This is a genomic window from Sphingomonas sp. BK036 (genome assembly GCF_004216825.1).
GTDB lineage: Bacteria > Pseudomonadota > Alphaproteobacteria > Sphingomonadales > Sphingomonadaceae > Sphingomonas.
The window spans coordinates 799905-1029223 of the sequence record NZ_SGXR01000003.1 but is presented as its reverse complement, the minus strand read 5'-3'; the positions used below and the strand labels follow the sequence as shown (position 1 = coordinate 1029223).

Sequence of the window (229319 nt, the reverse complement as noted above, 5' to 3'; positions counted from 1 at the left end):
CCACCGCGACTCTCCACGACGGCGTCCCGCGCACGCGCGTTGTGCAGCCCCACCGCGACGACGACATGCGGATCCAACCCGAGATCTGATCCCGCCAGACATCGCCGGCGCCGCGGTCACACCGCGCGCGCCAGCGCCTTTTTTAGCTTCGCGTGCGCCGACGCCTTGATCTGACAGACTCGGGCCGAGCCGACGCCGAAGACTTCGCCGATCTCCTCGAGGTTGAGTTCCTCGACGTAATAAAGCTGGATCACCTGCGCCTCGCGTTCGGGCAGCGCGGTGATCGCGGCGATCAGCGCGTCGCGCATGTCGCTGTCGGCGAGTTGCTCGAACGCGTCCGGGGTGTCGTCGGCGAACCAGGGCAGGTCGTCGGCGTACATCTCGTCGATCGAGTCGAAGCGGATCGAGTCGGCGGTGACATAATCGGTCCGCAGTTTCTCGATCGTGACGCCGATATGCTGCGCGATCATGTCTTCTCCCGGGGTTTCCCCCGTGCGGGCGGTGAGCGTCGAGATCGCCTCGGCATATTGGCGGCGGCGACGCATCGCGCCGCGCGTCGATGTCGCCTGGCGGCGGAGTTCGTCGATCATGCTGCCGCGCAGGCGCGTGATCAGGTAGGTCTTGAACGGCATTCCGCGCTCGTCGAAGTTCGCCGCGGCCTCGACTAAGGCGACCAGCCCGACCTGGATCAGGTCCTCGACCTCGACGCTGCTGCTCATGCTGCCATGCACATGCCAGGCGATCCGGCGGACGAGCGGAAGGTGCTGCTTCACCAGCTGGTTCGCATCGCCGCCGGGGCGTTGATGCGGGCGATAGGTCAGGGGCTGGGCGTCCGCGAAGGCGCCACGCATCGGAAGCGCGCTCATGCCGCCAGCGCCTGTTGGGACGCGCCGATGACTGCGACGACCTCGACCGCCTTTTCTTCGGGCACTTCGAAGAACGACAGCACCGGCGTGTCGGGCAGGCAGGTCTTGACCAGCTTGCGGATCGCGATCCGGATCGACGGCTGGACGACCAGCGCGAACGGCTTCGCCTCGGCGATCAGCGGGCCTGCGGCGCGTTGCAGCGCCTCGACGATGCGGCGGCCGAGATCGGGTTCGATGACGTGGCGGCGCGACTGATCGGCGCGCATCGCCTGGCCGAGCAGACCTTCCAATTGACCCTCCAACGTCATGACGCGCAGCGGTTCGCGCACGCCGCACAGTTTCTGGATGATGAGCGCGCCGAGCTCGGGACGGATCGTCTCGATGAGCTCCTCGGCGTCCTGCGTGCGCTGCGCCGCCACCGCGATGGCGCCGGCGATGCGGCGGAATTCCTTGAGCGGCACGTTCTCCGCGAGCAGGCCCTTGAGCACCTGCGTCAGCGTCGTGATCGGCAGCGGCGCGAGTGCTGCCACCAGCTGTGCGGCGCGTTCCTTCAGGCCGTCGAGCAGCGCCTGCACTTCGTCCTGGCCGAGCAGGTCGGCGGCGTTCTGGCCGAGCAGGTGGTTCAGGTGAGTCGCCATCACCGTGCCGGGATCGACCACGAGATAGCCGGCCCCCGTCGCGGCATCCGCGTCGCTCGCATCGACCCAGGTCGCGTCGAGCCCGAAGGTCGGGTCCTTCACCTTCTTGCCGAACAGGTCGCCATACGCCTGGCCGGTGTCGAGCGCGAGCATCTCGTCGGGCGAGACCGTGTCCTCGCCGACGACTACGCCGTTGACGAGGATGCGGTAGACGTACGGCGCCAGATTGATGTCGTCGCGGACGCGGACCTGCGGCACGACGAAGCCCAGTTCCTTCGACAATTGCCGACGAACCCCGGTGATCCGGCCCATCAGCGGCGACCCGCGACGCTCGTCGGCGAGCGGCACCAGGCCGTAGCCGATGTCGAGATTGACCTGCATCCCGTCGGTGACTTCCTCCCAGCCGATCCGCGACTGGTCGATCGTCTCGACCGGCGCGATCACGACCGGAACCGGGCGGCGCTCGATCTGGCGCAGCTTCCACGCGGCGAACCCGGCGATCCCGGCGGCGGGCAGGATCACCATGTGCGGCATGCCGGGCAGGATGCCGAGCAGCGCGAGGATGACCGCAACCGGCGTCCAGGTACGGGGGCTACCGAACTGGCCGCCGATCTGGCCGGCGAGATCCTTGTCCGAGGTGACGCGCGTGACGATCGAGGCGGCGGCGATCGACAGCATCAGCGACGGCAGCTGCGCGACGAGCGCGTCGCCGATCGCGAGCAGGATGTAATTGTGCGCGGCGTCGGCGATCGACATGCCGTGGCTGACCGGGCCGAGGATCAGCCCTCCGATGATGTTGGCGGCGAGGATCAGCATCGCGGCGACCGCATCGCCCTTCACGAACTTCGACGAGCCGTCCATCGAGCCGTAGAAATCGGCCTCGGTCGAGACTTCGACGCGGCGCGCCTTGGCTTCGTCGGGGGTGATGAGCCCCGCGTTGAGGTCAGCGTCGATCGCCATCTGCTTGCCGGGGAGCGCGTCGAGCGTGAAGCGCGCGCTGACCTCGGAGACGCGGCCGGCGCCCTTGGTGACGACGATCATGTTGATGATCATCAGGATCGCGAAGACGAAGATGCCGACGACGTAATCGCCGCCGATCAGGAACGTGCCGAACGCCTCGATGACGTGGCCCGCCGCGCTCTCGCCCTCATGGCCGTGGACCAGCACGATCCGCGTCGAGGCGACGTTGAGGCCGAGGCGGAACAGCGTCGCGAACAGCAGCACAGTCGGGAAGGCGGAGAAGTCGAGCGGCTTCTGCGCGTTAAGCGCGACCATCAGCACGGCCAGGCTGATCGCGATGTTCGCCACGAAGAAGATGTCGAGCATGAACGCCGGGATCGGCACGACCATGACGAGCACGAGCATCAGGATCGCGAGCGGTAGCACGGACGCGCGAGCGTTGGAGAGCAGGCGGTTCATCGCTTAGCCGCCCAACCGTGCGAGCATCATATAGGCGAGCCGCGCGGTGTCTGGCGTCGGCCGCAGGATGTTGGCGGCGGCCTGCGTCGTCTTGCCGGTGAACTTGTTCATCGCGGTGGTGGCCCAGGCGAGCGCGTTGTCGGCGCTTTCGTTGCTGCCGGTGACGACCGTGCTGCCGTCCATGTCGAGGGCCTGCGATGCGTAGTTGGTGGGCGTTGCACTCGCACTCACACTCGCACCCGCTGCCGCGCCGCCGAGCTTGTCGGCGAAACGGTCGTAGATCGCCGACAGCGTGCGCGGCTGGTTGTTCGAGTCGTAGAAGACGTTGTGGTTCGCGCGCGCGGCGGCGGGAAACAGCGCGGCGCCGCTCGCCTGCGGATTGGCCTGCATCGTCTTGAGGAACTTGGTCGCGCCGCCAAGACCCATGAAATGCGCCATGTAGAGGTCGGTGCCCGACGCCGGACGGTTCAGCGAGCCTTCGAGCGACGCCTTGTTGTCCGACGCATATTCGGCCGCCATTAGCGAGGCGGCGCCCGGATCGTTGCGCAGCGCGAGGATCGCCGCCTTGGTGCCGGCGTCACCGACCGACAGCCGGCCGCTGGACGAGGTGCCGATGCTGTTCGCGGCCCAGCCCAGCCCGTGCTCGGCGCCATGCTTCTTGACGACCGACAGCCAGCTTTGCTCGATGAACTGATAGAGACCCGAGGCACTCGACGTGCCAGCCTTGGCGTTGGCGTTGAGCCCGCTTTCGAGCTTCGCCTGGCCCAGCAAATAATCAAAATCCACGCCCGTCTTGCTGCTCGCAAGCGCGATCGCGGACTGGATCCGGCCGGTAGTGATAGAATTGACGGTCATGCCCGTGTGCGGTGCCCCTGATTCAGGGGGTTCTCAGCAAGGGGCGTGCCAATTGCACGGTTGACGACTGAGAATGTCGTCACTCTGATGAAAATCAGGACCGAAGGCCGTGAAGGACAGTGGCCTGTTACTCTGGGTCCTGACTTTCGTCAGGATGACAGAGGTTGAACGTGTGGCTTACGCGTACGCCGCCCTCAGCCCAGGGCGATAGCCGGCAACGGCACCGTCACCGGTCAGCGTTTGCAGGCGGCGGCGAACATTTGCCGCCATCAGGTTAGTATAGATCCGGCACGTCTCGTTGAGCCGGTTCGCCTCGTCCGCGAGCTCGCGGATGTCGGGGCCTGCGGGGCCGGTGCCCAGCAACGCGACCTGTTCGATCCCGGCGAGCTTGTCGGCGGTCGCGCGCTCGAGGCTGACGACGTCGTTTGATTTCAGCGCGGCGATCTCGGCATGCAGCGCGTCGATCACGCGGATCAGGGCATCACGCCGTTTCATTGGATTTCCACGAGAGCTTGAGCGCCATCAGCCGGTCGGCGATGGTCGCGGGGAGGATCGGAAAGGTGTTGCTGGCGATCGCCTTCTTGATCTCAGCGACGCGCGATTCGTTCACCGGGGGCGCCGATGCCATCGTCTTTGCCAGCGCCAGCGAGTCCGACAGGACCGAAGGCTGGCTCGACGCGGGCGCCGCTTGCGGCTGTACGGGCGTCTGCACGGCCGTCGTCGGCGTCGCGGCGGCGATACGCGCGACGGAGCGATCTCCTGCTACTGACGGCTTCGCACCGATTGAGTCCACCATGTCCGCATCCTCTGGTTTGCGCTGACATCAGGAGAAACGGCCGCATCGCGAAAAGCTTTAGCAAAATTAATCTGTTTGGCAGATTTTAGTTGGACCAGCCGGGCAGGGTCGCGCGACCCGCCTCGACGGCGATCGCCTGGACCGGCGTGCGCGTGGCATCGACCTTGACCATGAACCGGCCGCCGGGCGCGGCATCGCCCATCGCGACACCCTCGCGGCTGATCGAAAAGCCCTCGGTACCCGCCTCGATCACGATCGGATCGCCACGCTTGATGACCGGCGCCATCTTGGCGACGGGGGCGAACGGGGTCGCGATCGCGATCGCCGCAGGGGCGTTGGCCGGCCGGATCACGGGCACGAAGATCCGCCAGGCAGGCCCCGCGCACGACACGACGACCGCGTCATGCTGTTCGGTGCGCCACGACAGCGACACGGTCGAACACGTTGCGAGCCGCAGCCGCGCGTCGACCGGCGTCCGCGCACCGCCCTCGGCACCCATCGGCCGACCGGTAAAGGCGGCCACCGAACGGTCGAGCGCGGCGGTATCCTGGAAGCTGGCGGCGATGAGCAGGAACGGAATGATCATTGCGGAATCCTCTGAATCTGGCCGCTTTGGGGTTCGCCGACAAAGGCGATGGAGACGATCGCGGCACGGCGGCCGGGTTTGGTAGCGGTGACAATCGCGACGCGCGCCGGCGCCACCGCGGCGAGCGCAGCAGCGACGGTGCGCGCGCGGTCCGCGGCCAGGATCGCGGGGCTGCCGGTGGCGCGGTCGATATCGATGGGGGTTCCGTCGGTCGATCCGGTGACGGTCAGCATCACGCGCGGATCGCGGGCGGCCTCGCGCGCCCAGGCCACCAGCGCACCCGGCGTGGTCGGCAGGATCGCCGAGCCGGGCGCGAAATCGAGGATCCCGGCGGCGGCGACGGGCATCGGTGCAGGCTCGGCATCGTTCGCGCCAAAGCCCTGGCGGATACCCTTGGCGAGATCCTTGCCGCCGATATGCTGGCTCGCCTGGAGCAGCACGAGGAAGCCGACCAGCAGCAAGGCGAGATCGGCGAGCGTGATCAGCCAGAGCGGCTTGCCGGTCGGCGTGTCGGGATAATCGCTCGCGGTCATGCCACCGTTGCCAGCGTGGGGGCCAAGGTCGGTGCGCCATAACCGCGCGGCGTCTCGCGTTCGGCGAGCGCCACGAGCGGCGCTTCGATCCGCGCGCGTTCGAACGCCTCGTTGCGGCCTTGCGCGCGCAGGCGGTTGGCGATCGGCATGAAGAGCAGGTTTGCGAACAGCGCGCCGTACAGCGTGGCGAGCAACGCCACCGCCATCGCGCCGCCGATCGTGCCGGGATCGCTCATCGTCGCGAACATCTGCGCGAGACCCACGAGCGTGCCGACCATGCCCATCGCCGGCGCGACTTCGGCCGCCCCCGCCCACACATCGGCGGCGGCGACGTGGCGTTCGATCCGCGCGCGACGCCGGTGCTGGACGAGCGTTGCGACGTCGGTTGCCGAGGCGCCATCGACGATCGCGGCGATCCCCGCGGCGACGTCGGCATCGGCGATGACCGAGCGATCGAGCGCCATCACGCCGTGCCGCTTGGCGATGCGCGCCAGCGCGGTGATCTGCTGGAGCAGCGGGTCCGCGTCGAACCGGCCGCGGCCGAGCGTGGTCACCGCGGCAAGCGCGTGGCCGAGATCGCGAAACGGGGTGCGCAGGACGATGGCGAGCGCGGTACCGCCGCCGACTATGGCGAGCGCTGCGGGGTCGAGCAGTTGAGCGAGCGTGATCATGTGCGTGGGGTGATGCAAGGGATGGGCCAGATCGTGATGGAGCCCGTCGCTCTATGCACGAGCGCGTCCTATCCACATCACCCCGGCGGAGGCCGGGGCCCAATTGGGAAGGTCGCGGTAACGAAGCGCATCCCCCTTCAGCGACGGTCCCCAATTGGGCCCCGGCCTTCGCCGGGGTGGTGGACATGGTGCCGACACCCTCCGCTTCGGTGTTCCCCCGCGAAGGCGGGAGCCCAGTCTGGGCCCCCGCCTTCGCGGGGGAACATGATAGGGCGGGGGGTCGGAGTTCGGTTTGCCGACCTGAATACGCCGAGCGGCAACCCCTTTGCCGCCCACCCCTGCCGCACCGGCAATTCATTGCCGCCCGGCTTGCCGCCCACCTGCCGCCGCCCGGCAAATCGCACTCTTCCGCCCTAGCCGGGAAAACTGGCACGCCCATTGCTTATGTCCGGTTGCGCAATAGTGCGCCAGGAGACGGGCTTGTGTCAGGTGACACGCTTTTCGGAGTTCATGGGGCAGCACTCGAGGTGCGCTCGCAGCGCATGGGTGTGCTGGCGTCGAACATCGCCAACGCGTCGACGCCCGGCTTCAAGGCCCGCGACATCGATTTCCAGTCGGCGCTCGCATCGGTCGAGAATGACGGCGGCACCGGTGCCGCCACCAAATACCGCGTGCCGACTCAGACCTCGATGGATGGCAACACCGTCGAGCTGAGCCAGGAACAGACCGCGTTTGCCGAGAACGCCGTCCAGTATCAGACGACGCTGTCGTTCCTGAACGGGCGGATCGGCCAGATCACGCGGGCGCTGAAGGGGGAATAAAATGTCCAATCAGCCCATGACGATCTTCCAGGTGGCAGGGCGCGCGATGTCCGCGCAGCTCGTCCGGATGAACACGACCGCGTCGAACCTCGCCAATGCCGGCGGGACCACCGGCTCGGCGGAGACCGCGTACAAGACGATGAAGCCGGTGTTCCGCACCAGCTTCGACGCGGCCAGCGGCATGTCGACGGTCGATGTCGAGCGGGTCGTCACCGCGGGCGACGCGCCGACCAAGCGCTATGATCCCGACAATCCGATGGCCGACAAGGATGGCAACATCTTCGAGGCGGCGGTCGATGAAACGCGCGAGATGGTCGACATGATGGAGACCGCGCGCAGCTACCAGAACAACATCGAAGTGATGAACACCGCGAAGTCGCTCATCATCGATACCCTCAAGCTAGGCCGCTGATCATGGCAACCTCCTTCGATTCCACACTGAACAGTCTCGGCATCAAGCGCACCACGACGTCGGCGGCCACCACGACCACCACGTCGAATTCGTCGTCGCTGAACCAGAATGATTTCCTGAAGCTGATGACCGCGCAGATGCAGAACCAGGACCCGTTCAACCCGGTCGACAACACTCAGATGGTTGCGCAGATGGCGCAGTTCTCAAGCCTCGCCGGCATCTCTGAGATGAACACGACGATGAAGGCGATCTCCGACAAGCTGGGCGCGACCAGCGCGAGCGACGCGATGGCCTATGTCGGCAAGACCGTGCTGACCGAAGGATCGACCGCTTATGGGCGCAACACCGGCGGGATTGCGGGATCGGTCGAACTCCCCAGCGCGGTGACCAGCGTCAACGTCACGATCAGCGATGCGAACGGCGTGGCGATCAAGACGATGCAGCTCGGCGCGCACGCCAAGGGGACCGTCGGTTACGATTGGGACGGCAAGGACAGCACCGGGGCCGACGCCGGCACCGGTCCGTTCAAGGTCAGCATCGACGCGCAGAACGGCGGCGCTTCGGTCGCCGCCGCCAGCCTGGTCTGGGCGCCCGTCCAGTCGGTCTCGACCACCACCGGGTCCGCCGTCCTCACCCTTCCCGGGATCGGCGAAGTGCCGGTCAGCGCAGTCCGCCAGATCGGCTGATCGCCCCCTCGATTTCAAGGAGCTTAACCCATGTCCTTCTACACTTCGCTTTCCGGTCTCCAGGCATCGCAGTCCGAAATGGCGACGATCTCGCACAATCTGGCGAACGTCTCGACCAACGGCTTCAAGAAGAGCCGCACCGATTTCGCCGACGTGATCGCGTCGAGCGTCACGGTCGCCCCGTCGCAGCAGATCGGGTCGGGCGTCATGGTCAAGGGCAATCGCCAGCAGTTCGGGCAGGGCAACCTGCTCCAGTCGGCGAACGCGCTCGATCTGGCGGTCTCGGGTGACGGCTTCTTCGCGGTCAAGCCCGATCCCAGCTCGGCGACGGTCAACTACACGCGCAACGGCTCGTTCCTGGTCGACGCGAACAACAACGTGACCGACGCGAACGGCAACTTCCTCCAGGTCTATCCGGTCGACGGCTCGGGCAACCTCGTCCAGGCGAGCATGGGCTCGCTGAAGAACCTCACGCTCCCCGCGACCAGCGGCACCGTCAAGGCGACACAGGACGTCACGCTCGGCGTCAACCTGAACGCGCAGACTGCGGTGCCGGCCAAGACGCCGTTCGATCGCTTCGACGTGTCGTCCTACAACCAGGCGACGACCACGTCCGTCTTCGATGCCGAGGGCAACCCGATGACGATGACGAGCTATTATGTGCGCGACACCGCGTCGACCCCGACCACCGCCGGCGCCGCCGCCGACCTGACCGCGACCTGGTCGGTCTACAGCTATGTCGGCGAGCAGAAGATGACCGTGGGCGGCGGCACTGCGGGTGGCAGCGACAATGTGACGCTGCAGTTCGACAACAAGGGCAAGCTGACCGGCCCCGCGACCAAGACCACGTTCGACGCGTTCACCACGGCCGGCGGATCGGCGCAGTCGATCAGCCTCGACCTGACCGCAAGCACGCAGACCGCCGCGCCCTTCAAGGTCGCCAAGCAGACCCAGGACGGCCTCGCGGTCGGCCAGTTGCAGGGCGTGACCGTCGACGATGCGGGTGTCGTCAAGGCGAGCTTCTCGAACGGCGACGTCCGGGCGCTGGGCCAGGTGGCGCTGGTCAACTTCTCGAACCCGTCGGGTCTGCGCCAGATCGGCGACAGCGGCTGGGCGTCGACCGGCGTATCGGGCGTCCCGGTCGCGGGATCCGCGGGGCAGAAGGGCCTTGGCAACCTGACGTCGGGGATGATCGAGCGGTCCAACGTCGACATCACCGAGGAGCTGGTCAGCCTGATCGCGGCACAGCGCAACTTCCAGGCGAACTCGAAGGCGCTCGATACTGCGAGCCAGATTTCGCAGACCATCTTCAACATCCGCAGCTGATCGACAGCAAGGCGGGGGGAACCTGAATGGACAAGCTGGTCTACACCGCGGCGACGGGCCTGCGCGCGCACATGGCGGCGCAGGCGGCGATCGCCAACAACATGGCGAACGCGTCGACGACCGGGTTCCGCGCCGATCGCGTGGTGTTCGACCGGCTGAACCTGAAGGGCGACGGCACCACGATCGAGGCGCGCGCGCCGACCGGCGAAGAGGTGACGGATGCCGATCGCGCACCCGGCGCGATCCAGCTGACCGGGCGTCCGCTCGACGTCGCGATCACAGGGACGACCGCGTGGCTCGCGGTGCAGGCGTCGGACGGGTCGGAGGCCTATACCCGCCGCGGCGACCTGGAGGTCGCGCCGTCGGGCGTGCTCCAGACCGGCGACGGGCATCCGGTGATCGGCTCGGGGGGGCCGATCACCTTGCCGCCCTACCAGTCGCTGACGATCGCCGGCGACGGGACGATCTCGATCATCCCGCAGGGCGGCGACGCGCAGAACCCGCAGGTGATCGACAAGCTCAAGCTCGCCGACACCAAGGGCTCGGACACGGTCAAGGGGCTCGACAATCTGCTGCGCGTCCGCGGTGGCGGGACTCTGCCCGAGGATCTCGACGCGAAGGTCCAGGGCGGCGCGATCGAAGGATCGAACGTCAACATGACTCAGGCGCTGGTCGACATGATCGAGAACCAGCGCAGCTACGAAGTCCAGGCGAACATGATGAAATCCGCCAAGGACATGGATGAAAGCGGTGCATCGCTGATGCGCCTGCCGAGCTAGAAGGAACGGAACGATGTCATCCGCCGCCATGCATATCGCGCGCACCGGGCTCGATGCCCAGGACATGCGCATGCGAGTCATCTCGAACAACCTCGCCAACGTGAACACCACGGGCTTCAAGAAGGACCGTGCGGCGTTCGAGACGCTGGCCTACCAGACCGTCACGACGCCGGGCGCGCAGAGCACGTCCGAGACCAAATACGCGACCGGGCTCAACCTCGGCACCGGCGTGAAGATCCAGGGCACGGCGCGGATCGATACGCAGGGCGCGATGCAGACGACCGGCAACAGCCTCGATCTCGCGCTCGACGGCGACGGCTATTTCCAGGTGCAGATGCCCGGCGGCACGCTCGGCTATACGCGTGCGGGCAATTTCTCGCGCTCGGCCGAAGGCCTGCTCGTCACCAGCGAAGGCTATCAGCTGCAACCCGGGATCACCGTGCCCGAGGGCACGACCGCGATCACGATCGGCTCCGACGGTACCGTGTCCGCGACCATCCCCGGGCAGACCGAGGCGTCGCAGATCGGTCAGATCCAAGTCGCGAACTTCCCCAACGGCGCAGGGCTTCAGGCGACCGGCGACAATTACCTGGTCGAGACCGCGGCGAGCGGCGCGGCCAATGTCGGCGTTGCAGGGCAGGACGGCCGCGGCAACATCAAGCAGGGCATGCTCGAGGCGTCGAACGTCAACGTTGTCGAGGAACTCGTCGACATGATCGAGACGCAGCGCGCCTATGAGGTCAATTCGAAGATGATCTCGGCGACCGACGACATGCTCAAATACATCAACCAGAACGTCTGATCCGCACCATGGCATCTGAGGCATCCATTTCCTTGCGCGTCGGCCTGTCGCGGATCGGCGATCACTGGATCGAGATCGCGCTGGCCACCGTCGCCGGTGCGCTCGTCGCCGCCGGGCTCACCCCGTCGCCGGCCGACGCGAGCATCTTCGGCAAGAAGGCACCGGCCGAGGATTTCTCGGTCGCGCGGCCCTTGCCGATCCAGCCGGTGCCGGTCGTCGCGACGGGCTCGATCTTCCAGGCGCAGGACGGCTATGCAGCGCTCTATGAAGGCTGGCGCGCGCGCAAAGTCGGCGATCCGCTGACGATCGTTCTGGTCGAGCGGACCGCCGCGTCGAAATCGTCGGGCTCGAAGCTCGACAGTAACGGCTCGGGCAGCATCACGCCGCCGACCACCGGCGCGCTCAACCTGTTCAGCAAGACCGACGCGACGCTCAGCGGCGGCCGCACCTTCAACGGTACCGGCGCCGCCGACCAGGCGAACTCGCTGTCGGGCGAAGTCAGCGTGACGGTCGCCGCGGTCTATCCCAACGGCACGATGCTCGTGCAGGGGCAGAAGCGCGTGACGCTCAACCGCGGCGACGAGTTCCTGAAGATCAAGGGGCTGGTCCGCACCGCCGATGTCGACCGCGACAACCGCGTGCTGTCGACTCGCGTGGCCGATGCGCAGATCTCGTACACCGGCAAGGGCGACGTCGCCCGCGCCGGCCGCCAGGGGTGGCTCGGCCGCTTCTTCTCCGTCGTCAGCCCGTTCTAAGGCCGTGACCATGCGCTTCCTGCTCGCCCTTCTCGCATCGCTGCTGATCGCCGCGCCGGCGTCCGCCGACCGGATAAAGGATCTAGGCGGGTTCCAGGGTATCCGGTCGAACCAGCTGACCGGCTACGGCATCGTCGTCGGCCTGCCCGGCACCGGCGACGACAATCTCGAATATACCGTCCAGTCGCTGAAGGCCGTGGCGTCGCGCTTCGGCCTGCAGCTTCCCGCGGCCGCGAACCCCGGTATGAAGAACGCGGCGGTCGTGATGATCACCGCCGAACTGCCGCCCTTCGCCAAGCCCGGCCAGCGGCTCGACATCACCGTCGCATCGATGGGCAAGGCCAAGAGCTTGCGCGGCGGCAGCCTGATCATGACTCCGCTGCTGGGGGCCGACAACCAAATCTACGCGATGGCGCAGGGCAATCTGGCGGTCGGCGGGCTCGGTGCCGAAGGCGCGGACGGCTCCAAGATCGTCGTCAACGTCCCCTCGACCGGGCGCATCCCCGAGGGCGCCACCGTCGAGCGCGCGGTCGCTACCGGGTTCGACAGCGCGCCGACGCTCACCTTCAACCTCGCGCGCGCCGACTTCACGACCGCGCAGAACGTCGCGGGTGCGATCAATTCGAAATTGGGCTTCGGCAGCGCGCAGGCGATCGACGCAGTCTCGGTCGCGGTGCGCGCGCCGATCGGTGCCGACGTCCGCGCGACGCTGATGTCAACGATTGAGAATCTCGACGTCGTCTCCGCCGAGCCCTCCGCCAAGGTCATCGTCAACGCCCGCACCGGCACGGTCGTCATCAACTCGGCGGTCCGCGTGGGCCCCGCGGCGATCACGCACGGCAAGATGACGGTGCGGATCGACGAGAAGCCGCAGGTCAGCCAGCCCGCACCGTTCAGCGGCGGCCAGACCGTCGTCACGCCCAACAGCGCGGTCGCGGTCGAGGAGGAGCGTCGCCCGATGTTCCTGCTGGCGCCCGGCCCCAAGCTCGCCGACATCGTCAAGGCGGTCAACGCGATCGGCGCCTCGCCCGCCGACCTGGTCGCGATCCTCGAGGCGCTGAAGGAAGCCGGTGCGCTCAAGGCCGAGTTGATCGTCCTGTGAGCTCGATCTCGGCACCCGCAGCCACGACGGGCATCTCGACCGATACGAGCCGCCTCAAGTCGAAGGACAATCTCGACAAGGCGGGCAAGCAGTTCGAGGCGGTCTTCACCGGCATGATGCTGAAAAGCATGCGCCAAGCCAAACTGAGCGACCCGCTGTTCGATTCGAAGGCGATCGACACCTTCACCGACATGCAGGACGCGCAGATCTCCCAGTCGATGGCCGAGCACACGCCGCTCGGCATCGGCAAGGCGATGACCGATTTTCTCAGCAAATCTCAATCGGATATTAACCCGGCGGCGACAGACCCGTCGCCATGAGCGATCTCCTCTCGATCGGCGCGTCGGGCGTCCGCGCGTATCAGACCGCGTTGTCCACGGTGTCGGAGAACATCGCGAACACCGGTACCGCGGGCTATACCCGGCGGACGACCACGCTGGGCGAGGTCGGTTCGATCAGTGGCGGGGTCAGCGCGCGGAGCGTATCGACCGGCAGCGGCGTCGCGGTCAGTGGGATTGCACGGAACGCCGACGCCTATCGCGCGCAGGCGGTGCGCAGCGCCGGCACCGATCTGGCCAAGACCGAGACCAGCGTCACCTGGATGAGCCGGATCGAATCATCGCTCGGCGACAACAAGCTGGGCGACCGGCTGACCAGTTTCTTCGGCGCGGCGCAGGCGCTGTCTGCCGACCCGACCTCCGTCCCGGCGCGCGCCGCCATGCTCGAATCGGCAAGCACCGCCGCGGCGGCCTTTACCGCGACGGGCAAGGCGCTCGATGCCGCCGCGAACGAGCTCGATGCGTCGGCGGCGCAGGGCGCACAGTCGCTCAACGCGCTCGGCACCGCGCTTGCCAAGATCAACGACGGCCTCGCCCGCACGCAGCCCGGCTCGTCGAGCGCGGCGCAGCTGGCAGACCAGCGCGACCAGGTGCTCGAGCAGATGAGCACGCTCACCGACGTCAATACCGCGTTCGACGATCTCGGGCGCGCGACCGTGCGTCTCGGCGGCGCGTCGGGGGCGGTGTTCGTCGTCGGCACGGACAGCGGGCAGGTCTCGTTCGCGCGCAACGACGACGGCGCGGTGCAGTTTGCGGTGACGCGCGGCGGCGAGGCATCGGTGCTCTCGCCATCGGGTGGCACGCTCGCCGGGTTCGCCGACGGTGCGCAGCGCATCGCGTCGGCGCGCGCAGGGCTGAACACGATCGCCAGCGATTTCACCGCGCAGGTCAACGCGGTGCAGATGCAGGGGCGGGATCTCGACGGCAAGGCCGGGACCGCGCTGTTCGCGACCGGGGAAACGGCGACTGACATCTCGGTCGCGCTGACCGATCCGCGCGGTATCGCCGCGGCGGGGGCGACGGGCGGGGTCCGCGATTCGTCGAACCTGTCGGCGTTGCAGGCCGTCCGCGGCAGCGGCGCGTTCGAGACTCGCACGACCAATCTGATTGCCGGGAACGCCGCCGCATTGGAGCAGCGCAAGACCGTCGCCGATGCGCAGAGCGCGATCCGCGACGGTGCCGTCAGCGCGCTGGCGGCCGCGTCGGGTGTCGATCTCGATAGCGAAGCGGTCGATCTGCTGCGGTTCCAGCAGGCCTATCAGGCGTCGAGCCGGGTCATCCAGACCGCGCGCGATACGCTCCAGACCATCCTCGATCTACGGTAACGCCCATGCAGATCGCCACCAGCCTCTTCTATGATCGCAGCGCGAGCAAGCTGGCCTCGCTCGGCAGCAAGGCCGAACTGCTCCAGACGCAGATCTCGAGCACCAAGCGGTTTACCGCGCCGTCGGACGACAGCGTGGCCTATCAGCGGTTGCAGGGGCTCGCGCGCGATACCGCCAACGACAAGACGTACACCACCAATCTCGGCACCGCGGAATCTGTGTTGCAGCAGGGCGATACCAGCCTCACCGCGATGACCGATCAGCTGCAGACCGTGACGACGCTGGTGACGCAGGCCAAGAGCGGCACGCTCAACGCGGCCGACCGCAAGGCGATCGGCGAACAGATTGCGGGGATCGTCTCGTCGTTGACGGCGATCGCCAATGCCAAGGACGCGCGCGGCCAGGCATTGTTCGGTGGCGGCGACGGCGCGGCCGCGGTCGCCACCGACGGCAGCTTCGCGCTGGCCGCCAAGCCGGTCTCGGGAATCCCGATCGGCGATGGCCAGAGCGTGCAGGCGAACGAGACCGCGGCGCGGATCCTGACGGTCGGCGGCAAGACCAAGGCGGATGGCAGCATCGAGGGCGGCACCAACACGCTCGCGATGCTGTCGGCGATCGCGACTGCGTTGCAGTCGGACGATTTCAAGCCAGGGTCGCTCGATACGTCGCTCGCCGACGTGAAGGCGGCATCGGACCAAGTGACGAGCGTTCAGGCGTCGCTCGGTGCGCGCGCGGCGCGAGTCGATCTCGAGACGTCGCGGCTTAAGGATGTCGGCACGGACCGCGAGGCGACCCGGTCGGGGCTCGAGGATACCGATATCACGAACACGGTGATCGAGTTGCAGAAGGCGATGACGATCCTGTCCGCCACGCAGGCGAGCTTCACGAAGCTGTCTGCCCTGTCGCTGTTCGATTACCTGCGCTGAGGCCCTGATCCGCAGAATTTTTTTGCCGTGCGCCACGTCGCGGTAACGGGTTGGCTACGAAATCCGGTTAATTCTCTGGCTACACACCTACCGTCGTCGGCCCAGAGGGATTTTCCAGCACCATGTTTCCGGTCATCGGCATCGTCGTCCTTCTCGTCATGGTGTTCGGTGGGTTCGCGTTCACCGGCGGCGCGCTCGGTCCCGTCCTGGAGGCGATCCCGCACGAAATGCTGATCATCGGCGGCGCCGCCGCGGGCGCGCTGATCATCGGCAATTCTGGCAAGGAGCTCAAAGGGCTCGGCGCCGGTCTCGGCAAGGTCTTCAAGGGCCCGAAATACAAGAAGCAGGATTATCTCGACGTCATCTTCCTCGTCAGCAAGCTGATGAAGATGCTGCGGACGGACGGTCCGATCGCGCTCGAGCCGCATGTCGAGGACCCGCAATCCTCCGCGGTGTTCGCCGACTATCCGAAGCTGCTCAAGGACAAGGCGTTGGTCAACCTGATCGCCGACACGCTGCGCCTCGTCGTGGTGTCGTCGGGTACGCTCGACGTCCACGCGGTCGAGGAAGTCATGGATCACTCGATCAAGACGCATCATCACGAGGAGGAGGCTGCGCACGGCACGCTCGCCAGCCTCGCCGACGCGCTGCCCGCGCTCGGCATCGTCGCGGCGGTGCTCGGCGTCGTGAAGACGATGGGGTCCATCGACAAGCCGCCCTCGATCCTGGGCGCGATGATCGGCTCGGCGCTGGTCGGCACGTTCATGGGCGTGCTGCTCGCTTACGGCATCGTCGCGCCGCTCGCGAACCGGCTGAAGCAGGTGCTCGATGCCGACGCGTCGATCTACGATGTCGTCAAGCAGATCATCATCGCCTCGCTCCACGGCCACCCGCAACCGCTGGTGATCGAGGCTGCGCGGTCGGGCATCGCGCACAAGAACCAGCCGGGCTTCGCCGAAGTCTTTGACGGGCTGCGTGGCAAGTAGGGCGGGCGGCAGATAGCATGGCGCGCGCACCGCACGGCACCAACCAGCCGCCCAAGATCATCGTCAAGAAGATCTATATCGAGGGGCATGGCGGCCATCATGGCGGCGCCTGGAAGGTCGCCTATGCCGATTTTGTGACGGCAATGATGGCGTTCTTCCTGCTGCTCTGGATCGTCGGTGCGACGACCGAGAAGCAGCGCAAGGGCATCGCCGACTATTTCGCGCCGACGATCCTCAACACCCGGTCGCTGGGCATTGGCGGGGGCGGGCTGTTCGGCGGGGAATCGATCCTCGACAAGAGCAGGATCGGGCCGCGCTCGGGGCAGGCGAACCTGCCGCAGATCGCCATCCCCGATGCGGGGCAGGGCGGTCCGGCGACCGGGACCGGCGACAAGGGCTCGCTACGGAACCGCCAGGCGCTCGCCGAGGAGGATCGCAAGAATTTCGAGGCGATGCGCAAGCGCGTGCTGCGCCAGATCACCGCGTCGGCAAACCTGTCGCGGCTGGCCAGCCATGTCCGTTTCGTACCCACGCTCGAGGGGATGCGGATCGATCTGGTCGACGATGCAGATTATTCGATGTTCGCGCTCGGCACCACCGCGCTCGACACGCAGGCGGCGGACCTGATCGGCATGATCGCGACGACGATCAAGGGGATGCAGAACCCGATCATGATCCGCGGCCACACCGACAGCGTGCCTTACGGCGATCCGCGCGCGATGAACAACTGGATGCTGTCGTCGGGGCGCGCCGAGGCGACTCGCCGCCGGCTGCTGTCGGGCGGGACGCCCGAAGCGCGCTTCGAACGCATCGAAGGTGTCGCGGACCGCGAACCGCTGATCGTCAAGAATCCCGAAGATCCGCGAAACCGGCGCGTGGCGATCACCTTGCTCTACCGCCGCGGATTCTTCGGCAAATAAGCCGCACGCCTGTGACCAGAAAAAAGGGCCCGGCGCGTGGCAGCGGCGGGCCCTTTTTCGTGGTCGATACGCGCGCGCTTATTCGGCGGCGGCGGTATCCGTCTTGCGCTTGCGCGGGGTCGGCGCGGGTGCCGGCGCCACGTCGGTCGAGCGTGCGCCGGGCTTGCGACCGAGGCCGATCTTCTTGGCCATCGCGCGGCGGCTCTCGGAATAATTCTCGGCGACCATCGGGTAGTCGGGCTTCAGGCCATAGCGTTCGCGATACTCGGCGGGCGTCATGCCGTGCGTCGCCAGGTGACGCCGCAAGGTCTTGTACGACTTGCCGTCGATCATCGAGATGATGTGATCCTTCGACGCCAGCGACTTTCGCGCCGAAACGGCAGGCGTGTATTCGGTCGCTGCTTCGACCGGCGGTGCTTCCGTGGTAGCGCCCAACAGCGCGGCGACCGTGTCATGCATCTTGCCCAAAAAGGCAGGAACGTCTTCGGCCGAACTGCGCGTATTGGGATTTCCCAACCAAGCAATCGTCAGCTCGGTCGCAAGTTCGACGGCGCTCAGGTCTGTGGTATCTTCGGCCATGATCAACTCCATTTAATCCGGGCGCCGTAACGATTTGCAGGACTGGGTTCAACCACTGGTTTAGCAATTATGCTGTAAATTTTGTAAAATCGTACATGGATTGTCCGGCGCATTGTCAAAAACAGTCGCGCAATTGCTTTAGATCAAAGAAGATATCCCGGATCGATGACTTGGCAGGCCGTTGTGTCGGCCGCGACAAGACGACAACACTAGGCGACGGGCGCGGCAGACCGTATCCCGCGTACACGTCAGTCCAGAAGAGAGAGTTTCATGATCGCATCTCGCCCCAAGGCCATTCTCGCCCGTCTCCTTGTGGGATCGGTCGCGATGGGTGTCGTGGCAGTATCGCCCGCCGCCGCGCAGACGACCAACAACGCGCCCGGTGCAGCGGCCGCGCGGACCGAGGTGCCGAAGGCGCGGCCGTGGATGAATACTGCGATCGGCGCGGACGCCCGCGTCGAGTTGCTGTTGCAGGCGATGACGCTCGACGAGAAGCTGCAGCTGACCTTCGGTTACTTCGCGACCAACGCCGACTGGCTGAAGACGCCGATCAAGAACTGGGTCTATCCGAAGGACGGGCTGCCCGCCTCCGCCGGGATCGTGCCCGGCATTCCGCGGCTCGGCATTCCCAACCAGTGGCAGACCGATGCCGGCGTCGGCGTCGCCAGCCAGCGCGGACCGACGCCGCGCCTGCGTACCTCGCTGCCGTCGGGCATCGCGACCGCGGCGACCTGGAACCCCGAGCTCGCCCAGGCGGGCGGCGCGATGATCGGCCGGGAGGCGTTCCTGTCGGGCTTCAACGTGCAGCTTGCCGGCGGGATGAACCTGACGCGCGAACCGCGCAACGGGCGCAATTTCGAATATGGCGGCGAGGATCCGTTGCTGGCCGGAATCATCACCGGGCACGAGATCAAGGGGATCCAATCGCAGCACGTCGTGTCGACGATGAAGCATTACGCGTTCAACGGGCAGGAGACGAACCGCAACAACATCGATCACAAGATCGGCGAACAGGCCGCGCGCCAGTCCGATCTGCTCGCATTCGAGATCGCCAACGAAGTCGGCCAGCCCGGATCGGTGATGTGTTCGTACAACCGCGTGAACGGCCATTATGCGTGCGAGAATGACTGGCTACTCAACACAGTCTTGAAGCGCGACTGGGGCTTCAAAGGCTATGTCATGTCCGATTGGGGCGCGACGCATTCGACCAGCGAGGCGGCCAATGCCGGGCTCGACCAGCAATCGGGCTGGGCGTTCGATCGCTCGGCATACTTTGCGGATGCACTGCGCGAGGCGGTCAACAACGGCCATGTCAGCGAGGCGCGCGCGACCGACATGGCGCGGCGCGTGCTGTGGGGCATGGTCTCGGTCGGCGCGTTCGATACCGTTGTGACCGGCGACCAGGCGACCAAGATCGACTATGCGGCGCACGCCGCCGTCACACGCGCCGATGCCGAGGAGGGCATCGTCCTGCTCAAGACCACCGCCGGACTGTTGCCGATTGCCAAGACCGCCAAGTCGATCCTGCTGATCGGCGCGCATGCCGATGTCGGCGTGCTGTCGGGCGGCGGCTCGAGCCAGGTCTATTCGCACAACGCGCCGACCAATGGCCTGGTCGTGCCCGACGCCTTCCCGAGCGGTTTTCCGGGGCCCAAGACCTATCACGCCTCCTCGCCGATGAAGGCGTTGCAGGCGCGGACCGGCGCGAGCGTGACCTATCTCGACGGCAAGGACGTGAAGGCCGCAGCAGCAGCGGCGCGCAAGGCAGACGTCGTCGTCGTGTTCGGCGAGCAGTGGACCGGCGAGTCGATCGACGTGCCCGATCTCAACCTGCCCGATGGCCAGAACGCGCTGATCGATGCGGTCGCGCGCGCGAACAAGAAGACCGTCGTGGTCCTCGAAACCGGCGGCCCGGTGGTCATGCCGTGGCTCGGCAAGGTCGGCGCGGTGCTGGAGGCGTGGTATCCCGGCACGGCAGGCGGCGAGGCGATCGCGCGCGTGCTGACCGGCGAGGTCAATCCGTCGGGGCATCTGCCCGCCACCTTCCCCGCATCGCTCGCGCAGACGCCGCGGCCGGTGCTGGAGGGCGATCCCAAGCTCGACCGCGATTCGCACCCGATGGGAAATTACGACATCGAGGGTGCGGCGGTCGGCTATAAATGGTTCGACAAGACCGGCGCCAAGCCGCTGTTCCCGTTCGGCTACGGGCTCTCCTACACGAGCTTCGCGATGAGCGGGCTGACCGCCGCGGCGGACGGGAAGGGGATCAAGGCCGGGTTCGCGGTCAAGAACACCGGCGCCGTGCAGGGCAAGGCGGTCGCGCAGGTCTATGTGTCGGGCGCGGGCTGGGAAGCGCCGAAGCGACTGGGCGCGTTCCGCAAGGTCGATCTCGCACCGGGCACGGAGCAGACCGTATCGGTCACGATCGACCCGCGCCTGCTCGCGACGTTCGACGTGGCGAGCGGCGGGTGGCGTATCGCAGCCGGCGAATACAGCGTGATGCTGGCGACGTCGGCGGCGGATGTCGTGCAGACGGTCAAGGTGCAGATCGCCGCCCAGACGCTGGATCGCACCGGCAAGTGACCCACTCATCCTCCCCCGCCAGGGGGAGGTGGCTGGCTCTTGCCAGACGGAGGGGGAGGGAAGGGCAACCGACGTTGCGTGTCCTCCCCCTCCGTCAGCTTCGGTGCCACCTCCCCCTGGCGGGGAAGGATTGGCGAGATTAGCCCCGCGTCTTCAACGCCGCGATCCGCTCGTCCACGCGGCGTTCTAGGATCGTGAGCGGCATCGCGCCTTCCTTGAGGATGTCGTGGAACTGCTTGAGGTCGAACCGGTCGCCGAGCGCAGCCTTCGCCTTCACCCGCGCGCGCGTCCACGCCATATGGCCGACCTTGTAGCTGCAGGCCTGCCCGGCCTGCGTGCAATAGCGCTCCACCTCACGCTGCGTCCGCGGCCGTGCGAAGCCGGTCGTCGCGACCATATAGTCGGTCGCCTTCTCGCGGCTCCACCGCTTGGCATGGATGCCGGTATCGACCACCAGCCGAGTCGCGCGGAACAGGAAGGACTGGAGATAGCCTGCGCGTTCCAGCGGCGACGCATAGGCGCCCAGTTCGTCCGCCAGCTGCTCCGCATACAGCGCCCAGCCTTCCGAATAGGCCGAGAAGAAGCCGATCTTGCGCAGCGTCGGAATGTCCTTCGATTCCTGCGCCAGGCTGATCTGCAGGTGATGCCCGGGGACGCCCTCGTGATAGGTGAGCGACGGCAGCGTGTATTTCGGCCAGTCGCCGACGTCCTTCAGATTGACGAAGTAGATCGCCGGGCGGCTGCCATCGAGCGAGGCGCGGTTGTAATAGCCGTTGGCGGCGCCGTCCTCGATCTCGACGGGCACCGCACGAATCTCGAGCGGCTGCGTGGGTACTTGCGAAAACGCCTGGGGCAGCTTGGCGTACATCGACTTGATGCCGTCGTTCAGCCCGCCGATCAGCTCGGTCCGACCCGCCGCGGTGTTCGCATAGAGCTGATCGGGCATGACGTTCAGCTTGGCGAGCCGCTCGCCGACGGTGCCGGTCGTATAGCCTTGCGACTTGAGGATCGCATCGAGCTGCGCGGTGATCTCGGCGACCTGCGCAAGACCGATGCGGTGGACCTCGTCGGGGCTCATCGTCGTCGTCGTCGCCTGGTTCAGCGCCATCGCATAGATTGCGTCGCCGTTCGGCACGCGCCAGATGCCGTCGCCGGGCTTGGTCGTCGGCTTCAGCTTCTCCATCAGCGCGATCTGGCGATCGAGCGCGGGATAGACCTTCTGGTCGACGATCGCCGTCGCGCGCGCCTGCCAGTCGCCGGTGAGGCCCTTGGCGGCGGCACGCTTGACGAGCGACTGGACGATGCTCGACGTCGCCGCCGGCTGGCTGCGCAGCTTGCGCATCTGGCCGAGCGTCAGGTCGAGCGACCAGCCCGGTGCGAGCAGGCCACGCGCGGCGTCGGCCTGCTGCATCGCGCTTTCCTGGTCGAGCACGGTGCCGAACTGGTCGAGCCGCGCCAAATACGCCTCGGCATCGGGCGTCGCGGTGATCGTGTGCGCGGTGTTGAGAAAGTCGGGGGTCTGGAAATAGGCGCCGCCCTGCTGGAAGATCCGATAGGGGCGGATCGGGCTGTCCATGCCGAATTTTTCGGGCGCGGCGATCTGCGTGGTCAGCGAATAGCGCACCACTTCGAGGTTCAGCCTGGCCGCCGGCGAGAGGCCGGCGCCGTCGTAGCGCGCGAGCGTCGCCAGCGCCGTCTTGGTCTCCGCGACGTCACGCGCGCGCCGGTCGGGCGTGCGCGGCGACAACTGGCTCTTCAGGCGCGCGAGCGGTCCCTTGTCGAGCCCCAGCGAGGTCGCGAGCTCGGGCGACCGTGCCACGCTGGCCTGGAAGATCCGTTCGAAGTCGGCGTTGAGCGCGGTGTCGCCGCTGCCTTGCGCGAACGCGGAAGAGGGCAGGAAACTGGTGGCAAGCGCGGCAACGCCGCCCGATGCGAGGAACTGGCGACGATCCATAACGAACTCTCTCCCGTGAACTTGTCACGCATCTAAGCCGATCGATGCGCGCGCCGCCAGAGCCGGGGCAAAGGCAAATTTCGTGCGCCGCATCGTCGGAGCCGGCGTTCCGCCGGAACCAGAGCGGTTATCATCGGTTAGACTTGAGAGCCCGGCGGCGTCCCTACCCCCCGAGGGACCCGCCGGGTTTCGTATGCGTAGTCGAGGTCGAAGTGCAGAACGAAACAGCAAAACGTGACGTCGGCGCCCGCTTGCAGGATGTCGGCGAAACGTTGCGCTCATCCTGGCAGACGCCGACGGACACGATGATCACCGACGATATCCCGACGCTGCTGACGCATTTGTCGCGCGTGCCGAGGGTTCGCCGCAACGCCAAATAGGCGGTGCCCGGATCGCCTGTGCGTCCGGGCATGTCGCCGCCCTAGCGGGCCTGCGCGTCCTTCTTCGCCGCGTCGTTCTTCATCGCCTCGATCAGCTTCTTGACCTCCTGGCTGCGGCCGCGCGGCATGATCAGCACGTCGTTGCCGCTTGCCACGACGATCAGATCCTCGACCCCGACCAGCGAGACTCGGATCCCGTCGCTCCGGACGAAGCACTGTCGCGTATCGATCGCGAGCACATTGCCGTCGCCTTCGCTGCGATGCGCGTTGCCGGCCTCGTCGCGTGCGCTGATCGCGTGCAGCGCGTCCCAGCTGCCGACGTCGTTCCAGCCCATCGCGACGGGTACGACCGCGACTCGCTCGGCCTTTTCTATGACGGCATAATCGATCGACGCGTCGGGCGACGTGGCGAACGCCGCCGCATCGGGATAGATCCGCGTGCCCTCGGTGCGCGCCTTGTCCATCGCCTCGCGAGTCGCGATCAGGATGCCCGGATCGAACTGCGCGAGCGCTTCCAGATACGCATCCGCCTGGAACAGGAACATGCCGCCGTTCCAGACATGGTCGCCACTGGCGAGCATCGACTCCGCCTTGTCGAGCGGCGGCTTTTCGACGAACCGCGCGACGCGGTGGACGCCGGGCTGGAGCGCGTCGCCGATCTGGATCCAGCCATAGCCGATCTCGGGCGAATCGGGCGCGATCCCGAACGTGACCAGCCAGCCCTGCGACACCAGCGGCATCGCCGCCTCGATCGCGGCATGAAAGGCGGGGACGTCGTCGATCACATGGTCAGACGGCATCACCAGCAGCGCGTCGCCGCCGCCGCCCGCGGCAATCGCGGCCAGCGCGATCGCGGGCGCGGTGTTGCGGCCCGCGGGCTCGAGAATGAGCGCCTGGGGGATCGCGCCCGCATCGGCGAGCTGTTGCTCGACCAGATCCGCATGCCGCGCATTCGCCACGACGATCGGCGCGGCAAAGCGTTCGCCCTGCGTGCGGCCCGCGGTCAGTTGCAGCATCGTCTCGTTTGCCGTCAGTGCCAGCATCTGCTTGGGCATCTCTGGCCGCGACATCGGCCATAGCCGCGTGCCGGAACCACCTGAAAGTATAACGGGAACGATGGTACGTGCGGTCATGAAGCCTCCTGCCACGGTCGCGCTATAGTGCCCGAGCCAGGATCGCAATCGTCGAGGGCCCCAACCGGTTGCGCGCTCTTCAGGCTTTTTTGGGGAATTGCTGCCAGACGTTCGTTAGCGTCGGTAGATTTTACAGTATGGCGTCGGGAAAAGCGGACGATGATACGGCTCTTCAAGCACTATGTGCCTCATGTGGTCCTGATGCTCGGTCTTGTCGATCTGGTGCTGCTCGTCACGTCTGCAGAGATTGGCTGGGTCGTCCGCGCGCACCAGATCGGCATGACCGTCGAACCGATCCAGACGCGGATCGCGCAGCTGATCACGTTCGCGATCGCCCTGCAGGTGTCGCTGGTGGCAGTCGGGGCGTATGGCGTGGCCTCGTTCCTGTCGCTGCGCTTTGCCGCGGCGCGGCTCGCGGTCGCGCTGTCGATCGGCGTGATGGTGCTCTCGCTGATCTTCTTCCTGGTGCCGCCGCTCGCTTTGTGGCGCTCGAACCTTCTCTACTCGACCGTCATCGCGACCGTGTTGCTGGTGTCGGTGCGCGCGCTGCTCGGCAAGACGCTGGGCGGCGAGACGTTCAAGCGGCGGATCGTCGTGCTGGGCGCGGGCGTGCGCGCGTCGCGGATCCAGGCGCTGTCCGAACAGCCCGGCGTCAACTTCGTCGTCGCCGAATTCGTCCTGATGGGCGAGGCCGAGCCGGTCGTGCAGGGGGCGGTGCCGCGCGGCGCCATTCCCAACCTGGCGGCCTATATCGTCGACCAGAATGCGAGCGAGGTCGTGCTCGCGCTCGACGAACGCCGCAACGCGCTGCCGATGAAGGATCTGCTGCGAGTCCGTACCACCGGCGTGCAGGTGAGCGAGATATCGAGTTTCCTCGAGCGCGAGACGGGGCGGATCGACCTCAAGAGCGTCAATCCGTCCTGGCTGATCTTCTCCGACGGGTTCGCCTCGAGCCGGATGCTGTCGAGCGTGTTCAAGCGCGCGTTCGACATCATCGCCAGCGGGTTGCTGCTGGCGCTCACGCTGCCGATCATCCTGGTCACCGCGATTGCGATCAAGCTCGAGTCGAAGGGGCCGGCCTTCTACCGCCAGCGCCGGGTCGGGCTGTACAGCGAGGGGTTCGATATCCTCAAGCTGCGCTCGATGCGGCAGGACGCTGAGGTGTCGGGCAAGGCGGTGTGGGCCGCGGAGGACGATCCCCGGATCACGCGGATCGGTCGGTTCATCCGGAAAGTCCGGATCGACGAACTGCCGCAGACCTGGACCGTGCTGAAGGGCGAGATGAGCTTTGTCGGCCCGCGCCCCGAACGGCCGCAATTCGTCGAGCAGCTCGAGGAGCATCTGCCCTTCTATGCCGAGCGGCACACGGTGAAGCCCGGCATCACCGGCTGGGCGCAGATCAACTATCCCTACGGCGCGTCGATCGAGGATGCGCGGCACAAGCTGGAATACGACCTGTATTATGCGAAGAACTACTCGCCGTTCCTCGACCTGCTGATCCTGTTGCAGACGTTGCGCGTCGTGCTCTGGCCGACCGGCGCGCGATGAGCGGCGCATGATCACCACGCTGGTGCTCTGGAGCTATGCGCTGGCGGCGCTGCTGTTCGGCGCGCTCGCCTTGACCCAGATGCGGCGGCCAAGCGTGCCATGGCCGCACGCGCCGTTCGTCCTCGCGCTCGCCATCACCAGCCTTTGGGCGCTCGCGGTCGCGGGGATCGACTCGCGCGACGTGGCGACTCGGATCGTCGCCAGCGCGCGCGACATCGCGTGGCTCGGCTTCATGCTCGCGCTCGTCCGGCGCGATCGTGCGGGCAATTATGCGCTGGGCGCCGTGTATTTCGTCGTGATGGCGCTCGCCGGGACCGCCGCGCTGCTCGCGGTCGCAGGCCGGATGGGGCTCGACGCCGATGCACTGGCCGCGGTCGAATCGGCGCGCACCGTCTTCCTGATGATGAGCGCGGTCAGCGGCCTGGTGCTCGTCCATCACCTGTACCAGGCGGCGCCCCCGTCGCGCGGCGGCGTCCGGCTGGTCGTGGTCGCGCTCGCGGCGATGTGGAGCATTGACCTTATCATCGCTGCCGGCATCTATTTCGAGATGCGCTGGATTGGCGTGTCGATCGTCGTGCGCGGCGTGATCATGACCGGGGTCGCGGCGCTGCTGGTGGTCGCCGTGCACCGCAGCGGCGACTGGACGATCGCGCTGTCGCGGCCGATCGCGGTCCGCGCGCTGTCCGCGGTGGCGTTGATCCTGTACGCCGGGCTGACCGCGCTCGCGACGAGCATCGCCGCCACCTATGCCGGTCCCTATGTCCGCGTCGCGCAGACCGCGATCGTGTTCGGCGCGACCGCGGGCGTGCTGACGCTGCTGTCGACCCCGTGGCTGCGCGCCTGGGCCAAGGTGAAGGTCGCCAAGCATCTTTTCCGCCACCGCTATGATTATCGCGCGGAATGGCAGCGCTTCACCGACACGCTGGGGAAGCCTGGGGCCGGCGCCGATTCGCTCCAGGCGCGGGTCGTGAAATCGATCGCGGACCTCACCGATTCGCCGGGCGGCCTGTTGCTGGTGCCCGACGGTGCATCGCTCGGACCGGGGGCGACCTGGAACTGGGATTGCGCCGACGCGTCCGGTCCGCAGGACGAGCGGCTGGCCCGCTTTCTCGCCAGCGACGCGCGGATCGTCGAGCTCGACCGGGTCCGCGCCGGCACCGCGCCGGCCGAGGACATGGCGAGCGTTCCCGACTGGCTGCACGCCTGCGCGGACGCGTGGGCGATCGTCCCGCTGGTCCATGGCGGCGCGATGGGCGGCGCGCTGGTCGGCGCGATCGTGCTGTCGCGGCCGCCGGTCGACCGCGCGCTCGACTGGGAGGATTTCGATCTGCTCCGCGTCGCCGGGCGGCAGGCGGCGAGCTATCTCGCCGAGGATCGCGCACACGCGGCGCTCGCCGATGCCGCGCGCTTCGACGAGTTCAACCGGCGTTTCGCGTTCATCCTGCACGACATCAAGAACCTCGTCAGCCAGCTGACCCTGGTCGCGCGCAATGCCGAGCGCCACGCCGACAACCCCGATTTCCGCGTCGACATGGTCGCGACGCTCAAGGATTCGTCCGATCGCATGAATGCGCTGCTCGCCCGCCTCTCGCAACACGGCCCCGTCCGCGGCGAGCCGCTCCAGCCGGTCGACGTCGCCGCGGTCGTCGCGCGCGTCGCCACCGCCCGCCGGGCGCAGCATCCGATCGTCACGCAAGGGGCGGCGGCCTGCGCGCTCGGCCACGCCGCGCGACTCGAACAGGTGCTCGGCCTGCTCGTCCAGAACGCGGTCGAAGCGAGCCGCGCGGAGGATCCCATCCTGCTGTCGATCGAGACCGTGGGCGACCGCGTGGCGATCGACGTCATCGATCATGGCTGCGGGATGAGCCCCGGTTTCGTGCGCGACCAGCTGTTCCGCCCGTTCGTGTCGTCCAAGCCCGCGGGCTTCGGCATCGGCGCGTTCGAGGCGCGGCAGCTGGTCCATGCGATGGGCGGCGCGCTCGACGTCGTCAGCCGCGAAGGCGAGGGCACGCGCTTCCGCATCCTGCTGCCCGCCGTGTCATCGCTGGAGGTGGCCGCATGAGCGACAAGCTTCGCCCCGTCCTGTTGATCGTCGAAGATGATCTCGGGCTCCAGCGCCAGCTGCGCTGGGCGTATGAAGGCTATGAGATCGTCGTCGCGAGCGATCGGACGCAGGCGCTCGACGCGATCCGCGCGCACGAGCCCGCGGTCGTCACGCTCGATCTGGGCCTGCCGCCCGATCCCGATGGCGTCACCGAGGGTTTCGCCACGCTGCGCGACATCCTGGCGATGAAGCCCGATACGAAGGTGATCGTCGCCTCGGGGCACGGCGCGCGCGAAAGTGCGCTGCAGGCGATCGCCGACGGCGCCTGGGATTTCTATGCCAAGCCGATCGATATCGATGCGCTGGGGCTGATCGTCAGCCGCGCGTTTCACGTCCACGCGCTGGAGGCGGAGAATCGTCGTCTTGCCGCGCGGATCGACGCGGGCGGGTTCGGCGGTCTGATCAGCGCGTCGCCCGAGATGGCGGTAGTGACCCGCACGCTGGAACGCGTCGCGCCCGCCAATGTGTCGGTGATGCTGCTGGGCGCGAGCGGGACCGGCAAGGAACTGCTCGCACGCGGGCTGCACCAGGCCTCGCCACGTGCGCGCGGCAATTTCGTCGCGATCAACTGCGCGGCGATTCCCGAGACCCTGCTCGAGAGCGAATTGTTCGGGCACGAAAAGGGGGCGTTCACCGGCGCGGTGAAGACCACCGAGGGCAAGATCGAACAGGCCGCGGGCGGCACGCTGTTCCTCGACGAGATCGGCGACGTGCCGCTCGCGCTGCAGGTCAAGCTGTTGCGGTTCCTCCAGGAGCGCGTGATCGAGCGGGTCGGCGGGCGCAAGGCGATACCGGTCGACACGCGAATCGTCTGTGCGACCCACCAGAATGTCGACGCGATGGTCGCCGACGGGCGGTTCCGCGAGGACCTGTATTATCGCCTGGCCGAGATCGTCGTGCGGATCCCCGCGCTCGCCGACCGGACCGGCGATGCGGTATTGCTCGCACGCCATTTCGTCACCCGCTACGCTACGTCGATGAACCCCGCCGTGACCGGTCTTGCTCCCGACGCGCGCGCGGCGATCGACGGCTGGGGCTGGCCCGGCAACGTCCGCGAACTGGAAAACCGGATCAAGCGCGCGGTCATCATGGCCGATGGCAAGCTGGTCACCGCGATCGATCTCGATCTCGACGGCAAGGCCGAGGATGCGGCCGCGCTGAACCTGCGCGCGGCGCGCGAACTCGCCGATCGCAAGGCGATCCGCCAGGCACTCGTGCGCGCCGACGGCAACATCTCCGGCGCGTCGCGGTTGCTCGGGATCAGCCGGCCGACGCTGTACGATCTGCTGAAAAGCTACGACCTGCATGGCTGACGCGCGCTATCCGATGCTGCGCCGGCGCAAGCGGCGGCGGCGGGTGACGATGCCCACGACGCTTTCGGGCGCGCGCGTGCGCCTGCTGGCGATCGGGCTGCTGTGCCTGATCGTCGTCGGGGTCGGTGTCGCGCTCGCGCTGCGGCCGCCGAAGCCCGATGCGCGCCGCTTGCTTGCCGATAGCCTGGCGACGCTGGACGCGGGCAATTATAGCGCGGCGCGCACCAACGCGCAGGCGGCGGTCGCCGCGCGACCCGATTGGGGACTCGCGCATGCGGTGCTGGCGCGCGCCTATCTCGAACTCGGCGACGGGCTGGCCGCCGACGCCGAACTTTCGCGCGCGCAGGATGCGGGATTGCCCGCCGACCGGCTCCACCAACTCCAGGCGCATGCCGATCTGCTGCAGGGCGATCCCGACGGTGCGCTCGATGAAGCGGCGCAGGCCTCGCCGCGTTACGCGGGCTATGCCGCGCGAATTTCCGCACGCGCGCTGGCGGCGCAGGGCAACGTCGTCGATGCACGCGCGCGGCTCGAGGCGCTGGTCGGCGGCGCACCCGACGATGCGGCGGCGTGGACCGATCTCGGTCGGCTCCGCCTGACGACCGGCGATGTCGGTGGCGCCTCGGTTGCGGCGGCGCTCGCGGTGGCGCTCGCGCCGCGCGACCCTGCGATCCTGACGTTGCAGGGCGAAGTGATCCGCAGCCGCTATGGCCTGATCGCCGCGCTTCCCTGGTTCGAGGCGGCGTTGGCGCGCGATGCCTATTACCACCCCGCGCTGATCGAATATGCGGCCACGCTGGGCGATGCCGGGCGGAGTGCCGACATGCTGGCGGTCACGCGTCGCGCGCTGCTGGCGCGTCCCGGCAGTCCGCAGGCGCTGTACCTCCAGGCCGCGCTCGCCGCGCGTGCAGGCCGGGTCGATCTCGCGCGGTCGTTGCTGCGCGCCGCAGGGGGGACGATCAACGGGTTGCCCGGTACGCTGTTGCTGTCCGGCAGCCTCGATTTTGCGGAAGGGAAGTTCGAGCAGGCGGCGGCGTCGTGGCGGCAGCTCGTCGGGCTGCAGCCGCTCAACATCGTCGCGCGACAGCTGCTTGGCGCGGCGCTGCTCCGGTCTGGCGATCCGCGCGGTGCGTTCGATACGCTCCGGCCGATCGGTCTGCGTCCCGACGCGGACGTCTATTCGCTGACCCTGATCGCGCGTGCGTTCGACGCGGTTGGCGATGCGGGCTCGGCGGCGTCGTTCCGCGATCGCGCCGCAGCTGGCCCCGTGGCGCCGGCTTTGGTCTTTGCGACCGACACCGCGATCGGTGCGCTCATGGCGGACGCCGCGACCGCGCCGGGCGACCCGACCTATGTGCTAGGGGTGATCCGCGGGCAGATCGCCGCGGGCGATACGGCAGGCGCGATTGCACGCGCGCGGTCTCTTGCGGGCGTCGCCCCCGGTGCGCCGGCGGCGCAGCTTGCGCTGGGCGATGCGCTGGTCGCGGCGGGGCGCTATGCCGAGGCGGCGGACGTATTTGCACGCGCCGCGGACCTCTCGTTCGACGAGCCGACGATGCTCCGGCTGGTCGACGCGCGCAGCCGCGCCGGGCGCGCGGAGGAGGCCGCCGCCGCGCTGGCGCTCTATCTGTCGCAGAACCCGCAAAGCCTCGCAGGCCAGCGCGTGCTCGGCCATTGGCAGGTCGCATCGGGTCACTGGGACAGCGCGATCGAGACGCTCGAGGGAATCCGCCGCCGGGTCGGCAACCAGGACGGTGCCGTCCTCGCGGATCTCGCGCTCGCCTATGCGGGCAGCGACGATGGCGCGATCGCGGTCCGCTATGGCCGCGCGGCTTATGGCCTCTCGCCGATGCGCGCGGCCGCCGCCGATGCCTACGGCGTCGCGCTGGCCGCGAATGGCGACGAGGAGGGCGCCCGGCAGCTGCTCGTCAAGGCCACTCGTCTCGCACCCGGCGATGCGGCGATCGCGGGGCATCTTCGCCAACTGCGCTGACTCTTGTCACGACCGGGGCGCACGGCCAAGAGCATGCGATGACCGACCCGCTGGACCGTATCGCCGCCGCGCTCGAACGCCTGTCCCCACCACCGCCGCCCGCGGCCGATCTGCGCGCGCACCCGGCCTATGTCTGGCGTGCGGGCGGGCTGGTCGCGGCGCGAGGGTTTGCGCCGCTACCGCTGGCGATGCTGGTCGGGCTCGACCGGCAAAAGGCGTCGCTGCTGGCAAATCTCGATCGGCTGGCCAACGGCTACGCGGCGCAGGACGTGCTGCTGTGGGGCGCGCGCGGCACGGGCAAGTCCGCGCTGGTGAAAAGCGCGGTCGCCGCGATCCAGGCGGATGGCGGCGATCTCGCGCTGATCGAGGTTTCGGACCTCGACAGCCTGCCGACGCTGTTCGTGATGCTGGCAGGGCAGGACCGCGCTTTCGCGCTGTTCGTCGACGATCTGGGGTTCGAGGTGCCGGCGGAGGCGCGGGCGTTGCGCTCGGTGCTGGAAGGGGGCGCGGAACCACGGCCCGCCAATGTACGGCTGCTCGTCACCGCGAATCGCCGCCATCTCGCGCCGCGCGACATCGCCGAGCAGGAGAGCGCGATCAACCCGCGCGATTCGGCCGACGACCATCTGGCGCTGGCGGATCGATTCGGTCTGAGTCTGGGGTTTCACGCGCTCGATCAGGAGACGTATCTCGCGATCGTCACAGCCTATGCGGAGCGGTATGATCTGGTGTTCGAGCCGGGCGAGGCCATCGGCTGGGCAACGCGTCGTGGCAGCCGCTCGGGGCGCATCGCGTGGCAATATGTCGTCGATCTGGCGGGGCGCATGGGCAGGGCGCTTTAGGCCGGCTGCGGTTCCGGATCGGTAGTCTGAAACGAACGGGCCGGCGCCGAGGCGCCGGCCCACAACTTTTAGTTGCTGTCCGAGTTGTCGTCCTTGACGATCGCAACGATGCCGATTGCGGCAACGCCGGCTGCGATCAGGATTGCGAAGATGCCGCCGCCGCCTGCGAGCTGGCTCTTGCCGGTGGTTGCCGAACCGACGCGTGCGTTCGAAACCGACAGGCTGCTGGCAGCGTTTGCAACAGGAGCAGCCGACGCTGCAACCGAGGTGGTCATCATGGCGACAGCGAGTGCGCTGCCGGTAAGGGCCTTGAGCTTCATGGGATTCTCCAAAATTATCGTCGGCTCATTGGCGTGCGACGCAACATAAGTCAACGAATAGAACAGCTATATCGGTTTAGTTTTCGACATTTGCTACAGCTTAGCGTGCGCCCTCTACCAATTCTGCCAGTTCGAGCCAGCGCAACTCGGCGGCATCCTTCTCTGCCCTTGCCTGTTCGATCGCCTTGGTCAGCTTCGCGAACGTCGCATTGTCGCGCATGTAGAGGTCGGGCTTGGCGAGTTTGACCGCATCCGCCGCCATCTGCGCGTCGAGTTCCTCGATTCGCTTGGGCAGCAGTTCATAGTCGCGCTGATCCTTGTAGGTCAGCTTCGCGCGCGGCGCCGCGACCGGCGCGGTCGCGGCGACCTTCTTGGACGCACGCTTGCCGGTGGTCGTCGAGGCGCGGCGCTTTTCCCAATCCTCATAGCCGCCGGCAACGACATCGACCGTGCCCGAGCCGTCGAGCCCGAGCGTGATCGTCACGGTCCGGTCGAGAAAGTCGCGGTCATGGCTGACGATCAGGACGGTGCCGTCGTAGTCGCCGATCACCTCCTGCAACAAGTCGAGCGTCTCGAGATCGAGGTCGTTGGTCGGCTCGTCGAGCACGAGCAGGTTCGACGGCTTGGCGAATTCGCGCGCGAGCAACAGGCGCGACCGCTCGCCACCCGACAGCGACCCGATCTTCGCATCGACCATGTTCGGGTCGAACAGGAAGTCCTTCAGGTATCCGTGAATATGCTTGCGCACGCCGAGCACGTCGATCCACTCGCCGCCATCGACGACGACTTCGCGCACCGTCTTCTCGGGCGCCATCAGGCTGCGCTGCTGGTCGATCACGACCGCATCCAGGGTCTGGGCGAGCTTGATCGAGCCGCTGTCGGGCTGGATCTCGCCGGTCAGCAGTTTGAGCAGCGTCGACTTGCCCGCGCCGTTGCGGCCGACGATGCCGATCCGGTCGCCGCGCGTGACGCGCAGCGTCAGGTCGCCGATGATCGTGCGGTCGCCATACGCCTTGGTGACGTTCTTCGCGTCGATCACGACCTTCGACTTGCTGTCGTCGCTGGCGGTGGTCAGGTTCGCCGAGCCCTGCGGCCCGATCATCGACGCGCGTTCGGCGCGCATTTCGTGCAGCTTGGTCAGGCGGCCCTGGTTGCGCTTGCGCCGCCCGGTGACGCCGCGGAGCAGCCAATGCTCCTCGAGCTTGAGGCGTGCATCGAGCTTTTCGGCCTGGCGCTGTTCCTCGGCGTACACCTGTTCGGTCCATGCCTCGAACCCGCCGAAGCCGATCTCCGCACGGCGGATCGCGCCGCGATCGAGCCACAGCGTCTGCTTGGTCAGACGCGTCAGGAAGGTGCGGTCATGGCTGATGACGACGAACGCGCCGCGGAAGCGCTTGAGCCAGTCCTCGATCCATTCGATCGCGCCGATGTCGAGATGGTTGGTCGGCTCGTCGAGCAGCAGCACGTCGGGGTCCTGCGCCAGCGCGCGGACGATCGCCGCGCGGCGACGCTCGCCACCCGACGCGGAGCCCGCCTCGCGCGACAGGTCGATGCCGAGCTGGTCGGCGATCGAATCGGCCTCGTAGCTGACCGGCGCATCGTCGCCGCCCATCACGTAATCGCGCAACGTCGCGAAGCCGCGCAGATCGGGCTCCTGCTCGAGGATCACGACGCGCGTGCCGGGGACGATCACCCGGCGTCCCTCGTCGGCGACGACGCTGCCGCCGAGCAGCTTGAGCAAGGTCGTCTTGCCCGCGCCGTTGCGGCCGATCAGCGCGAGCCGATCGCGCGGGCCGATATGGATGTCGAGGTTGCGAAAGAGCCATCCCGAGCCCTGGACGAGTCCGAGGCCTTCGAATGCTAAGATTGGTGCTGCCATGTCCGCGCCACGTAGGGGGGCGAGGTGATGCAGGCAAGTTACACCTCGCGCGCTTCGTACAGTCGACGGCCTGTCGCGATCATTCACAGGCTGTTCAATGCCGGGGCCCTATGTCACGGCGATGAAGATGTTGCTTTTTCTTGCGACCTTGGCCGCAGCGCCATTCCTGATCGGCGCCGCGCCGTTGGTGGCGGGCGAGCCCCTCCAGCGTCGCAGCGACCAGATGTCGGCGTTGCAGGCGCGCAAGACGGGTGCCCCGTCGTTGCGCGAAATCGAGTCGCGCGTGATCCCGACGATGCGGGGGGCGCAGTATCTCGGCTCCGACTATGATTCGGGCAGCGCCATTTACACGCTCAAATTCCTGCGCGATGGAACCGTCATCTGGGTCGACGTCGATGGCCGCACCGGCCAGATCGTCGGCCGCACGGGTCGCTGAAAGCCCCAATCGAGAGGAGTATCATGCGCGTTCTGATCGTCGAGGACGAGCCGAATCTCGGCCAGCAATTGAAGAATACCCTCGAGGGGGCCGGCTATGCGATCGATCTCGCGGTCGATGGCGAGGAAGGCCATTTCCTCGGCTCGACCGAGAATTACGACGCGGTCGTGCTCGACCTCGGCCTGCCCGAGATTGACGGGCTGACCGTGCTCGATCGCTGGCGCAAAGAGGGCAAGGTGATGCCCGTGCTCGTGCTGACCGCGCGCGACAGCTGGTCGGACAAGGTTGCCGGGCTCGATGCGGGCGCGGACGATTACGTCGCCAAGCCGTTCCAGAGCGAGGAACTGATCGCGCGTCTTCGCGCGCTGATCCGTCGTGCGTCGGGCAATGCCTCGTCCGAGCTGACCGCGGGCGACATCCGCCTCGACACGCGCAGCGGCAAGGTCACGCGCGCCGGCGAGCCGGTGAAGCTGACCGCGCAGGAATATAAGCTGCTGAGCTATCTGCTCCATCACAAGGGCAAGGTCGTCAGCCGTACCGAGCTGATCGAGCATATCTACGATCAGGATTTCGATCGCGATTCGAATACGATCGAGGTGTTCGTCACGCGCATCCGCAAGAAGCTCGGCCAGGACGTGATCACGACGATCCGCGGCCTTGGCTACAGCCTCGAAGATCCGGACGCCTGATCGGTCCGGCCATGGACACCGCGCCGCTGACAGAGGGACCGATCCGCGTGCCGGCGGCCGTGAAGGGATCGTTGTCGCGACGGATGATCCTGATCGCGGCGGTCTGGATCGTCGTGCTGCTCAGCGGCGGCGGGTTCGCGCTCGATCGCGTGCTGACGCAGGCCGTGACCCGCAATTTCGACGACCAGCTCGAATATGTCCTGCGGTCGCTGCTCAATTCCTCCGAGATCGGGCCCGAGGGGGAGGTGATCTTCTCGCGCGACGCCGCCGCCGACCAGCGCTTCGTCGAGCCTTATTCCGGGCTCTACTGGCAGGTCTCGGGCAAGGGGCGCGAGGATTTCCCGTCGCGGTCGCTCTGGGATCGCAAGCTCGCGTTCGGCAGCCCGCACGACGATCGCAACGCGCATTTTTACGACAGCACGCAATTCCCCGACGAGAAGCTGCGGATCGTCGAGCGCGACGCGGTCATCCCCGGCTCCAAGGTCCACTGGCGGTTCCAGGTCGCGCAGAGCCGCGACGGGCTCGACGCGCAGATCACGACGCTGCGCCGCACGCTCGTCCGCAGCTTCGCGCTGCTCGCGCTCGGGTTGATCGTGATGGCGGCGCTCCAGACCTTTTACGGGCTCTGGCCGCTGCGCCGCGTGCGCGAGGAGATCGCGCGGATGCGCGCGGGCCAGTCGAACCGCGTGTCGAGCGCGATGCCGGTCGAGGTCGCGCCGATGGTCGAGGAACTCAACGCGCTGATCGAGCACAACGAACGCCAGGCGGAGGAGGCGCGACGCCACGCCGGCAACCTCGCGCATGCGCTCAAGACGCCGCTGACGGTCATCATGAACGCCGCCACCGCGCAGTCGGACGATCTCGCCGACACGGTGATCCGCGAGGCGCGGACGATGCGGCGGCAGGTCGATCATCATCTCGCGCGCGCGCGCGCGGTGGGTCGGCGCGGGTCTGCGCACAGCCGCGCCGATGTGTGGCCGAGTCTCGAATCCGTCGAGCGCGCGGTCGGGCGGCTGTATCGCCATGTCCGGATCGACGTGACCGGGCCGCGCGGGCTGCAGGTTCATGTCGAGCGGCAGGATCTCGACGAGATGCTCGGGAATCTGATCGAGAACGCGGCGAAATATGGCGGGGGCAGCGTGTTCGTCACGGTCGGCGCGCAATCGGGGTTCGTCGAGTTCCTCGTCGAGGACGACGGCGTCGGCATCCCCGAGGAAGAACGCGTCCGCATCTTCGATCGCGGCGTGCGGCTGGATACGGGCAAGCCCGGGACCGGCCTGGGCCTCGCGATCGTCCGCGACGTGGCCGAAATCTACGAGGGAACGGTCGCGCTCGAGGAGAGCGAGGATCTCGGCGGGTTGCTGGTCCGGCTGCGGTTGCCGGCCGCGAACTAGCGCATCGTCATCCTGACTTTCGTCAGGATGACGGACTGAGTTGATTATCCTCGCGACCGCGCCTGCCGATACGTCCCCAGCACGCGCAGCCATTTGGAATGGAACCCCAGTTCCTCCAGCGCATGATCGAGGTTCGCGTCACCCGGCTTGCCGACCACGTCCGCGTAGAATTCGGTCGCCGAGAAACTCCCGTTGCGCTGGTAGCTTTCGAGCTTGGTGATGTTGACGGCATTGGTCGCGAAGCCGCCCATCGCTTTGTAGAGCGCGGCGGGGACGTTCCTCACCTCGAAGATCAGCGTCGTCATCCATGCGCCCCCGACCGGCTCCTGCGCCGCGGGGGGCTTGCCGCCCCGCGCCAGCACCACGAACCGGGTCGTGTTGTGATCCGCATCGGCTATGTCGGTCGCTAGCAGTTCCAGTCCGTACAGCCCCGCGGCGGCCGGCGGCGCGAGCGCGGCGATCGCCGGATCGCCAAGCTCGGCGACGACCGCCGCAGCGCCCGCGGTGTCGGGATAGCTCACCGGCTCGATCCCGTGCGCCTTGAGCCAGTGGCGGCATTGGCCGAGCGCCTGCGGGTGGCTCATCGCCTGGCGGATCCGGTCGCGCGGGCCTGTCCCCATCAGCGCATGGCGGATCGGCAGGAAATGCTCGCCGGTGATGACCAGCCCCGATTCGGGCAGCAGGAAATGAATGTCGGCGACGCGGCCGTGCAGCGAATTCTCGATCGGGATGATCGCGCAGTCGGCGCGGCCGTCCTTCACCGCGTCGATCGCGTCGGAGAAATCGAAACAGGGCAGGGGGAGGCCATCCGGGAACGCCTCGACCGCCGCAACATGGCTGTTGGCGCCCGGCGCGCCCTGGAATGCGACGGCGCGCGCTGGATCGGCGGCGGCGGCTTCTGTCATCCGCGCGACGATGGGGCGGGCGGGTGCGGCGAAGTTTTCCATGCGCCGGGCGCGTACTAAGCCGGGCGGGCATGTTCAAGAGTGGGTGCAGCCGCGGGTTGCGGTGCGCGTCCGCCTTTTCTATGGCTATTCCAAACAGAACAGGGCGGATGCACAAGATGGACAATCGGACCAATACGATCGCCGGCTGGGTGCTCGCAGGCTGTGGTGCGGCACTCGGGCTGTCGATCGTCGGTGGGATGATGTTCCACGGCGAGCGCCCCGAGAAGATGGGCTATGCGATCGAGGGCGTGGTCGCCGAGGGCGGCGAGGGTGCTGCCGCCGAAGTTCCGATCGCCTCGCTGCTGCCGACCGCCGACGCCGCCAAGGGCGCCGAGGTGTTCAAGAAGTGCGCCGCCTGCCACACGATCAACCAGGGGGGCGCGAACGGCGTCGGCCCGAACCTGTACGGCACGGTCGGCGAGGAAATCGCCAAGGGCAAGGGCGGGTATGCCTTCTCGGCGGCGCTGGCCGGCGTCGGCGGCAAGTGGGATTTCGACAAGCTCAACGCCTGGCTGACCAGCCCGCGCAAGTTCGCCAACGGCACCAAGATGACGTTCGCCGGCCTCGGCAACGCACAGGATCGCGCGAACGTGATCCTGTATCTCAATCAGCAGGGCTCGAACCTGCCGCTCCCCGCGGCGCCTGCTGCGGGCGCCGCGCCGGCCGCCAAGGATCAGCCCGCGACCGCGAACGCGGCGGAAGCCGCGGCCACCGAGGGCGCACCCACTGCGGACATCGCCAACACCGGCACCCCCGCCTCCGGCGCGCCGTCGGTCGACCCCGAAGCCGCGCGCAAGGGCGCCCGCTCGGAGAAGTAGTGGTTTCCTGCTCCCTCTCCCCTCCGGGGAGAGGGCTGGGGTGAGGGGCAGCCCAGCAGCGCGTCACCTGGAACAGCCCCTCACTCCGACCCTCTCCCCGGAAGGGGGAGAGGGAGCAGAGCGTCAGGCGTCCGCCGCGTCCTCCGCAGCCCGCTCGCGGTAGAAGGACTGCACCGCGTCCCACGCCTCGTCCGCGGTCTCGACATAGCGGAAGATCCCGAGATCCTTCTCGCTTACGACGCCTTCCTCGACCAGCGCATCGAAATTCACGACCCGCTCCCAGAAGGCGCGGCCGAACAGCAGCACCGGGATCGGCTGGATCTTGCCCGTCTGGATCAGCGTCAGCAGCTCGAACAGCTCGTCGAACGTTCCGAACCCGCCCGGGAATGCCGCCAGCGCGCGCGCGTGGAGCAGGAAGTGCATCTTGCGCAGCGCGAAGTAATGGAACTGCACCGACAGCGACGGGGTCACATAGGGGTTGGGCGCCTGCTCGTGCGGCAGGACGATGTTGAGCCCGATCGATTCGGCGCCGACATCGGTCGCACCACGGTTTGCGGCCTCCATGATCGACGGACCGCCGCCCGAACACACCACGAACTGCCGCCAGCCGCGCTCGTCGCGCGGCAGCACGCTGACCTTCGCGGCGAGCTCGCGCGCGACGTCGTAATATTTCGACTTCTCGACGAGCCGTTCGGCGATCTTGCGCGATTTGTCGTCGGTGGCGAGTTCGAGCAGTGCCTTGGCCTTCGAAGGCTCGGGGATCCGCGCCGAGCCGTAAAACACGAAGGTCGAGGCGATCTTCGCCTCCTCGAGGACGAGTTCGGTCTTGAGCAGCTCGAGCTGGAACCGCACCGGGCGCAGGTCTTCGCGGAGCAGGAAGTCCATGTCCTGGAAGGCGAGGCGGTAATGCGCATGCTGGGTTTGCGGGGTGGAAACGATCTCGCGAGCGGACTCGGCGTCCTGGCTGGCATTCGCGAAAACGCGCGACGGTATGCGTGTATCTGTCATTCAGGCGGGATTAGAGGAAACGGGCGCACGCCGCTAGACCAGTGTACTAACGGCAGAAATTCGCGCGATCGTCCTCGAGATGCAGGTGGTTGCGGTGCGCGGCGTTGTAGTCGGGGCTCAGCACCGTCCCGAATCGCTTGCACGCCGACGCGCGGATGGTCTGAAGGAACTGCCGCACCTGCGGATCGGGCGAATTCCAGTCGTTCAACACGGTGATCCGCCGCCCGTCCTTCAGCACGAACCCGCCGACATCGACCGCGTTGGCGATCGCATGGCCTGAGCGGCGCGTAGCGTTCCGCGCCGAGCCGACGACGTTGCGGCACGCATAGCTGCCCATGCTGTCGATCCGCGCGAGCTCGCTGCCGAGCATCTGGTAGGCGGCGGGCGCGACCGCGTTGCTGGTCCAGCCGATGAACGCCCGCGCCGCGCCGCAGCGCACCGCGGTGAGATTGGCGACGGGGACGCCGATGTCGACGAGCTTCACGGTGCCCGACAGGCCACAGCCGGGCCCGGTCTCGCGGTCGGGCAGCACCTGGAACGAGACGTGAAGCTCGCGCAGGTCGGCAAGACACTGTGCGGTCTCGCGATTGCTTGGGACCGACAGGTTGGGGCGCGTCTGTTGCGGGGCCGCGGGGCGATCGGCACGACCGCAGCCGGCAACCGCCAACGCCAGCATCGCCATCGCCGTGACGCTGCGCGTATTTCCGTGTTCGCCCATCGTCTTACCCCGCATGATGGACGACGTGCTGCACCACCGGCCTCGGAACAAGCCCGGGGTGACGGGGCGAGGGCGCGGCGCGGTGGAGCGAGTCCGGCGCGGTTGACTCCCCGCGCCACGTGTTTAGGGCCGGCGACGGGCCACGCGGTCCCAACGCCGCGCGTGCTCTCTGTGAGGAGAGATACATGACTGATACGACCTACGCCCCCGCCACGGGTGCGCCTGCGCTGCCTGCCACCAAACCGGCACGCCCCTTTTTCTCCAGCGGTCCCTGCGCGAAGCCTCCGGGCTGGTCCGCGGACAAGCTCGCCACCGCTTCGCTCGGTCGCTCGCATCGCTCGAAGATCGGCAAGACCCGCCTCCAGTACAGCATCGACCTGATGCGCGAACTGCTGAAGCTTCCGACCACGCACCGCATCGGCATCGTCCCCGGCTCCGACACCGGCGCGTACGAGATGGCGATGTGGACGATGCTGGGCGCGCGAGGCGTCACCGCGCTCGCCTGGGAAAGCTTCGGCGAGGGCTGGGTGACCGATGCGGTCAAGCAGTTGAAGATCGACCCCAATGTGATCCGCGCCGATTACGGGCAGATCCCCGATCTGGACTCGGTCGACTGGTCGAACGACGTGTTGTTCACCTGGAACGGCACCACCAGCGGCGTGCGCGTGCCGAACGCGGACTGGATCCCCGACGACCGTGAGGGCCTGTCGTTCGCCGATGCGACGTCGGGCGTGTTTGCCTATGACATCGACTGGAGCAAGATCGATGTCGCGACCTTCTCGTGGCAGAAGGTGCTCGGCGGCGAGGGCGCGCACGGCGTGCTGATCCTCGGCCCGCGCGCGGTCGAGCGGCTCGAGACCTATACGCCCGCCTGGCCGTTGCCCAAGGTGTTCCGCCTCGTCTCGAAGGGCAAGCTCGCCGAGGGCGTGTTCAAGGGCGAGACGATCAACACCCCGTCGATGCTGGCGGTCGAGGACGCGATCTTCAGCCTCGAATGGGCGAAGTCGCTCGGCGAGGACGGGCTGATCGCACGCTCCGACGCCAATGCTGCGGCGCTCGACAAGATCGTGGCGGACCGCGACTGGCTCGGCCATCTCGCGGCCGATCCGGCGACGCGGTCTCGCACCAGCGTCTGCCTGACGGTCGAGGGTGCCGACGAGGCGATGATCAAGGCGATGGCCGCCGCGCTCGAGAAGGCTGGCGCTGCGTATGACGTCGCGGGCTATCGTGATGCGCCCCCGGGCCTGCGAATCTGGTGCGGCGCGACCGTTGACACCGCCGATATCGTGGCGCTCGGGCCGTGGCTCGATTGGGCCTACGCGACCGCCAAGTCCGCTTAACCGCTACCGCGCGTTCGTTCGTCCGCCGACACCCACCCCCTCTCCGTCATCCCGGCGAACGCCGGGACCCATGGACACGGAGCATCCGCTCATGACGCGGACCGCAACCATGGGCCCCGGCGTCCGCCGGGGTGACGGAATGGGGTGAGGATGGGGTCGTAAACCGAACGCGCACCCCCCGATTTCCCGAAATTCCCAGGAGCAATCCCATGCCAAAAGTCCTCATTTCCGACAAAATGGATCCCCGCGCCGCGCAGATCTTCCGCGAGCGCGGCGTCGAGGTCGACGAGATCACCGGCAAGACGCCCGCCGAACTGATGGCGATGATCGGCGCGTATGACGGTCTCGCGATCCGCAGCTCGACCAAGGTCACCAAGGAAATCCTCGAGCACGCGACCAACCTGAAGGTCGTCGGCCGCGCCGGCATCGGCGTCGATAACGTCGACATCCCCGCCGCCTCGGCCAAGGGCGTCGTCGTGATGAACACGCCGTTCGGCAACTCGATCACCACCGCCGAGCATGCGATCGCGCTGATGTTCGCGCTCGCCCGCCAGTTGCCCGAGGCCGACGCCTCGACCCAGGCCGGCAAGTGGGAGAAGAACCGCTTCATGGGCGTCGAGCTGACGTCGAAGACGCTCGGCCTGATCGGCGCGGGCAATATCGGTTCGATCGTCGCCGACCGTGCGCGCGGGCTCAAGATGAAGGTCGTCGCGTTCGATCCGTTCCTGACGCCCGAGCGCGCGATCGAGATGGGCGTCGAGAAGGTCACGCTCGACGATCTGCTCGCACGCGCCGACTTCATCACGCTGCACACGCCGCTGACCGACCAGACGCGCAACATCCTCTCGGCCGAGGCGCTCGCCAAGACCAAGAAGGGCGTGCGGATCATCAACTGCGCCCGCGGTGGCCTGATCGACGAGGTCGCGCTGAAGGCGGCGCTCGATTCGGGGCAGGTCGGCGGCGCCGCGCTCGACGTGTTCGTCGACGAGCCCGCCAAGGCCTCGCCGCTGTTCGGCACGCCCAACTTTGTCAGCACGCCGCATCTCGGCGCGTCGACCAGCGAGGCGCAGGTCAACGTCGCGATCCAGGTCGCCGAGCAGATGGCCGATTTCCTGATGTCGGGCGGCGTTACCAACGCGCTCAACATGCCGTCGCTGTCGGCCGAGGAAGCGCCGCGGCTCAAGCCCTATATGGCGCTCGCCGAAAAGCTCGGCTCGATGGTCGGCCAGCTCGCGCACGGCTCGATCGACCGGATCTCGGTGCATAGCGAGGGTGCCGCCGCCGAGCTCAACCCCAAGCCGATCACCAGCGCGGTGCTCGCCGGGTTCCTCAAGACGCAGACCGCGACCGTCAACATGGTCAACGCACCGCTGATCGCGCGCGACCGCGGCGTCGAGGTCCGCGAGGTCCGGACAGAGCGCGAGGGCGATTACCACACGCTGCTGCGCGTCGCGGTCCGCACCGAGGATGGCGAGCGGTCGGTCGCGGGCACGCTGTTCGGCGACCAGGCGCCGCGCCTGGTCGAGCTGTTCGGGGTGAAGATCGAGGCCGATCTGGCGGGGCCGATGCTCTACGTCGTCAATGTCGACGCGCCGGGCTTCATCGGCCGCCTCGGCACCGCGCTGGGCGAGGCGGGCGTCAACATCGGCACCTTCCACCTCGGCCGCCGCTCGGCGGGCGGCGAGGCGGTGCTGCTGCTGTCGGTCGACGAGGCGGTGACGCCGGACCTGCTGACCAAGGTCCGCGCGCTGCCGGGCGTGAAGACCGCAATGGGCCTGAACTTCTAACGGCCGGGCTGCCGAACGACTGGCAGCTGTAACTCAATCCTCCCCCGCAAGGGGGAGGTGGCGCCGGAGGCGTCGGAGGGGGAGGACACGGAGCAGACGTTTCCCTATCCGCCCCCTCCGTCAGGCTGCGCCTGCCACCTCCCCCTGGCGGGGGAGGATCGTGCGAGGGCCGGTTTCTATCACTGCTTGCTGAGCATGTACGTCATGCCGACGAACGCAGTTCAATCTGGCGGCAACCTGCTCTAGAGGCTCGCGCATGACTGCTTTGCTCCCCGAGGGATTTAGAGATCGCCTGCCGCCCTTCGCCGATTCGGCGGGGGCGCTGGAAGCCCGCGTGCTCGAGGCCGCGCGCCTCCACGGCTATGAGCGCGTCGATCCGCCGCTCGCCGAATTCGCCGATGGTCTTGAGATGCGGTTGAAGGCCGGCGGGCTGCACGACGCGGTCCGCTTCGTCGATCCGGTATCGCAGCGCACGCTCGCGATCCGCCCTGACATCACCGCGCAGGTCGCGCGGATCGCCGCGACGCGGATGGGGCATCACCCGCGGCCGGTGCGGCTGAGCTATGCGGGTTCCGTTCTCAAACTGCGCGCATCGCAGCTCGCGCCCGCGCGTGAGACGCGGCAGATCGGCTGCGAGCTGATCGGGCTCGATTCGGTTGCCGCCGCACAGGAACTCGTCGCGGTCGCGGTCGACATGATCACCGCCGCCGATGTCACCGGCGCCTCGATCGACTTCACGCTCCCTGATCTCGTGCCGACGCTCGCCGCCGGCCCGCTCCCCGTCGCCCCCGAACACGTCGCGACGTTGCGCGACCGCCTCGATGCCAAGGACGCCGGCGCGGTCGCCGCGCTCGCGCCCGCCTACCTTCCGCTGATCGAGGCCGCCGGGCCGTTCGCGCAGGCGATGGAGCGGTTGCGCGCGTTCGACACGAGCGGCGCGCTCGCCTCGCGTCTCGACGCGCTCGCGCGGATCGCCGATGCGATCGACGGTCGGGTCGCGCTGACGCTCGATCCGACCGAGCGGCACGGGTTCGAATATCAGAGCTGGCTCGGCTTCTCGCTGTTTGCCGATGGCAGCGCGCGGGAGGTCGGCCGCGGCGGTACCTACACGATCGTCCACGAGACGGGCGCGGAGGAAGCCGCGACCGGTTTCTCGCTGTTCGCCGATGCGCTGGTCGGGCGCACCGCGAGCGTCGATCGCCGCCGCCTGTTCCTGCCGTTCGGTACGCCGGCCAGCGAAGGCGCGGCGATGCGCGCGCAGGGCTGGGTCACCGTCGCCGCGCTCGAGGCGGGCGATACCCCCGAAGCACAGGTCTGCACGCATGTTTGGGTAGCGGGCGGCCCCCGCGCGCTGTAGGCGCTGCGGGTAATCCTCAGGAGATAAAGTTTGGCCAACGTAGCAGTCATCGGCGCGCAATGGGGCGACGAAGGCAAGGGCAAGATCGTCGACTGGCTCGCCGAGCGGGCCGACATGGTCGTGCGGTTCCAGGGCGGCCACAACGCCGGCCACACTTTGGTCGTCGGCGAGAATGTGTACAAGCTGTCGCTGCTGCCCTCTGGCATCGTGCGTGGTACGCCGTCGTTCATCGGTAACGGCGTGGTGCTCGATCCCTGGGCGCTCAAGGACGAGATCGCCCGGCTTGGCGCGCAGGGCGTCGTCGCGACCCCCGAGACGCTGCGCATCGCCGATACCTGCGCGCTGATCCTGCCGTTCCACCGCGACCTCGACGGTTTGCGCGAGGATGCAAGCGGCGCGGGCAAGATCGGCACGACGCGGCGCGGCATTGGCCCGGCCTACGAGGACAAGGTCGGCCGTCGTGCGATCCGCGTGTGCGATCTGGCACATCTCGACGATCTGGGCCCGCAGCTCGATCGCCTGACCGCGCATCACGACGCGCTGCGTGCTGGCTTCGGCGAGCCGCCGATCGACCGCGCGCGGCTGATCGCCGAGCTGCGCGAGATAGCCGGCTTCGTGCTGCCCTTCGCCAAGCCCGTGTGGCGCGATCTCAACGCCGCACGCGCGGCGGGCAAGCGGATCCTGTTCGAGGGCGCGCAGGGCGTGCTGCTCGACGTCGATCACGGCACCTATCCGTTCGTGACCTCGTCGAACACCATCTCGGGTGCCGCTGCCGGCGGGTCGGGTCTCGGGCCAGCGGCGGTCGGCTTCGTGCTCGGCATCGCCAAGGCGTACACGACGCGAGTGGGTTCGGGCCCGTTCCCGACCGAGCTCGAGAACGAGACCGGCGAGCGCCTCGGCGTACGCGGCCATGAGTTCGGCACCGTCACCGGGCGCAAGCGGCGTTGCGGCTGGTTCGATGCGGTGCTGGTACGCCAGGCAGCCGCGGTCGGTGGCATCACCGGCATCGCACTGACCAAGATCGACGTGCTCGACGGGTTCGAGACCGTGTCGATCTGCACCGGCTATAAGCTGCGCGGCGAGACGCTGGATTATTTCCCGGCGCATGCGGCAGACCAGGCGCTGGTCGAGCCGATCTACGAAACGATGGAAGGCTGGCAGGAGACGACGGCCGGTGCGCGCAGCTGGGCCGACCTGCCCGCGCAGGCGATCAAGTATATCCGCCGCATCGAAGAGCTGATCCGCTGCCCGGTGACGCTGGTGTCGACCAGCCCGCAGCGCGCCGACACGATCCTCGTCCGCGACCCGTTCTCGGACTGACACAAAAAAGGCCGGGCGATCGCTCGCCCGGCCTTTCATTCGTTAGCCGTGGCTGTGATCAGCGCGGCGTGCCGGTGGTCCCGGTGGTCGAACCCATAGTGCCGCCGGTCGTACCGCCCATCGTGCCCGTGGTGCCACCCATCGTGCCGGTAGTACCGCCCATGGTGCCGGTCGTGCCGCCCATCGTGTCGGCGCCCATCGTGCTGCCGGTCGTACCCGACATCGTGCTGCCGGTCGTGCCGGTGCCCATCGTGCCCGAGGCGGTGCCCGACGTCGTGCCCGATGCCGTACCACGCGTGCGGCTACGTGCCTTCGTGCCGCGCTGCGTGCGCGTCGTTGCGGTCGAACCAGCGGTCGTGGACTTGGTCTGGCCCATGGTGCTGCCCGACATGCCGCCGTTCATGCTGCCCGAGGCCGTACCGCCCGTGGTGCCGCCACCCATCGTGCCGCCCATCGCGCCGCCGGTGCTCGTCTGTGCCATGGCCACGCCCGGGATGATCAGGGCTGCTGCGGCGATCGAAGTCAAAATGCGCATTATCACTCTCCTAAGTTATTGAAGAGCAAGCGCTTCAGCGCCGTGTATGTTCCCTGGTCAGCCGCACTGCCCGCGATGGAGCAGCGCCTGGTCTGCCAGAACGAGCGCCACCATCGCCTCGACGACGGGGACTCCGCGGATTCCGACGCACGGATCATGACGCCCCTTGGTTGCGATCGTCGCGGCCTCGCCGGTCGGGCTGATCGTCTCGACGGGGGTGAGGATCGAGCTGGTTGGCTTAAACGCGACTCGCAGCCGGATCGGCTGGCCGGTGGCGATTCCGCCCGCGATCCCGCCGGCATGGTTGGCAAGGAATTCGGGGCCGTCGACGCCGGGGCGCATCGGATCCGCATTGGCCTCGCCCGACAGCGCGGCGGCGGCGAACCCGTCGCCGATCTCGATCCCCTTGACCGCGTTGATGCTCATGCACGCCGAGGCGAGTTCGGAATCGAGCTTGGCATAGAGCGGCGCGCCCCAGCCGGCCGACACGCCGGTCGCCTCGCACGCGATCACCGCGCCCAGCGACGACCCGGACTTGCGCGCGGCGTCGACCAAAGCCTCCCAGCGCAGCGCAGCCTCGGCATCGGGGCAGAAGAACGGGTTCTTGTCGATCTGCGCGTCGTCAAAGTTGGCGGGATCGATCGCGTCGCCACCGATCGCCTCGACCCAGGCGCGCACCCGCACCTGTGGCACGACCAGCCGCGCGACCGCACCGGCGGCGACACGCGCCGCGGTCTCGCGCGCGGACGAGCGGCCGCCGCCGCGATAATCGCGAAAGCCGTATTTGGCGTCATAGGCATAGTCGGCATGGCCGGGGCGATAGGCCTTGGCGACGTCCGAATAATCCTTCGAGCGCTGGTCGACATTCTCGATCATCAGGCTGATCGGCGTGCCCGTGGTGCGGCCGTCGAACACGCCCGAGAGGATGCGGACGGTATCCGGCTCGCGCCGCTGCGTCGTGAAGCGCGAGGTGCCGGGGCGGCGCTTGTCGAGCCAGGGCTGGATATCGGCTTCGGTGAGGGGGATACCGGGGGGGCAGCCGTCGACCACCGCGCCGAGCGCCGGGCCGTGCGACTCACCCCAGGTCGTGAAGCGGAACATCCGCCCGAAAGTATTGACGCTCACTTGGCCCTCTCCCCGACGGGTAGAGGGAGGGGCCCGTGCGAAGCATGGGAGGGTGAGGGCACGCTGCTAAGCGCCGACAGGATCGCGGCGAGCACCCCGTCCATCCGCTGCATCACGTCGTTGTTCCAGACACGGATCACACGATATCCCTTGTTCGCGAGGTAGGCGGTTCTGTCGGCATCATAGGCCTCGTCACCGATATGCTGGCTGCCGTCTACCTCGACGACGAGCATGGCGTCGATGCAGAGGAAATCGGCGATGAACGGGCCGATCCAGACCTGGCGGCGGAACTTGAAGTCGGCGAGGCGGCGGCTGCGGAGGTTCTGCCACAAGCGGGTCTCCGCCTCCGTTGGGTCGCGTCGCAACTGGCGAGTTCGGTTCAGCGCTTCGGTGCCGTCGTGTTGCCTCACCTTGCCCTCACCCTCCCATGCTTCGCATGGGCCCCTCCCTCTCCCCGGAGGGGAGAGGGGTTTAGGCCAGTGCGATGTCGGGGGCGTCTTCGGCTTTCATGCCGATCACGTTGTAGCCGGCGTCGACATGATGGGTCTCGCCCGTCACACCCGAAGCCAGGTCGCTCAGCAGATACAGCCCCGCGCCGCCGACATCGTCGATCGTGACGTTGCGCTTGAGCGGGGAGTTCAGCTCGTTCCACTTGAGGATCAGGCGGAAATCGCCAATCCCGCTGGCGGCCAGCGTCTTGATCGGGCCGGCCGAGATCGCATTCACGCGGATGTTGTCGCGACCCAGATCGACCGCAAGATACTGCACGCTCGTCTCGAGCGCGGCCTTCGCCACACCCATCACGTTGTAATGCGGAATGACCTTCTCGGCGCCGTAATAGCTGAGCGTCAGCATCGCGCCGCCTTCGGTCATCATCTTGGCGGCGCGCTGCGCGACCGCGACGAACGAATAGACGCTGATGTTCATCGTCATCAGGAAATTGTCGAGGCTGGTATCGACGAACCGCCCGCGCAGCTCGTTCTTGTCCGAAAAGCCGATCGCGTGGACCACGAAGTCGATCGTCGGCCATTCTTCCGCTAACTTGTCGAACGTCGCGTCGAGCGCGGCCATGTCGGACACGTCGCAATCGAACAGCCGTGCGACGCCCAATTGCTCGGCGAGCGGGCGGACGCGCTTCTCCATCGTCTCGCCCTGATAGCTGAACGCGAGTTCGGCGCCCGCCTCGGACAGCTTCTTGGCGATCCCCCAGGCCAGCGACTTGTCGTTCGCCAGACCCATGATCAACCCACGCTTGCCCGCCATCAAACCGTTCACGCCGTTCCCGCCTGTACCTGCATATCCGTAGCGGGTTGCTCTAGCGTGGTTTCGAGGGGTTCCGCCAGTGCTGCGTTCAGATGCGCGCCGAATACCAGCCCGAGCCCGATGACATAGAAAAATAACAGCATGATGACGACGCCAGCGAGACTACCATAGGTTAAGTCGTACCCGCCGAGCCGCGACAGGATCACCGGCAGCAATGCGGTCGCGCTGACCCACCAGGCGGTGGTGAACAGCGCGCCCGGCCATTTCCGGCACTTCGAATAGCGATAACGCGACGGCGTCACCGAATAGAAGAGCAAATAGAGCGCGCCGAACATCAGCAGGCCCGGGATCAGCCGCGACAGCCCGACCCAGCCCGCGGCGTCCTGCGCGAACGGGACCAGCCGGTAGATGAACTGCTCGGCCGCGGTCAGGATACCCTGGACGAGGAACGAGAGCAGCGCGATCACCACCGACAGGATAATCACTGCCGACGATCCAAGCCGCGATTTCCAGAACGGCGCAGTCGCCTTGATTCCGTAGGCGCGGTGGAAGATGTCGCGGATCGTCTCGACGAAGCTGCCGACCGTCCACAACCCGACGAGCGCGCCCAGCCACAACAGCGACCCGGTCCGTGCGGCAAGCACGTCGGCGATCGGCTTGCGCAACAGATCGCCGACATTGGGCGGCAACACGTTCAGGAACGATTCGACCGCGCGCACCGTCTCGACGCTCTGCCCGAACAGCGACAGGATCGCCGCCGCGACGATAAAGAACGGAAACACCGTCATCAGCGCGAGATAGGCGAGGTTCCCCGCATGGATGAACCCGTCGTTGAACACGCCGATCGCGGCGCGCTTGAACACCTCGAACGCGCGGCTGCCCGGCTTGACCTTCGCCATGCCGCGATTGAGACGGGTGCGTGCGCCACCATGCTGGTGCGCGCGCGCTTCGGGCGTAAGGGGACTGTCGTTCACAACGCGTTCAGACGCCCATGGACCCCCTCGGGTTCCCCGCCTCGCGCCCGGCCCAGCCCTCGACGAACGCGGTCAGCGCCGCATCGCTCGCCGGAATGTCGATCATCAGCGTCACCAGCTGGTCGCCGCGCGTGCCGCCCTTCTTGTGGAATCCCTTGCCCTTGAGGCGCAGCGTCCTGCCCGACGTCGTGCCCTTGGGGATCGTCAGCATCACCGGCTTGTCGACCGTCGGCGCCTTGACCGAGCCGCCCAGCACCGCCTCGGCCAGCGTGATCGGCAGGTCGATCCGCACGTCGTCGCCATCGCGCGTGAAGAATTTGTGCGGCTGGACCTCGATCGTCAGGATCGCATCGCCCGCGCCGCCAGGTCCCTGTTCGCCCTTGCCGGCAAGCTTCATCTGCGTGCCCGTCTCGACGCCGGCGGGAAGTTTCAGGTCGAGCGTCTTGCCGTCCGACAGCGTCACGCGCTGCGGCTCCAGCGCGGCAGCCTCAACGAACGGGACCTGCAGGCGATAGGCGACGTTCTCGCCCTTGGGTTGCGCGCGGCGGCCGAACCCGCTCGAAAAGCCGCCGGGGCCGCCCCGCTGCCCGCCCCCGAACAGCCCTTCGAAGATATCGCTCATGTCGGGGCCACCGGCACCACCCTCATAGCCTTCGCTGCGGAAGCCGCCGGGCTGCGGACGTCCGCCGCCGCCACCGCCAAACCCGAACGGCGAGGCCGGGTTGCCGTCGCCGTCGATCTCGCCGCGGTCGAACCGCGCGCGCTTGTCCTTGTCGTTCAGCAGGTCGTACGCGTTGGTGACCTGGCTGAACTTTTCCGACGCCTTCGGATTGTCCTTGTTGCGATCGGGATGAAGCTCCTTGGCGAGCTTGCGATACGCCTTCTTGATGTCGGCTTCGGTCGCGTCGCGCGCTACACCCAGAGTCTTGTACGGATCGGCCACTTACGTCCCCATTCTAACTTGCGCATCTATGTGGGGCGATGGCGTCCGCAACGCAATTGCGCGCGGGGTGTTTGATGCTTGGAGAGGAAACGATGATGACCGACAAGCAACCGATGCAGGGCGTGCCCAAGAACGACGATGGCGCCAAGGAGAAGGACGGCGTCAACGACGCGCCGGCCAAGGAGCAGGGCGGCGAGAGTGGCGGCGGCGCCTATCCGAACCCGCACGAGGATAAGAAGTAACGTCCTTACAGGACCCGGCCTTTATACCGTGTTCTCCCGCGAAGGCGGGAGCCCAGGGTAATCAGGGACGACGATCGTGGCTCCTGGGCTCCCGCCTTCGCGGGAGAACAGGGAAGCGAAATGGTCAGGTGAACGCCACCTCGTCCAACGGCGCGACATCGACGCTGACGTCCATGTTCTGCGCGCCTGATCCGAGCACCACCCCGTCGACCGGCGCGATCTCGGCATAGTCGCGGCCGATCGCCATCACGATATGGTCGCTCGCCATCCAGATCCCGTTGGTCGGATCGACCCCGACCCAGCCGCGCACCGGCCCGCACCATAGCAACACCCAGGCATGCGTCGCATCCGCCCCGACGAGGCGCGGCTGGCCTGCGGGTGGGATCGTCCGGATATAGCCCGACGCATAGGCCGCAGGCAGCCCCGCCGCGCGCAGGCCCGTGATCATGATCTGCGCGAAATCCTGGCACACGCCCTTGCGTTGCAGGAACGCCTCGTGCGGCGGGGTGTCGACCAGCGTCGCATCCGCATCGAACTCGAACTCCTGCTGGATGCGCCGGGCGAGCGCGATCCCCGCCTCCAGCGCGCCGCGCGAAGGGTCAAGATCGATCGCGCAATAGTCCGCGATCGCCTGGTCGAGCGGGATCAGCGGCGAGGGGTAGATATAATTCGCCGGGCTCGCCGCGGACAGATCGGTGCTCGCGCGCGCCATCGCCGCGATTTCGCCGAGCGTCGGGTCGCTCGCGTCGGGGATGGGCACGAGGCGGTCGACCGTCATCCGCGACCGGCTCTCGATCGTCAGGTGGCGGACCGGGCTGTCGACCACCAGCCGCGTGACGTTGGCGAGCCCCGCCTCCGCGCGCGCGGCGCTGGTCCGGCCGGCCGGGTGGACCGACAGCGCATAGGAATCGAGTTGCTGCCCCGGCCAGTCGATCGGCTTCAACCGCAGATTGCACCGCGCGAACTTGACGCTCGCGCCATAATCGAACGTCGTGACGTGGCGGATATCGTAGATCATCAGAATCCTCCCCGGCACGGGGAGGGGGACCGCCAGCCGTTTGCTGGTGGTGGAGGGGGCGCGCCGCGAGCAGTGCGCTGGTGGAGAGCCCCCTCCACCATGCGATGCATGGTCCCCCTCCCCGTGCCGGGGAGGATTTGCATTACGCCGCTCACGCCGCCCATCACGCCAACGTCAGCCCACTGGTCCGCAACGGCTCGGCACCTTGCAGGAAATAGCGCCGCGCCAGCGCGTCCGACACCGCGCCCAGCCGCCGCTCGATATCGCCCAGCGTCTCGGCATCCAGCGCCGCGGCCGTCGCGGTCATCACGATCGCCTGTAACCCGGTCGCCTGCGCCTGTTGCGGTTCCGCCATCTCGTCGTCGCTCAGCACCGGCAGTTCCGCCAGCCGCGCGGCGATCCGCTCCGCCGAGAAGGCGAGGCTGCGTGGATTGCCCGGATCGAGCGCGACCAGATCGATCACCGGCACGCGCGCGATCCCGGTCGGATAGCGCTGGCGATAGCTGATCTGGCTGTCGGCAAGGTCGAGCAGCACCGACAAGTCGTCGGGCGAGGCCCCCGGCATCCCGAACAACCGGATCGCGCGCGCCATCGCCATCGCCCGCTCGACGCGCCGGCCGAGATCGTGGAACCGCCACGCCGCGGTCCGCCCCATATGCTCCGCCGACAGCCCCGCGATCGCGGCATAGCGGCGTTGCAGCGATCCGGCGCGCTCGAGCATCCCGCGATGCGTGGGGAAGGGCGCCTCGAGCAACCGCACCATGTCCGCCGACAACCGGTCGCGCGAGCCTTCGCCGATCTCACGCGCGTGGCGGTTGAGCGTCAGGATCGACTGCCACGCCTCGTCCTCCATCGCGGTCCGCGCGAGGGCAGTCAGGTCGGCGCGACGCAGGCTCGGCGGATGCGGCGCGCTGCCGGCGCCGACGATCAGCCCGACGAGCTTGCCCACCGTCGTCGGCGACAGCCCCGCGCCGCCATCGACGTCGATCGAATTGCCCAGCATCACCCGGATCGCGCCGAGCAGCGCCTCACCGCGCTCCAGATAGCGGCCCAGCCAGTAGAAATTGTCCGCCACCCGGCTCGGCAACGTCCCCGGATTGCGCCGCACCTGCAGCGAATTCGCGGCGGTCAGCAGCGACACCGGCGCGACCGGCTCCGCGCCATAGACGCAGACGTCGGCGGACCAGATGCCCTCGCCCATCACCGCCGCCCGCGCGTCGGGATGCTCGCCGATCCGCGCGAACCCGCCGGGCAGCACCGTCCATTCGCCGTCGCCACCCCGTGCCGCGAACACGCGCAGCGTGAAGGGACGGGGCACGAGTTCATCGCCGACGACGACCGGCATCGTCGAGAGCCGGACCAGTTCCTGCCCGACATAATCCTGCGGCCTGTTCGCCATGTCGGCCAGGAGCGCCGTGCGCGCGTCGCCGGTAATGTCGGCGCCCGCGGTCGGGCCGCCGGTCATGCCGAGCGGGCGCGCATGGAAGGCCGGACCGATCAGCAGGCGGTCGAAATTCGCCTCCACGCTCTCCTTCGCCGCAATCTGCCCGCACCACCAGGTAGCGATGTTGGGCAGCAGAAGGTCTTCGCCGAGCAGCGACCGCGCGAGGTTGGGCAGGAAGGCGGAGAAGGCCGGCGCCTCCAGCACTGCCGAGCCGGGCGCGTTCGACAGCACGACGTTGCCCGCGGCATAGGCGTCGATCAGGCCGGGAACGCCGATCTGCGAATGCGTGTCGAACGCCAGCGGATCGAGCAGCCGCGGATCGAGCCGCCGCCACAGCGCGTCGATCCGCTTGAGCCCGCCGATCGTGCGGACATAGACCTTGTCCTCGAGCGCGGCGAGATCGGCGCCCTCGACCAGCAACAGCCCCAGATAGCGCGCGAGATGCGCCTGTTCGGGATAGCTCGGGTTGAACCGCCCGGGCGTCAGCAGCCCGATCCGCGGGTCGGTCCGCTTGCACATCGCCGCGATTCCCGCGCGGAACGCGGCGAAGAACGGCGCGTGCCGCTGGACGTTGAGCCGATCCTGCAACCCGCCGAGCGTGCGGCCGACCGCGATCCGGTTCTCGAGCGCATAGCCCGCGCCCGCGGGCGCGCGCAGGTGATCGGCGAGCACGCGCCATTCGCCCGTGGGGCCACGGCCCAGGTCGATCGCGATGAAATCGAGATGCCGGCCGCCGGGCGGATCGAGCCCGACCATCGGCCGCAGAAAGAACGGGCTGCCGGTGACGAGCGCGGCGGGGATATGCCCGTCCGCGACCAGCTTTCCCTCGCCGTAGAGATCGGCGATCACCGTCTCCATCAACGTCGCGCGCTGGATCACGCCGCGCGCGATCCCCGCCCATTCGCCGGCCTCGATCAGCAAGGGCACAGGCGAGACGGGCCAGGGGCGCTCATCGGGTTCGTCGGCGATGCGAAAACCCGTGCCGATGTCGACCGCGTGGCGCTGGACGCGTTCGCGGATGTGGCCGAGATCGTCCGAGGCGACCATCGCCAGCTCGGCGAACATCGCGGGCCATGCCGGATCGACGCTGCCATCGGCGGCCGGGCACAGCACGTCGGCGCTGGTGCTGCGCGCGCAATAGTCGGCGATCCAGCGGTCGGCGTGGACCGTCGCGTCGAACGCGGTCGCCGGCGCCGTAGCTAGCGGGGGCGCGGAGTGCGTCGCCATGTCCAATGCCTCAAGCCCCTGAATACAGCCGGCGGTGTTTCACCTTTCGACGCGGCGGCGCAACATAAAATGTCATGCGGGCGCCGCCTTCCTGTTCCCTTGCAACAGTAGATAATGGCGAACCACCGCTCCCAAACAAAGCCACCACCCCGGCGAAGGCCGGGGCCCAATTGGGTGACGATACTAATGAGGGACCGCGCTCCGTTACGACCACCTTGCCAATTGGACCCCGGCCTCCGCCGGGGTGGTGGATGGGGGAGGGGCCTCTCACAAATCCGGCAGAACCTGATCCGCCACGCCCCAACCGTCCAAACCTCGTGACCCCGCCCGGGCGATCAACTCCGCCCCATCCCGGACACCCCAGCGCGCCGCCGTCTCGATATCGCGCAACTCGCTCCACGATACCGGCGCCGCTACCGGCGCCCCCGCTCTGGCCCGCGCCGAATATGGCATCACTGCCGTCGCCCCGCGCTGGTTGCGCAGCCAGTCGATGAAGATCCGCCCCTTTCGCTTTGCCTTCGCCATCGTCGCGACGAAGCGTTCGGGCTCCGCCCCCGCCAGCGCGCGCGCGAACCGGTCGGCGAAGTCCTTCACCGCCGGCCATTCGGCCTCCGGGGTCAGCGGTACGACAACATGCACACCCTTGCCCCCCGACAGCATCGGAAAGCTGACCAGTCCCAGTTCCGCCAACTGGTTGTTCAGATGCTCCGCCGCCGTCTTCGTGTCGCCAAAGTCGAGCCCTTCGTCGGGATCGAGATCGAATACGAGCCGATCGGGTTTCTCGAGCGTCGCGTTCGACGAGCCCCAGCCATGGAACTCGATCGTCCCCATCTGCACGCACGCGACCAGCCCGTCGGCATCGTCGACATACAGATAGTCCTCGGTCGATCCGTCCTTCTCGCGGATCGGCACCTTGTGGACCGCGTCGCCGAAGCTGCCCGCATCGTGTTTCTGGAAGAAGCAGGCGCGCGAGCGGCCTTGCGGGCAGCGGACGAGGCTGATCGGTCGGTTGCCCGCGAACGGCAGCATGATCCCCGACACCGCGGCATAATAATCCGCGAGGTCGCCCTTGGTGACGTCCGAGTCGTCGAAGATCAGCCGGTCACGGCTGCTGACCGTGACGGTCGTCACCGGCGCCGCGCTGTCTTCCGCGGGCGGCAGCGGGGCAGGGGTTTCGGCGACGACGTCCTTCGCCGCCTTGTCCTCGCGCAGACCGATGAAGCTCGAATGGCGCAGCACGCCGTCGGGCGTCACCTCGGCGAACGCGATCTCGGCGACCAGTTTGGGCGTCACCCATTTCGCGCCGCGCACGGCGGCCTTGGGTGCCTCGACCGTCGGCGTCTTGCGATCGAGCGCGTCGAGTCTGTCGCGCAGATCGTCCATCAGCGCCTGGTCAAAGCCGGTGCCGACCTTGCCCGCATAGCGATAGCCCTTGCCCTCGCGGACGCCGAGCAGCAGCGACTTGAACCCGCGTTTCTTGTCCGAGGGCAGCCAGCCGACGATCACGAACTCTTGCCGATGCGTGCATTTGACCTTGAGCCACGCCTTGGTCCGCTTGCCGAGATAGGGCGCGTCGGCGCGTTTCGAGACGATTCCTTCGAGACCCTCGCGGCACATCGTCTCGAACAACTGTTCGCCCGCGCCGACGACGTGGTCGGAATAGCGCAGGCGGTCGTCATCGGTCGGGATCAGCGGTTCGAGCCGTGCCTTGCGGTCTAGGTTGGAGAGCGCGGTCAGGTCTTCGCCGTCGAGCGCGAGCAGGTCGAACGCGAACAGCGTCATGTCCCCGCCGCTGGAGATCGCGTCCTTCAATGTCGAGAAATCGGGGTGCCCATCCTTGAACGCGACGATCTCGCCGTCGATCAGCGCGGATGTGACGGGGAGCTTGGCGGCGGCCTCGGCGATGGCTGAGAATTTGTCGGTCCAGTCGAGGCCGCTGCGGGTGAAGACCTTGGCCTTGCCGTTCGCGACGGACACGAGTGCGCGGTAGCCGTCATACTTGACCTCGTGCAGCCATGCGGAACCGGTCGGGACGGCGTCGACGAGGGTGCAGAGTTGGAGATCGCGAAACTCGACCAGCTTGGTGGTCGCACCCCGACCACTCCTCGTCACCCCAGCGGAAGCTGGGGTCTTGTGCGACTCCTGCCGAGCGCTTGCGGCTTGAGATCCCAGCTTGCGCTGGGATGACGGGCGGGGGGACCGCGCCGGCTTCTTCCCCTCCGCGATCTCGACCATCGTCCGCCCGGTCGAAACGCTGGTCAGCGCCTCCTCGACCAGCACATCCGTCCCGCCCGCGGCCGCATCGTCGATCTTGCGCAGCAACCAGTTCTCGCGCTTTTCCTTTGCGCGCGGCTTCAGGCGGATCAGCAGCCACTCGCCCTTCATCCGCTCGCCTTCGAGCACGAAGTGGAGATGCCCCTTGTCGAGATCCTTCGCCGACTTGCCCTTGATCGGCGACCACGTTCCCCGGTCCCACAGCATCACCGTGCCACCGCCATATTCGCCCGCCGGGATCGTGCCCTCGAAACTGGCGTAGCTTAACGGGTGGTCCTCGGTGCGGACCGCAAGCCGCTTCTCCCCCGGGTCGAGGCTCGGCCCGCGCGTGACCGCCCAGCTCTTGAGCACGCCGTCGATCTCGAGGCGGAAGTCCCAGTGCAGGCGGGTGGCGTCGTGCTTCTGGACCATGAAGCTGTTGCCGTTGCCGGGGGCCAGCGTGCCCGCGGGTTCCGCGGTCTTCGCGAAGTTCCGCTTGGCATTGTAGAGCGCGAGGGGGTCGGGAGCGTCAGCCACGGCCTGCCCCCAGTGCCGTCATCCCAGCGAACGCTGGGATCTCGTGCGGCAGGGGGATGGCGGGTAACGGGGAGATCCCAGCGTTCGCTGGGATGACGGGGGGTGGGGCGAGGGGGCTATGCACGTTTCTTGGCCGGAGTCTTCGCCGGGGCCTTGGCCGCGGTCTTTGCCGGAGCCTTCTTGACGGGCGCCTTCGTCTCCGCCGCGGCAGTCCCGCCAGCCTTCTCCATCGACTTCTTCAACGCCGCCATCAGGTCGACCACGTTCGATCCCGTCTTCGCGCCGCTATCCTTGTCGTCGATGATCGTCTTGCCCTTTGCCTTTCGCTTGCGCTCGATCAGGTCCTTCAACGCGTCGACATAGCGATCGTGGAAGTCCTGCGGATGGAAGTCGCCGCTGCGCTTCGTGATCAGCGCCTCGGCGAGTTCGAGCAGCTCCTCGGACGGCTTGTCGTCGGGGATGTCGCGGAAATAGCCTTGCGCTTTGTGCACCTCGTCGGCGTAGCGCAGCGTCTCCAGCACCATGCCGCGCCCGCACGGCTTCAGGCTCACGACATATTCGCGCCCGCGCATCGCCAGCTGGCCGAGCCCGACCTTCTTCGTCCGCCGCAGCGCCTCGCGCAGCACGATGAACGCCTCCTCCGCCAGGTCGTCGGCGGGCACCACGAAATACGGCTTCTCGTAATAGAGCACGTCGATCTCGCTCGCATCGACGAACTGCGTCAGCTCGAGCGTCTTCTTCGATTCGAGCTTCACCGCGTCGATCTCGTCCTGCTCGAGCAGGACATATTCGCCCTTCGAGACCTCATAGCCCTTCATGATCTCGTCAGTGTCGACGGGCCCCATGCCAGTGACGACCTTGTCGTAATGGATCGGCTGGCCCGACGGCTCGTGGATCTGCTTGAACGACACCGCGGCGCCGGACTTGGTCGCCGAATAGATCTCGACCGGGATCGAAACCAGAGCGAGCCGGATCTGCCCCTGCCAATATGCGCGCGCTGCCACCTTGCGTGTTCCTTCGTTGCGGAAACGATTCGATTTGCGGTCAATCGTCGGCGGGTCGGAGTCGTTCCCTCGCGCGGTTTCGCTCGCGTCGAAGTTTCGCTATGGCGCAGCCATGTCCGAAGATCCGATCGCGCTGTTCGACGCCTGGTACGCCGAGGCGCGGGAAACAGAAATCAATGACTCCAACGCGGTGGCGCTCGCTACCGCGGATGCCGATGGACGCCCGTCGGTGCGGATGGTGCTGCTCAAGGGCCACGGTCCCGACGGTTTCGTGATCTACACCAACCGTGAGAGCCGCAAGGCGGGCGACCTCGCGGTCAACCGCCACGCCGCCTTGCTCTTCCACTGGAAGTCGCTGCGCCGGCAGGTCCGGATCGAGGGCAGCGTCAGCCTGGTGAGCGATGCCGAATCGGACGCCTATTTCGCGTCGCGCGGGCGCGATTCGCAGCTCGGTGCCTGGGCTTCCGACCAATCGCGTCCGCTCGACAGCCGCGAGACGTTTGAAACGCGCTTTGCCGAAATGCAGGCGCGGTTCGAGGGCGGCGACGTGCCGCGCCCGCCGCATTGGGGCGGGTACCGGATCGCGCCCGATCGCATCGAGCTCTGGCAGGATCGCGCGCACCGCCTACATGAGCGGCGCCTGTTCACCCGCGAAACCGGCACTTGGACCGAAGGACTGTTGTTCCCATGACTCAGGACGAACGGCGCCGGATCATTCCGCTCGCAACCCGCGCGGCGCTGGCCAGCGTCGCGATGGCGTGTTTCCTGCTGCTGCTGAAAAGCTTTGCGGCGTGGACGACCGGCTCGGTCGCGATGCTCGGCTCGCTCGCCGATACCGCGCTCGACCTCCTCGCATCGCTCGTCACGCTCTACGGCGTGCGGCTCGCCGCGACGCCTGCGGATCACGATCACCGCTTCGGCCATGGCAAGGCGGAGGCGCTCGCGGCGCTGTTCCAGGTCATGCTGATCACCGCCTCGGCCGCGGGCATCGCGTGGCGCGCGATCCTCGCGTTCAACGATCCGCAGCCGACCACCGGCGCCGATTTCGGCATCGGCGTGTCGGTCATCGCGATCGTCGCGACGGTGTTCCTGCTCGCCTATCAGCGCCGCATCATCCGCCAGACCGGATCGGTCGCGATCCTCGCGGACAACGTCCATTACCAGTCCGACGTGCTGCTCAACGGCTCGGTGATCGTCGCGCTGGTGCTCGACCAGTATCTCGGCTGGAGCGGCGCGGATCCGATCTTCGGTATCGTCATCGCGCTGTGGCTCGCCTGGGGCGCGTTCTCGGCGTCGTCGAACGCGATCGACCAGCTGATGGACAAGGAATGGCCAGAAGATCTGCGTGCGCAGTTCCTCGACGTCGCCGCGCGCCAGCCCGGCATCCGCGGCATTCACGATTTCCGCACGCGCCGCTCCGGCAGCCACGAGTTCGCGCAGTTCCACATGGAGGTCGCGCGCGACCTGACCGTCGGCGCGGCGCACGACATCGTCGAGGCGGTCGAGCGCAACCTGCGCACCGCCTTCCCCAAGGTCGAGGTGCTGATCCACCTCGATCCCGAGGGCCATGTCGACACCGACAATCCGCTGATCGAGGCGGACGTGACTCCGCACTGGTTTGGGAAACGTCTATGAGAATACCGTTCGCGCAGATCGATGCGTTCGCCGACACGCCGTTCGGCGGCAACCAGGCCGCGGTCATGCCGCTCGCGGCGTGGCTCGACGACGCGGTGCTGCTGAACATCGCGCAGGAGAACAACCTGAGCGAGACCGCCTTCATTGTCGCGTCGGACGAAGAGGGCGTCGATTTCGATCTACGCTGGTTCACGCCGGGCGCCGAGGTCGCGTTGTGCGGGCATGCGACGCTGGCGAGCGGCCATTTCGTGCTGTCGTCGGACACCGCGCTCAACCGGGTCCGGTTCCGGACGCGACAGGCGGGGATGCTCGAGGTCGCGCGTGCAGGGAGCGGCTACACGCTCGAGCTGCCGGCATGGGGGCCAAGCCCGAAGGCGATCCCCGAGATCGTCGCGGCGCTCACCATCGAGTCGCCCGTCGAGACGCTGTGGCACGACAAGGGCTATGCGCTCGTGATCGTCGAGAACGAGTCTGTGGTCCGCGACCTGAAGCCCGACTTCGCCGCGCTGGCAGCGTTCCCGATCGTCGCGATCGTCGCGGCGCGGGGGCAGGCGACCGACATCGTCAGCCGCGTCTTCACGCCCTATTACGCGATCAACGAGGATCCGGTGACCGGCTCGGCGCACGCGGTGATGGTGCCCTATTGGGCGAAGACGCTCGGCAACAGCTTCACCGCCTATCAGGCGAGTGCGCGCGGCGGGAAGCTGACGTGCCGCCTCGACGGCGACCGGGTGGTTCTCGGCGGATCGTGCGTGACGACGATCGAGGGTACGTTCCTGCTGCCGTGATTGCCCATCAAAATACCCCGTCATCCTGACGAAAGTCAGGATCCAGGGTAACGCGCGAAGCCGATCGTGGTTCTGGATCCTGACTTTCGTCAGGATGACGGAAGAAGCAGGGCGGGACCAAGACTACCGCTTCCGCCCCTTGGTCATCGGATCGGGCTTCTTCGGCTTCACCCAGCCCGGTGGCGGCGTCATGCGCTGTTGGCTCGTCCCCAGCCCCATCGCCCCCGGCTGCTGACGGGTCAGCCCGGCGGTGTCGGCCACCTCGCCGCCGCCGCGCAACACGCTGATCTGGTCGCGCAGCCGCCCGGCGGTTTCGAAGTCCATTGCAGCGGCGGCGGCTTCCATCTGGCGGCGAAGGTCTTCGATATCCATCCCGCCCTAACGCGTCAGGCGGCGGCGAGTGCCGCTTCGGTCTCCGCGATCCAGCCGCCCCCGAGCACGCGCTCGCCCGCATAGAGCACCGCGGCCTGACCCGGCGCGACTCCATATTCGGGCGCATCGAACACCACGCGGTCGCCGACCAGGCGCGCGGGCACGGGCTTGGCCATCGACCGCACCTTGGCGGTCAGCGGCCCGGTAAAGTCGCCGCCGAGCCAGTTGATATCGGTCATCCGCGCTGCCTCGACCGCCAGCGCGCGCCGAGGCCCCACGACGACCCGCTTCGTCTCGGGCTCGACGCGCACGACGTAGAGCGGCTCGGGGCTGCCGCCGATCTCCAGCCCGCGCCGCTGCCCGACGGTGAAGTGGATCAGCCCGCGATGTTCGCCGAGCTTTGCGCCTCCGAGATCGACGATATCGCCCGCAGTCTCCGCCGCCTCGGGTCGCAGCTTCTTCACCAGCCCGGCATAATCGCCATCGGGCACGAAGCAGATATCCTGGCTGTCGGGCTTCGCCGCGACTCCGAGCCCCAGCTCCGCTGCAATCTCGCGCACGCGCGCCTTGGGCAGGCCACCCAGCGGAAAGCGGAGATAGTCGAGTTGCGTCTGCGTCGTCGCGAACAGAAAATAGCTCTGGTCGCGCGCCGGATCCGCACCGCGGTGGAGTTCGGCGCCGTTCGCCCCCTCGACCCGCCGGACATAATGCCCCGTCGCCAGGCAATCTGCACCGAGATCGCGTGCCAGCTTCAGCAGGTCGGTGAATTTCGGCCCCATGTTGCACTGGACGCACGGGATCGGCGTACGCCCGGCGAGATATTCGTCGGCGAACTTGTCGACGACCTGCTCGCGGAAGCTCGTCTCGTGATCGAACACGTAATGCGCGATCCCGAGCCGGTCGCACACCGCGCGCGCATCGCGGATATCGCGCCCTGCACAGCACGAGCCCGCACGCCCGATCGCCTCGCCATGATCGTAGAGCTGCAACGTCACGCCGATCGTCTCGGCGCCCGTGGCATGCGCGAGTGCGGCGACGACCGAGCTGTCGACGCCACCGGACATCGCCACGACGATGCGCTTTGCGGCCATCTCGGGCCCGAGCTGAAAATCGGTCTGATCCATGCGCGCTACATAAGCGCGACGGCGAGCCGTTGCAAAAAGATGCGACCGTTAACGTCGATCAAGGTGAGTGGAGCGAAAAACGCGACCAGACATTGGAATAAAGCGACAAGTTCACGAACTCTTTCGCCGAGTTTTACGGTCCCTTCACCCCCTCGCGTTATACCGGGCTTCCCAAGACTAAGCGCGAGTATCCCGTTGGACCTGAGTTTTCCCCGTTTCGATCGCGACGCAGAGGTCACCGTCCTTCCGGGTGATCTCGCGGTCCTGATCGTCGGTATCGCCGCCCGCCAGGCAGCGAGCCCGACTGCGGTGGTGCAGGCCAGCTTCGCGCGGGCGACGATCGATCCGAAACTGTTCGCGCCGCTTCACGGTGCGTTCAACGGGCCGATGGCAACGGCATTAACCCGGTGGAAGGACGAGTGAAGATGCGGTTTACCGCGGCGTTTCAGCCGATCTTCAAATCCCGCGACTATGTGTCGCGTTCGCGTATCGAGAGGGGGCCCCCCGCCCCGATCAGAGGTTACAAATGATCGAGAACCAGAAAATCCGTCCCGGCAAAGTCATCGGTCCGCTCGGAGAACAGCTGACGCTGGATACGCTGCCCCCGCCCAGCACCACGCGCTGGGTGGTTCGTCGCAAGGCCGAGGTGGTCGCTGCGGTCAATGGAGGGTTGCTCAGCGTCGACGACGTCTGCGCGCGCTATGGCCTGACCGTCGAGGAATTTGCCAGCTGGCAGCGCGCGATCGACCGATCGGGCATGCCCGGACTCCGCGTCACGCGGATCCAGCACTATAAGTCGTTGTACGAGCGCCAGCAAAAGTACTGAGATCCAAAACTCAAAACGCGGGCGGAACAAAAATAACCGCTCGCACGTCTTTCCGCCATCGCCCGGATACGGGTTCAACGGAGGGAAAATATCATGGGTCTCATTCTTTGGCTGATCATCGGCGGCGTCATCGGCTGGATTGCCAGCATGATCATGCGCACTGATGCGCAGCAGGGTATCCTTCTGAACATCGTCGTCGGCATCGTCGGTGCATTTATCGGTGGTCTGATCCTGTCGGGTGGCTCGATCAACAACGCACCGCTGACGCTGACGTCGTTCCTGGTTTCGCTGCTGGGTGCAGTCATCCTGCTCGCGATCGTGAACCTCGTGCGTCGCGGTAGCGTCCGCTAAACTTCGCATCGTCACGCGAAACGGCAAAGGCCGCCCGGGCAACCGGGCGGCCTTTTTCGTGCGTGCAACGATCCTCCCCCTTGGCGGGGGAGGATCATGGAAGCGTCAGTTCAGCAGGAACCGCACCGACACGGTGACCGTCACGTCCTTCTCGCCCGGCGCGATCTGCGTGCTCTCCTTGGCCATCGACGCGCGCGCCAGGAACATCGGCTGCGGCGAGCCACCCGTATCCTGCCCCGATTCGGCGATCGACACGATCCGCGACACGCGAAGCCCCGCGGCCTTCGCGTAGAGATCCGCTCGACGCTTGGCCTGCGCAATCGCGTCGCTGCGCGCTTCGTCAAGCGCCGCCTCGGGCTTGTCGATCGACAGATTGGGTCCGTCGATCTGGTTCGCACCCTCTGCCACCAGTGCATCGAGGATCGCACCCGATTTCGCCACGTCGCGGAAGCGGATCGAGACGGTGTTGGTCGCCTGGTATCCGGTGATCACCGGCGGCTGGTTGTCGGCATAGCGATATTGCGGCGCGAGCTGGACCGACGACGTCGCAACGTCGCGTGGCGCTACGCCTGCACGCTTCAATGCCGCGAGGACCTTCGCCATCCGCTGCGCATTGTCGGTCAGCGCCGCCGCGGCGGTCGTCGACTGCGAGACGACGCCCGCGCGGATCGTCGCCAAGTCTGGCACGCGCGTCGTCCGCCCCTCCGCCGTCACGTCGAGCACGGTACCCGCCGCTGGGATCATCGGCTCGACCGTGGTCGGCGCGGTCTGCGCGGTGGCAGCCACCCCCGGCAGCGCGACCGCGACGCCCGCAAGCGCGGTAAGGAACGATGCGATCTTCATGACTATGTCTCCCGTGTAACAGTGTTTCGGCGTGTGGCGCCGCCCAGGTCAACACAAGCTGAACGTCCCGGACCTTGTCGAACTGCATTGCGGATAGATCGGATTCGAAGCATGTCTTCGTTCCGCGCTCGTCGAGGGGCTTGAGCACGGTGACTTATTCAGATAACACAGCGTGTGAACGGCGAAGCGGGTCGAGACAAGGCCGGTCGGAAGTGGGATTGTGGCGCGCATGAATTACGAGACGAAGATGGTCGGCAGCGATAGCGACGAGCAGCTGGCGTTGCCGGACTATAGTGCGCCGTCGCACCGCCGCCGCAACATCATCATCGCGGTGATCATCGTGCTCGCGATCGTCGCCGTGGTCTATGCGTTCAAGTCCGGCAAGAAGGACGCCGCGGCCGCATCGCCCAACGCACAGTTGCCGAGCGTCACGGTCGTGGTGCCGGGGCGTCAGATGGTCGATCGGACGATCTCCGCGACGGGGACGCTGGCCGCACGGCGCGAGATGCCGGTCGGCGTCGCAGGCGAGGGCGGGATGATCACGCGCGTGCTGGTCGAACCCGGCACCTGGGTTGCGGCGGGGCAGGTGCTCGCCACGGTCGATCGGTCGGTCCAGACCGAGACTGCGGCGTCGCTCGCCGCATCGGTCACCGTCGCGCGCTCCGACGAGACGATCGCGCAGGCCGAACTCGATCGCGCGAAGCAGCTGGTCGATCGCGGCTTCATCTCGAAGGCCGATCTGCAGCGCAAGGCCGCGACTCGCGATGCCGCCGCCGCGCGCGTGAAGGTCGCGCAGGCCACGCTCGGCGAGGCACGCGCCCGCAACGGTCGGCTCGATATCCGCGCGCCCGCCGCCGGGCTCGTGCTGACCCGCGGCGTCGAGCCGGGCCAGATCGTCGGGCCGTCGGCCGGCGTGCTGTTCCGGATGGCGATGGGCGGCCAGATGGAGATGCGCGCGCAGTTGAGCGAGGCCGATCTCGCCGGGCTGCGTGCCGGTGCGCGCGCGACGGTCGTGCCCGTCGGCACGACGCAGGGCTATCCGGGCGAAGTCTGGCAGGTCTCGCCCGTGATCGATCCGCAGACCCGTCAGGGAATCGCGCGGATCGCGGTGAAATATGACCCAGCGCTGCGTCCCGGCGGATTCGCCGCGGCGACGATCGTCGGGGGCGTGACTCAGGCGCCGCTGCTCCCCGATTCGGCGCTGCAGAGCGACGAGAAGGGCAATTACGTCTATATCGTCGGGCCGGGCGACAAGATCGCGCGGCGCAACGTCACGATCGGCCAGGTGTCCGATGCCGGCGTGACGATCGCGGGCGGGCTCGACGGGTCGGAGCGCGTGGTCCAGTCCGCAGGCGGCTTCCTGGCGCCCGGACAGACGGTCAAGCCGATCACCAAGAAGGCGAGCTGACAGCCATGAACTTCCGCAACATCTCGGCCTGGTCGATCCGCAACCCGGTTCCGCCGATCGTGCTGTTCCTGGCCCTGATGCTTGCGGGCATCGTCAGTTTCATGCGGATGGACGTCAACCGCGATCCCGACATCGACTTCCCGATCGCGATCGTCGTCGTCAGCCAGCCGGGCGCCGCGCCGACCGAGATGGAGACGCAGGTCACGCAGCGCGTCGAGGCGGCGGTCCGCTCGCTGCAGGGCATAGACGAGATCAACTCGACCGTCACCGAAGGCAATTCCGAAACGGTGATCCAGCTCACCATCGGCACGCCGATCGATCGCGCGGTCAACGACGTGCGCGACGCGATCGCGCAGATCCGCAGCGATCTTCCCGAGGGGATCCTCGAACCGCAGGTCTACCGTGCGAACACCAGCGGCAACGACGTCGCGAGCTTCGCGGCGATCACCACCGACATGACCGTCGAACAGCTGTCCTGGTACATCGACGACACCGTCACCAAGGAACTGCTGTCGATTCCCGGCATGGCGACGATCAGCCGCAACGGCGGCGTCAGCCGAGAGATCCGCGTGATCCTCGATCCGCTGAAACTCCAGAGCCAGGGGTTGACCGCAAGCCAGGTCAACGCGCAGCTGCGACAGGTCAATCTGAACGCCGCGGGCGGGCGTGCGGAAATTGCGGGCTCCGAACAGTCGATCCGCGTGCTTGGCAACGCGCGCGATGCGAGCGATCTTGGCCAGACGCAGATCAACGTCGGCAATGGCCGCACCGTCCGCCTCGCCGACATCGCGCAGGTCCGCGATCTCTATGCCGAGCAGCGCAGCCGTGCGACCGTCGACGGGCGCCAGGCGATCACGTTCGATTTCCAGCGTGCCAAGGGGGCGTCCGACGTCACCGTCTATCACGCCGCGGTCGACAAGCTGCGTGCGCTCGAAAAGCGCAATCCGTCGGTCAAGTTCGTCCAGCGCTACACCAGCACCGACTATACCGAATCGCAGTATGAGAGCGCGATCCATGCGATGATCGAGGGCGCGATCCTCGCGGTCATCGTCGTCTTCATCTTCCTGCGCGATTGGCGCGCGACCGCGATTTCCGCGCTCGCGATCCCGCTGTCGGCGATCCCCGCCTTCTGGTTCATGGACCTGCTCGGCTTCGACCTCAACGGCATGACGCTGCTCGCGCTCAGCCTCGTCGCGGGCGTGCTGGTCGATGACGCGATCGTCGAGATCGAGAATATCGTCCGGCACATGCGGATGGGCAAATCCGCCTATCAGGCCTCGATCGATGCCGCCGACGAGATCGGCCTCGCGGTGCTGGCGACGACGATGGCGATCGTCGCGGTGTTCCTGCCGGTCGCGCTGATGCCGGGAATCGCCGGGCAGTTCTTCAAGAATTTCGGCCTGACCGTGGTTGCCGCGGTGCTGATGAGCCTCGCGGTCGCGCGTCTCGTCACGCCGATGATCGCGGCCTATTTCCTCAAGTCGTTCGGCCATGCCAGCCACGGCGAGGGCAAGCTGATGGACTGGTATGTCCGCACGCTCCACTGGACGCTCGACAGTCGCAAGGCGGCGGCATGGCGCGCGCGCGGCGGCATCCGCAAGATGTTCAACCGCGTCATGGATCACCGGATGTGGGCGATCGGCGCGGGCGTCGTGGCCTTCGCGATCACGCTGTTCATGTTCACCGTGATCCCCTCGCAGTTCCAGCCGACCCGCGACGAGGATGATGCGACCGCGCAGATCGAGATGGTGCCCGGCACCACGCTCGCACAGACCGATGCGGTGGTCGCGCGCGTCAGCGCCTTGCTCGGCCAGCAACCCGCGGTCAGCACGGTGTACGCCCGCACCCGCGTCGGCAGCGGCACCGTGACCGCCAACCTGCGCGAGGATCGCAAGGAGAAGTCGGTCGATTTCGAACGCCGGCTCGCGCCGCAACTCACCGCGATCCCCGATGCACGCGTGTCGTTCCGGTCGCAGTCCGGCTGGGGCGGCAGCGGACGTGACGTGACGATCGTCCTCGGCGGCAGCGATCCCGCCAAGCTGCAACAGGCGGCGGACAAGATCGTCGCCGATATGGGCTCGCTCAAGTCGCTGACCGCACCGCGCGTGTCGGGCGGGATGCAGCGCCCCGAAATCGTCATCCGCCCCCGCTTCGATCTTGCCGCCAATCTCGGCGTCACGACGCAGGCGCTGTCGTCGGCTATCCGCATCGCGACGCTCGGCGATATCGACCAGAACTCGGCGCGGTTCTCGCTCTCGGATCGCCAGATCCCGATCCGAGTCGCGCTCGACCAGTCGGCGCGGACCAGCCTGTCGACGATCCAGAACCTGCCGGTCGCGACCGCGTCGGGGGGCTCGGTGCCGCTCAACCTCGTCGCGGATATCGGTCTTGGCTCGGGCCCGACGAAGATCGACCGGGTCAACCAGCAGCGCCAGATCACGCTGGGCGCCGATCTTGCGCCCGGCGTCGTGATCTCGGACGCGATGAAGCAGGTTCATGCGCTGCCGTCGATGAAGGCGCTGCCCGTCGGCGTCAGCGAACTCACGCTTGGCCAGAGCAAGTGGCAGGCCGAGATGATCACCAATTTCATCACCGCGGTGATCTCGGGCACGTTCCTCGTGTTCGCGGTGCTGGTGCTGCTCTACCGCCGCGTGCTGCCGCCGTTCGTCAACATGGGGTCGCTGCTGCTCGCGCCGCTTGGCGGGCTGCTCGCTTTGTGGGCGACCGGACAGCCGCTGTCGCTGCCGGTCTATATCGGGCTGCTGATGCTGCTCGGGATCGTCGCCAAGAACTCGATCCTGTTGATCGACTTCGCGCTCGACGAGATGAGCAAGGGCGTCGATGCGTTCACCGCGATCATCGATGCCGGGCACAAGCGTGCGCAGCCGATCGTGATGACGACGGTCGCGATGGTCGCGGGCATGGTGCCGACCGCGATGTCGATCAGCGGCGATTCGTCGTCGCGCGCGCCGATGGGCACGGTCGTGATCGGCGGCCTTGCGTTGTCGACGCTGCTGACGCTGCTGATCATTCCCGCCGCGTTCAGCCTTGCCGTCGGGATCGAGCGCAGCGTCGGGCCACGTCTCGGTCGCCGCCTGCTCACCTATCGTCCGGGTGACAATGGCGACGACGTGATCGGGCTCGCCGGCCCCAATCCGGGTCCGCTGCTGGGCCCGGCAACCGGCAAGCTGGGGCATGGCCGTGATCAGGGTGGCGGTACGCAACCCGCAGAATGAGATCCCAACGGCCCGCCTCGCTGTACCTGGATGGTCGAACCGCCGCGCCGGCATGAACCTTCGGCGCGCTGGGGGATTGTTTCGGGTATGACGCTTTTATCCCGCACGCGCCCGGTCGGCGAAGCAGCCCCGGCGGCGCTCGTCCGCATGCGGATCGTTGCCACCGGCCTGCTCGTGTTCATGGCGGCGACGTTTTTCGTCAGCCGTGCGCTCGTCCCCGTCCACCCGGCGTTCGCATTCGTGCGCGCCTTTGCGGAGGCGGCGATGGTCGGCGGGCTGGCCGACTGGTTCGCGGTTACCGCGCTGTTCCGCCATCCGCTGGGGCTGCCGATCCCGCATACCGCGATCGTGCCGCGGAACAAGGACCGGATCGGCGACACGCTCGCGCAGTTCCTCCGCGCGAACTTCCTGATCCCCGTCGTCATCGCGCGGCGCACCCGCCGGCTCGACGTTGCGGGCGCCATTTCGCGCTGGCTGACCGATCCGCCCGAAGGCGCAGGCGGACGTTTCCGGCAAGGCGCGTCCAAACTGGTTGCACAGATCCTAGAAGGGCTCGATCCCGCGCGGCTCGGCGGCATGGTCAAGGCGGGGATCGCCACACGGCTGCGCGCGACCGAAGTCTCGCCGATCCTCGGTCAGTTGCTTAAGGCGGCGATCGCCGAACGCCGCCACGCGCCCTTGCTCGAAAGCGCGATCCGCTGGTCCGCCAAGACACTCGCAGCGAACGATCACCTCGTCCGCGCGATGGTCCACGACAAGGCCGGCTCGATCCTGCGCTGGACCGGGCTCGACACGACCGTCGCGGACAAGCTCATCGGCGGCTTCGACCGCCTCCTTGCCGAAATGGCCGAGGACCCCGAGCATCCGCTCCGGCTGAAGGCGGAGGAGGGGCTCGACCGGCTCGCCTGGGACCTGCAATATGATCGCCGCATGCGCGAGCGGGTCGAGGCAATGAAGAACGACCTGCTTGACAACCCGGCGATGCAGCGCTGGCTCGACGGGCTATGGGAGCAGGCGCGCGGTGCGCTGCTCGCGATCGCGCGCGATCCCGAACGGGCGATGGCGGGCAAGCTCGGCGACGTCCTGCGCCAGTTCGGCGAGACGCTGCACCAGGACCCGCGGATGTCGCGCACGATCAACCGGTTCGTGCGGCGCGCCGCGGTCGGTGCGGCGGCGGATTATGGCGATGGCATCGTCAAGCTCGTGTCCGACACCGTGCGCAGCTGGGATGCGGACACGATCACCAGCCGTCTGGAGAATGCCGTCGGGCGCGACCTGCAATATATCCGCGTCAATGGGACGATCGTCGGCGGCCTGGTGGGGCTAGTGATTCACAGCGTCGACGTGCTGTTGTAACGGGTAGCTGCATTCGAGCGGCTTGAGGTCATCCACGGGACTGCGCCAGGCAAGACGACGCCAAGCCCTAGGAGCGCGTAGCCTCCGGCCGGTCCGTCTACCGGGGCACGCGCGTCGATCCGGCCAAACTGGCGCGAAACGACGATGCGGTCCGGGCCGCCGCATGGTAGACCCTGCCACGCACATCGGGCTGGGGGCATGCGAGATGGTCAGGCACATGATCTGCGGCATGGTGGCGCTATCGAGCGCGGCGATCGCCGCACCACGGTCCCCGGACATCTTGCCCGATCGCTTCGTCGCCGCCTGGAATAGCCATGATCCAAAGGCGTTCGAGTCGCTCTATACGGCGGACGCCGTCTGGGTCCCGGTCGCAGAGGAGCGGACCGAGGGACGTGCGGCGATCATCGCTGCATTTGCGGGCATCCATACGGGCCAAGGCTGGGCGAGGAACACGACCATCGCCAGACGCGATCGGCCAAAGGTTCATGTCCTTACCCCCGACGTGGCGACGATCTTCTTCCACATGGATTTCCTGAAGGACGGCAAACCCATCGCCGGGCTCGAGCGGGCGATGATTCTGGTCGCGGTACGCAGCCATGGCGAATGGAGGGTCGCCGCGGGACAATTGACGAAGGAGACGCTTGCCCCGGAGGGGTGAGCCGCGGACCGGGTGGCTGCATCGGACCGCGCCATGGCGCGCGAGATCCCCTGGGCATGGCTCATCCGGGATCAGCGCCAGCCGCGTGCCGGCGATGCCACGTCACTGCCGGGCCGGGACGGATCAGAACTTGAGCGGGGGGCCGAGGCGTTCCATGCCGAAGGACCGCATCAAGCCATCGTCCTTTTCCGTGAAATAGCTGCCCGGACCAAAGCCGTTCTGCTCCCACGCGTTGAAGAACGCTTCCATCTTGCCGGCAGGGGCAAAGCTCAGGAGCAGGCGGCCGGCCGTGGGCCCGACAAAGGCCCAGGTATGCGGAACGCCACGCGGACCAAGGATACAGTCCCCCGTTTTCAACGCATAGCGCGTCTCGCCCACCTGCACGGCATATTCGCCGGAGAGGACGTAGAAGAGTTCGTCCTCGCCGTGATGGAAATGCAGCGGCGGGCCGCCCCTGCGCCGATTGGCCTGCTCGATGACGAACAGGTCGCCCTTCGTGTCGTTCGTGATGACCTTGTAGGTGGTGGCGCTGACGCCGGTCTGGCGCTTCTGTCCGGCCCGATCGCTGCCGGCCCGCACCACCGCGACCGGCAACGCACCTATCAGAACCGGATCGGGTGTCGCACGAACAGGATCGGAGCGCGGCGGCAGACTCGTGTCGCCCGACGCGGCGTGCAATGCGGTGCCGCCAGCCAGCATCGCGAGCGGAAGAGCCAAGACCGATCGGCGTTCCATACGTCCTCCTAAAGGTGACGTGCAGCACGGCATTCGTGACGGACCGACCGTCGCTGCGAGCGGAGGGCACGATATCAAAATACCGGATGAAAGACCAGTTTGGCCCCGTTTCCGCGATGGCATTCAAGATCGGTTTCCGACCATGTTGCGCCGGTCCTGCGGTATGAGGACCCGGCTGTCAGCGCTCCCAGTCGGGCATCGGCCAACCCTTGGCCTTCGCCAGCAACCGCAGCGGGCCATGCGCATTCACCGCGAACGGCTCGTCCGCCCAGTCGAAGGTCGGCGCGTCGGACACATGGTCCGAATAGAACCGCACATGCGCATCGGTCCGCGCGATGCCTCCGCGCGCCATCCACGCCTCGATCATCCGCAATTTCGCCGGGCCGTAGCAGTTCTCGCCGTCGATTCCTGCCAGCAGATGGCCGTCGGCATCGCGCAGGCTCTCCGTCCCGATCACCGCGTCGAAGCCGAGCCGCTCGGCGATCGCCTCGACATAGAAGCGGTACGATGCGGTCGCCATGACCAGCCGGTAGCCCGCCGCGCGGTCCGCCTCGATCCGCGCGCGCGCGCCGGCGAACACGCCGTCGCGCACGACCCGGTCGGCAAACGCCTCTGCGCTGCGGCGTTCCTGCGCGGGCGACAGGCGCTTGCCGAGCATCATCCGCTGCATGACGTACTTCAACCGACCCCGGCTGATCAGCCGCCCGACATAGCCGAGCGCGGCCACGCCGGCGAACGGCACCAGCGCCAGCCGCCACGGCGCACCGCTGGTCCGCGCGGTGTGGAGCAGGAACGGCGTCCAGGTCGGCATATGCGTGATCGTCTTGTCCATATCGTAGATAGCGAGGCGGACGGACGGCGCGCCGGACGGGCGGGCAGGAGAGATTTCGGTCATCATCGCGACTTACGCCGCATTCACCTTGCCGATCTAGTCGGTTTGCCGCAAAGGTGCGGCCGATGAGCGCGATGGCCGATTTCCAACAGGACGGTGCCGATACCGGCACGCTTCGGTTTACCGGCGATCTGTCGCTGGCCAAGATCGGCAATCTGCCCGACCGGCTCGAGTCGGTCGATGCGTCGTCGGTCAAGCATGTCGATCTCAGCGGGGTCGACCGGATCGACACGATCGGCGCCTGGATCGTCCACCGCTTCGCCGCGCGCAACGATGCGACGATCGATGGTCTCGATGCCAATGATCAGGCGCTGTTCGACCAGGTCGTCGCGTCCGACCAGCCGATGGCCGCCAGGCCTGCCAAGGTCAGCGCCGCCAGCCGCGTGCTCGGCGAGATCGGCGATGCAGTCGTGCTGTCGGGCAAGACGATGCTCGGGTTGCTCGGTTTTCTCGGCGCCACCACGGTCGCGTTCGGCAGCGTCATTCGTCATCCGCAGCGGTTCCGGTTCAACGCCGTCGTCCAGCGCTTCGAGGTGGTCGGCGTCGCCGCACTCGGCATCGTCGGGCTGATGAGCTTCCTGATCGGCATGGTTATCGCCCAACAGGGCGCGGTCCAGCTTCGCCAGTTCGGCGCCGAAGTCTTCACGATCAACCTCGTCGGTCGTCTGACGATCCGCGAGCTTGGCCTGTTGATGACCGCGATCATGGTCGCAGGGCGCTCTGGGTCGGCGTTCGCAGCACAGCTCGGCACGATGAAGTTGACCGAGGAGATCGACGCGATGCGGACGATCGGCGTGTCGCCGATGGAGGCGCTGGTCCTGCCGCGGGTCCTCGCGGCGATCGTGATGATGCCGCTGCTCGGCTTCTACGCGTCGGTCATCGCGATCATCGGTGGTGGTCTGCTGTGCTGGGTGCAGCTGGGGATCCCGCCGGTCACCTTCATCGCGCGCATCCGCGAGGTCGTGCCGATCACCGATCTGTACATCTCGCTGATCAAGGCGCCGGTGTTCGGCGCGATCATCGCGATCGCGGGCTGCTTCCAGGGGATGCAGGTCGAATCTGACGCCGAGCAGGTCGGCCTGCGCACCACCTCCGCGGTCGTCCAGGGCATCTTCCTGGTGATCGTCCTCGACGCGTTCTTCGCGGTGTTCTTCACCTGGTTGGGTTGGGACTGATGCCCCGCAAGACAGACGATATCGTCATCTCCGTGAAGGGGCTGAAGAACGCGTTCGGCGAGTCGGTGGTGCATGAGGGGCTCGACCTCGACGTGCGGCGCGGCGAGATTCTCGGCGTGGTCGGCGGGTCGGGTACCGGCAAGTCGGTGCTGATGCGTTCGATCATCGGGCTGCAAACCCCCGAGTCGGGCGAGATCACCGTCTTCGGCGAGCCCAATATCGGCCGCGAAGAAACCGAGGCGACCGAGATCCGCAAGCGCTGGGGCGTGCTGTTCCAGGGCGGTGCGCTGTTCTCGACGTTGACGGTGGCCGAGAATGTCGAAGTGCCGTTGCGTGAATTCTATCCTGACCTGACGGGCGCGCTGCTTTCGGAGATCGCGTCGTACAAGGTCGTGATGACCGGCCTCCCTGCCGATGCGGCGAACAAGTTTCCGTCCGAACTGTCGGGCGGCATGAAGAAGCGCGCAGGGCTGGCGCGGGCGCTGGCGCTCGATCCGGAACTGCTGTTTCTCGACGAGCCGACCGCAGGGCTCGATCCGATCGGTGCCGCGGCGTTCGACGGGTTGATCCAGTCGTTGCAGAAGACGCTGGGCCTGACGGTGTTCCTGATCACGCACGACCTCGACACGCTGTATGCGATCTGCGACCGGGTTGCGGTGCTCGCCGACAAGAAGGTGATCGCGGTCGGTACGATCGATGAGCTGATTGCGCTCGATCACCCGTGGATCGAGGAATATTTCAAGGGGCCGCGCGGTCGCGCCGCGGTCGCGACGCAGGAGGCGCATGAGCGCGCCGACCAGGTCGCGGATGCCCACCCCACGGAAGTCCAGTCCAAGCAGTCCGCGCCGGACGACGCCGACGCGACATACGCCGAGAAAGAAGCAAGGACGCGCTGATGGAAACCCGTTCGAACCACGTCCTAGTCGGCGCCGTCGTGCTGATCCTGCTGGCCCTGCTGGCGCTGTTCACCGTGTGGATCGCGCGGCTGGGCGGCAAGGAAGAGAAGGAATATGACATCTTCTTCCGCCAGTCGGTCGACGGGCTCGCGCGCGGGTCCGCGGTGGTGTTCTCGGGCGTGCCGTCGGGCCAGGTGAAGACGATTTCGCTGTGGAAGAACGACCCGCAGTTCGTCCGGGTCCGGATCAGCGTCAACGACGAGACCCCGGTGCTGCAGGGCACGACCGCGTCGATCTCGGGCGTCGGCTTCACCGGCGTCAGCCAGGTGTCGCTCGATGGTGCGCGTAAGGGTGCGCCGGCGGTCGCGTGCCCCGACGTCAATGGCCAGCCTTGCCCGTACGGCGTACCGGTCATTCCGACCAAGCAGGGTGGCCTCGGCGCGATCCTGAACTCGGCACCGCAGTTGCTCGAGCGCCTGTCGACGCTGACCGAGCGCCTGACCGGGCTGTTGACCGATCGTAACCAGGCATCGATCGCGGGCATTCTCGAGAACACCAACCGCTTGACCGATGCGCTCGCCGATCGCGGGCCGGAGATCGCCGCGACGCTCGCGCAGACTCGCGTTGCGATCCAGCAGGCGGGTGATGCCGCGCAGCAGTTCGGCGTGCTCGCCAAGACCACCAACGGCGTCCTGTCCGAGGACGTGAAGCCGGCGATGGCCAATCTGAACAAGGCGATCGTTTCCGCGCAGCAGAGCGCCGATACGCTGAACTCGGCGATCGGCGATGCGCGGCCGGGGTTGCAGGCCTTCTCAAAGACGACGATCCCCGAGGCCAACCGTCTGGTCCGCGATCTGCGGACGACCGCGGCGGCTTTGTCGTCGGTCGCCGAAAAGGTCGACCAGCAGGGTGCGAGTTCGCTGATCGGGCAGCAGAAGCTCCCGGATTACAAGGGTAAGTGAGGCACGCCATGAAGACACCGCTCATCCTGATCGCGATGCTGCCGCTTGCCGGGTGCATCAGCTTCGGCGCCAAACCGCCCCCCACGTTGCTGACGCTGACGAGCGCGTCGACCGTGACGGTCGGGCAGAACCAGGATTCGGCGACGACCAAGTCGATCACGATCCAGGTGCCCGTCGTGCCGCAGTCGCTGGCCACTGCTCGGGTGCCGGTGCAGGCCACGCCGACCTCGATCGCCTATGTGACCGATGCGCAGTGGGCGGAGCCGCCGGCGCGTCTGTTCGCGCGGCTGGTGTCGGACACGGTCGCGTCGCGGACCGGACTCGTTGTGTTGTCGACCGCGCAGTCGATCGGCGATCCGGGCGGCTTGCTCGGCGGCGAACTCCGGACGTTTGGGCTTGATGCGACGACTCGCGAGGCGGTCGTGACGTTCGATGCCTCGTTGACCCGCGTCGGCAAGACGTCGGTCGAGAAGCATCGTTTCGAGGCACGCGTGCCCGTCTCGGCGATCGACGCCCCCTCGGCCGCGGCGGGGATCAACCAGGCGGCGAACCAGGTCGCGACCGAGGTGGCGGACTGGATCGGGCGGTGAACGCCGCGTCGGTTTGAACGTTGGGGCTCTCTGATGAGGAGAGCCGCAACGCCACAGGGCGCGCCGCCAAACGGTGAGGGCTAGCCGCCGTCAGAGCCGGAGCATGGCTTCCGCTTCGGCGAGATGCAGCCTCTCGACCATCTGGCCATCGAGGCGAATGGCGCCCTTGTCCGCATTGTCGGGCATCGCGAACGCAGCGACGATCGCGCGGGCCCATGCCAGCTTGTCCTCGCTTGGACCAAAGCCGCTATTCGCCGCCTCGATCTGCGATGGGTGGATCAGCGTCTTGCCGTCGAACCCCAGCATCGCACCTTGCGCGCACTCGGCCTCAAATCGCGCTGGATCGTCCAGAGCGTTGCAGACGCCATCGAGCGCGACGATCCCCGCGGCGCGGGCGGCCATCACGATCGACGCGAGCGCCGGGATCAACGGCGTCCGCTCGGCCCCGAGACGGCATCGCATCTCCTTGGCAAGATCGTTCGTGCCCGCCACCAGTGCGGTCAATCGCGCCGCCGTGGCGGCTTCGGACAGCGCCGGCAGCGACAGGATCGCGGCGCAGGTCTCGATCATCGCCCAGATCGGTGGGCCGTCGTCGCCAAGCGAGCCGCGGATCGCGTGCAGATCGGCTGGGTAGGACAGCTTGGGCACCAGCACCGCATCAACGCCGATCCCGCGGACCGCGGCGATGTCGTCCGCGTACCACGGCGTGTCGAGGCCGTTGACCCGGACGACCAGTTCGCGCGCGCCGAAACCCCCTTCGCGCACGGCCGCGACGACGCGGTCGCGCGCGGCGATCTTTTCCTCCGGTGCGACGGCATCCTCAAGGTCGAGGATGACGACGTCGCAGTCGAGCGTCCGTGCCTTGGCGATCGCACGCGGGTTGGACGCGGGCATGTAGAGCGCGCTCCGACGGCGCCGATGCGTCATGTTGCCAGCGTTCATCAGGTGACGACGTCGGGCTTCACGCGCCCGGTATGCCCGGCGATACCCGCGACCGACTCCGCGGCGGCGACGATGCTGGCGAGCATCTCGCCGGTGTCGCGGTCGAGGTCGCCGCCGACAGGCTCATAGCGTTCGAGATACACGCGCAACGTCGCGCCGGTGGTGCCCGTGCCCGACAGGCGGAACACGACTCGGCTGCCGCCTGCGAACAAGATGCGCACGCCCTGGTTGCGGCTGATCGAGCCGTCGGTCGGGTCGGTATAGGCGAATTCGTCCGCGGTCTCGACGGTGAGGTCGCCGAACTGCTGTCCGGGGAGCGTGGCGAGGCTGGCGCGAAGGGCGGCCATCAGCGCGTCCGCGCGTGGGGTTTCGACGCCCTCGTAATCGTGGCGCGCATAATAGTTGCGGCCGAACTTCGCCCAGTGATCCTGCGCGATCGCGTCGACGCTCTCACCGCGAACTGCGAGGATGTTGAGCCAGAGAAGGACCGCCCACAGCCCGTCCTTCTCGCGGACATGGTCGGAGCCGGTACCCGCGCTCTCCTCGCCGCAGATCGTCGCCATGCCGGCGTCGAGCAGGTTGCCGAAGAATTTCCAGCCGGTCGGCGTCTCGTAGGCGGGGATACCGAGCGCTGCCGCGACGCGGTCTGCCGCTGCGCTGGTCGGCATCGAGCGGGCAATGCCCTTGAGGCCACCGGCGTAACCGGGGGCGAGGTGCGCGTTCGCCGCCAGCATCGCGAGGCTGTCCGATGGCGTCACGAAGCGGTGCCGGCCGATGATCAGGTTGCGGTCGCCATCGCCGTCCGACGCTGCGCCGAAATCGGGCGCGTCTGGGGCCATCATCGTCTCGTACAGCGCGTGCGCGTGAACGAGATTGGGGTCGGGGTGATGCCCGCCGAAATCGGGCAGCGGCGTGCCGTTGCGCACCGTGCCGGCGGCGAAACCCAGCCGGCGTTCGAGGATCTCGGTCGCATAGGGGCCGGTGACCGCGCTCATCGCGTCGAACGCCATCGTCAGCTTGGCCGCCCGGATCGCGTCGAAATCGAACAGCGTCTCCATCAGCGCGGCATAGGCCTCGACCGGATCGACGACCTCGACGGGCATGTCACCGACCATGACCTCGCCGTCATGGTCGAGATCGATATCGGCCGCGTCGACGGTGAGCCAGCGGTCGATCTCGAGCGTCCGCGCGTTGATCGCGTCGGTGATCGATTCGGGCGCGGGGCCGCCATTGGCGATGTTGTACTTGATCCCGAAATCCTCGTCGGGACCGCCGGGATTGTGGCTGGCGGACAGGACCAGCCCGCCGATCGCGCCACGCTTGCGGATCATGTGGCTCGCGGCGGGCGTCGACAGGATGCCGCCGCGCCCGACGATCACGCGACCAAAGCCGTTCGCCGCCGCCATGCGGATCGCGACCTGGATCACCTCCCGGTTGAGGAAGCGGCCGTCGCCGCCAATCACCAGCGTCGCGCCGGCCTTGTCGGCCACCACGTCGAACACCGACTGGACGAAGTTCTCGGCATAGTTCGCCTGCTGGAAGACCTTCACCTTCTTGCGCAGGCCCGATGTGCCGGGCTTCTGGTCGGTGTAGGGCGTGGTCGAGACGGTGCGGGTCATGCGCGCTCCAGGAGGTTCGAATACAGGGTCGCATAGCGGCGGCCGCTCTCGTCCCACGAGAAGTCCGCGCGCATCGCGTTGCGCTGCAACATGGCCCAGCGATCGGGGCGTGCATAGAGCGCGAACGTTCGGCGCAACGCATGGCTGAGAGCTTCCGGCGTGATGCCGTCATGCTGGATGCCCGTCGCGACGCCCGCCGCGATCGCCGCCTCGTTCGCGTCGATCACCGTGTCGGCGAGGCCGCCGGTGCGCGCGACGACGGGGATGCAGCCATATGCCAGTCCGTAGAGCTGAGTCAGGCCGCAGGGTTCGAACCGCGACGGGATCAGGATCGCGTCGGCACCCGCCTGGAGCAGATGCGAGACGGGCTCGTCATAGCCGATGCGGACGCCGATTCGGCCGGGATGGCGATCGGCTGCGGCGAGGAAGGCGCGTTCGAGCGCGGCATCGCCCGAGCCGAGCAGCGCGAGCCGGCCGCCGAGCGCGACGAGTTCGTCGATCTCTGCGACGAGGACGTCCATGCCCTTTTGCCAGGTCAGCCGGCTGATGACGGTGAAGACCGGCCCGTCGTCGCGGTCGAGCCCGTAGAGCGTCTCGACCGCGCGCTTGTTCGCACGACGGCGGGTGAGCGTTCGGGCGGTGTAGGACGACGGGAGTGCCGCGTCGGTGGCGGGGTTCCAGACCGCGGGGTCGATGCCGTTGACGATCCCCGTGAGGCGATCGGCACGGACGTTGATCAGCCCTTCGAGGCCCATGCCAAATTCGCCGCGACGGATCTCGGCGGCATAGGTCGGGCTGACCGTGGTGATCGCATCGGCAGCCTCGAGCCCGGCCTTCAGGAAACCGACGCCGCCATAATATTCGACCCCGTCGAGCGCGAACGCCGCGTCGGGCAGTGCAAGGTCGGCGAAGATCTCCGCGCCATAGCGGCCCTGGAACGCGATATTGTGGATCGTGACGATCGTCTTTGCGGGGGTGCCGGGGCCGGGGGCATAGCGTAGATAAGCGGGCGCCATCGCCGCCTGCCAGTCATGCGCGTGGAGGATGTCGAAGTCCTGGCCCTCGACCACGCCCGAGGCGAGATCCGCCGCGGCTCGACTGAACGCGGCGAACCGCAGCCAGTTGTCGACCCAGTCGGCGCCGGTCGCGTCGCCGTACGGGCCGCCACCGCGCGTGAAGAGGCTGGGTGCGTCGAGCACGAGCAGCGGATGCTCGCCGATCCAGGCTTCGAGGATCCGGGCCTCGACGCCGAGCAGGTCATCATAGCGGTGGACGACCTTCGCGTTCCCGGTGACAGCCGCGAGCGCGGGGTAGCCGGGGAGGAAAGTCGTCATCGCGACGCCGTGATGCGCGAGTGCTGCCGGCAGCGCGCCGACCACGTCCGCCAGCCCGCCGGTCTTGATCAGCGGATACGCCTCCGACGCCACCGAAAGAACGCGCATCACTCGAACTCCCGTTGCAGCGATGCCGGCGCTGGTCGCATGCTCATTCGGTCAGCCGGTCGATCATCGATTTGGTCACGAGCACCACGCCGTTGTCGGTCCGGCGGAAGCGCTGCGCGTCGAGCGCGGGGTCCTCGCCGACGACGAGGCCGTCGGGGATCACCACGCCGCGATCGACGACGACCTTCGACAGGCGCGCGCCGCGGCCGATCACGCAGTGTGGCAGGATTACTGCCTGGTCGAGCACCGAATAGCTGTGCGCGCGCGTGCCCGTGAAGATCAGGCTGCGGTGGATCGACGAACCCGAGATGATGCAGTCGCCCGAGACGAGGCTCGATACGGCCTCGCCGCGGCGACCGTCCTCGGCGTGGACGAACTTGGCGGGCGGGGTCACCTCGGAATAGGTCCAGAGCGGCCAGCTGCGGTCATAGAGGTCGAGCTTTGGCACCACGTCGGTGAGATCGATATTGGCTTCCCAATAGGCATCGACCGTGCCGACGTCGCGCCAATAGGCCTCGACTTCGCCCTCGGACCGCACGCAGCTGTCCGAGAAGCGATGTGCGACCGCCTTGCCGTGCTTTACCAGGTACGGGATGATGTCCTTGCCGAAATCGCGCGACGATCCCGGCGTCTCCGCGTCGCGGCGCAGTTCGTCGAACAGCAATTTGGTGTGGAAGACGTAGATCCCCATCGATGCCAGCGCGATGTCCGGATTGCCCGGAATCGCGGGCGGGTCGGCAGGCTTTTCGACGAACGCGGTGACGTTGTCATGCTCGTCGACCGCCATCACGCCGAAGCCGACCGCCTCCATCCGCGGCACTTCGAGGCAAGCGATCGTGACGTCCGCGCCGGTCTCGCAATGCTGTTGCAGGATCAGCTCGTAATCCATCTTGTAGATGTGGTCGCCCGCCAGGATGACCATGTACTCGGGCGCGTGGCTCTCGATGATGTCGATATTCTGGTAGACCGCGTCGGCGGTGCCCTCATACCATTGGAACTCGCTGATCCGCTGCGACGCGGGCAGGATGTCGAAGCTCTCGTTGCGTTCGGAGCGCAGGAAGTTCCAGCCGCTTTGCAGGTGGCGGATCAGCGAATGCGCCTTGTACTGCGTGGCGACACCGATCCGGCGGATGCCCGAATTGATTGCGTTCGACAGCGCGAAATCGATGATCCGTGCCTTACCGCCGAAATACACCGCGGGTTTCGCGCGCGTGTCGGTCAGCTCCATCAGCCGACTGCCGCGACCACCGGCCAGCACATACGCCATCGCGTCGCGCGCCAGTGGCTGTCCCCGCCGTTCAACCATGTCCGTCTCTCCCTAATCGTCCGCGGTATAACGCGCCGTCACCCGCGGGTTGTTCCGTCGTTGCGCCGGATCGGTCTTTGAACTCGATCAGCCTTCATATTCGAGCATGATCGTGGCAAGCGGCGGCAGCGTCACCCACGCCGCGCCGTTCTCCGCGACCACGCCGCCGAGATTGCCGAGCCCGCTGCCCCAATAGTCATGCGCATCGCTGTTGATGATCTCGCACCAGCGCCCGTCGAGCGGGAGCGGGATGCGGTACGGCGCGCGCGCGATCGGCGTCATGTTGGCGATCACCGCAACGGGCTTTGCGCCGGGCGCCTTGCGCAGCCACGCGAAGACCGAATTGGCGGCGTCGTCGGCGATCAGCCATTCGAAGCCTTCCGCCTCGCAGTCGCGGGCGTGGAGCGCGGGCTTGTCGCGGTACACCGTGTTCAGATCGCGGACGAGGTTGCGGATGCCCTCATGGCTGCGGCTGTTGCGCAGGCACCAGTCGAGCGCGCGACCTTCGGACCATTCGCGGCGCTGCGCGAATTCCTGCCCCATGAAGAGCAGTTTCTTCCCCGGATAGCCCCACATGAACGCGTAATAGGCGCGCAGGTTGGCGAATTGCTGCCAGTCGTCGCCGGGCATCTTGGTCAGCAGCGAGCCCTTGCCGTGGACGACCTCGTCATGGCTCAGCGGCAGGACGAAATTCTCGCTGAACGCATAGACCAGCCCGAAATTGATCTCGCCGTGGTGATGCTTCCGGTGCAGCGGATCGCGCGCCATGTACTGGAGCGTGTCGTGCATGAAGCCCATGTTCCACTTGAACCCGAAGCCCAAGCCACCGCTCTTGCCGTCGTCGCCGACGGGGGCGGAGACGCCCGGCCAGGAGGTCGATTCCTCGGCGATCGTGAAGATGCCGGGATGCTGGCCGTACACCGCGCGGTTCATGTCGCGCAGGAAGGCGACCGCTTCCCAGTTCTCGCGTCCGCCGGTGTCGTTGGGGATCCATTCGCCCGCCTCGCGCGAATAATCGCGGTAGAGCATCGACGCGACTGCATCCACGCGAAGCCCGTCGATATGATAGCGCTCGGCCCAGAACAGCGCGTTGTTGACGAGGAACGACGACACCTCGCGCCGCCCGAAATTGTAGATCGCGGTGTTCCAGTCGGGGTGGAAACCGAGCCGCGGGTCCTTATGTTCGTAGAGCGCGGTGCCGTCGAAATGCGCGAGCCCGAACGCGTCGGTCGGGAAATGCGCCGGCACCCAATCGAGCAGCACGCCGATCCCCGCCAGATGCGCACCGTCGACGAACCGCGCAAATCCCTCGACATCGCCGAACCGTGCGGACGGCGCGTAGAGCCCGGTGGTCTGATAGCCCCAGCTCGGATCATAGGGGTGTTCGCTGATCGGCATGAACTCGATGTGCGTGAAGCCCATCTCGACCACATAGGGGATCAACCGGTCGGCGAGCGCATCCCAGGTCAGGAACCAGTCGTTCTCGTCACGGTCCCACGATCCGGCGTGCACCTCGTAGATGCTGATCGGTACGCGGCGCGGATCGACCGAGGCCCAGTGCGCGCGGTGGCTGGTATCCGCCCATTCGTGCGCGAGCGTGCGCGTGATCGACGCGGTCGCGGGGCGCAGCTCGCTGGCAAAGGCGAAGGGGTCGGCTTTCAGCGGCTGGAGCCGGCCATCGGGCCCGACGATCTCGTATTTATAGGCGCGATATTCGGCGATGTCGGGGATGAAGATCTCCCACACGCCGACGTCGCCGCGCTTGCGCATGGTATGGCGGCGACCGTCCCAGTCGTTGAAGTCGCCAACCACCGAGACGCGCTGCGCATTGGGTGCCCAGAGCGCGAAATGGACGCCGTGCGCGCCTTCATGCTCGATCAGGTGTGCGCCCATCTTGTCGTGGAGGCGGTGGTGATTGCCCTCCGCCATCAGCACGTCGTCGACGGGGCCGAGCACGGGGCCGAAGCTGTACGGATCGGTCACCCACCAGTCCGCGCCGCCGCCCTCGGCATGATATTTCACCGGCTGCGGATCGCCCTCGATCGGCCCCTCGAACAGCCCGCGATCGTCGATCCGGGGCAGCGTGCCGAGCGTCGTGCCGTCGAGCGCATGCGCCTCCGCGGTCGCCGCACCCGGCAGCCAAGCGCGCGCGAACGTACCCCCGGGGCCGGCATGCACGCCGAGCAACGAGAAGGGATCGTCGTGACGCCCCTCGATCAGGGCAACGATGGCGCCTTCGGGTGGCTTCACATCACCGTCCAGATATCGCGCGCATATTCGCGGATCGTGCGGTCGGACGAGAACCAGCCGACGCGCGCGACGTTGCGCACGGTCGAGGCGAGCCACGCGTCGCGATCGTTCCAGCGCGTGTCGACGCTGCGCTGCGCGGTGGCATAGCTGTCGAAATCGGCGGCGAGCATGAACCAGTCGCCCTCGTACAGCCCGCCCATCAGCCCGGCGTACCGCTGACGATCGTCGGGCGAGAACACGCCCGAGGCGATCGCCGAGACCGCCTGGCGCAGCTCGTTCGACGCGTCGATCACGCGGCGGGGATCATAGCCCGATGCACGCTTCGCCTCGACCTCGTCCGCGGTCATGCCGAAAATGAAGATATTGTCGTCGCCGACGCGGTCCTTGATCTCGATGTTCGCGCCGTCGAGCGTGCCGATCGTCAGCGCGCCGTTCATCGCGAACTTCATGTTGCCGGTGCCCGACGCCTCGAGCCCCGCGGTCGAGATTTGTTCGCTCAGATCGGCGGCGGGGATGATCTTCTCCGCGAGCGACACATTGTAGTTGGGCAGGAACGCGACCTTCAAAAGCCCGCCGACCGACGGGTCCGCATTGATCCGGCGCGCGACGTCGTTCGCCAGTTTGATGACGAGTTTCGCATTGTGATAGCTCGACGCCGCCTTGCCCGCGAACAGCTTCACGCGGGGCGTCCAGTCGCGCTCCGGATGGCTGCGGATCTGGTCGTACAGCGCGACCGTCTCGATGATGTTGAGCAGCTGGCGTTTGTACTCGTGGATGCGCTTGATCTGCACGTCGAACAGCGCGTCGGGATCGATGCGCAGCCCCATGCTGTCCTTGATATGATTTGCCAGTGCCACCTTGTTCGAACGCTTGACCGCCCAAAACCGCTCCCTGAACGCGGAGTCGTCGGCAAAAACATCGAGATCGATGAGCTTCTCCGCATCGTCGAGAAAGCCGTCGCCGATCGCGTCGCGGATCAGCGTGGTGAGGCCGGGATTGCACTGCTGGAGCCAGCGGCGCGGCGTGATCCCGTTGGTCTTGTTGTTGATCCGCGTCGGATACAGGCGGTGGAGATCGGCGAAGACCGTCTTCTTCATCAGCTGCGTATGCAGCGCGGCGACGCCATTCACGCTGTGCGATCCGGCAAAGGCGAGATTGGCCATCCGCACGCGCCGCTCGCCGCCCTCGTCGATCAGGCTGATCGCAGCGATCGCGCGGTCGTCGATGCCGTCCACGCCGCGCGCTTCACGCAGCAGCCTCGCATTGATCGCGTAGACGATCTGCATGTGCCGCGGCAGCAGGCGCTCGAACAGCGGCAGCGGCCAGCTCTCCAGCGCCTCGGGCAGCAATGTGTGGTTGGTATAGCCGAAGGTGGCGCGCGTGATCTTCCACGCCTCGTCGAACGCGAATTCGTGATGATCGATCAGCAACCGCATCAGCTCGGCGACCGACACCGCGGGGTGCGTGTCGTTGAGCTGGATCGCGGCCTTGTCGGGCAGCGTGCGGATGTCGCCGAAATACTGGATGTGGCGGCGGACGATGTCCTGGATCGAGGCGGACGAGAAGAAATATTCCTGCCGCAGCCGCAATTCCTGTCCCGCGGCGGTCGAATCATTGGGATAGAGCACGCGCGTGAGCGTCTCGGCGCGGAGCTGGTCGGCGAGCGCACCGGTGAAGTCGCCCGCGTTAAACCGGTCGAGCTTGATCGGATCGAACGCGCGCGCGGTCCACAACCGCAGCGTGTTGACGTGTTTGCCGCGCCAGCCGACGACGGGGGTGTCGACCGCCATCGCCTCGACCGCCTCGGCTGGGCTCCAGTGGATCTGCCCGCTGTCGGTCGCGGTCACCTCGCCGCCGAAGCCGATGAAATAGGCGCTCTCGCGGCGCTCGAATTCCCAGGGATTGCCATGCGCGAGCCAGCTTTCGGGCATCTCGACCTGCCAGCCATCGTCGATCCGCTGGCGGAACATCCCGTTCACATAGCGGATGCCGTAGCCGTAAGCCGGCAGCGCGAGGCTCGCCATGCTCTCCATGAAGCACGCCGCCAGCCGCCCGAGCCCGCCATTGCCGAGCGCCGCATCGGGTTCGATTTCCTCGAGCGCGGCAAGGTCGACGCCGTGCAGCGCGAGCGCGCGCGTCACTTCGCGGCTGCGCTGCAGGTTCGTCACCGCGTCGCGCAGCAGGCGGCCGATCAGGAATTCGAGGCTGAGGTAATAGACGCGCTTGGCGCCGGCCGCATGCGCCGCCTTGGTCGATGCCATCCAGCGTTCGACGATGTCGTTGCGCACCGTCAGGATCGTCGCCGCGAGCCAGTCGTGCGGGAGCGCCGCCTGCGCGTCCTTGCCGATCCGGTGCACGAGCGTGTCGAGGATCGAATCGGCAAGATCCTGGGCGGGCTGCTGTACGGCGATGTCTGAGGTCACGCGGCTTCCGGCTTGGTTACGGTCGCGCTGATCGTAGCTCGCCGCGCGGCGTTGTCACGCGCGCTCGACGCCGCTTGGAAGATAATCGGTATCGAGAGGGGGGAGACGTCGACCGCGTGCAAGGCCGGTCGACAGGGTCTGGGTAGACACTACCCGAAGGTAGTGGTGGACAGGGCTGGATTCGAACCAGCGTACGCTTGCACGGGCAGATTTACAGTCTGCTGCCTTTAACCACTCGGCCACCTGTCCAGATGGGCCGCTTATCAAAGCGAGGCGGCTCAATGGCGAAGCGCGCCCTGTGTGTCAACGCAGGTTTTGCGAAGTTTCGCGCTTCGCTGTTGCCGCGCGGGGAGAATGCCGACAAGGACGCCGCATACACAGACACGATCGAGAGCGAATATGGCACGCAAGGGACACAGGCCGAGCAAGGCGCCGGCAGGCCGCCCCCGCTTCTGGGGCAAGCACGCGGTTGGCGCCGCACTGAGCAATCCGGAGCGCACGGTGCGCAAGATCCTCGGCACGCGCGAGGCGCTGGCCGGGTTCGATCTGCCTGCCGACGTCCCCGTGACCTATGCCGAGGCAGCGGATCTGGCGCGGCTGGTGCCCGGCGATGCCCCGCATCAGGGCGTGGTGATCGAGGTCGAGCCGCTCGAGGACATGTGGCTCGCCGACCTGCTCGAGCATGGCAAGGACGATAATCGCCCGCTGGTGATCCTCGACGGCGTGACCGATCCGCACAATGTCGGCGCGATCCTGCGCTCGGCGGCGGCGTTCGATGCGCTGGGCATCGTGACCCCCGATCGCAACGCCCCACCCGAATCGGGCACGATCGCGCGCGCCGCATCGGGCGCGCTTGAGTCGGTGCCGTGGATCCGGGTCGTGAACCTGGCGCGTGCTCTCGAGGAGATCGCGGCCGCCGGTTTCTGGCGGATCGGGCTGACCGGCCATGCGACGCAGACGCTGGGCGAGGCGATGGGCACGCAGCGCATCGCGATCGTGCTCGGCGCCGAGGGCGAGGGCATGCGGCAGAATACCGAGCAGCATTGCGACGAGCTCGCCAAGTTGCCGATCTCGGAGAAGGTCGAGAGCCTCAACGTCTCGAATGCCGCCGCGATCGCGCTGTACGCCGTCACAACGCGGTAAAATCGCTCCCTCGCCCCTACGGGGAGAGGGAAGGGGCCCGCCGCACTTGCGGTGGGAAGGGAGAGGGGGGTGGGGCTCGGGACGTTGCATCCCAACGCCCCTCTCCCTTCCGGCGCAAGCGCGCCTCCCTCCCTCTCCCCGAAGGGGCGAGGGACGCGGATCAGTCCTCCGCGGCGATGCGGACCTTCAAGCCGTCCAGCGCATCGGTCAGCTCGATCTGGCACGACAGTCGCGATCCCGCATCGCGGTCGCTGGTCGAATCGAGCAGGTCGTCCTCGTCGGGACCCATGGGCTTCAGTTTGGCCGCAAACTCCGGGTCGACATGGACGTGGCAGGTGGCGCATGAGCAGCAGCCGCCGCACAGCGCCAGGATCTCGTCGATGCCGGCGTCGCGAATGATTTCCATCACCGAAAGCCCCGCTTCGCCCATGATCTCGCGTTCTTCCCCTTCGCGCGTCACGACGATAAGCTTGGGCATGTCATTCTCCGAAAAATCTTCCTCCGTTCATGCCGTTGCACGGCGCCGGGATCAAGCACCATGGGCCTGAACGCCGACCAGCTCAAAACCGCGATGGCGGCCCTGTGCGCGATCGAGCCCGCCTTTGCGGTGGCGGTCGGCAATGCCGGGCACCCCGCGCCGCGGATCAGCGAGCGCGGCTTTGCGACGTTGCTGCGCACCATCGTCGGCCAGCAGGTGAGCGTCGCCTCGGCGCAGGCGGTATGGACCAAGCTCGACACCGTGGTCGGCGGCGCGGGCGACCCCGAGAATATCGCCGCCGCCAGCGACGAGACGCTGCGCAGCGCCGGGCTGTCGCGGCAGAAGCTCGGCTATGCGCGCAGTCTCGCCGACGAGGTGACGAGCGGCCGGCTCGATCTGACCAACCTGCCCGAGGACGACGAGGAGGCGATCGCCGCGCTGGTCCGCGTCAAGGGGATCGGCCGCTGGTCGGCGGAGATCTACCTGCTGTTCGCGGAAGGTCGGACCGACATCTGGCCCGCGGGCGACCTGGCGATCCAGATCGAGGTCGGCCGGATCCTCGGCCACGAGACCCGCCCGAGCGAGAAGCTGACTCGCGAAGTGGCGGAGGCGTGGCGCCCGCACCGCGGCGCGGCAGCGATCTTCGCCTGGCATCATTACCAGGCGGACATGAAGGTGATCTGAGGAAAGGCTTTGCCACCCCCTCCACCCCACTTCCGTCATCCCAGCGAAAGCTGGGATCTCCCCGTTCGAGCTGCGACGCCCGCCAACCGGGATACCCCAGCGTTCGCTGGGGTGACGGGCAGCGGTGAATGCATGGGCAACGGCTTACCCGCGTCATCGCAGCGAAAGCTGGGATATCCCCGTTCGAGCCGCGGCGCCCGCCAACCGGGATACCCCAGCTTTCGCTGGGGTGACGGACGGGAGGGGGCGACTTTGACGGTCTGCCCGGACGCAAGCGCTTGTTCCCGCTCGCCCCGTCCGGCAAAGCAGCCCCCGATGTCAGCGCCCAATCTTCCCGCCTCGGACTTCGCCAACTCGCTCGCCGAGAGTCATCGGACCATCATCATTCCCGAAGGCGCGTCGTTCTGGCGGCGGCTGTTCGCGTTCGTCGGGCCGGGCTACATGGTCGCGGTCGGCTATATGGACCCCGGCAACTGGGCGACCGACATCGCCGGCGGGTCGGCGTTCGGCTATACCCTGCTGTCGGTCGTGCTGCTGTCGAACCTGATGGCGATGGTCCTGCAAGCGCTGTCTGCGCGGCTCGGGATCGTTGCCGGGCTCGATCTCGCCCAGGCCTGCCGCGCGCACTATTCGAAACCGGTTTCGGTCGCGCTCTGGTTCTTCTGCGAAGTCGCGATCATCGCCTGTGATCTAGCCGAAGTGCTCGGTACCGCGATCGCGCTGAAGCTGCTGTTCGGGTTCCCGCTGATCTACGGCGTCGCGATCACCGTGCTCGACGTGTTCCTGATCCTTGCGCTGCAGCGCTTCGGGTTCCGCAAGCTCGAGGCGTTCGTCGTCGCGCTGCTGGTCATCATCGCCGGCTGCTTCGTCTTCGAACTGTTCCTCGCGCGGCCCGACATGGCGGGCGTGCTCGGCGGGCTGGTGCCTACGACCCAGATCGTCACCAACCCGGCGATGCTCTACATCGCGATCGGCATCCTCGGTGCGACCGTGATGCCGCACAATCTCTACCTCCACTCGTCGATCGTCCAGACGCGCGCGTTCGCGCGGGACGAGGCGGGCAAGCGCGACGCGATCACGATGGCGACGATCGACGGCACGGTCGCGCTGGGCCTCGCCTTCTTCATCAACGCCGCGATCCTGATCCTGGCGGCGGCGACCTTCCATGTCGCGGGGCGCACCGACGTCGCGGAGATCGATCAGGCGTATGAACTGCTCGCGCCGATGCTCGGCATGGGCGCGGCGAGCGTCCTGTTCGCGGTGGCGCTGCTGGCGTCGGGACAGAACTCGACGGTGACGGGCACGCTCGCGGGGCAGATCGTGATGGAGGGCTTCCTCAACCTGCGCATGCCCGTCTGGGCGCGGCGACTGGTGACTCGGCTGCTCGCGATCGTCCCCGCGGTGTTCGTGATCGGTGCGACGGGTGATTCTGGCGCGACGAAGCTGCTGGTGCTGAGCCAGGTCGTGCTCAGCCTCCAGCTGCCGTTCGCGGTCGTGCCGCTCGTCAAGTTCACCGGCGACCGCAAGATCATGGGCGATCTGGTGAGCCCGGCCTGGTTGAAGATCCTCGCCTGGGGAATCGCCGCGGTGATCATCGGGCTGAACGCCACGTTGCTGATCGGGATGCTCTGAAACCTGCCCCGTCATCCTGACGAAAGTCAGGATCCAGGATTACGAGGGATGGCCGTCTTGGCTCTGGATCCTGACTTTCGTCAGGATGACGAAAGGAGGTCAGGCGACGGGCGCACCGGCATTCGGGAGGCTGGCGTCCTTGGCGGGCTTCTTGGCGAACAGGGCGCGATCTGCCGGCCCGAACGCGTATTTCCACAAGATATACAGATAAGTCGCGGCAATGGCGGGCTCGCCGACGGCCAGCTCGACCCATTCGTAGCGCTTGGGAAGCGCGGTGAACCCGGCCCCGACGACGATCGCGGCGAGCGCGGCCCAGACCAGCGGCCAGCGCCACGGCGACACGTTCGCGCCCAGCAGGTGCCCGAGCAGCTTCGACTTGATGATTGACGTAAGCGCGACCGACAGCATCAGCGCGATCGCCGGCCCCGCTGCCTGGTAGTTGACCGGATAGCCCAAGCGACGGATCGCGAAGATCAGCGCGAAGCTCAGGCCGATCTGGAAGGCGAGCATCGCCGCCGAGATCATCAGGTTGCGGTGGCGCGCGATATAGACGAGCGCCGATTCGCAGACCGCACCGGTCGAGGCGAGGAATTCGGCAGTCAGCAGGAACGCGAGCGCGGCGGTGCCCGCGACGAATTGCGGGCCGACCACGCCCATCACGGCCTCGCCGGGGATCGAGCCCATCAGCGCGAGGCCGCCTTGCGCGGCCATAATCCAGAACGCAACCTGGCGGACCTGGTTGGCGATCGCGGCGCGGTCGTTGATCGCGAGGCTGTGCGTGATGACGGGGCCGAGGATCGGATCGAAGCTGGTCTTGAGCTTCTGCGGGAGGCTCGCGACCTGCTGCGCCATATAATAGATGCCGACGACTTTCGGCTCGAACATCACGCCGAGGATGAAGCGATCGACGTTGCGGCTGCCCCATTCGAGGATGTCGGCACCGGCAAGCGGCACGTTGGCGCGCGCGAGCGCGTAGAGCGGGCGCAGGTGCGGCGACCAGCCGCGGGGGACGCCGTAGCTGCGCAGGAACGGCACGAGGCTGGCGATCAGCGCCGCGGTCATCGACGCGACATAGCTGAGCACCAGGCCGTCGCGGATCGTGAAGTAGGAGAACGCCCAGGCGGCGATCGAGATCGTCCATGGCTCGACCACCGCGCGCGCGGTGACCGCGGCCTTGACGTTCAGGCGATAGGCGAGCGCTGCGAGGCTGACGTCGGACCAGGCGATCGCGACGATGATCAGCGGCAGGAACCGGTCGAGCCCGGTGATCGCGCTGTTCGGGTACATGATCTGCGGGAAGGTGCAGAGGACCGCGCTGGCGATCAGCGAGGCGACAAAGGCGACCGCCATCGCATCCCACACGACGTTGGCGTGCGGGCGATCCGCGCTGCTGAGCGCCTGCGCGAGCCCGCGCTTGAGCCCGAGCGTGGCCAGCAACGCGGCGAGTTCGACCACCACGACCGCGATCGCGAAGCGGCCGACCAGGTCGGGACCGTAGATGCGGCCGGCGATGAACAGGAACGGGATCCGCGCGGCAAGGCGCAGGACGAAGCCGGCGATGTTGGTCCGACCACCCTTGGCGAGCGTGTCGATATCCTGCGTGGATTCGGTCACGCCCGCCAATCCCTAGGCCGTTCGTTTCGAGCGAAGTCGAGAAACGTGTGCGCCGGGCGGGCCGCCTTCTCGACTTCGCTCGAAGCGAACGGGAGGGGAGAGGTACGCGGCAAGCTCAATGCGCTTCGCCCCAGCTCAGGCCGGTGCCGATCTCGATCCCCAGCGGCACATCGAGTGTCACCGCCGGTTCCGCCGCGGTCGCCATGACGCGTTCGATCACGGGCTTGGCCGCCTCGACATCGCCCTCGGGCAGTTCGAACACGAGTTCGTCGTGGACCTGGAGCAGCATGCGCACGTTGGGCAGCCCGGCTTCGAGCAGCGCGGGGCCCATGCGGACCATCGCGCGCTTGATGATGTCCGCGCTCGTCCCCTGGATCGGTGCGTTGATCGCGGCGCGCTCGGCGCCCTGGCGTTCGTGCTGGATCTTCGAGCGAATGCGCGGGAAATGCGTTTTCCGTCCGAACAACGTCGTCGTGAAGCCGGTCGCGCGGACGCTTTCGGTGGTGTCGACGATGTAGCTGGAGATGCCGGGGAAGCGATCGAAATAGCGGTCGATCATCGCCTGCGCCTCGTCCGCGCTCACGTCGAGCCGACCGGCGAGCCCCCAGCGCGAGATGCCGTAGAGGATCGCGAAGTTGATCGTCTTGGCACGGCCGCGCGTGTCGCGGTTGACCTCGCCGAACAGCTCCTGCGCGGTGAGGCTGTGGATGTCGTCGCCGTTCGCGAACGCCTGCTTCAGCGCGGGGACGTTGGCCATGTGCGCGGCCAGCCGCAGCTCGATCTGCGAATAATCGGCGGCGAGGATGACGTTGCCGGGCTCGGCGACGAACGCGTCGCGGATCTGGCGGCCGATCTCGGTGCGGATCGGGATGTTCTGCAGGTTCGGATCGGTCGACGACAGCCGCCCGGTCTGCGCGCCGGTCAACGAGTAGGAGGTGTGGACGCGCCCCGTCGCCGGGTTGATCTGCGCCTGCAACGCATCGGTATAGGTCGATTTTAGCTTCGAGAGCTGACGCCAGTCGAGCACCTTGCGAGCGATCACCGCGCCGGGCGAATCCTTGTCGGCGGCGATCCGCTCGAGTTCGGTGACGTCGGTCGAATAGACGCCGGACTTGCCCTTGCGGCCGCCCTTGATCCCCATCTTCTCGAACAGCACGTCGCCGAGCTGCTTGGGGCTGCCGATCGTGAAGGGCGCGCCGGCGAGCGCGTGGATCTCGGTCTCGAGGCTCGCCATCTGGCCGGCGAACTCGGTCGAGAGCTTCGACAGTTTTGCGGCGTCGACCTTGATGCCGTGCATCTCCATCTGCGCGATGACGGGGACGAGCGGACGATCGACCATCTCGTAGACGCGGGTCGAGCCGTCGGCGGGCAGGCGGCGCTTGAACCGGCGCCACAGGCGCAGCGTCACGTCCGCGTCCTCCGCCGCGTAATGCGTCGCGGCCTTGAGGTCGATTTCGTTGAAGGTCCGCTGCGACTTGCCGGTACCGACCACGTCCTTGAACGCGATGCAGGTGTGCGAGAGGTGCGTGGCGGCGAGTTCGTCCATGCCGTGGCCGTGCAGCCCCGCGTCGAGATCGAAGCTCATCAGGATCGTGTCGTCGAACGGCACGATCGTCACGCCGCCGGTGGCCGCATAGGCGCGGGCGAGGACGATCATGTCGTATTTGAGATTATGGCCGATCTTCAGGATGCTCGGATCTTCCAGCAGCGGCTTCATCTTCGCGAGCACGATCGCGCGGTCGATCTGGACCGGGTTTTCCGCGAGCAGATCGGTGCCGCCATGCGCGATAGGGACGTAGCAGGCGAGGTTCGGATGCAGCGCCAGGCTGATACCGACAAGGTCGGCGCGCGTCGCGTCGATCCCGGTCGTCTCCGTGTCGATCGCGATCCAGCCCTGGTGGCGCGCGATCGTGATCCAGCGGTCGAGCGCCGCCTCGTCGACCACAGTTTCATAGTCGTCGTGCTTGCAGGGCTCGTCCGCGTCCATGTCCGCCACGACGGGCGACTCGGCGACCGGCGCCTCGGCCACCGCCGACAATTTGGCGATCAGCGACTTGAAGCCGTGATGCTCGAGAAACGCGCGAAGCGGCGCGTCGGGGATGCCCTTGAGCTCGAGATCCTCGAGCGGCTCGGGCAGCGCGACGTCGCATTTGAGCGAGACGAGCACCTTCGACAGCCGCGCCATCTCGGCATGCTCGATCAGATTGTCGCGCAGCTTGCTCTTCTTCATGCCGTCGGCGGCGGCGAGCACCGATTCGAGATCGCCATGTTCGAGGATCAGCTTGGCGGCGGTCTTGGGGCCGACGCCGGGGACGCCCGGCACGTTGTCGACGCTGTCGCCCATCAGCGCGAGGACGTCGCCGAGCTGTACGGGCGTGATGCCGAAGAACTTCTCCGCGACATGCTCGGGGCCGAGCCGGCGGTTGTTCATCGTGTCGTACATGTCGAGCCCGGGCTCGATCAGCTGCATTAGATCCTTGTCCGACGAGACGATCGTGACCGACCAGCCCTGCGCCAGCGCCGCCTTCGAATAACAGGCGATGATGTCGTCCGCCTCGAGCCCCTCGGTCTCGATGCACGGCAGCGAGAAGGCGCGCGTGGCGTCGCGGATCATCGGGAACTGGGGGACAAGGTCCTCGGGCGGGGGCGGGCGCTGCGCCTTGTACTTGTCGTAGAGATCGTTGCGGAAGGTCTTCGACGACTTGTCGAGGATGACCGCCATGTGCGTCGGGCCGTCGGCGGCGTGGACCTCGTCCGCGAGCTTCCACAGCATGGTGGTATAGCCATAGACCGCGCCGACCGGCTCGCCATGCTTGTTGGTGAGCGGCGGCAGCCGGTGATAGGCGCGGAAGATATAGCCGGAGCCGTCGACGAGATAGAGATGGGGCATCGCGCGCGGTCTAGCGGATGCGGGGGCGCGGACCAATGGGCGAAGCGTGGTTGTTGGGTATCAGTCGGTGGGAAAAGCGCTGGGGTGTTGGGGCGGCTACCATTCCCGGACGGAGCACCGGCTCTAGCCAAACACCGCCCCTAGCCAAGCATCACCCCGGCGAAGGCCGGGGTCCAGTTGGAAAGGTTGCAGTAACGATGCGTATCGCTTCGTTATCGCCGTCCCCCAACTGGACCCCGGCCTTCGCCGGGGTGGTGCCGTGCTTGGAAGGCGTCGCCTAGCCTACTTCTTGATCAGGCCGATCTCGACCAGTCTTTCGTAGAGATAATCATGCGCGGTGATCGGGTTCGGATAGCGGTTCGCGTTGTCCGGCGTGATCGTGCCCGGCAGCGTCTCGATCAGGAAATCGGGCGCGGGGTGCAGGAAGAACGGCATCGAGTAGCGCGAATGGCCGCGGCGCTCGGGCGGCGGGTTGACGACGCGGTGCGTGGTCGAGGGCAGTACGTTGTTCGTCAGCCGCTGGAGCATGTCGCCGACGTTGACGACCATCGCGCCCTCGGGCGGCTTGATCGACAGCCAGCGACCGTTCGCGCGGTCGAGCAGTTCGAGCCCGGCTTCCTCGGCGCCAAGCAGAAGCGTGATGAGGTTGATATCCTCATGCGCGCCGGCGCGGACGCCTTCGGCATCGGCGGGGATCGGCGGGTAGTGCAGCAGCCGCAGGATGCTGTTGCCGTCCTTGACCGCGGGATCGAACCAGTCGGGTTTCAGCTTCAGGTGGCGCGCGATCGCCGACAGCAGCTTGTCGCCCGCGCGGTCGAACGCAGCGAAGAGCTCGAGGAACACCGGCTTGAACCCCTCGGGCCGCGTCGGCCAGACGTTCGGCGCCATCGTGTCCGCATAGCGATGATCCTCGGGCAGCTCGCGGCCGACGTGCCAGAATTCCTTGAGGTCGACGACCTTGGCATCCTTGGCGATCTCGGTTTTGAACGGCGTATAGCCGCGCGCACCGCCGCCACCGGGGATGTGGTAGCCACGCTTTTCGTCCTCGGGCAGATCGAACAGGAGCTTCGTCTCGGCCCAGGCGCGCTCGATCAGGTCGGCGGGGATGCCGTGATCGGCGACGATCGCGAAGCCGAACCGTTCGAACGATTCGCCGAACGCGGCGGCAAAGCCATCGGGGTCGGTGTCCTGCGTGGCAAGGCTGAGCGTCGGGACCTGGGCGGCGGGCGTGTCGAGCATGGGGTGCGTGTCCGGATTGGTGGCCGTCCGATATAGGCACTCGGGGAAGCCGTGCCAAATGCTAGGGTTAGGGCGAACCGAGATTTCGACCGCCCCCTTGGTTTGAAGGGCAGGGATGGCAGGGCCGCGCTCTTTTGCGTCAGCCGCTGATGACGATCGTGCCCGTCGCCTTGTCCGCGCCGTCGGGGGCGAGTTCGAGGCGGAAGGGTTTGTTCTCGTCGGTCGTGCCGATCAGGTTCGGGCCGTCCGCATGGACCTGATAGCCGACCTTGCCGAGGCGTTGCGCGAACCAGTCGCGGACGATCGCTGGGGTGGCGGGAGCCGCAAACGCGACGCGGAGCCCGCCGGTCTTGTCGTCACCGACGATGTTCAGCGTCTTGATCGACGACCCCGGATACAGCCGCACGCCGTTCAGGTCGAAATCGCCGGCATTGATCTTGATCTTCGGCAGCTTCACCGAGCCCTGGAAGCCGGGGACGTTGATCTTCATCTCGCCCGTCTCGCCGTTGATCGCGCCAAGGACATTGCCGCCATCGGCGTTGATCGACACCGATGCGCCCTCGTCCGAACGGTCGCACGCGGACAGCGCGAGCAGGCCGGCGGTGGCAAGCAGAAGGGGGCGGAACATGGCGGTCTCCCAAGTGTGTTGCGATCGCAATACACATAGGGCGCACGGCGCGATCCCGCAATCCGGCATGCTCGGCACGGATTGCGCCGGTTGACGGGTTCCGCAAGACAGCCCGAGCGGGTAAGGCGCTGGCATCATGCAGACCCAGGACCCCCAATCCGACGCGCCGGCGATGCGTGGCGCGCCGATCGGCTTCGTCGAGTTCGTCGCGCTCGTCGCGTCGCTGATGTCGCTGACCGCACTCGGCATCGATTCGATGCTGCCCGCGCTCCCGGCGATCGGCGACTCGCTCGGCGTCGCGTCGGAGAATGGCCGACAGTTCGTCGTGACCGCGTTCATCATCGGCTTCGGCGTCGCGCAGCTCGTCCATGGTCCGCTCGCGGATAGGTTCGGGCGGCGGACGGTGCTGCTCTGGTCGCTGGCGCTCTACATCGTCGCGAACGTGGCGTGCGCCACCGCGGGAAGCTTCACGCTGTTGCTGGCGGCGCGGGTGTTCGGCGGTGCGGTGATCGCGGCCGCACGCGTGGCGACGATCGCGCTGGTGCGCGACTGCTATCATGGGCGGGCGATGGCGCGGGTCATGTCGATCGCGTTCATGGTGTTCATGATCGTGCCGATCCTGGCGCCGACGTTCGGCTGGACGGTGCTGCAGTTCGGCGACTGGCGCGCCATCTTCTGGACCGTCGCGGCGCTGACGCTGGGCGTGCTCGTCTGGTTCTATCTCCGCATGCCCGAGACGCTGGCGCCCGAGAACGTCCTGCCGATCACGCCGAGCCGGATCTTCAGCGACTGGCGGCAGACGCTCGGCGACCGCAATTCGCTTGGCTACACGCTCGCCTCGACCGCGCTGATGGGGGCGCTGTACGGCTATCTCAATTCGATCCAGCAGGTCATGGCGGACGTGTTTCACAAGCCCGGCCTGCTCGCGCTGATCTTCGCGACGACGTCGGTGACGATGGCGGCGTGCAACCTACTCAACTCGCGGATCGTGATGCGGCTGGGAACCCGGCTGATCAGCCATGGTGCGCTGTCGGTGCTGATCCTGGTGTCGCTGGTCCACCTGTTCGCGATCGAGATCGGGTTCGAGACTCTGGTGAGCTTTGCGGTGTTCCAGGCGCTGACGCTGGGCTGTTTCGGGCTGGCGACGTCGAACTTCTCGGCGATGGCGATGGAGAATATGGGGCGGATCGCGGGTACCGCATCGAGCGTGCAGGGGTTCCTGAGCGTGACCGTGGGCGCGGTCATCGGCGCGGTGATCGGGCAGGCGTTCGACGGGACCACCGTGCCGCTGGTCGCAGGCTTTCTGATCGCCGGGATCGCCGCGCTGGTTGCCATCCTCGTCACCGAGCGCGGGCGGTTGTTCCGGCCTGCATCCACGGCGCCGACGCGCGCTTGAAGGAACCACCGCGCACGTCCACCGTTCGCATCGGGTAGGCCCGCACCGTGCGGGCGTCCTGGAACGAGGGAGTGTGACCATGGGCGGACATCAGGTGCCGAGTGCCGGATCGGGCGACGACGGCTATGACGAAGAAGGCTATGACGAGAGCCAGCGCGCCGAGATCCTCGAGGCCACGCGCAACGGGCCGAGCGACGGCGTCATCCTGACCGACCTCGATCCCGACCTGGGCGAGGACGACACGGACGACGAGTCGATCGACGAGACCGCGATGGACTCCGAAGAGGTCGGCGAGACCGATTCCTCGGTCACGATGGACGAGGATGACATGGACGAGGACGACGTCCAGGATGAACTCGACGATGGCAGCATCGACGAGGACGAGGATCTCAAGGACGCCGACGACGTCGCGCTGAAGCCCTGAACCCCGAACGATCCGCGACGCGCTCAGGCTGAGTGCGTCGCTATTCCCCCGCGTTCGCGAGCACCGCGAGGTCGCGGGGATCAAACGCAGCGCCGGTCGCATCGGTGGGCTGCGCGGCCGTCCGGCCCGGCACCGTCTTGGGCTGCGATTCCGGCGCATCGCTGGCGACGTCATACGCGGTCCACAGGATCCCCGCGGACCACAACAACGCTGCCCAGCGGCTGCGGAAAAGCCTCGAAAATCCCATTCATGCTGCATTGCACACGGGATCTCACCGGCGTGTGAAGCGACAGCGTTAACGGCGGCACAGGCTGATTTTTGCCACTTTTCCGCTGTCTTTCGACCCGGTTCCGGGTGCCGCCGCCATAGTTCGTTCATCAAAGCGACAGGAACCGTTGCTGTAACGCAACACTCGGGAAGAGTTCCCCGATTGTGACGTTTTTTGTGCAACCTTGTGCCCGCCGGCCTGTTTCGACTTGCCTGGACCAACCGGCGCACCGTGCAGTCGGGGATCCACGCAACACTCGAGATAAGGTCACACGCATGCGTAAGCTTTCCCTGGCAATCGCCCTCGCCGCCGCAACGGTCGCAGTTCCCGCCTTCGCGCAGGACATGTCGGCACCGGCCCCCACCGACAACAGCGCGCAGCCCGGCGAAGCAGCAGCGCCCGACGGCTCGAAGGCTTTCGGCATCGAGCCGTATTTCGGCGTGATGGGCGGCTGGGAGCAGTTCGACAACGAGCGTGGCCACGGCATCCCGCAGGCGCTGAACGCTGACAACTCGCTCCGTCGCGGCTACAAGCCCTCGGGCTCGCTGGTCCAGGGCGTGCTCGGCGTGAACGTGCCGCTCGGCCCGGTCTTCGTCGGCGCAGAAGGCAACGTGATCAAGGGTATCGATGGCAACATCGATTGGGAATATGGCGCAGCAGGCCGTTTCGGCTTCCGCGCTGGCGACAGCGGCCTGTTCTACGGCAAGGTCGGCTACCAGTGGGTCAACTTCGACCACTTCTCGGCACGTTCGACCAACGGTGGCAACACCGGTCGTGACTACAGCGCGATCACCTACGGCATCGGCGCAGAAGTCGGTCCGCAGAGCATTGGCCTGAAGGGTATCACCGGCAACGCAGGCTTCCGCATCCGCGCCGAGGTCAACACCTTCGGCGACGCGCAGAGCTTCCGTCCGATGCTCGGCATCATCACGCACTTCTAAGCCCTTGCCTCGCAAGAGGGAATTGCTTGACGCGTGACAGGGGCGGGGAGTGGCTAGGGCCATTTCCCGCCCTTCGTGCGTCTGGCGTCCACGGTGTTGCGAGCGAGTGAAGTAGAGAAAGTAGAGACGCTGGCACGACGTTTGTCGGAGCGAGCGCGTGGCGCCGTTCCGGACCGGATGTGAGCGGGTTGTGCCGTGCCGTGCCATGCGTCGAGCAGAGCATGGCGACCTCGTGTAGGACACCGAAATCCCGCGCATTTCGGGGCAGTGCGTGGCTTGGCGCCGACCATTCTGCCTGCCGATGCGGTCTGCGCGATGTTCACGATGCGTTCGCCTCATTTCTGACTCCGCTGGGCGCAAGTCGAACGGTCGGACAGGTGACAATCGCGCGCGCGCGCGTACGCGCGGGGGACGATGGAGTATGTCTTTGATTTCATGCGGTTGCTGAGCGGCGATCGCGCGGGCGCCACGCGTCGCGGCGGGTCGGGCCGCACGGCCGCGCCCGGTGTCCTGCTACAGCTCCGCCTGGTGTTCTACGGCGTGCTGATCGGGCTGATGATGCCCGTCATCCGCCAGATCGACTGGTCGGCGCTGGTGCCGCCCGGCCTGAAGATCGAATGGCCGACCGGATTCGGGATCGCCTGGCCCGCCGGGCACCTGCGCGTCCCCGGCGGCTGGAGCAAGGCGGCGGACGCGGCAGCAGCGGGGGCGAAGGCGGACGCGTCGTCGGCCGCTGCTTCCGCTGCCGGGGCTGCCACCACCGCCACGGGCGCGCTCGCCACTGCGGCAGGCGTCGCGAGCGCGGCATCGACCGCGGCGGCACTCGCCTCGGCGCTGTCGGGCAGCAAGCCCGTATCGACGCGCTTCACGATCTGCGGCCATGCCAAGCGGATCGACTGCATGGTCGACGGCGACACGTTCTGGATGGCAGGCACCAAGATCCGCATCGCCGACATCGACACGCCGGAGACTCACCCGCCGCGATGCGCGCGCGAAGCACGGCTGGGGCAGGCCGCGACGGTGAAGATGCAGGCGTTGCTCAACGCTGGCCCGTTCACGCTGGTCCCGATCAAGCGCGACGTCGACCGCTACGGCCGCAAACTCCGCCTCGTCGAGCGCGATGGCAAGTCGCTGGGCGCGGAACTGGTCCGCCACGGCCTCGCGCGGCAGTATGGCGGGGGGAAGCGCTCGCCTTGGTGTGGGTGGGCGTGAGGTCGCTTTTCGGACGACGGGATTTGGCGTAACGTCGCAACAATGACGCGCGAAAAGGTCCTGTTCGAAACCAGCGACGCTGCCGCAGAAGCGGAGGCCGATGCGCGGGCCGACTCCGATGTGCGTCATGGACGAATGATCAGCAATGATGCGGTGAAGCGGTGGCTGTCGTTAATGGGTCCACCCGGACCTTTGCCCCGGCCTCGTATAGGCGATTAAGTTGCGCACCGTCTGGACGGAGGATTTCAGGGCTACAGACAATATTCAAGTTTTGTCATTAACTATCATGCGGCGTCGTGCATGCCTAGTCGTAGCCGATCGCTCAGCAATGGCAGAAGATCGTTATCCTCGTCTACTCGCAACATCCGAAGATCTTTAACGGAGCGGCCGAACCAAGCGTAACGTCGGTCCAAATCCTGCACGGCTAGAACACAGCGTACGGCATCGGAATTCTCGTCGCCGAAATATACGCTTCCCTGCTGTCGGTTAAAGCCGTACTCGGCCATCACAGACGCAATCTGAGCGTAACAGTTACGCCAGCCTGATCCGCAAGCTGCCTCGGCAGCTCCGGTATCCAAGTCAAATGCAATTGCGTACACTCTTTTTGCCCTTCTCTGAGCCGCAACTCGCGGCTGAGTCCGCTTTGTTTTCAGCGATACCACAGTCATGAATGGTCCTTTCAGGAAGCGCATAGTGCAGCATCCCTCTAGACGATTTGACCATGATTTGCTAGCAGAAGGCCATGGCCGCGGTTATGCCGCAGCCATGGCGATCGCTAGCTCAGTAATAAGAGCAACGGGTAGCTAAGGGGTTGCCGCCCCTGCCACCCTGCGGAATGATTGGTCATTCCTGTGGTCTCCATTCTAGCGCGTGAGGCGCGGTTTCTGCCCCGCCTAGCAGTTCATCGAACTCGCTAGACGGGGCATTTTCTTTGTAAGCATATTCGCTTACTATTGCGTGGGCTTTCACGTCATCAGCGACAGTCCAACCTGACTTGCCGTGGCTCGTGATATCTGCGCTCCTTGAAAGAAGAGCGCCGACAGCGTTAACTTTGTTTTCGCCGGTAATTTCGACATTCATCGCTTCTAGAAACTCGACGATGTCGCGGGTTTTAACCGGGCCGGAACTCATCAGCATTACCGACATTGCGGTAGATACTATCCGCTTACCGTATGATCCAAAGCCTTCAATCGATGCTTTTTCGCGACTACCAGTAGGCGAGGAAGTTGGGCGGACATTTGCGGCTGTGGATACGGCGGCAGCGAATGGCAGGCTAACGTTGTTAGCGGGATCACCTTGGCCGTAAGCCGCGAGCAGATCACGAACCGCCTTAAGTTTGCGCGAGAGGTCCGCTTCCTCGACTCGCATCCGGGTAATGATGTCACCGTCCATGATAGCACCCTTCAGGAACTTATGTAGCACGTAACGTGTGGCGTGCCAAGCGGTCACGTCACACGTTACGGCGATGCCATCTCATATTGGTACGGTTTAACTCTTATCGTAACTAACTTCACAAAACGACGTTTAATGGCGTTACGAGAGTTTTGCCCTCAGCTCAGCGTGACCTGTGAGGCGTCATTGTTTAAGCTACTGTAACATATGCTAAATTTAGCTTTTTGCGTCATTCTGCCGCAACTGAATCGCTGAACATATCGCGAACCTCGCTCATGTCCACATTCGCCGCAGGGCCCTTCTTCGCGGTCTGGCGCTTGTCGAACGAGTCCCAGACGTCGTTCCACTGGCCCTTGGTGGCGGCCTTCGAATATTCGGTGGCGCGCTGTTCGAAGAAGTTGGCGTGCTCTACGCCGTTCAGCATCGGGGCCAACCACGGCAGCGGGTGCTCGTCGATCATGTAGATCGGCTTGAGGCCGAGCTGCGTCATGCGCCAGTCGGCGATGAAGCGGATGTACTTCTTGATCTCCTTGGGGGTCATGCCGTTGACCGGGCCCATCTCGAAGGCGAGATCGATGAAATTGTCCTCGAGGCGGATCGTCGTCTGGCAGACGTCGGCGATGTCGTCCTTGACCGCCTTGGTCAGGCACTGGCGCTCCTGACAGAAGGTGTGGAACATCTTGATGATGCCCTCGCAGTGCAGCGACTCGTCGCGGATCGACCAGGTGACGATCTGGCCCATGCCCTTCATCTTGTTGAAGCGCGGGAAATTCATCAGCATCGCGAACGACGCGAACAGCTGGACGCCCTCGGTGAAGCCGCCGAACATGGCGAGCGTGCGCGCGATGTCCTGGTCGTTCTCGACGCCGAAATTCTGCATGTAATCATGCTTTTCCTTCATCTCGGCATATTCGAGGAAGGCGCCATATTCGCTCTCGGGCATGCCGATCGTGTCGAGCAGATGGCTGTAGGCGGCGATGTGGACCGTCTCCATGTTGCTGAACGAGGTCAGCATCATCTTGATCTCGGTCGGCTTGAACACACGGCCGTACTTCTCGTGGTAGCAATCCTGCACCTCGACATCGGCCTGCGTGAAGAAGCGGAAGATCTGCGTGAGCAGGTTGCGCTCGTGGTCGCTGAGCTTCTGCGCCCAGTCGCGGCAATCCTCGCCCAAGGGCACTTCCTCGGGGAGCCAGTGGAGCTGCTGCTGGCGCTTCCAGAATTCGAACGCCCAGGGGTATTCGAACGGCTTGTACTGCTTGGAGGCGTGAAGGAGGGACATGGGGTAAGCCTTTCGGGAAATCTGTCGTAAACTGGGGAAACTGGTGGGGTTAGCGGTGCGTCATATCTGCGTGCTCCATCGCCACATCGCGGCGGCGGACATGGCGAGCACGATCGCGCCCGAGGTGAGCATGATGCCGATCATCCTGAACGCATAAGTCTGCGGTTCGGTGATCGTCGGCGAGCGCAGCCGCAAAAGAAGCGCGGTGCCGACGATTCCGAGCACGGCCGCGACCGCGAACATGATAGCTGAACCATACGTCATGCGACCAACTCGCGCGGCGCGCGTTCAGCACCCATACTCAACACAGGAGAACGACCATGGTCGATGCAACCCAGATTCAGGAACATGCCGAAGTCATCGGTGCGGACGGCGTCCATGTCGGCACGGTCGACAAGGTCGAAGGCAACCGCATCAAGCTGACCAAGAAGGACTCGGGCGCGCAGGTCAACGAGGGCACGGGCAGCCATGAAGGGCATCATCACTTCATCTCGCTCGGGCTGGTTGCGGATATCGAGGACGGCAAGGTCCGCCTGTCGGCCAACGCCGACGTGGCGGTGACGTTCGAAGAAGAGGCCTGACCCGCTGGCGGTACGCGTAACGCGTACCGCCGAGCCTGCTTGAACCCCGGTCCGCGTCGTGCGGGCCGGGGTTTTTTGCGTCAGGCCGCAGCGAAGGGCCTTACTGACAGGCAAGGCACTCATCGTAATCCTTCGATTCCACGTCAATCTGACGCAGGTCGATGGTGTTGTCCGCCTCGACCCCGCCCGCGAACCCGGCGCGCTGCACCGACTTCGAGCGCAGATAATAGAGCGACTTGATGCCGAGCTCCCAGGCGCGGAAATGGAGCATCAGCAGGTCCCACTTCTCGACGTCCGCGGGGATGAACAGGTTCAGCGACTGCGCCTGGTCGATATAGGGCGTGCGATCCGCGGCGAGCTCGAGCAGCCAGCGCTGGTCGATCTCGAACGAGGTCTTGTAGCAGTCCTTTTCCTCGACCGAGAGGAAGTCGAGATGTTGGACCGACCCGCCCTGTTCAAGGATCGAGTTCCACACCGCGTCCGAGTTCTTCGACTTCTCGGCGAGCATCTTCTCGAGATACGGGTTCTTGATCGAGAAGCTGCCCGAGAGTGTCTTGTGCGTGTAGATGTTCGCCGGGATCGGCTCGATGCACGCGCTGGTGCCGCCGCAGATGATGCTGATCGACGCGGTCGGTGCGATCGCCATCTTGCAGCTGAACCGCTCCATCGCGCCGACATCGGCGGCGTCGGGGCAGGGTCCGCGCTCGATCGCGAGCTGCATCGAGGCTTCGTTCGCCTGGCTGCTGATGTGCTTGAACATCCGCAGGTTCCACGACTTCGCCATCGCGCCCTCGAACGGGATGCCGCGCGCCTGGAGGAAGCTGTGGAAGCCCATGACGCCGAGGCCGACTGAGCGCTCGCGGCCCGCCGAATAGGCGGCGCGCTCCATGCCGGGCTCGTGGCGGTCGATATAGTCCTGCAGCACGTTGTCGAGGAAGCGCATGACGTCCTCGATCAGGCCCTTCTCGTCCTTCCACTGATCCCAGGTTTCGAGGTTCAGCGACGACAGGCAGCAGACCGCGGTCCGCTCGTTGCCGAGGTGATCCTTGCCGGTCGGCAGCGTGATTTCCGAGCACAGGTTCGAGGTCGAGACCTTGAGGCCCAGCTCGCGGTGATGCTTTGGCATCGCCTTGTTCACGTGATCGGCGAAGACGATGTAGGGCTCGCCGGTCTGTAGACGCGTCTCGACGAGCTTCTGGAACAGCGAGCGCGCGTCGACGGTGGCGCGGATCGCCTGGTCCTTCGGCGAGCGGAGGTGCCATTCCTCGCCGTTGCGGACGGCTTCCATGAAGTCGTCGGTGATCAGCACGCCGTGGTGCAGGTTGAGCGCCTTGCGGTTGAAATCGCCCGAGGGTTTGCGGATCTCGAGGAACTCCTCGATCTCGGGGTGCGAGACGTCGAGGTACACCGCAGCCGAGCCGCGGCGCAGAGAGCCCTGCGAGATGGCGAGCGTCAGCGAATCCATGACGCGGACGAACGGGATGATGCCGCTGGTCTTGCCGTTGAGGCCGACCGGCTCACCGATGCCGCGGACGTTGCCCCAATAGGTGCCAATGCCGCCGCCGCGCGAGGCGAGCCAGACATTCTCGTTCCAGGTGTCGACGATGCCGCCGAGGCTGTCGGGGACCGAGTTGAGATAGCAGGAGATCGGCAGGCCGCGGCCGGTGCCGCCGTTCGACAGAACGGGGGTGGCGGGCATGAACCAGAGCTTCGAGATCGCGTCGTAGAGGCGCTGCGCGTGGCCGGCGTCATCGGCATAGGCCGAGGCGACGCGGACGAACAGGTCCTGATAGCTCTCGCCCGGGAGCAGATAGCGGTCCTTGAGCGTGTCCTTGCCGAACTCGGTCAGCAGCGCGTCGCGGCTGTGATCGACCTCGACCGGGTAGATCTGCGCGCGGACGGAATGGCTGTCCTGCGCCTGGCGCGGTGCCTTGGGGGCCTCGGCTGCCGGCGTTTCGGTGGTCTGGTCGATCGTATCTGTGGTCATGTCGCTATCCCGGCTGCTGTTTCTGAAATCCATCGAAACCGCTCCTAGTGTTCTGTATTCGTTCGAATCGGTCGCCTGTCGCCATGCTACCATCGGACGAGCCCAAACGGGAGAACAAAAAGTGACCATCGCGACGGTGGAAGGCGCGCTTACGGTCAAATCGCATAGGGCTATGCAAGGGTTGTTCTACCAGCGATTGGGTTCGCCCCCGAACGCAACCCCAAGAGATTGTGCCAAACCGCGAAGAGACGCAAGGGGGTGAGGGGGTGGTTCGGGGCTCGGTTCGTCGCGTTCGGCTGAGCACTGGCCGACCGGTATATTCGCGACGCGTGGAGTTCTGCGGGGTTCGCGATGTGCAAGGGGACGAAGCGGGAACGAAAAATTATTTCGGGCTGGGAAGTGGCAAATGTTTCTTCGCGAACGGCAACGTTGCGACGGCCACTAGATCTGGGGGCCGCGAGCGTGGTCCTGCGTGATTCCTGGACCCCCGCCTTCGCGGGGGAACGGGAATTGCCAGGAATCCCGACCATATCACCACCACACCACCCCGGCGGAGGCCGGGGCCCAATTGGGGGACGTCGCAAACCGAGCGGTGCGCGTCGTTACTGCGACCTTTCCATTTGGGCCCCGGCCTTCGCCGGGGTGGACGGGGAGGGTCTCCTACCCGCTACCCCTCGATGATCGTGCGGATCTGCGTGGCGAGCGCGTCCATCGCGAACGGCTTGGTGATCATCGACATGCCCGGTTCGAGAAAGCCCGACGCCAGCGCTGCGTTTTCCGCATAGCCGGTCATGAACAACACGCGCAGCCCGGGACGCATCATCCGGCCGGCATCGGCGACTTGGCGGCCGTTGAGCCCGGGTAACCCGATATCGGTGACGAGCAGGTCGATCCGCTCCATCGTCCGCAGGCGGTCGAGCCCGGCCGGGCCGTCATGCGCCTCCACCGCCTGATAGCCGAGTTCGCCGAGCACATCGACGATCAGCGCGCGGACGACCGCATCGTCCTCGACCACCAGCACGATCTCGCCCGCGTCGGTGACATGGTCCTGAGTCAGGCCGGGGAGCGGCTCGCCCCGTTCCGCCGCGCCATAATGGCGGGGGAGGTAGAGCTTGATCGTCGTGCCGTGGCCGACCTCGCTGTAGATCCTGGCATAGCCCTCCGACTGGCGGGCGAAGCCGTAGATCATCGACAGGCCTAGACCCGTGCCCTGGCCGATCGGCTTGGTGGTGAAGAACGGCTCGAACGCCTTGGCGATCGTGTCCGCGCACATGCCGGTGCCCGTGTCGGAGACGCAGATGCAGACATAATGCCCCGGCCGGACGTCGCGCTGGCTGGCGACGAAATGGTCGTCGAGCAGCGCGTTGCGGGTCTCGATCGTCAGCACGCCGCCATCGGGCATCGCGTCGCGCGCGTTGATGACCAGGTTGAGCAGCGAGTTTTCGAGCTGGTTGGGATCGCACAGCGTCGTCCACAGACCGTCCGCGAGCACCGTCTCGAACGCGATCTGCTCGCCGGTGGTGCGGCGGAGCAGGTCTTCGAGCGAGGCAATCAGCGCGTTGGCCTGGACCGGGCGCGGATCCAGCGGCTGGCGGCGCGAGAAGGCGAGCAGGCGGTGGGTCAGCGACGCGGCGCGGTTGGCGGCGGTGGTCGCGCCGGTGATGAAGCGATCGAGTTCGTCGATCCGCCCCTGCGCGACGCGGCGCTGGACGATCTCGAGGCTGCCGGTGATGCCTTGCAGCAGATTGTTGAAATCATGCGCGATGCCGCCGGTCAGCTGGCCGACCGCCTCCATCTTCTGCGCCTGGCGCAGCGCCTCCTGCGCCTCGATCAGCTCTTGCGTACGGTCGCGGACCCGCTGTTCGAGATCCGCGTTGAGCGATTGCAGGTCCTGTTCGAGCCGCTGGCGGTCGGTAACGTCCGCGCCCTCGACGAACACGCCGACGACCGCACCCGTCGCGTCGCGGATCGGCTGGTAGACGAAATCGACATAGCGATCGTTGATCGGCCCGCCGGGTTCGGCCTGGACGGCATAGAGCATGCCCGTTGCGGTAAACGCGACGCCGCTGGTGAACACCCCGTCGAGCAGGTCGAGAAAACCCTGTTCGACCGCGTCGGGCAGTGCCTCGGCGACGGTGCGGCCGAGCACGTCGCGGTGGCCGATCAGCTTGTCATAGCCGGGGTTGGTCAGTTCGAAGCGATGCTCGGCGCCGCGCAGCATCGCCATGAAGGTCGGCGCCTGCGCGAACATCTGGCCCATCCGCTCGCGTTCGTCGCGCAGCGCGCGTTCGGTCTGGACTCGCTCGGTGCTCTCATAGGTCGAGCAGAACATGCCCGCGATCGCGCCGGTCTCGTCGCGGAGGGGCGAATAGGAGAAGGTGAACCAAGCCTGCTCGTCATAGCCCTTGCGGTTGGTGAGGAGCGGCAGATTCTCGAAGAACGACGCTTCGCCGCCCAACGCCTTGTCGACCAGTGGACTGATATCGCTCCAGACATCCGCCCAGACATCCGCAAACGGCCGGCCGAGCGCGGCGGGATGCTTGTCGTGCATGATGCGTGCGTAATGGTCGTTGTAGAGGAAGCCGAGCTCGTCCCCCCAGCCGAGGCACATCGCAAATTCGGACGCGAGCATCAGCGAGACGATCGAGCGCAGCGACTGCGACCAACCCGCGATCGGGCCGAGCGGCGAGGACGACCAGTCATGCGCGCGGATCATCGCGGCCATCTCGCCGCCGCCGGTCAGGAAATCGGCCTGGGCCGTCTGTGAAGTCATCTCAAGATCCTGCCGGGTCGCGCACCGGGTCGGATTTTACCTCGACGGCCGTTCGATACGGGCCTGCGCCTTGCGATTCCATCGTTTTGGACGCGGCTCGACAGGTCAGCGGCACAGTTCGTCGGCAAGCTGGGTCAAGCTGCCAACGGAGACGTCCCAGTCCTGCACGGCGTCGGCATCCGGCGCGCGGCGGCCGCCATATTCGTGCGGGCGATCGACATAGGCGGTCTGCAAGCCCGCCGCGCGCGCTGCGGCGAGGTCGCTATGATGCGCGGCGACGAGGCACAGCTCGGACGGATCTATCGCCAATAGGCGCGCGGTGGCGAGGTAGGATTCGGGCAGCGGCTTGTAGACGCGGCTGACTTCGGCACCGAGGATCGCATCCCAGGGGAGACCCGCGCGGCGCGCCATGTCGAGCATCAGTGCGATGTTCCCGTTGCTCAGCGTCACGATCGGGAACCGGGTTTTCAGGCGGGTGAGGCCTTCGACCGAGTCGGGCCAGGGGTCGAGCCGGTGCCACGCATGCGTCAGGTCGACGAGCGTGGCGTCATCGATTGCCGCTGGATCGATGCGGTGATGGCGGAGCAGGTCTTCGAGCGCTTCGCGGTGGAGCGTGTCGAGAATGACGAACGGCCTGCGACCGCTACGCACCTCTTCGAGTGCGGGCTGATAGCGTTTGCGCCAGCCATCGGCGAAGACGTGCGGGTCGATATCGCTGCGGTCCAGCCGTGCGAGGACGGGCGCCGCGTCGCGCGCGATTCCCGATCGCCAATCGACGACGGTGCCGAATACGTCGAAGGCCAGGGCTTTGATCGGTGCACGATTTACCATGGAAGAGAGACGGCGACAGGGGGCGGTTGGTTCCCCCTTGGCCAGCCATTTCGCCCTTCTCCCGACGCCCGGACGAACGCCCGTCGCCGATCATCCCGCCCGGCGGATCCGCGATGTCTGGCCGTGGTTCAAGCGGTCGAGATTGAACGCCTCATGGAACTCGATCCCCGCCTTGCCGTCGCGCGCCCAGCGGACGCGGGCGGGGGTGAGCTGGTCTTCGAGCAGCTCGATCTGCATCTCGACGCCATAGGGATCGCCGTCGATCCGGAGCCCGTCGACCATCGCTCCCGAGGTCGAGATGTCGCGGATGCGGACATCGCCGCGCACGCCGCCGATCATGATTCGCGCGGACCGCAGCATCTTGGTGCGCGGCGCACGGCTGACCTTGAAGCCGCTCGCGGTCGCCGTCCCGTTCTCGACGCCCAGCTGGCGCATCGCCTCCTCCGCGCGCACCGGGCGGCCATAGACATAGCCCTGGATGTGGCTGCACCCCAGATCGCGCAACAGGTCGATCTCGTCCTGCACCTCGACGCCTTCCGCGGTCGTTTCCATGCCGAGCGTGTCGGCCAGCGTCACGATCGCCTTGATGATCGCGGCGTTGCGGTTGCCGGGTTCGGCCGCGCCCTTCACGAACGACTGGTCGATCTTGATCTTGTCGAACGGCGCGTTGCGCAAGTAGCCGAGCGACGAATAGCCGGTGCCGAAATCGTCGAGCGCCAGTCGCACGCCGACGCCCTTGAGCGCCTTGAACATCTGCTCGGACGAGCGCGTCTCGTCGAGGAACACGCCCTCGGTGATTTCGAGCTCGAGCCGGCGGGGGGCGATCCCCGACTGGGCGAGCGCGCTGGTGACGATCGCGGGCAGCACCGGGTTGGCGAACTGGATCGGCGAGACGTTGACCGCGACGCGGATGCCGTCGGGCCAGCGCGCCGCCTCGATGCACGCGGTGCGCAACACCCACTCCCCGATCGCCTCGATCAGCCCGCATTCCTCGGCGACCGGGATGAAGTCGGCGGGCGAGACCATGCCGCGAGTCGGGTGGTTCCAGCGGATCAGCGCCTCATAGCCGACGATCCGGACGGTCTTCGTGCTGACGACGGGCTGGTAGCAGAGGTGGAACGCGCCTTCCGCGACCGCGACGCGCAGATCGTCCTCGAGCAGTTTGCGCGTCCGCGCGCCCGCCAGCATCTCGTCCGAGAAGAACCGGTGGACGCCGCGCCCGTCGCCCTTGGCGGCATAGAGCGCGAGATCGGCGTTGCGGACCAGCGTCTCGGAGGTCTCGCCGTCGTCGGGGGAGATCGCGATGCCGATCGAGCAGCCGATCGTGACTGCGGTCCCGCTGATGAAATAGGGCTGCGACAGCGACGCGATCAGATCCTTAGCGAGCGTCGCCAGCGCATCGCGGTTGCCCATGCCCGGCAGCACGACCTTGAACTCGTCGCCGCCGAGCCGCCCGACCAGCCCGGCATCGCCGACCCCGCGCTGCAGGCGTTGCGCGACCTGTTGCAGCAACGCGTCGCCGGCCGGGTGGCCGAGCGTGTCGTTGACCGCCTTGAACCGATCGAGATCCATCAGGAACAGCGAGGTCGCGCGGTAGGGGCCGGTATTCTGCGCCAGCGTCTTTTCGAGCGAGATCCGCATCCGCTGGCGGTTGGCAAGCCCGGTCAGGCTGTCGAACAGCGCCAGGCGCGTGATCTCGGCCTCCGACTTGCGCTGTTCGGTCAGATCGCTGCCCGAGCCGATAAAGCCCTGGAACCGGCCGAGATCGTCGACCACCGGACGACCGGAGATCGACCACCAGCGCTCGCACTGCTGCGCGGCGGCGCACACCGAATAGTCGGCGAACGACGTGCGCGACGAGATGTGGAAGGCGAGCGTGCGTTCGGTGCCGGGCGCGTCGCTGTCCATCCGGAACAGGTCGGTCAGCAGCTGGCCGACCGCAGTGCCCGCCGGCATGATATCGCGCGCGACCTTGTCCGACAGATAGGTCACGCGGCCCTGGCGATCGGCTTCCCAGAACCAGCCGGCGCCGTGATCCTCGAACTCGGTGATCATCTTGACCGCGATGCGGCCTTCGTTCGACGCGGTCTCGCGGTCGAGTTCGCGCGCATGGTCGATCCGCGCGAGGCTGACGGTCGCGGCGATCAGGCAGCCGAGAAACGCCAGTGCGATCGCGACCGAGACGCTGGGGCCCGCCAGCACTGCGAGCGCCAGCACGAGGCCTGTCGCGAAGCCGAGCGTCGCCGCGCGGATCGGGTGGAGGCTCACCGCGGTCACGCCGATCAGGCCGCCGACCGCGATCGTGCTGTCGAGCTGGATCGCGCCGTCGGGCATCGTCGTGATCGCCCATAGCAGCGACGTCAGCGTCGCGGCCATCGCCGCCGCGCACAGCGTGACGATCCGGTTGCGCTTGTAGGACGCCAGCGCGCTGGCCGCGGGCAGGCGGACGGTCGCGAAGACCAGCAGCGAGCCGACCGCGAGGATGGCGGTATGGACCGCGATGCCGATGATCCGCTCCCCGGTCGACGTACCGTCGAACAGCACGAGCGCGACCAGCAGCGAGCAGGTCAGGAGCTGGATCGCGAGCGTGAACGGCCAGACGACCGAGACCTGCGCGAGTTTCATCACGAACAGCTCGGTGACGGACGCGCGATCATTCTCGGTCAGGCCGAACAGCCCCTGCAAGGGCAGGCTGTGCGGCTGTCCATCGGCGCCACCGGGGGGGCGGGTTTGCGCGCGGCGATCGGCGGCAGGAAGCGGAGCGTACATCGGCGGCATCCTACCGGATCGAGGCTTGGCAGGCGGGACGACGATTCGCCTGGCTACGTCCATGGCGCCGGGATGCGTGCGGTGTCCCTCGCATCCCGAACGTCAGAAATCGCAAGCCGGTCATCGTGTCGTCACCAGGGCGGGCTGGGGGGGGAGCACGCGCGATGCCCGGTCATTCGCGTACCAGGGTAATCGGCCCGAATTGGTTTCGTTCGGGTAAACGCGGCCATCCGTTCTCGCGCATAATCAATGGTTTCGAAGGGCGGGTCCGCGGGCAAACCCGGCCCTGCGCGGCGCGCGCCCGGAATTTTCGAGGGATAGCTATGCGCGTTGTCGCGTTGAGCGCGCGACCCCTATCATCGAGGCATTTCCTATGAGCGCAGTTTCCACGATCACGTCCGCCCTTGGGCTGGGCAAGAAGAAGATCCGGTACGCGATCGTCGGGCTTGGCGACATTTCGCAGGCGTCGATGATGCCGGGCGTCGCGCACACCGGCAATTCCGAGATCACCGCACTCGTCACCGACGATGCGGAAAAGGCCCGCAAGCTGGGTAAGATGTACGGGGTCGAGGCGACCTATCGCTACGACCAGTTCGACGAACTGCTCGCGTCCGGCCTGATCGACGCGATCTATCTGGGGACGCCGAACTGGCGCCATGCCGAGTTCGCGATCCCCGCGCTGAAGGCGGGCATCCACGTGCTGTCGGAGAAGCCGCTCGAAATCTCGACCGAGAAGGCCGAGGCGATCCGCGAGGCCGAGCGCGCATCGTCCGCCAAGCTGATGACCGCGTACCGGCTGCATTTCGAGCCGTCGACGCTCGACGCGATCCGCCGCATCCGGGCGGGCGAGCTGGGCGACCTCGTCGCGTTCACCTCGTGCTTCATGCAGAAGCTCGATCCGGCCAACCACCGCGCGAAGAACGGCGTCGTCGGCGGGCCGCTGTTCGACATGGCGCCGTATCCGATCAACGCGACGCGCTATCTGTTCGGCGCGGAGCCGATCGAGGTCGTCGCCGCCGCCGCATCGCGGCACGCGGATTCGGGTTTCCCCGATCTCGACGACACCTATGCGGTGACGTTGCGCTTTCCCGGCGACCGGCTCGCGCAGTTCACCGTCTCCTATTACGCGAACAACGTCGACAGCCTGACGATCTCGGGCACGAAGGGCAGCATCCACATGGATCCCGCCTACGGCTTTGGCGATGCGATGGAGCAGCGTGTCACGATCGGCGAGAAGAAGAGCCATGAGAGCTTCAAGCCGACCGACCAGTTTGGTGGCGAGATGCGCTATTTCTCCGACTGCATCCTCGAAGACCGCGATCCCGAGCCCGACGCCGAGGAAGGGCTCGCCGACCTGCGCGTGATCGAGGGCGTGCTCGAATCGCTCAAGACGGGCAAGGCGGTCACGCTGCCGCCGTTCCATCGCTCGCGCCGGATCTCGGCGGACCAGGAGCAGACGCTGTCGCCGATCAAGGTGCCCGAGCTCGTCAACGCCGCCAGCCCGACCGGCTGAGCCAACGCGCCCCTTCCCCGGCTGTTGCCCGGGGGAGGGGGGCAACCCTGCACCACCCCCGATCGTCATCCTGACGAAAGTCAGGATCCAGAGCCAAGATCGTTATGCCCGTGACCCTGGATCCTGACTTTCGTCAGGATGACGGAGTGGGGGAGTCTCATAAAAAGGTGGGCCGGAACGACGACGCCGCGCGTCAGTTCGTCTCCGACCGTGGCGCCCCGCTCGTCGTCACCGGTTGCGGCCCGGCTGCGGTCACCTCGAGCGTCGAATCGCCGCCCAGCACGCGGTACAGCGTCACGCGGTTGCTCGCGCCAACCAGTTGCGTCGCGACGAGGTTGCGCTGCGCTGTGTAGAGCGAGCGCTGCGCATCGAGCGAGTTGAGGAACGTGTCAATCCCGCCGCGATAGCGCGCATCGGACAGGCGATAGGTGTCGAGTGCCGCGGCGGAGAAGTTCTGGTTCGCCTTCAACTGGTCGGCGATCGTGCCCTGTCGTGCCAGCGCGTCGGCGGTTTCCTGGAACGCAGTCTGGATCGTCTTCTCGTAGGTCGCGAGCGCGGCGTCGCGTTGCGCCTTCGAATAGGCGACGCCGGCGATCCCGGCGCCCGCGCGGAAGATCGGGTAGCTGATCGAGGGCGCGACCGAATAGTTGAACGCGCCGCCGCTGAAGAGCGAGGTGAGCGCGGTGCTCGCGAACCCGAGGATGCCGGTCAGCGAAATCTTCGGGAACAGTTCCGCGCGCGCTGCGCCGATCTCGGCGTTGGTGGCGCGCAGTTCATATTCGGATTCGACCACGTCCGGGCGGCGCAGGAGGATGCTGCTGTCGAGCCCGGCGGGGAGGGTGGCGATGGTCGGCAGCGCCTGCTCGATCGAGGCGGGCAGCAGCGCCGTATCGACCGGCGCGCCGACGAGCAGTTGCAGTGCGTTGACGTCCTGCGCGAGCGCGGTGCGCTGTTGCGCGAGGTCGCTCTGCGCGGTGAACAGGATCTGCTGCGCCTGGCGCAGGTCGGTGCGCGGGGCGACGCCGCCGCGCAGCCGCGCCTCGGTCAGCGTGACGCTGCGCTGCGAGCTGGCGACGGTATCCTGGGCGATCTTGAGCAGGCTCTGGTCCGACGCATAGGTGAGCCACGCATCGGCGATGTCGCCGACGAGCGTCAGCCGCGTCGCGCGCGCGGCGGCTTCGGTCGCGAAATAGCGATCGAGCGCGGCGCTGGTGAGCGAGCGGATCCGGCCGAACAGGTCGAGTTCGAACGCAGTCGTGCCGAGATCGACCGAGAAGGAACTGTTCGAGCTCGACGAACTGACCACCGATCCGGTGCCGCCGGTGCCCGTACCGGTACCGCCCGTGCCCGTGCCCCCCGTACCCGTGCCGCCCGTCCCACCCGTTCCGGTGCCGCTATTGCCGCCCGTCCCGGTGCCGCCCGTCCCTGTGCCGCTCGTGACGGTGTTGCGCGTGCCGTTGCCACCACCCGAATAGGTGTAGCGGCCGCTCGCATCGACCTGCGGCAACAGGTCGCCGCGCTGGATCCGGTATTGCGCGCGCGTGGCGGCGATGTTGGCGGCGGCGACGCGGAGGTCGCGGTTGTTGGCCAGCGCCTGGACGATGATCTGCTGGAGCCGCGGGTCGCGGAACACGTCGCGATAGGTGATCGCGGGCAGCGCCGCCTCGGACTGGCGCAGATAGGCGTCGCCGACCGGGAGCGACGGCGGCACCGGGAGCTCGGTGCGCGCATATTTGGGCGCGAGCGAGCATCCGGCGAGCGCGGTCGAGGCGGCGAGGATAAGGACTAACGAACGCATCATGCGGGCTCCGGCCGGTGAGGGCCCTGTGGTTCGGGCGGACCCAGCGGTTCCCTGTGGTCGCCGTCGTTTCCGTCGTGATGCGTGCCGCCCTGATGACCGGTGGGGCGCCCACGCAGCTTGGCGATGCCGTCGCGCGCGCCGCGGCGGACGAGGACGAAGAACAGCGGGATGTAGAAGATCGCGAGGATCGTCGCGGTCAGCATGCCGCCGACCACCGCGGTGCCGATCGCGATGCGGCTGTTGGCACCCGCACCGGTCGAGAGGGCTAGCGGGAGCACGCCGAGGATGAACGCGAACGACGTCATCAGGATCGGGCGCAGACGGATCTTCGCCGCCGACAGCGCCGCCTCGATGACTCGCTTGCCCTTCTTCTCCTCCTGCTCGGCGAACTCGATCATCAGGATCGCGTTCTTCGCGGCGAGCCCCATCGTCGTGAGCAGCCCGATCTGGAGATACACGTCGTTGATCAGTCCACGCAGCGTCACCGCGAGGATCGCGCCGACGAGGCCGAGCGGGATGACGAGCAGCACCGCAATCGGGATCGACCAGCTTTCATACAAAGCGGCGAGGCACAGGAACACGACGAGCAACGACAGCCCGTAGAGGATCGGCGCCTGACCCGAGGACAGGCGTTCCTGATAGGACAGGCCGGACCACGCGACCGACGTGCCGGGGATCTGCCCCGCAAGCTCGGCGATCCGGTTCATCGCGTCGCCCGAGCTGACGCCGGGCGCGCCCGATCCCTGGATCTCGTACGAGGCGATGCCGTTGAATCGCGACAGCGTCGTCGGCGCCTGGCCCCAGCTGGTCTTGGCGAAGGACGAGAACGGCGCCATCTGGCCGTTCGAGCCGCGCACGAACCACTGGCTCAGGTCTGACGGCTGCGCGCGGAACTGCGCGTCGCCCTGGACATAGACCCGCTTCACGCGGCCGCGATCGATGAAGTCGTTGACGTACTGGCCACCCCAGGCGGTCGACAGCGTCGAGTTCACGTTCGCCTGGGTGAGCCCGAGCGTCGACAGCTTCTGCTGGTCGGCATCGACTCGCAGCGTCGCGACGTCGGGCAGTTCGGTCAGGCGGATCGCGGTCAGCGACGAATCGGCGCGGGCGAGCGCGAGCAGCTTGTCGCGCGCGGCGTTGAACTCGACCTGCGTGAGGCCGCCGGCGTTCTGCAGCTCCATCGTGAAGCCGTTCGACGAGCCGAGACCACGCACCGCGGGCGGCACGAGCGAATAGACCTGCGCGTCACGGAAACCCGCAAACGCCTTCGACGCACGCCCGGTGATCGCCTCGGCAGTGTTTTCCTTGCCCTCGCGCAGATCCCAGGGCGCGAACGAGACGAAGCCCTGGCCGGTATTCTGCCCGCTCGCGCCGCCGCCGCCGCCGCCGCTGACGGTGAACATCGTGCGGACATTGGCCTTCTCGTTGGTGAAGTAATATTGCTCGATCTGCTTCTGGAGTGCGAAGGTGCGGCCCTGCGTAGCGCCCGCGGGAAGCTGGAACTGGACGATGCCCGATCCCTGGTCCTCGGTCGGCAGGAAGCCCGTCGGCAGCCGCAGGAACAGCACCGCCAGCAGCGCGACGACGGCGGCGTAGATCAGCAGGAACAGCCACTTGCGGTCGATCACCGACTGCACCGTGTTGGTGTATTTCTGCGTGCCCTTTTCGAACCCGCTGTTGAACTTGTCGCCTGCGCGCGTGAAGAAATTCGCGACCTTCGGGAATTTGCGCTGGCCCCAGCTCTGCTCAGGGTTGCCCTCCGCATCGGTCTTCTTCTGCTTGAGCAACGTCGCGGTCAGCGCGGGGCTCAGGATCAGCGCGACGAGCACCGACAGCACCATCGCCGAGACCATCGTCAGCGAGAACTGGCGGTAGATCACGCCGGTCGACCCGCCAAAGAACGCCATCGGCAGGAACACCGCGGACAGCACGAGCGCGATCGCGACCAAGGCAACGGTGATCTCGTTCATCGATTCGATCGTCGCCTCCCGAGGCGTCATCTCGGGATTTTCCTCCATCAGGCGCTCGACATTCTCGACCACGACGATCGCATCGTCGACCAGCAGGCCGATCGCGAGCACGAGCCCGAACAGCGTCAACGTGTTGATCGAGAAGCCCGCGAGATAGAACACGCCGAATGTGCCGAGCAGCACGACGGGGACCGCGATCGTCGGAATCAGCGTCGCGCGCCAGCTTTGCAGGAACACGAACATGACGATGACAACGAGGATGACCGCCTCGATCAGCGTCTTGACGACCTCGTCGATTGACAGCTTGATGAAGTCGGTCGTGTCGTTGGCATAGGCGAACTTCAGGCCTGGCGGGAAGCTCTTGGCGGATTTCTCGACGAACGCCTTGACCAGCTCGGCGGTCTTGAGCGCGTCGGCGCCGGGGGCGAGCAGCACCGCGATACCCGCGCCGGGATGCGCGTTGACCCGGCTGCGCGCGTTGTAGTTCTCCGCGCCCAACTCGATCCGCGCGACGTCGCGCAGCTTCACCGTCGCACCGGTGTTGGTCGTCTTCAGGATGATGTTGGCGAACTGCTCGGGCGTCTGGAGGCGCGACTGTGCGGTGACGGTCGCGTTCAACATCTGCGTGTCGGGCTGCGGCTGGCCGCCGAGCTCGCCCGCGGCGACTTCGGTGTTCTGCGCCTGGATCGCGGTCGTCACGTCGCTCGGGATCAGCTGGAAGCTCGCGAGCTTGTTCGGGTTGAGCCAGATCCGCATCGCGTATTGCGCGCCGAACACGTTGCTGTCGCCGATGCCCGGAATACGGCCGAGCGGATCCTGCAGGTTCGAGACGAGATAGTCCGAGACGTCCTGGTTGGTCAGCTTGTCGGTCTCGTCATAGACGCCGACGATCAGCAGATTGTCCGGGTTCGATTTGCGCACGACCAGCCCTTGCTGCTGGACCTGCTGCGGGAGGCGCGACAGCGTCTGCTGGACCTGGTTCTGGACCTGGACCTGCGCGATGTCGGGATCGGTGCCCTTCTCGAACGTGACCGTGATCGTCACCGACCCGCGCGACGACGAGGACGAGCTGAAATAGATCAGCCCGTCGATGCCCGTCAGCGATTGTTCGACGACCTGCGTGACGCTGTTCTGGATCGTCTGCGCATTGGCGCCGGGGAAGGTCGCGCGGACGGTCACCTGCGGCGGCGCGACGTCGGGGTACTGCGCGATCGGCAGGCTCATGATCGCGCCGATGCCGCCTAGCATCACGATGATCGCGAGCACCCAGGCGAAGATCGGGCGATCGATGAAGACACGGGAGAGCATGAGCGGTTAGCCGGCCTTTTTCTGGCTGGCCTGATCGCCGCCTGAGGAGTCGCCCTTGGGCGCTTCGATCTTTTGCGCGGTGTTCTCGGGGACCGGCTTCACGCTCTGGTTCGGCGCGATCTTCGACAGGCCTTGCGTGACGATCCGGTCGCCGGGGTTGAGACCCTGCGTCACGACCCAGAACGCCCCCTGCGTGCGGTCCGCCTTGATCTTCTTCTGCACCGCCTTGTTGTTCGCATCGACGACATAGACCGTCGCATTGCCCTTGGCGTCGCGCGACACGCCCGCCTGCGGCACGAGGAACGCGCGCTGGTTGATCGACTGCGCGAACTTGGCCTGGACGAACATGCCGGGCAGCAGCAGCCCCTGCGGATTGGGGAAGCGCGCGCGCAGCGTCACGGTGCCGGTCTCGGTGTTGACCAAGGCCTCGGCGAACTCGACCGAGCCGGTCGCGCCATATTCGCTGCCGTCCTCGAGCGTCAGGCGGACTTCGGCGCGCGTCGCGACGATGCCGTTCTGGCCAAGCGAACGACGTAGCGCGAGCAGGTCGCCGGACGATTGCTGGATGTCGACGAACATCGGATCGAGCCGCTGGATCTGCGCGAGCGGGTCGGTCTGCGTGGCGGACACCAGTGCGCCGACGGTGAACAGCGAGCGGCCGATCCGCCCGGTGATCGGCGCGGGCACGGTCGTGAACTTCAGGTTGATCCGCGCGGTCTCGAGCGCGGCGCGGGTCTGCGCGACCGAGGCGGTGGCCTGCCGCGAGGTGGCGACCGCGTTGGTGTAATCCTGCTTGCTGATCGCCTCCATCTCGGCGAGCGGCTTGTAGCGATCCGCGAGCACCTTCTGCGCCTGCTGGTTCGCCTGTGCGCTCTGCAGATTGGCCTGCGCCTCGTTGGCGGCGGCGCGGTAGAGGCGCTGGTCGATCTCGTAGAGCGGCTGGCCCTTCTTCACGAGCGTGCCCTCGGTGAAATAGCGGCGGCGGATGATGCCGGTGACCTGCGGGCGGACGTCCGAGCTCTCGAACGCGGTCGTGCGGCCGCTGAGCTCGGTGGTCATCGCGACGCTGGTCGGCTGGACGACGACATAGCCGACGGTCGGCGTGCCCTGGCCCGGTTGCCCGGCCTTGCCCTTGCCTTGTGCCTTGTCACCGCCACCGCCGGAACAGGCTGCGAGCGCCAGCGCGGGGACGAGCAGAACGGCGGACCGTCGCGCAGAAAATCGTTTGGCTATCAAGTTGGGCATCCGCGATCAGGTGTTGGTCGGGCTAAACCACGAGGATGTACCAGAAGTATGTCAGTTGAACAGCGGGCGCGAGAAATAGGGAAGAAAGAGTAACCTGGTTTGTCGGGCGGGGGTGTTTTGGAGAGTGCTCGCTGAACGTAAGAGAGTGTTTTCCCGCGAAGGCGGGGACCCAGACTGGGCTCCCGCCTTCGCGGGAGAACAAGGAGGCGTGCGCACCAGTACAGCACCACCCCGGCGGAGGCCGGGGTCCAAATGGCAAGGTCGTAGTAACGGCGGACTGCGCTCCGTCAGCGACGTCCCCCAATTGGGCCCCGGCCTTCGCCGGGGTGGTGCTTCGCCCCCGGGTCCCGCAAACTAAATCCTCTGGGATGTGTTGAAGCGTGATGCCGGAACGTGCCCGGCATGACGGATTGGGGGGCGCTATGATCGATGACGACAAGAAAGCCGCGGCGGTGGCGGCGGTGGCGGAGGTTCGGGACGGGATGCTCGTCGGCCTTGGCACCGGGTCGACCGCGGCGTTCGCGATCCGGGCGTTGGGCGAGCGGGTCGCGGCCGGGCTGGCCATCCGCGCCGTCGTCACCTCGGACGCCAGCGGCAAGCTCGCGCGGCAGGTGGGTATCCCGGTCCTCGACTTCGCCGATATCGCGCGCGTCAACCTGACGATCGATGGCGCCGACGAGATTGACGCGCGGTGTTTCGCGATCAAGGGCGCGGGGGGTGCGATGCTGCGCGAGAAGATCGTCGCCGCAAGCTCGGCACGGATGATCGTGATCGCCGATGGCTCCAAGCAGGTCGACCGGATCGGTGCGGCCAAGCTGCCGGTCGAGGTGCTGCCGTTCGCGCGCGGCTATGTCGAGCGCGTGCTGGCCGATCTGGGGGGCGCGCCGGTGATGCGTGACAAGTACCGGACCGATCAGGGCAATCTGGTCATCGACTGCCATTTCGCCACGCTCGAAGACCCCCGCGCGACCGCCGCGCTACTCGCCGCGATCCCCGGCATTCTCGGGCACGGGCTGTTCCTCGACGAGGTCGACGCGGCATATATTGCAACGAATGGCGTCGTTACGCGACTGGAACGGGCGGGTGCATCTGCCTAAAGGCACCCTATGTTGGCAACCAGATCGGATGCGCGGCGTTCGGTCACCGTCTAGAGCGAGGCTTTCTTCCATGACCGATACCGCAACCGTCGCCCCCAAGGCGGACCCCATGCTGCACGAGGACGGTTCGCCCGAGCGCCTCGCGATCGATACGATCCGCACCTTGTCGATGGACGCGGTGCAGAAGGCCAATTCGGGGCATCCCGGCACGCCGATGGCGCTGGCGCCGGTCGGCTACACGCTCTGGTCGAAGTTCCTGCGCTACGATCCCAAGCACGCCGACTGGCCCAACCGCGACCGGTTCGTGCTGTCGGTCGGGCACGCGTCGATGCTGCTCTATTCACTGATCCACCTCGCCAAGATCGAAGAGATCGATGCCGAGGGCAACAAGACCGGCAAGGAGGCCGTGAGCCTCGCGGATATCGAGCAGTTCCGCCAGCTGTCGTCGAAGACCCCAGGCCACCCCGAATATCGCCACACGACGGGCGTCGAGACCACGACGGGTCCGCTGGGTCAGGGTTGCGGCAATTCGGTCGGCATGGCGATCGCCGAGCGCTGGCTGGCCGCGCGCTACAATAAGGACGGCTTCACGCTGTTCGACCATGACGTCTACACGATCTGTGGCGATGGCGACATGATGGAGGGCGTGTCCGCCGAGGCGGCGAGCATGGCCGGGCATCTCAAGCTCAGCAACCTGTGCTGGATCTACGACAGCAACCATATCTCGATCGAGGGCGCGACCGATCTCGCCTTCGACGAGGATGTCGGCCTGCGCTTCGACGCCTATGGCTGGAACGTCATCCATGTCGACGACGCCAACGACACCGCGGCCCTCAGCCGTGCGATCGAGACGTTCAAGGCGACCACCGACAAGCCGACCTTCATCGTCGTGCATTCGGTGATCGGCTATGGCAGCCCCAAGGCGGGCAGCGAGAAGGCGCATGGCGAACCGCTCGGCGACGAGAATATCCGCCTTACCAAGCAGGCTTATGGCTGGCCCGAGGACAAGTCGTTCTACGTGCCCGACGGCGTGATCGAGCATTTCAACGGTGCGATCGCCGAGCGTGGCGCGAAGCTGCGTGACGAGTGGGTCGCGCTGACCGACAAATATCGCGACGCGCATCCCGAGCTGTCCGCCGAGCTCGACCTGCTGCTCAAGGACGAGCTGCCCGAGGGCTGGGATGCCGATATCCCGACGTTCGAAGCGGACGCCAAGGGAGTCGCCAGCCGCGATTCGGGCGGCAAGGTGCTCAACGCGATCGCCGCGAAGGTGCCGTGGCTGATCGGTGGCTCGGCCGATCTGGCGCCGTCGACCAAGACCGACATCAAGGGGCAGCCCTCGTTCGAGGCGGAGAATTACGCCGGCCGCAACTTCCATTTCGGCATTCGCGAACATGGCATGGGCGCGATCGTCAACGGCATGGCGCTGTCGCATCTGCGCTCCTACGGCTCCACCTTCCTCGTCTTCGTCGATTACATGCGCGCACCGGTGCGCCTGTCGGCGATCATGGAGGTCGGCGCGGTCTGGGTGTTCACGCACGACTCGATCGGCGTCGGCGAGGACGGCCCGACGCACCAGCCGATCGAGCATCTCGCCACGCTGCGCGCGATCCCGGGTCTCGATACGATCCGTCCGAGCGACGCGAACGAAGTCGTCGCGGCATGGAAGGCGGTCCTGAAGGACGCCAGCACGCCCGCCGCGCTGATCCTCTCGCGCCAGGCGCTGCCGACGCTCGACCGGACCAAATATGCGAGCGCCGATGGCGTCGAGCAGGGCGGCTATGTGCTGGCCGATTGTGACGGCACGCCCGACGTGATCCTGATCGCGACCGGCAGCGAAGTCTCGCTCGCGGTCGACGCGCACGAAAAGCTGATCGCGGACGGCGTCAAGAGCCGGGTCGTGTCGATGCCGAGCTGGTATCGCTACGAGCTGCAGGACGCCGCGTACAAGGAAAGCGTGTTGCCGCGCGAAGTGCGTGCGCGCGTTGCGATCGAGATGGCCGGGTCGATCGGTTGGGACCGCTATGTCGGGCTCGACGGCGCGACCGTGACGATGTCGACCTTCGGTGCCTCGGCACCGCTCGCCAAACTGCAGGACAAGTTCGGGTTCACCGTCGACAATGTCGTCAAGGTTGCCCGCCAGGTGATGGAGACCAAGTGATGGGTGCGCTCAACGATCTCGAAGGCTTCGGCCAGGCGGTATGGCTCGATTTCGTCGACCGGAAGTTCCTGGAGGCCGGTGGTCTTCAGAAGCTGGTCGACGAGGATGGCCTGACCGGCGTCACCTCGAACCCGTCGATCTTCGAGAAGGCGATGGGTCACGGCGAGGCGTATGACTCGACACTCGCCAAGTTCGACAAGGAGAACCCCGGCGCGGCGACGATCGACCGGTACGAGCATCTTGCGATCCAGGACATCAAGGCGGCGGCGGAGACGCTGAAGCCGGTCTATGACAAGCTCGACGCGAAGGATGGCTATGTCAGCCTCGAGGTGTCGCCGTATATCTCGGACGATACCGACGCGACGATCGCCGAGGCGAAGAAGCTGTGGGGGATGGTCGACCGGCCGAACCTGATGATCAAGATCCCGGGGACGCTCGCGGGTGCGCCGGCGATCGCATCGACGATCGCAAGCGGGATCAACGTCAACGTCACGCTGCTGTTCGCGGTCGATGCCTATGTCCGCGTCGCCGAGGCCTATGCGATGGGCCTTGAGGAGCGTGTCCGTCAGGGGCAGCCGATCGACAAGATCGCCAGCGTTGCGAGCTTCTTCGTCAGCCGGATCGACAGCTCGATCGACAAGGAAATCGATGCGCGCGTCGAGAAGGGCGATGCCGAGGCGGATGCGCTCAAGGCCGTGCGCGGCAAGGTGGCGATCGCCAATGCGAAGATGGCGTATCAATGGTATCTCGATTTCCTCAAGTCGGATCGTTGGCAGGCGCTCGCCGCCAAGGGCGCGCAGCCGCAGCGCCTGCTCTGGGCGTCGACCGGCGTGAAGGATCCGAGCTATCCCGATACGCTGTATATCGACACGCTGATCGGCAAGGACACGGTCAACACGATGCCGCCCAAGACGATGGACGCGTTCCGCGACCACGGCACGGCGGCGGAGACGATTACGCAGGACGTCGACGCGGCCAGGCACGTGCTGGCGGAAGCGGAGCGATTGGGGCTCGATCTCAACGGCGTGACCGGCAAGCTGGTCGAGGAAGGCGTCGCGTCGTTCGTGAAGGCGTTCGACGACCTGCTCGGCGCGATCGCCAAGAAGCAGCCCGCCACGGCGTAACCCTTCTGCCCCCTCTCCCCTCCGGGGAGAGGGCCGGGGCGAGGGGCCGCCAAGCGCGCCTCCGCCCGGAACTACCCCTCACCCCGACCCTCTCCCCGGAGGGGAGAGGGAGAAGACAAGGATTTCACATGAAGATCGGACTGATCGGCCTCGGCCGGATGGGCGGCAATATCGCGCGCCGGTTGATGAAGAACGGCCACGCGGTCGTCGCCTATGATCGCGATGCGGAGGCGGTGAAGAAGCTTGCCGCCGACGGCGCGGAAGGCGCGGACTCGCTCAACGCCATGCACGCCAAGCTCGACAGCCCGGCGATCTGGTGGGTGATGGTGCCCGCGGGCGAGCCGACCGAGCAGACCGTCCAGGCGATCGCCGAGAAGGCGTCCGCCGGCGACATCATCATCGATGGCGGTAACAGCTTCTACAAGGACGACGTTCGTCGCGCGAAGGAGCTGGCTGAAAAGGGCATCCGCTATGTCGACGTGGGCACTTCGGGTGGCGTCTGGGGCCTGGAACGCGGCTATTGCATGATGATCGGCGGCGAAAAGGATACGGTCGACTATCTCGACCCGATCTTCGACACGCTGGCGCCGGGCATGGGCGAGATCGTCCGCACGCCGGGCCGCATCGAGGGGCAGGCCGATCCGCGCGCGGAAAAGGGCTATATCCATGCCGGCCCTCCGGGTGCCGGGCACTTCGTCAAGATGGTGCATAACGGCATCGAATATGGCCTGATGCAGGCCTATGCCGAGGGCTTCGACATCCTCAAGGGCAAGTCGGGTGAGCATGTCGTCGAGGATCAGCGCTTCGACATCAACCTGACCGATGTCGCCGAAGTGTGGCGTCGCGGCAGCGTGATCTCGTCGTGGCTGCTCGACCTGTCGGCGATCGCGCTGGCGAAGGACGGTACGCTCGAAGGGTTCAGCGGCAGCGTCGCGGACTCGGGCGAGGGCCAGTGGACGATCGACGCGGCGATGGAGGAGAAGGTGCCCGCCAACGTGCTGAGCGCCGCGCTTTACGCGCGCTATCGCAGCCGGGTGGACCACACGTTCGGCGACAAGCTGTTGTCGGCGATGCGCTTCGGCTTTGGCGGGCATGTCGAGATGCCGCAGTGAGCGGCGAAGTGAGTGGGGCGATCAAGCTTCTCGTCTCCGATGTCGACGGGACGCTCGTCGACAAGGAGAAGAAGGTGACGCCCGCGACCGTCGATGCGGTCAAGCGGCTGAAGGCGGCAGGACTCGGCTTCACGATCATCAGCGCGCGGCCGCGCTCGGGGATGATGCCGATCGCCGAGCTGCTCGGCATCGATGAGCCGATGGGCGCGTTCAACGGCGGGATCGTGTTCAAGCGCGACGGCACCGTGATCGAGCACCACATGATCGACGTCGACGTCGTGCGCGGCGCGATGGAGATCGTCGGTGATGCGCCGGTCGACACGTGGTTTTTCGCCGACGACGTCTGGTATGCGAGCACCGACCAGGGCGGGCATGTCGGCAGCGAGCGCAAGGCGTCGGCGCAGGACCCGGTGATCGTGTCGGACTTCACCGATCTGCTTGCCAAGGCGGACAAGGTGACGTTCGTCAGCGACGATGAGGAACTGCTTCGCGACCTGCATGCGAAGGTTGCAGCGAAATTCGATACGCAGGCGACGATCGTCCAGAGCCAGACCTATTATCTCGATATCACGCCCGTTGCGGGCAACAAGGGTAGCGGGATCGAGGAACTGGCGGACGCGTTCGGCATCAGCTTGACGCAGACCGCGGCGATCGGCGATCAGGCGAACGACATCGCGATGCTCAAGCGTGCCAAGCTGGCGATCGCGATGGGCAATGCGCCGCAAAACGTGCGCGACGTTGTGCACGAAATTACCACCGCGAACGACGCCGATGGTGTCGCCCACGCGATCGATACCTTTATCCTGAATGGAGTTTCCGCATGAAAGAACTGGTTGCCTTCGACCTCGATGGAACGCTGGCCGAAAGCAAGCAGCCCTTGCAGGAGCCGATGGGCGAGGCGCTCGCGAACCTGCTCGACGTCGCGCATGTCGCGGTGATCTCGGGTGGCGACTGGCCGCAGTTCGAAAAGCAGGTCGCGAGCCGTCTGCCCGAGCGTGCGGATCGCACCAAGCTGTGGCTGATGCCGACGACGGGGACCAAGCTGTACCGGTTCGACGACGCATGGCGTGCGGTCTATGCCGAGCTGTTCGAGGAAGACGAGAAGCAGAAGATCCTGACCGCGTTCGACGAGTCGCTCGAGGCGACCGGGTTCGTGCCCGAGCAGACCTGGGGTGAGCGGATCGAGGATCGCGGGAGCCAGATCACCTTCTCGGCGCTCGGTCAGGAAGCGCCGATCGACGCGAAGCACAGCTGGGATCCGGACTTCGCCAAGCGCAAGGTGATCCAGGCCGATCTGCGCCAGCGTCTGCCGGGTCTGTCGATCAACATGGGCGGCGCGACCTCGATCGACATCACGCGCGAAGGCGTCGACAAGGCGTATGGCCTGAAAAAGCTAAACGAAGCCAGCGGCATCGCGCTCGACAAGATGATGTTCATCGGCGACGCGATCTTCCCGGGCGGCAACGATTACCCGGCCGAGCAGCTCGGGCTCGACGTCGTCAAGGTGAAGAACGTCGACGGGACGCTGGCCGCTATCGCGGGAATCGTCGCATGCCTGAAGTGATGGCATGAGCGTCGCGTTTCGCCGGGAGAGCGACGAGGAACATCTCGAGCCGAAGTTCGAACAGCCTATCGCGCCGGGGCCCAATCTGGTCACGGCGCGCGGGTTGCGATTGATCGGCGAGCGCGTCGACGCGATTGAGGCGGCGGTTGCGGCGGAGACCGACGAGGAGGCTCGCAAGGTCCTGCTGCGCGATCTGCGCTATTGGCACACGCGCCAGACGACCGCGGAGATCGCGCCGTCGCCCGAGGAGGAGGAGGTCGGAATCGGTTCACGCGTTCGGGTTCGGATGAACGGCGCCGAGCGGGTGATTGCGATCGTCGGCGGCGACGAGGCCGAGCCTGGCGAAGATCGGCTGGCGTTTTCTGCGCCGTTGGCGCGAGCGCTGATGGGCGCGGCCGTGGGCGAGAAGGTCGCGTTTGCGGACAAGCCGGATGCGATCGAGGTGCTTGCGATCGACAAGGATGAGGGCTGATGGCTGAAGCGAAATTCGAGCGACATCGTCAGGCGTGGACGCAGGACGAGATCCAGAAGCTGCACACGCTCGCCAAGAAGGGCATGGCGCTGAAGGCGATCGCCAAGGCGCTGACCCGGAGTGAGGAATCGGTGAAGGTGCGGGCGAAGGAGGATTCGCTTAATATCGCGAAGTTGCGGTAGTTGCTTCGTCATCCTGGATCATGACTTTCGTCAGAATGACGAACAATTGACCCAATGCACCACGCCGGCGAAGGCCGGGGCCCAATTGGAGAGGTCGTAGTAACGGCGCGCAACCTGCGTCGTTGCCGTCCCCCGATTGGGCCCCGGCCTTCGCCGGGGTGGGATTGATCCTGGCGTGCCGCTAGGACGACCTGCCCTCACTTGTTCTCCCGCGAAGGCGGGAGCCCAGTCTGGGTCCCCGCCTTCGCGGGGAAACAGTCTTGATTGGCGGCTGCTGACCCACGCCGCGTGGAGCGATACTTGTCCGACTACGACGCGATCATCCTCGGCGCCGGCGCCGCCGGCCTCATGTGCGCCGCGGTCGCCGGCCAGCGTGGTCGAAAGATCCTGCTCGTCGATCATGCCGAGCAGGCGGGCAAGAAGATCCTGATCTCGGGCGGCGGGCGGTGCAATTTCACCAACGTCCACACCGCGGCCGACCGCTACCTCTCCGCCAATCCCCATTTCGCCAAGTCGGCGCTCGGCCGCTACACCGCGCAGGATTTCATCGCGCTCGTCGACTCCTACGGGATCGCGTGGCACGAAAAGACGCTCGGCCAACTCTTCTGCGACGGGTCCGCCAAGCAGATCGTCGAGATGCTGCTCGACGAGTGCGACAAGGGACGTGTGGATCTTTCGCTTGGCCGCGCGGTCACCGCGGTCGAGCATGCCGATGGCCAATATCGGGTGTCGCTCGACGGCCGCACCGTCACCGCGCCGGCGCTGGTCATCGCGACCGGCGGGCCCTCGATCCCGAAGATGGGCGCGACCGGCTTTGCCTATGACCTCGCGCGGCAATTCGGGTTGAAGGTGGTCGAGCCGCGCCCCGCGCTGGTGCCGCTGACGCTGGGCGGCGACGAAATCCTGTTTCGCGAGCTTTCGGGGGTTGCGGCGGACGTCGTCGCGACCGCCGGCAAGACCGCGTTCCGCGAGGCGGCGCTGTTCACGCACCGTGGCCTGTCGGGTCCGGCGATCCTGCAGGCGTCGTCCTATTGGCGCAACGGCCAGCCGATCGGGATCGACTTTCTGCCCGACCGCGACTCCGGCTGGCTGCCCGCCGCCAAGCGTACCACGCCGCGCGCGACTCTGCGCAAACTGCTCGCAAACACGCTCCCGGACCGACTCGCGGAGACTTTGAGCGACCGATTGGGCATGGCAAACGAGATTTCCACGCTCACCGATCGCAGGCTCCAGGACGCCGAACGCGCATTAAGCCATTGGCAATTCACGCCAAATGGCTCGGAGGGCTATGCCAAGGCCGAGGTCACCGCGGGCGGAATCAGCACCGCGGAACTCTCCTCGCAAACAATGCAAGCCAAACGCGTACCAATGCTGTATGCAGTCGGCGAAGCGGTCGATGTCACAGGGTGGCTCGGCGGCTACAACTTCCAATGGGCATGGTCGAGCGGGTGGGCCGCGGGTCAAGTCCTGTAGGGACCACCACGCCAGTGCCTTGCCGTTGCGTAAGCCGGCCACCAATTAGGACGTACATGCCTTTTACAAATATTCCGTCGCTTCTTTCCGAGGCGCTCGCCGCGCGTGGCTATACCGCGCTCACCCCTGTGCAGGCGCACGTGATCGAGGACAACGCGATTGGTCGCGATCTCGTCGTGTCGGCGCAGACCGGCTCGGGCAAGACCGTCGCGTTCGGCCTGGCGATGGCCGGCGAGCTGCTCGGTGAAGCGGGTGAGGACGGCGTCCAGCGCCTGCCAGCCCCGCACAAGCCGCTCGTGCTCTGCATCGCGCCGACCCGCGAGCTCGCGCTCCAGGTCAGCCGCGAGCTGATGTGGCTTTATGCCAAGGCTGGCGCGCGGATTTCGACCTGCGTCGGCGGCATGGACGCCTCGAAGGAGCGTCGCAGCCTCGCACACGGCGCGCATATCGTCGTCGGCACGCCGGGCCGTCTGCGCGATCATCTCGAGCGTGGCGCGCTCGACCTGTCGGCGTTGAAGGTCGCGGTGCTCGACGAGGCCGACGAGATGCTCGACATGGGCTTCCGCGAGGATCTCGAGCAGATCCTCGACGCGTCGCCCGAGCAGCGTCGTACGCTGCTGTTCTCGGCGACGATGCCGCGGCCGATCGTCGCGCTCGCCAAGCGCTACCAGAAGGATGCGCTGCGCATTTCGACCGTCGGCGAGGATCGCGGTCATGGCGACATCTCGTACCAGGCCGTCACGGTTTCGCCGTCCGAGATCGAGCATGCGGTGATCAACCTGCTGCGCTTCCACGAGGCGGAGACGGCGATGCTGTTCTGCGCGACTCGCGATAACGTGCGTCATCTGCATGCCAGCCTGGTCGAGCGTGGCTTTGCCGCGGTCGCACTGTCGGGCGAGCATTCGCAGAACGAGCGTAACGCGGCGTTGCAGGCGCTGCGTGACCGTCGTGCGCGCGTCTGCGTCGCGACCGACGTCGCCGCACGCGGCATCGATCTGCCGACGCTCAGCCTCGTCGTGCACGTCGAGCTGCCGCGCGATGCCGAGACGCTCCAGCATCGCTCGGGTCGTACCGGTCGTGCGGGCAAGAAGGGCACCGCCGTCCTGATCGTGCCGTTCCCGCGTCGCCGTCGCGTCGAGATGATGCTCCGCGGTGCCAAGATCAACGCGGAGTGGGTCAACGCCCCGACCGCGGAGGACATCCGCAAGAACGATCACGAGCGGCTGATCGGCATGCTATTGCAGCCGGTCGAGGTCGAGGAGGAGGATCGCGCGCTCGCCGTCCGCCTGATGGCCGAGAAGACCCCCGAGGATATTGCCGCGGCGCTGGTGCACATGCACCGTTCGACGATGCCGCAGGCCGAGGACCTGATTGATCAGAGCAAGCAGTCGGTCAGCGACGATCGGTCGCAGGGTCCGCGCGCGGGCTTCGAGGACACCGTCTGGTTCCGGATGGATATCGGCCGTCGGCAGAACGCCGATCCGCGCTGGATCCTGCCACTGATCTGCCGTCGCGGGCACATCACCAAGTCCGAGATCGGGGCGATCCGCATCGGCCCGAACGAGACCGCGTTCGAGATTCCGCGCGCGGTTGCGTCGCGCTTCTCGGCGGCGATCCAGCGCACCGCGCAGCAGGGCGAAGAGGAGAGCGGTGTCGCGATCGAAGCGATGCAGGGCGCGCCCGAGAGCGGTGCGCGACATGACGGCGGCGGCGGTGGTCGCAGCAATGCGGGCGGTCCGCGCTCGACGCTGCATCGCGCGGCACCGCGTGGCGGTCCGGCTCCGGCGCGCAAGCCGCCGTATCGTGGGAATCGCGAGCGTAGCTGAGCGACGCGTCGTGCGTGCTGAGCGAAGTCGAAGCACCCCGGTTTGGGGCATGCCCTTCGACTTCGCTCAGGGCGAACGGGGAGGGGGGCGGTGGCCGCCTCTACCTACGTCATCCTGACGAAAGTCAGGATCCAGAGCCATGAACGACACCGCCCGTGATCCTGGATCCTGACTTTCGTCAGGATGACGAGAGGCGTGAGATGACCATGACCGATACGCCATCCCCGCTGCGCATCCTCGTCGACGCCGACGCGTGTCCGGTGAAAGACGAGATCTACAAGGTCGCGTGGCGCCATGAGGTGCCCGTGGTCATCGTCGCCAACAGCCATTTCCGCATCCCCGTCCACCCGCTGATCAACCGCGTGGTCGTCAGCGACGGGTTCGACGCCGCCGACGACTGGATCGCCGAGCAGAGCGACGCGAAAGCGGTGGTGATCACCGCCGACATCCTGCTTGCCGATCGCTGCCTGAAGGCCGGCGCTACCGTGCTCGCCAATACCGGCAAGCCGTTCACGACGAGCTCGATCGGCGGCGCGATCGCGACGCGGGCGATCATGGCCGATCTGCGCGCGGGCGGCGACGTGATCGGCGGGCCGGCGCCGTTTTCGAAGACCGATCGGTCGAGTTTCCTCTCCGCGCTCGACGCCGCGCTCGTCCGGTTGAAGCGCCGCTAAGCCGCGCGCGATCGGGCGGAAACCGACTTTACCGGTTGCCATCCCCGCCTCCGCATCGGCATAGGCGCGCGTTCATCAAAGGACGACGCGATGCAGATGGACGCTGGCGGCCCCGCCTTGGGGCTGGATTTCGGCACGACCAACAGCGTCGTGGCGCTGGGGACGAAGGGTGGTACCCCCGAGCTGGTGACCTTCGCCGCGCCCGCCGAGACGAGCCCGGTGTTCCGCTCGGCGCTCTGCTTCTGGCAGGACGACAGCGGCAAGGGGCTCGCATCGGATGCGGGGCCGTGGGCGATCGCCGAATATATGGAATATCCGCTCGACAGCCGGTTCATCCAGTCGTTCAAGTCGGTCGCGGCGATGAAGACGTTCGAGCAGGCCTCGGTCTTCGACAAGCGCTATCGTTTCGAGGAGATGGGGCAGCTGTTCCTCGAAAAGCTGATTGCGCACGCTGGCGGCAAGCTCGACACGCGGCCGCACCGGATCGTCGTCGGGCGGCCGGTCGAATATGCCGGCGCGCGGCCCGACGAGGCGCTCGCACGGACGCGCTACGAAGCGATGTTCAAGGGCTTCGGCGCGGAGATCCATTATGTCTATGAGCCGCTCGGCGCCGCGTACAGCTATGCGACGCGGCTGACCGAGCCGGCGACGATCCTGGTGGCCGATTTCGGCGGCGGGACGAGCGACTTTTCGGTGGTGCGCGTGGCCGAGCCGGGCGCGGCGCGGCGGTGTACGCCGCTCGGGCATGCGGGTGTCGGGATTGCGGGCGATCGGTTCGATTACCGCATCCTCGACCGGCTGGTGCTGCCGATGCTGGGCAAGGGCGGCGCGTACAAGTCGTTCGGCAAGGAACTGGAGATCCCGCGCGCCTATTTCGCCGATTTCGCGGACTGGTCCAGGCTGGCGCTGATGCGCAACCGCAAGACGATGACCGAGCTCGAGCGGTTACAGAAAACCGCGGTCGATCCGGAGTCGATCGGGCGGATGATCGCGGTGATCGAGAACGAGCTGGGTTATCCACTGTATGATGCGGTGGGGTCGTTGAAGCGGGCCTTGTCGAGCGGCGAGGACGCGCATTTCCACTTTGCGGGGGCGGGCCTGGAGATCGAGGCGGATGTGACGCGCGCGCAGTTCGAGGGCTGGATAGCCGACGACGTCGTGCGGATCGAGGCCGCGGTCGACCGTGCGCTCGAGGTCGCGAATGTCGGCGGCGGCGATATCGACCGCGTGTTCCTGACCGGCGGGTCGTCGCTGATCCCGCGCATCCGGCGGATATTCGTCGAGCGGTTCGGCAAGGCGGCGATCATGAGCGGCGGCGAACTGACCTCGATCGCGCATGGGCTGGCCTTGATCGGCGAGCAGGACGATATCGCGGCGTGGTCCGCCTGATGGTGCCGCGGGTTCTTCTCGGGACGGCGCAGGTGCCGGGGGGCGGTGAATTGCGGCTGCTCCAGCGGGGGGCCGAGTTCTCGATCATGCTGGGCGCGAACGAGTTGATGAACAGTCGGCTGAGCGGCTCCGAGGAGGCACTGGCGGAGCAGGCGTGCGATCGGATCGGCGCGCGGCCCGGCGCGCGGATGCTGATCGGCGGGTTGGGCATGGGGTTCACGTTGCGAGCTGCGCTGGCCCGGCTTGGCGCCGACGCAGAGGTGGCGGTGGCGGAGATCGTCCCGGCGGTCGTCGAATGGGCGCGTGGGCCGATGGCGGCGCTGCATAAGGAGAGCCTGACCGATCCGCGGACTCGCATCTTCGAGGGCGACGTGGCGGCGGCGATCGCGGAAGGGGCGTGGGACGCGATCCTGCTCGATGTCGACAATGGTCCCGACGGGATTTCCCGGCCCGGTAACGATCGGCTGTACGGCGCGGCGGGGCTGGCGCGCGCGCGTGCGGCGTTGCGGCCGGGCGGGGTGCTGGCGGTGTGGTCGTCTGCGCCGAGCAAGCCGTTCGCCAAACGGCTCGACGAGGCCGGCTTTGCGGTCGACGAGGTTATCGCGCGGGCCACGCGCAAGGGCGGCGCACGGCATGTGATCTGGTTCGCGACCAAGTCTTGATCGGGCGCTGGGCCGTCTTGATCGCACTGTCGGCGGTGGTTGCGGGCGTGCTCGAACTGGTCGGGTTGCCCGCCGGACTGTTGCTCGGGCCGATGATCGCGGCGGTGGTGCTCGCGGTGCGCGGCTGGTCGCTGAGCGTGCCCACCTCGGCGTTTCGGGCTGCGCAGGCGGCGGTGGGGACGCTGATCGCGGGCTCGATCACGACGGGGATCGTCGCGACGGTGGGCGAGCATTGGCCGGTGTTCCTGATGGTCAACGGCGTCACACTCGCGGCGAGCAGCGTGCTCGGATACCTCTTGAGCAGGTGGCAGGTGTTGCCGGGCACCGTCGCGGTGTGGGGATCGACGCCGGGGGCGGCGAGCGCGATGGTGCTGATGGCGCAGGCCTATGGCGCGGATTCGCGGCTGGTCGCGGTGATGACCTACACGCGGGTCGTGAGCGTGGCGGTTGTCGCCTCGGTGCTGGCGGCGGTGATGGTCGGCGGCGGGAGCGGGCATCACGTCGCCGCGACGTGGTTCGCGGCGGTCGACCCGATCGCCGTGGTGCGGACGATCGCGATCGCTGGGGTCGGCGCAGGGGTGGGCGTCGCGCTGAAGCTGCCGGCGGGGGCGCTGCTTGGCTCGCTGGTCGCGGGGGCGGCGTTGAACGTCACCGGGATCGCGCAACCGGTGTTGCCGCAGTGGCTGCTCGCGATCAGCTATGCGGTGGTCGGGTGGCGGATCGGGCTGTCGTTCACGCGCGACACGCTGCGCGTCGCAGGCAAGGCGATGCCGCGGATCCTGCTGTCGGTCGCGTTGTTGATCGCGTTCTGCGGCGGGATCGCGGCGGCGTTGACTCGCTGGTGGGGGATCGATCCGGTCACCGCCTACCTTGCGACGAGCCCGGGCGGGATGGATTCGGTCGCGATCATCGCCGCGTCGAGTCCGGTCGACGTGCCGTTCGTGATGGCGTTGCAGGTACTGCGGTTCCTGGGGGTGTTGCTGATCGGGCCGCCGCTCGCACGGTTCGTGGCGACGCGGCAGGGCGGGGTGCCGCCGGTTATTCCGAGTTAGAACGGCCATACCGCCGTCATCCTGACGAAAGTCAGGACCCAGGGTTACCAAGGATAGCGGTCGTGGCTCTGGGTCCTGACTTTCGTCAGGATGACGGTGGGCCCTTGGTCGGGCGGTAGGCTTCGACGTCGATGTCGTGGCGCTTTAGCTTGTCGTAGAACGTCTTCCTCGGGATGCCGAGCGCTGCGAGGGCCGAGCGGACGTCGCCGCTGACCTGTTGCAGCGTGGCGCGGATCGTCGCTTCCTCGAACTTGTCGACGCGCGCGGGGAGGGGGATGTCGCTGTCCTCGTCGACCGCGTCCTCCGCCTCGACGCGGAGCACGAGGCGCTTGGCGAGGTTGTCGAGTTCGCGGACGTTGCCGGGCCAGTCGTGCTGGCCGAGATAGGCGAGCGTGGCGGTATCGATGGTCGGCACGTCGCGGCCGAACCGCTCGGCGGCCTGGTGGAGGAGATGCCCGAACAATAGCGGCACGTCGTCGCGACGCTCGCGCAGCGGCGGGATGCGGAGGCGGACCGCGTCGAGCCGGAAGAGGAGGTCGGCGCGGAAACGGCCGTCCTCGACCGCCTGGTCGAGTCCGGGCTTGGCCGCGGCGATCACGCGCAGGTCGAGCGCGCGGGGCAGGTCGCCGCCGACGGGCATGACCTCGCGCTCCTCCAGCACCCGCAGCAGTTTCGCCTGGAACGCCGGCAGCGTGCTCTCGATCTCGTCGAGGAACAGCGTGCCGCGGTTCGATGCCTCGATCCGGCCGGTGCGCGGCAGGCGCGAGTCGCCGTCATGGCCGAACAGCTCGATCTCCGCGACCGCCTCGGGCAGCGCGGCGCAGTTGACCGCGACGAACGGCCGCGACCGGCGGTTGCTCCAGCGGTGGAGCAGGACCGCGACGAGTTCCTTGCCGGTGCCCGTCTCGCCCTCGACCAGCACGTCGATATCGGCTTGCGCGATCTGGCGCATCGTCTCGCGGAGGCGGACCATCACCGGGGTCTCGCCGATCAGCGGTTCGGCGCCGATCGTCTCCTCGGCGGCCGCTCTGAGCCGGCGATTGTCGAGGACTAGGCGGCGCATCTCGAGCGCACGCCTGGCGCCAGCGATCAGGTGATCGGTCGCGAACGGCTTCGGAATGAAGTCGAACGCGCCGTTCTTGAGGGCTGCGACCGCCATCGCGACGTCGCCGTGGCCGGTCATCAGCAGCACCGGGATCTCGTGGTCGATCGCGGCGATCCGGCGGAACAGTTCCAGCCCGTCCATCTTGGGCATGCGGATGTCGGACACCACCGCGCCGTCGAACCCGGCATGGACCCGGGCCAGCGCGACGGTCGGATCGCGCTCGGCGATCACCGCGATCCCGGCGAGTTCGAACGATTGTTCGAGCGCACCGCGCAGCACGTCGTCGTCGTCGACCAGGAGAACGGCCTGCTCTGTCATGCTTTTACCAGGATCATGCGGAAGATCGCGCCTTCGGGGGCTGGGACGAGGTCGAGCGTGCCGCCGAACTCGGTCATGATGTCGCGCGCGATGCCGAGGCCGAGGCCGAGGCCGTCCTTCTTGCTCGTCTCGAACGGGGTGAAGAGATGGTCGGCCATCGCGGGCGCGATGCCGGGGCCGTTGTCGGCGACGGTCAGCACGACGTCGCGGCCTTTCCGGCCGACCGTGACGCTGACTCGGGCGTCGCGCCGGTCGGCGACCGCGTCGAGCGCGTTCTGGAGGAGATTGACGAGGACCTGTTCGAGCCGGACTCGGCCGGCGATCACGGTCAGCCGCGCCTCGGGACCGGTGGGGAGGTCGAGCGTCACGCCCTTCGCGCGGAAGCGGTCGCCGATCAGCAGGCGGACGCCGTCGACCGCCTCGTCGAGCGCGACCGGGCCGATCGACCCTGCGCCGCGTCGTGCGTAACGGCGCAGGCCGGCGGTGATCGTGCCGATCCGGCTGGTGAGATCGACGATCGACTGGAGGTTGGTCGCCGCGCGCGCGGGTTCGCCGCGCGCGAGGAAGGCGGCGGCGTTGTCGGCGAAGGTGCGGATCGCGGCGACCGGCTGGTTGATCTCGTGCGCGACGCTGGCGGTGATCGTGCCGATCGAGCCGACCCGGTTGGCGTGCGCCAATTCCTCGCGCGCCTGGCGAAAACGCTGGTCGGACGCCTCGCGTTGCTCGACCTCGATCTGCAGCCGGTCGGCGGTGGCGCGCAGTTCGGCGGTGCGCCGCGCGACCTCGGCCTCGAGTTCGGCGCGCGCGCCGGCGTTGCGCTTGCGGCGTGCCTGAAGCCACCATGCGGCAACGATCACCGCGATCGTCAGCAGCGCCGCGATCGCGGTCGCCCAGCGCGTGCGTGCCGCGGCGGTGCGCAACGCGGCGTCGAGCGGCTCCATATGCACCAGCCGCCAGCCTGCGATCGGCACCGGGAGCGAGACCGCGATCGCGGGCGATCCGTTGGGCAGCCGCGACACCCCCTCGTGCCATACGCCGCCACGCAGCGTCAGCGGTGCCGGGTCGAGCGGCGAGGTGCCGAACTGGCGCGTCGCGATCAATGCCGCGCGACGCGCAGCGGGCAGCGTGCGCGTCGTCCGGAATTCGAGCTTCGGATCGCTCGAGATCAGGATGATGCCGTCGGGATCGGTGACGAAGGTCGCCATCATGTCCTGGATCCACGCGCGCGCGATCTTGCCGAATTCGACCTTCACCACCACCACGCCGAGCGGCCGTCCGGCACGGTCGATACGTCGCGACAGATACAGGCCGGGCCGCCCGCTGACGCTGCCGAGGGCGAAGAACTCGGTCGCACCCGACGCCATCGCCTTGGTGAAATAGTCGCGATAGCGATAGTCGTGGCCGAGGAAGCTGTCCGCGCGTGCGGCGTTCGAGGCGGCGATCGTCATGCCCTGCGTATCGAGTGCGTAGATCACCGGCGCGCCGGTCCGCTCCGCTAGCAGCGCCAGCTTCGTATTGAGCGCCGGGTCGATCGTGCCCGAGGCGAGTGCCGCGCGGACGTCGGGATATTCGCCGAGCATGACCGGCAGCAGGCGATAGGTCTGCAGCTCCGCCTCGAGCAGGCGGAGGTTGCTGCGCGTCTGCTGGACCGCGCGCAGCCGCACCGTCGCGGTCGCGTCCGCCACCGCGCGCCGGCCATAGATCGAGGCGACTCCTGCGACGACCATGCCGAGCGCGGCGAACGCCAGCAGCACCGCCAGCGCGGTGATGAAAAGGGGGGATCTGAGCCGCGCCATTTGTGCGGATTATCACACACGATCGCGTCCCGCTACCGGTGAAAAGTGGCATTTTTCGCACATCTGAAAAGTGGGTATGTCGAAAACCCTCGGAAAACCAAAGTCTTATATGGAGTCAGACTCGGTCTTGTAGTCCCCGGTCCGGCCCGGCATTACCGTCGCCATAACGTCCCGTGGCAGTGGACGAAGGTTTTCAGGAGGCGATGTTGACCATACCAACCCAGACATATGGCGTCGCGCAAGCGCCGGCGCGCAAGCGCTGGACCGGCCAGCTCTATATCCAGGTGCTGATCGCGATCGCGCTGGGCGCAGCGCTCGGGCATTTCTATCCGACGTACGGCGCGGCGCTCAAGCCGCTGGGCGATGCGTTCATCAAGCTGGTGAAGATGATCATCGCCCCGGTGATCTTCCTGACGCTCGTCACGGGTATCGCGGGCATGAAGGAACTGGGCTCGGTCGGCCGCGTCGCCGGCAAGGCGTTCGCCTACTTCCTGTTCTTCTCGACGCTCGCGCTGATCGTCGGCCTGATCGTCGCCAACGTCGTCCAGCCGGGCGCGGGGATGAACATCGACGCCGCCTCGCTCGATACCAAGGGCATCGCCGACTACACCGTGAAGGCGCATGAGACGACGATCACCGGGTTCCTGATGAGCATCATCCCGGACACGATGGTCAGCGCGTTCACGGAAGGGAATATCCTCCAGATCCTGCTCGTCGCGATCCTGTTCGGCATTTCGCTGAGCCTGGTCGGTGAGCCTGCCAAGCCCGTGCTCAACTTCCTCGAGCGCCTCAGCCTGATCGTCTTCAAGCTGGTCGGTATCCTGATGCGCGCAGCCCCGCTCGGCGCATTCGGTGCGATCGCGTTCACGATCGGCAAATACGGGATCGGCAGCCTTGCCAATCTGGGTGCGCTGGTCGCGACCTTCTATCTCACCGCGATCCTGTTCGTGGTGGTCATCCTCGGGACCGTCGCGCGCCTCACGGGCTTCTCGATCTTCAAGCTGATCAAGTATCTGAAGGCCGAACTGCTGCTGGTGCTCGGCACCTCGTCGTCGGAAGCAGCGCTGCCGAACCTGATCCAGAAGATGGAGGCCGCGGGCTGCGAGAAGTCGGTCGTCGGGCTGGTCGTGCCGACCGGCTATTCGTTCAACCTCGACGGTACCAACATCTACATGACGCTGGCGGCGCTGTTCATCGCGCAGGCGACCAACACGCATCTGACGCTCGGGCAGGAATTGCTGCTGCTGGTCGTCGCGATGATCTCTTCGAAGGGTGCAGCGGGCGTGACCGGTGCGGGCTTCATTACGCTGGCCGCGACGTTGTCGATCGTGCCGACCGTGCCAATCGCGGGGATGGCGCTGATCCTCGGCGTCGATCGCTTCATGAGCGAGTGCCGCAGCCTCACCAACTTCATCGGCAACGCGGTCGCGACGATCGTCGTCGCCCGCTGGGAGGGTGCACTCGACCGCGACAAGCTCGACGCGGCGCTGTCGGGCAAGCTGCCCGAGTTCGTGCCTGCGACGATCCCGCCTGCCGCCACCGCCCATTGACGCATACGGGGCCGGTTCGTCCGGTCCCACGTCCTGTACCGGATATTCACTATGACCTCGATGATGATGCGCCGCACGGCGTATGCGGCCGGCCTGACCGCGGCCGCGCTTTCGATGCTTGCTGCCTCGACCACTGCGACCGCCCAGGCGGCGCCGGCGAACCCGACCGGGCTGCTGGCAAAGGAATCGGCCAACAGCGCCGCGGCGTCGCCGATTGCGGAGAGCTATCCCGATGCCGCGATCGGCGACGGCGTGACGGCGGGCGGCTACAACCAGTCGCGCTGGGCGGAAGACTGGTCGAAGCTGCGCGACCCGAAGAAGCGCAAGGACATTGTCGACCAGCTGAAGTTCATCTCGCTCGCGGGCGATGGCGACGTGTATCTGACGCTGTCGGGCGAGGCGCGGTTGCGCGTCAACCAGACGACCAACCCCAATCTGCGTGACGCCGAGGCGCAGCGGCAGGACATTCTTCGCCTCTTCGGCGGCGCCGACCTGCATGTCGGCAAGCATGTGCGGTTCTACGGCGAGCTGGCGCACGGCACGCTCGAGGGTGAGAATCTGGGGACCGCGCTGCCGAACCTGCGCAACAAGCTGGCGGTGCAGCAGGCGTTCGTCGATCTGACGGGCACGGTCGCCGATGTCGATGTCGGGGTCCGCTATGGTCGCCAGACCTTCGCCGATGGTCCGAACCTGATGGTCGTGCCGCGCGACAACAACACGCTCTATTTCGGGTTCAACGGCTTCCGCGCTTGGGCGCGCGCGGCAGGCGTCCGCGCCGACGTGTTCGATTTCAAGCCGACCGCCTATGGCAATGGCGGGACGCAGGACGACAATGCGGAGAGCGCGCGGCGCTTCTCGGGTATCTCGACGGGAATCGTCGTGCCCGAGACGCTGTTTGGCGGATCGAAGCTGTACGTCGATCCCTTCCTGTGGCGACTGCGCAACCGGACGGCGGTATGGGGCACCGACACCGCGCGCGAGGTGCGCAACTTCTACGGCCTGCACGTCTGGGGCGATGCGGGTCCGGTCAATCTCGACTGGACGATCAACTATCAGGGCGGGTCGTACGACAACCGCTCGATCAAGGCGTGGCTGGTGCTGCTCGCGCAGACGTACAAAATCGGCAACGGTAAATCCGCACCGCGTGTGGGCTTCCACGCGGATTATGCGAGCGGTGGTGGCGCCTATGGCAAGGGCACGCTGCGGACCTCGCTCGCGCCGTTCGGCAACAACATCTATTACAGCTATCAGCTGTTCGCGACGCCGACCAACCTGATCGCGCTCGCCCCGAACGTCACCTTCAGCGCGTTCAAGAAGCTGCGCGTGACGGCGGAATACCAATTGTCGTGGCGCGATACGACGACCGATGCGGTATACCGCGCCAACGGCACCGCCTTTGCCGGCACGCAGAATTTCGGCGGGCGCAAGATCGCCGATACGATCCGGTTCCAGGCGACCTATCCGATCACCTCGCGACTGTCGCTGCTCGGGCGCTACGAGCATCTGATCGCGGGCCCTGCGCTGACCAATGCGGGGTACAAGAACTCCGACTTCATGGCCGGCTGGATCAGCTACCGGTTCTGAGGGTCTCGACCGTCCCATTCCACGCCGTCATCCTGACGAAAGTCAGGATCCAGAGTAGCAGGGGTTAACGCTTTTGGCTCTGGATCCTGACTTTCGTCAGTATGACGCGGGGGGTGATACCGTCTGAATTAACCTGCGGCATATTCCCCCACGGATTGATAGAAATAGACCATACCGGTCCTTCAATTCCTCGATCGACTGTGGCACATGGACTCCAACATCAGGAGCACATGGCCATGGATCTCAGCTTCACGCCCGAGGAGGAATCGTTCCGCGACGAAGTCCGCAGCTTCTTCCGCGACAAACTCCCCGCCCGCCTCTCGACTTTGGTCCGCGAAGGCAAGCGCCTGCGCAAGGCGGACATGGAGGAATGGCACGCGATCCTCAACGAGCGCGGCTGGCTCGCGAACCATTGGCCCGAGCAATGGGGTGGTCCCGGCTGGAGCGTGATCCAGCGCTTCATCTTCGACAACGAATCGGCGCTCGCGCACGCGCCCCGCGTCGTTCCGTTCGGCGTGAACATGCTCGGTCCGGTGCTGATCAAATACGGCTCCGAGGAGCAGAAGAAGCAGTGGCTGCCGCGCATCCTCGACGGCTCCGACTGGTGGTGCCAGGGCTATTCCGAGCCGGGCGCCGGCTCCGATCTCGCGGGCCTCAAGACGACGGCGGTGCGGAACGGCGACGTCTATGTCGTCAACGGCCAGAAGACGTGGACGACGCTCGGCCAGCATGCCGACATGATCTTCTGCCTCGTCCGCACCGATGCGACCGCCAAGAAGCAGGAGGGAATCTCGTTCCTGCTGATCGACATGAAGTCACCCGGCATCGAGGTCCGCCCGATCACGCTGATCGACGGCGAGCAGGAGGTGAACGAGGTGTTCTTCACCGATGTCGAGGTGCCCGTCGCCAACCTCGTCGGTGAGGAAAACCAGGGCTGGACCTACGCCAAATATCTGCTGACCTATGAGCGCACGAACATCGCCGGCGTCGGCTTCTCGATCGCGTCGTTCGAGCGCCTGAAGGAAGTCGCGCAGTCGCAGAAGAAGGGCGGGCGTGCGCTCGCCGACGATCCGCTGTTCGCGGCACGGATGGCGCGAGTCGAGATCGACCTCGCCAACATGCAGACGACCAACCTGCGCGTGCTGGCCGCGGTCGCAGGCGGCGGCGCGCCGGGCGCGGAAAGCTCGATGCTCAAGATCAAGGGCACCGAGATCCGCCAGGAGATCACCGCGCTGACCAGGCGCGCCTATGGCTCCTATGCCGCGCCCTACATACCCGAAGCTCTGGAAGCCGGGTGGAACGGCGAGGATGTCGGCCCGGAGGACGCGGCGATGGCGGCGCCGAGCTATTTCAACAACCGCAAGCTGTCGATCTTCGGCGGATCGAACGAGATCCAGAAGAACATCATCTCCAAAGCCATTCTGGGTCTCTGAGCACATGAACTTCGACCACACCGACGACCGTCGCATGCTCGCCGATACGCTCGTCCGCGCGCTGCGCGACGGCTATCCGATCGATACGCGCAATGCGGGCGCGTATAGCGACGCCGGGTACGACCCCGCGGTCTGGCAGCAGCTGAACGAACTGGGCATCGTCTCGGCGCTGTTCGACGAGGCGGCGGGCGGCTTCGGCGGCAGTGGGTTCGACATCATGGTGGTGTTCGAGGCGCTCGGCCGCGCGCTCGTGGTCGAGCCGTTCCTGGGTGCGCTGATGGCCGGGCGCGCGCTGGCCGCGAGCGGCGGGCATGACGAGGCGCTCGCCGGAATCGTGTCCGGCGAGACGATCGCTGCGTTCGCGCAAGAGGATGGCGCGACGCCGGTGACCGCGACGAAGAGCGGCGACGGCTGGACGCTCAGCGGGACCAAGGCAGTCGTGGCGCAGGCCGGCGCCGCGTCGGTGTTCGTCGTGGTGGTCGAACAGGACGACCCGCTCGTATTCCTCGTGCCCGCGGATACGGCGGGGGTGTCGGTCCGCAGCTACAACGTCGTCGAGGGCGGCGGCGCTGGCGACGTGACGTTCGATGGTGTGACGCTCGGCGCGGACGCACGCATCGGGGGCGAAGGGCAGGGGCAGCGAATCGTCGACGCAGCGGTCGGCGCCGGGTTGCTGGCGTTGTCGGCCGAGGCGGTCGGCGCGATGGAGTTCGTCAAGGAGGCGACGCTCGGCTATCTGCGCGACCGCAAGCAGTTCGGCGTGCCGATCGGCAAGTTCCAGGCACTCCAGCACCGCATGGCGACGGTGCTGCTCGAGATCGAGCAGGCGCAGTCCGCGGTGATCAACGCCGCCTCGGCGTTCGACGGCGACGATGTGAAGGCGCGTGCGCGGGCGCTGGCGGCGGCGAAATACACGATCGGGCGGACCGGCGCGCTGGTCGCGGAGGAGTCGATCCAGCTGCACGGCGGGATCGGCATGACATGGGAATATGCGGTGTCGCACTACGCCAAGCGGCTGGTGATGATCGATCACCAGCTCGGCGACGAGGATTACCACCTTCAGCGGTATATCGCGCTGGGGTGAGGGCCGTCACTTCCGCTCCGTCATCCTGATACGCCCCGTCACCCTGACGAAAGTCAGGGCCCAGGGTTACGGGCGTCGTCCTTCGTGGCTCTGGGTCCTGACTTTCGTCAGGATGACGGTGAGGGGATGACGGGGCGGCTTACCGCCCGCGCTTCGCGATCATCGGTCGCAGCCGCACGCCAAGGCAGATCACGGTCGGCCAGAGCAACGTGTTGAGGATATCGAGCGACGTATCCTCCCACCGCCACGACCCGAAGCTCAGTCGGTCCATGATCTCGTTAAAGGCTTCCCCCGCGACGACGACCCACCACGGAATGAACGTTCCGAACGATCGCCGCGTGAACAGCCGCGCGAGCATCAACAATGCCATGCCCGCATGGATATGAAGGATGGCGTCGGGCAGTCCCGTGCCGTCACCGATCCAGATAATGGCATCATGGTATAATTTGGGGATCACGCGTCACTCCGAGCAAAAACGGCAGTGCCGCGCCAGTGCCCGCCTATACGAGCCTCAGCCGGCAGCGACAATCGTGCCCAGCATCAGCGGCTTCAGATCGCCGATGGTCGCGTCCAGCCACGCGATGAACCGGTCGATCCGCGCGATCCGGCGGACGTCGCGGTGGACGACCAGCCAGAACGAGCGCTGGATATCGACCGCCTCGGGCAGCACGCGCACCAGCCCCGGCACGCCGTCGCCGATGAAGCACGGGAGTATCCCGCACCCGGCCCCCGCGGCGATCAGCTCGGCCTGCGCGACGATGCTGGAACTGCGGATCGACGCATCGAGCCGCCCGTCGATCTCCGCCAGATAGCGGAGCTCGGGCGCGTAGATCATGTCGGGGACATAGCCGATCAGCCGGTGCCGCATCAGGTCCGCAGTGGTCGCGATCGGGCCGATCCGCGCGAGGTGATCGGGGTGCGCGTAGAGCCCAAGATGATAATCGGTGAGTTTGCGCGCGACCAGTGGCCCGCTCTTCGGGCGCGCGAGCATCACCGCGATATCCGCCTCGCGCCGCGACGGGTTGAGGAACCCGGTCGAGGCGATCAGGTCGATCGCGATCCGGGGATGCTGGTTGGTGAACCCGGCGAGCCGGGGCGCGAGGATGCGGCTGCCGAACCCTTCCGAGACGCTCAGCCGGATCGGCCCTGCGAGCACGCCCGCATCGGTGCCGACCACTTCCTGGATGCCGAGCGCAGACGCTTCCATCGTCTCGGCATGTTCGAGGAGCGCCGCGCCGCGTTCGGTCAGCGCGTACCCGGCGACGGTCTGTTCGAACAACGTCGTCTGGAGCCGGCGCTCGAGCCGTTGCAGGCGGCGCGAGACCGTCGTCGCGTCCTGCCCGAGCAGTTTTGCGGCGGGACCGAGCCGGTGCGCGCGCGCCAGGGCGAGGAAATACCGGACGTCGTCCCAATCCATGAACGCCTCACCTCAAGCTGCACATCTGCAGAGCGAATCTGCAAACAGCCCCACTTGGCTGCGAAACGCTTATGGCGGACGATGTGCGCAACAAGAAGAGGATGCCATGCGGACGATCGAGAATTTCACGAGCGGTGCAGCGAGCAAGGCCGAGCGCTTCGGCGACGTGTTCGACCCCAATTCGGGCGAAGTACAGGCGCGGGTGCGGCTGTCGGGTGCGGCCGATCTCGATGCGGCCGTCGCCGCCGCGCAGAAGGCGCAGCCGGGCTGGGCAGCAACCAACCCGCAGCGTCGTGCGCGCGTCATGTTCGAGTTCAAGCGGCTCGTCGAGGCGAACATGGACGAGTTGGCGCGGATGCTCTCGTCCGAGCACGGCAAGGTGATTGCGGATTCGCGAGGAGATATCCAGCGCGGGCTCGAGGTAATCGAGTTCTGCTGCGGCATCCCGCACATCCTCAAGGGTGAATACACGCAGGGCGCGGGCCCGGGAATCGACGTCTATTCGATGCGCCAGCCGCTCGGCATCGGCGCGGGGATCACGCCGTTCAACTTCCCGGCGATGATCCCGCTGTGGATGAGCGGCGTGGCGATCGCGACGGGCAACGCGTTCATCCTGAAGCCGTCCGAGCGCGATCCGTCGGTGCCGGTGCGGCTGGGCGAGCTGTTCGTCGAGGCAGGGCTGCCCGAGGGGATCTTCCAGGTCGTCCACGGCGACAAGGAGATGGTCGATGCGATCCTTGATCATCCGGCGATCAGTGCGGTAAGCTTCGTCGGCTCGTCCGACATCGCGCATTATGTGTACCGCCGCGGCGTCGAGGCGGGCAAGCGCGTCCAGGCGATGGGCGGCGCGAAGAACCACGGCATCGTGATGCCCGACGCGGATCTCGACCAGGTCGTCGCCGACCTGTCGGGCGCGGCGTTTGGCTCGGCGGGCGAGCGCTGCATGGCGCTGCCAGTGGTCGTGCCGGTCGGCGAGAAGACCGCGATTGCCTTGCGCGAGAAGCTGATCCCCGCGATCGCGGCTTTGCGCGTCGGCGTGTCGACCGACAATGATGCGCATTACGGCCCGGTGGTGAATGCGGCGCATCGCACCCGGATCGAGAACTGGATCCAGACCGGTGTCGACGAGGGCGCGGAACTGGTCGTCGACGGGCGCGGGTTCGCGCTCCAGGGGCATGAGAAAGGCTTCTTCATCGGCCCGTCGCTGTTCGATCACGTGACGACGGGCATGTCGGCGTACAAGGAGGAGATCTTCGGGCCGGTGCTGCAGATCGTCCGCGCGGCGGACTTCGAGGAGGCGGTGCGCCTGCCGAGCGAGCATCAATACGGCAACGGTGTCGCGATCTTCACGCGTAACGGCCACGCCGCGCGCGAGTTCGCCGCACGGGTGAATGTCGGGATGGTTGGGATCAACGTGCCGATCCCGGTGCCGGTGGCGTACCACAGCTTTGGCGGGTGGAAGCGCAGCGCGTTCGGCGACACCAACCAGCACGGGATGGAAGGCGTGAAGTTCTGGACCAAGGTCAAGACGATCACGCAGCGCTGGCCTGACGGCTCCGCGCTGCCGGCGATGGCGGAAGATGGCGGCCCGGCGCGGAACACCGACGCATTCGTCATTCCGACGATGGGGTGATTGGGTGCTACGCTCCCCTTCCGTCATCCTGGACTTGATCCAGGATCCAGAGTTACGGAGCGCGGCATTCGTGGCTCTGGATCCTGACTTTCGTCAGGATGACGGAGGGTTGGGCAGGGGGTCGAAGCCCCAGTCCTCGGCCAGATCGCGCCAGGTCGGGTTCTCGGCCTCGATCAGCGTGATCTTCCACGACCGTTTCCAGACCTTCAGCTGCTTCTCGCGCGTGATCGCCGCGTCCATCGCGTCCGCCATCGCAAACCAGACCAGCCGGTTCACACCGTATCGCTTTGAGAACCCGTCGAACATGCCCTCGCGGTGCTGAACGATCCGCGCCATCAGGTCGGACGTGACGCCGATGTAGAGCGTTCCGTTGCGCCCGCTCGCCATGATATAGACCGCGGGTTGCCTAGCCATATCATTCCCCCACTCCGTCATCCTGACGAAGGTCAGGATCCAGAGCCACAGGCGTCAGCATTCGCCGCTCTGGATACTGGGTCAAGCCCAGTATGACGACACAGGAAAGCCCGATGACCAACCAGTTCGACCTCACCGACGATCAGCGCGAGATCCAGGAGCTCGCGCGTCGCTTCACCGCCGATCGCATCACCCCGCATGCGGCCGAATGGGACGAGAAGCACATCTTCCCGCGCGACACGATCAAGGCGGCGGCCGAGCTCGGCTTCGCCGCGATCTATGTCAGCGAGGAAAGCGGCGGGATCGCGCTGGGACGCCTCGAAGCCGCGCTGATCATGGAGGCGATGTCGTATGGTTGCCCGTCGACCTCGGCGTTCATCAGCATCCACAACATGGCGGCGTGGATGATCGACCGGTTCGGGTCGGCCGCGGTGAAGGACAAGTATCTGCCCGATCTGGTGACGATGGACCGGCTGGCGAGCTATTGCCTGACCGAGCCGGGTTCGGGGTCGGACGCCGCCGCGCTCAAGACGCGCGCGGTGCGCGACGGCGACGACTGGATCGTGACGGGCTCGAAGCAGTTCATCTCGGGCGCGGGCGAGAACGAGGTGTACGTCACCATGGTCCGCACGGGGGAGGACGGGCCGAAGGGCATCTCGTGTCTCGTGATCGAGAAAGACATGCCCGGCGTGTCGTTCGGCGCGAACGAGAAGAAGCTCGGCTGGCATTCGCAGCCGACCCGGCAGGTGATCTTCGACGGCGTCCGCGTGCCGGGCGCGAACATGGTCGGCGGCGAGGGCGAGGGGTTCCGGATCGCGATGATGGGGCTCGACGGCGGGCGGCTCAACATCGGCGCATGCTCGCTCGGCGGCGCGCAGCGGTGTCTCGACGAGGCGATCGCCTATACGCGCGACCGCAAGCAGTTCGGCAAGCCGATCGCGGACTTCCAGAACACGCAGTTCATGCTGGCCGACATGGCGACCGAACTCGAGGCGGCGCGCGCGCTGCTGTACATCGCGGCGGCCAAGGTGACCGCGAACGCGCCCGACAAGACCAAGTTCGCGGCGATGGCGAAGCGGCTGGCGACCGACACGGGCTCGTCGGTGGTCGACCGCGCGTTGCAGCTGCACGGCGGCTACGGGTATCTGCAGGATTACCCGATCGAACGCTTCTGGCGCGACCTGCGCGTGCATTCGATCCTCGAGGGCACCAACCAGGTCATGCGGATGATCGTCGGCCGCGAACTGACCCGGCAATGAGCCCGCGCAGCGATACGCTTTCTCTTCGCGCCCTCGCGCCTTCGCGTGAACAAGAAGGGTTTGATCACGCGAAGGCGCAAAGGCGCGAAGAGGCTATGCAGTGGAGCAACCGTCGTGACCGATGATCTGATCGTTGCGAATGAAGGGCCTGTCGGCCGGATTCGGTTGAACCGGCCCAAGGCGCTGCACGCGCTCAATCTGGCGATGTGCGAAGGCGTGCTGGAGGCGCTTGAGGCGTGGCGCGGGGATGCGTCGGTCGAGGCGATCGTCGTGGACCATGCCGAGGGTCGTGGGTTTTGCGCGGGCGGGGATATCCGGATGCTCGCCGCGTCGGGAGCCGGCGACGGCGTCGCGGCGCGCGCGTTCTTTCATGCCGAGTACCGGATGAACCACCGGCTGTTCGTCTATGCCAAGCCGATCGTCGCGTTCATGGACGGGATCACGATGGGCGGCGGGGTCGGGCTGGCGTTGCCGTGCACGTACCGCGTGGCGACCGAGAACACGAAGTTCGCTATGCCCGAGACCGGGATCGGGCTGTTCCCCGATGTCGGCGGCGGCTGGTATCTGTCGCGGCTGCCCGGGCGGATCGGGCAGTATCTCGCGCTGACCGGGCATCGGATCAACAGCGCCGATTGCCTGGCGCTGGGGCTGGCGACGCATTATCTGACAAGCGCCAAGCTCGAGAGCGTGAAGGACTGGATCGTCGAGCGTCCGCGCGAGATCGACGTCATCCTCGAGGGTTCGTCCGACGTACCCGACGATGCCGAGATCATGACGCATCGTGACGATATCGACCGGCTGTTCGCATCCGACGTGCTCGAGGAGATCTACGCCGCGCTCGACGCCGATGGTGGCGAGTGGGCCGCCAAGACGCTCGCGACGCTCAGGACCAAGTCGCCGCAGACGATGAAGGTGTCGCTCCGGCTGCTTCACGAGGGCGCGGCGATGGCGAGTTTCGCGGACGAGATGAAACAGGAATATGCGGTCGGCGCGCATGTCGTGCAGCGGCATGACTTCATCGAGGGCGTACGCGCGGTGATCGTCGACAAGGACAATGCGCCGCGCTGGGATCCGGCGACGCCCGAGGGTGTGAGCGATCACGTGATCGACCAGATCTTCGCGCCGTTGCCCGAGGCCGAGGCGTGGACGCCGGGCTAATCGAGGCGAATGTTCTCCCGCGAAGGCGGGAGCCCAGTCTGGGTCCCCGCCTTCGCGGGGACACAAGGAGTAAGTGAATGACCTACGAAACGATCCTCGTCGAGCAGCGTGGGGGCGTGACGCTCGTCACGCTCAACCGGCCGCAGGCGCTCAACGCGCTCAATTCGCAGGTGCTCGCCGACCTGATCGCCGCGTTCGCCGCGTTCGATGCGGATCCGTCGCAGGGCTGCGCGGTGCTGACCGGCTCGGCCAAGGCGTTCGCGGCGGGCGCGGACATCAAGGAGATGCAGAGCCAGGGCTTTGCCGACATGTATGCGAGCAACTTCTTCGCCGGCTGGGAGCAGGTGACGCGGACGCGCAAGCCGATCATCGCCGCGGTCGCGGGCTATGCGCTGGGCGGCGGCTGCGAGGTCGCGATGATGTGCGACTTCATCCTCGCCGCCGACACCGCCAAGTTCGGCCAGCCCGAGATCAAGCTCGCGGTGTCCCCCGGCATGGGCGGATCGCAGCGCCTCACGCATGCGGTCGGCAAGGCCAAGGCGATGGAGATGGTGCTGACCGGGCGGATGATGGATGCGGTCGAGGCCGAGCGCGCAGGGCTGGTCTCGCGGATCATCCCCGCCGACGAGCTGGTCGAGGAGGCGGTGAAGACCGCATCGACGATCGCCGCGATGGCGCCGCTCGCGGTGCTGGCGAACAAGGAAATGGTCAACGCGGCGTTCGAGACGAGCCTGTCGCACGGCGTCCAGTTCGAGCGGCGGCTGTTCCACGGGCTGTTCGGCACCGCGGACCAGAGCGAAGGCATGGCCGCGTTCGTCGAGAAGCGCGCAGGGACCTGGACGGGCAAGTAGCAGGCGCGTCGCTGCCCGCCCGCCCGTAATCGTCGCTGCCCGTCATCCTGACGAAAGTCAGGATCCAGGGTTACGGGCGGTGTCGGTCTTGGCTCTGGATCCTGACTTTCGTCAGGATGACGGAGTTTGGGGGGCAGGACGTAGCCGCAGATGGCGGGGTTGGATCGCGAGCGACACAGTCGCCGCAGCAGATTTAGGAGAGAGAACATGGCACGCATCGGATTCATCGGGCTCGGCAACATGGGCGGCGGGATGGCTGCCAACCTCGCGAAGAAGGGTCATGACGTTCGCGCATTCGACCTGAGCGCCGATGCGCTGGCCAAGGCGAAGGCCGCGGGCTGCCTGCCCGTCGCCTCCGCCGCCGAAGCCGCGGACGGTGCCGAGGCGATCGTGACGATGCTCCCCGCCGGCAAGCATGTCGCCGAGGTGTACGACACGCTGTTCGGCGTCGCATCGCCCTCCGCGATCCTGATCGACTGCTCGACGATCGACGTCGCCACCGCCAAGCAGGTCGCCGAGGCGGCACAGGCCAAGGGGCTCGCCGCGGTCGATGCGCCTGTCTCGGGCGGGATCGGTGCGGCCAATGCGGGCACGCTCACCTTCATGGTCGGTGGTTCGCGCGAGGCGTTCGATCGCGCGCAGCCGATCCTCGCCGACATGGGCAAGGCGGTCATCCACGCCGGCGCGAACGGCGCGGGGCAGGCGGCGAAGATCTGCAATAACATGATCCTAGGCGCGACGATGATCGCGACCTGCGAGGCGTTCGTGCTCGCCGACAAGCTCGGGCTCGACGCGCAGGCCTTCTACGACATCGCCAGCGTATCCTCGGGCCAGAGCTGGTCGATGACGAGCTATGCGCCGCTACCCGAGATCGGCCCCGACACGCCCGCCGACCATGACTATCAGGGCGGGTTCGCCGCTGCGCTGATGCTCAAGGACCTGCGCCTCGCAATGGCCGCGGCGCAGGACGTCGGTGCTGACACGCCGATGGGCGCGAAAGCCGCCGAGCGCTACGAGGCGTTCGCGGCGGCCGGGCAGGGTGGGCTCGACTTTTCGGCGATCATCCACACCCTGCGCGACTGAGCCTCAGAGGAAGCGGATCAGCATCAGCAGCAGCCCGAGGATCGACGCCAGCCAAGCAAGGCTGCGGACGTAGCGGATGCCGAACAGATATAGCGGGATGTACGCGATCCGCGCGCCGAACCACAGCCATGCGCCGATCGCACCGAGCCCGCCGGTGCGATCGGTCACCGCCAGCCCGAGCGCGAGCGCGACGAACACCGGGTAGGTTTCCTGGAAGTTCTTCAGCGCGCGTTCGGCGCGGCCGGCCATCTCGCCCAGCGGCTTCTGGTCGCCGTCGCGTGGGCCGGCATTCCAGTCGAGCCCGCGATCGTGCGTCGCGGTCTGTCCCTGGATCATGACATAGGCGAACAGCAGGACCGTCGACCAGCCCAGCAGCAGCAATTCGGTAGGCAGCGTCATCGTCGATCTCCGCAAGGGTGCGGGTCTCGAACGCCGCTACCCGCGCGAGGTTGCGCCGTGTCGGGGTGCGCTGGCAAGCTGTCGCGCATCATGCGCGCGGTGGAACGCGCGGTCGGCATCGTCGATCGCGCCGAGCAACGCACCGAAGCACGGCGCCTCGTCGATCGGATAGACTCGCGACAGGTCGTGGCCGAGCGCGAAGACGTCGCGCTGCGTGAGCAACCCGATCGCAACGATGCGGTCTTGATCAGGCATAAGGCAGGCTCCAGTGGTGTAACGCATGTTAACACACTGAAACGATTGTGTATCGCAAATATCGGATAAAGAGCCGAGCCGAGCCTTAGCCGAGCCCAAGTCGCTCGCGCGCGTGCCAGCGGGCCATCATCAGCACCGATACCACCGCCAGCCCGGTCGCCAGCCCGGTCCAGATCCCGACTCCGCCCCAGCCGCGCGCGAAGGCGAGCCACGCGCCGACGCCGATGCCGATCCCCCAATAGCCGATCGCCGCGAACAGCATCGGCACGGTCGTATCACCCAGCCCGCGTAACATGCCCGCGCCGATCACCTGCGCGCCGTCGACGACCTGGAACACCGCGGCCACCGCGAGCAGCGAGATCGCCAGCGCCACCACCGGCGCGTTGGCGGGCGCGTCGACGTCGAGGATGATGCCGATCAGCAGTTGCGGCGCGAGCACGAGCAGCGCGGCGGTCAGCACCATGAACCCCTCGCCGATCGCGAACGCGGCCCAGCCCGCGCGGCCGATCCCGGCGCGGTCGCCGCGCCCGGAGGCGAGCCCGACGCGGACGGTGGCGGCCTGCGCGATGCCGAGCGGGACCATGAAGGTGACGCTGGCGATCTGGATCGCGATCGCGTGCGCGGCGAGCGGGACGGTGCCGAGCAACCCCATCAGGAACACCGCGGCGATGAACACGGTCGATTCGAACCCGAGCGTGATCGCGATCGGCAGCCCGAGCGTCCACACCGCGCGGTACCGCGGCCAGTCCGGGCGCCAGAACCGGCCGAGCAGCCGGTAGCGTCGGAACGGTTTTGCGCAGACGATGACGATCGCCATCGCGACGAAGCTCAGCCCGTTGGCGATGCTGCTCGCCATGCCCGACCCGAGCAGGCCGAGCGCGGGAAGGCCGGCATGGCCGAAGATCAGCATCCAGTTGAGCACGGCGTTCACGCTCAGCAGCCCGACCATCACCACCAGCGACCAGCCCGGCCGCTCGAGCGCGGCGACGAACGCGCGCAGCACGAGGAAGGCGAGGCTGGGCAACATCCCCCACATCACCGCGCGCACGAACCGCGCAGCCTCGTGCGCGAGCGCGGGGTCCTGATCGAGCAGGTGGACGAGGATCGGCTCGGCCTGCCAGAGCAGGATCCAGGACGGGATGCACAGCGTGGCGGCGACCCAGATCGTCTGGCGCACCGTCCGCCGGATATCGCGCACCGCATGCGGCCGCGCGCCCCGCTCGCGCGCGATCATCGGCACCGCGGCGGTGGTGAGCCCCATGCCGAACACGAGGAAGACGAGGTACAGGTTCAACCCCAGCGTCGCCGCCGCCAGCGTATCGGGGCCGAGCCGCCCGAGCATCGCAACGTCGGTCGCGCCGACCAGCGCCTGGGCAAGGTTGGTCGCGACGAGCGGCCAGGCGAGCGTCAGCGTGGCCGCGAATTCGGTGCGCCAGGGGCGGGGCGGGGTGGTCATGCGCCGGCTTTACCCGGGTTCGCGGCCAAGTCGATCACCGACCGATGCCCGCCAGAGATCGACGCGGACCGATACGACGCGTGCTTATGGCGACATGCTCACCACACCCCCCCGTCATCCTGGCGAAAGTCAGGACCCAGAGCCGCACAGGATCTCGCCCGCAACCCTGGGTCCTGACTTTCGTCAGGATGACGAAAGGGGCGCGCGCACCGAGACCGCGACGCCGCTAAGCCGCCCTACCGCATCAACCCGGCGGCGCGGAGCGCGTGCTCGATCGTCGCCTGGATCCCCGTCGGCGCCGCCGTGCGAGGCTTCGCCGCGGGCTTCGGAGCCACGGGAATCGCGATCTTCGCAACGCGGTCGACCGCCGCGGGCTTGGCCGCGACGGCGGCGTCGGTCTCGGCAATCAAACCCCAGGACCGGGCGATGATCGCCGTGCTCGAAATCCCGACGTCGAGCATATACGGCCCCGCGGCGCCCAGCCGTTCGCCCCGCGACGGATCGATCGGCGTACCATGGCCCATCCCCGGCACGGTCCAGTCCTCGACCACGTCGCGGCCCCGTGCGTCCGACCAGATCCGGTGCACCGCGGTTCCCTGGCGTTCCACGCGCACCGCTGTCGCGTCGACGCCGTGGATGCCGCGCCACTGCCTCGCGATCGTGTCCGCGTTCGAGACGCTCACCGTCGCATCCGCCCCGCCATGCCAGATCGCCAAGGTCGGCCAGCGTCCGTCATGCCCGCGCGCGCCGCTGCGGACGAGGTCGACCAGCGCGGCATCGCTGGTGTCGCCATGCCCGCGCATCCGGTCGAATGCCTGCGACACGCCGGTCGCGGTGCCATAAGCGAGCCCGCCGATCACCGCGCCGCCCGCGAACAGGTCGGGCCGGGTCGCGAGCATCGCCAGCGTCATCGCGCCGCCCGCGGACAGGCCGGTGACATAGACCCGGTTCCGGTCGAGGCCGTGGCGGGCGATCATCGTCTCGGTCATCTGCGCGATCGATTCGGCCTCGCCGCCCGCTTGCGCGGTGTCCTCGGAGGCGAACCAGTTGAAGCAGCGGTTGGGATTGTTCGCGTGCGTCTGCTCGGGAAACAGCACCGCAAACCCCGCGCGGTCGGCCAGCCGCGACCAGCCCGATCCATGGTCATAGCTCGCCGCGGTCTGCGTGCAGCCGTGCAGCACCACGACCAGCGGTGCGCCCGCCGGCAGGTTTTTGGGCACATGCACATGGCCGAGCAGTGCGCCCGGATTCGTCCCGAACGCGGTCAGCGCGACGAGGCGGCTCGGCCCATCATGCGCGCTTGCGGGCGCACCTGCGCGGGCCATGCGTGCGATGGTATCGGCGATGTTTCTCAAGACTAGGGGCCTTTCACCACAGGCCGTGGGGGCCGCGATAGCGTATCAACGCACGCCCTAGCCTATTTGTTGCTGCACTGCAGCATCTAGGTCAGGACTCGTGACCAAGCCGGTCGCAGGCCTCGCCGATCGCGGCATAGATCCGGTCGAGATCGGCATCGTCGATGCAATAAGGCGGCATGACGTAGACGGTGTTGCCAAGCGGCCGGAGCAGCAGGTCGCGCGCGCCGAAAAAGGCGAGCAGGCGCGGGCCGATCTGCGAGAGATACCCGTCTTCCCCGTGCAGTTCGACCGCGGTGATCGTGCCGATCTGGCGCGCATTGGCGATGCGTGGATGCCGGGCAAGCGATTCCAGCCGCGCGGCCTGGCGGGCGGCGAGATCGGCGATCCGGTCGCGTACCGGTTCGTCGCGCCAGATCGCGAGGTTCGCGTTGGCGGCGGCGCAGGCGATCGGGTTGGCGGTATAGCTCGACGAGTGGAAGAACATCCGCGCGCGGTCGGTGCCGTAATGCGCCCGGTAGATAGCCTCGGTCGCCATCGTCACCGCGAGCGGGATCGCGCCGCCGGTCAGCCCCTTCGACAGGCACAGGATATCGGGGACGATGCCCGCCTGTTCGCAGGCGAGCAACGTCCCCGTGCGGCCCCAGCCGGTCATCACCTCGTCGGCGATGAACAGGACGTCGTGCGCGGCACAGAGCCGCCGCATCTCGGCCAGCACGTGCGGCGGATAGATGTGCATCCCGCCCGCGCCGAGCAGCAGCGGCTCGACGATGAACGCAGCCGGATGCGCGGCACACGCCGTCTCCAGCGCGTCGAGAGTCGCCTGCTCGCGCCCGGCGGCGGGGTAGGGGATCGTCCCGACATCGAACAGCAGCGGCGCGTAGGCGCGATTGAAGACGCCGCGCGCACCGACCGACATCGCGCCGATCGTGTCGCCGTGATAGCTGTGCTCGAGCACGAGGATGCGGTGGCGATCCTCGCCGCGATCGAGCCAATAGCCGAGCGCCATCTTGAGCGCGCACTCGACGCTGGTCGACCCTGAGTCGGAAAAGAACACGCGCGTCAGCTCGGGCGGCATGATCGCGGTCAGCCCACGCGCAAGGTCCTCGGCGGGCTGGTGCGTCCAGCCGGCGAAGATGATCTGGTCGAGCTTGCCCGTCTGCTCGGCGATAGCGGCCATGATCGTCGGATTGGCATGGCCATGCGTGGTGACCCACCAGGACGAGATCGCATCGACGATCCGCCGGCCATCCGCCGTGTAGAGTGCGGCGCCCTCGGCATGCGTGACGAGCGGGATCGGCTCGCGCAGGCCGTGCTGCGTGAAGGGGTGCCAGACGGGGGAGTCGCTCACCGGAACGCCTCCAGGTCGAAATTCGCGGCGAACGCCTCGGCCAGCGTCGCGGCGTTCAGCGGATCGAGGCGGGGCAGGCGGCCGAGCCGGCGGACCTTACCGAGCGTGGCGATCGTCGCCTCGCTATCCTCGACCGCATCGCCGACGAACGCGATGCCGAGGATCGGCACGCCGCTGTTGCGCAGCGCCTCGATCGACAACAGGCTGTGGTTGATCGTGCCGAGCCCGGTCCGGGCGACGAGCACGACCGGCTTTGCCCACCGCGCGAACAGGTCGGCGAAGATGAGCTCGCGGGTGACGGGCACCATCACGCCGCCCGCCCCCTCGACCACCAGCGCGCCGTCGACGTCGGGTAGTGCGAGCCGGTCCGGATCGATCGTCACGCCATCGATCTCGGCGGCGAGATGCGGCGAGCACGGCGTCGTCAGCCGATAGGCTTCGGGCAGGACCCGGTCCGCAGGCACGCCGAGCGTGACGACCGACGCCGCATCGCTGCCGTCCGCCAGCCCCGCCTGCACCGGCTTCCAGTAGCGCGCGCCAAGTGCGGCGGTCAGGCCAGCGGCGAACACCGTCTTGCCGATGTCGGTGTCCGTCCCGGTGACGATGATCGTCATTGCAGCGCCTCTCCCATGATCGCTCCCAGTGCCTCGATATCCGCGACGGTCGCGTTGAGCGTCAGCGATATCCGCAGCCGCGATCCACCCTCGGGCACGGTCGGCGGCCGTATCCCGCGCATGTCGAACCCGGCGCGCTGGATCGCGTCGGCGACGCGCATCGTCCGCGCGGCGTCCCCGAGTATGAGCGGCAGGATCTGCGATCCCGTCACCGCGACACCGTGTGGCGCGAGCACGCGCGCCGCGGTCGCGACGAGGTCCCACAGCCGCTCGCGCCGCGCCGGCTCGTCCGCGACGATCCGTAACGCCTCGTCCACCGCCAGCGCCATCAGCGGCGACGGCGCGGTCGAGAAGATGAAGCCGCGCCCGCGATTGACGATGAAGTCGCGCATCACCGCCGGCCCGCACAACAGCGCGCCCTCGCAACCCAGCGCCTTGCCGCAGGTGCGCAGGGTGATCACGTTCTCGCGCCCGTCGAGTCCCTCGGCCAGACCCCGGCCGTCCGTGCCGAACACCCCGGTCGCATGCGCCTCGTCGATCAGCAAGATCGCGTCGTGGCGATCCGCCACCCGCGCGAGATCGCCGAGCGGCGCGCGGTCGCCGTCCATGCTGTAGAGACTCTCGACCGCGATCCAGACTCGCCCCGTGCCGCCCGCGCTGCGCCACGTGGCGATCGCATCCTCGACCGCGCCGGCATCGTTATGCGCCGCGCGCACGCAGGTGGCGCGGGTCAGTCGCATGCCCTCGTGCGCGCTCGCATGGATCAGCGAGTCGTGGACGATCAGGTCGGCACGCTGCGGCAGCGTCGCGAACAGGATCGTGTTGGCGACATACCCGCTGGCGAAGAATAGCGCCGCCTCGGTCCCGAAGAACCGCGCGGCCGCCGCCTCCAGCGCCTCATGCTCGGGCGCATTGCCGCGCAGCAATCGCGAGCCGCCCGAACCGACCGGCACGCCGCGCGCCAACCCCTCGACCATCGCACCGCGCAGCCGATCCGATCCGGCAAGTCCGAGATAGTCGTTCGACGCGAAATCGACGCCTGCGCGCGGGCGGAGCGATCGGTACCGGTCGGCGGCGGTCAGCGTGGCAAGGTCTCGGTGCTGGTCGGCGAACATCATCGCGCGGCCCTAACCGCTACGCGGCGCGAAGACGATAGTGCGGCGCGATCGCGCGGTCAGCCCGCCTGCAACGCCGCGATGAACCGCGCGGCGCGCGCGCCGACCTCTGCCGCAGTCATGCCCGGCGCATAGAGCGCGGAGCCGAGGCCGAAGCCTGCCGCGCCCGCCTTGCGCCACTCGGCCATGATCTCGGGCACGATTCCGCCGACCGGCAGCACGCGCGTGCCCTTGGGAAGCACGGCGCGCATCGCCTTCAGCACGGCGGGGCTGGCGGCTTCGGCGGGGAAGAGCTTCAACGCGGCCGCGCCCGCGTCGAGCGCTGCGAACGCCTCGGTCGGCGTGGCGATGCCGGGCAGCGCGACATAGCCGCGCTCGGCCGCCGCCGCGACCACCTGCACGTTCGCGTTGGGCGCGATGATGAGCGTGCCACCCGCCGCGCCGACCGCCGCGACGTCCTCGACTCGCAGCACCGTGCCCGCCCCGACGACGGCGCGGCCTTCGAGCCGGCGCGCGAGGCGGGCGATGCTGTCGAGCGGATCGGGCGAGTTCATCGGCACTTCGAGGATCGTGAACCCGGCCTCGACCAGCGCGTCGCCGATCGGCTCCACCGCGTCGGGCGTCACGCCGCGCAGGATCGCGATCAGCGGGCAGCGCGCGAACGCGTCGTCAAAGGCCTGGCGGTGGGGCGTGGCGGAAATCATGCTGCAAGATCCTTGATGCGCGTGATGCCGGCCACGAACGCGGCCTGGCTGTCGATAGCGTGCGACGTGCCGCCGAGCGCAACGATCGCCGCGGCATAGAGTGCGCCGAGCGCTGGGTCGGCGAGAATATGGACCGTCGTGCCGGCCTCGATCCGCGCGGCGGTATCCGCGCCGATCAGCAATCCACTCGCGAACGAGGCCGCGTCCGCGTCGTCGGCAAGCCCGAGCACGCCGCGCGCGCGGATCGCGAACAGGCTCGCAGCGAGGTCGCGTTTCGCCCCCTCCGCGACGCCGGCGAGGAACGCAGCCCCCGGCTCGACCGGATGGCCGAGCTGCCGGGCGAGGACGCCGTGCGTGCGGAGCAGCGCGAACAGCTCGCCAGTCATCGCGGTGGTGAAGCGCGTGATCGCGCCGCGCTCGACCGTCGCCCATTTGCAGTGCGTACCGGGCTGGCACAGCAGCGCCTCCGCAGGCACGAGCCCGGCCGCGACCGCGCCGAGCAGCTGGACCTCCTCGCCGCGCATGACGTCCGCGTGCAGCCCGTCGCGGTAGGACAGCCCGGGCACGATCGCGGTGCGCTCGTCGATCCGGTCGATCGCAGCGGCGATGTCGGCAAGACCCGCGGGCGCGGCCACATAGGGAACGCTGCGCCAGCCGATGTTCGATCCGACCATCCCGGCGAGCAGCATCGGCAAGTCGCCGAGCCGCTCGCGGATCCCCGCGACCTCGGCGGGATAGTCCGCCGCGGCGACGCTCGCCGCGCCGCGATCGTCGCGTTCGGACGCGACAACATGGCCGTCCTCGATCCGGAACGCGCGCCGGTTGGAGGTGCCCCAGTCGACTGCGATGAAAGACGTCATGGTCGCTACCTTGCTTCCGTCGCGACGCAACGGCGTAGGCCCTCCGAATTATACGATAAAACAACCATGTCCAGCCTCCACCGAGTCGTCCGCCCCCGCAAGACGCATTCGGCCGAAACGCACTGATCGAAGATAGCGCCACAGGAACAGACACCGAACCCCCTCGTTCAGCCCCGACTAGCGAGAGGAATGCGTGTGCTTCAGATTAGCGCTCAGGCCGAGACCGAAACCGGCACTATCGAGGCAGCGCCTCCCGAATCGGTCGCGGTGACGATCGCCGAACGGCTCGCGCAAGGAAGCCTGGTCTACGTCGCGCTGGACGACCGACGCGCGACCGACATCGCGGCGATCACCGCCGCGCTCGTGCCCGATGCGGTGGTGATCCAGCTGCCGTCGAGCGATGCGTTGCCGGGCGACGACGCGCCGGCCTCGCCCGCCAATGTCGGGCTGCGCGTCGCGGCGCTGCGTCGCGTGCGGCATGCGACCACGCATGAAACCGGACCTATCCTGCTGGTGACCACCGCCGAGGCGACCGCGGTGCGCTATCCCGAACCCGCTTCGTTCGATGCGGCGCCACCCCGGCTTGAGGTCGGCGATACGCTCGACGTCGAGGCGTTCGCGGCGACCGCGGCCGAGATCGGCTATATCGTCGACGACCGGATCGACGAGCCCGGCGAGATCGCGGTGCGCGGCAACGTGATCGACATCTTTCCCGCCGACCGCGAGACCCCGGTCCGCATCGAATTCGCGGACGGACGGATCACCGCACTGCGCGACTATGACCCCGTCTCGCAACTCGGCTCCGCCGACATCGCCTGTGTCGAGGTCGGGCGCGCGACCGAACCGCTGGTCGAGAAGGGCGTCGCGCTTCTCGCGCATCTCCCCGATGCGGCGATCGCGTTTGATCCCGGCGTCGATCGCCGTCGCGCACGATTCATGGCGATCGCCGCCGATGGCCTGCCGCGTCGCAAGGCGAGCGCCGATCTGGTCGCGACCCGGTCCTGGGACGCCGCGGTCGCCAAGCGCGACGTCGTCGCGATCGATCCGGATGCCACGCCGTCGCCCCGTTTCGTCGAACAGCGCGATCCCGCGCGAGGGTTTGCCAAGCTCGCCAAGGACGTGCTGGCCGATTCGCGTCTCGTGCTGGTCGGCTCCCCGCGCGACCTGCGCTTTCTACAGCCGCGGCTCGAGCGGCGGGCGAAGATCGATCTCGTGCCCGTCGAGCGCTGGTCGGAGGTCGTCGCGGCAAAGCCCGGCACCGCGATGATGCTGGTCGCACCGATCGATCGCGGCTTTGCGGCGCCCGGTGTCACCGTCGTCGCGGGTGCAGACCTGCTCGGCGGCCGCGCGCGTGGCGACGAGATCGCCGCGAGTGGCGCGGGAGCCCTCACCGGTCTGTCGAGCGAACTGCGCTGCGGCGACGTCGTCGTGCACGAGGAGTTCGGGATCGGCATCGTCCGCGGGCTGGAAACCCTTCCCGATACCGGCGGCGACGCGATCATCCTGTGCTACGCCAAGGAAGGCCGCCGGCTCGTCCCCGTCGCCGAGGCCGACCGCATCTGGCGCTATGGTGCGGACGCCGATGCGGTGACGCTCGACACGCTCGACGGTGCATCGTGGCAGAAGCGGCGCGGCGCGATCGATGCGGCGATCGCCGACAGCGCGCGCGATCTCGCGGCGATCGCGGCCGAGCGCGCGGCGCAGACGACCGACCCGATCATCCCCGACCGGGTGGCCTATGAGCGGTTCGCCGCCGGGTTCGCCTTCACCGAAACGCCCGACCAGGCGCGCGCGATCACGACCACGCTGGCCGATCTGGCGAGCGGCAAGCCGATGGACCGGCTCGTGATCGGCGACGTCGGCTACGGCAAGACCGAGATCGCGCTCCGCGCCGCAGCCGCCGTCGCGCTGGCGGGGCGTCAGGTCGCGATCACCGCGCCCACGACGGTCCTCGTCCGCCAGCATATCGAGACGTTCACGCGGCGGTTCGAGGGGACCGGCGTTGCCGTCGCCGGGCTGTCGCGCCTGTCGAGCACCGCCGAAAAGACGCGTGTAAAGGCCGGGCTTGCGGATGGGTCGATCGGCGTCGTCATCGGTACCGGCGCGATCGCGGGCAAGGGCGTGGCGTACAAGGATCTGGCGCTGGTCGTCATCGACGAGGAGCAGCGGTTCGGCACCGCGGACAAGGCCAAGCTGCACGCGCTGGGCGCGGGGCACGTCCTGACGCTTAGCGCCACGCCGATCCCGCGGACGCTGCAATCGGCGATGATCGGGCTGCAGGGCATGTCGGTGATCGCGACCCCGCCCGCGCGTCGCCAGCCGATCCGTACCGCGGTCGCGGCGTTCGACGATGCCACCGTCCGCGCGGCATTGCGGCGTGAGCGCGCGCGCGGCGGGCAGAGCTTCGTCGTGGTCCCGCGGATCGACGACATGGCGCCGCTGGCGGCCCGGCTTGCCAAGCTCGTCCCCGAACTCGGCATCGTCCAGGCGCACGGCAAGATGCTCGCCGCCGAGATCGACGAGGCGATGGTCGGGTTCGCCGCGGGCGATGGCGATGTGCTGCTCGCCACCAACATCATCGAGGCGGGGCTAGACGTCCCGCGCGCGAACACGATGATCGTCCACCATGCCGACCGGTTCGGCCTGTCGCAGCTGCACCAGTTGCGCGGCCGGGTCGGACGCGGCGGGCGGCGCGGGCAGGTGATGCTGCTCACCGATGGCGACGCGACGATCGCCGAGGCGACGCTCAAGCGCCTGCGGACGTTGCAGGCATTTGACCGGCTCGGCGCGGGCTTCGCGATCAGCGCGCGCGACCTCGACCTGCGCGGCGCGGGCGATCTGGTCGGCGAGGCGCAGGCCGGGCACATGAAGCTGATCGGGATCGACCTGTACCAGCATCTGTTCGGCCGCGCGCTGCGGCTGGCACGCGGCGAGGAGGTCGACGACTGGGTGCCCGACCTCCATCTCGAGCTCGGCGGCACGCTGCCCGAAGCCTGGATCCCGGAGGAGGAGGTTCGCCTGTCGCTCTACGGCCGGCTCGCCCGTCTCGAGGACGTCGTGGCGCTCGACCGGTTCGAGGCCGAGCTCGAGGATCGCTTCGGCACGATCCCCAATTCGGCGCGACAGCTGCTGTTGCTTGCACGGATCCGGTTGCGCGCCTGTGCAGCGGGAATCCGGCGGATCGACGCCGGCCCTGCGGCAATCGCGTTCACGCCGCACGATCGCCGGTCCGCGGCGCCGCTTGACGAGCTGGTCGAGAAGAATGGCCGCTGGATCTTGAAGCGCGCGGTCGCCGATCCGGTCGAGCGCGCCGCGCAGATCGAGGCGCTGCTCGACGCGCTGGCCGGGTGATCCGGCCCGTCTATTCCGCGGCAGCGGCCAGCGGTGTCGAGAGCGCCTCGTCCGCCAGCGCGGCGAGGATCGCCTGGACCAGGTCGACGACCCGCGCGAACCCCGCGCCGGGCGCGTGGAGCTTGCGATCGAGATAGACGGTGCGATCGAGTTCGAGCTGGATCGCGTGGATGCCGCTGTCGGGGCGGGCATGGCGTTCGAGGATATGCCCGCCCGCATAAGGTGTGTTGCGCGCCACCGAAAAGCCGTGCTCGGTGCAGGCACGCTCGGCGCGATCGACGAATCGCGGCGCTGCGGCATGGCCGAACCGGTCGCCTAGCACGATCCGCGTACCGCCCGGCCCGAGCGGCGGCATCGAATGCAGGTCGAGCAGCACGGCGACGCCGAATCGCGCCTGCGCGGCCTGCAACGTCGCCGCGACCGCCGCGTGATAGGGGCGGTGGTCGGCGACGATCCGCGCGGTGACTTCGGCATCGGTAAAGCGCCGCGCCCACAGGTCGCCCGCCCCCGAGACGCGGCGCGGCACCAACCCCAGGCCGCTGCGCAGCTTGGCGGATTGCTGGACCGGCGCGACCCCGCGCGCGCCCTCGTCGATCAGCGGATCGCGCTCGTCCTCCGCGCGGTTGAGATCGATCCAGGCGCGCGCGCGCCGCTGGATGATCGTCGCCTGGTCCGTCCGCGCGCTGCGGGCCACCGCATCGACCAGCCGGTCCTCGAGCGGCAGCAACGCCGCCAGCGGCACGCGCAACGCGGTCTTGAGCGAAAGCGGATAGTCGCGCCCGGCATGCGGCACTGAAATCACCACCGGGCTGGTCGGCGGCGCGGCGTCCCGTTGGTCGGCAGACGGCAGACGATCGAAGGGGGACAGCGGCATGGCGACCACGCTAAACCGACCGACCGGGACGGGCAATGGACCTGGAAATGTTAACCAATTTGCGGCTAGGACCGCGCGTCAAAGCACGCGTGCAAACAGGACTTTAGATCGATGTTGCGAATTCTGCTGGCCGAGGATGATCAGGTCATGCGCGAGTATCTGACGCGGGCGCTCGAACGCTCGGGCTATGCCGTCACCGCGGTCGATCGCGGGACGGCGGCGATTCCGCTGCTCGAGACGCAGACGTTCGACCTGTTGCTCACCGATATCGTGATGCCCGAGATGGACGGGATCGAGCTTGCGCAGAAGGCGGGCGAGATGTGCCGCGATCTGCGCGTCATGTTCATCACCGGCTTTGCGGCGGTCACGCTGAAGGCCGGGCGCGCGATGCCGCAGGCCCGCGTCCTGTCGAAACCCTTCCATCTCCGCGACCTCGTCGCCGAGGTGGATCGGCTGTTTGAGATGGATAATGCAACGGGCGTGCATTGAACGCTTGCACCCCGCGATAACCGCGGCTAGTGGAGCGCTCCGGCGGGCGTGTAGCTCAGTGGTAGAGCACTGTGTTGACATCGCAGGGGTCGCAAGTTCAATCCTTGCCACGCCCACCATAGAAAGCCCCGCTAGCCATTCGGTTAGCGGGGCTTTTTGCTGTCCGGGGCTTTGGGGCTTCCGGTATCGTGAAAAGCTGGCATGGCGCGGCGATGATCCGCTTCTCGCTCTCCGCTGCCGCCCTTCTGTCTTCCAGTGCTGCCGTCGCCCAGTCCGCCGAACAGCCCGCTGCCCCTGCCTCTGCCCCTGAAGACGCCGTCGCGCGCGAGATCGTCGTGACCGGACGGGGGCTGGCCGACGCGCCCGGCGATCGCGCCTATGCTGTCGTCACGATCGATCGCGCGCGTATCCAGGCCAATGCGAGCAACCGGCTGGAGAGCGTGCTCGCCGACGTTGCCGGCCTCCAGCAGTTCCGCCGATCCGATTCGCGCAGCGCCAACCCGACCAGCCAGGGCATTTCGCTGCGCGGGATCGGCGGCAATGCGTCTAGCCGCGCGCTGCTGATCTTTGACGGCGTCCCGCAGGCGGATCCGTTCGGCGGCTGGGTGGCGTTTCCGGCCTATGCGACGGGGCGGCTCGGGCGCATCCGGGTCACGCGGGGCGGTGGCAGCGGCTATCAGGGGCCGGGCGCGCTGGCCGGGACGGTCGAACTCGAAAGCGCGACGCCCGACCAGTTGGCGCCGCTCCAGGCGAGCGTCGCCTATGGCAGCCGCGATTCGGTCGACGCGCAGGGCTCGGCGGCGCTCGTCCGCGGATCGGGGTTCGCGACCGTGTCGGGGGCCTATGCGCGCGGCGACGGGTTCACGCCGACCGTCGCGCAGAGCCGCGGGATCGTCGATCGTCCGGCCCCATACGAGCAGGCGTCGGGCGCGCTCCGGACCGTTATCGGGATCGGCGCGACGACCGAGGTGCAGATGAATGCGAGCGCGTTCACCGATCGCCGTGATCGGGGGAGCGACTTCACTGCGAACACGAGCGAAGGGGCCGATGCGAGCGTCCGGCTGATCGGGCGCGGGCGCTGGGGCTATTCGGCGCTGGCGTATCTGCAGACGCGCGCCTTTGCGAGCAGCTTCAACAGCATCAATGCCGCGCGCACCACCGCGATCCAGTCGCTCGACCAGTATAATACGCCCGCCACCGGGCTCGGCGGGCGGATCGAGATCCTCCCGCCGCTGGGCGAGAGCATCACGCTCCGGCTGGGCGCGGATATCCGCGACGTCAGCGGCAAGACGCAGGAGCTGTATACCTTCGTCAACGCGGCACCGACGCGGCGGCGCGAGGCCGGCGGCGGCACGACGACGACGGGCGCGTTCGCGGATGCCAGCTTGGTGGCGGGTGACGTCACGGTCAGCCTCGGCGGGCGGATCGACTGGTGGTCGATCGATGGCGGCTATCTGTCCGAACGGCCGCTGGCGGGCGGCGCGGCGCTGACCAACCTGCGCTACGCGGACCGCGATGGCCATGAGACGACCGGCCGGGCGGGGGTGGCGTATCAGCCGGTCGAATCGATCACGCTGCGCGCGGCCGGCTATCGCGGCTGGCGATTGCCGACGCTCAACGAACTGTACCGCCCGTTCCGTGTCGGCAATGATGCGACCGCGGCGAACGCGCTGCTGTCGCCCGAGCGGCTGACGGGGATCGAGGCTGGCGTCACGCTGACGCCCGCGCCGGGCGTGACGATCGCCGCCACCTATTTCTACAACCGGCTGAAGGATGCGATCGCCAACGTCACCACGACCAGCCCGCCGCAGATCCTGCCGGGGGTGACGACCTACCGCGTCCGCCAGAATCTCGACGCGATCCGCGCGCACGGATTCGAACTCGACGCGGCGTATCGCCCCGATGCGGGGCCGTTCGGCGTGCAGGCATCATGGTCGCACACCAATTCGACGGTCGAGGGATCCGGGCTCACCGCTGCGCTCGATGGCCTTCGCCCGGCGCAGACGCCGCGCGACCAGGTGTCGGGGACGGTCGACTGGCGGCGCGATGCGGCCGCGCTGTCGCTGACCGTGCGGCGTATCGGTCGGCAATATGACGACGACCAGAACACGCGCGTGCTGGATCCGGCGACGACGCTCGATGGCTATGCCGCGCTGCCGATCACGCGCGCGCTGGTTGCCGAGCTGCGCGGCGAGAACCTGTTCGATGCGCGTGTCGAGGCGGGGATCAGCGGCGCGAACATCGTCGAGCGCGCCACGCCGCGGACGATCTGGGTCGGATTGCGCTACGGCCTGCGCTGAGGGGGCAGGGTCGCATCCGCGCTTGCGTTGACCCGTGCAGGGCCTGCGACTACTGCAAACCCTGTGAAGGGTTCCCGGCGACGGGATCAAAAGGGAAGCCGGTGCGCGGGCAGGGTCGTCACGATCCCCATCCGCAAGACCGGCGCTGTCCCCGCAACTGTGACCGGATAGCGGCCACCCCGATTGCGCCACTGGGTCTCGGCCTGGGAAGGCGGGGTGACAGCGACGACCCGGAAGCCAGGAGACCTGCCCGTCACGGTCGATCCACTGCGCGGGCGGGTGCTCCGGTGCGGACGAGTGCCCTATCGAAGGGGTGTCCTCGAGCGAGAGACGTCTGCCGGTCCGCGAATGGTCGTGGGCGGCTCTGCCAGGACGTGCCCCATGACGAAGTTCCTCCTCCTCCTGAGCGCCGCCGCGATCGCGGCATCCGCCGATGCCCAGACGCTCCCGGCTGCCGACGCAGCGGACGTCGTCGTTACCGCGACCCGCGTCGCGCAACCCGCCAGCGAGATCGGCCAGGCGGTGACCGTGATCGACCGCGCCGAGATCGAGCGGCGCCAGACCGTCGTCGTGTCCGATCTGCTTGCGACCACGCCAGGCGTCACCGTCACGCGCAACGGCACGCAGGGCGCGCTGACGGGCGTGCGGATCCGCGGGGCCGAATCCGACCAGACCCTGGTCGTGATCGACGGCGTGCGAGTCAACGATCCGGCCTCGACCGGCGGCGGCTTCGATTTCGGCAACCTGCTGGCGAGTTCGGTCGAGCGGATCGAGGTCCTGCGCGGCCCCAACTCGGTACCCTGGGGCAGCCAGGCGATCGGCGGCGTCGTCAACATCATCACCGCCGCCCCCGCCGAGGGGCTGCAGGCGCGCGCCAACGCCGAATATGGCTATGCTGACAGCGTGTTCGCGAGCGCAGGCATCTCCGGCGCGACGGGGCCGGTGTCGGGCTCGCTGACCGGCGGGTATCTGCGCACCGACGGCATCTCGTCGGCGGCCAGCGGTACCGAGCGCGACGGCTATCGCCAATACGGCGCGACCGGACGGCTGGGCGTCGAGTTCGCACCCGGGATCGGCCTCGACCTGCGCGGCTATTTCGCGGACAGCCGGGTCGAACTCGATGGCTTCCCAGCGCCGGACTATGTGCTTGCCGACACCGCGGACTATGGCAAGACGCAGGAGGTCTATGGCTATGCGGGGCTACACGCGAACGTCGCCGACGGGCGGTTCAACAACCGAGTCGCGTTCACGATCGCCGACATCAACCGCGACACGTACGAACCGGCCTTTGGTGCAGAGCCGTCGTTCCTCGGCCGCGGCCGTAGCGAGCGCTACGAATATCAGGGCGATTTCCGCCCGCTCGACCAGGTCCGCGTCGTCGCCGGCGTCGAGCGCGAGAATAGCCGCTTCAACGACGGCTTTACCTATGCCGACACCGGCATCACCAGCGTCTACGGCCAGCTGATCGTCAAGCCGCTCGACATCCTCACGCTCACCGGCGGCGTCCGCAACGACGATCATGAGGATTTCGGCAACCACACCACCTTCGGCGCGAACGCGGCGCTGGCGCTGCGGACCGGCACGACCGTCCGCGCGAGCTATGGCGAAGGGTTCAAGGCGCCGACGCTGTACCAGCTCTTCTCCGACTATGGGAACCGCGGCCTCGATCCGGAGACCGCCCGCAACTTCGACATCGGCGTCGAGCAGGCGTTCCTCGCCGATCGCGCGCGCGTCGGCGTGACCTATTTCAACCGCCGCTCGCGCAACCAGATCGACTTCCGCGATTGCAGCCCTGTGGAGCAGGCAACCGCCGGTTCGATCTGCGTCGACCGCCCGTTCGGCGTCTATGACAATGTCGCGCGCGCCGAGGCGGACGGGGTCGAGGTTTCGCTCGCACTGCGTCCGGTCGATGCGCTGACGCTGACCGCGAACTACAGCTATATCCACACCGAGAACCGCTCGATCGGTGCCAATTTCGGCAATGTCCTCGCACGGCGTCCCGAACAGACCGCCAGCGTCAACGCCGATTACCGGTTCGCGGTCGGGCTCTCGATCGGCGGCACCGTGTCGCTGGTCGGCGACAGCTTCGACGATGCCGCCAACACGACTCGCCTCGACGGCTATGCGCTCGCCAGCATCCGTGCGGAGATGCCGATCACCGACCAGGTCGCGCTTTACGGTCGCGTCGATAACCTCACCGACGCGCGCTACGAGACGGTGGCGGGCTATGGGAATTATGGCCGTGCAGCCTTTGGCGGCGTCCGGTTGCGCCTGAAGTGAGACCGGTGGCGATCCTTCCCGCGCTGCTACTTGGAGCATGTGCGCAACCGCCGACCGGGGGCGGGGGGATCGTCTCGACCAACCCTTGCGTGGATTCGGTGCTGATCCGGATCCTGCCGCCCGCGCGGATCGCCGCGATCAGCCATTATTCGCAGGCGCCGACGGCGACCTCGATCCCGCTCGACGTCGCGCGCCGCTTCCACGCAACCGCGGGGACCGCCGAGGAGGTGATCGCGCTGCATCCCGATCTGGTCATCGCCAGCACCTATACGCCGCCCGCGACGCAGGCGGCCTATGCGCGCGCCGGGCTGAAGACTCTGCTGCTCGGCATCCCCGATTCGATCGCGGAGAGCCAGGCGCAGGTCACGCAGATCGCCGACGCCGTCGGTGCGCCCGCAGGCGGCGCGCGGATCAACGCCGAGATCGATCGCGCGGTCGTCCGTTGGAGCCGCAAGGAGGGACCCACGCCAGCCGCGTTGCTCTATATCAGCGGCGATCTGGCGACGGGGGGCAGCACGCTGTTGAACGAGATGATGACGCGCGTCGGCTTCCGCAACGCCGCCGCCACCTATGGCCTGACGCATACCGGCACGCTGTCCGCCGAGACGATCGTCACGCAGCCGCCTGCGGTCGTGATCGCCCCCGAACGCGTCAGCCGGGGCACGCTGCTGCGGCACCGGCTGCTGCCGACCACGCCGCAAGCCGTCTTCCCGCGCGTGCTGATCAATTGCGGCGGCCCGACGCTGCCGCCCGCACTCGAACGGCTCGCCGCGATCCGGGCGAGCGTGTCGTGACCCGGCCGCTCAAGCTTGCGGCGCTGCTGTTGTTGGTGATCGTCCTGTTCGGCCTGTCGCTCGGCTGCGGCAAGGTCTGGGTGCCGCCCGGCGCGTGGTTCTCAAGTGATCCGCGCTGGTGGATCATCCTCCAACTCCGCCTGCCGCGCGCGGTGCTCGGGCTTGCGCTCGGCGCGACGCTGGGGCTGTCGGGCGCGGTCCTGCAGGGCTATCTGCGCAACCCGCTCGCCGATCCCGCGGTGGTCGGCGTGTCGTCGGTCGCAGCGCTCGGCGCGGTCGCCGCGATCATTTTCGGGATCGGCTCGGGCTTCGCGATCTTCGTTGCCGCGATGCTCGGCGCAGGGGGCGCGGTCGCCATGCTCGCCGCGCTGACCTGGCGGTCGCCGAGCGCGATCACCTTCATCCTCGCAGGTACCGTGCTCGCCAGCCTGGCCGGCGCGCTGACCGCGTTCCTGATCTCGATCGCGCCGAACCCCTATGCGGTCGCCGAGGTGATCGACTGGATCATGGGCGCGCTGACCGATCGCGGCTGGGACGACCTGACGTTCGCTTTGCCGCCGATGCTGGTCGGTGCGGTGCTCCTCCTGCTCACCGGTCGCGCGCTCGATGCGTTGTCGCTCGGCGAGGCGGCGGCGCAGTCGCTCGGGATACGGATGGGCCGCGTCCGCTGGCAGGTGGTGCTCGGGACCGGGCTGGTGGTCGGCGCGGGCGTCGCGGTCACCGGCGTGATTGGGTTCGTCGGGCTGGTCGTCCCGCATCTGCTCCGGCCGATCTTCGGCCACCGCCCGAGCGACGTGCTGCTGCCCTCCGCGTTCGGCGGCGCGGCGCTTGTTCTCGCCGCCGACAGTCTCGTCCGCCTCGCCCCCGGCGCGGGCGAAGTCCGGCTCGGCGTCGCGATGGCGCTGATCGGCGCGCCGTTCTTCCTCGGGGTGCTGATCAGGGAACGAGGCCGCGTATGGATCTGATCGTCGACTCGCTCAGCGTGAAGCTGGGCAAGCGCATCGTCCTGCACGACGCGTCCGCGCACCTGCGCCCTGGCCGCGTCACCGCGATCCTCGGCCCCAACGGCGCGGGCAAGAGCACGCTCGTCAAGGCCGCCGCCGCGCTGGTCGGGCGGGCCGGGGGATGCGTCCGGCTCGACACGCAGGACGTGGCGACGATGGACCCCCGCGTTCGCGCGCGCGCGATCGGGTATCTGCCGCAGGACGCGACGGTGCACTGGAACATCGTCGCCCGCGACGTCGTGGCGCTCGGCCGCCTGCCGCATCTCGGCCCCCATGCCGCGCCGTCGCCCGCCGATCGCGCCGCGGTCGACCGCGCGATGCACGACACCGAGACGACCCACCTCGCCGATCGTCCGGTCGGCGAACTGTCCGGCGGCGAGCGCGCCCGCGTCCTGCTCGCGCGCGTGCTTGCCGGCGAACCGCGCTGGCTGCTCGCCGACGAGCCGCTCGCCAGCCTCGACCCCGCGCACCAGATCGACCTGCTCGCGCGCCTGCGCACCTATGCGGCGGGCGGGGCAGGGGTCGCGATCGTCCTCCACGACCTTGTCCAGGCGCAGCGCGCGGCGGACGATGCACTGCTGATCGCCGAGGGGCGCGTCGTCGCGTTCGGGCCGGTCGCCGAGGTGATGACCGCGGGCACCCTCGCGCGCGTGTTCGGTGTCCGCGTCGCCCCGCTCGACGACGTCTCGGGCTTGGGGGAGGGTGGGGGCACGCGGCGCCTGCTGGTGCCGGTCGGCCGCATCGACTCGGCATAGACGGTCGACGCGCCTCGCCCGGCGCACTATCCCGCGCCGGGTGATCGATATTCCCGCCCCGCTCCGCCTGCGCCTCGACGGCGACGCCCTCGTCCAGAACTGGCGGACGCTCGACCGCATGAGCGGCACTGCGGCGTGCGGCGCGGCGGTCAAGGCCAATGGCTATGGCCTCGGCGCGGCCGAGGTCGCCCGCCGCCTCGCCGACGCCGGTTGCCGCGATTTCTTCGTCTCGAACTGGCAGGAAGCCGCCGACCTCGCGCCGCTGGGCCTGACCGTCTCCGTCCTGCACGGCGTCCGCGAAGACGACATGCCCGCCGCGACCGCAGGGTTCGCCCGCCCGGTGCTCAACACCGCCACGCAGGTCGCACGCTGGAAGGCCGCGGGCGGCGGCGCGTGCGACGTGATGGTCGACACCGGCATGAACCGCCTCGGCGTGTCCGCGGACGACATTGCGGACGGGCTGCTGGGCGATCTCCGGATCGAGACGCTGATGAGCCATCTCGCCTGCGCCGACGAGGAGTCGCCGATGAACGCCACCCAGCGCGACCGCTTCGCCGCGCTCGCCGGCCAGACATCGGCGCGCCGCATGAGCCTCGCCAACTCCGCCGGCATCGCGCTGTCGGGCTACGCCTTCGACCTGACCCGCCCCGGCCTTGCGCTCTACGGCGGCGTCCCGCGCGGCGAACTCGGCGCGATCCAGCAGGTCGTCCGGCCCGAGGCGGAGATCCTGCAACGCCGCCGGGTTCGTGCAGGCGATACGGTCGGCTACAATGCGCAATGGACGGCCGCGGAGGACACCGAGGTCGCGATCCTCAATCTCGGCTATGCGGATGGCTATCGCCGGCATTTCACCAATATCGGTGCGGCGCTGGCATCGGGCCGGGTCTTGCCCGTGCTCGGGAGGGTCTCGATGGACCTGGTCGCGATCGACATCGACGCAGCCAAGGGGTTGGCCGAAGGGGACTGGGTCGAACTGGATTATGCCCTGCCGGCCAGCGCGGCGGCGTCGGGCCTGTCGCAATATGAGCTGCTCACCGGTCTGGGCCAGCGGTTCGATCGGGTGTGGGCGACTAGCTGATCGTCCACGGATCGATCGGGTCCGCCCGGATCCAGCGCGTCGCCAGCCATTTGGCGCCGTGCGTGACCGGCAAGCCCGCATGTCGGCTCGACTGGTCGATCGCGCCATCCCTGGTCAGCGTCCTGAACACGATCGCGTCGCCACCGCGCGGCGTGATCGTTAGGTCTCCGGCGGGGAAATGCGTTTCACCGCCGCCATAGCCTTCGTTTAGATAGACCAGGACGGTCGCGACGCGCTGGTTCGCGGCGTCCTGGATCGTGTCCAGGTGCAACCGGTATTGCTGGCCCGGCCGGTATCGCAGCACCGTCAGCGGTTCGCCTTGCTCGATGTCCGTACCGCTCGCGGCGGCGATGCGCCGGTTGATCGCGCGAACGACCAGATCCTCGCGCGCCGGCCCGATCGCGGTTCCGTCCGACGTCCGGATCGGATGCGTGATCCAGCGGCCGGTCCGCGGATCGATCACGCGCGCCGGCTCGAGCATCGCTGCGGCGACACCGGCGAGATGCGCGCACTCCGCCGCGGTCAATAATCGGGGAAAGCGGATCACGTCGGGCGCCGCGCTCAGCGTCTCGGGCATCGGCAAAGCGGTCGGCGCGCCAGCGGCGTCGATCGCCATCGCGTCGAGCAGCGTCAATTGCCCGAGCGCAACCGGATCGGCGCGCGCGGCCGTTCGCAACAGGGAAACCGCGCCGGGCCAATCGGGCGTACCGCCGCTGCCATTGGCGGTCAGCGCGATCTCCATCAGCGCGGCATCGACATGGCCGATCGACACCGCACGCGCCAGCAGCGTGCGTGCCTGGACGAGATCGCGCGGAACGACATCGCCCGAGAGATGCCACACCGCCAGTTGCATGATCGCATCGACATCACCGCGATCGGCAGCGCTGCGCAGGATCGCAAGCGCCTCCGAAGCACGGCCGATCGAAACCAGATGCAGCGCGTTCGCCGCCGGGCTGTGAGTCATCCTGCTCTCCTATCAGACCGGCCCTATCAGACCGGCTTCGCAAAGCGCCATCCGGCAACAAAAAAAGGGGCCAGGTTTCCCCGGCCCCTCATCACGTCTGCGTGTTCCGATCGCTTAGAACTTGGCGGTGACGCCAATGTAACCGAACCGGCCACGGTTGTCATAGATGGCGGTGCCTGCGCCGACACCCGTGATACCGTAAGGCGGCTGCTTGTTGCTGACGTTGTTCACACCGAAATACGCGTTGAAGCGCTCGGTCACGTCCACCCCTGCACGAATGTCGTGATAGGTGACGGCCGGGTACTGTTCGATCGTCGCGTAATCGGCATTCTGCGGCGGCTGGCCGTTCAGCGCGTTATAGTCCTCGAACGTGTTCAGGTACATCTTGTCGATCCAGCGTACCGAATAGCCCAAGGTGACCTTGCCGACCTTCACGTCTGCACTGATGTTGAACTGGTCGGACGGATCGCCCAGCTCACCCGTGATCGTGTTCTTGAAGCTTGGGTCGGCCGGGTTGGTGTAGTTGTCGCGCTGGATCACGTGCGTCCAGATGCCCTTGGCGGACACTTCACCCCAGGCGAACCGATGGTTGTACGCGATGTTGGTGTCGATGCCGGTCGCCTTCAGCTTCGCGAAGTTGGCCGTCGTCTGCAACAGCGACCCTTCGAGAACGCGGAACGGGATCTCGCCGCGCGGACCGCCACTGGCGCCGGCGCGCTGGAACAGGCCGCAGAACGGATTGTTCAGCGTCGGCGAATCGTAGCACAGGTTCAGGATGTTCTGCGCCGTCACTGCCGAGATCACCTTGTCGACGGTGATGTTGTAGTAATCGGTCGTGATCGACAGCCCTGGCAGGAAGCGCGGCTGGAACACGCCGCCGACCGTGTAGGACTTGGACGTCTCCGCCTCGAGCTGCGGGTTGCCGCCGCTGATGATCTCGAGCGACGAGCTGTAGACATAGTCGTAGCCTGCCGGTGCACCCGCCGCGGTGCAGTTCGCAGCGCGGGTCGCGGAGCCCGTGGCAAGGTTGCGCGCCGAGCAGGGATCGTTCGGAGCCGGCGTGAAGTTCTGGCTCTGCGCCGAATACAGATCACCGAGATACGGCGAGCGCACCGACTTGGAATACGAACCACGAACCATCAGGTCCCGGATCGGGCGCCAGTTCACGCCGCCGCCATAGGCGTAGACGGTGCCGACCGAGCCCTTGTAATCCGCGACGCGGCCCGAACCGTTGATCGTCAGTTCCTGCAGAAGCGGAACGTCCTTGACCAGCGGGATCGAGATTTCGCCGAAGGCTTCCTTCACCTCGAACGCGGGCGAACGGAAGGTCGGGAGAGCGTTGTAGAACGCATACCCGGCCTGCGTCACCGGATCGAGATCATAGGACAGCGTTTCGCGGCGATATTCGCCACCCAGCGAGAAGCCGATTGGACCGCCCGGCAGGCTGAACAACTGGCTGAGATCGCCGGACACGAAGCCCATGCCCTGGAACTGCGTCGCCTTGCCCATCGCTTCGGTCGACACGGTCAGGTACTGGCGCGCGGCCTGGCTGACCGAGCCATCGCCGAACGGATTGAGCGGAACGCACGCCGCGACGTCCGCTGCCAGGACCGCGGGATTGCCTGCCCGGTCGGTGCCGGCATAGGCCGGATTGACCTGCGAGCGGCAGACGATCTGGCCCGCTGCGTTGCGCACCGTATCGTTGGCGAGCAGGAAGCGCTGGCGGTTGATGTTGCCCTGGATGACGTTGCGTTCGCGATGCTCGCCATAGTTGGCGGACAGTTCGTAATGCCAATCGTCGTTGAAATCGCCGCGGACGCCGCCGACGATGCGGTAGGTCTCGCGCCGGATGTTCTCATCGCGGATGCCGAGATCGACATAGTTGCGACGGTTCGAGAAGCGGAACGTCCCGGCCGCGATCTGCGCCAGCGTGGCATTGCGCAGGGCAACGCCGGTTGCGTTCGTGCCGAACGCGGCGCCGGTGTTCGGATTGACGCCCGAGTTCACCGCTGCCGTCAACTGGGCGGTGATCGTCGCGCGTGCGCCCGCATCGAGATAGGGGTTGTCGAGACGGATGCCCTCGCGGTTGACCGGGCCGTTACCGGTCGGGTTCGTCAGGACGTAGGACCGGTCGTTAAAGCCTGCGATCGACGTGGCGTCGGCCAGCGTCTGCCCCTGCGAGAAGAACGGGCCGCTCTGCGAACCGCGTGCTTCGGACCGGACATACTTGGCTTCGATGAACGGGACGAGCGCCGGGCTGACTTCGAAATGGCCGATCAGGTTGACGGCATAGCGGTTGAGTTCCGGCGACAGGACGAGCAGCCGGCCTTCGCGGCCGGTATAGCCGTTTCCGCCGATATAGCTGCCGTTCGGCCCGAGGCCGATGCGCGTGCCCGTCTGCGGAGTCAGCGCGCCATTCGGCTGGAACAGATAGGCGCAGGTGAACGAGCTGCCGGCCGAATCCACGCCGCACGGTGCATTGGCCGTGTTGGCATAGCGGATGCCGACCTGGCCGCCGGTCGAAATCGTCGTCGAGCGGATATCGCGCGCGAAGATGCGATCGGGAATGCTGTCCGATCCGTTGACCGAGCCCGCCGGATCGGTGTCGACTTGGACGAAGCCGTCATTCTGGCGAAGATTGGGTCGGCCCGACGCATAGTAATCCTGCTGGTGCGCATATTCGAGATTGAGCGCGATATTGCCGCGACCATCGGCAAAGTTCTTGCCAGCGACGGCCGACAGATACTGGTTGCCTGCGTCGCCATATTTGCTGATGCCGGTCTGGCCGTGCAGGTCGAGGCCGTCGTAATTGTCCTTCAGGACGAAGTTGACGACACCCGCGATCGCGTCCGAACCATAGATCGCCGAATTGCCGCCCGACACGATCTCGACCTTCTCGATCAGGTCGGTCGGGAAGGTGTTGATGTCGGGGCTGTTGCCGTTGTTGATGATCTCCGACGACACATGGCGTCGGCCGTTCACCAGCACGAGCGTGCGCGAGGTGCCGAGACCGCGAAGATCGAGCAGGTTGAGACCGCGAACGCCGAGGCCGCTCGTCGAGTTCTGCGAGCTGACCGTGCTGCGCAGCTGCGGCAGGTCGTTGAGGACGTCGCCGATCGACACGCGACCCGACGCGAAGATGTCCGCGGCGGTCACCGTCGTGATCGGGTTGGGCGATTCGTCGTTGGCACGACGGATGCGCGATCCGGTGACGAGGATTTCCTGGGACCCGGTCTCGTCGCCCTGCGTGGTCTGGGTCGGCGTCGTGCCGTCCGCATTGACCGGCGGCGAGTTCGCATCTGGCACCGCTTGTGCGAGTGCGAGCGTCGGCAGGAGCGAGAAGGCGCCTACAAGCGCCGTTGCACCCAAAAGGCGTGATAAGTTCATGAAAAGCCCCCGTTTTGGCATGTATGCCTTATGGCTACACGGTGACGAGGCGGGGGCTCCCACGCAATCGTTTATTACAGGGAGATGAACGGAGCGTTATTTTTGTACGTGTCGTGTTACACGGATGCAACAATTGGTAATAAGTTCTACCGTTCTATGCACATCGCGATTCCCATGCCGCCGCCGATGCACAAGGTCGCCAGCCCCTTCTTCGCGTCGCGCTTCTGCATCTCGTAGATCAGCGTCGTCAGGACGCGCGCGCCGCTCGCGCCGATCGGGTGGCCGATCGCGATCGCGCCGCCGTTGACGTTGACCTTGCTCGCGTCCCAGCCGAGCTCCTTGCCGACCGACAGCGCCTGCGCCGCAAACGCTTCATTGGCTTCGATCAGGTCGAGGTCGCCTAGCGTCCAGCCGGCCTTCTCGAGCGCGCGCCGCGTCGCGGGGACGGGGCCGATTCCCATCACCGACGGGTCGACGCCCGCCGACGCCCAGCTCTTGATCGTCGCGAGGATCGTCGAGCCGCGGCGCTCGGCTTCGTCGCGGCGCATCATGACGAGTGCGGCGGCGCCGTCGTTAAGCCCGCTGGCGTTCGCTGCGGTGACGGTGCCGTCCTTCTTGAACGCGGGTTTCACGCCCGAGACGCTCTCGATCGTCGCGCCGGCGCGGATATATTCGTCATCGGCGACCACGGTGTCGCCCTTGCGGCCCTTGATCATGACCGGCGCGATCTCGTCCTTGAACCGCCCTGCGCCGCGTGCGGCCTCGGCCTTGTTCTGCGAGGCGACCGAGAATGCGTCCTGCTCGCCGCGCGTGACCTGGTATTGCTCGGCGAGATTCTCGGCGGTGATGCCCATGTGATAGCCGTTGAAGACGTCGGTCAGCCCGTCGCTGACCATCGTGTCGACGAGGCTGAGATTGCCCATCTTCTGGCCGCCACGGATCGACTGCGCGTGCGCCGAGAGCGACATCGATTCCTGACCGCCCGCGACGACGATCGTCGCGTCGCCGGTCTGGATCGCCTGCGCCGCGAGCGCGACCGCGCGAAGGCCCGAGCCGCAGACCTGGTTGACGCCCCAGGCGGGGATTTCCTTCGGCACGCCCGCCGCCATCGACGCCTGGCGCGCGGGATTCTGGCCCTGTGCCGCGGTGAGCACCTGGCCGAGGATCACTTCGGAGACGTCCTCGCCCGCCACGCCGGCCTGTTCGAGCGCGGCCTCGATCGCGATCCGGCCGAGTTCGTGCGCGGGCGTTGCTGCGAACGCGCCGAGGAAGCTGCCGACCGGGGTGCGCTTGGCAGCGGTGATGACGACGTCAGTGGGAAGCAGGTCGGTCATGTCGGGATCCTCTATGTTTGGACCCCATGTACGTCAGTCGAGCGCGGCGATCCAGTTGGCGAGCGGTTCCCAGAGGCGCGCGCGCGCAGATCGGCCGATGACCATGCCGACATGACCCGCACCGAGATCGCGGCGGTCGGCAAGCCCGATCGCCGTGGCGGCGGGCACGATGCGGTCGCTGAGCGACACGAACTCGACGGTCGGGCAGGCGAACGCGTGGGGATCGACCGCGGTACCGGCGATAGTCCAGCGGCGCTTGCCGGGGAGGTCGTCGGTGATGCAGTCCTCGAACAGGCCGGCGGCGGCGGCGTAGGGGAGGGGGGCGCCGGCGTTCGCCCAGTCCTCCAGCCGGACGAACGCGCGCGCCGCGTCGCTGTCGGGGGCGAGATCGGCAAAGGCTTCGTATTTGGCGATCGTGCGGGTCGGGTCGAGTTGCCAGAAACCGGCTTGCAGCACTTCCATCGGCAGCAGGCCGAGCAGCGCGGCGGCGGGCTTCACCGCGGCCCAGGTCGCGGCGAGCGTGGGACGGCTGTCGGCGTACCCCGCAAAATGCCACGGCGCGGCGATCGTCGCGACTCCCGCAACGGGCGTGACAGCGGCGGCACCCAGCGCGAGCGTGCCGCCGAGGCAATAGCCGACGACGACCGGCGGTTCGGGCAGCGCCTGCAGCAACGGCACCAGCAGTCGCTCGACATGCGCGGCCAGATCGAGGTCGCGGTCCTCGTCGCCGGGCGATCCCCAGTCGACCAGCCACGCGTGGAACCCTTGCGCGGCGATCCACCGCAGCAGCGAAGACCCGGCCGTGTGATCGAGGATGTCGGGTGGATTGATCAGCGACGGGACGAACACGACGGGGCGTCCGCTACCGCCATAATCGCGCAGACTTACACGGCCCGAACGGTGGATCGCGGGCACCGGATCGGCCCGCCGCTCTCGTGGCGCAACCTGATACGCGCGCAATCCGGCCAGCGCGCGCGCCATCCGGTCGGGCGATGCTGCGGTCTCGCTGCGCAGCATCGACAGGAACAAGGGCAGGGGCCTCGGTCCGTGTTGCGGTGCGTCATCAAAGACTGTAGCCTCCGTTTCAAACATAAGACGGGGGATCCATGAAGAAGCAACCGGCTGCCGACGGAATCGTCATCATCAAAAAATACGCCAACCGTCGACTCTATAATACCGAGTCCTCATCCTACATCACGCTCGATCATCTCGCGACGATGACCCGCGAGGGCCGCGACTTCAAGGTGGTCGATGCGAAGACCGACGAGGACATCACGCACAACGTCCTCACGCAGATCATCATGGAGGAGGAGAGCCGCGGCGAGACGATGATGCCGGTGAATTTCCTGCGCCAGCTGATCTCGATGTACGGCGATTCGATGCAGACGATGGTGCCGGGCTATCTCGAGGCGTCGATGGACAGCTTCCGCCGCAACCATGATCAGTTCAAGTCCGCGGTCGAGGGGGCGTTCGCCAATTCCCCGTTCGCCGATCTGGCCAAGCGCAACCTGGCGATGTTCGACGTCGCCGCGCAGGCGATGAAACCCGCGGCCCCGGCAGCCGCTCCAGCCGGCGCGCCCGCCTCGGCCGCCAGCCAGGACGATGAGATCGCCGCGTTGCGCAGCGAACTCGCCAAGTTGCAGGAAAAGGTCGAGAAGCTCGGCTGACGGGCTGCGTCGCGCGATGGGGCCGGTCTTATGGAGCGCGAGCGGCGGGCTCGCCGCGCTGGCCGTCGTCGCCGGGTTTGGTGAACGACGCCGGCGGCGGCGGCGCGATCCGGATTCGGTCGGCTGGGTCGACTGGCCGACGGTACAGATGCTCGCGCTGATCGCGCTCGCCGTCATGATCGGGCTCGCGGTCAAAAGCTGACGGCTCAGCGGTTCAGGCGATAGACGCGGTGCGGCAAGGTGCCGATCGCGACGATTCCGACCAGGCGGTAATGCCGTGCGATCGCCGCGGCGACGAGCGTCCGGGTCGCCGGGTTGGTGTCGGCTTTCGGCGCGCGGACGACGATGATCCCGGGCCTGGCGGCGAGCAGCCGCGCGGTCTCGGCGGCGGCATCGATGCCGAGCCCGTGCGCCTCGGTCATCCGGCTGAGATGGCTGCGGAAGATATACGGCGTCGGCAGGCAGGACCGGGTCAGATAATAGAGGATCGGCTCGCTGCCGAACGCGAACAGGCAGCCGTGCGGGCGCTGTCCGATCATCCGGACGAGTGCTGCGACCTGGCGCGCATCGCCGCGCCGGGCCACGCGGATGCCGCCCAGGATCGCTGCGGCGACCGTGCCGAACAGCAGCACCGCGATCAGCCATCGACGGCCCGCGACGATCGAACACCGCGCGAGCCCGGTGCCGGCCGCGACCGCGAGCGGCAGCGCGACGGGGAGCAGGTACATCAGCTCGAAATTGCGCATGATGACGACGGCGATGCCCGCGGCGGCGAGCCAGCCGAGCGCGAACGGCGTCGTCCCCGACCGGTGACCCCGCCATGCCAGCACGACCAGCGGCGCGCTCACGGCAAGCGCGCCGACGAGTTTGAGCAGGCTCGAGCCGATGCCATCGTCGTTCTGCTGGCCGAAGATCGACAGGAAGTTCGCGAACACGAACGCGTCGTTGTGGCCGGCCAGCGCATAGACCGCCCATGCGATCGCGGTCGGCAACAGTGCCGCAGCCACCCAGAGCACCGCGCGGCCGAGCAGCCGCACTATCGCGCGATCCGCGTCGCGCGCCTGGCGCAGCAGCACCAGCCCGAAGAAGATGCCCTCGAACAGCGCGGTATATTTGACCTGCATCGCCAGCCCGACCAGCAGCATCGCGGCGACCCCGCGCGCGGTGATATGGCGCTCGCCCAAGTCTCCGCCGAGCACGAACAGCGCCGCGCCCGCCATCAGCGCATTGCCCCACACCGCGGACTGGCCGCCCGCGCCATCGAAGATCATCAGCCAGACGAGATAGATCAGCCCCGCACCCAGGCTCGCGCGGGTAGCGTCACGCTCGGCTATCCCGGCCCCGACGAGCCGCTGCGTGATCCGGCCGACCAGGAACGCGGTCCCAGCCGCGACGAGCGTGGCGGCCACCTGGTACATCAGGATGCCGTTGCCGCCGACGCTGCGGATGGCAGCGAAGATCAGGAACAGCCCGACCGGTTTGCGATCGAAGATATCGACGAACGGCCATGCGCCGTGCAGCAGGCGATCGCCGACCAGCAGATAGAATTGCTCGTCGCTATGGATCACCGGGTTGCCGAAGAGCGGGCTGCGGATCGCGAAGGCCACGAGCAGCAGCACGAACGCCTGCCCAGTCCGGTGACGCAGGCTGGTCATGATCGTCCTAGTAGAAATGCTTCAAGGCGAGTTTTCGCGTGGTGCCGTCGCACAGACCGAGCGTCACGACCCGACCGGGCGTACCCGCCGACCAGGACGCGATCGGGCTGGACGCATAGTCGCCGGTGACCGCGATCCCGTCGATCGTGCAGATCAGGTCGCCGTCCTTCCAGCCTGCCGTCGCCGCGGGGCCGCCGCGCATGACGTGGAGCACCTTCAGCCGATCCTTCTCAATGCCGATCAGCAACCCGCTGGTCGAGCGGAGCGGCGGCGTGTCGGCCGTCGGCCCGCGGCTCAGCACCATCCGGCGCGCACCGGGATCCAGCAGCACGCGATACTTCTGTAGGAAGCCCGAGCCGATCCGCCCGGCGGCGCCGATCGACTGCGAAAAACCGCCGGCGGGTTCGATCCGGATCTCGGTCTCGCGCGCGGTCATCGCGCCGACGCGGAACTCGGGGACGATCGCAAGGCCGCTCACCACCGGGCCGGCGAGCCCGAACGAGACCGCGGTCGTCGCCGGCACGCGCAGTGCCGCGGCGTCCCAGCCCGCCGCCGTCACCGTCACCGCGGAGCCGTCGCCGGTATCGACGATCATCGGCGCCAGTCGCCGCGTGCCGAGCGTCGCCGCGCTCTCGTACACGCTGCGCTCGGTCGAGACGGTGAGTGGCGCCGTCTCGCCCTTGAACGGAAGCCGGCCGGAGCGGATCAGGCGGAAGCGGTGCGCGGCATAATCGATGTCGAGCGCATGCCCGGCGAGCAGGTCCGCGCCGACCAGCAGGTCGACCGCCGCGGTGCTGCCGGTCGCGATCGCGGGCAGATCGGTGACGGTGACGCCGCCGCCGGTCCGCGCAAGCCCGCCGATGGCGAGCGTCCGCGTCGGCATCCAGCCGAGCTGGACCGATCCGCCGATCGCCTGCGCGCTGCCGCCCGCGACCAGCTTGGTGGTGTCGACCGCGGGGGAGGCCTTGGCGAGCAGCGTGTAGCTGACGCCGGTATCGAGGATCGCGGTGCGGTCGCGCCCGTCGAGCTGCATCGTGAACCGGATCTGGTTGCCCGGGGTGAGCTCGAACGGCACCCAGCGCGCCTCGGCATCGTCGAACAGGCGATAGATGCCGCGATCACGCGCCGCGGGAGAGACGCTCGCCGCCGCCACGGGCTTGGCCGGCTCGCGCGCCGAGACGAAGACGACCGCGATCAGCGGGACGAGGGCAAGCAGGGTACGGCGCATAGACCGTCGTCCCTAGCGGGTCGGGGGATGCGTACAACCCGCGGCATCCCAGCCACGGCGTACAACGCGGTCGTCGGAGCGCGCGGCAGGGCGAGCGCGCGGCCCGCGCCTTCACGTCCTACAGGCACGCCTCAAGATACGCCTGGTCAAACCCGAACTGCTTGGCCTTCTCCAGCGTGTAGGGCCGAAGCCCCATCGACCGGTATTCGCCCAGGATCTTTCCGTCAGCCGACTCGTCCATATATTCGAACTTGAACAGCTCCTGCGTGACGATCACCGGGCCTTCCATGCCGATCACCTCGGTGATGTTCGTCACGCGGCGCGAGCCGTCGCGCAGGCGCTTCACCTGGATGATCAGCTCGACCGAGTCGGCGATCTGGCGCGAAATCGCTTCCTTCGGCACCTTGATGTCGGACATCATCACCATGTTCTCCATACGCGCGAGCGCCTCGCGCGGGGAGTTGGCGTGGAGCGTACACATCGATCCATCGTGACCGGTGTTCATGGCCGCGAGCATGTCGAAACACTCGGAGCCACGAATTTCGCCCAGGATGATCCGGTCCGGCCGCATACGCAGCGCGTTCTTGACGAGATCGCGGATCGAGATTTCGCCCTGGCCCTCCAGATTGGCCGGCCGCGTCTCGAGCGGCAGCCAGTGCGGCTGTTGCAGGCGAAGCTCGGCCGCGTCCTCGATCGTCAGCACGCGCTCGCCGGGGTCGATCATCTTCGACAGCGCGTTGAGCATCGTCGTCTTGCCCGAGCCGGTACCGCCCGAGATGACCACGTTAAAGCGCGACGCGCCCGCGATCTTCAGCGCGGTCGCCATCTTGGGGCTCATGCTGCCGAACCCGGCCATCATGTCGAGCGTGATCGGCTTGGCCGAAAACTTACGGATCGAGATCGCGGTCCCGCGCAAGCTCAGCGGCGGCACGATCACGTTGACGCGGCTGCCGTCCTTGAGGCGCGCGTCGGCGAGCGGCGTGGTCTGGTCGACCCGGCGGCCGACCGAGTTCACGATCCGCTGCGCGATCTGGAACAGATGCTCCTCGTCGCGGAACTGGATCGGCGCGAGCTCAAGCTTGCCCTTGCGCTCGACATAGGTCTGTTCGGGGCCGTTCACCATGATGTCGGTGATGTTCGGATCCGCCAGCAGCTCTTCCAGCGGCCCGAGCCCGAGCAGCTCGTCGACCAGCACCTTTTCAAGCGCGAACTGTTCGCGGCGGTTGAGCGTCAGCTTCAGCTCAGCGAGCACTTCGCCGATGATCGGGCGGAATTCCTCCGCCAGCTCGTCCTTGCCGAGCGTCGCGGCGGCCTCGGGATCGACGCGTTCGAGCAGGCGCGGGAGGACCTGTTCCTTGATCTTGTGGATCGACTGTTCGAAGCCCTCGACTCGGCTGTTGCCCGCCTCGCCGCTGGCGTTCTGGCGATCGGACAGGCGCTGCATCGCGTCCATCTGCGTGCCGGGCATCGTGCCGGGCCCGAAGCCGTCGGTTTCGCCCGGCATCGGCAGCGACTCGATCGGCGGAAACTGCGAACCGCCTTCAGGCTCGGGCCGCGGCGCGGGGCCGCCACCTTGCATCGGGCGCGCGACGCCGAATGCTGGCCGGGCCGCTTGCCCCCCGCTGATGCCATTACGACGCCCGAATGCGCTCATGCCCAAATCCCTGGATGATTGCCCAACGGGTTAGGGGGCAAGGCTTGATAATTCGCTAACCAAACCGGATCGGCGCGTGTCGTCCCGGCGGTGCCGAGGGTTGATCGCCGCCGCGAACTCCCCGAAGGCGGGGACATGATCCGCCTGCTGCTCCTTCTCGCGCTGACTTTCGGGTTGGCCAGTTCCGCGTCGGCCGACGACATCGCCGCCACCGGGCGCGGCGTGGTGCGCGTCGTCACGATCGCGGTGGTCGACGACCAGGTCGTCGGCTTCGGCCATGGCAGCGGTTTTGCGGTCGCGCCCAACCGGATCGTCACCAACGCGCACGTCGTTGATCTCGCCGAGCGCTACCCCGACAACGTCGTCGTCGGGATCGTGCCCACCGAGGGCACCAAATCCTACCAGGGCAAGGTGATCGCCTATGATTCGCAGCGTGATCTGGCGCTGATCGAGTTCACCGGCGCGCGCCTGCCGCCGAGCGCGCTCTATACCGGGCCGATGAACGAGGGCGACGCCGTGGTGTCGCTCGGCTTCCCCGGCAATGTCGATCTGGCGACCGCGCGGTCGGCGGCAGACTATATCCGGCCGATGACGCCGGTGCGATCTGAGGGCGTGTTGTCCGGCCGCCGCGTGCTGAGCGATATCGAGGTGCTGCTGCACACCGCCAGCATCGCGCGCGGCAATTCGGGCGGTCCGCTGCTCGACCGGTGCGGCCGGGTGATCGGCGTGAACTCGGCGATCACGCGCGGCGAGGAGGGCGATTCGACGTTCGGATTCGCGATCGCGGACACCGAACTCGCGGGCTTCCTGCGCGATTCGAAACAGCCTTATGCGTCGATCGGCACGGGCTGCACCTCGATCGAGGATCGCCTGCGGCAGGACAGCGACGCCGATGCGCGCGCGACCGCCGATGCGGCGTCGGCGAGGCGCGACGCGGCGGCACAGGATGCGTTGGCGCGCGAGGGCGCGGTCGAAAAGGCCCGGACCGAGGCGGCGCACACGCGCGAGAACGTGATGGCGATCGCCGGGCTGTTGCTCGTCGCGGGCGCGCTGGTGATCGGCAGCGCGGGGCTGCTCGAATCGCGCGGACAGCGGCGGCAGGCGATCTGGGCGGTGTCGATCGGCGGCGTCGCGGTTCTCGTCGCGATCATCGTGTTCGTGCTGCGGCCGTCGGGCGAAGTCGACGTGCCGCTGTCGGCGCTGCCGAAATCGCGGCTGGCGACGTCCGATGCGGCGCTCGGCAAGCTGATGTGCACGCTGATTCCCGAACGCAGCCGGATCACGATCTCGTCGAGCGAGGACGTACCGATCGAATGGGGCGCCAAGGGCTGCATGAACGGCAAGACGCAATATGTCGGCGCGCGGAACCTTGGCGGGGGCGGCCGCTTCGACCGCGTGCTGGTGCCCGATGCCGAGCAGACCGTGTCGGTGCTGTCGTTCGATCCGGCGACGCGGATCTATTCGAACACGCGCTATCTGATGTCGGCGGCGGGGATGGCGGCGGCGCGGACCGCGCGCGGGGTCGTACCGAACGTGTGCGGGATGGACGACACCGCGCTCGCCAAGCTGACCAGCCAGCAGGCGGCGATCCGCGCGGTGCTGCCGCCGCTGCCCAACGAGAAGCTCGTCTATTCCTGCAAATCGGCGCGCTGAGCTTCGGTCGCGAGCAGCGCGCGTTTGCGGTCGAGCCCGTACGCATAGCCGCCGAGCGCGCCGCCGATCCGTTGCGCGCGGTGGCAGGGGATGACGATCGACACCGGGTTCTGGCCGCAAGCGGTGCCGGCGGCGCGCACCGCGGCGGGCCGGCCGGCGAGCGCGGCGAGTTCGCTATAGGTGCGCGTCTCGCCGATCGGGATGGTGCGCAGCGCCTGCCAGATCGCCTCCTGGAACGCGGTGCCGCGGACGTCGAGCGGCAGGTCCTGGTCGCGGTCGGGCGATTCGACGGCGGCGACGACGTGCGCGGCCAGCTCGGCCAGCGCGGCATCGCCCGGCTCGACCGTCGCGTTCGGGAATCGGCGACGGAGCTCGTCGGCATCCTCGTCGAACGACACGCGGCACAGCCCCTTGTCGGTGGCCGCGACGAACAGCGCGCCGAGACTCGTATTGGCGACCGTCCAGCGGATCGTAACGCCCTCGCCGCCGTGCGCCCACGCGCTGGGCGCCATGCCGAGCCGTTTGGCATCTGTCTCGTAGAAGCGGCTCGGGGCGGAATAGCCGGCGTCGTAGATCGCTTCGGTCACGGTCGAATCCTCCGATAGGGCGTCGGCCGCGCGGCCGGTGCGCAGCGCGCGCGCATAGGCGGCAGGGGTGACGCCGGTGGCACGCTTGAACAGGCGGTGGAAATGGTGCGGCGCGTAGCCGACTTTGGCCGCGACCGCGTCGAGCGAGAGCCGGTCCTCGGCGGCTTCGAGCAGCGCGATGGCGGCGGCGACGGCGATCCGGTCGCGGCCGACCGTGTCCGGGGTGCAGCGCAGGCACGCGCGGAAACCGGCGGCGCGCGCGCTGGCCGGGTCGGGGTGGAAGGTGACGTTCTCGCGCTTGGGGTGACGCGCGGGGCAGCTCGGCTTGCAGTAGATGCCGGTGGTCTTCACGCCGACGAGGAACCGGCCATCCCACGCGCGATCACGCGCCGCGAACGCGCGCCACGCGGTGTCGTCATCGAGGGCAGGGGCGGTGGTCATGCGACGGTTATAGCGCGCCGCGCGCGCCGTGCATCCCGTGGCTTGCGGTCAAAGCCGGAGCCAAATGCCGGGCCGGTCGTTCTGAGCAAGTCCCCCAATATGAAAGACTTGCACCATGGCCTCCGACACGCCCGTCTGGTTCATCTCCGGCTGCTCGACCGGGTTCGGTCGCGAACTCGCCAAGCTCGTGCTCGCGCGCGGCTGGCGCGCGGTCGTCACCGCGCGTGACGCCGACCGCGTCGCCGATCTGGCGGACGGTGCGGCGGATCGCGCGCTCGCGGTGTCGCTCGACGTGACCGATCAGGCGCAGATCGACGCGGCGGTCGCGCAGGCCAAGGCCAAGTTCGGGCGGATCGACGTGCTCGTGAACAATGCGGGCTATGGCTATCAGGCGTCGGTCGAGGAGGGCGAGGAGTCCGAGATCCGCGCGCAGTTCGATGCCAACGTGTTCGGCCTGTTCGCGCTTACGCGGGCCGTGCTGCCGATCATGCGCGCGCAGAAGAGCGGGCATGTGATCAACATCACGTCGGTCGCGGGGCAGATCGGGTTCCCGGGCTCGGGCTATTATGCCGCGTCGAAGCATGCGGTCGAGGGCTGGTCGGATGCGTTGCTCGCCGAGGTGAAGCCGCTCGGGATCGAGGTCACGTGCGTCGAGCCGGGGCCGTTCCGCACCGATTGGGCCGGGCGTTCGCTCAAGCAGACGCCGGTCGCGATCGCCGACTATGCCGACACCGCGGGCAAGCGGCTCGACGGCACGCGCGAGGGCAGCGGCACGCAGGCGGGCGACCCCGTGCGCGCGGGCGAGGCGATGATCGCGCTGACCAAGGACGCGAACCCGCCGCGGCATCTGGTGCTGGGCGCGTGGGGGTATGATCACGTGACGGCGAAGCTGGCGGAACGGCTGAAGGAGATCGAGGCGCACAAGGCGGCCAGCCTAGGCGCGGATTTTCCTGCGGCGTGACGTGAAACTCCTGTTTCCCCGCGAAGGCGGGGATCCAGGAATCACGGGCGGGGCGCTGCTGGATTCCTGGACCCCCGCTTTCGCGGGGGAACGGGGAAGGGGCGACCCTCCTATCCGACAAAACCGCCGACACCATTTGCCCCACCCCGGCCTTCGCCGGGGTGGTAGGAGGGGGATCAGCCCCCGTTTGCGCGGAACAGGTCTAGCGTGCGCTGCTTGGCGAGGTCTGCGCTCGGCTCGTGATAATCCTTGCGCCGGTCCGAATTGAACCCGTGGCCGGCCTCGTAGACATACACCGTCGCGTTGGGCCAGTCCTTGGCGATGACCTGCTCGACGCCCTCCATCGGGATACCGTGATCGTGGCGACCGAAGTGGAGGATCACCGGCACCTTCGGCTCCTCGTCCGCCGCGGCGGGGATCATGCTGCCGTAATAGCCGCTCGCCGCCGCCACGCCGGTGAGCTTGGTCGACGCGAACCACGCGACCGACCCGCCATAGCAATAGCCGACCACGAACACCGGGCCCGCCGGGGCGAGCGTGTCGATGCAGGTCTGTACGTCCTTCAGCGACAGATCGAACGGGTGAAGCTGCCGCGCGAGTTCGATCCCGCGCGCGAGGCCGTCGCCCGAATAGTCCGCCTCGAACCCGGGATGCTCGCGGTCGAACAGCGCGGGGGCGAGCACTTCATAGCCGTCGGCGGCGTAGTCGTCGCACAGGTCGCGGATGTGGTCGGTGACGCCGAAGATCTCCTGGACCAGCACGAGCCCGCCGCGGCGTTCCCCTGCCGGGTGCGCGTGATAGACCGCAACGGTCGCGCCGTCGGACATGGTCATCGTTTCCATCGTGCCGGTCATTCTGATTCCTCGTCGTGTGATCCTGTTCCGACCACTATCGTCATTCCCGCGGAGGCGGGAACCCATAGTGGCAGGCCGTGCGATGAAAGCGCCGGGTCCGAGGCTCTGGATCCCCGCCTGCGCGGGGATGACGAATGGGGTGAGGTGGCGCCTTCCAACCCTCTGCCAATGACAAAACAGTCACAAACCGACCGCCCCGACCCTCCCGCCGGGTTGCCAATCCCGGAACCCGATGCTACCCGCGCCGCGTCCCATGAGAGGTGCTTTCGCGCCCTCTTCCCCCATGGGACAGCAACATTTTCGGTTTCAGGCGAGGATTGACAGGTCCGTGGAGACATCCGGCGGTATTCAGGCGAGCTTAGGCGGGCGTTATGCGCTGGCCCTGTTCGAACTCGCACGTGACGCGAAGACGATCGACGCAGTCGAGTCGAGCCTGTCGCGCGTGCGTGACGCACTGGCGCAGTCGGAGGACTTCCGTGCTCTGACGATCAGCCCGATGGTGTCGCGCGGCGCGGCGGTGAAGGCGGTCTCCGCGGTCGCCGACGAACTCGGCGTCGATGCGACCACCAAGAGCTTCCTCGGCGTGCTCGCCGAGAACCACCGGCTGGGTGCGCTGCCAAAGATCATCAAGGCGTTCCGCGCGCTTGCTGCGCAGCATCGCGGCGAGATCGCCGCCGAGGTGACCTCCGCGCACCCGCTGACCGACGAACAGGTGATCGAGCTGAAGCATCAGCTCCGCCAGCGCGTCGGCCGTGAAGTTTCCGTCGACCTCAGCGTCGACCCATCGTTGCTGGGTGGACTCGTCGTCCGCGTCGGCAGCCAGATGATCGATTCGTCGATCAAGACGCGTCTCAACACTCTCGCGCACGCGATGAAGGGCTAAGCTAATGGATATCCGCGCCGCAGAAATCTCGAAGATCATCAAGGATCAGATCGCCAATTTCGGCACCGAGGCCCAGGTCAGCGAGACCGGCCAGGTGCTGAGCGTCGGCGACGGCATCGCGCGCATCTTCGGCCTCGACAACGTCCAGGCCGGCGAGATGGTCGAATTCTCGAACGGCGTGCAGGGCATGGCGCTCAACCTCGAGGCCGATAACGTCGGCGTCGTGATCTTCGGGTCGGACTCGGAGATCAAGGAAGGCGACATCGTCAAGCGCACCGGCACGATCGTCGACGTGCCGATCGGCAAGGAGCTGCTCGGCCGCGTGGTCGACGGCCTCGGCAACCCGATCGACGGCAAGGGCCCGATCCACACGACCGAGCGCAGCCGCGTCGAAGTGAAGGCGCCGGGCATCATCCCGCGCCAGTCGGTCAGCGAGCCGGTCCAGACCGGCCTCAAGGCGATCGACGCGCTCGTCCCCGTCGGCCGTGGCCAGCGCGAGCTGATCATCGGCGATCGCCAGACCGGCAAGTCGGCCGTCGCGATCGACGCGTTCATCAACCAGAAGACCGCGAACGCGGGCGACGACGAGTCGAAGAAGCTGTACTGCGTCTATGTCGCGATCGGCCAGAAGCGCTCGACCGTGGCGCAGCTCGTCAAGACGCTCGAAGAGAATGGCGCGATGGAATATTCCATCGTCGTTGCCGCCACCGCGTCGGACCCCGCACCGCTCCAGTATCTCGCGCCCTACACCGGCGTCGCGATGGGCGAGTATTTCCGCGATCGCGGCATGCACGCGCTGATCTGCTACGACGATCTGTCGAAGCAGGCCGTCGCCTACCGCCAGATGTCGCTGCTGCTGCGTCGTCCTCCGGGCCGTGAAGCGTATCCCGGCGACGTGTTCTATCTCCACAGCCGTCTGCTCGAGCGTGCGGCCAAGATGTCGGACGCGAATGGCGGCGGCTCGCTGACCGCGCTGCCGATCATCGAGACGCAGGCGGGCGACGTTTCGGCGTACATCCCGACCAACGTGATCTCGATCACCGACGGCCAGATCTTCCTCGAAACCGACCTGTTCTTCTCGGGCGTGCGCCCGGCGATCAACGTCGGTCTCTCGGTCAGCCGCGTCGGCTCGGCCGCGCAGACCAAGGCGATGAAGAAGGTGTCGGGCTCGATCAAGCTCGAGCTCGCGCAGTATCGCGAGATGGCGGCGTTCGCGCAGTTCGGGTCGGATCTCGATGCGTCGACGCAGAAGCTGCTCAACCGCGGTGCGCGTCTGACCGAGCTGCTCAAGCAGGCGCAGTTCTCGCCGCTGCCGTTCGAAGAGCAGACCGTGTCGATCTTCGCTGGCACCAGCGGCTATCTCGACAAGGTGCCCGTCGCCGACGTGACCCGCTACGAGCAGGCGCTGCTGGCCGACATGCGCGCGAACCACGCCGATGTGCTGAAGCTGATCCGCGATACCCGCGATCTGGGTAACGAGGCGAAGGACAAGCTGAAGGCAGCGCTCGAAGCGTTCGCCAAGACGTTTGCATAAAACGCCGTCACCCCAGCGAAAGCTGGGGTCTCAGGCCGCGAGCGAGCGGCTTGTGGCACGAGATCCCAGCGTTCGCTGGGATGACGAGGTAGGAAACTAAATGGCGTCGTTGAAAGCCCTCAAGATCCGCATCGGCTCGGTGAAGTCGACGCAGAAGATCACCAAGGCGATGAAGATGGTCGCCGCCGCGAAACTGCGCCGGGCGCAGGACGCGGCGGTCGCCGGCCGGCCCTATGCAGAGCGGCTCGAAGCGGTGATGGCGAGCCTCGCGGGGCGAGTCGGCATCGCGCCGGGCGCATCGCCGCTGCTGGCCGGGACCGGCAAGGACCAGGTCCACCTGATCGTCATCGCGACGTCGGAGCGTGGCTTGGCGGGTGCGTTCAATACCAACATCGTCCGTGCGGCACGTCGCAAGGCCGAGGAGCTGATCGCGGCCGGCAAGACCGTGAAATTCTATGTCGCCGGCAAGAAGGGGCGCGTGATCAAGCGCTTCTTCCCGAACGACATCCTCGCCGATCACGAGATGAGCCAGATCAAGAAACTTGCGTTCAGCGACGCGCAGGAGATCTCCGAAGACCTGATCAAGCGCTTCGGCGAGGGTCAGTTCGATGTGGCGCATCTGTTCTACGCGAAGTTCGTGTCGGCGCTGGTCCAGGTGCCGACCGGCATCCAGATCGTCCCCGTGCCGATTTCGACGATCCCCGGTGCCGAGGCCAAGCCCAACGCACCAGCCGAGGCTGTCACCGAATACGAGCCCGACGAGGAAGCGATCCTCGCCGACCTGCTGCCGCGTAACGTCGCGATCCAGATCTTCCGCGCGCTGCTCGAAAACGCAGCGTCGGAGCAGGGCAGCCGCATGAACGCGATGGACAACGCCACGCGCAATGCCGGCGACATGATCACGCGTCTGTCGATCCAGTATAACCGCACGCGTCAGGCCGCGATCACGACCGAGCTGGTCGAGATCATCTCGGGTGCCGAAGCACTTAAATGAAGTTCGTCGTCGCCCTGACGTCCCTGTTCGTGGGCACTGCGTTGTTGGTGAGCTGCGGCAAGCCGGCACCGACGGTGCGCGAGCAGGAGGCGGCGCAGGCCGCGTCGGTCGCAAGCCTGTCGGGCTGGGATCGGCTGTTCGCCGCCCCGCAGGAGACGATCGGCGCGATCAACCAGGCCGGCTTCGCGCTGGGCGGCTATGCGGCAAAGGGCGAGGGCTTCACCGCCACCGGCCAGCCGCGGATGTTCTCGAACTCGAACGCCAAGGCGCCGAACACGACCTCCGTCGTCGTCGCCGGCAGGAGCGCCGAGTCGATCGACACCGTGACCTATGCGTTGTCGCTGACCGACCCGGTCGACGCGACCACCGCACGGATGCGGCTCGCGCAGACCGTCGGCGAGTGTCTGGGCCGCTTCAAGATCAAGGCGTCGCCTGACCTGTTGCGCGCGATCCGCCTCGGGCAACCGCTCGATGCGGCGCCCGCCACGGTCGCGATCGTCCCTGCTACCAACACCACGCCGGCGCGCGTGGACGTGACTTTTACCCGTTCTCCGGCTACCAGCCCGGCCAACAACAAGACCCAAGGATAGTGTGATGGCAACCGCCGCTGAAGACATCCGCCCGACCGAGGGCAGCTCGAAGGCTACGAACAACACCGGCCGCATCTCGCAGGTCATCGGTGCCGTCGTCGACGTGCATTTCCCCGACAACCTGCCCGCCATTCTGTCGGCGCTCGAAACCGACAATAACGGCAACCGGCTCGTGCTCGAGGTCGCCCAGCATCTCGGCGAGAACACCGTGCGCACGATCGCGATGGACGCCACCGAGGGTCTGACCCGCGGCCAGACCGTCACTGACACCGGCTCGCAGATCCGCGTGCCCGTCGGCCCGAAGACGCTCGGCCGCATCCTCAACGTCATCGGCGAGCCGATCGACGAGCGTGGCCCCGTCGGCGCAGAGACGACCGCACCGATCCATGCCTCGGCACCGCTGTTCGTCGACCAGTCGACCGAGAGCGCGATCCTGGTCACGGGCATCAAGGTCATCGATCTGCTCGCACCCTATGCAAAGGGCGGCAAGATCGGCCTGTTCGGCGGCGCCGGCGTCGGCAAGACCGTGCTGATCCAGGAGCTGATCAACAACATCGCCAAGGGCCACGGCGGCACCTCGGTGTTCGCGGGCGTCGGCGAGCGTACCCGCGAGGGTAACGATCTGTACCACGAGTTCCTCGACGCAGGCGTCATCGCCAAGGATGCCGACGGCAATCCGCAGTCGGAAGGCTCGAAGGTCGCGCTCGTATTCGGCCAGATGAACGAGCCGCCAGGCGCACGCGCCCGCGTCGCTCTGTCGGGTCTGACGATCGCCGAATATTTCCGCGACGTCGAAGGCCAGGACGTGCTGTTCTTCGTCGACAACATCTTCCGCTTCACGCAGGCGGGCGCAGAGGTGTCGGCACTGCTCGGCCGCATTCCGTCGGCCGTGGGCTACCAGCCGACGCTGTCGACCGACATGGGCGCGCTGCAGGAGCGCATCACCTCGACCAACAAGGGGTCGATCACCTCGGTGCAGGCCGTGTACGTGCCGGCCGACGATCTTACCGATCCGGCGCCTGCGACGTCGTTCGCGCATCTCGATGCGACGACCAACCTCAACCGTGCGATCTCGGAGCTGGGCATCTACCCGGCAGTCGATCCGCTCGACTCGACCTCGCGTCTGCTCGAGCCTCGCGTCGTCGGCCAGGAGCATTACGACACCGCGCGTGCGGTCCAGTCGACCTTGCAGAAGTACAAGTCGCTGCAGGACATCATCGCGATTCTCGGCATGGACGAGCTTTCGGAAGAAGATAAGCTCACCGTGCAGCGCGCGCGGAAGATCCAGAAGTTCCTGAGCCAGCCGTTCCACGTCGCCGAGGTCTTCACCGGCATCAGCGGCAAGTTCGTCCAGCTCGAGGACACGGTTCGCTCGTTCAAGGCGGTCGTCGAGGGCGAGTATGATCACCTGCCCGAGAGCGCGTTCTACATGGTCGGCGGCATCGACGAAGCCGTCGCCAAGGCCGAAAAGATGGCCGCGGAAGCCTAAGCGCTTCTAGCTCCCTCTCCCCTCCGGGGAGGGGGCTGGGGTGAGGGGCCGCCACGAGCGCTCCCGCCCGGTACTGCCCCTCACCCCGACCCTCTCCCCGACGGGGAGAGGGAGAAGGCGAACAAGATGCTGCATTTCGAACTCGTCACGCCAGAAAAGCTCGTCCGCTCGGAGGAGGTCTACATGGTCGTCGTCCCCGGCACCGAAGGCGATTTCGGCGTATTGGAGGGCCACGCGCCGTTCATGTCGACGGTCCGCGACGGCGGCGTGCAGGTGTACCGCACGCAGAACGGCACCCCCGAGACGATCGCGATCCGCGGTGGTTTCGCCGAGGTCAGCGCCAAGGGCCTGACCGTGCTCGCCGAGCACGCGGGCGAGTAAGCTTACCTAAAAAGAGTGTTTCCCCGCGAAAGCGGGGACCCAGTCTGGGCACCCGCCTTCGCGGGTGAACAAATCTTCTGTCTCCACCACCCCGGCGAAGGCCGGGGTCCAAGTGGGGGAGGCCGATGATGCGCACCCCGCTCCATTACCTCTACCTAGCCAATTGGGCCCCGGCCTTCGCCGGGGTGGGGGCGCTCCCGGGGCGGTAGCGCGCTACAGAAAATTATACGGGTCGACGTCGACCGTAACCCGCGCCTTGGACGGCCAGTCCAGCTTCCCCAGCCACTCCCTGATCACATCCTGCACGTCGAGCGCGCGCTTGGCGTGGACCAGCAGCCGATACCGGTGCCGCCCGCGCAGCATCGCCAGCGGCGCCGGCGCAGGCCCATAGACATGCATCCCCTCGACCTCGGGCGCGCTCCGCCCGACCAGCTTGGCGGTCTCGTGCGCGCATTTCTGGTCCTCCGACGACACCACGATCGCCGCATAGCGCCCGAACGGCGGCGCGCCCGCGTCCTTGCGTGCATCCGTCTCCGCCGCATAGAACGCGTCCGCATCGCCGGTGATCAGCGCCTGCATCACCTGCGCCCCCGGACTATGCGTCTGGATGAACACATGCCCCGGTTTCTCGCCACGCCCGGCACGCCCCGACACCTGCCGGATCTGCTGGAACGTCCGCTCCGCCGCGCGCAGATCGCCGCCGTCGAGCCCCAGGTCCGCATCGACCACCCCGACCAATGTCAGGTTCGGAAAGTGATACCCCTTGGTCACCAGCTGCGTGCCGACGACGATGTCGATATCGCCCGCCTCCATCCGCCCGACAAACTCTGACGCCTTGGCAGGCGACCAGATCGTGTCCGACGTCACGACCGCGGTCTTCGCCTCGGGAAACAGCGCCGCCACCTCGTCCGCGATCCGCTCGACCCCCGGCCCGCAGGCAACGAGCGTATCCTCGCCCTTGCACTCGGGGCACACGCGCGGCGTCGGCTCGGCATGGCCGCAATGATGGCAGGCGAGGCGGTTGGTCAGCCGGTGCTCGACCATCCAGGCGGTGCAGTTCGGGCACTGGAACCGGTGCCCGCACGTCCGGCACAAAGTCAGCGGCGCATAGCCGCGCCGGTTGAGGAACAGCAGCGACTGCTCGCCACGCGCCAACGTCGCCTGCATCGCCTGAACGAGCTTGGGCGCCAGCCACCGGCCGCGCTCGGGCGGATCCTTGATCAGGTCGATCGGCTCGATCGTCGGCATCTCCGCGACGCCGAACCGCCCCGGCAGCTTGAGCTCGGCATAGCGCCCGGTCGCGACCTGTTGCCGAGTCTCGATCGCAGGCGTGGCGGACGCGAGGATGACCGGGCACCCCTCGAACTTGCCGCGCATCACCGCGACGTCGCGCGCATGATAATGCACGCCCTCTTCCTGCTTGAAGCTGGTCTCGTGCGCCTCGTCGACGACGATCAGCCCGAGATCACGATACGGCAGGAACAGCGCCGAGCGCGCCCCCACCGTCACCAGCGCCTCGCCGCTCGCGATCGCGCGCCACGCTCTACGCCGCTGCGTCGAGCGCAGCCCCGAATGCCACGCGACCGGCTCGCACCCGAACCGGTCGTGGAAGCGCTTGAGGAAGGGTTCGGTCAGCGCGATCTCGGGGAGCAGGACCAGCGTCTGGCGGCCGTCGCGGATCGCCTGCGCGACCGCCTCGAAATACACCTCGGTCTTGCCCGAGCCGGTCACGCCGTCGAGCAAGGTCGGATGGAAGGCATGCTCCGCCACCCCGGCCACCAGCGCATCGGCCGCGGCGCGCTGGTCCTCGGACAAGGTCGGTTCGTGATGCACCGGATCGGGGACGGGGTAGGGGACGTCGATGCTCACCTCGACCGCCTCGATCGCGCCGACCTTGACCAGCCCGCGGATCACCGCGTCGCTGACCTCGGCGAGCGTCGCCAGTTCGCGGATCAGGCCCTGCCGGTCGCCGATCCGCTCCAGCGCCTGCTCGCGCTGCGGGGTGAGCCGCGGCGGCACGACACCGGTCGACCGATACTCGACCGCGGTCCGCGCACCCTCGAGCGCCGAGGTCGAGGCCAGCGTCATCCGCAACACCGAGGCTGCGGGCGCGAGATAATAATCCGCGGTCCACTCGACCAGCCGCCGCAGCGGTGCCCCCAGCGGCGGCACGTCGGCCACCGCGAGCAGGTTGCGCAGCCGGTTGTCGCCGACCTCCGCATCCGACAGCATCCGCTCCGCCTCCCACACCACGCCCAGCAACTGCCGCGGCCCCAGCGGCGCGACAACGATCGAGCCCGGTCCGACCTCCATGCCGGCAGGCACGCGGTAGTCGAGCGGCCCAAGGGCGGCGTTGAGGATCAGGACACGGGCACGGGACGACATCGGGTGCGTATATGGGGGCAGATCGCCGCCGCGTGAACCGCCTAGCGCACCACGGCGTGTCCGGCAGCCCCCGGCCTTAGCCTAGGCGGCGGACCGCCGACGCTCGCCGACGCGTTCGCGCTTGGCCTGGTAGAGGATCGTGTCGGCCCGGTGGACGAAATCGCGCGTCGTATGGCAATCCTGGTCGAGCATCGCGACGCCGACCGTCCCCGCGCTGACCATCGCCAGCCCGCCCATCGCGATCGGAAACCGCAGTGTCTCTTCCAGCCGCCGGCAGACATGGCCCATCGACGCGGCAAGCCCCGGATCCTCGACGATTACCGCGAACTCGTCCCCGCCCAGCCGCGCGGCAAAGCTGCCTTTCAGCCACGGCGCCTCCAGCACGCGGCCGACCCCGCGCAGCACGTCGTCGCCCGCGGTATGGCCGAGCGTGTCGTTGATCGCCTTGAACCCGTCGAGATCGATCAGCGCCAGCAACAGCGGCGTGCCCTGCCGGTGTGCGCGCAGCATCGCCGCATCCAGTGCGCGATCGAACGCGGCGCGGTTGGCGATTCCCGTCAGCGAATCGGTGTCCGCGGTCCGGCGCAGCGTCAGTTCGAGCGCATGGCGTTCGGTCACGTCCTGGAACACGCCGACCAGCGCCGCCGGCTTGCCGCCTTCCCCCCGTCCCTCGCATTCGCCCATCACGCGGACCCGGCGCTGCTCGCCCTGCGCGGTGGTGAAATCGACCTCGATATCGAGTGGCTCGCCGGTCTCGATCGCGCGCGTCAGCCCGGCATCGATCTCCGCGCGCGCGTGTGGCGGATAGAAGTCCATCGCGGTCGTCATCGTCGGGCGGACCGACATTGGCAGGCCGTAGATATGATAGACGCCGTCCGACCATTCGAGCTGGTCGTCCACGAAGTCCACCCGCCACGATCCGAACGCCGCCATCCGCTCCGCCTGGCGGAAGATCCGGTCCTGCCGCGCCAGCGCCGCGGCCTGGCGATCCGCGGTGGTGGCGATTTCGAGCGCCTTGGACGCGGCGGCCCGTGCCGCAATCGTCGTCTCGGCCAGCGTGGCGAGATGCTGGAGCGCACGCCGTCCGGCGTCGCTCAGGCTGCGCGGCGTGGTATCGACGATGCACAGCGCGCCGATCGCATGCCGTTCGCCGGTGCCGTCGACCGCGTGGATCGGCGCGCCCGCATAGAATCGCAGGCCGTCCCGCGCGGCGACCATCGGGTTCGCGACGAACCGCGGATCGAGCGCAAGATCGTCGATGACCAACGGGTCGCGGCCCTTGATCGTGTGCGCGCACATGCCGACGTCGCGCGCGATCTCGCTCTGCGCGCCGGAGCTCGACGCCTTGATCCACAGCCGGTCGGTATCGACGAGCGTCAGCATCGCGGTCGGGCAACTGAGCATGTCCGCCGCCAGCGCGACCAGCGCGTCGAACTCGCGCTCGGGTTCGCTATCGAGCAACGCGAGCGCATGAAGTGCGGCCAACCGTCGTGTCTCGTCCGCGAACATATCGGCCGTGGGCAGTGCTGAAGACATGGGTTTTCTAATAATGTGAGGGCGTTAATTTTCTTTGCCGGTTCCAGCGGATACTGTCCATGCATGCGCCCCCCCAGCTCCCCCCCCACACCGCCGCCGCCCGCCGTGGCACCGCAGGATGCATCGGCATCCGATGATATTGATTCTTACAACAGGCCGCCCTCGGTGCTTTGGGGCGAGCATCTGGCGCGCGATCGGCGTCGCTCCGAGCACACGATTCGCGCCTATCGCGCGACCGCCGAGCGGCTGACCGCGTTCCTCCAGGCGCATTGGGGCGCGCGCATCGACCGCGCCGATCTGGCGCGCGTGACCGCATCCGACCTCCGCGCCTATCTCGCCGATCGCCGCGAGCATGGCCTGGGCAATGCGTCGGCGGCGCGCGAAGTGTCCGCGGTACGCGGCTTCCTCGCCTGGGCGAATGCGGAGGCCGAGCAACCGCGGATGCGGGGCCCGCGCGTCAAGACCGGCGTACCCCGGCCGATCTCGCCCGCCGACGCCATGGCGCTCGCCGAGGAGGTGGCCGACGACGCTGCCGAGCCGTGGATCGGCGCGCGCGACTGGGCGGTGCTGCTGTTGCTGTACGGGGCAGGGCTCCGCATCGGCGAGGCGCTGACGTTGCACGGCGACATCCTGCCGCTCGGCGAGACGCTCCGCGTGACGGGCAAGCGCGCCAAGACGCGTGTCGTCCCGCTGTTGCCGCAGGTCCGCGCCGCGATCGACGCCTATGTCGCGCAGGCGCCCTGGGCGATCGCGCGTGACGAACCGCTGTTTCGTGGCGCGAAGGGAGGCGCGCTCTCGCCGGTGATGATCCGTCGCGCGGTGCAGGCCGCGCGCGCGCGCCTTGGCCTTGGCGATCGGACGACGCCGCATGCGCTGCGCCACAGCTTTGCGACGCACCTGCTGGGGCGCGGCGCGGATCTGCGCGCGCTACAGGAGCTGCTGGGGCATGCCAGCCTCAGTTCGACGCAGGTGTATACGCAGGTCGATGCCGCGCATCTGATGGACGTGTACCGCAACGCGCATCCGCACGGCTGACGGGCGTGCCTAGCCCTTGGGTTTCCAGGTCATCACGCGCCAGCCATAGCCGATGAAGATCACGACGAACGTCGCCACCGCGACCGGCCCCACATAGCGGTCGAGCTGCGAGAAATGCGAGCCGAGCAGGATACCGGCATAGGTCAGCACGGTATTCCAGATCGCGCTACCGGCCGCGGTCCAGATCACGAACTGCCAGATCGGCATCCGAGTCATCCCCGCGGGCAGCGAGATGACGGTGCGGAAGGTCGGCATGAACCGGAACACGAAGATCACCCAACCGCCGCGCTTCATGAAGAAGCGGTGGATCGTCTCGACGTCGGACCATTCCATCGTCAGCCAGCGGCCATTGCGCTCGATGAACGGGCGAAAGCGCTCGTAGCCGATGTTGCGGCCGATATAATACCAGAAGTAGTTGCCGACGACCGAGCCCGCGGTGCCCCATGCGATCAGCGGCACGACGCTCATATTGCCGCGCGAGACCGCCATGCCGCCCAGCCCCATGATGACCTCGGACGGCACCGGCGGCACGATATTCTCGAGCGCCATCAGCAGGAAGATACCGAAATATCCGCCCCAGGCGATGAGATCGAGGATGAATTCGGTCATGGGAATGAGATACTGCCGGGACGCCGGAAGGGTTCCACGGCATAGTACCACCCCGGCGAAGGCCGGGGTCAAGTTGGGGGACGGCCATGGCGAACGGCAGCGCTCCGTTACCGCGACCTTTCCACCTGGGCCCCGGCCTCCGCCGGGGAGGTGTCCTCGCTAGGTTACCGCGCGGCCACCTTCGCCTCGATCGCATCCCAGATCATGCCCGAGACATCGGTCCCATCGAACTTTCCAATCGCGACGATCCCGGTCGGCGACGTCACGTTGATCTCGGTCAGCCACGTGCCCCCGATCACGTCGATCCCCACGAACAACAGCCCGCGCTTCTTGAGTTCCGGCCCGAGCACCGCACAGATCTCGCGCTCCTTGTCGGTCAGCTCGGTCTTCTCCGCCGATCCGCCGACCGCGAGGTTGGAGCGGATTTCGCCTTCGCCGGGCAGCCGGTTGATCGCGCCCGCAATCTCGCCGTCCACCAGCACGATCCGCTTGTCGCCCTTGGCCACGTCGGGAAGGAACGCCTGCACCATGTGCGGCTCGCGCCACGTCATGTTGAAGACCTCGATCAGCGCCGACAGGTTTGCGCCGTCCGATTCGACCTTGAAGATCGCCTTGCCGCCATTGCCGTGCAGCGGCTTGATGACGATCGCACCGTGCTCGGCAAGGAATTTCCGCGCCTCGTCGAGGCTCCGCGTGACGAGCGTCGGCGGCATGAACTGCGGATAATCGAGCACGAACACCTTTTCAGGCGCATTCCGCACCTGCGCGGGATCGTTCACGACCAACGTCTTGTGCGCGATCCGCTCGAGCAGGTGCGTCGCCGTGATGTAGCCGAGATCGAACGGCGGATCCTGCCGCATCAGCACGACGTCCGCCTCGTCGCCAAGGTCGAGGTCGACCGCCTCGCCGACCGAGAAATGATCGCCGACGACGCGCTGCACGGTCACCGGATGCGCCTTCGCCCAGACGCGGCCGTCCCGGTAGTTCAGGTCCTCGGCGGCATAATGGAAGAGGCGATGGCCACGCTCCTGCGCGGAGAGCATCAGCGCAAAGCTCGAATCGCCCGCGATGTTGATGCTGTCGAGCGGGTCCATCTGGACGGCGACGGTGAGGCTCATGCGTCTTCCTTCTGTTCGATCGAGCGCATGTAGGAGCGCAGGGAGGCGAAGTCACCCGGTCACCGACCCTTCGGCACGCCCCCTACCGTCATCCTGACGAAAGTCAGGACCCAGAGCCAAACAGGGATGCGCAGAGTAATCCTGGGTCCTGACTTTCGTCAGGATGACGGTAGGGGGCGTGCCGAGCCCCCCTATCCAATCCACGCATTCTCGATATGCCGCGGCCGCGTGCCCGGCGCGAGCAGGATCACGTCAACCCGGATATCGTCACCCGGCCCGGCATAACGCGGCATCAGATACTCCGCCGCCGCCGCCACCCGAGCAAGCCGCCGCTCGTCGATCGCAAAGTCGAGTTCGGCCGCGGTCGCGCGAGTCTTCACCTCGACGAACGCGACCAGCGTGCCCTTGCGCGCAACGATGTCGACCTCGCCCGCGGGCGTTCGCACGCGGCGGTCGAGGATGCTCCAGCCCTTCAGCCGCAGCCACCACCCGGCCAGCCGCTCCCCACGCCGCCCCGCAGCCTCCGCGACCTGTCGATCCTGCGTGTTCCGCTTCCGCTTGCGGGAGGGGTTAGGGGAGGGCGGGAGCGACACGTCCGTTGCATGCCCTCCCCCGACCCCTCCCGCAAGCGGAAGGGGCGATCAGGGTTTCGCCTTCAGCCCGAGCGCGCGCGCATACAGCGCCTTGCGATCGAGCCCGAGCGCCTTGGCCACCTCGCTCGCCGCCTGGCCCGTCGACAGCCGCGTCAGCGCCTCGGCCAGCGCGGCATCGCCGTCCTCCGCACTCGCAGGCGGAGCCTCGCCCGGCGGCGCGACCACGATCACGATCTCCCCGCGCGGCGGTGCATCGGCGTAGCGCGCGGCGAGCATCGAGAGCGTCCCCGTCACCGCCTCCTCGAACTTCTTGCTGATCTCGCGCGTCACCGCCGCCTCGCGGTCGCCGAGTCCCTCCAGCAGCGCCGCGAGGCACGCACCGAGCCGCGGCCCCGACTCGTACATCACCAAGGTCGCGCGGATCGTCGCCACCTCCGCGATCGCCTCGGCGCGCGCGTGCAGCTTCGACGGCAGGAAGCCGACGAACAGGAAGCGATCGGTCGGCAACCCCGCCAGCGTCAGCGCGGCGACCGCGGCGCAGGGCCCCGGGATCGTCACCACCAGATGCCCCGCCGCGCGCGCGTCGCGCACCAGCTTGAAACCGGGATCGGAGATCAGCGGCGTCCCCGCGTCCGACACCAGAGCCACCGCCTGTGTCGCCATCCGCGCGATCAGCGCCGGCCGCACGCCTTCCGCGCTGTGATCGTGATACGGCACCATCGGCGTCTTGGTGCCGATATGGCGGAGCAGCCCGGCGGTCACACGGCTGTCCTCGACCGCGATCACGTCGGCGCGGGCAAGGATGTCAGCGGCGCGCGGCGACAGATCGCCAAGATTGCCGATCGGGGTCGCGACGATGTAGAGGCCGGGATCGAGAAGAGTTTCAGGGTTCATGGGGACGGTCATGGCAGACGCGACGACGATAGGGCAATCGGCACGCCGATTCGGGCGATGGACGGTGCTTGCCGCGGCGGGGCTGCTGGGGGCGTGCCAGACGATCGTCCCGCGCGGTCCGGTCGAGCCGTCGCAGCAGCGTCCCACGACGCGGCCGGCAGATCGCCCCAGCATCGACGTCGAGACCGGCATCCCGCGCGATGCCGAGCGCAACCGCGTCGCGTTGCTCGTGCCGCTGTCGGGCAGCAACGCCGGCGTCGGCACCTCGATCGCCAACGCGACGATGCTGGCCTTGCTCGATACGCAGAACCAGCGAGTCCGGATCACCAACTACGACACCGCGACCGGTGCCGCCGCCGCCGCACAGCGCGCGATCGCCGAGGGCGCGCAGCTGATCCTCGGACCGCTGCTTGCCGACGACGTCCGCGCGGTCGCGCCGATCGCGCGCGCCGCGAACATCCCCGTGCTCAGCTTCTCCAACGATCTCGGCGTGGCGGGCAACGGTGCGTATCTGATGGGCTATGTCCCGACCCAGTCGGTCGCGCGCGTCGTCGATTTCGCGCGCGAACGCGGCGTCACCAATTTCGCCGGCCTCGTCCCCAACGGCCTGTACGGCGAGCGCGCCTCGACCGCGTTCCTGCGCGCCGTCGAAGGCGCCGGCGGCCAGGTTGTCTCGCTCCAGACCTACGCACGGGCCCCCGGCGCGGTCTCGGGCGCGGTCACGCGGCTCGCGGCGAAGGCCCCGTATGACGCGGTGCTGATCGCCGACAGCGGCGCGAACGCGGCGACCGCGGCAGCAATGGTGAAGCGCGGCAGCGGTGCCGCAACGCGCATCCTCGGCACCGAACTCTGGAATTCGGACACCGCGATCGCCGCCAAGCCCGCATTGTCGGGCGCCTGGTACGCCAGCGTCTCGGACACGCTCTACCGCCAATATGCCGCCAAATACCGCGCCCGCTTCGGCGCAGGGCCGTACCGCCTGTCGAGCCTCGGCTATGATTCGGTGCTGCTCACGGTCCGCATCGCGCGCGACTGGAAGCCCGGCACGCCGTTCCCGGTCAACCGCCTGCGCGACGGCGACGGCTTTGCCGGCATCGATGGCGCGTTCCGCTTCGGCCGCGACAATGTCGCCGAGCGCGCGCTGGAGGTGAAGGAAATCCGCGGCGGCACGACCAGCGTCGTTTCGCCCGCACCGACCGGGTTCGGGAAGTAGGATTGCCGGGCGTATCGATCCCGTCCGCGGGATCGATACGCCCGGCTTAGCTGTGATGCGCTCAGCTGCCCTTGCGGCCGATCTTCTCGACCCGCGCCACCACGTCGGCACAGACCGCCTCGGGCACGAACTTGGCGATGTTGCCGCCGTACAACGCGATTTCCTTGACCAGCCGGCTCGCGATCGGCTGCAGCGCGACGTCGGCCATCAGGAACACCGTCTCGACGCGCGGATTGATCTGCTGGTTCATCCCCGCCATCTGATATTCATACTCGAAGTCCGCCACCGCACGCAGGCCGCGGACGATCACCTTCGCCCCCTGGCGCTCGGCGAAATCCATCAGCAGCGAATCGAACGCGACGACCTGGATGTCGCCGCCGATCCCCGCGACCTCGCGGCGCACCGTCGCCATCCGCTCCTCGATCGTGAACATCGGCGACTTGGACGGGTTGGTCGTCACCCCGATCACCAGTCGGTCGACCAGCTTCGCGCCGCGCCGGATGATGTCCATATGGCCCAGCGTGACCGGATCGAACGTGCCCGGATAGACACCAATGCGTGCGGTCATGTTGAACTCCCGGTGATGCGCTTAGCGGTCGCGTTCGAGCACGAAGCGCGCAATGTCGCGTAGCAGGTCGGCTTCCTTGCCGTAGCTGTGCAGATGCGCGATCGCCTGGTCGACGAGCATCCGCGCCTGTTCGCGCGCGCGCTCGGGGCCCAGCAGCGACAGGAACGTCTCCTTGCCGGCGACCTCGTCCTTGCGCAGCTTCTTGCCCGCGACCGCCTCGTCGCCCTCGGCATCGAGCAGGTCGTCGGCGATCTGGAACGCGAGCCCCAGGTCGTGCGCATAGCCGCGCAAGCCCACCCGGCCCTCGGGCGGCAGCCGCCCCAGGATCGCACCCGCCTCGACCGAGGCGGAGATCAGCGCGCCCGTCTTCATCTGCTGCAACCGCGTGACGGTGTTCAGGTCGAAGCGCGTGTTCTCCGCCTCGATATCCATGATCTGGCCGCCCGCCATGCCGTTCGGGCCGGCCGCACGCGCGAGGTCGAGCACCAGTTCGATCCGCACGAACGGATCGGCGTGAGTCGCCGGATCGGAGAGCACCTCGAACGCCAGCGCGTGCAGGCAATCGCCCGCCAGGATCGCGGTCGCCTCGTCGAACATCTTGTGCACCGTCGGCTTGCCGCGGCGCATGTCGTCATTGTCCATCGACGGCAGATCGTCGTGGATCAGCGAATAGACGTGGATCGCCTCGAGCGCGGTCGCCGCCCGCGCGGAACATTCGCGCGCCACGTCGAACAGGTTGGCGGTCGCAAAGACCAGCAGCGGCCGCAGTCGCTTGCCCCCACCGATCGCGGCATGCCGCATCGCGCGGTACAGGTCGGCGCGCGGATCGTCGGGGATCGTCAGCAGCTGGTCGAACTGCCGGTCGATCTCGGCTCCGACGTCGGCGAGCGCGGCGTCGAGCGTGAGGGGCATGCCGCTCACCGCGTCAGCCCGCCGCGAACGGGCGGACGCCCGCGGGCTTGCCGTCGGCATCGAGCCGGATCGCCTCGATCCGTGCCTGCGCCGCATCGAGCCGGTCGGCGCAACGCTGGCGCAGCTTGTTGCCGCGCTCGTACAGCTCGATCGCCTGCTGCAGCGGCGTGTCGCCGCTCTCCAGCTTCCCGACGATGAGCTCGAGTTCCTTCAGTGCATCCTCGAACGCGAGGTCTTCGATCGGCGTGTCCATGTCCGTCGCTATGGCGCAGGCACGCGATGGGGGTCAAGGACGCGGGCCAAGGATCGCCCGGTGGCATCACGCGGCTAATCACCGCAGCCGGTTGACGGTCCATGTGTAGAGCACCGAGATACCGACCAGCCCGAGATCGACCGCCGCCTGCATCCGGTGCGGCGACGGGTCGCGCGAGTCGTGCGTGACCAGCTGGACGTCGATCGTCGGATGGCGCACCGCCAGCGCGGTCAGCGCGACCAGCCCCGCGATCAGCAGCGTCCCCTTGTGATTGCGCATCCCGTGTCCCCCCGGCCCATGCCCCCCCGGGCAGGCGCGCGACCATGTCGCAAATCGCCACCGCCGACAAGCCGGGTGCAAAGCCGACCGCGGCGCGTGCCGGTCAGGCGGCGATCCGCGCGGTCGGGGCCGCACGCGCGCAGTCGCGTCCCGCCGCCTTCGCCGCGAACAGCGCACGGTCGGCGCAGTGGTACAGATGCTTCCAGTCGGTCTCGTGCATCAGCGGCCCGGTGCAGGTGCCGATGCTCGCGGTCACGACGATATCGAACGGCATCCGCTGGCCGCGCACGCGCTCGAGCACCGCGGCAGGGTCGACCGCGTTGGTCGCATCGAACAGGATCGCGAACTCCTCGCCGCCGATCCGCGCGACGAGCGAATCGGGCGGCACCGAATTGTGCAGCGCGCGGGCGACGACGCGCAGCACCTCGTCGCCGCCGTCATGCCCGATCAGGTCGTTGACCCGCTTGAAGTGATCGACGTCGGCGATCATCAGCACCTGGTCGCCCGGCCGGCCGATCGCGCGGTTCAGGAACGCGCGGCGGTTGAGAAGCCCCGTCAACGGTTCGGTATCGGCCAGCAGCCGCGCGGCGATCTCCTGCGCGCGCGCGGTGTCGCGCTCGACGCTCAGCAACCGGATCCGGTACGCGATCGCCATGCTCGACAGCATCGATTCGAGCGCCATCGACAGGATCGTCGAATTGTCGAGCCACAGGCTCCAGCCGAACAGGTCGAATGCGTTGGCGACGCGCAGCGCGGCGACCGCGATCGGCACGCCCCAGGCCAGCGCGAACAGCCACAGGAAATTGCTCCGCACGCGCCAGGCCTGGATCAGGACGGCGGGGATCAGCACCAGCAGCGCGAGATACGCGCCAGCCAGCAACCGGTCGAGCAAATGGAACTGCCACGGCGCCAGCGCCGCCCAGGCGAGCCCCGTGGTCATCAAAGCGGTCATCACGACCGTGCTCGCGGGCCGCAGCCACCCGCTGAACACCGCGCGCTCGAAGAAGGTGCGCGCGAACAGCAACGCGGCGGCGGCGGACGCGGCGAGGAACAGCGCGTTGAACCGCTGGCGATCATTGTTGTCGAGCATCGGCAGCATCTGCCCGAGCGCGCCCGACGAGGTCAGCGCATAAGCGAGCAGGCACAGCACGAGCAGGCAATACGCAGGTTGGAACGCCTGCCGCAGCGCGCCCCACAGGGCGAAATTATAGACGATCAGCGCGATCGCCATGCCACCGAACGCGCCATACAGCGCCGCGAGCAGGATTTCGGTCGTGTCGCTCTGCGGATGCGCCGCAAGCGCGGGGCCCAGGATCAGCCCGCGCAGGTTCGCCGCGCCCTCCAGATGCCAGAGCAGCCGGACCGGTGCGACGTCGTGCCGCGGGACCGGCTGGACGATCACCGCGCCGAGCCCGAGCAACCGGCCCGCGGTGCGCGAGGTGAAGCCGCTGCGGCGGATCGATCCGTCCGCATACAGCACGTACAGCGTCACCCGGTTTACCCAGGTACTGCCGATCCGGACGGTAGGATCATGGTCGCCCGCGGCGATCGTGGGCAGCCGCTGCGACAGGATCCAGAAGTCGCCGCCGCCGAATTTGGTCTGCGCGGTGGTGCAGTCGAATCCGGCGGGCTGCGCGAACAGCGCGGCCGGCGTCTGTCCGGCCAGCACAGGCCGGATGCACACCGACAACGGCGTGCCGGTGGTCGCGGTGACGGGAAGGGCGAGCGAAAGACCAAGCATCAGCGCAAGCGCACCGATCGTCCATCGCAGCCATGCCAAGCGGTCCATGAGACTATTTTAGCGCGGCTTCCCGAATTAACGGTAAACGCGGGCAGATTCAGCGTTGGGTCCGCCGATCGCGGGGCCGCACCCAGGAAAAAGCCCGCCGCCGGATCGCTCCGGCGGCGGGCCCTGTCTCACACCGTCAAACCGCGATTACTTCGCGTCGACGGTCTCCACCTTGCCCTTCTTCTTGGGCTTTTTGGGCGCGGCGGGTTCGATCGCGAACGACAGCGCGCCGTCCTTCATCTTCACCGTCACCTCGCCGCCATGGACCAGCTTGCCGAACAGCAGTTCCTCGGCGAGCGGCTGCTTGATCTTCTCCTGGATCAGGCGACCCATCGGCCGTGCGCCGTACAGCTTGTCATAGCCCTTGGTCGTTAGCCACGCCTTCGACTCTTCGTCGAGCATGATGTGCACGCCGCGATCCGCCAGCTGCAGTTCGAGCTGGAGGATGAACTTGTCGACGACACGCGCCACCACCTCGGTCGGCAGGTATCCGAACGGCACCACCGCATCGAGACGGTTGCGGAACTCGGGCGTGAACATCTTCTGCACTGCCTGCTCGTCCTCGCCCTCACGCGTGAGGTTGCCGAAGCCGACCGTCTCGCGCGCCATGTCGCTCGCACCCGCATTGGTCGTCATGATCAGGATGACGTTGCGGAAGTCGACCGACTTGCCGTGCTGGTCGGTCAGCCGCCCGTTATCCATCACCTGCAACAGGATATTGAACAGGTCGGGATGCGCCTTCTCGATCTCGTCGAGCAGCAGCACGCAATGCGGGTTCTGGTCGACCGCATCGGTCAGCAGACCGCCCTGGTCGAACCCGACATAGCCCGGGGGCGCACCGATCAGCCGGCTGACCGAATGCCGCTCCATATATTCGGACATGTCGAACCGCTGGAGCGGAATGCCGAGGATCGTCGACAGCTGCTTGGCCACCTCGGTCTTGCCGACGCCGGTCGGGCCGGTGAACAGATAGTTGCCGATCGGCTTCTCCGGCTCGCGCAGGCCTGCCCGCGCCAGCTTGATCGCCGAGCTCAGCTTCTCGATCGCCGCATTCTGCCCGAACACCACGCGCTTCAGGTCCGTCTCGAGCGTAGCGAGCGCCAGCTTGTCGTCGGTCGACACCGACTTTGGCGGGATGCGCGCCATCGTCGCGATGACCTGCTCGATCTCCTTGGGGGTGATCGTCTTCTTGCGCTTGTTCGGCGCCACCAGCATCTGCATCGCGCCGACCTCGTCGATCACGTCGATCGCCTTGTCGGGCAGCTTCCGATCGTTGATGTAGCGCGCGCTCAGCTCCACCGCCGACTTGATCGCGTCGGGGGTGTACTTTACATTGTGGTGATCCTCGAACGCCGACCGCAGACCGGCGAGGATCTTGATGGTGTCCTCGATCGTCGGCTCGTTCACGTCGATCTTCTGGAAGCGCCGCAGCAGTGCACGGTCCTTCTCGAAGTGGTTGCGGAACTCCTTGTACGTCGTCGAGCCAATGCAGCGGATCGTGCCGCCGCTGAGCGCGGGCTTGAGCAGGTTCGACGCATCCATCGCGCCGCCGCTCGTCGCGCCGGCCCCGATCACAGTGTGGATCTCGTCGATGAACAGCACCGCGTCGGGCAGCTTCTCGAGCTCGTTGACGACCGCCTTCAGCCGCTCCTCGAAGTCGCCGCGATACCGCGTGCCGGCCAGCAACGCGCCCATGTCGAGCGAGTAGATGATCGCGGGCAGCAGCACGTCGGGCACGTCGCCCTCGACGATCTTCCGCGCCAGGCCTTCCGCGATCGCGGTCTTGCCGACGCCGGGATCACCGACATAGAGCGGGTTGTTCTTCGACCGGCGGCACAGGATCTGGATCGTGCGATCCACCTCCGGTCCGCGCCCGATCAGGGGATCGACCTTGCCCGCCTTGGCCTTCTCGTTGAGGTCGACCGTGAATTGCTTGAGCGCGCTTTCCGTCTTGCCCTTCTCCTGTCCCTTGGCCGGCTTCTCGTCGTCTGCACCCTTGGGCGTCGAGGCTTCGGTCGGCTGCTGGCCGCCCTTGCCGACACCGTGGCTGATGAAGCTCACCGCATCGAGGCGGCTCATGTCCTGCTGCTGCAGGAAATAGACGGCGTAGCTCTCGCGCTCGCTGAACAGCGCGACGAGCACGTTCGCGCCGGTCACTTCGTCGCGGCCCGAGGACTGGACGTGGAGAATCGCGCGCTGGACGACCCGCTGGAAGCCGCTGGTGGGGGAGGGGTCGGTCGCCGCATCGACCTTCAGCGCGTCGAGTTCGCTGTCGAGATACTGCGCGACGGTGTTCTTCAGCTCGGCGATCTCGACGTTGCACGCGGTCATGACCTTCGACGCATGCTCGTCGTCGATCAGCGCGAGCAGCAGATGCTCGAGCGTCGCATATTCGTGGCGCCGGGCCGATGCCGCCTCGAGCGCCTTGTGCAGCGTGGTCTCGAGCGCGGGTGCAAATGATGGCATTTACATTACTCCTGTCGGGCCGCGAAACCGCAGGCCCTTTGCCACTATGTCGGAACTGATATCGGTCGCATCAACCTCTTGAACCCGGCCCCGTCCGTTCCTGCGTTGCTTAAATATAGCACGCATGGCGGTGGCCCGGCCGGTCACCGCCTGAACAGGTCGTCGGCGCTGGCGCGGTGGCTTACCGCACGGTCCTTCTTGATCTGGCATCGCGCGATCTCGCCCTGCAGCACGGTGATCCGCGCATCGAGCTCGGCGACCGACAGCGGATCAAGGTCCTGCCGCACCAGTGCGTCAAGCAGATCGTCGGGACGGGAGGGGGCGTCATCCATGTCCATCGTGGATGCAACGTTGACCCGCACCCGAGTGATGTCAATAAGGCGCGGAAATCTAAAGGGACGTGACGAGCAAATGACCGCGATACCCGACACCACTTCGACTACCCCGAATATCCCTGACGTCATGAAGGCGATCGATCCGGAACAGCCCGGCGGTCCCGACGTCCTGGTGCTCGTCGACCGTCCGGTCCCACGCCCGGGGCAGGGCGAGGTCCTCGTCAAGGTCGCCGCCGCCGGCGTGAACCGCCCCGAGGTGATGCAGCGCATGGGCAAATATCCGCCGCCCCCCGGCGCGTCGTCGATTCTCGGCATGGAGATCGCCGGGACGATCGTCGCGGTCGGCGAAGGCGTCGGCGACGAACAGATCGGGCAAACCGTCTGCGCGCTGATCACCGGTGGCGCCTATGCGGACTATGCGGTCGCGCCGTTCGGCCAGTGCCTGCCCGTTCCGGAAGCGCTGACGATGGTCGAGGCGGCAGCGATGCCCGAGACGCTCTTCACCGTCTGGACCAACCTGTTCGAGCGCGCCTACGCCACCGAAGGCGATACCGTGCTGGTCCATGGCGGCACCAGCGGCATCGGCACGATGGCGATCGGGCTATGCAACCTGTTCGGCATCGACATCATCGTCACCGCGGGCTCGAAGGCCAAGTGCGAGGCGGCACTCAGCCTCGGCGCGACTCACGCGATCGACTACAAGACCGAGGATTATGTCGAGCGCGTCAAGCAGATCACCGGCGGCAAGGGAGTCGCGGCGGTGCTCGACATGGTCGGCGGCGATTATGTCCCGCGCAACCTGCAATGCCTCGCCGAGGACGGGCGCCACGTCTCGATCGCGGTGCAGCGTGGGATGACCGCGACGGTGCCGCTGTTCGAGATCATGCGTCGCCGCCTGACGCTGACCGGCTCGACGCTGCGTCCGCGCGATACCGCGTTCAAGTCGCTGGTCGCCGACGAACTCGCGCGCACCGTCTGGCCGCATGTCGAGGCAGGCAAGCTCAAGCCGGTGATCGACCGCACCTTCGCCTTCGCCGACGCCCCCGCCGCGCACACGCGGATGGAAGCCGGCGACCATGTCGGGAAGATCGTCCTGACGATGGAATAAAACGCAGCCGGCCGCACCAAACCCAATCCTCCCCCGCAAGGGGGAGGTGGCAGGCGCAACTCGACGGAGGGGGAGGACAGGAAAACGCCTGTTCCGTGACCTCCCCCTCCACCGCGTACCACGGCACCTCCCTTTGGCGGGGGAGGGTCGGAAGTTTAGTTGCTGTCCGAGGAATCATCCCCGCCGCTCGTCGCGAGCAGCACGCCGACGACCAGCGCGGCCAGGATGCCGATGCTGACATAGGTCGCGGTCGGACCCTCGGCGAGCGCACTCTTGCCCGACGACGGCGTACCCGCGCGGACGGTCGTCGACTTGGCCACCGACAACGATGCGGCTGAATTGGCGGCCGATGCGATCGTCGGCGCAGTCATCATCGCCAACCCGGCAACCGCCGCGGCAACGCTCTTGAAACGGAACTTCACGATAGAGTCTCCCTGTATAGTCGCGCCATAGGTTCAGCTTCCCCGCGATTCGTCAACGCGTTTGCATGCGTTGCAACATCGTCGCGGCAATGACTTGGAACAGTCACCGGACTGCGACCACGATGTCACAATAGTCCCGTAGAAGAATGCCCAAGGTTAGTTTCGCGGGGGCAGGCTCATGAACGCCGTTACGACGTTTTCGCCATCTGGCATCATGGGTGCCGACATCGCCGACATCGCGGATTTCATTCATTCGCGCCCGTCCGTACCCGAACCGATCGTCGACCGGCGCCAATATCGCACGATCTGGATCTCCGACGTCCATCTCGGCACGCGCGGCTGCAACGCCGGCATGCTCAACGACTTCCTCGATCATGTCGACAGCGAGACGATGTACCTGGTCGGCGACATGATCGACGGCTGGCGGCTGAAGAAGAAATTCTACTGGCCCGACGCGCACAACGACGTGCTCTGGCGCCTGCTCAAGCGCGCCAAGCGCGGCACCCGCGTCGTCTACATCCCCGGCAATCATGACGAGGTGTTCCGCCAATATTCGGGGCTCGACTTCGGCGGCATCTCGATCCGGCGGAAAGCGATCCACGAAACCGCCGACGGCCGCCGCCTGCTCGTGCTCCACGGCGACGAGTTCGACGCGATCACGCTCGCGCACCGCTGGGTCGCGCATATCGGCGACGCCGCCTACACGATGCTGATGGGGCTCAACCGCTGGGTCAACGGCGTGCGGCGGCGGCTGGGCATGCCCTATTGGTCGCTGTCGAAGCACGCGAAAGCCAAGGTCAAGAACGCGGTCGCCTTCATCTCGCACTTCGAGGAGGTGGTCGCGCACGCGGCGGGCGTCCGCGGTGTCGAGGGCGTCGTCTGCGGCCACATCCACACCGCCGAAATGCGCGAGATCGCCGGCATCGCCTATTACAATGACGGCGACTGGGTCGAAGGCTGCACCGCGCTGGTCGAGCATTTCGACGGCCGCATGGAGCTGCTCCACTGGGCCGACGAGATCGCCGCACGCGAACAGGACAAGGTCGTAACGCTAGCCGCCTGATGAAACCCTCTCCCCCGCGGGGAGAGGGCAAGCCGCGTCAGCGGCGCGGGTGAGGGCAAGTCCACGACGCGAATGACTGCGTGCCATCCCGCGTCTCGCTGGGGTGAAGGTTCGAGAAAAGGAATCACCGATGCGTATCGCAATCGTCACCGACGCCTGGAGCCCGCAAGTCAACGGCGTCGTCCGCACGCTGCAGGCGGTCCAGCGCGAACTGGAATCGATCGGCCATCAGGTTCTCGTGGTCTCGCCCGAACGCTTCGCCTCGGTGCCGTGCCCGACCTATCCCGAGATCCGCCTCGCCTTCGCACGGTCCGGCGCGGTCGGCCGCATGCTCGCTGCGTTCGGCCCCGACGCGATCCACCTCGCGACCGAGGGCCCGGTCTGCCTCGCCGCGCGCACCTGGTGCCTCGCCCGCGCGCTGCCCTTCACCAGCGCCTATCACACGCAATTTCCCGATTACGTCGCCGCGCGCACCGGCGCGAACCCCGAATGGATCTGGCGCTATATCCGCTGGTTCCACCGCCCCGCGCAGTCGATCCTCGTCTCCACCCCCTCGGTCGCCAAGACGCTTGTCGACCAGGGCCTGCCCCAGGTCCGCGAATGGGGCAGGGGGATCGACTTCGCGCAGTTCGGGCTCGACGGCGCGCGCGATCCGCAGATCGCGGCGCTGCCCGGCCCGGTCCTGCTCTATGTCGGGCGAGTCGCGGTCGAGAAGAATGTCGAAGCGTTCCTCGCCTCCAAACATCCCGGTACCAAGGTCGTGGTCGGCGATGGCCCGGCCCGCGTCTCGCTCGCGCGCCGCTTTCCCAACGCCGTCTTTCTCGGCCAGCGCTCGGGGCTCGATCTTGCGGCGGCTTATCGCACCGCCGACGTGCTCGTCTTCCCCAGTCGCACCGACACGTTCGGGCTGGTCATGATCGAGGCGCTGGCCTGCGGCACGCCGGTCGCGGCCTATCCCGTCACCGGCCCGATCGACGTCCTCGACGATCGCGTCGGCGCGATGGACGCCGATCTCGATGTCGCGATCGCCGCCGCGCTCACCCGCGGCAGCGTCACCTGCGCCGCGTATGCCGCCCGCTACAGCTGGCCCGCGAGCGCCCGACAGTTCCTGCACGCACTCGTTCCGCTCGACAGGAAGCTCATGGCGGCCTGATGCTTGTTCGCTTGCCTGTTAGGCCCGCGCGCAGTAAGTCTCTCTCATGTCAGGCCGCTCCGAAAGGGGCGGCCCTTTCTATTTTTACGGAGTTTCCGCCGTGGCCCAGCCGCTCATGCCCCACGCGACCGCCGCCTGGATGGTCGATAATACTGCGCTTAGCTTTGAGCAGATCGCGGACTTTTGCGGCCTGCACATTCTCGAAATCCAGGCGATCGCCGACGACACGACCTCGACCAAGCTCACCGGTCGCGATCCCGTCCGCGCCCATGAGGTCACGCAGGACGAGATCGACAAGGGTGCCGCCGATCCCGATTACCAGCTCAAGATGATCAAGGGCCCCGAGCAGGTCCGCCGCACCAAGGGCCCGCGCTACACGCCGGTCTCGAAGCGTCAGGACAAGCCCGACGGCATTTCGTGGATCATTCGCAATCATCCCGAGATCACCGACGGCGCGATCTCGCTGCTGATCGGCACGACTCGCACGACGATCGCCGCGATCCGCGACCGCAGCCACTGGAACATCGCCAACATCACGCCGAAGGATCCGGTCACGCTCGGCCTGACCTCGCAGCGCGAGCTCGACGCGGCGGTGGCCAAGGCCGCCAAGGCGGCGGGCATGGAAGCCCCCACCGACACGCGCCTCGAAGGCGACCGCGAGGCGCTGCTCGAACAGCTCCGCAACGAGCGTACCCAGGCAGCGGCCGACGCGCAGTTCGTGGCGGACGGCGGCGTCCTCCCCGTCAAGCCGCTGTTCGACGACCCCTTCAAGCGCTGAGCGTCTTTCCCCTCCCGCAAGCGGGAGGGGGTAGGCGTGGCCCAGCGCGCGCGTCCCACGATACGACGCAGATACGCGCTAAGCCCGCACGCGAAGCGGATGGATGACCGCAAACCCTTCCCACCGTCATCCTGACGAAAGTCAGGACCCAGGGTAACGCGCGTTGACGCTGCTGGCTCTGGGTCCTGACTTTCGTCAGGATGACGACGTGGCGCGGGTCATCCCCGCCAGCACACTATCTCCCAGCGCTTCCGGTTGCTAACTGCAACCGATGTCAACGCCCTCCGAGATGTTCGCACCGACCACCCACAAGGGCCTGACCTACCCGTTCGGCGGCGCAGAGCCGGCAAGCGGCGGCACGATGCAGGTCGCCCCCGGTATCGACTGGGTCCGCCTCCATATCCCCGGCCCGCTGAAGCACGTGAACTGCTGGCTGCTCGCCGATGGCGACGGCGACGCGCTCGTCGACACCGGCATGAACACGGCCCCCGCACGCGACGCCTGGAAGGCCGTGTTCGCAGGCCCCAAGGCCGGCGTCCGCATCACGCAAATGATCGGCACGCACTTCCACCCCGATCATATCGGCCTCGCCGGCTGGATGTGCGATCACCACGCCGCGCCGCTGATCATGACGCGAGCCGAATGGCTGACCGCACGCATGCTCGCCGCCGACGCGCGCGACTCGGTCCCGCCCGAGATGCTCGCCTTCTGGCACGCCGCAGGCTGGGACGCCGCGCAGATCGACCACGCCACCGCCAAGGGCTGGGCCGGCTTCCGAAAAATTATCACGCCGCTTTCCCTCGGCTACACCCGCATCGAGGACGGCGACACGCTCACGATCGGCGCCCGCGACTGGCGGGTCGTCACCGGCTCCGGCCACAGCCCCGAACATGCGTGCTTGTTCGACGAGGCCGGCGGCATCCTCATAGCCGGCGACCAGGTCCTCCCGCGGATCAGCCCCAACGTCTCGCTCGGCGTCACCGAACCGGGCGCCGACCCGCTGGGGGAATGGTTCGCCTCGATCGCCAGGCTGAAGACGCTCCCCGCCGACCTGCTCGTCCTCCCCGGCCACGGCGACCCGTTCACCGGTCTCCACACGCGCCTCGACGCGATGGACCGCGAACACCGCGAGCGACTCGACGAACTCGCCGTCTTCCTCGCCGAGCCCCGCCGCGCGGTCGACTGTTTCGGCCGCCTCTTCCGCCGCGCGATCGGCCCCGACGTTCTCGGCATGGCGACCGGCGAGGCGCTCGCGCATCTCCGCCGCCTAGAGGTCGAGAGCCGCGCCGCGCGCGAAACGCACGATGGCGTGTGGTGGTGGCGCGCGACCTGAGCTAGCATGCGGCCAAATACAAGAGGATAGGCCCATGTGCGACGAGCATACCGCAGACGATAACGAAGCCTATCTGGCGGGCGTCTCGCGCCGCCAGTTCGGTGTGATGACCGGCGCGATGGGGCTGACGATGCTGCTCCCCGCCCCCGCCAACGCCGCGGTCATCAAGGGCCGCGACGTGTCGATCACCACCCCCGACGGCAAGGCCGACGCCTATTTCGTCGCGCCCGCCACCGGCAAGCACCCCGGCGTGCTCGTCTGGCCCGACGTGATGGGCCTGCGCCCCGCCTTCCGCCAGATGGCCGACCGGCTCGCGCAATCGGGCTATGCCGTGCTCGTCGTCAACCAGTTCTACCGCTCGACCAAGGCGCCGTTCCTGAAGCCCGGCGAATCCTACGACCAGCCCGCGGTCCGCGCGCGCATTGCGCCGTTCCGCGACGCGCTCACCGCCGACGGCACGGTCCGTGACGCGAAAGCCTTCACCACCTTTATCGACGCGCAACCGCAGACCGATCGCAAGCGCGGGCTGGCCACCACCGGCTATTGCATGGGCGGCCCGATGGTCCTGCGCACCGCGGCCGCAGTCTCGAACCGCATCCGCGCGGGCGCCACCTTCCACGGCGGCGGCTTCGTCACCGACACGCCCGACAGCCCGCATCTGCTGATCCCGCAGATGAAGGGCCGCTACCTCATTGCGATCGCCGCCAACGACGACGCCCGCGCCCCCACCGAGAAGGACACGCTGCGCACCGCCTTCGCCGCGGCGAAACTGCCCGCCGAGATCGAGGTCTATGCCGGCACGATGCATGGCTGGTGCCCGCCCGACTCGAAGGTCTACAACGCAGCCCAGGCGAACAAGGCCTGGGCGCGGATGCTGGCCCTGTTCGACAAGGCGCTGGTGTAAAGCTCGCGCTTGTAAAACCGTCATCCTGACGAAAGTCAGGATCCAGAGCCAAGCGCGGTATCGTTCTTGGCTCTAGGCCCTGGGTCGAGCCCAGGATGACGGACGTTCGCACTGCAGGCTTCAGCCGCGCGCGCTCTTGACCACGCCATCCCTCCATGAGACCTTCGTTCGCGATCCGTTCTCAAGGAGAGTCGCGTGACGCTGACCCTGTACACCAACCCGATGTCGCGAGGCCGGATCGCGCGGTGGATGCTCGAAGAGGTCGATGAGGAGTATGAAACGGTCATCCTCGACTATGACACGACGATGAAGGCCGAGCCGTATCTGTCGATCAACCCGATGGCCAAGGTTCCGGCGATCGTCCACAACCACAAGATCGTGACCGAATGCGCCGCGATCTGCGCCTATCTCGCCGAGGCGTTCCCCGACGCCGAACTCGCCCCCCGCGACGAGGAACGCGCCGATTATTACCGCTGGCTGTTCTTTGCCGCGGGCCCGGTCGAGGCCGCAACCGGCAACCGCGCGCTCGGCGTCGTGCCCGATGCCGCGCAACAACGGATGATCGGCTATGGCAGCTTCGAGCGCGTGATGGACGTGCTCGAACAGGCGGTCGCCGCACACCCCTATATCGCCGGCGCGCGGTTCACCGCCGCCGACGTCTATGTCGGATCGCAGGTGATCTGGGGCATGCAGTTCGGCTGGCTCCCGAAACGCGCCGCGTTCGTGGCATATGCCGCAAACCTGACGAACCGCGCCGCCTATCTACGCGCCGCCGCCCTCGATGACGCAGCGATGGCTACAGCCGCGTAGGACGCACGGGTTGCGCTTGTCGAGTGAGTGGGCACAGCCCGGACGAGCATGCGGCCGCCCGCCGCTACGCCAGCCCCACCCAACCCCGTCATCCTGACGAAAGTCAGGATCCAGAGCCACGGGCGCTGGCAGTTGGTATCCTGGATCCTGACCTGCGTCAGGATGACGGGAGGTGGGGGGTGGCGCGCCGGGTGTCCCGATCATCAGTCGACGCGAAAAGCACGAGTGCAACGCTGCTCAAGTAAACATACCCAATCGGTCGAGCACCCGATCGGCGGCCACTACGCCAACCTCACCTAACCCCGTCATCCTGACGAAAGTCAGGACCCAGAGCCACGGACGCTGCGGTCGGTATCCTGGGTCCTGACGTTCGTCAGGATGACGGAAGGTTGGGGGTGGAGCGCCGGATGTACCGACCATCAGTCGACGGTAAAAACACGAGTGCAACGCGGTTCAAGAAAACCACCCAGCCGGTCGAGCACCCGATCGACAGCCCCAACGCCAACCCCAACACCCCCGTCATCCTGACGAAAATCAGGATCCAGAGCCCCGCGCGCTGGCGGTTGCTACCCCGGAACCAAATCTCGTCAGGATGACGGCAAGTCGGGCATCGAAGTCGAACGCATTGACCATCGCCCGACCCAGGCAGCAGCCCGGCAACCCCGATCAAACAAACGTCCGTGGCCGGCCCAAAACCCGCCCCGCACCCGTCAACAAACGATCAGGCCGCCCATTTCGCCAGCCAGTCGGCCAGCGCCTGCGGTCCCATCGAGCGCGCATCCGCGAGTTCCGTCTCATGCCCCGCGTTCAGCAACCGGTTGCTGCGCGGATCGACCACCAGCACGGCAGGCACGCCCTTCAGCCGCCCCTTGACGCCATAGCGAGCCGCGATCTGGCCGTTCTTGTCGAACCGGCCGATATCGACCGTGACGACGACGAACTTGCTGTCGACGAACCGCTTCATCTCGGGAAGGTCGATCGTCCCCGCGAGCAGCCGGCAATCGAGGCACCAGTTGCCGCCGAGATCGATCAGCAACCGCTTGTGCGACCGTACCGCACGCGCGCGCGCCGCGGCGACCTGTGCATCGGCATTCGCCTTCTCGTCATAGGGCAGCGGCAGCGGAGTCGGCAGCCGGTCGAAGCTGGTCGTGCTGATCCGCGGTGCCGAGACCGCGCCGCGCGGCGCAGCAGGCGCTGCAACGGCAGTCGCGAGCAGCGCGAGCGTGGCAAGGTGCTTGATCGATATCATTCATATCCTCCGATGACGGCATTGAGGAAGCTCGGGAACGGCCCGTTCCAGCCGTCATCAGCCGCCGGATTGACCGGCTCGCGACGGCCACGGTTCGCTTCACCACGGTTCGCTTCACCCTGAGCCGCACGGACGGGCTCGGCACGCGGCGCGTCCTGCGGCGCGGCCTTGGGGCGTACCGGCTCGGCGGGCACGGTCACGAAGCGCGGCGCTGCAACCGGAGCGGGCGCGGGGGCAGGAGCGTGGGCAGGCGCCACCCGAACCGGCTCCACCGGAGTCGCAACCGGCGCCGCCACGACGGCACGCGCCGGCACGATCGCCGCGACCGGCTCGTCGATCGGCGTACGCTGCCACCGCGAGCGCTTAACCTCCACTACAGGCTCCGCAGCAACCGGCTCGGCCGCAGCGGCCAGCACCTCGGCGACGATCGCCGGCGCGACCGTATCGGCGCGCGGGGCACGACGGTGCCGCGACCGCTCGCGACGCGGCGCCTGCGCGTCGTCCTCGACGACGGGCGCGGGCGCGGCGGTCTTGGCCTCGCCACCCATGCTCAGCCGCTCGATCGTCTGGCCGGTCAGCTTCTCGATATTCTGGATGTTCTCGGAATCGTCGGGCGCCACGAACGTGTAGGCGGTGCCGCTCGCGCCGGCGCGGCCGGTGCGGCCGATCCGGTGGACGTAATCGTCGGGATGCCACGGCGCGTCATAGTTGAACACCGTCGACACGCCCTTGATGTCGAGCCCGCGCGCCGCGACGTCCGACGCGACGAGGATCGTCACCGCGCCCGTCTTGAACAGCTCCAGCTCGGCGAGCCGCTGCGGCTGTTCCATGTCGCCGTGAATCTCGCCCGACTTGTAGCCCGCCTGCTTCAGCACCTTGTTCAGGTCGCGCACCGTCGTCTTGCGATTGCAGAAGATGATCGCGTTGGTCACCTCTTCCTGCGCGAGGATGCGGCGCAGCGTCTCGCGCTTGGCGGTCTGGCTCGGCACCGGCACCAGATACTGCTTGATGTTGAGGTTGGTCGACGCCGGGCGCGACACCTCGATCGTCTTGGGATTGGTCAGGAACTTGTCCGCCAGCTTCTTGATCGGCGGCGGCATCGTCGCCGAGAACAGCAGCGTCTGGCGCTGCTTGGGCAGCTTGGTGCAGATTTCCTCGATGTCGGGGATGAAGCCCATGTCGAGCATCCGGTCCGCCTCGTCGATCACCAGCAGCGAACAGCCGTTGAGCATGATCTTGCCGCGTCCGAACAGGTCCATCAGCCGGCCCGGCGTCGCGATCAGGACGTCGACGCCCTTTTCCAGCGCGGCGAGCTGGTCGCCCATCGACACGCCACCGATCAGCAGCGCCATCGAGAGGTGCGAATTGACGCCGTATTTCTCGAAATTCTCCGCCACCTGCGCGGCGAGTTCGCGCGTCGGCTCGAGAATGAGCGAACGCGGCATCCGCGCGCGGCTGCGGCCATGCGCCAGGATGTCGATCATCGGCAGCACGAACGACGCCGTCTTGCCGGTGCCCGTCTGGGCAATGCCGATGATGTCGCGCATCATCAGCACGGACGGGATCGCACCGGCCTGGATCGGGGTCGGCTCGGTATAGCCGGAGTCGGTGACTGCCTTCAGCAGTTCGTCGGAGAGGCCGAGATCGGCAAAACTCATGCAAATGTCCGGTAAATGGAGGGTGAAATGCACTGCCCTCAAGCGTTCCGGCGCTCGCCGATTTGTCGACAAATGTCAAGGAAACGTCGGTAGATTGACGCTGAAGTGGATGCAGCGGCGCATTCTGCGGCGCGGCCAGTCCTGATCGTGCCCAGTCCAGCCCCCGTCATCCTGATGCAGCCCACTGCCAGTTCCGTCATCCTGACGAAAGTCAGGATCCAGAGCCACGTGCGTCAGCGTTGGTTACCCTGGATCCTGACTTTCGTCAGGATGACGGGAAGAAGATGTAAAGTGCAGGCGCCCGTACTGCCGCAGATGCCGCACGCCATCCTTCTCCAACACTGCCCGCCGCTACTTCTTCGGCCGCAAGCTCTTGAACGCATCGATCTCGCAGCGCGCGCCCGATCGCATCCGGATCGCGTCGCGGCCTTTGCAGATCTGCCCGTCGGGCCCCGGCCGCAGGTAGAAGCCCGAATAATAATCGAGCGGCTTGCAGTCGCCGTCGAGCCGCGCGCGCAGGCGCGTCGTATCGTCCATCACCAGATCGACCGCGCCGTCCTTGTTGAGCATCGCGCCAGCGATCGCGGCGACCGCGATGCATTTGGGGCCCTTATGCTCCTTCCATTCCCGCGGCGGCGCGTAGGTGCGCGCGGGCATCCGGCTCATCCGCGGCACGCGGATGATGATGCGTTCGTGGATCGATACCTGCGCGATCTGCAGGCGGTCGAGCGCGACTCCTGGCTGCGGGACATCGCGCATCGCCGCAGCGAAAGGGCTCGCGAGCGCGAGCAGGGTGGCGGGAATCGCGGGATGGATCATGCTGACGTAACCGTTAGGGCCAATCGTTGAACGCGCGATGAATTTTGTCTAGCACATCGACCGTGCCCGAAAATCAGACAGCAACCCTGACATCTTCGCAAGCCGCGATGCTGTCCGCACTCGCGCCGCTGCTCGACGCCAAGGCGATCGTCACCGACCCCGCGGACATCGATCCCTGGTTGCACGACTGGCGCGGCCGGTTCCACGGCGCGGCGCCCGCGATGCTCGCGCCCGGCTCGACCGCCGAGGTCGCGCTGATCGTCAAGGCCGCCGCCGCGCACCGCGTGCCGCTCGTCGCGCAGGGCGGCAACACCTCGATGGTCGGCGGTGCGACCGCACCCGCGGATGGGCGTGCGCTGATCCTGTCGCTGCGCCGGATGAACCGCATCCGCCGCCTCGATGCCGATGCCGGGCTCGCGATCGCCGAGGCGGGCGTGATCCTCGCCGAGCTCGACGGCGCGGCGCACGGGCAGGGATGGCGCTTCCCGCTGACGCTCGGCGCACGCGGGACCGCGACGATCGGCGGGCTCGTCTCGACCAATGCGGGTGGTACGCAGGTGCTCAAGTTCGGCACGATGCGCGGGCTCGTAGCGGGCGTCGAGGCGGTGCTGGCGGATGGCAGCATCCATGACGGCCTGTCCGCGCTCAAGAAGGACAATCGCGGCTATGACCTCGATCAGCTGTTCATCGGCGCGGAGGGGACGCTCGCGATCGTGACCGCCGCCACGCTGCGGCTCGCGCCCGCGATCGCCGCGCGCGGCACCGCCTGGGTCGGCATCGACTCCCCGAAGGCGGCGCTGCGGCTCCTGCGCAGGATGCAGGCGCGGACCGACGCGATCGAGAGCTTCGAGATCCTCCCCGCCGAATCGCTCGACGCAGCGATCGCGCACCTCCCCGACGCCCGCGCGCCGCTTGCCGGCCGGCACCCCTGGCATCTCCTGATCGAGGCGACCTCGCCGACCACCGCGGGCGAGTCCCCGTCCGCGCTGCTCGAACGGCTGCTCGGCGACGCGCTCGCCGATGGCGCGCTCGCGGATGCGACGATCGCGGCGAGCGAGGCCCAGTCGGCGGCGTTCTGGCTGCTCCGCGATTCGCTGTCCGCGGCCGAGCGCGCGCTGGGCCCCGCGACGCAGCACGACATCTCGATCCCCGTCGAGACGATGCCGGACTTCATGATCGAGGCGGCGGCGGCGTGCGATGCGCGCTTCCCCGGCACGCATGCGAGCGGGTTCGGGCATCTCGGCGACGGCAACGTCCATTTCCACGTCCGCGCCGCGCCCGGCACCGACCCCGCGCGCTGGTATGCCGAGGATGCGCCGGTCGTCACCCGCTTCGTCGGCGATCTGGTGACGGCGGCGGGCGGGTCGATCTCCGCCGAGCACGGCATCGGCCAGATGAAGCGCGACGAGCTCGAACGGCTGTCGTCGCCCGCGCGGATGACCGCGCTCCGCGCGATCAAGGCCGCGCTCGATCCGCTCGGCATCCTCAACCCGGGCAAGCTCGTCACACTTGCACGCCCGCCCGGCGCACCATAGAGCCTCGCCCCAATCGGTGGCACCAGCCACCGGCGTTTGAACGACCGATCCGGAGAGTAACATGGCCAGCACCGCGCAGCTTCCGCTTTTCTACAATGGCCTCGAGCCGCTCTCGAGCGATACGCACGCCAACTACAAGGTCCGCCCGCAGGACAGCGCGCCGTTCCTGGTCGGCCAGCACGCCATTCCGATCACCGTCGACGAGTTTCCGCTGGTCCAGCGCCACATGCCGATCGTGTTCTCGACCGGCGACGACGCGATCCCGCTCGCGCTGATGGGCCTGAACGAGGGCGTCAACGTGTTCGTCGGCGACGACGGCAAGCTGACCGAGAGCACCTTCTACGTGCCCGCCTATGTCCGTCGCTACCCGTACATGCTCGCCCGCCTGCACCCCGATGCGCAGGAGCTGTCGCTCTGCTTCGATCCGACCTCGCCGACGCTGGGTGAGTTCGAGGACGGCGATGCGCTGTTCGAGAACGGCCAGCCGACCGAGCTGACCAAGAACATCCTCGGCTTCAACGAATCGTTCGAACAGGCCGGCGCGCGCACGCAGAACTTCATGAACGAGCTGCGCGAGCTCGAACTGCTGATGGACGGCGAAGTCACGATCCAGCCCGACGGCGCCGAGCAGCCCTTCGTCTATCGCGGCTTCCAGATGATCAACGAAGAGAAGCTGGTCGACCTGCGCGGCGATGCGCTGCGCAAGATGAGCAAGTCGGGCATGCTCCCGCTGCTCTACGCGCACCTGTTCTCGCTGTCGCTGATGCGCGACATCTTCGCGCGCCAGGTCCAGCTCGGTCAGGCGCCGCAGCAGCAGATGCCCGCCCCCGCGCCGTTCAACGTCTGATCGCGCTTTTTCGGGACCGCTAGCGAAGGAATAGGCATGGCAGCGCAGGATCGTCCGGATCGCTACTCGAGCGTAGCGATCTGGTTTCACTGGACGATCGCGCTGCTGATCATCCTCAACCTGGCGGTCGGGTTGCTGCACGACTCGATTCCCGCGCTGCGCAGCTGGATGGGCGCGCACAAGGCTCTCGGCCTGGCGATCCTCGCGCTGACGGTCGCGCGGATCGCATGGCGGCTGGCGCATCGCCCGCCGCCGCTGCCGCTGCGCACGCCGATGTGGGAGCGGGTCCTCGCGCATGGCTCGCACACGCTGCTCTACGTCCTGATGCTCGCGCTCCCGGTCACCGGCTGGCTCATGGTATCAGGCGGCAAGCCGGGCGGCACCGACTGGTTCGGCCTGTTCGCCGTTCCCAACCTGCCCGTGTCGAAGGCGACCGGGCATTTCGGTCACGAGGCGCATGAACTGCTCGGCTGGGTGATGCTCGCGCTGGTCGTGCTGCACATTGCGGCCGCGCTGCGGCATCATGTGCTGCTGCGCGACCCCGTTCTGACCCGGATCGCGCCCGTGCTGGATCGCCGCTGAAACCGCGATCGGAGCCTGCTCCCGACAGCGCCCGAAAAAAAATCGGCGTGTGGTGCAACAAGGGTTGAACCAAATCGGGTCTCACCCATTTAGATCCTGTACGGCATCGTGTCCCCCCCTTTCGCGGCGCCGTACGGTACGCTTCTAGCGTACCTCCTCCCTGAACCTAGGCCACTCCGTGCTCAGCACGGGGTGGTTTTTTTTGGCCCCGCGCGAACGCGACGCCAAAAAAAACCTCCCCCCGGCAGGGGGAGGTGGCAGCCGTCAGCCTGACGGAGGGTGGCGCCGCGCTTCGGCAACGGCCACCCCGACCGCGCTCAAGTCTCCGCGTCGCTTTCCGTCTGTCCCAGCCGCTGCTCGGTCAGGATCTGCCACCCGGCGAGGAACAGCGCCGCGACCACCGGGCCGACGACGATCCCGCTCAGCCCGCAAAGCTCGATTCCGCCCAGCGTCGTCACCAGCACGACGAAGTCGGGGATCCCCGTATCGCGACCGACCAGGATCGGGCGGAGGATATTGTCCGCAAGCCCGATCACGACGACGCCCGACACGACCACCGCGATACCCTGCCAGATTGCGCCCGTCGCCAGCAGGTAGACCGCGACCGGCACCCAGACGATCGCCGGCCCCAGCGCGGGCAGCAGCGACGTCAGCGCCATCAGCAGGCCCCACAGCAACGCCGCGGGTACGCCGACCAGCCAGAAGGTGATCGCGCCGAGCCCGCCCTGGACGAGCCCGACGATCACCGAACCCTTGATCGTCGCGCGCACGACCGCGACGAACTTGTCGACCAGCCGCTGAGTCACCGACGGCTCGAGCGGCAGCGACCGGCACAGCGCCGGCCCGATCCGGTCGCCGTCGCGCAGCAGGAAGAACGTCACGTACAGCGCGATGCCGAACGCCAGCAGGAACGCGAACGCATTGCGCCCGATCGACAGCGCCTGGCCGGCGATCGTCCGGACACTGTTGCCCAGCGCATCGGATACGCGAGTCTGCAGCCGCTCGAAACTGTCGATCCCGGACTTGTCGACCAGCATCTGCAACCGGTCGGGCAATGCATCATGGATTTGCTTGAAATAGGCGGAGAAATTGATCTGCCCGCCCTGCATGCTGCTGTACACGGAGGTCGCCTGGTCGATCATCATGCTCGCGATCACCAGCGTCGGCACGACGACCGCGATGAAGATGATCAGCATCGCCAGCGACGCGGCGAGGTTGCGCTTGCCGGGATGGCGCGCCAGCAGCCGCTGGTAGAGCGGCTGGAACAGGATCGCGGCGAGCGCGCTCCACAGCAACGCCGCGGCAAAGGACGATACCACCGCGCCAAAGGCGATGGTGATGATCGTCAGGAAGACGAGAAATCCCCCGGTCTCGATACGGCCCCTGTAAGTCATGTCGCGCAACCCGTTCCACCGATCCGGTCGACCAGCCCGGTGTCGCCGTCTCGCATCACTATAGAAAAATCCCCCCGGTTTCACCCGGGGGGAGGATCATCAACGCAGCTTCTCGCTACCGTTGACCAGTGCCGCCTTCTCGCCGGCTGGCATCGCCTGCGCGTTCACGTCGGCATCGTCGATCGCGTCGGCCTGCTGGTCGCCGCTCTCGCGCACGGCCTTGGCCTGGTCTTCCAGGTTGTCGGCGGTCGCCTCGAGCGCGTCGGCGCGGTTGTCCGCGGCGCCCTCGACCTGGCTGCCCAGCTTGTCGTCGCCCTTGCCGCCGCATGCAGCGAGCGGAACGGTCAGCGCGGCCATCATCAGCGCTACGGTCAGTTTCTTCATGATCGGTATCCTGTAGTTGTGGTGACGACGCAAACCGTCACGCCCACGTAACGGTTCCCGACGCAGCGATCCTGTTGATTGAGTGTGATCTTTTTACACCACGGCTCAGCGCGGCGCGGCCTTTCGCTCGAACCAGAAACCGCCCTCGACCAGGTAGACGAGCGCCAGCGCCCCCAGCCCGATGCCGAGATAGCCGATCGCGAGCGGGAAGGTGGACCCGTCATAGGCCTGTCCGATCAGCGATCCGACCACCACCGCGCCGACGCTGGTGATGAAGCCCTGCACCGACGACGCGGTCCCCGCGATATGCCCGACCGGCTCCATCGCCATCGCGCCGAAATTCGATCCGCACAGGCCGATGCACGTCATGCTGAGCGCCTGCAGCGCGATATAGCTCCACAGCGTCTCGACGCCCGCGGCGATGACCGCGAGGTGGATCAGCGACACCAGGATGAGGACGAACACCCCCGCCTGCGAGATCAGCCGCGTGCCGAGCCGTTCGACCAGCCGGCTGTTCGCGAACGAGGCGACGGCCATCGCGAACGCGCAGATCGCGAACAGGATCGTGAACCGGTCGCCCGCGCCGAACTCGTCGACGAAGATCTGCTGCGCCGACGATACGAATGCGATGATCCCGCCGAACGTCAGCGAGGCGGCGGTCGCATAGCCGATCGAGTAGCGGTTGGTCAGCGTCAGCCGGTACGCGGCGCGCAGCGACGTCAGCGATATCGCGACGCGGCGCTCGATCGCCAGCGTCTCGGGCAGGCGCAGTGCCGACCAGGCGAGCACGAACGCGGCAAACCCGGCCAGCGCGTAGAAGATGAACCGCCACGGTCCGATCCCCAGCAGCACCTGCCCGATGCTCGGCGCGAGGATCGGCACGAGGAAGAAGATCATCTGCGCCAGCGACACCGTCTTGGCCATCTGCCGCCCCGAATACCGGTCGCGGACGATCGCGACGGCCAGCACGCGAGTCGATGCCGACATCAGCCCTTGCAGGATCCGCGCGCAGATCAGCGCGGTGAAGGTCGCCGAACTCGCCGCGAAGATGCTCGCGCCGACAAAGCCGACCAGCGTGACGAGCAGGATCGGACGCCGGCCATAGCGATCGGCGAGCGGACCATAGGCCAGCTGGCCGATCCCGAACCCGAACACATAGGCGGTGACGATCCACTGCCGCGAATTGGCGGTGGCGGCATGGAGCTCGGCCCCGATCGCGGGCAGCGCCGGGAGCATCAGGTCGACCCCGAGCGCGTTGACCGCCATGATCGCGGCGATGAAGGCGACGAACTCGCGACGACCAAGGGCGAACGGGGTAGGCGATTGCGTCATGCCTGCGCGCCTACCGCCTTATGCTGCACCGCGCCATAATCGATCGCCCGCAAATCCTCCCCCGCCAGGGGGAGGTGGCGCCGAAGGCGACGGAGGGGGAGGGCACGCAACACCGGCCAGTTTCCACCGCCCTCCTCCCAAACCCGTGCTACCCCGCGTCGGGCGTATCGCTGCGGACCAGTTCGACGATATCGACCGCATGGCTCTTCCACCCGCGCGTCGCCGCCGCGTCGACCGCGAGAGTCTTGGTCCGCTTCGCCTCGGCGAGCGATTTGCTGTGGCCCCAGAAGACCTCGGTCTTGCCGTTGGCGAGCACCGCGACGATCCGCCAGTAATGCGTCAGGTCGAGCGCGGTGGGGCCGATCGTCTTGACATAGCCATCGGGCAGGACCGCGATGAGGTAGACTTTACGCTTGGCCATCGCGCGCTGCTACAGCGTCGCGACCGTCAAGGCATCCGCGAAAACGCCGCCGCCGCCCGGGGCATCATCGCCGGCGGCGGGATTCGAGCGCCGCGCAGGGATCGAATCGGCGCGTGCAGCGCTCCTCCATCATCTCCGTTCGAAGGGCCGATAATGACGACACCTGACGCTGCGCACACCCTCCCGGCCGATACGGACGCAGCCGATACGGGCCCGGCCGATACGGAAAACACGCCGCGGGGCTGGTCCGATCCGCGCGGGATCGACTTCATGGCCGCAGCCGATGTCTTCACCAAGCTCGACCTCGAACTCAAGCCCGATCCGTCGCGTACCGTGATCCGCCCGTTCAGCTTCGCCTATCCCGAGGCGTTCGACGATGGCCGGCCGTCGCGTGCGCAGG

205 protein-coding genes, 2 tRNA genes and 1 riboswitch (2 of these 208 cut by a window edge) are annotated in these 229319 nt (G+C 67.3%); of the genes, 108 read left to right on the top strand and 99 right to left on the bottom strand.

What is annotated here, in order from left to right; translation table 11 throughout:
• Positions 1–89: the final stretch of a helix-turn-helix domain-containing protein gene (locus EV283_RS04820; protein WP_130323079.1), read on the top strand. 898 nt of this gene lie to the left of the window's left edge; 89 of the gene's 987 nt are visible here — the last part of the coding sequence; its start codon lies off the left edge, out of view; it ends in the stop codon at positions 87–89.
• 27 nt (positions 90–116) lie between these two features.
• On the opposite strand, the gene EV283_RS04815 is transcribed toward EV283_RS04820, so the two are convergent.
• From EV283_RS04815 to EV283_RS04780, 8 genes are all read right to left on the bottom strand, one after another.
• Entirely contained in the window at positions 117–866 is a 750-nt protein-coding gene (locus EV283_RS04815; protein WP_130323077.1) for a FliA/WhiG family RNA polymerase sigma factor, read from the bottom strand.
• On the bottom strand, positions 863–2923 hold the full coding sequence (flhA, locus tag EV283_RS04810; RefSeq protein WP_130323075.1) for a flagellar biosynthesis protein FlhA: 2061 nt from the start codon (positions 2921–2923) through the stop codon (positions 863–865). Before flhA ends, EV283_RS04815 begins: the two co-directional genes overlap by 4 nt.
• A gap of 3 nt (positions 2924–2926) precedes the next feature.
• Positions 2927–3778: a lytic transglycosylase domain-containing protein gene (locus EV283_RS04805; protein ID WP_130323073.1), complete on the bottom strand. Its 852-nt coding sequence runs from the start codon at positions 3776–3778 to the stop codon at positions 2927–2929.
• Between the two features lie 177 nt (positions 3779–3955).
• Complete coding sequence (locus EV283_RS04800; RefSeq protein WP_130323071.1) at positions 3956–4273, bottom strand: flagellar protein FlgN; 318 nt, start codon at positions 4271–4273, stop codon at positions 3956–3958.
• Positions 4260–4574, bottom strand: coding sequence for a flagellar biosynthesis anti-sigma factor FlgM (flgM, locus tag EV283_RS04795; protein ID WP_107956649.1), 315 nt, complete (start codon positions 4572–4574; stop codon positions 4260–4262). The genes EV283_RS04800 and flgM overlap by 14 nt, the downstream gene beginning before the upstream one ends.
• Before the next feature lie 85 nt (positions 4575–4659).
• A complete protein-coding gene (locus tag EV283_RS04790; RefSeq protein ID WP_130323069.1) occupies positions 4660–5160 on the bottom strand; it encodes a flagella basal body P-ring formation protein FlgA in 501 nt (166 codons plus the stop codon).
• Positions 5157–5693, bottom strand: coding sequence for a hypothetical protein (locus EV283_RS04785; RefSeq protein WP_130323067.1), 537 nt, complete (start codon positions 5691–5693; stop codon positions 5157–5159). The genes EV283_RS04790 and EV283_RS04785 overlap by 4 nt, the downstream gene beginning before the upstream one ends.
• Complete coding sequence (locus tag EV283_RS04780; protein ID WP_130323065.1) at positions 5690–6364, bottom strand: MotA/TolQ/ExbB proton channel family protein; 675 nt, start codon at positions 6362–6364, stop codon at positions 5690–5692. The genes EV283_RS04785 and EV283_RS04780 overlap by 4 nt, the downstream gene beginning before the upstream one ends.
• 482 nt (positions 6365–6846) lie before the next feature.
• On the opposite strand from EV283_RS04780, the gene EV283_RS04775 reads away from it, so the two are divergent.
• The 13 genes from EV283_RS04775 to EV283_RS04715 all read left to right on the top strand — a co-directional run bounded on the left by EV283_RS04775 (position 6847) and on the right by EV283_RS04715 (position 17542).
• Positions 6847–7185, top strand: a complete 339-nt coding sequence (locus EV283_RS04775; RefSeq protein WP_130323063.1) for a flagellar basal body protein — start codon at positions 6847–6849, stop codon at positions 7183–7185.
• Position 7186: 1 nt separating this feature from the next.
• A complete protein-coding gene (flgC, locus tag EV283_RS04770; RefSeq protein ID WP_056412388.1) occupies positions 7187–7597 on the top strand; it encodes a flagellar basal body rod protein FlgC in 411 nt (136 codons plus the stop codon).
• A gap of 2 nt (positions 7598–7599) precedes the next feature.
• The gene (locus EV283_RS04765) at positions 7600–8283 is read left to right on the top strand and encodes a flagellar hook capping FlgD N-terminal domain-containing protein (protein WP_130323061.1); all 684 of its coding nucleotides are present in this window, start codon (positions 7600–7602) and stop codon (positions 8281–8283) included.
• 30 nt (positions 8284–8313) lie between these two features.
• On the top strand, positions 8314–9609 hold the full coding sequence (locus EV283_RS04760; protein ID WP_130323059.1) for a flagellar hook protein FlgE: 1296 nt from the start codon (positions 8314–8316) through the stop codon (positions 9607–9609).
• 26 nt (positions 9610–9635) lie between these two features.
• Positions 9636–10388, top strand: a complete 753-nt coding sequence (gene flgF, locus EV283_RS04755; RefSeq protein WP_056412381.1) for a flagellar basal-body rod protein FlgF — start codon at positions 9636–9638, stop codon at positions 10386–10388.
• A 13-nt stretch (positions 10389–10401) separates the two neighbouring features.
• Positions 10402–11190, top strand: a complete 789-nt coding sequence (flgG, locus tag EV283_RS04750; protein ID WP_130323057.1) for a flagellar basal-body rod protein FlgG — start codon at positions 10402–10404, stop codon at positions 11188–11190.
• Between the two features lie 8 nt (positions 11191–11198).
• The gene (locus EV283_RS04745; RefSeq protein ID WP_130323055.1) at positions 11199–11945 is read left to right on the top strand and encodes a flagellar basal body L-ring protein FlgH; all 747 of its coding nucleotides are present in this window, start codon (positions 11199–11201) and stop codon (positions 11943–11945) included.
• 10 nt (positions 11946–11955) lie between these two features.
• Complete coding sequence (locus EV283_RS04740) at positions 11956–13047, top strand: flagellar basal body P-ring protein FlgI (RefSeq protein WP_056412373.1); 1092 nt, start codon at positions 11956–11958, stop codon at positions 13045–13047.
• A complete protein-coding gene (locus tag EV283_RS04735) occupies positions 13044–13367 on the top strand; it encodes a rod-binding protein (protein ID WP_130323053.1) in 324 nt (107 codons plus the stop codon). Before EV283_RS04740 ends, EV283_RS04735 begins: the two co-directional genes overlap by 4 nt.
• On the top strand, positions 13364–14710 hold the full coding sequence (flgK, locus tag EV283_RS04730; protein ID WP_130323051.1) for a flagellar hook-associated protein FlgK: 1347 nt from the start codon (positions 13364–13366) through the stop codon (positions 14708–14710). Before EV283_RS04735 ends, flgK begins: the two co-directional genes overlap by 4 nt.
• Positions 14711–14715: 5 nt before the next feature.
• A complete protein-coding gene (locus tag EV283_RS04725) occupies positions 14716–15636 on the top strand; it encodes a flagellin (protein ID WP_130323049.1) in 921 nt (306 codons plus the stop codon).
• A gap of 122 nt (positions 15637–15758) precedes the next feature.
• Positions 15759–16622: a flagellar motor stator protein MotA gene (gene motA, locus EV283_RS04720; RefSeq protein WP_130323047.1), complete on the top strand. Its 864-nt coding sequence runs from the start codon at positions 15759–15761 to the stop codon at positions 16620–16622.
• Positions 16623–16639: 17 nt separating this feature from the next.
• Entirely contained in the window at positions 16640–17542 is a 903-nt protein-coding gene (locus EV283_RS04715; RefSeq protein WP_130323045.1) for a flagellar motor protein MotB, read from the top strand.
• Positions 17543–17620: 78 nt separating this feature from the next.
• Here EV283_RS04715 and EV283_RS04710 read toward each other — a convergent pair whose 3' ends face one another.
• Positions 17621–18121: a MucR family transcriptional regulator gene (locus tag EV283_RS04710; protein WP_130323043.1), complete on the bottom strand. Its 501-nt coding sequence runs from the start codon at positions 18119–18121 to the stop codon at positions 17621–17623.
• Positions 18122–18391: 270 nt separating this feature from the next.
• Between EV283_RS04710 and EV283_RS04705 the strand changes: the two genes are divergently transcribed.
• Positions 18392–20704 carry a glycoside hydrolase family 3 C-terminal domain-containing protein gene (locus tag EV283_RS04705; RefSeq protein ID WP_130323041.1) on the top strand — a complete coding sequence of 771 codons (2313 nt, stop codon included), beginning with the start codon at positions 18392–18394 and terminating at the stop codon, positions 20702–20704.
• Positions 20705–20843: 139 nt separating this feature from the next.
• Here the strand turns inward: EV283_RS04705 and EV283_RS04700 are convergent, their stop codons facing one another.
• Entirely contained in the window at positions 20844–22658 is a 1815-nt protein-coding gene (locus EV283_RS04700; protein ID WP_130323039.1) for a DUF885 family protein, read from the bottom strand.
• A 212-nt stretch (positions 22659–22870) separates the two neighbouring features.
• Here EV283_RS04700 and EV283_RS19050 point away from each other — a divergent pair, with 212 nt between their 5' ends.
• Entirely contained in the window at positions 22871–23038 is a 168-nt protein-coding gene (locus tag EV283_RS19050) for a hypothetical protein (protein ID WP_165391656.1), read from the top strand.
• A gap of 41 nt (positions 23039–23079) precedes the next feature.
• On the opposite strand, the gene EV283_RS04695 is transcribed toward EV283_RS19050, so the two are convergent.
• Positions 23080–24171: a mannose-1-phosphate guanylyltransferase/mannose-6-phosphate isomerase gene (locus EV283_RS04695; protein ID WP_130323037.1), complete on the bottom strand. Its 1092-nt coding sequence runs from the start codon at positions 24169–24171 to the stop codon at positions 23080–23082.
• 159 nt (positions 24172–24330) lie between these two features.
• Between EV283_RS04695 and EV283_RS04690 the strand changes: the two genes are divergently transcribed.
• Genes EV283_RS04690 through EV283_RS04670 form a run of 5 tightly spaced genes read left to right on the top strand, consistent with a single transcriptional unit; the run spans position 24331 to position 31971 of the window.
• On the top strand, positions 24331–25719 hold the full coding sequence (locus EV283_RS04690) for a TIGR03013 family XrtA/PEP-CTERM system glycosyltransferase (RefSeq protein ID WP_130323035.1): 1389 nt from the start codon (positions 24331–24333) through the stop codon (positions 25717–25719).
• Between the two features lie 7 nt (positions 25720–25726).
• On the top strand, positions 25727–27781 hold the full coding sequence (gene prsK / locus EV283_RS04685) for an XrtA/PEP-CTERM system histidine kinase PrsK (protein WP_130323033.1): 2055 nt from the start codon (positions 25727–25729) through the stop codon (positions 27779–27781).
• Entirely contained in the window at positions 27778–29136 is a 1359-nt protein-coding gene (gene prsR / locus EV283_RS04680; RefSeq protein ID WP_130323031.1) for a PEP-CTERM-box response regulator transcription factor, read from the top strand. Before prsK ends, prsR begins: the two co-directional genes overlap by 4 nt.
• On the top strand, positions 29129–31129 hold the full coding sequence (locus EV283_RS04675; RefSeq protein ID WP_130323029.1) for a tetratricopeptide repeat protein: 2001 nt from the start codon (positions 29129–29131) through the stop codon (positions 31127–31129). The genes prsR and EV283_RS04675 overlap by 8 nt, the downstream gene beginning before the upstream one ends.
• Before the next feature lie 38 nt (positions 31130–31167).
• Positions 31168–31971 (top strand): ATP-binding protein, encoded by an 804-nt coding sequence (locus EV283_RS04670; protein ID WP_130323027.1) that lies wholly within the window; start codon positions 31168–31170, stop codon positions 31969–31971.
• A gap of 68 nt (positions 31972–32039) precedes the next feature.
• Here the strand turns inward: EV283_RS04670 and EV283_RS04665 are convergent, their stop codons facing one another.
• Both EV283_RS04665 and EV283_RS04660 read right to left on the bottom strand, forming a co-directional pair.
• Positions 32040–32291 carry a hypothetical protein gene (locus EV283_RS04665; protein WP_130323025.1) on the bottom strand — a complete coding sequence of 84 codons (252 nt, stop codon included), beginning with the start codon at positions 32289–32291 and terminating at the stop codon, positions 32040–32042.
• A 100-nt stretch (positions 32292–32391) separates the two neighbouring features.
• Complete coding sequence (locus EV283_RS04660; RefSeq protein ID WP_130323023.1) at positions 32392–34170, bottom strand: ABC-F family ATP-binding cassette domain-containing protein; 1779 nt, start codon at positions 34168–34170, stop codon at positions 32392–32394.
• A 121-nt stretch (positions 34171–34291) separates the two neighbouring features.
• Here EV283_RS04660 and EV283_RS04655 point away from each other — a divergent pair, with 121 nt between their 5' ends.
• From EV283_RS04655 to EV283_RS04645, 3 genes are read left to right on the top strand one after another with little or no spacing between them, the layout of a single operon-like run.
• Complete coding sequence (locus tag EV283_RS04655) at positions 34292–34606, top strand: hypothetical protein (RefSeq protein WP_056413407.1); 315 nt, start codon at positions 34292–34294, stop codon at positions 34604–34606.
• Positions 34607–34629: 23 nt separating this feature from the next.
• Positions 34630–35295 carry a response regulator transcription factor gene (locus EV283_RS04650; protein WP_055881618.1) on the top strand — a complete coding sequence of 222 codons (666 nt, stop codon included), beginning with the start codon at positions 34630–34632 and terminating at the stop codon, positions 35293–35295.
• A gap of 11 nt (positions 35296–35306) precedes the next feature.
• Positions 35307–36689, top strand: coding sequence for an ATP-binding protein (locus EV283_RS04645; protein ID WP_130323021.1), 1383 nt, complete (start codon positions 35307–35309; stop codon positions 36687–36689).
• A gap of 44 nt (positions 36690–36733) precedes the next feature.
• On the opposite strand, the gene EV283_RS04640 is transcribed toward EV283_RS04645, so the two are convergent.
• Positions 36734–37636, bottom strand: a complete 903-nt coding sequence (locus EV283_RS04640; protein WP_130323019.1) for a prephenate dehydratase — start codon at positions 37634–37636, stop codon at positions 36734–36736.
• 116 nt (positions 37637–37752) lie between these two features.
• Here EV283_RS04640 and EV283_RS04635 point away from each other — a divergent pair, with 116 nt between their 5' ends.
• The gene (locus tag EV283_RS04635; protein ID WP_130323017.1) at positions 37753–38454 is read left to right on the top strand and encodes a cytochrome c family protein; all 702 of its coding nucleotides are present in this window, start codon (positions 37753–37755) and stop codon (positions 38452–38454) included.
• Between the two features lie 123 nt (positions 38455–38577).
• Here EV283_RS04635 and EV283_RS04630 read toward each other — a convergent pair whose 3' ends face one another.
• Together EV283_RS04630 and EV283_RS04625 are read right to left on the bottom strand one after the other, a co-directional pair.
• Positions 38578–39462, bottom strand: coding sequence for a TIGR00730 family Rossman fold protein (locus EV283_RS04630; protein ID WP_130323015.1), 885 nt, complete (start codon positions 39460–39462; stop codon positions 38578–38580).
• A gap of 46 nt (positions 39463–39508) precedes the next feature.
• On the bottom strand, positions 39509–40195 hold the full coding sequence (locus EV283_RS04625) for an extensin family protein (RefSeq protein ID WP_347400200.1): 687 nt from the start codon (positions 40193–40195) through the stop codon (positions 39509–39511).
• Between the two features lie 170 nt (positions 40196–40365).
• On the opposite strand from EV283_RS04625, the gene EV283_RS04620 reads away from it, so the two are divergent.
• From EV283_RS04620 to EV283_RS04605, 4 genes are all read left to right on the top strand, one after another.
• Positions 40366–41520, top strand: a complete 1155-nt coding sequence (locus EV283_RS04620; protein WP_130323013.1) for a phosphoserine transaminase — start codon at positions 40366–40368, stop codon at positions 41518–41520.
• A gap of 209 nt (positions 41521–41729) precedes the next feature.
• The gene (gene serA / locus EV283_RS04615; RefSeq protein ID WP_130323011.1) at positions 41730–43307 is read left to right on the top strand and encodes a phosphoglycerate dehydrogenase; all 1578 of its coding nucleotides are present in this window, start codon (positions 41730–41732) and stop codon (positions 43305–43307) included.
• A 256-nt stretch (positions 43308–43563) separates the two neighbouring features.
• A complete protein-coding gene (locus tag EV283_RS04610) occupies positions 43564–44664 on the top strand; it encodes an ATP phosphoribosyltransferase regulatory subunit (protein ID WP_130323009.1) in 1101 nt (366 codons plus the stop codon).
• 30 nt (positions 44665–44694) lie between these two features.
• Positions 44695–45984, top strand: a complete 1290-nt coding sequence (locus tag EV283_RS04605) for an adenylosuccinate synthase (protein WP_130323007.1) — start codon at positions 44695–44697, stop codon at positions 45982–45984.
• A 58-nt stretch (positions 45985–46042) separates the two neighbouring features.
• Here EV283_RS04605 and EV283_RS04600 read toward each other — a convergent pair whose 3' ends face one another.
• From EV283_RS04600 to EV283_RS04575, 6 genes are all read right to left on the bottom strand, one after another.
• Entirely contained in the window at positions 46043–46519 is a 477-nt protein-coding gene (locus EV283_RS04600; RefSeq protein WP_130323005.1) for a hypothetical protein, read from the bottom strand.
• Positions 46520–46576: 57 nt separating this feature from the next.
• Complete coding sequence (gene aroC / locus EV283_RS04595; RefSeq protein WP_130323003.1) at positions 46577–47644, bottom strand: chorismate synthase; 1068 nt, start codon at positions 47642–47644, stop codon at positions 46577–46579.
• The gene (locus tag EV283_RS04590; RefSeq protein WP_130323001.1) at positions 47641–48054 is read right to left on the bottom strand and encodes a DUF559 domain-containing protein; all 414 of its coding nucleotides are present in this window, start codon (positions 48052–48054) and stop codon (positions 47641–47643) included. The genes aroC and EV283_RS04590 overlap by 4 nt, the downstream gene beginning before the upstream one ends.
• Positions 48055–48115: 61 nt before the next feature.
• Positions 48116–48919 (bottom strand): enoyl-ACP reductase FabI, encoded by an 804-nt coding sequence (gene fabI, locus EV283_RS04585; protein WP_107956678.1) that lies wholly within the window; start codon positions 48917–48919, stop codon positions 48116–48118.
• Positions 48916–49806 carry a YihY/virulence factor BrkB family protein gene (locus EV283_RS04580; RefSeq protein WP_234422879.1) on the bottom strand — a complete coding sequence of 297 codons (891 nt, stop codon included), beginning with the start codon at positions 49804–49806 and terminating at the stop codon, positions 48916–48918. The genes fabI and EV283_RS04580 overlap by 4 nt, the downstream gene beginning before the upstream one ends.
• An 82-nt stretch (positions 49807–49888) precedes the next feature.
• A complete protein-coding gene (locus tag EV283_RS04575) occupies positions 49889–50824 on the bottom strand; it encodes a DnaJ C-terminal domain-containing protein (protein WP_130322997.1) in 936 nt (311 codons plus the stop codon).
• Positions 50825–50916: 92 nt separating this feature from the next.
• On the opposite strand from EV283_RS04575, the gene EV283_RS19045 reads away from it, so the two are divergent.
• A complete protein-coding gene (locus EV283_RS19045; protein WP_207223028.1) occupies positions 50917–51066 on the top strand; it encodes a hypothetical protein in 150 nt (49 codons plus the stop codon).
• A gap of 124 nt (positions 51067–51190) precedes the next feature.
• Here EV283_RS19045 and EV283_RS04570 read toward each other — a convergent pair whose 3' ends face one another.
• The 4 genes from EV283_RS04570 to EV283_RS04555 form a co-directional block, all read right to left on the bottom strand.
• On the bottom strand, positions 51191–52084 hold the full coding sequence (locus tag EV283_RS04570; protein ID WP_130322995.1) for a transglutaminase family protein: 894 nt from the start codon (positions 52082–52084) through the stop codon (positions 51191–51193).
• A 163-nt stretch (positions 52085–52247) separates the two neighbouring features.
• A complete protein-coding gene (locus tag EV283_RS04565; RefSeq protein WP_130322993.1) occupies positions 52248–54755 on the bottom strand; it encodes a circularly permuted type 2 ATP-grasp protein in 2508 nt (835 codons plus the stop codon).
• Positions 54756–55022: 267 nt separating this feature from the next.
• Positions 55023–57545, bottom strand: coding sequence for a DNA ligase D (gene ligD, locus EV283_RS04560; protein ID WP_130322991.1), 2523 nt, complete (start codon positions 57543–57545; stop codon positions 55023–55025).
• 116 nt (positions 57546–57661) lie between these two features.
• Positions 57662–58549, bottom strand: coding sequence for a Ku protein (locus tag EV283_RS04555; protein ID WP_130322989.1), 888 nt, complete (start codon positions 58547–58549; stop codon positions 57662–57664).
• Positions 58550–58661: 112 nt separating this feature from the next.
• Between EV283_RS04555 and pdxH the strand changes: the two genes are divergently transcribed.
• The 3 genes from pdxH to EV283_RS04540 are packed head-to-tail and all read left to right on the top strand — an operon-like array spanning position 58662 to position 60972.
• On the top strand, positions 58662–59240 hold the full coding sequence (gene pdxH, locus EV283_RS04550; protein WP_130322987.1) for a pyridoxamine 5'-phosphate oxidase: 579 nt from the start codon (positions 58662–58664) through the stop codon (positions 59238–59240).
• Positions 59237–60184, top strand: coding sequence for a cation diffusion facilitator family transporter (locus tag EV283_RS04545; protein ID WP_130322985.1), 948 nt, complete (start codon positions 59237–59239; stop codon positions 60182–60184). Before pdxH ends, EV283_RS04545 begins: the two co-directional genes overlap by 4 nt.
• Positions 60181–60972 carry a PhzF family phenazine biosynthesis protein gene (locus EV283_RS04540; protein WP_130322983.1) on the top strand — a complete coding sequence of 264 codons (792 nt, stop codon included), beginning with the start codon at positions 60181–60183 and terminating at the stop codon, positions 60970–60972. The genes EV283_RS04545 and EV283_RS04540 overlap by 4 nt, the downstream gene beginning before the upstream one ends.
• Positions 60973–61095: 123 nt before the next feature.
• On the opposite strand, the gene EV283_RS04535 is transcribed toward EV283_RS04540, so the two are convergent.
• Both EV283_RS04535 and mnmA read right to left on the bottom strand, forming a co-directional pair.
• Complete coding sequence (locus EV283_RS04535; protein WP_055881551.1) at positions 61096–61344, bottom strand: UvrB/UvrC motif-containing protein; 249 nt, start codon at positions 61342–61344, stop codon at positions 61096–61098.
• Positions 61345–61358: 14 nt separating this feature from the next.
• A complete protein-coding gene (gene mnmA / locus EV283_RS04530; RefSeq protein WP_130322981.1) occupies positions 61359–62468 on the bottom strand; it encodes a tRNA 2-thiouridine(34) synthase MnmA in 1110 nt (369 codons plus the stop codon).
• 195 nt (positions 62469–62663) lie between these two features.
• On the opposite strand from mnmA, the gene EV283_RS04525 reads away from it, so the two are divergent.
• From EV283_RS04525 to EV283_RS04515, 3 genes are all read left to right on the top strand, one after another.
• Positions 62664–62891, top strand: coding sequence for a hypothetical protein (locus EV283_RS04525; RefSeq protein WP_056412264.1), 228 nt, complete (start codon positions 62664–62666; stop codon positions 62889–62891).
• A 103-nt stretch (positions 62892–62994) separates the two neighbouring features.
• Positions 62995–63294: a DUF1153 domain-containing protein gene (locus tag EV283_RS04520; protein WP_056412261.1), complete on the top strand. Its 300-nt coding sequence runs from the start codon at positions 62995–62997 to the stop codon at positions 63292–63294.
• 93 nt (positions 63295–63387) lie between these two features.
• A complete protein-coding gene (locus EV283_RS04515) occupies positions 63388–63645 on the top strand; it encodes a GlsB/YeaQ/YmgE family stress response membrane protein (protein ID WP_130322979.1) in 258 nt (85 codons plus the stop codon).
• A gap of 105 nt (positions 63646–63750) precedes the next feature.
• On the opposite strand, the gene EV283_RS04510 is transcribed toward EV283_RS04515, so the two are convergent.
• Positions 63751–64488 (bottom strand): SIMPL domain-containing protein, encoded by a 738-nt coding sequence (locus tag EV283_RS04510; RefSeq protein WP_130322977.1) that lies wholly within the window; start codon positions 64486–64488, stop codon positions 63751–63753.
• A gap of 229 nt (positions 64489–64717) precedes the next feature.
• Here EV283_RS04510 and EV283_RS04505 point away from each other — a divergent pair, with 229 nt between their 5' ends.
• The 4 genes from EV283_RS04505 to EV283_RS04490 all read left to right on the top strand — a co-directional run bounded on the left by EV283_RS04505 (position 64718) and on the right by EV283_RS04490 (position 71146).
• The gene (locus EV283_RS04505) at positions 64718–65896 is read left to right on the top strand and encodes an efflux RND transporter periplasmic adaptor subunit (protein ID WP_130322975.1); all 1179 of its coding nucleotides are present in this window, start codon (positions 64718–64720) and stop codon (positions 65894–65896) included.
• A gap of 5 nt (positions 65897–65901) precedes the next feature.
• Positions 65902–69132, top strand: a complete 3231-nt coding sequence (locus EV283_RS04500; protein WP_130322973.1) for an efflux RND transporter permease subunit — start codon at positions 65902–65904, stop codon at positions 69130–69132.
• 87 nt (positions 69133–69219) lie between these two features.
• Positions 69220–70488, top strand: a complete 1269-nt coding sequence (locus EV283_RS04495; RefSeq protein WP_207223027.1) for a DUF445 domain-containing protein — start codon at positions 69220–69222, stop codon at positions 70486–70488.
• Positions 70489–70651: 163 nt separating this feature from the next.
• Entirely contained in the window at positions 70652–71146 is a 495-nt protein-coding gene (locus EV283_RS04490; protein ID WP_130322971.1) for an SgcJ/EcaC family oxidoreductase, read from the top strand.
• A gap of 123 nt (positions 71147–71269) precedes the next feature.
• Here the strand turns inward: EV283_RS04490 and EV283_RS04485 are convergent, their stop codons facing one another.
• Positions 71270–71881: a cupin domain-containing protein gene (locus EV283_RS04485; RefSeq protein WP_130322969.1), complete on the bottom strand. Its 612-nt coding sequence runs from the start codon at positions 71879–71881 to the stop codon at positions 71270–71272.
• 178 nt (positions 71882–72059) lie between these two features.
• On the bottom strand, positions 72060–72779 hold the full coding sequence (locus EV283_RS04480; protein WP_242615780.1) for an HAD-IB family hydrolase: 720 nt from the start codon (positions 72777–72779) through the stop codon (positions 72060–72062).
• Between the two features lie 59 nt (positions 72780–72838).
• Between EV283_RS04480 and EV283_RS04475 the strand changes: the two genes are divergently transcribed.
• Genes EV283_RS04475 through EV283_RS04460 form a run of 4 tightly spaced genes read left to right on the top strand, consistent with a single transcriptional unit; the run spans position 72839 to position 76396 of the window.
• On the top strand, positions 72839–73948 hold the full coding sequence (locus tag EV283_RS04475; RefSeq protein WP_130322967.1) for an ABC transporter permease: 1110 nt from the start codon (positions 72839–72841) through the stop codon (positions 73946–73948).
• Positions 73948–74844, top strand: a complete 897-nt coding sequence (locus EV283_RS04470) for an ABC transporter ATP-binding protein (RefSeq protein ID WP_056412234.1) — start codon at positions 73948–73950, stop codon at positions 74842–74844. The genes EV283_RS04475 and EV283_RS04470 overlap by 1 nt, the downstream gene beginning before the upstream one ends.
• On the top strand, positions 74844–75806 hold the full coding sequence (locus EV283_RS04465; RefSeq protein WP_056412231.1) for an MlaD family protein: 963 nt from the start codon (positions 74844–74846) through the stop codon (positions 75804–75806). The genes EV283_RS04470 and EV283_RS04465 overlap by 1 nt, the downstream gene beginning before the upstream one ends.
• Positions 75807–75814: 8 nt before the next feature.
• On the top strand, positions 75815–76396 hold the full coding sequence (locus EV283_RS04460; RefSeq protein WP_130322965.1) for an ABC-type transport auxiliary lipoprotein family protein: 582 nt from the start codon (positions 75815–75817) through the stop codon (positions 76394–76396).
• 90 nt (positions 76397–76486) lie between these two features.
• Here EV283_RS04460 and EV283_RS04455 read toward each other — a convergent pair whose 3' ends face one another.
• From EV283_RS04455 to EV283_RS04425, 7 genes are all read right to left on the bottom strand, one after another.
• Positions 76487–77323 carry a CoA ester lyase gene (locus tag EV283_RS04455; protein WP_242615779.1) on the bottom strand — a complete coding sequence of 279 codons (837 nt, stop codon included), beginning with the start codon at positions 77321–77323 and terminating at the stop codon, positions 76487–76489.
• Between the two features lie 14 nt (positions 77324–77337).
• Positions 77338–78957: an alpha-D-glucose phosphate-specific phosphoglucomutase gene (locus EV283_RS04450; protein ID WP_130322961.1), complete on the bottom strand. Its 1620-nt coding sequence runs from the start codon at positions 78955–78957 to the stop codon at positions 77338–77340.
• Positions 78954–80399 (bottom strand): glycogen synthase GlgA, encoded by a 1446-nt coding sequence (gene glgA / locus EV283_RS04445; protein ID WP_130322959.1) that lies wholly within the window; start codon positions 80397–80399, stop codon positions 78954–78956. The genes EV283_RS04450 and glgA overlap by 4 nt, the downstream gene beginning before the upstream one ends.
• 43 nt (positions 80400–80442) lie before the next feature.
• Positions 80443–81705 (bottom strand): glucose-1-phosphate adenylyltransferase, encoded by a 1263-nt coding sequence (glgC, locus tag EV283_RS04440; RefSeq protein ID WP_130322957.1) that lies wholly within the window; start codon positions 81703–81705, stop codon positions 80443–80445.
• A gap of 87 nt (positions 81706–81792) precedes the next feature.
• Positions 81793–83955, bottom strand: a complete 2163-nt coding sequence (gene glgB / locus EV283_RS04435) for a 1,4-alpha-glucan branching protein GlgB (RefSeq protein WP_130322955.1) — start codon at positions 83953–83955, stop codon at positions 81793–81795.
• Positions 83952–86378: a glycogen/starch/alpha-glucan phosphorylase gene (locus EV283_RS04430; RefSeq protein ID WP_130322953.1), complete on the bottom strand. Its 2427-nt coding sequence runs from the start codon at positions 86376–86378 to the stop codon at positions 83952–83954. The genes glgB and EV283_RS04430 overlap by 4 nt, the downstream gene beginning before the upstream one ends.
• 163 nt (positions 86379–86541) lie before the next feature.
• Positions 86542–86627: transfer RNA gene (locus tag EV283_RS04425), tRNA-Tyr, on the bottom strand.
• Positions 86628–86777: 150 nt separating this feature from the next.
• On the opposite strand from EV283_RS04425, the gene rlmB reads away from it, so the two are divergent.
• Positions 86778–87521: a 23S rRNA (guanosine(2251)-2'-O)-methyltransferase RlmB gene (rlmB, locus tag EV283_RS04420; RefSeq protein ID WP_130322951.1), complete on the top strand. Its 744-nt coding sequence runs from the start codon at positions 86778–86780 to the stop codon at positions 87519–87521.
• Between the two features lie 160 nt (positions 87522–87681).
• Here rlmB and EV283_RS04415 read toward each other — a convergent pair whose 3' ends face one another.
• Positions 87682–87999: a 2Fe-2S iron-sulfur cluster-binding protein gene (locus EV283_RS04415; protein WP_130322949.1), complete on the bottom strand. Its 318-nt coding sequence runs from the start codon at positions 87997–87999 to the stop codon at positions 87682–87684.
• Between the two features lie 60 nt (positions 88000–88059).
• On the opposite strand from EV283_RS04415, the gene EV283_RS04410 reads away from it, so the two are divergent.
• Together EV283_RS04410 and EV283_RS04405 are read left to right on the top strand one after the other, a co-directional pair.
• On the top strand, positions 88060–88683 hold the full coding sequence (locus tag EV283_RS04410; RefSeq protein WP_130322947.1) for a DNA-3-methyladenine glycosylase: 624 nt from the start codon (positions 88060–88062) through the stop codon (positions 88681–88683).
• A 315-nt stretch (positions 88684–88998) separates the two neighbouring features.
• Complete coding sequence (locus tag EV283_RS04405) at positions 88999–90315, top strand: Nramp family divalent metal transporter (protein ID WP_130322945.1); 1317 nt, start codon at positions 88999–89001, stop codon at positions 90313–90315.
• A 99-nt stretch (positions 90316–90414) separates the two neighbouring features.
• Here the strand turns inward: EV283_RS04405 and EV283_RS04400 are convergent, their stop codons facing one another.
• The 4 genes from EV283_RS04400 to EV283_RS04385 form a co-directional block, all read right to left on the bottom strand.
• Positions 90415–91929 carry an oligosaccharide flippase family protein gene (locus EV283_RS04400; RefSeq protein ID WP_130322943.1) on the bottom strand — a complete coding sequence of 505 codons (1515 nt, stop codon included), beginning with the start codon at positions 91927–91929 and terminating at the stop codon, positions 90415–90417.
• Between the two features lie 115 nt (positions 91930–92044).
• Positions 92045–94819 carry a DNA polymerase I gene (gene polA / locus EV283_RS04395; protein WP_130322941.1) on the bottom strand — a complete coding sequence of 925 codons (2775 nt, stop codon included), beginning with the start codon at positions 94817–94819 and terminating at the stop codon, positions 92045–92047.
• Between the two features lie 282 nt (positions 94820–95101).
• Positions 95102–96058: a 2-oxoglutarate and iron-dependent oxygenase domain-containing protein gene (locus tag EV283_RS04390; protein WP_130322939.1), complete on the bottom strand. Its 957-nt coding sequence runs from the start codon at positions 96056–96058 to the stop codon at positions 95102–95104.
• A gap of 139 nt (positions 96059–96197) precedes the next feature.
• Positions 96198–96686, bottom strand: a complete 489-nt coding sequence (locus tag EV283_RS04385) for a hypothetical protein (protein ID WP_130322937.1) — start codon at positions 96684–96686, stop codon at positions 96198–96200.
• A 136-nt stretch (positions 96687–96822) separates the two neighbouring features.
• Between EV283_RS04385 and EV283_RS04380 the strand changes: the two genes are divergently transcribed.
• Both EV283_RS04380 and EV283_RS04375 read left to right on the top strand, forming a co-directional pair.
• Positions 96823–98082, top strand: coding sequence for a multidrug effflux MFS transporter (locus tag EV283_RS04380; protein ID WP_130322935.1), 1260 nt, complete (start codon positions 96823–96825; stop codon positions 98080–98082).
• Between the two features lie 79 nt (positions 98083–98161).
• Positions 98162–98506, top strand: coding sequence for a hypothetical protein (locus EV283_RS04375; RefSeq protein WP_056412184.1), 345 nt, complete (start codon positions 98162–98164; stop codon positions 98504–98506).
• Positions 98507–98546: 40 nt separating this feature from the next.
• Here the strand turns inward: EV283_RS04375 and EV283_RS04370 are convergent, their stop codons facing one another.
• On the bottom strand, positions 98547–98753 hold the full coding sequence (locus EV283_RS04370; RefSeq protein ID WP_130322933.1) for a hypothetical protein: 207 nt from the start codon (positions 98751–98753) through the stop codon (positions 98547–98549).
• Positions 98754–99049: 296 nt separating this feature from the next.
• Here EV283_RS04370 and EV283_RS04365 point away from each other — a divergent pair, with 296 nt between their 5' ends.
• Both EV283_RS04365 and EV283_RS19380 read left to right on the top strand, forming a co-directional pair.
• Positions 99050–99715 carry a hypothetical protein gene (locus EV283_RS04365; protein WP_056412176.1) on the top strand — a complete coding sequence of 222 codons (666 nt, stop codon included), beginning with the start codon at positions 99050–99052 and terminating at the stop codon, positions 99713–99715.
• A gap of 435 nt (positions 99716–100150) precedes the next feature.
• A complete protein-coding gene (locus tag EV283_RS19380; protein WP_242615778.1) occupies positions 100151–100927 on the top strand; it encodes a thermonuclease family protein in 777 nt (258 codons plus the stop codon).
• A gap of 843 nt (positions 100928–101770) precedes the next feature.
• Here EV283_RS19380 and EV283_RS04345 read toward each other — a convergent pair.
• From EV283_RS04345 to EV283_RS04335, 3 genes are all read right to left on the bottom strand, one after another.
• Entirely contained in the window at positions 101771–102319 is a 549-nt protein-coding gene (locus EV283_RS04345) for a hypothetical protein (RefSeq protein ID WP_130322929.1), read from the bottom strand.
• Positions 102320–102548: 229 nt separating this feature from the next.
• The gene (locus EV283_RS04340; protein ID WP_130322927.1) at positions 102549–103601 is read right to left on the bottom strand and encodes a ribonucleotide-diphosphate reductase subunit beta; all 1053 of its coding nucleotides are present in this window, start codon (positions 103599–103601) and stop codon (positions 102549–102551) included.
• A gap of 60 nt (positions 103602–103661) precedes the next feature.
• The gene (locus EV283_RS04335; RefSeq protein WP_242615777.1) at positions 103662–103844 is read right to left on the bottom strand and encodes a hypothetical protein; all 183 of its coding nucleotides are present in this window, start codon (positions 103842–103844) and stop codon (positions 103662–103664) included.
• 77 nt (positions 103845–103921) lie between these two features.
• Between EV283_RS04335 and EV283_RS04330 the strand changes: the two genes are divergently transcribed.
• A complete protein-coding gene (locus EV283_RS04330; protein ID WP_055881432.1) occupies positions 103922–104182 on the top strand; it encodes a DUF2171 domain-containing protein in 261 nt (86 codons plus the stop codon).
• A gap of 100 nt (positions 104183–104282) precedes the next feature.
• On the opposite strand, the gene EV283_RS04325 is transcribed toward EV283_RS04330, so the two are convergent.
• The 4 genes from EV283_RS04325 to EV283_RS04310 form a co-directional block, all read right to left on the bottom strand.
• The gene (locus EV283_RS04325) at positions 104283–106202 is read right to left on the bottom strand and encodes a ribonucleoside-diphosphate reductase subunit alpha (RefSeq protein ID WP_130322925.1); all 1920 of its coding nucleotides are present in this window, start codon (positions 106200–106202) and stop codon (positions 104283–104285) included.
• Between the two features lie 634 nt (positions 106203–106836).
• Complete coding sequence (locus EV283_RS04320; RefSeq protein WP_242615776.1) at positions 106837–108942, bottom strand: PAS domain-containing protein; 2106 nt, start codon at positions 108940–108942, stop codon at positions 106837–106839.
• 105 nt (positions 108943–109047) lie between these two features.
• Positions 109048–109773, bottom strand: coding sequence for a haloacid dehalogenase type II (locus EV283_RS04315; RefSeq protein ID WP_130322923.1), 726 nt, complete (start codon positions 109771–109773; stop codon positions 109048–109050).
• 90 nt (positions 109774–109863) lie between these two features.
• The gene (locus EV283_RS04310; RefSeq protein ID WP_242615775.1) at positions 109864–112542 is read right to left on the bottom strand and encodes an EAL domain-containing protein; all 2679 of its coding nucleotides are present in this window, start codon (positions 112540–112542) and stop codon (positions 109864–109866) included.
• Positions 112543–112915: 373 nt separating this feature from the next.
• On the opposite strand from EV283_RS04310, the gene EV283_RS04305 reads away from it, so the two are divergent.
• The gene (locus EV283_RS04305; RefSeq protein WP_130322921.1) at positions 112916–114055 is read left to right on the top strand and encodes a Gfo/Idh/MocA family oxidoreductase; all 1140 of its coding nucleotides are present in this window, start codon (positions 112916–112918) and stop codon (positions 114053–114055) included.
• 193 nt (positions 114056–114248) lie between these two features.
• Here the strand turns inward: EV283_RS04305 and EV283_RS04300 are convergent, their stop codons facing one another.
• Genes EV283_RS04300 through EV283_RS04290 form a run of 3 tightly spaced genes read right to left on the bottom strand, consistent with a single transcriptional unit; the run spans position 114249 to position 120367 of the window.
• Positions 114249–115856, bottom strand: a complete 1608-nt coding sequence (locus EV283_RS04300) for an efflux transporter outer membrane subunit (RefSeq protein ID WP_130322919.1) — start codon at positions 115854–115856, stop codon at positions 114249–114251.
• Positions 115853–119134: a multidrug efflux RND transporter permease subunit gene (locus EV283_RS04295; RefSeq protein ID WP_130322917.1), complete on the bottom strand. Its 3282-nt coding sequence runs from the start codon at positions 119132–119134 to the stop codon at positions 115853–115855. The genes EV283_RS04300 and EV283_RS04295 overlap by 4 nt, the downstream gene beginning before the upstream one ends.
• Before the next feature lie 6 nt (positions 119135–119140).
• Positions 119141–120367, bottom strand: a complete 1227-nt coding sequence (locus EV283_RS04290) for an efflux RND transporter periplasmic adaptor subunit (RefSeq protein ID WP_242615835.1) — start codon at positions 120365–120367, stop codon at positions 119141–119143.
• A 434-nt stretch (positions 120368–120801) separates the two neighbouring features.
• On the opposite strand from EV283_RS04290, the gene rpiA reads away from it, so the two are divergent.
• From rpiA to EV283_RS04220, 14 genes are all read left to right on the top strand, one after another.
• On the top strand, positions 120802–121476 hold the full coding sequence (gene rpiA, locus EV283_RS04285) for a ribose-5-phosphate isomerase RpiA (RefSeq protein ID WP_130322913.1): 675 nt from the start codon (positions 120802–120804) through the stop codon (positions 121474–121476).
• A 70-nt stretch (positions 121477–121546) separates the two neighbouring features.
• Positions 121547–123637 carry a transketolase gene (gene tkt, locus EV283_RS04280; protein WP_242615774.1) on the top strand — a complete coding sequence of 697 codons (2091 nt, stop codon included), beginning with the start codon at positions 121547–121549 and terminating at the stop codon, positions 123635–123637.
• Positions 123637–124761: a transaldolase gene (tal, locus tag EV283_RS04275; RefSeq protein WP_130322911.1), complete on the top strand. Its 1125-nt coding sequence runs from the start codon at positions 123637–123639 to the stop codon at positions 124759–124761. The genes tkt and tal overlap by 1 nt, the downstream gene beginning before the upstream one ends.
• 128 nt (positions 124762–124889) lie before the next feature.
• A complete protein-coding gene (gene gnd / locus EV283_RS04270) occupies positions 124890–125873 on the top strand; it encodes a phosphogluconate dehydrogenase (NAD(+)-dependent, decarboxylating) (protein WP_130322909.1) in 984 nt (327 codons plus the stop codon).
• Positions 125870–126697 (top strand): HAD family hydrolase, encoded by an 828-nt coding sequence (locus EV283_RS04265; protein ID WP_242615773.1) that lies wholly within the window; start codon positions 125870–125872, stop codon positions 126695–126697. Before gnd ends, EV283_RS04265 begins: the two co-directional genes overlap by 4 nt.
• Positions 126694–127437 carry an HAD-IIB family hydrolase gene (locus tag EV283_RS04260; RefSeq protein ID WP_130322907.1) on the top strand — a complete coding sequence of 248 codons (744 nt, stop codon included), beginning with the start codon at positions 126694–126696 and terminating at the stop codon, positions 127435–127437. The genes EV283_RS04265 and EV283_RS04260 overlap by 4 nt, the downstream gene beginning before the upstream one ends.
• Before the next feature lie 4 nt (positions 127438–127441).
• A complete protein-coding gene (locus EV283_RS04255; RefSeq protein WP_130322905.1) occupies positions 127442–127909 on the top strand; it encodes a GreA/GreB family elongation factor in 468 nt (155 codons plus the stop codon).
• The gene (locus EV283_RS04250) at positions 127909–128091 is read left to right on the top strand and encodes a hypothetical protein (RefSeq protein ID WP_055881387.1); all 183 of its coding nucleotides are present in this window, start codon (positions 127909–127911) and stop codon (positions 128089–128091) included. The genes EV283_RS04255 and EV283_RS04250 overlap by 1 nt, the downstream gene beginning before the upstream one ends.
• Before the next feature lie 300 nt (positions 128092–128391).
• Positions 128392–129564: an NAD(P)/FAD-dependent oxidoreductase gene (locus tag EV283_RS04245; protein ID WP_130322903.1), complete on the top strand. Its 1173-nt coding sequence runs from the start codon at positions 128392–128394 to the stop codon at positions 129562–129564.
• Positions 129565–129620: 56 nt separating this feature from the next.
• On the top strand, positions 129621–131390 hold the full coding sequence (locus EV283_RS04240) for a DEAD/DEAH box helicase (RefSeq protein WP_056412108.1): 1770 nt from the start codon (positions 129621–129623) through the stop codon (positions 131388–131390).
• Positions 131391–131596: 206 nt separating this feature from the next.
• A complete protein-coding gene (locus EV283_RS04235) occupies positions 131597–132064 on the top strand; it encodes a YaiI/YqxD family protein (protein WP_130322901.1) in 468 nt (155 codons plus the stop codon).
• A 96-nt stretch (positions 132065–132160) separates the two neighbouring features.
• The gene (locus EV283_RS04230; RefSeq protein ID WP_130323912.1) at positions 132161–133453 is read left to right on the top strand and encodes an Hsp70 family protein; all 1293 of its coding nucleotides are present in this window, start codon (positions 132161–132163) and stop codon (positions 133451–133453) included.
• Positions 133453–134115, top strand: coding sequence for a hypothetical protein (locus EV283_RS04225; RefSeq protein ID WP_130323910.1), 663 nt, complete (start codon positions 133453–133455; stop codon positions 134113–134115). Before EV283_RS04230 ends, EV283_RS04225 begins: the two co-directional genes overlap by 1 nt.
• Entirely contained in the window at positions 134112–135167 is a 1056-nt protein-coding gene (locus EV283_RS04220) for an AbrB family transcriptional regulator (RefSeq protein WP_207223026.1), read from the top strand. The genes EV283_RS04225 and EV283_RS04220 overlap by 4 nt, the downstream gene beginning before the upstream one ends.
• An 85-nt stretch (positions 135168–135252) precedes the next feature.
• On the opposite strand, the gene EV283_RS04215 is transcribed toward EV283_RS04220, so the two are convergent.
• Both EV283_RS04215 and EV283_RS04210 read right to left on the bottom strand, forming a co-directional pair.
• Entirely contained in the window at positions 135253–136590 is a 1338-nt protein-coding gene (locus EV283_RS04215; protein WP_130322898.1) for a sigma-54 dependent transcriptional regulator, read from the bottom strand.
• Positions 136587–138386 (bottom strand): ATP-binding protein, encoded by a 1800-nt coding sequence (locus tag EV283_RS04210; protein ID WP_207223025.1) that lies wholly within the window; start codon positions 138384–138386, stop codon positions 136587–136589. Before EV283_RS04210 ends, EV283_RS04215 begins: the two co-directional genes overlap by 4 nt.
• Before the next feature lie 203 nt (positions 138387–138589).
• Here EV283_RS04210 and EV283_RS04205 point away from each other — a divergent pair, with 203 nt between their 5' ends.
• The 4 genes from EV283_RS04205 to EV283_RS04190 all read left to right on the top strand — a co-directional run bounded on the left by EV283_RS04205 (position 138590) and on the right by EV283_RS04190 (position 144037).
• The gene (locus tag EV283_RS04205; protein WP_130322896.1) at positions 138590–139936 is read left to right on the top strand and encodes a dicarboxylate/amino acid:cation symporter; all 1347 of its coding nucleotides are present in this window, start codon (positions 138590–138592) and stop codon (positions 139934–139936) included.
• A gap of 51 nt (positions 139937–139987) precedes the next feature.
• The gene (locus EV283_RS04200; protein ID WP_242615772.1) at positions 139988–141520 is read left to right on the top strand and encodes an alginate export family protein; all 1533 of its coding nucleotides are present in this window, start codon (positions 139988–139990) and stop codon (positions 141518–141520) included.
• A gap of 236 nt (positions 141521–141756) precedes the next feature.
• The gene (locus EV283_RS04195) at positions 141757–142953 is read left to right on the top strand and encodes an acyl-CoA dehydrogenase family protein (RefSeq protein ID WP_130323902.1); all 1197 of its coding nucleotides are present in this window, start codon (positions 141757–141759) and stop codon (positions 142951–142953) included.
• A gap of 4 nt (positions 142954–142957) precedes the next feature.
• Positions 142958–144037 carry an acyl-CoA dehydrogenase gene (locus EV283_RS04190; RefSeq protein WP_130322894.1) on the top strand — a complete coding sequence of 360 codons (1080 nt, stop codon included), beginning with the start codon at positions 142958–142960 and terminating at the stop codon, positions 144035–144037.
• A gap of 139 nt (positions 144038–144176) precedes the next feature.
• On the opposite strand, the gene EV283_RS04185 is transcribed toward EV283_RS04190, so the two are convergent.
• A complete protein-coding gene (locus EV283_RS04185; RefSeq protein ID WP_130322892.1) occupies positions 144177–144494 on the bottom strand; it encodes a hypothetical protein in 318 nt (105 codons plus the stop codon).
• A 54-nt stretch (positions 144495–144548) separates the two neighbouring features.
• Complete coding sequence (locus EV283_RS04180; protein WP_130322890.1) at positions 144549–145454, bottom strand: LysR family transcriptional regulator; 906 nt, start codon at positions 145452–145454, stop codon at positions 144549–144551.
• Between the two features lie 106 nt (positions 145455–145560).
• Here EV283_RS04180 and EV283_RS04175 point away from each other — a divergent pair, with 106 nt between their 5' ends.
• Entirely contained in the window at positions 145561–147087 is a 1527-nt protein-coding gene (locus EV283_RS04175; protein WP_130322888.1) for a CoA-acylating methylmalonate-semialdehyde dehydrogenase, read from the top strand.
• A 93-nt stretch (positions 147088–147180) separates the two neighbouring features.
• Here EV283_RS04175 and EV283_RS04170 read toward each other — a convergent pair whose 3' ends face one another.
• Positions 147181–147501 (bottom strand): GIY-YIG nuclease family protein, encoded by a 321-nt coding sequence (locus EV283_RS04170; RefSeq protein WP_130322886.1) that lies wholly within the window; start codon positions 147499–147501, stop codon positions 147181–147183.
• Positions 147502–147614: 113 nt separating this feature from the next.
• On the opposite strand from EV283_RS04170, the gene EV283_RS04165 reads away from it, so the two are divergent.
• The 4 genes from EV283_RS04165 to mmsB all read left to right on the top strand — a co-directional run bounded on the left by EV283_RS04165 (position 147615) and on the right by mmsB (position 151852).
• Positions 147615–148760 carry an acyl-CoA dehydrogenase family protein gene (locus EV283_RS04165; RefSeq protein ID WP_130322884.1) on the top strand — a complete coding sequence of 382 codons (1146 nt, stop codon included), beginning with the start codon at positions 147615–147617 and terminating at the stop codon, positions 148758–148760.
• Positions 148761–148874: 114 nt separating this feature from the next.
• Positions 148875–149918, top strand: a complete 1044-nt coding sequence (locus tag EV283_RS04160) for an enoyl-CoA hydratase/isomerase family protein (RefSeq protein WP_130322882.1) — start codon at positions 148875–148877, stop codon at positions 149916–149918.
• Between the two features lie 77 nt (positions 149919–149995).
• On the top strand, positions 149996–150769 hold the full coding sequence (locus tag EV283_RS04155) for an enoyl-CoA hydratase (protein WP_130322880.1): 774 nt from the start codon (positions 149996–149998) through the stop codon (positions 150767–150769).
• Between the two features lie 207 nt (positions 150770–150976).
• On the top strand, positions 150977–151852 hold the full coding sequence (mmsB, locus tag EV283_RS04150) for a 3-hydroxyisobutyrate dehydrogenase (protein WP_130322878.1): 876 nt from the start codon (positions 150977–150979) through the stop codon (positions 151850–151852).
• A 3-nt stretch (positions 151853–151855) separates the two neighbouring features.
• Here the strand turns inward: mmsB and EV283_RS04145 are convergent, their stop codons facing one another.
• The 9 genes from EV283_RS04145 to EV283_RS04105 form a co-directional block, all read right to left on the bottom strand.
• Entirely contained in the window at positions 151856–152251 is a 396-nt protein-coding gene (locus EV283_RS04145; RefSeq protein ID WP_130322876.1) for an MAPEG family protein, read from the bottom strand.
• 36 nt (positions 152252–152287) lie between these two features.
• Positions 152288–152506 carry a hypothetical protein gene (locus tag EV283_RS04140; protein ID WP_055881323.1) on the bottom strand — a complete coding sequence of 73 codons (219 nt, stop codon included), beginning with the start codon at positions 152504–152506 and terminating at the stop codon, positions 152288–152290.
• Between the two features lie 85 nt (positions 152507–152591).
• Entirely contained in the window at positions 152592–153962 is a 1371-nt protein-coding gene (locus tag EV283_RS04135; RefSeq protein ID WP_130322874.1) for an MATE family efflux transporter, read from the bottom strand.
• A gap of 236 nt (positions 153963–154198) precedes the next feature.
• Entirely contained in the window at positions 154199–155287 is a 1089-nt protein-coding gene (locus tag EV283_RS04130; protein WP_242615771.1) for a PHB depolymerase family esterase, read from the bottom strand.
• A gap of 121 nt (positions 155288–155408) precedes the next feature.
• Positions 155409–156668, bottom strand: a complete 1260-nt coding sequence (locus EV283_RS04125) for an adenosylmethionine--8-amino-7-oxononanoate transaminase (RefSeq protein ID WP_130322870.1) — start codon at positions 156666–156668, stop codon at positions 155409–155411.
• The gene (gene bioD / locus EV283_RS04120) at positions 156665–157282 is read right to left on the bottom strand and encodes a dethiobiotin synthase (RefSeq protein ID WP_130322868.1); all 618 of its coding nucleotides are present in this window, start codon (positions 157280–157282) and stop codon (positions 156665–156667) included. Before bioD ends, EV283_RS04125 begins: the two co-directional genes overlap by 4 nt.
• Complete coding sequence (locus EV283_RS04115; RefSeq protein WP_130322866.1) at positions 157279–158400, bottom strand: 8-amino-7-oxononanoate synthase; 1122 nt, start codon at positions 158398–158400, stop codon at positions 157279–157281. Before EV283_RS04115 ends, bioD begins: the two co-directional genes overlap by 4 nt.
• Positions 158401–158456: 56 nt before the next feature.
• Positions 158457–159101 carry a 2-dehydro-3-deoxy-6-phosphogalactonate aldolase gene (locus tag EV283_RS04110; protein WP_130322864.1) on the bottom strand — a complete coding sequence of 215 codons (645 nt, stop codon included), beginning with the start codon at positions 159099–159101 and terminating at the stop codon, positions 158457–158459.
• On the bottom strand, positions 159098–159961 hold the full coding sequence (locus EV283_RS04105) for a 2-dehydro-3-deoxygalactonokinase (protein ID WP_130322862.1): 864 nt from the start codon (positions 159959–159961) through the stop codon (positions 159098–159100). The genes EV283_RS04110 and EV283_RS04105 overlap by 4 nt, the downstream gene beginning before the upstream one ends.
• Positions 159962–160156: 195 nt before the next feature.
• Between EV283_RS04105 and EV283_RS04100 the strand changes: the two genes are divergently transcribed.
• Complete coding sequence (locus EV283_RS04100) at positions 160157–163312, top strand: TRCF domain-containing protein (protein WP_347400199.1); 3156 nt, start codon at positions 160157–160159, stop codon at positions 163310–163312.
• Between the two features lie 10 nt (positions 163313–163322).
• Here the strand turns inward: EV283_RS04100 and EV283_RS04095 are convergent, their stop codons facing one another.
• Positions 163323–164186 (bottom strand): N-formylglutamate amidohydrolase, encoded by an 864-nt coding sequence (locus EV283_RS04095; RefSeq protein ID WP_130322858.1) that lies wholly within the window; start codon positions 164184–164186, stop codon positions 163323–163325.
• A gap of 111 nt (positions 164187–164297) precedes the next feature.
• On the opposite strand from EV283_RS04095, the gene EV283_RS04090 reads away from it, so the two are divergent.
• The 8 genes from EV283_RS04090 to alr all read left to right on the top strand — a co-directional run bounded on the left by EV283_RS04090 (position 164298) and on the right by alr (position 172886).
• On the top strand, positions 164298–164675 hold the full coding sequence (locus EV283_RS04090; RefSeq protein WP_130322856.1) for a response regulator: 378 nt from the start codon (positions 164298–164300) through the stop codon (positions 164673–164675).
• 44 nt (positions 164676–164719) lie between these two features.
• A tRNA-Val gene (locus EV283_RS04085) sits at positions 164720–164794 on the top strand.
• Between the two features lie 93 nt (positions 164795–164887).
• The gene (locus EV283_RS04080) at positions 164888–166975 is read left to right on the top strand and encodes a TonB-dependent receptor (RefSeq protein ID WP_130323900.1); all 2088 of its coding nucleotides are present in this window, start codon (positions 164888–164890) and stop codon (positions 166973–166975) included.
• Positions 166976–167026: 51 nt separating this feature from the next.
• Positions 167027–167244: riboswitch (cobalamin riboswitch) on the top strand.
• A 112-nt stretch (positions 167245–167356) separates the two neighbouring features.
• The gene (locus tag EV283_RS04075) at positions 167357–169255 is read left to right on the top strand and encodes a TonB-dependent receptor (RefSeq protein ID WP_130322854.1); all 1899 of its coding nucleotides are present in this window, start codon (positions 167357–167359) and stop codon (positions 169253–169255) included.
• Between the two features lie 5 nt (positions 169256–169260).
• Positions 169261–170049, top strand: coding sequence for an ABC transporter substrate-binding protein (locus tag EV283_RS04070; RefSeq protein WP_242615770.1), 789 nt, complete (start codon positions 169261–169263; stop codon positions 170047–170049).
• Entirely contained in the window at positions 170046–171014 is a 969-nt protein-coding gene (locus EV283_RS04065) for an iron ABC transporter permease (protein ID WP_130322850.1), read from the top strand. Before EV283_RS04070 ends, EV283_RS04065 begins: the two co-directional genes overlap by 4 nt.
• Positions 171005–171808, top strand: coding sequence for an ABC transporter ATP-binding protein (locus EV283_RS04060; protein ID WP_130322848.1), 804 nt, complete (start codon positions 171005–171007; stop codon positions 171806–171808). Before EV283_RS04065 ends, EV283_RS04060 begins: the two co-directional genes overlap by 10 nt.
• A gap of 49 nt (positions 171809–171857) precedes the next feature.
• Complete coding sequence (alr, locus tag EV283_RS04055) at positions 171858–172886, top strand: alanine racemase (RefSeq protein WP_207223050.1); 1029 nt, start codon at positions 171858–171860, stop codon at positions 172884–172886.
• On the opposite strand, the gene EV283_RS04050 is transcribed toward alr, so the two are convergent.
• From EV283_RS04050 to EV283_RS04035, 4 genes are all read right to left on the bottom strand, one after another.
• Complete coding sequence (locus EV283_RS04050; protein WP_130322844.1) at positions 172879–173850, bottom strand: 2OG-Fe(II) oxygenase; 972 nt, start codon at positions 173848–173850, stop codon at positions 172879–172881. The genes alr and EV283_RS04050 overlap by 8 nt on opposite strands.
• 114 nt (positions 173851–173964) lie before the next feature.
• The gene (locus EV283_RS04045) at positions 173965–177237 is read right to left on the bottom strand and encodes a TonB-dependent receptor (RefSeq protein WP_130322842.1); all 3273 of its coding nucleotides are present in this window, start codon (positions 177235–177237) and stop codon (positions 173965–173967) included.
• 146 nt (positions 177238–177383) lie between these two features.
• Positions 177384–178571, bottom strand: coding sequence for an acetyl-CoA C-acetyltransferase (locus tag EV283_RS04040; protein WP_130322840.1), 1188 nt, complete (start codon positions 178569–178571; stop codon positions 177384–177386).
• 33 nt (positions 178572–178604) lie between these two features.
• Positions 178605–179600: an alpha/beta hydrolase gene (locus tag EV283_RS04035; protein WP_347400197.1), complete on the bottom strand. Its 996-nt coding sequence runs from the start codon at positions 179598–179600 to the stop codon at positions 178605–178607.
• 77 nt (positions 179601–179677) lie between these two features.
• Between EV283_RS04035 and phaR the strand changes: the two genes are divergently transcribed.
• Together phaR and EV283_RS04025 are read left to right on the top strand one after the other, a co-directional pair.
• Entirely contained in the window at positions 179678–180238 is a 561-nt protein-coding gene (gene phaR, locus EV283_RS04030) for a polyhydroxyalkanoate synthesis repressor PhaR (RefSeq protein ID WP_130322838.1), read from the top strand.
• Positions 180239–180254: 16 nt separating this feature from the next.
• Positions 180255–180440, top strand: coding sequence for a hypothetical protein (locus EV283_RS04025; RefSeq protein WP_130322836.1), 186 nt, complete (start codon positions 180255–180257; stop codon positions 180438–180440).
• Between the two features lie 4 nt (positions 180441–180444).
• Here the strand turns inward: EV283_RS04025 and EV283_RS04020 are convergent, their stop codons facing one another.
• The 3 genes from EV283_RS04020 to EV283_RS04010 form a co-directional block, all read right to left on the bottom strand.
• Positions 180445–181893, bottom strand: coding sequence for a hypothetical protein (locus tag EV283_RS04020; RefSeq protein WP_130322834.1), 1449 nt, complete (start codon positions 181891–181893; stop codon positions 180445–180447).
• 7 nt (positions 181894–181900) lie between these two features.
• Complete coding sequence (locus EV283_RS04015; RefSeq protein ID WP_242615769.1) at positions 181901–183121, bottom strand: hypothetical protein; 1221 nt, start codon at positions 183119–183121, stop codon at positions 181901–181903.
• Between the two features lie 118 nt (positions 183122–183239).
• A complete protein-coding gene (locus EV283_RS04010; RefSeq protein ID WP_055873623.1) occupies positions 183240–184775 on the bottom strand; it encodes a CpaF family protein in 1536 nt (511 codons plus the stop codon).
• A 135-nt stretch (positions 184776–184910) separates the two neighbouring features.
• Here EV283_RS04010 and EV283_RS04005 point away from each other — a divergent pair, with 135 nt between their 5' ends.
• On the top strand, positions 184911–186428 hold the full coding sequence (locus tag EV283_RS04005) for a trypsin-like peptidase domain-containing protein (RefSeq protein ID WP_130322832.1): 1518 nt from the start codon (positions 184911–184913) through the stop codon (positions 186426–186428).
• On the opposite strand, the gene ada is transcribed toward EV283_RS04005, so the two are convergent.
• Complete coding sequence (gene ada / locus EV283_RS04000; protein ID WP_130322830.1) at positions 186404–187456, bottom strand: bifunctional DNA-binding transcriptional regulator/O6-methylguanine-DNA methyltransferase Ada; 1053 nt, start codon at positions 187454–187456, stop codon at positions 186404–186406. The genes EV283_RS04005 and ada overlap by 25 nt on opposite strands.
• A gap of 115 nt (positions 187457–187571) precedes the next feature.
• Here ada and EV283_RS03995 point away from each other — a divergent pair, with 115 nt between their 5' ends.
• The gene (locus tag EV283_RS03995) at positions 187572–188417 is read left to right on the top strand and encodes an oxidoreductase (protein ID WP_130322828.1); all 846 of its coding nucleotides are present in this window, start codon (positions 187572–187574) and stop codon (positions 188415–188417) included.
• A gap of 176 nt (positions 188418–188593) precedes the next feature.
• Here EV283_RS03995 and EV283_RS03990 read toward each other — a convergent pair whose 3' ends face one another.
• On the bottom strand, positions 188594–189271 hold the full coding sequence (locus EV283_RS03990; RefSeq protein ID WP_130322826.1) for a dienelactone hydrolase family protein: 678 nt from the start codon (positions 189269–189271) through the stop codon (positions 188594–188596).
• 328 nt (positions 189272–189599) lie between these two features.
• Here EV283_RS03990 and EV283_RS03985 point away from each other — a divergent pair, with 328 nt between their 5' ends.
• The 6 genes from EV283_RS03985 (at position 189600) to EV283_RS03960 (ending at position 195142) form a co-directional block, all read left to right on the top strand.
• Positions 189600–190154 carry a F0F1 ATP synthase subunit delta gene (locus tag EV283_RS03985; RefSeq protein WP_055873610.1) on the top strand — a complete coding sequence of 185 codons (555 nt, stop codon included), beginning with the start codon at positions 189600–189602 and terminating at the stop codon, positions 190152–190154.
• Positions 190155–190158: 4 nt separating this feature from the next.
• Positions 190159–191688: a F0F1 ATP synthase subunit alpha gene (atpA, locus tag EV283_RS03980; RefSeq protein WP_031441855.1), complete on the top strand. Its 1530-nt coding sequence runs from the start codon at positions 190159–190161 to the stop codon at positions 191686–191688.
• 100 nt (positions 191689–191788) lie between these two features.
• Complete coding sequence (locus EV283_RS03975) at positions 191789–192682, top strand: F0F1 ATP synthase subunit gamma (RefSeq protein ID WP_055873603.1); 894 nt, start codon at positions 191789–191791, stop codon at positions 192680–192682.
• The gene (locus EV283_RS03970; RefSeq protein ID WP_130322824.1) at positions 192679–193272 is read left to right on the top strand and encodes a hypothetical protein; all 594 of its coding nucleotides are present in this window, start codon (positions 192679–192681) and stop codon (positions 193270–193272) included. Before EV283_RS03975 ends, EV283_RS03970 begins: the two co-directional genes overlap by 4 nt.
• A gap of 4 nt (positions 193273–193276) precedes the next feature.
• Entirely contained in the window at positions 193277–194761 is a 1485-nt protein-coding gene (gene atpD / locus EV283_RS03965) for a F0F1 ATP synthase subunit beta (RefSeq protein WP_056411996.1), read from the top strand.
• A gap of 126 nt (positions 194762–194887) precedes the next feature.
• Complete coding sequence (locus tag EV283_RS03960; RefSeq protein ID WP_055873595.1) at positions 194888–195142, top strand: ATP synthase F1 subunit epsilon; 255 nt, start codon at positions 194888–194890, stop codon at positions 195140–195142.
• A gap of 213 nt (positions 195143–195355) precedes the next feature.
• Here the strand turns inward: EV283_RS03960 and EV283_RS03955 are convergent, their stop codons facing one another.
• Both EV283_RS03955 and EV283_RS03950 read right to left on the bottom strand, forming a co-directional pair.
• Complete coding sequence (locus tag EV283_RS03955; RefSeq protein ID WP_130322822.1) at positions 195356–197527, bottom strand: primosomal protein N'; 2172 nt, start codon at positions 197525–197527, stop codon at positions 195356–195358.
• Between the two features lie 81 nt (positions 197528–197608).
• Positions 197609–199063, bottom strand: coding sequence for a diguanylate cyclase (locus tag EV283_RS03950; protein WP_130322820.1), 1455 nt, complete (start codon positions 199061–199063; stop codon positions 197609–197611).
• Between the two features lie 165 nt (positions 199064–199228).
• Between EV283_RS03950 and EV283_RS03945 the strand changes: the two genes are divergently transcribed.
• Positions 199229–200098, top strand: coding sequence for a tyrosine recombinase XerC (locus tag EV283_RS03945; protein WP_242615768.1), 870 nt, complete (start codon positions 199229–199231; stop codon positions 200096–200098).
• A 9-nt stretch (positions 200099–200107) separates the two neighbouring features.
• On the opposite strand, the gene EV283_RS03940 is transcribed toward EV283_RS03945, so the two are convergent.
• The 4 genes from EV283_RS03940 to rsmI form a co-directional block, all read right to left on the bottom strand.
• Positions 200108–200707, bottom strand: a complete 600-nt coding sequence (locus EV283_RS03940; protein ID WP_056411978.1) for a DedA family protein — start codon at positions 200705–200707, stop codon at positions 200108–200110.
• A gap of 164 nt (positions 200708–200871) precedes the next feature.
• Positions 200872–201825 carry a glutathione synthase gene (gene gshB / locus EV283_RS03935; protein ID WP_130322816.1) on the bottom strand — a complete coding sequence of 318 codons (954 nt, stop codon included), beginning with the start codon at positions 201823–201825 and terminating at the stop codon, positions 200872–200874.
• Positions 201826–202016: 191 nt separating this feature from the next.
• Positions 202017–202418 carry a YraN family protein gene (locus tag EV283_RS03930; RefSeq protein ID WP_130322814.1) on the bottom strand — a complete coding sequence of 134 codons (402 nt, stop codon included), beginning with the start codon at positions 202416–202418 and terminating at the stop codon, positions 202017–202019.
• Positions 202419–202466: 48 nt separating this feature from the next.
• Positions 202467–203312 carry a 16S rRNA (cytidine(1402)-2'-O)-methyltransferase gene (rsmI, locus tag EV283_RS03925; RefSeq protein ID WP_130323894.1) on the bottom strand — a complete coding sequence of 282 codons (846 nt, stop codon included), beginning with the start codon at positions 203310–203312 and terminating at the stop codon, positions 202467–202469.
• Positions 203313–203322: 10 nt separating this feature from the next.
• Here rsmI and EV283_RS03920 point away from each other — a divergent pair, with 10 nt between their 5' ends.
• Positions 203323–204525, top strand: a complete 1203-nt coding sequence (locus tag EV283_RS03920; RefSeq protein ID WP_130322812.1) for a penicillin-binding protein activator — start codon at positions 203323–203325, stop codon at positions 204523–204525.
• A 61-nt stretch (positions 204526–204586) separates the two neighbouring features.
• On the opposite strand, the gene coaD is transcribed toward EV283_RS03920, so the two are convergent.
• The 7 genes from coaD to EV283_RS03885 all read right to left on the bottom strand — a co-directional run bounded on the left by coaD (position 204587) and on the right by EV283_RS03885 (position 211130).
• Entirely contained in the window at positions 204587–205093 is a 507-nt protein-coding gene (gene coaD / locus EV283_RS03915; protein WP_056411962.1) for a pantetheine-phosphate adenylyltransferase, read from the bottom strand.
• A 21-nt stretch (positions 205094–205114) separates the two neighbouring features.
• Positions 205115–206005: a polyprenyl synthetase family protein gene (locus EV283_RS03910; RefSeq protein ID WP_130323892.1), complete on the bottom strand. Its 891-nt coding sequence runs from the start codon at positions 206003–206005 to the stop codon at positions 205115–205117.
• Between the two features lie 13 nt (positions 206006–206018).
• The gene (locus EV283_RS03905) at positions 206019–206258 is read right to left on the bottom strand and encodes an exodeoxyribonuclease VII small subunit (RefSeq protein WP_056411955.1); all 240 of its coding nucleotides are present in this window, start codon (positions 206256–206258) and stop codon (positions 206019–206021) included.
• A 78-nt stretch (positions 206259–206336) separates the two neighbouring features.
• Positions 206337–206537 carry a hypothetical protein gene (locus EV283_RS03900; protein WP_130322810.1) on the bottom strand — a complete coding sequence of 67 codons (201 nt, stop codon included), beginning with the start codon at positions 206535–206537 and terminating at the stop codon, positions 206337–206339.
• 103 nt (positions 206538–206640) lie between these two features.
• Entirely contained in the window at positions 206641–208326 is a 1686-nt protein-coding gene (locus EV283_RS03895) for a diguanylate cyclase (protein WP_130322808.1), read from the bottom strand.
• Positions 208327–208473: 147 nt separating this feature from the next.
• Entirely contained in the window at positions 208474–210792 is a 2319-nt protein-coding gene (clpA, locus tag EV283_RS03890; protein WP_130322806.1) for an ATP-dependent Clp protease ATP-binding subunit ClpA, read from the bottom strand.
• Positions 210793–210935: 143 nt separating this feature from the next.
• Positions 210936–211130, bottom strand: coding sequence for a DUF1192 domain-containing protein (locus EV283_RS03885; protein ID WP_056411943.1), 195 nt, complete (start codon positions 211128–211130; stop codon positions 210936–210938).
• A gap of 124 nt (positions 211131–211254) precedes the next feature.
• On the opposite strand from EV283_RS03885, the gene EV283_RS03880 reads away from it, so the two are divergent.
• On the top strand, positions 211255–212235 hold the full coding sequence (locus EV283_RS03880; protein ID WP_130322804.1) for an NAD(P)H-quinone oxidoreductase: 981 nt from the start codon (positions 211255–211257) through the stop codon (positions 212233–212235).
• Positions 212236–212390: 155 nt separating this feature from the next.
• On the opposite strand, the gene EV283_RS03875 is transcribed toward EV283_RS03880, so the two are convergent.
• Entirely contained in the window at positions 212391–212657 is a 267-nt protein-coding gene (locus EV283_RS03875; protein ID WP_130322802.1) for a hypothetical protein, read from the bottom strand.
• Positions 212658–212835: 178 nt separating this feature from the next.
• On the opposite strand from EV283_RS03875, the gene EV283_RS03870 reads away from it, so the two are divergent.
• The 6 genes from EV283_RS03870 (at position 212836) to EV283_RS03845 (ending at position 218698) form a co-directional block, all read left to right on the top strand.
• Positions 212836–213720 (top strand): UDP-2,3-diacylglucosamine diphosphatase, encoded by an 885-nt coding sequence (locus EV283_RS03870; RefSeq protein WP_130322800.1) that lies wholly within the window; start codon positions 212836–212838, stop codon positions 213718–213720.
• A 130-nt stretch (positions 213721–213850) separates the two neighbouring features.
• Positions 213851–214873, top strand: coding sequence for a glycosyltransferase family 1 protein (locus tag EV283_RS03865; RefSeq protein ID WP_130322798.1), 1023 nt, complete (start codon positions 213851–213853; stop codon positions 214871–214873).
• A gap of 100 nt (positions 214874–214973) precedes the next feature.
• Positions 214974–215651: a cell cycle transcriptional regulator TrcR gene (locus EV283_RS03860; RefSeq protein WP_130322796.1), complete on the top strand. Its 678-nt coding sequence runs from the start codon at positions 214974–214976 to the stop codon at positions 215649–215651.
• A gap of 271 nt (positions 215652–215922) precedes the next feature.
• Positions 215923–216984, top strand: a complete 1062-nt coding sequence (locus EV283_RS03855; RefSeq protein WP_130322794.1) for an MBL fold metallo-hydrolase — start codon at positions 215923–215925, stop codon at positions 216982–216984.
• A 34-nt stretch (positions 216985–217018) separates the two neighbouring features.
• Entirely contained in the window at positions 217019–217888 is an 870-nt protein-coding gene (locus tag EV283_RS03850; protein WP_130322792.1) for a dienelactone hydrolase family protein, read from the top strand.
• Positions 217889–218083: 195 nt separating this feature from the next.
• Positions 218084–218698 (top strand): glutathione S-transferase family protein, encoded by a 615-nt coding sequence (locus EV283_RS03845; protein ID WP_130322790.1) that lies wholly within the window; start codon positions 218084–218086, stop codon positions 218696–218698.
• A 721-nt stretch (positions 218699–219419) separates the two neighbouring features.
• Here EV283_RS03845 and EV283_RS03840 read toward each other — a convergent pair.
• The 3 genes from EV283_RS03840 to EV283_RS03830 form a co-directional block, all read right to left on the bottom strand.
• A complete protein-coding gene (locus tag EV283_RS03840; protein ID WP_130322788.1) occupies positions 219420–219947 on the bottom strand; it encodes a thioredoxin family protein in 528 nt (175 codons plus the stop codon).
• Positions 219944–221605, bottom strand: a complete 1662-nt coding sequence (locus tag EV283_RS03835; protein WP_130322786.1) for a DEAD/DEAH box helicase — start codon at positions 221603–221605, stop codon at positions 219944–219946. Before EV283_RS03835 ends, EV283_RS03840 begins: the two co-directional genes overlap by 4 nt.
• Before the next feature lie 351 nt (positions 221606–221956).
• Positions 221957–222424, bottom strand: a complete 468-nt coding sequence (locus EV283_RS03830; protein ID WP_130322784.1) for a hypothetical protein — start codon at positions 222422–222424, stop codon at positions 221957–221959.
• Positions 222425–222531: 107 nt separating this feature from the next.
• On the opposite strand from EV283_RS03830, the gene EV283_RS03825 reads away from it, so the two are divergent.
• From EV283_RS03825 to EV283_RS03815, 3 genes are all read left to right on the top strand, one after another.
• Positions 222532–223959 (top strand): FAD-binding oxidoreductase, encoded by a 1428-nt coding sequence (locus tag EV283_RS03825; protein ID WP_130322782.1) that lies wholly within the window; start codon positions 222532–222534, stop codon positions 223957–223959.
• Between the two features lie 61 nt (positions 223960–224020).
• On the top strand, positions 224021–224806 hold the full coding sequence (locus EV283_RS03820; protein ID WP_056411911.1) for a SapC family protein: 786 nt from the start codon (positions 224021–224023) through the stop codon (positions 224804–224806).
• Between the two features lie 36 nt (positions 224807–224842).
• Positions 224843–225388: a cytochrome b gene (locus EV283_RS03815; protein ID WP_130322780.1), complete on the top strand. Its 546-nt coding sequence runs from the start codon at positions 224843–224845 to the stop codon at positions 225386–225388.
• Between the two features lie 317 nt (positions 225389–225705).
• Here EV283_RS03815 and EV283_RS03810 read toward each other — a convergent pair whose 3' ends face one another.
• From EV283_RS03810 to EV283_RS03795, 4 genes are all read right to left on the bottom strand, one after another.
• On the bottom strand, positions 225706–226782 hold the full coding sequence (locus tag EV283_RS03810) for an AI-2E family transporter (protein WP_130322778.1): 1077 nt from the start codon (positions 226780–226782) through the stop codon (positions 225706–225708).
• A 99-nt stretch (positions 226783–226881) separates the two neighbouring features.
• Entirely contained in the window at positions 226882–227166 is a 285-nt protein-coding gene (locus tag EV283_RS03805) for a hypothetical protein (RefSeq protein ID WP_107956773.1), read from the bottom strand.
• Positions 227167–227271: 105 nt separating this feature from the next.
• Complete coding sequence (locus EV283_RS03800; protein WP_130322776.1) at positions 227272–228498, bottom strand: multidrug effflux MFS transporter; 1227 nt, start codon at positions 228496–228498, stop codon at positions 227272–227274.
• Positions 228499–228646: 148 nt separating this feature from the next.
• Positions 228647–228919: a hypothetical protein gene (locus EV283_RS03795; RefSeq protein WP_130322774.1), complete on the bottom strand. Its 273-nt coding sequence runs from the start codon at positions 228917–228919 to the stop codon at positions 228647–228649.
• A 270-nt stretch (positions 228920–229189) separates the two neighbouring features.
• On the opposite strand from EV283_RS03795, the gene EV283_RS03790 reads away from it, so the two are divergent.
• Positions 229190–229319: the beginning of a glycoside hydrolase family 130 protein gene (locus EV283_RS03790; protein WP_130323890.1), read on the top strand. 1169 nt of this gene lie beyond the right edge of the window; 130 of the gene's 1299 nt are visible here — the first part of the coding sequence; the start codon lies at positions 229190–229192; the stop codon falls past the right edge of the window.

What these genes read in the sequence shown, in the direction of transcription:
- EV283_RS04190 (WP_130322894.1), top strand. Translation starts at nt 142,958, where the DNA reads ATGAACTTCGACCACACCGACGACCGTCGCATGCTCGCCGATACGCTC.
- prsR (WP_130323031.1), top strand. Translation starts at nt 27,778, where the DNA reads ATGAGCGACAAGCTTCGCCCCGTCCTGTTGATCGTCGAAGATGATCTC.
- EV283_RS04315 (WP_130322923.1), bottom strand. Translation starts at nt 109,773, where the DNA reads ATGGTAAATCGTGCACCGATCAAAGCCCTGGCCTTCGACGTATTCGGC.
- EV283_RS04650 (WP_055881618.1), top strand. Translation starts at nt 34,630, where the DNA reads ATGCGCGTTCTGATCGTCGAGGACGAGCCGAATCTCGGCCAGCAATTG.
- EV283_RS04080 (WP_130323900.1), top strand. Translation starts at nt 164,888, where the DNA reads ATGATCCGCTTCTCGCTCTCCGCTGCCGCCCTTCTGTCTTCCAGTGCT.
- EV283_RS04375 (WP_056412184.1), top strand. Translation starts at nt 98,162, where the DNA reads ATGGGCGGACATCAGGTGCCGAGTGCCGGATCGGGCGACGACGGCTAT.
- EV283_RS04540 (WP_130322983.1), top strand. Translation starts at nt 60,181, where the DNA reads ATGAGAATACCGTTCGCGCAGATCGATGCGTTCGCCGACACGCCGTTC.
- EV283_RS03960 (WP_055873595.1), top strand. Translation starts at nt 194,888, where the DNA reads ATGCTGCATTTCGAACTCGTCACGCCAGAAAAGCTCGTCCGCTCGGAG.
- EV283_RS04805 (WP_130323073.1), bottom strand. Translation starts at nt 3,778, where the DNA reads ATGACCGTCAATTCTATCACTACCGGCCGGATCCAGTCCGCGATCGCG.
- phaR (WP_130322838.1), top strand. Translation starts at nt 179,678, where the DNA reads ATGAAGAAGCAACCGGCTGCCGACGGAATCGTCATCATCAAAAAATAC.
- EV283_RS04710 (WP_130323043.1), bottom strand. Translation starts at nt 18,121, where the DNA reads ATGGCCGAAGATACCACAGACCTGAGCGCCGTCGAACTTGCGACCGAG.
- EV283_RS04490 (WP_130322971.1), top strand. Translation starts at nt 70,652, where the DNA reads ATGGTAGACCCTGCCACGCACATCGGGCTGGGGGCATGCGAGATGGTC.
- EV283_RS04480 (WP_242615780.1), bottom strand. Translation starts at nt 72,779, where the DNA reads ATGATGACCGAAATCTCTCCTGCCCGCCCGTCCGGCGCGCCGTCCGTC.
- EV283_RS04060 (WP_130322848.1), top strand. Translation starts at nt 171,005, where the DNA reads ATGGATCTGATCGTCGACTCGCTCAGCGTGAAGCTGGGCAAGCGCATC.
- EV283_RS03970 (WP_130322824.1), top strand. Translation starts at nt 192,679, where the DNA reads ATGAAGTTCGTCGTCGCCCTGACGTCCCTGTTCGTGGGCACTGCGTTG.
- EV283_RS04335 (WP_242615777.1), bottom strand. Translation starts at nt 103,844, where the DNA reads ATGTTCGCGGTCGCGGCCGTGCTCGGAATCGTCGGCACCGCGCTTCTT.
- EV283_RS04110 (WP_130322864.1), bottom strand. Translation starts at nt 159,101, where the DNA reads ATGATTTCCGCCACGCCCCACCGCCAGGCCTTTGACGACGCGTTCGCG.
- EV283_RS04745 (WP_130323055.1), top strand. Translation starts at nt 11,199, where the DNA reads ATGGCATCTGAGGCATCCATTTCCTTGCGCGTCGGCCTGTCGCGGATC.
- EV283_RS04300 (WP_130322919.1), bottom strand. Translation starts at nt 115,856, where the DNA reads ATGATGCGTTCGTTAGTCCTTATCCTCGCCGCCTCGACCGCGCTCGCC.
- EV283_RS03840 (WP_130322788.1), bottom strand. Translation starts at nt 219,947, where the DNA reads ATGATATCGATCAAGCACCTTGCCACGCTCGCGCTGCTCGCGACTGCC.
- mnmA (WP_130322981.1), bottom strand. Translation starts at nt 62,468, where the DNA reads ATGGATCAGACCGATTTTCAGCTCGGGCCCGAGATGGCCGCAAAGCGC.
- EV283_RS04500 (WP_130322973.1), top strand. Translation starts at nt 65,902, where the DNA reads ATGAACTTCCGCAACATCTCGGCCTGGTCGATCCGCAACCCGGTTCCG.
- EV283_RS04090 (WP_130322856.1), top strand. Translation starts at nt 164,298, where the DNA reads ATGTTGCGAATTCTGCTGGCCGAGGATGATCAGGTCATGCGCGAGTAT.
- EV283_RS03815 (WP_130322780.1), top strand. Translation starts at nt 224,843, where the DNA reads ATGGCAGCGCAGGATCGTCCGGATCGCTACTCGAGCGTAGCGATCTGG.
- EV283_RS04760 (WP_130323059.1), top strand. Translation starts at nt 8,314, where the DNA reads ATGTCCTTCTACACTTCGCTTTCCGGTCTCCAGGCATCGCAGTCCGAA.
- EV283_RS04460 (WP_130322965.1), top strand. Translation starts at nt 75,815, where the DNA reads ATGAAGACACCGCTCATCCTGATCGCGATGCTGCCGCTTGCCGGGTGC.
- EV283_RS03865 (WP_130322798.1), top strand. Translation starts at nt 213,851, where the DNA reads ATGCGTATCGCAATCGTCACCGACGCCTGGAGCCCGCAAGTCAACGGC.
- EV283_RS04495 (WP_207223027.1), top strand. Translation starts at nt 69,220, where the DNA reads ATGACGCTTTTATCCCGCACGCGCCCGGTCGGCGAAGCAGCCCCGGCG.
- EV283_RS04005 (WP_130322832.1), top strand. Translation starts at nt 184,911, where the DNA reads ATGATCCGCCTGCTGCTCCTTCTCGCGCTGACTTTCGGGTTGGCCAGT.
- ada (WP_130322830.1), bottom strand. Translation starts at nt 187,456, where the DNA reads ATGACCACCGCCCCTGCCCTCGATGACGACACCGCGTGGCGCGCGTTC.
- EV283_RS04535 (WP_055881551.1), bottom strand. Translation starts at nt 61,344, where the DNA reads ATGGATATCGAAGACCTTCGCCGCCAGATGGAAGCCGCCGCCGCTGCA.
- EV283_RS03835 (WP_130322786.1), bottom strand. Translation starts at nt 221,605, where the DNA reads ATGAGTTTTGCCGATCTCGGCCTCTCCGACGAACTGCTGAAGGCAGTC.
- EV283_RS04690 (WP_130323035.1), top strand. Translation starts at nt 24,331, where the DNA reads ATGATACGGCTCTTCAAGCACTATGTGCCTCATGTGGTCCTGATGCTC.
- EV283_RS04470 (WP_056412234.1), top strand. Translation starts at nt 73,948, where the DNA reads ATGCCCCGCAAGACAGACGATATCGTCATCTCCGTGAAGGGGCTGAAG.
- EV283_RS04250 (WP_055881387.1), top strand. Translation starts at nt 127,909, where the DNA reads ATGGCTGAAGCGAAATTCGAGCGACATCGTCAGGCGTGGACGCAGGAC.
- EV283_RS04365 (WP_056412176.1), top strand. Translation starts at nt 99,050, where the DNA reads ATGCGTAAGCTTTCCCTGGCAATCGCCCTCGCCGCCGCAACGGTCGCA.
- EV283_RS04465 (WP_056412231.1), top strand. Translation starts at nt 74,844, where the DNA reads ATGGAAACCCGTTCGAACCACGTCCTAGTCGGCGCCGTCGTGCTGATC.
- EV283_RS04625 (WP_347400200.1), bottom strand. Translation starts at nt 40,195, where the DNA reads ATGCGGGGTAAGACGATGGGCGAACACGGAAATACGCGCAGCGTCACG.
- EV283_RS04785 (WP_130323067.1), bottom strand. Translation starts at nt 5,693, where the DNA reads ATGACCGCGAGCGATTATCCCGACACGCCGACCGGCAAGCCGCTCTGG.
- rsmI (WP_130323894.1), bottom strand. Translation starts at nt 203,312, where the DNA reads ATGAACCCTGAAACTCTTCTCGATCCCGGCCTCTACATCGTCGCGACC.
- rlmB (WP_130322951.1), top strand. Translation starts at nt 86,778, where the DNA reads ATGGCACGCAAGGGACACAGGCCGAGCAAGGCGCCGGCAGGCCGCCCC.
- EV283_RS04505 (WP_130322975.1), top strand. Translation starts at nt 64,718, where the DNA reads ATGAATTACGAGACGAAGATGGTCGGCAGCGATAGCGACGAGCAGCTG.
- EV283_RS19045 (WP_207223028.1), top strand. Translation starts at nt 50,917, where the DNA reads ATGATGACCGACAAGCAACCGATGCAGGGCGTGCCCAAGAACGACGAT.
- EV283_RS03880 (WP_130322804.1), top strand. Translation starts at nt 211,255, where the DNA reads ATGAAGGCGATCGATCCGGAACAGCCCGGCGGTCCCGACGTCCTGGTG.
- flgM (WP_107956649.1), bottom strand. Translation starts at nt 4,574, where the DNA reads ATGGTGGACTCAATCGGTGCGAAGCCGTCAGTAGCAGGAGATCGCTCC.
- gshB (WP_130322816.1), bottom strand. Translation starts at nt 201,825, where the DNA reads ATGAGCCTCACCGTCGCCGTCCAGATGGACCCGCTCGACAGCATCAAC.
- EV283_RS04025 (WP_130322836.1), top strand. Translation starts at nt 180,255, where the DNA reads ATGGGGCCGGTCTTATGGAGCGCGAGCGGCGGGCTCGCCGCGCTGGCC.
- EV283_RS04800 (WP_130323071.1), bottom strand. Translation starts at nt 4,273, where the DNA reads ATGAAACGGCGTGATGCCCTGATCCGCGTGATCGACGCGCTGCATGCC.
- serA (WP_130323011.1), top strand. Translation starts at nt 41,730, where the DNA reads ATGCCAAAAGTCCTCATTTCCGACAAAATGGATCCCCGCGCCGCGCAG.
- EV283_RS03810 (WP_130322778.1), bottom strand. Translation starts at nt 226,782, where the DNA reads ATGACTTACAGGGGCCGTATCGAGACCGGGGGATTTCTCGTCTTCCTG.
- EV283_RS04450 (WP_130322961.1), bottom strand. Translation starts at nt 78,957, where the DNA reads ATGACCCGCACCGTCTCGACCACGCCCTACACCGACCAGAAGCCCGGC.
- EV283_RS04255 (WP_130322905.1), top strand. Translation starts at nt 127,442, where the DNA reads ATGAGCGTCGCGTTTCGCCGGGAGAGCGACGAGGAACATCTCGAGCCG.
- EV283_RS03825 (WP_130322782.1), top strand. Translation starts at nt 222,532, where the DNA reads ATGCTGTCCGCACTCGCGCCGCTGCTCGACGCCAAGGCGATCGTCACC.
- polA (WP_130322941.1), bottom strand. Translation starts at nt 94,819, where the DNA reads ATGCCCCATCTCTATCTCGTCGACGGCTCCGGCTATATCTTCCGCGCC.
- tal (WP_130322911.1), top strand. Translation starts at nt 123,637, where the DNA reads ATGGGTGCGCTCAACGATCTCGAAGGCTTCGGCCAGGCGGTATGGCTC.
- EV283_RS04385 (WP_130322937.1), bottom strand. Translation starts at nt 96,686, where the DNA reads ATGTTCCGCCCCCTTCTGCTTGCCACCGCCGGCCTGCTCGCGCTGTCC.
- EV283_RS04180 (WP_130322890.1), bottom strand. Translation starts at nt 145,454, where the DNA reads ATGGATTGGGACGACGTCCGGTATTTCCTCGCCCTGGCGCGCGCGCAC.
- atpD (WP_056411996.1), top strand. Translation starts at nt 193,277, where the DNA reads ATGGCAACCGCCGCTGAAGACATCCGCCCGACCGAGGGCAGCTCGAAG.
- EV283_RS04520 (WP_056412261.1), top strand. Translation starts at nt 62,995, where the DNA reads ATGATCGAGAACCAGAAAATCCGTCCCGGCAAAGTCATCGGTCCGCTC.
- prsK (WP_130323033.1), top strand. Translation starts at nt 25,727, where the DNA reads ATGATCACCACGCTGGTGCTCTGGAGCTATGCGCTGGCGGCGCTGCTG.
- EV283_RS04515 (WP_130322979.1), top strand. Translation starts at nt 63,388, where the DNA reads ATGGGTCTCATTCTTTGGCTGATCATCGGCGGCGTCATCGGCTGGATT.
- EV283_RS04815 (WP_130323077.1), bottom strand. Translation starts at nt 866, where the DNA reads ATGAGCGCGCTTCCGATGCGTGGCGCCTTCGCGGACGCCCAGCCCCTG.
- rpiA (WP_130322913.1), top strand. Translation starts at nt 120,802, where the DNA reads ATGATCGATGACGACAAGAAAGCCGCGGCGGTGGCGGCGGTGGCGGAG.
- EV283_RS03955 (WP_130322822.1), bottom strand. Translation starts at nt 197,527, where the DNA reads ATGTCGTCCCGTGCCCGTGTCCTGATCCTCAACGCCGCCCTTGGGCCG.
- EV283_RS04655 (WP_056413407.1), top strand. Translation starts at nt 34,292, where the DNA reads ATGAAGATGTTGCTTTTTCTTGCGACCTTGGCCGCAGCGCCATTCCTG.
- EV283_RS04175 (WP_130322888.1), top strand. Translation starts at nt 145,561, where the DNA reads ATGCGGACGATCGAGAATTTCACGAGCGGTGCAGCGAGCAAGGCCGAG.
- EV283_RS04790 (WP_130323069.1), bottom strand. Translation starts at nt 5,160, where the DNA reads ATGATCATTCCGTTCCTGCTCATCGCCGCCAGCTTCCAGGATACCGCC.
- EV283_RS04130 (WP_242615771.1), bottom strand. Translation starts at nt 155,287, where the DNA reads ATGGCCCGCGCAGGTGCGCCCGCAAGCGCGCATGATGGGCCGAGCCGC.
- EV283_RS04115 (WP_130322866.1), bottom strand. Translation starts at nt 158,400, where the DNA reads ATGATGTTCGCCGACCAGCACCGAGACCTTGCCACGCTGACCGCCGCC.
- EV283_RS04715 (WP_130323045.1), top strand. Translation starts at nt 16,640, where the DNA reads ATGGCGCGCGCACCGCACGGCACCAACCAGCCGCCCAAGATCATCGTC.
- EV283_RS04565 (WP_130322993.1), bottom strand. Translation starts at nt 54,755, where the DNA reads ATGGCGACGCACTCCGCGCCCCCGCTAGCTACGGCGCCGGCGACCGCG.
- EV283_RS04235 (WP_130322901.1), top strand. Translation starts at nt 131,597, where the DNA reads ATGACCGATACGCCATCCCCGCTGCGCATCCTCGTCGACGCCGACGCG.
- EV283_RS04195 (WP_130323902.1), top strand. Translation starts at nt 141,757, where the DNA reads ATGGATCTCAGCTTCACGCCCGAGGAGGAATCGTTCCGCGACGAAGTC.
- flgG (WP_130323057.1), top strand. Translation starts at nt 10,402, where the DNA reads ATGTCATCCGCCGCCATGCATATCGCGCGCACCGGGCTCGATGCCCAG.
- EV283_RS04390 (WP_130322939.1), bottom strand. Translation starts at nt 96,058, where the DNA reads ATGCTCGACACGCCCGCCGCCCAGGTCCCGACGCTCAGCCTTGCCACG.
- EV283_RS04635 (WP_130323017.1), top strand. Translation starts at nt 37,753, where the DNA reads ATGGACAATCGGACCAATACGATCGCCGGCTGGGTGCTCGCAGGCTGT.
- EV283_RS04215 (WP_130322898.1), bottom strand. Translation starts at nt 136,590, where the DNA reads ATGACAGAGCAGGCCGTTCTCCTGGTCGACGACGACGACGTGCTGCGC.
- EV283_RS03795 (WP_130322774.1), bottom strand. Translation starts at nt 228,919, where the DNA reads ATGGCCAAGCGTAAAGTCTACCTCATCGCGGTCCTGCCCGATGGCTAT.
- bioD (WP_130322868.1), bottom strand. Translation starts at nt 157,282, where the DNA reads ATGACGATCATCGTCACCGGGACGGACACCGACATCGGCAAGACGGTG.
- EV283_RS03900 (WP_130322810.1), bottom strand. Translation starts at nt 206,537, where the DNA reads ATGCGCAATCACAAGGGGACGCTGCTGATCGCGGGGCTGGTCGCGCTG.
- EV283_RS04170 (WP_130322886.1), bottom strand. Translation starts at nt 147,501, where the DNA reads ATGGCTAGGCAACCCGCGGTCTATATCATGGCGAGCGGGCGCAACGGA.
- EV283_RS04475 (WP_130322967.1), top strand. Translation starts at nt 72,839, where the DNA reads ATGAGCGCGATGGCCGATTTCCAACAGGACGGTGCCGATACCGGCACG.
- mmsB (WP_130322878.1), top strand. Translation starts at nt 150,977, where the DNA reads ATGGCACGCATCGGATTCATCGGGCTCGGCAACATGGGCGGCGGGATG.
- EV283_RS04545 (WP_130322985.1), top strand. Translation starts at nt 59,237, where the DNA reads ATGACTCAGGACGAACGGCGCCGGATCATTCCGCTCGCAACCCGCGCG.
- EV283_RS19380 (WP_242615778.1), top strand. Translation starts at nt 100,151, where the DNA reads ATGCGGTTGCTGAGCGGCGATCGCGCGGGCGCCACGCGTCGCGGCGGG.
- EV283_RS04320 (WP_242615776.1), bottom strand. Translation starts at nt 108,942, where the DNA reads ATGACTTCACAGACGGCCCAGGCCGATTTCCTGACCGGCGGCGGCGAG.
- EV283_RS04010 (WP_055873623.1), bottom strand. Translation starts at nt 184,775, where the DNA reads ATGAGCGCATTCGGGCGTCGTAATGGCATCAGCGGGGGGCAAGCGGCC.
- EV283_RS04330 (WP_055881432.1), top strand. Translation starts at nt 103,922, where the DNA reads ATGGTCGATGCAACCCAGATTCAGGAACATGCCGAAGTCATCGGTGCG.
- EV283_RS04640 (WP_130323019.1), bottom strand. Translation starts at nt 37,636, where the DNA reads ATGGAAAACTTCGCCGCACCCGCCCGCCCCATCGTCGCGCGGATGACA.
- EV283_RS04415 (WP_130322949.1), bottom strand. Translation starts at nt 87,999, where the DNA reads ATGCCCAAGCTTATCGTCGTGACGCGCGAAGGGGAAGAACGCGAGATC.
- EV283_RS04780 (WP_130323065.1), bottom strand. Translation starts at nt 6,364, where the DNA reads ATGATCACGCTCGCTCAACTGCTCGACCCCGCAGCGCTCGCCATAGTC.
- EV283_RS04600 (WP_130323005.1), bottom strand. Translation starts at nt 46,519, where the DNA reads ATGCGCATTTTGACTTCGATCGCCGCAGCAGCCCTGATCATCCCGGGC.
- EV283_RS04620 (WP_130323013.1), top strand. Translation starts at nt 40,366, where the DNA reads ATGACTGATACGACCTACGCCCCCGCCACGGGTGCGCCTGCGCTGCCT.
- EV283_RS04205 (WP_130322896.1), top strand. Translation starts at nt 138,590, where the DNA reads ATGTTGACCATACCAACCCAGACATATGGCGTCGCGCAAGCGCCGGCG.
- EV283_RS04105 (WP_130322862.1), bottom strand. Translation starts at nt 159,961, where the DNA reads ATGACGTCTTTCATCGCAGTCGACTGGGGCACCTCCAACCGGCGCGCG.
- EV283_RS04725 (WP_130323049.1), top strand. Translation starts at nt 14,716, where the DNA reads ATGCAGATCGCCACCAGCCTCTTCTATGATCGCAGCGCGAGCAAGCTG.
- EV283_RS04345 (WP_130322929.1), bottom strand. Translation starts at nt 102,319, where the DNA reads ATGGACGGTGACATCATTACCCGGATGCGAGTCGAGGAAGCGGACCTC.
- pdxH (WP_130322987.1), top strand. Translation starts at nt 58,662, where the DNA reads ATGTCCGAAGATCCGATCGCGCTGTTCGACGCCTGGTACGCCGAGGCG.
- EV283_RS03905 (WP_056411955.1), bottom strand. Translation starts at nt 206,258, where the DNA reads ATGGACACGCCGATCGAAGACCTCGCGTTCGAGGATGCACTGAAGGAA.
- EV283_RS03805 (WP_107956773.1), bottom strand. Translation starts at nt 227,166, where the DNA reads ATGAAGAAACTGACCGTAGCGCTGATGATGGCCGCGCTGACCGTTCCG.
- EV283_RS04410 (WP_130322947.1), top strand. Translation starts at nt 88,060, where the DNA reads ATGGGCCTGAACGCCGACCAGCTCAAAACCGCGATGGCGGCCCTGTGC.
- EV283_RS04485 (WP_130322969.1), bottom strand. Translation starts at nt 71,881, where the DNA reads ATGGAACGCCGATCGGTCTTGGCTCTTCCGCTCGCGATGCTGGCTGGC.
- EV283_RS03800 (WP_130322776.1), bottom strand. Translation starts at nt 228,498, where the DNA reads ATGACGCAATCGCCTACCCCGTTCGCCCTTGGTCGTCGCGAGTTCGTC.
- EV283_RS04660 (WP_130323023.1), bottom strand. Translation starts at nt 34,170, where the DNA reads ATGGCAGCACCAATCTTAGCATTCGAAGGCCTCGGACTCGTCCAGGGC.
- EV283_RS03850 (WP_130322792.1), top strand. Translation starts at nt 217,019, where the DNA reads ATGTGCGACGAGCATACCGCAGACGATAACGAAGCCTATCTGGCGGGC.
- gnd (WP_130322909.1), top strand. Translation starts at nt 124,890, where the DNA reads ATGAAGATCGGACTGATCGGCCTCGGCCGGATGGGCGGCAATATCGCG.
- atpA (WP_031441855.1), top strand. Translation starts at nt 190,159, where the DNA reads ATGGATATCCGCGCCGCAGAAATCTCGAAGATCATCAAGGATCAGATC.
- EV283_RS03920 (WP_130322812.1), top strand. Translation starts at nt 203,323, where the DNA reads ATGGCAGACGCGACGACGATAGGGCAATCGGCACGCCGATTCGGGCGA.
- EV283_RS03940 (WP_056411978.1), bottom strand. Translation starts at nt 200,707, where the DNA reads ATGACCGAATTCATCCTCGATCTCATCGCCTGGGGCGGATATTTCGGT.
- EV283_RS04200 (WP_242615772.1), top strand. Translation starts at nt 139,988, where the DNA reads ATGACCTCGATGATGATGCGCCGCACGGCGTATGCGGCCGGCCTGACC.
- EV283_RS03885 (WP_056411943.1), bottom strand. Translation starts at nt 211,130, where the DNA reads ATGGACATGGATGACGCCCCCTCCCGTCCCGACGATCTGCTTGACGCA.
- EV283_RS04580 (WP_234422879.1), bottom strand. Translation starts at nt 49,806, where the DNA reads ATGGCGAAGGTCAAGCCGGGCAGCCGCGCGTTCGAGGTGTTCAAGCGC.
- EV283_RS03830 (WP_130322784.1), bottom strand. Translation starts at nt 222,424, where the DNA reads ATGATCCATCCCGCGATTCCCGCCACCCTGCTCGCGCTCGCGAGCCCT.
- EV283_RS03820 (WP_056411911.1), top strand. Translation starts at nt 224,021, where the DNA reads ATGGCCAGCACCGCGCAGCTTCCGCTTTTCTACAATGGCCTCGAGCCG.
- EV283_RS04240 (WP_056412108.1), top strand. Translation starts at nt 129,621, where the DNA reads ATGCCTTTTACAAATATTCCGTCGCTTCTTTCCGAGGCGCTCGCCGCG.
- EV283_RS04225 (WP_130323910.1), top strand. Translation starts at nt 133,453, where the DNA reads ATGGTGCCGCGGGTTCTTCTCGGGACGGCGCAGGTGCCGGGGGGCGGT.
- EV283_RS04260 (WP_130322907.1), top strand. Translation starts at nt 126,694, where the DNA reads ATGAAAGAACTGGTTGCCTTCGACCTCGATGGAACGCTGGCCGAAAGC.
- EV283_RS04015 (WP_242615769.1), bottom strand. Translation starts at nt 183,121, where the DNA reads ATGCGCCGTACCCTGCTTGCCCTCGTCCCGCTGATCGCGGTCGTCTTC.
- EV283_RS04020 (WP_130322834.1), bottom strand. Translation starts at nt 181,893, where the DNA reads ATGACCAGCCTGCGTCACCGGACTGGGCAGGCGTTCGTGCTGCTGCTC.
- flgC (WP_056412388.1), top strand. Translation starts at nt 7,187, where the DNA reads ATGTCCAATCAGCCCATGACGATCTTCCAGGTGGCAGGGCGCGCGATG.
- EV283_RS04380 (WP_130322935.1), top strand. Translation starts at nt 96,823, where the DNA reads ATGCAGACCCAGGACCCCCAATCCGACGCGCCGGCGATGCGTGGCGCG.
- flhA (WP_130323075.1), bottom strand. Translation starts at nt 2,923, where the DNA reads ATGAACCGCCTGCTCTCCAACGCTCGCGCGTCCGTGCTACCGCTCGCG.
- EV283_RS03950 (WP_130322820.1), bottom strand. Translation starts at nt 199,063, where the DNA reads ATGTCTTCAGCACTGCCCACGGCCGATATGTTCGCGGACGAGACACGA.
- coaD (WP_056411962.1), bottom strand. Translation starts at nt 205,093, where the DNA reads ATGACCGCACGCATTGGTGTCTATCCGGGCACGTTCGATCCGGTCACG.
- EV283_RS04645 (WP_130323021.1), top strand. Translation starts at nt 35,307, where the DNA reads ATGGACACCGCGCCGCTGACAGAGGGACCGATCCGCGTGCCGGCGGCC.
- EV283_RS04325 (WP_130322925.1), bottom strand. Translation starts at nt 106,202, where the DNA reads ATGGATTTCAGAAACAGCAGCCGGGATAGCGACATGACCACAGATACG.
- EV283_RS04310 (WP_242615775.1), bottom strand. Translation starts at nt 112,542, where the DNA reads ATGTACGCTCCGCTTCCTGCCGCCGATCGCCGCGCGCAAACCCGCCCC.
- EV283_RS03990 (WP_130322826.1), bottom strand. Translation starts at nt 189,271, where the DNA reads ATGACCGGCACGATGGAAACGATGACCATGTCCGACGGCGCGACCGTT.
- EV283_RS04405 (WP_130322945.1), top strand. Translation starts at nt 88,999, where the DNA reads ATGTCAGCGCCCAATCTTCCCGCCTCGGACTTCGCCAACTCGCTCGCC.
- EV283_RS04570 (WP_130322995.1), bottom strand. Translation starts at nt 52,084, where the DNA reads ATGATCTACGATATCCGCCACGTCACGACGTTCGATTATGGCGCGAGC.
- motA (WP_130323047.1), top strand. Translation starts at nt 15,759, where the DNA reads ATGTTTCCGGTCATCGGCATCGTCGTCCTTCTCGTCATGGTGTTCGGT.
- EV283_RS03995 (WP_130322828.1), top strand. Translation starts at nt 187,572, where the DNA reads ATGGCCTCCGACACGCCCGTCTGGTTCATCTCCGGCTGCTCGACCGGG.
- EV283_RS03855 (WP_130322794.1), top strand. Translation starts at nt 215,923, where the DNA reads ATGTCAACGCCCTCCGAGATGTTCGCACCGACCACCCACAAGGGCCTG.
- EV283_RS04610 (WP_130323009.1), top strand. Translation starts at nt 43,564, where the DNA reads ATGACTGCTTTGCTCCCCGAGGGATTTAGAGATCGCCTGCCGCCCTTC.
- EV283_RS04510 (WP_130322977.1), bottom strand. Translation starts at nt 64,488, where the DNA reads ATGAAGATCGCATCGTTCCTTACCGCGCTTGCGGGCGTCGCGGTCGCG.
- clpA (WP_130322806.1), bottom strand. Translation starts at nt 210,792, where the DNA reads ATGCCATCATTTGCACCCGCGCTCGAGACCACGCTGCACAAGGCGCTC.
- EV283_RS04340 (WP_130322927.1), bottom strand. Translation starts at nt 103,601, where the DNA reads ATGTCCCTCCTTCACGCCTCCAAGCAGTACAAGCCGTTCGAATACCCC.
- EV283_RS03975 (WP_055873603.1), top strand. Translation starts at nt 191,789, where the DNA reads ATGGCGTCGTTGAAAGCCCTCAAGATCCGCATCGGCTCGGTGAAGTCG.
- EV283_RS04045 (WP_130322842.1), bottom strand. Translation starts at nt 177,237, where the DNA reads ATGAACTTATCACGCCTTTTGGGTGCAACGGCGCTTGTAGGCGCCTTC.
- EV283_RS03870 (WP_130322800.1), top strand. Translation starts at nt 212,836, where the DNA reads ATGAACGCCGTTACGACGTTTTCGCCATCTGGCATCATGGGTGCCGAC.
- tkt (WP_242615774.1), top strand. Translation starts at nt 121,547, where the DNA reads ATGACCGATACCGCAACCGTCGCCCCCAAGGCGGACCCCATGCTGCAC.
- EV283_RS04675 (WP_130323029.1), top strand. Translation starts at nt 29,129, where the DNA reads ATGGCTGACGCGCGCTATCCGATGCTGCGCCGGCGCAAGCGGCGGCGG.
- EV283_RS04305 (WP_130322921.1), top strand. Translation starts at nt 112,916, where the DNA reads ATGAGCGCAGTTTCCACGATCACGTCCGCCCTTGGGCTGGGCAAGAAG.
- glgA (WP_130322959.1), bottom strand. Translation starts at nt 80,399, where the DNA reads ATGCGCGTTCTTTCGGTGGCGTCGGAGGCGTATCCGCTGATCAAGACC.
- EV283_RS04765 (WP_130323061.1), top strand. Translation starts at nt 7,600, where the DNA reads ATGGCAACCTCCTTCGATTCCACACTGAACAGTCTCGGCATCAAGCGC.
- EV283_RS04155 (WP_130322880.1), top strand. Translation starts at nt 149,996, where the DNA reads ATGACCTACGAAACGATCCTCGTCGAGCAGCGTGGGGGCGTGACGCTC.
- EV283_RS04670 (WP_130323027.1), top strand. Translation starts at nt 31,168, where the DNA reads ATGACCGACCCGCTGGACCGTATCGCCGCCGCGCTCGAACGCCTGTCC.
- EV283_RS03910 (WP_130323892.1), bottom strand. Translation starts at nt 206,005, where the DNA reads ATGCCCCTCACGCTCGACGCCGCGCTCGCCGACGTCGGAGCCGAGATC.
- EV283_RS04705 (WP_130323041.1), top strand. Translation starts at nt 18,392, where the DNA reads ATGATCGCATCTCGCCCCAAGGCCATTCTCGCCCGTCTCCTTGTGGGA.
- glgC (WP_130322957.1), bottom strand. Translation starts at nt 81,705, where the DNA reads ATGGTTGAACGGCGGGGACAGCCACTGGCGCGCGACGCGATGGCGTAT.
- EV283_RS04135 (WP_130322874.1), bottom strand. Translation starts at nt 153,962, where the DNA reads ATGACCACCCCGCCCCGCCCCTGGCGCACCGAATTCGCGGCCACGCTG.
- EV283_RS04695 (WP_130323037.1), bottom strand. Translation starts at nt 24,171, where the DNA reads ATGACCGCACGTACCATCGTTCCCGTTATACTTTCAGGTGGTTCCGGC.
- EV283_RS04455 (WP_242615779.1), bottom strand. Translation starts at nt 77,323, where the DNA reads ATGACGCATCGGCGCCGTCGGAGCGCGCTCTACATGCCCGCGTCCAAC.
- flgK (WP_130323051.1), top strand. Translation starts at nt 13,364, where the DNA reads ATGAGCGATCTCCTCTCGATCGGCGCGTCGGGCGTCCGCGCGTATCAG.
- EV283_RS04630 (WP_130323015.1), bottom strand. Translation starts at nt 39,462, where the DNA reads ATGACAGATACACGCATACCGTCGCGCGTTTTCGCGAATGCCAGCCAG.
- EV283_RS04050 (WP_130322844.1), bottom strand. Translation starts at nt 173,850, where the DNA reads ATGACTCACAGCCCGGCGGCGAACGCGCTGCATCTGGTTTCGATCGGC.
- flgF (WP_056412381.1), top strand. Translation starts at nt 9,636, where the DNA reads ATGGACAAGCTGGTCTACACCGCGGCGACGGGCCTGCGCGCGCACATG.
- EV283_RS04165 (WP_130322884.1), top strand. Translation starts at nt 147,615, where the DNA reads ATGACCAACCAGTTCGACCTCACCGACGATCAGCGCGAGATCCAGGAG.
- EV283_RS04740 (WP_056412373.1), top strand. Translation starts at nt 11,956, where the DNA reads ATGCGCTTCCTGCTCGCCCTTCTCGCATCGCTGCTGATCGCCGCGCCG.
- EV283_RS04210 (WP_207223025.1), bottom strand. Translation starts at nt 138,386, where the DNA reads ATGGCGCGGCTCAGATCCCCCCTTTTCATCACCGCGCTGGCGGTGCTG.
- EV283_RS04295 (WP_130322917.1), bottom strand. Translation starts at nt 119,134, where the DNA reads ATGCTCTCCCGTGTCTTCATCGATCGCCCGATCTTCGCCTGGGTGCTC.
- EV283_RS04140 (WP_055881323.1), bottom strand. Translation starts at nt 152,506, where the DNA reads ATGCCTGATCAAGACCGCATCGTTGCGATCGGGTTGCTCACGCAGCGC.
- EV283_RS04700 (WP_130323039.1), bottom strand. Translation starts at nt 22,658, where the DNA reads ATGGATCGTCGCCAGTTCCTCGCATCGGGCGGCGTTGCCGCGCTTGCC.
- EV283_RS04370 (WP_130322933.1), bottom strand. Translation starts at nt 98,753, where the DNA reads ATGGGATTTTCGAGGCTTTTCCGCAGCCGCTGGGCAGCGTTGTTGTGG.
- EV283_RS04665 (WP_130323025.1), bottom strand. Translation starts at nt 32,291, where the DNA reads ATGAAGCTCAAGGCCCTTACCGGCAGCGCACTCGCTGTCGCCATGATG.
- EV283_RS04095 (WP_130322858.1), bottom strand. Translation starts at nt 164,186, where the DNA reads ATGCCGCTGTCCCCCTTCGATCGTCTGCCGTCTGCCGACCAACGGGAC.
- EV283_RS03895 (WP_130322808.1), bottom strand. Translation starts at nt 208,326, where the DNA reads ATGGACCGCTTGGCATGGCTGCGATGGACGATCGGTGCGCTTGCGCTG.
- EV283_RS04040 (WP_130322840.1), bottom strand. Translation starts at nt 178,571, where the DNA reads ATGACCGACCTGCTTCCCACTGACGTCGTCATCACCGCTGCCAAGCGC.
- EV283_RS04145 (WP_130322876.1), bottom strand. Translation starts at nt 152,251, where the DNA reads ATGACGCTGCCTACCGAATTGCTGCTGCTGGGCTGGTCGACGGTCCTG.
- EV283_RS04075 (WP_130322854.1), top strand. Translation starts at nt 167,357, where the DNA reads ATGACGAAGTTCCTCCTCCTCCTGAGCGCCGCCGCGATCGCGGCATCC.
- EV283_RS04230 (WP_130323912.1), top strand. Translation starts at nt 132,161, where the DNA reads ATGGACGCTGGCGGCCCCGCCTTGGGGCTGGATTTCGGCACGACCAAC.